Consider the following 216,843-nt stretch of genomic DNA (forward strand, 5'->3'; position numbering starts at 1 on the left):
TTGACCGATCTCGAGGCAACCGACCGAACTGGCAGCGGACGCTGAGGCTCAGTCGTCCAGCACCTGCGGGACCACGAGGTCCGCCGCCGGCGCCACCCCTCCGGCAAGCCCCACCCGGGCGTCCCGCACGGACAGCACCACGCGGCGCACCCGGTCGGCCTCGGCGTCGGGGTCGAGGAACGCGGCGGCGGACCACACCTGTGCCACGACCCAGCCGAGCCGTTCGAGCCGCTCCGCGAGCTGCCGGTCGCGCACGCGGATGGAGGGTTCGGCCACGTACGCGGCGTCGTCGGTCAGGACGGCGACCAGGAGCTCGCCCGGCAGATCGGGGTGACCCACGGCGAGCGGGATCCGGTCGCCACCGGGGAGCCCGTAGTCGGTCTCGACCACGAAGCCGGAGCGCCACAGCCGCTCCCCCAGGTCCACGACCAGGCGGTCGACCGACCGCGCCACGTCCACGCCGTTGCCGATCTCCACCTGGTCCGCGAGCCCCGAACGCTCCTCGGCGAAGGACAGCACCCGCGCCAGCATCCGCGGCCCCGGCCCGCGCAGTCGCTCGGGATCGAGGTCCGACGCCGGGAAGCACGACACCACGTGCAGCCGCTTGCGCGCCGCCCCCAGCGCGCCGAGCAGCATCGCGTCGCCGCCGCCGTCGCCGAGCACGCCGAACCGGTGCAGCACGCGGCCGTGCGGCGTCCGCCCGAAACCGAGGGTCAGCACGATCGTGTCGCGCGCCAGCCCGGCGACGCCCGTGACGTCGGCGACCACCACCGGTTCCGGCCGCGAGCCCGCGAAGAACGGCGCCAGCGCCGGGTTGGCCCGCACCTCGGCGAGCAAGCGCTCGCGGATGCGGTCGGCGTGTGCGCCGGTGACGGTGACGATGCCGAAGGTCTCCTCGGGCCGGGTCATCGCGTGCTCGATGGCGAGGTCGACCACCCGCTCCACCTCGGCCCGCGTCGACTCGACGGTGCCGGAGGCGGGGTCGGGCATGCCGGTCCCGTCCACGAGCGAGAGGTGCACCAGGGCCTCGGTGCGCGGCAGGGGCGCGGGGCGCATGATCCCCTCGTAACCGTGCTCGGCCAGCAGGCCCGTCAGCTGCGGATCCCGCCGCGCGGGTTCCGGCTGCAGCGTTACGCGCGGCAGCAGCCGCGCCAGGTCGCGCACCGCGGTGCCCGACGCCGACCGCGGGTCACCGACCACGACGATCTGCCGGCCGCGGGCCAGCGCGGGGACGACGACCTCGACCGGCACATGCTGCACCGCGTCGAGGATCACCAGGTCGGCGCTGCGCTCGGCCGGCAGCAGGTGAGGCACCATCGTCGGCGTCGACACCCACGTGGGCCGCAGCCGCCGCACGGTCGAGCCGTGCCCCGCCACGAGGTCGCGCATCGAGCTCAGGCCGCCCTCGACCAGCTTGGCGTAGAGCGCCTCGGCGTCCTCCCGCTCGTCGCGCATCGCCGCGCCGAGGTGCTCGCGCACCGCGGACCGCACAGGTGCGGACAGGGACTCGACGTGCCGGCGGTCGAGCTCGCGGAACCGCCCCGCCAGGGCGTCCAGCCCGGCGCCGTCCTGTCCGGCGAGGTCCGGCTCGGTGGCCAAGATCTGCTCGAACACCGACGACCACCACGACAGCTCCAGCTCGGGCCCCACGAGGCCGGCCTCGACCCGGCGCTCACCGAGGTCGTCGACCAGCTCGTCGAGCCCCGCCTTGCGTACGCGCCGCAGCACCGCTGTCCGCTCGGGGAGCTGGGCCAGGGCCTCCTCCGTCTCCGAGAGGGAGGCGAGCCGCTGGACCAGGGCGAACAGGTCGAGGTCGAGCAGCCCGCCGCCGGCGTGCGAGGAGCGCAGCACGGGCTCGAGCGCCTCGAGGTCGATGCGTACCGCCTCGTAGGTCTCCTCGACGCCGGCCAGTCCCTCGGGGAGCGTGGGCCAGCCCCCGCGCGGGCACTGCGCCTGCCAGACCTCACGCTGCCGCTGCACCTCGACGAGCGCCGCGTGCATGTCCGGCACGCGAACCCCCGGCCGCACCATCTCGCGGGCGCGCCGCTTCAGCCGACGCCGCGCGAGCCAGCCCATCTCGACACCCTGCTCGGCGCGCGTCCGCCGCGTCGCCGTGGCCTGCACCATGTCGGCGGCGGTGCGCTCGAAGACCATCGGCTGGAACACGTCGAGGGTGCCCCGCATGCCGCCGAGCATCGCGAGCTGCTCGCCCCACTGCCGAGCCGTCGACGCCTCGACCAGGCCGGTCACCCGCGACACGTACTCGATCTGCTTGCGCAGCTCGGGCAGCGTCTGCTCAGCCAGGCGGTTGACGCGGGCGAGGGCGGAGCGGGCGTCGTCGTCGGTCAGGATGTGCGCGCCGAACCACGGGCTCGACGCCGACCTCAGCGTGAACGCCCCGAGCTCGGCCGCCCGTTCGAGGTCGGCAGCGAGCTCGGCGCGGCGCTCCGTGCCGAGGGCGAGCACCGACTCCGGCCCGAGCCGCACCCGCGTCGCCGGGGCCGGCCGCTCGGACGTGAGCCGGGCCAGCGCCTGCAGCGCGTCGTACGCGGAGACCCGCCACGGTTCGCGCACCCGGTGCAGCGCCTCGATGTAGCCCGCGAGCTGCGCCCGCGACCCGATCAGGGCGTCTCGCACGCGTGCCACCTCGTGGGCGTCGATGCGCTCCTGCGCGGGCGTCATCGCCTCCAGGAGCCGGCGCGACGTCGAGGCACGCCAGGTCGGGACCGGCGCGATATCGAGCAGAAGCCCGTCCAGGCCGAGCGACGTGAGGCGCGCTGCGAGCGCGTCCGCTGCCCGGCGGTGCCCCGGCACGTACAGCACGGACCTGCCGCTCGCGTTCGCCTCGGCGACGACGGCGGCCAGCGTGCCCGCGGCGTCGGACCCCACCGGCGCGTCCACGAACAGGTGGCTGCCCGTCGCGAGGGCGTCCACGACATGCCGCTGGTGCGGGTCCAGGTCGCCGACGCCGCGCTCGTGCGCCGGGTCGGCGTCGCCCACGCGGGGCGCCGGAAGCTCCAGCTTGCCCAGCCGCCGCACCGACTCGTCCACACCGGCGAGCGCCGCGACCACCTCGTGCTGCCCCAGGGTCGGGGCGAGCTCGTCGAGGTCGTCCACGAGCACCTGCCCGGGGTGCACGAACGTGCCGACCAGCACCCGCCGGTCGAGCTGGAACTCGCCCAGCACTGCCGAGCCGAGGCTCGCCACCCGCTCCAGCACGTCCGTCGGGTTGAAGCCGGCGAGCGTGAACGTCGCCTTCGCGAGCGCGGCCGGGTCCAGCAGCGCGCCGTGTGCGCGCAGAGTCCGCGCCACCACCGGGTTGATCTCGGCGGTGGGGTCGAGCGTGATGTCGTAGTCGCCCTCGCCGTCGCTGCGCGGCGTGAGCATGACGGGCCGCAGCAGCACGGGCGCCCGCACCACGCGCGGCGCCTGCTCCTCCTCGGCGTCCGGCGCCGACCCCCCGCTCGCCCCGGGCACGGCCAGCGTCACGATCGGGACGGATCCGGTGAGTGCCGGGGCGTCGGCGGGGCTGTCGGCGGAATCGCCGCCCGGCACCGGCGCATGGGCCACGCTCGCCGGGCCGAGCACCCGGGTGATGGCCTCCATGTCGTTCGAGTCTCCGCCGGTGGCGGGCCGTTCGGTCCAGGTGGCGACGCCGATCGCGAGGTACGTGGGCGACACCCCGTAGCGCTGCGCGTGCTCGGCGGAGCGCGCGGCGACGGCCCGCGCCCGACGGCGGGCGGCGGGCAGCGCGCCGGCCTCGCGCACGAGGTTGGACAGGCGGGTGGGGCGGCCGGTGAAGAGCTGGGCGACGCCCGAGGGGTGCGCCGCCGACAGGTCGATCACGGCTTCGCCCAGCAGCCCGACGTCGGCCAGGGACGATCCCCCTGCAAGCCGGACCAGCCCGGCGCGCCAGCGCGCGACCGACTCGGTCATGGGGTCCCGGGCAGTGTCCAGTGTGGATTCCCTCGACGCGGCCGGCTCGGCGGCCGGTTCCTTGTTCTCGTCCTTCAGCGCGGCCGAGTTCTCCTCGGACGAGTGGGCCGAGATCCCGGGGGCGGCTGCGGTCTGGCGGCGTGCAGCGTTCACAACCAGCACGCTAACTGCGCGGCGTCCGCAAGAGCCGGACGCCACGCCGCGCGACACGCCGGAGCGTCAGAACCCCCGGGCGTGTCAGACCCGCAGGTCACCCGCCTGAACCGCAGGCTCAGGCGGCGAAGGCAGAGTGGCCTGCGGGTCTGACGGTCCGGGCCGGTCTTCGTCGGAGCATGCCAAAGCCCCTTCGGCAGGGGGTCCGAAGGGGCTCAGCAGACGGACCGAGGTCCGACGGGGTATGACAGTGCGCACCGCGCAGGGGGCGGGCGATGCGCACCGTCTTGTGAGAGTCTGCACCCGTTCTCCGCAGACGTCAACACCGACTCGGACGATCGTCCAAGTGCCGGGACATGGGTCGCTAAAACGTTGTCTGAGCACCAGTTTCACCCTGCTGGGCGGCCTCACAACGGCGACATTCCGCCATTCCGCCGCTATGGGCCCGCGCGCCGGCCGACACCGCCCGGGAGGCGCTCAGCCCGCTTCCGGCGTCGCCAAAATCACCCCCTGCGGCGGACCCACCGTGCCGTGACAAAAAAGCCTGGACGCCACACCTAAACTCGAACGTTTGTGAGCGCACTCGTCGAGGCAGTCTTCCCCCGCCGGCTCGGCCGGTCGTTCCGCTGGCTCGTGTCGGCGTCCTGGACCAGCAACATCGGGGACGGCATCGCGCTCGCCGCCGGTCCCCTGCTGGTCGCGTCGCAGACCGAGAGCGCCTTCCTCGTCGCGCTCGCCGCGATGCTCCAGCGCCTGCCATGGCTCCTGTTCGGCCTCTGGGCCGGCGCGCTGGCCGACCGGCTGGACCGCCGCTTCGTCGTCATCGTCGCCAATGCGACCCGGGCGCTGGTCATCACCATCCTGTGCGTCTTCATCGCGACGGGGACGGTGAGCATCGTCATGGTGCTCGCCGCGATGTTCCTCTACGGCACCGCCGAGGTCTTCGCCGACACCACCCAGCAGACGCTCCTGCCGACGCTCGTCCAGCCCGCCGACCTCGGCACCGGCAACCAGCGCATGCAGGGCGGGTTCCTTGCAGCGAACCAGCTGCTGGGCCCGCCGCTCGGGGCCCTCCTGTTCGCCTCGGGGATGGTCTGGCCGTTCGTGGTGCAGGTGGTCTGCGTGGCGCTGGCGGTCGTGCTGGTCTCGCGGATCACGGCCCCGCCCGGCACCTCGTTCACCAACGTGCGCGACGCCGACAGCCACGTCCGCAAGGACATCGCCGAGGGCCTGCGCTGGGTGTGGCACCACCCGCCCGTGCGGACCCTGAGCATCGTCATCCTGGTCTTCAACATCACCTGGGCCGCCCCGTGGGGCGTGCTGGTGAAGTACTCGCTCGACCACCTGCACATGAGCGAGGTCGGCTACGGCCTGCTGACCACTGCGAGCGCGGTCGGCGGCGTCGTCGGCGTGCTCTCGTACGGCTGGCTGGAGCGGCACGTGAACCTGGCGACGCTCATGCGCGTCTGCCTGACGCTGGAGGTGCTCACGCACGGGGCGTTCGCGCTGACCACGACGGGCTGGGTAGCCATAGCGATCATGTTCGAGTTCGGCGTCTACGCGTTCGTCTGGGGCACGTTGTCCACGACGGTCCGGCAGCGTGCCGTGCCCAAGGAGTTCCAGGGCCGCGTGGCGTCCATCAACATGATCTGCGTGTTCGGCGGCCTCGTCGTCGGGCAGGGTATCGGCGGCCTCATCGCGGAGTACTGGGGCCTCGTGGCCCCATGGTGGTTCGCCTGCGCGGGCGCCGGCATCACGCTCGCGCTCGTCTGGAAGTCCCTGGGAAACGTCGCCCACGCCGGCTCGCCGAAATGACTCATCGACTTCGGGCGGCCTAGACGTCAGCGGGCCTTGACGATCGGGATCGAGCCCGTCTCCGTGAACTCGCGCATGCGCTTGCCCACCGTTGACTGGCTGACGCCGACCTCCTCGGCGATCTCCCGGTAGGTACGACCCTTGGTCCGCAGGTCGATCATGCGCTCGGCGTCCTGCGTGCCGAGCTGCGTGTTCCGTCGCGGCGTGCGCCGCCGGGGAATCGACTCCCGGACGTTCGCCGTGGCGCGGGCCGCCGCCTCGGCCGGCTCCGCGGCCGGCGCCTCGGCAACGGGGGTCTGGACAACGGGCTGCTCTGCCGGATCGGTCTCCGGACCCGGAGCGCGCTCGCTCACTCCCTGCCGCGGCATGTCGAGGGCGACGCTGCGCCGCGCCGGTCGGCTCTCCGGATCCTCGTCGTACGCCTCCCGACCGAACGCTTCCCCGTCGAACACACCGCCGTCGAACACGCCGTCCCCGCGGGACTCGCTCGCGGCGCGGAGCTCGTCGCCGAACTCGGCCGCGATCGCGTCGGCGGCCCGGCTCTCGTACCCGGGCGCCCCGACCTCGGCCTCGAACTGCCGGCCCGACGCCCGGCCGTCCACGGGCTCGTCGATCAGGATGCCGGTCAGCCGCTGGCGGTCGGCGGCGTGCAGACGGGCGACGTCGGCGGTGCCGTCCCCGACGGCGGCCAGCGCCTCGCACCAGGCGGCCACCTGCGCCCGCATCTCCGTGGGCGGGACGGTGCGCAGCGCGACCGAGCGCGCCCGGCGGCGCCCGGCCTCCGCGCGGGCGAGCCGACGTCGGGCGGCCCGCGACCCGTCGTTCAGGCTCTGGGCCCGGAACAGGTCCTCGGTCGTGAGGAAGAGCGCGTGCATGCGCGCGGACTGCCGCAACGCCGACCAGGACGTGCCGGTGGCCAGGTGCCGGTCGCCGATCAGGGCGAGGTGCCACATGAGCGCGGCGAGCAGGGGCACGATGAACCGGAACAGGACGGCGCCGACCGGGTGGTCGATGTACGCCTCGTGCCAGGCGGCGAACACGCCGGAGGCCGACGAGAGCGCCCAGGTCAGGGCGAGCAGGGTTCCGCCGGGCCGGTTGTCCCGGGCGGCCTCGCGGGCCAGGAGGGCAACCGTGACCAGGGAGAGCTCGAAGACGCCGGCCGTCGCGTAGGCGGTGCCCTGGTTCATGGCCAGGACGTCGACGCCGAACTGGACCATCGCCAGGTACGCGGACCCGGTCGAGATCAGGGCGACGGATATCGCGCCGCTGAGGACCAGGCTGCGCGAACGGCGCGTCGGGACGGTCGTGACGGGGAACGTCCGGTCGGCGGGGGCCACGGTGATCTCTCCTTGGTCGAGGGCTGTCGAGCGACGGTGTCGGCAACAGTTCGGGTACCCAGAGGTTCGGGCGAGCATGAAGATATCGGACATGTGTGACAACGGGGTATCGTCCGTGGCTCCACCGCACCGAAAACTCGACTGCACGGAGAATCCGTCCAGGGCACGATGGACACGGCGCCCGCACCCGGCGCACGCTCGTGGAGGGGGATACATGTCGGAGATGCAGAGCGGGTTCGCGGCACGACCGGCCCCGCGCCGCCGCCCGGGCGCGCGGGCCTGGGGCTGGCTCGCGGGCGTCGTGGCCATCGCACTCGTCGCACTCGTCGCGACGGCCGTGTGGTTCGGCCGGACGCCGGACGCCGAGCCCGCGTCCGCTCCGATAGTGGCCACGTCGCCGAGCCCGTCGCCGTCGCCGTCGACCAGCCCGACCCCGCCGAAGCCGAAGCCGAAGCCCGCGGACTTCTCGTTGGCGGCCCTGCCCAGGCCTGATATCGACGAGCTCCTGCCCCGCGCGCTGCCCGTGGCCAAGGTCGACACGCTCAAGGGCCTGCCCGGATCGGTCGCCGTGCCGAAGGCCGACCGGATCCCGGCCTGGGCCCGCCCCGACGTGACCAAGGCGCCGGTGCTCGCCCTCGAGTCCACCTACTACGACGCCGACGCCCGCTGGCTCGTGCTGGAGCGCCGCCCCGGGTGGGTCAAGGTGCTCGTCCCGTACGGGCGCGGCGCGCTCCCGTCGCGCGACCCCGAGAAGGTCAACGGCGTCTCCGGCTGGCTGCAGAAGAACGACGTCGTCCTGAAGAAGGAGAGGCGGTCGGTGGTGATCGACCTCTCGGCCCGCACGGTGACTATCAAGCGCGCCGATGGCACCAGCGAGCAGTTCCTCGCCGCCGTGGGTGCGCCCGCCACGCCGACGCCGAAGGGCCTCACCCAGGTCTTCACGGTCACGGAGGCGGTGAACACCGGGCTGTCCGTGTTCCTGTCGCTGCAGAGCGAGTCGCTGGACGGGTTCTACGGCACGGACTACGCGGCCACCGCGATCCACGTGGGTGTGGACCAGGGCCTGTCAGTCAGCAACGGCTGTATCCGCCTCACGAGCGCCGACTTCGAGCACCTCGCCGGCCTGGACCCGGGCGTCCCGGTACTGGTCAAGGCCTGACCCGGTCGTCAGGCGGCCGGGCAGGGCTCCTCTGCCGCCTTGCGGAAGCAGCCCACGAAGTGGCCGGGGGCGTGCTCGACCAGCCCGACGCCGTCCGGCACCTCGCCGCCGTCGGACGCGCCATCCCCAGCGACCGCCTCGTGGTACAGGCACCGCCCCGCGAGGCGCTCGGTGCGCTCCGCCTCCTCCACCTCGACCTCCTCCCACGTCCGGTCCAGGTGCGGCACGGACGCGAGCAGGTCCCGCGTGTACGGGTGCAGCGGGTCGTCGAAGACGGCGCTCGTGTCGCCCCGCTCCACCACGCGTCCCTTGTAGAGGATGACCACCCGGTCGGAGACGTAGTTGCCGAGCGAGAGGTCGTGCGTGACGAAGAGGATGCCCAGGCCGCGGCCCTTGAGCTCGCCCAGCAGGTTGAGCACGTCGATGCGGGTCGAGGCGTCGAGCATGGAGATGATCTCGTCAGCGACCAGCAGCTCGATGTCGAGCAGCAGGGCGCGCGCGATGAGCAGCCGCTGCAGCTGCCCGCCGGAGAGCTGGTGCGGGAACTTGCCGAGGATGTCGTCGGGCTCGAGCGTCACGGCGCCCAGGGCGTCCTCCAGCCGCTTCCTCCAGTCCGCCGAGGAGACCCGGGGGAAGTACGACCGCCGCAGGGTCTCGAACGCCCGGTCCACCTTGTAGATCGGGTTGAACGAGCTGAACGGGTCCTGGAACACGCCCTGGACCTTGCGGTAGTAGTCGCGGCGGGCCCGGAAGCCGAGCTTGGTGACGTCGCGACCGTCGAACGTGATGCTGCCGCCCGTTGAGTCGAGCAGGTGGAGCACCATCTTGCCGATGGTCGACTTGCCGCTGCCGGACTCCCCGATGAGCGACACCACCTCGCCGCGCTGCACGTCGAGGCTGACCTGGCGCACGGCATGCAGGTCGGAGGAGCCGAAGGTGCCGGTCTTGTAGACCTTGTCGAGCTGGGTGAGGGTCAGCATCAGCTCACCGCCCAGCACGCGACGTGGTGCCCCTCGGCCACTTTCCGGAAGGGCGGGGCCTCGGCGCACTTGTCGTGCACCAGAGGGCAGCGGTCGCGGAACCGGCAGCCGGCGGGCGGTTCGAGGAGCGACGGCGGCCGCCCCTCGATGCCCTCGAGCTGCTGCTCCTCGTACCGGTCGCCGACCTTGGGCAGCGCCCCGATGAGCATCTTCGTGTACGGGTGCAGAGGCTGGCTGATGATCGTCTTGGCCGGCGCCTTCTCGGCGAGGTGTCCGGCGTACATGACGAGGATGGTGTCGGCGACCTGGAACAGCACGGAGATGTCGTGCGTGATGACGATCATCGACCGGACGAACCCGTGGTCGCGGAACTCGACGAGCGCCCGGGCGACAGCCTTCTGGGAGGACACGTCGAGCGCCGAGGTCACCTCGTCGCCGACCAGCAGCGACGGGTTCAGGAGCGTCGAGAGCACCAGCACGACACGCTGCTTCATCCCGCCGGACAGCTCGATCGGGTAGCGCCCCAGCACCTCGGCGTCGAGCCCGACGAGCTCGAGGCGACGTTCCAGCTCGGGCAGCACGTCCGCGTACCGGACGTTGTGCGCGGAGAGCAGGTCCCGGATCATCCGGCCGATCTTGCGGGTCGGGTTCATCGCGGACATCGCGTACTGCGGGATGAGGGACACCTCGCGGTAGCGGTGGCGCCGCATGGCGCCGTCGTCGGCCAGAGGCAGCTCGACGTCGTCCAGCACCACCGACCCGCCCACGTGCCGCATGCGGGTGTCGAGCCGGATGAGGGCCTTGCCGAGGGTTGTCTTGCCGCAGCCGGACTCGCCCGCGATGCCCATGATCTCGCCGTCCGCCACCTCGAAGGTGACGCCGTCGAGAGCCTTGACGTCGCCGCGGACGGTCCGGTACCAGACCTTGAGGTCGTTCACAGCCAGGGCCATGTCACATCTCCCGCAGCTTGGGGTTGAAGACCTCGTCGAGGCCGACGTTCATGATGTAGAGCGAGCCCACGATCAGAGTGATCCCCAGGCCCGGCGGGATGAACCACCACCACAGCCCCAGATGGAGCGCGCTCCACTGCACAGCCTGGTTCATCATCAGACCGAGCGACATCGCGTTCGTGGGCCCGAGCCCGATGAAGTCGAGCGACGCCGCCGTGAGGATGGACCCGCCGAACAGCAGCACGAACGTCATGAAGAGGTAGGAGTACATGTTGGGCGCGACCTCGCGCCGCAGGATCGTGCCGACCCCCACGCCGGACAGCTTCGCCAGGTCGATGAAGTCCCGCGTGCGCAGCGACAGGGTCTGCGCGCGCACCGCGCGAGCCACCCAGGGCCAGCTGAACACGCCGATGTACAGCGCCTGCATCGGGACGCTCCGCACGCCCAGGTAGGCGTTGATGATGATGAGCACCACGAAGCCGGGAATCACGAGCACCACGTTGGTGAGCATGTTCAGCAGCTCGTCGATCAGGCCGCCGCGGTAGCCCGCGACGAACCCGATCGCCATGCCGATCACCGCGGACACCCCGCCGCCCAGCAGGCCCACGAGGAACGTGGACCGCAGACCGGCGACGAACTGCGCGAAGACGTCCTGCCCGAACGTCGTCGTCCCGAACGGGAAGTCCGCCGACGGCGGCGCCATGGGCGGCCCCGCGTAGTCCATCGGCGCGAACCGCAGGAACGCGGGGCCGATCAGGCCGACGAGCAGGAACCCCAGCACCACGACGGCGCCGATCACCACCTTGGGGTTGCGCAGCGCGAAGTACAACGTCTCGCGTGTGTCTCCCCCCGGTTTGCGGCCGCCCGCCATCACGCCGCCCGACGTCGCCCCGGTCACGCCGGGCTGTTCGCTCGCCTCGATCCCGGGTCCAGCTACCGGCTGTGTCGCTGTCATGCCCTTCTCCTCCCGCATGAGCCTGCGGCTCCGCTACGGGCGGGTGCCTCGTACCTCGGCCCCCACCCTCCACTGCACCTCCGGCTCATGCCCTTCTCCGCCCGCATGAGCCTGCGGCTCCGCTACGGGCGGGTGCCTCGTACCTCGGCCCCCACCCTCCACTGCACCTCCGGCTCATGCGGTGCCCCCCGTCAGTCCGGTCCGCGTGCGGGGGTCCACCAGCACGTAGACGATGTCGATCACGAAGTTCGCCAGGAGCACGCCGATCACCACGAACAGCAGCGTGCCCTGCAGCAGGAAGAAGTCCTGGTTCTGGATGGCGGACAGCACGAGCTTGCCCAGGCCGGGATACGCGAACACGATCTCGGTCACCAGGGCGCCGCCCAGGATGGTGCCCAGCTGCAGCGCGAGGCCCGTGATCTGCGGCAGCATCGCGTTGCGGAACGCGTACTGCCGGATGAGCCGCCGCGGCGCACCGAGTGCGGCGAGGTAGTTCGCGTAGTCCGACTCGAGCTCGTAGATGATCAGGTTCCGCATGCCGATCGCCCAGCCGCCGAGCGAGACGAGGAACAGCGACAGGAACGGCAGCACCCAGTGCTGCAGCAGGTCGCCCGCGAAGGACCACGACCACTGCGGTACCAGGCCGAAGTCGTAGCCGCCGGCCACGGGGAACCACCCGAGCGCCACGCCGAAGCCCCACGCGAGCAGGATCGCCAGCCACATGTACGGCATCGCGGTGATGAGGTACCCGACCGGCAGGGCCACGTTGTCGAGCCAGCGGCTGCGCGCAGCCATCGCGCCCACGCTGTTGCCGACCACGAAGCTCAGCAGGATGGCGGGGATCATGATGCCGAGCGTGTACGGGACGGCGTCGAGCACCACCTGGCTCACGGGCGTGGGGAACAGCCACACGCTCGTGCCCAGGTCACCGCGGAACAGCGCCGCCCAGTAGTTCAGGTACTGCTGCCAGATCGGCAGGTCGAGCCCGAACGTCCGCTCGTAGTACTCGGTCATGGACGCGATCGTCTCGGGGTGCTGCACGGCGGCGCGCGCCACCATCCGCTGAACCGGATCCCCCGGCATGAGCCGGGGGATCAGCCAGTTCAGCGTGACCGCTACGACGAAGGTCACGCCGTAGACCAGGGTCTTGCGGGCGAGATATCCGCGCATCTCAGCCCGCCGGCTCGAGGGCGAGCAGCGTGTTGAGGCCACCCATCTGCACGTACCCGTTCCACATCACCGGGAAGTACGCGTCCTCGCGGCCCTCCTTGGGCCAGTTGGTCCACTGCGACTCGTTGTACTGGGCCCACGCGCCGTTGTACCAGAGCGGGATCATCGGCAGCTCGGTCATGAACTTCTCCTGGACCTGCGACAGGGTCTCGGAGAACTCGGGCGTGCCGCTCTCGGTTCGCGACAGGTCCTCGACGAGCGCCCAGGACTCCTCGTTCTCGTACCGGCCGAAGTTGCCCGCCAGCATCTGCTCCTGGATCGGCTGGTAGAACGCGAAGTTGTAGTAGCTCCACGGCGTGTTGCTGATACCCACGTTGCCGTTGATGAGCAGGTCGAAGTCGCCGGTTGCCCGCGCGTCGTCCACGGCGCCCGAGTCGGGGAAGTCGGCGGTGACCTTGATGCCGGCCGCGGAGGCGTCCTCCGCGATCACGCGCGCCGCCTCCATCCAGTCGGTCCAGCCCGCGGGCACGATCAGCTTCAGGTCGATCGGCTCGCCGTCGGGCGTCTCGACGAACCCGTCGCCGTCGGTGTCCTCGTAGCCGGCGTCGGCCAGGATCGACTTGGCCTCCTCGGCGTCGAAGGTGAAGCCGTGCTCGGCGACGACCTCCTCGTCGTAGTATTCCTCGAACGCCGGGACCAGGCCCGACGGGTGCGCCTTCGACACGAGGCCGCCGTACGCGTTCGCGACGATCTTGTCGACGTCGATCGACCGCGCGAGGGCCTGCCGGAACTCGACGTCGTCCATCGGCGCGCGCGTCTGGTTCGGGACCAGGTTCGCCGACGCCGCGGCCAGCATGTAGGGCTCACCGTCGTAATAGGTACTGACCGACCCCTGGTCGACGAGCGTGTTGACGCCGGGCAGGAAGTTGTTGCTCAGGTCGAGGCTGCCGGACAGCATCAGGCCGAGCGCCACCTCGTTGGAGGTGTTCACGACGTCGACGATGTACTTCATCGGCATCTCGAGGCCGAGCTCGCTCCGGGCCCACCAGTCGTCGTTGCGCTCCCAGACCATCCGGTCCTGCCCGACGGCGGAGAACTTGAACGCGCCAGAGCCGATCGGGTTCTCGTTCGGGTTGGACAGCAGATCCTCCTCCGACCAGTCCGCCATGATGTGCTCGGGGAGCACCATCGTGCTGTAGAGCCAGTTGTCCCACTCCTGGTAGCGGGGGTCGGAGAACGTGAACTCGACGGTCGTGTCGCCGGTGGCCTCGACCTTGTCCAGCCAGGTCCAGATGTTGCTGTACGGCACGGCGGGGACCTTGCCGAGCTCGGCGGTGAAGACCACGTCCTCGGCGTCGAGCGTCTCGCCGTCCTGCCACATGAGGCCGTCGCGGAGCGTGAGCTCGTAGGTGTCGTCGTCGGTCCATTCGCCGCCCTCGGCGAGCCACGGCGTCAGCTCGAGGGTGATCGGGTCGAACTGGAACAGCGGCTCGTAGAGCAGTCCGCGCGCGCCGGTCGCGTGCCCCGAGCTGGGGATCGGATTCCAGGACGACGGCGGACCCCACTGGGTGCCGCTCGTGAAGAGCGTCTCCTCGCGGGGGTACTCGCCCACGAGCTCGGTCGCCGACTCCATGCCCTCGGCGGACGCGTACGGGTTGGCCGCAGGTGTGGGTGCGCTCCCACCACCGCCGGAGCAGCCGGCGAGCAGCAAGCCCGCGACCGCGGCTGTCGCCAGGGCCGACGCGCCCCGTGACTTGGTCTGTCGAAGGAACATCATCGATCCTCTCGTCGCACCCGCACGGCCGTCGTGCGGACCCGGCGCTTCATCGCGCCGGGTTCTGTGTAACGTTCTTTCAAAATGCGGTTTGCGTCAAGGTTTGTCACCTATGTTGCCGAAATGTGACACCGCTGTCGCGACCAGGACTTCGCGTGCGGGGCTGCGCGGACGTTAGGCTGTGTGCGCCGGTCCGGGCTTTGCCCGACGCCGGACTCGCCCCTCCGGCCACGAGAGGGGCGAGCGCCTGTAGCTCAGTGGATAGAGCACCGCTCTCCTAAAGCGGGTGTCGGCAGTTCGAGTCTGCCCAGGCGCACCTCCCCGCCCGCGGCCCTTTGTTGTGGGCGCGATCTTTGCGCCTAAACCGGGCAGGTAGGCGCAACGATCACGCCCACAACAAATCAGACCCAGGCCGCCGGGTCCGCGAGCACGACCTGCAGCACCTCGCGGGCCCCGCCCGTCAGCGCCGCCTGCGGACCGGCCTGCGCGGCCCTGACCTGCAGGTCCACGAACGGCGCCGCGAGCACGCGGTCGGCGAGCACGGCCTCGACGTCGGCCCGGAGCCAGGGCAGCAGCTCGGTGTACGCGCCCCCAAGCACGATGGTGGAGACGTCGAACAGGTTCACGAAGTCCGCGAGGGCCGAGCCGAGGGCGCGGCCGGCGGGCAGGTCGGCGTCGGCGTCGGCCAGGAGGGTGACGAGCGAACCCAGCGGGGCGTCCGGCGGCAGGCCTGCCGCACGCATCATCGCTTCTTTGCCCGCGTACTGCTCCAGGCAGCCGAAGGCGCCGCACGAGCAGCGCGGCCCGGAGGGGTCGACCACCACGTGCCCGATCTCGCCGTTCCACCCCCGCTCCCCCAGGAAGAGCTCGCGGTCGACGACGATCGCCGCACCGATGCCGACGTCGCCGGACACGAAGATGAACGAGTCGGGCGCCACGACGTCGGAGCCGCCGGCCAGCTCCGCGAGCGCGGCGAGCTTGGCCTCGTTGGCCACGCGCACGTCGAGCGCCCCGAGCCCGAGCAGCGGGACCGGCTCGAGCGAGGACCAGCCCAGGTTCGGCGCCACCTCGAGGCGCGCGGTGCGCGGGTCGACCAGGCCGGGAAGGGCGAGCCGCGCGCCGGCGACGGTCATGCCGGACGCCGCGACGCCGTCGGACACCTCGCGTGCGATGTCACCGAGCCGGCTCAGCACCACTGCCGGGTCGCTGTCGTGGAACGCGCCCGGGACCACGCGCTCCGCCACGGCGTCACCCGTGAGGTCGAGCACGCGCACGCCCAGGTAGTCCACGTTCACCTCGAGCCCGAGGCCGACGACGGATCGCGGCGCGGGGACCAGCGGGACGGCCGGCCGGCCGGCGCGTCCGCCGGTCACGGCGGGCAGCTCGCGGACGAGCCCGGCGGCCACGAGCTGGTCCACCAGGGTCGACACCGTCGCCCTGGCCAGGCCGGTCGCCGCGGCCACGCCCGCGCGCGAGAGTGGTTCCGGCACCTCGAACACCGCGCGCGCGACCAGCTCCAGGTTGCGCTCGCGCAAGGTGTGCTGACGGGCCGCACCGGGGCCAGTCAGTGTGGTGGTCTCGCGCGCGGTCCCGGTGGTGGTCACGCCTTGACTGTAGCCGAGGCTCACGTAATAGTTCATTCGTACAACAAATGCGGCGCCGCATGCCGGGGCCGCCTCGATGAGGAGACCCCGTGAGCGACATCAAGTACTCGTTCGGCCTGTGGACCGTCGGCTGGCCCGCCGCCGACCCCTTCGGCACGGCGACCCGCCCCGACCTCGACCCCGCCGACTCGATCCGCAAGCTCGCGGACCTCGGCGCCTGGGGCTTCACGTTCCACGACAACGACGTCTACCCCTTCGGCTCCGACGACGCCGAGCGCCAGAAGCACATCGAATCCGTGAAGAAGGCCGTCGCCGAGACCGGCATGGTCTGCGAGATGGTCACCACCAACACGTTCACGCACCCCGTCTTCAAGGACGGCGCGTTCACCTCCAACAGCCGCGAGGTGCGCCGCTTCGGCCTGCGCAAGGTGCTGCGCAACGTCGACCTTGCCGCCGACATGGGCGCCTCGACGTTCGTCATGTGGGGCGGCCGCGAGGGCACCGAGTACGACAACTCGAAGGACCTCAACGCCGCGCACGCCCGCTATGCGGAGGGCATCGACACCGTTGCGGCCTACATCAAGGAGAAGGGCTACGGGCTCAGGATCGCGCTGGAGCCCAAGCCCAACGAGCCCCGCGGCGACATCTTCCTGCCGACGATCGGCCACGCCATCGCGCTGATCGACTCGCTCGACAACGCCGACATCGTGGGCCTCAACCCGGAGACGGGCCACGAGCAGATGGCCGGCCTGAACTACACGCACGGCCTCGCCCTGGCCCTGCACGTCGGCAAGCTGTTCCACATCGACCTGAACGGCCAGCACGGCCCGAAGTTCGACCAGGACCTCGTGTTCGGTCACGGCGACCTGCTGTCCGCGTTCTTCACGGTCGACCTGCTCGAGAACGGCTTCCCGAACGGCGGCCCGCGCTACGAGGGCCCGCGCCACTTCGACTACAAGCCCTCGCGCACGGAGTACCTCGACGGCGTGTGGGAGTCGGCGAAGGCCAACATGGAGACCTACTCGATGCTCGCGGCCAAGGCCGCGGCCTACCGGGCCGACGCCGAGGTCCAGGCGGCGTTCGAGCACGCCGGGATCTTCGAGCTGGGCCAGTCGACCCTCGCCGAGGGCGAGTCTTTCGACTCCTTCCTCGCCGAGGCCGACCCCGACGTCGACGCCCTCGCCGAGAGGGACTACGGCCTGGTCAAGCTGCACCAGCTCGCGCTGAAGCACCTGATCGGCTGACCTCTCCACCCTCCACCCCGTTGGTTGTGGGCGTGATCATTGCGCCTAAAGTGGACGCGCAGTCGCAAAGATCGCGCCCACAACGAACGCGCCTTTACTCTCCTGGAGCACCGATGCCCCTCGTCGCCGGCGTGGACACGTCCACGCAGTCCTGCAAGATCGTCGTGCGCGACGCCGAGACCGGCGCGCTGGTCCGGAGCGGTTCCGCCAAGCACCCGGACGGCACGGAGGTGGACCCGCAGCACTGGTGGGACGCCTTCCAGGAGGCGGCCGCCGCGGCGGGCGGCCTGGCCGACGTCGCGGCGCTCTCCGTGGGCGGCCAGCAGCACGGCATGGTCACCCTCGACGCCGACGGCCGGGTGATCCGCGACGCGCTGCTGTGGAACGACACCCGCTCCGCGCCGTCGGCCGAGGCCCTGATCGCCGAGCTGGGCGACGGGAATCGCGCGGCGGGCGCCCAGGCCTGGGCCGACGCCGTCGGCTCCGTGCTCGTCGCCTCCCTCACGATCACCAAGCTGCGCTGGCTGCGCGACAACGAGCCGGAGAACGCCGCCAGGGTGGCCGCCGTCGCGCTCCCCCACGACTGGCTGTCGTGGCGCATCGCGGGCTACGGGCCTGCGGGCGACCCGACCGCCCCCCTCGGGCCGCAGCTGGACAAGCTGTTCACGGACCGCTCGGACGCGTCCGGCACGGGGTACTACGACGCCTCCACCGGCCTGTACCGCCCTGACCTGCTGGAACGCGCCCTGGGGCGGGTCGACGTCGTGCTGCCGCGCGTGGTCGACGTGGCCGAGGCGGGTGCCGTGGCGCACCCGACCGTCGCGGGCTCGGCGGTGGACCATTCGACAGGCTCAGGGTCCGGTTGCCTCATCGGGCCCGGCGCCGGCGACAACGCCGGGGCGTCCCTGGGGCTCGGCATGACGCCGGGCGACATCGCCATCTCGATCGGCACTTCCGGCGTGGTCTCCGCCGTGGCGCCGAAGCGCACCGCCGACGGGTCCGGCGCGATCAACGGCTTCGCCGACGCGACCGGCAACGCGCTCATGCTCGCCGTGACGCTCAACGCGGCGCGCGTCCTGGACGCTGCCCGCGAGGTGCTCGACGTCGACTTCGACGGGCTGGCCGAGCTGGCGCTGCAGGCTCCGCCCGGGTCCGACGGCCTCGTGCTCGTGCCGTACCTGGAGGGCGAGCGCACGCCCAACCGGCCCGACGCGACCGGCACCCTGCACGGCATCCGCCTCGCGACCTCGACCCGCCCGCACCTGGCGCGCGCCTACATCGAAGGCATGCTGTGCGGGCTCGCGGACGGGCTCGACGCGCTGCGCGCGCAGGGCGTCTCGGTGGAACGCGTGATGCTGATCGGCGGGGCGGCGCAGTCGCCGGCCGTGCAGCGGATCGCCCCGCAGGTCTTCGGGTTGCCGATCGGCATCCCCGAGCCCGGCGAGTACGTGGCCGACGGCGCGGCGCGCCAGGCCGCCTGGGTCCTGGCCGTCGCGGACGACCCGGACGCCGGCGCCCCGGCATGGTCCACGACGATCGCGACGACGCTCGACGCCGACCCGAAGCCGGTGATCCGCGAGCAGTACGGCGCGGTGCGCGACCTCAGCTGATATGCCCGACACGTTCGCCGGCGGCCTGGTCAGCGCGCTCGCCCGCAGGGCGGGCGCGCTCGACATCGCCCTGCACACCGTCCAGGTGAGCCTCCGCGGCGAGACGGTGACGCACGCGGTCAGCGAACCGCTCGACCTGGACACGCACCAGCGGATGTACTCGGTGTCCAAGACGGTCACGGGCCTGGCGATCGGGCTGCTCGCCGACGAGGGTCGGCTGGGCCTCGACGACCCCATCGCGAAGCACTTCCCCGAGATGGGCCCGGTCCATCCGTGGCTCGAGGCCACGACGATCCGGCACATGCTCGCCATGCGCGGCCCGCACCGGTCCACGACGTACAAGCTCACCGCGGGCGGCTGGCTGGAGTCCTACTTCCGGGTGGCGCCGACGCACCCGCCGGGCACGGTCTTCACCTATGACACCAGTGCCTCGTACGTGCTGGCAGCGCTCGTGGAACGGCTCGCGGGCACCGTGCTCGCGGACTACCTGCGCCCCCGGCTGCTCGACCCGCTGGGCGTCAGCCCCTGCCTGCGGTTCCTCACCGGGCCGGAGGGCATCAGCCACGGGGGCTCGGGGCTGGTCTGCACCCCGCGCGACCTGCTGCGCCTGGCGCACCTCCTGCTTGAAAATGGCGTGCACGACGGCGCCCGGCTCCTGCCGGCCGGCTACCTGCGCGACGCCATGAGCCCGCAGGCCGACACCACCCTGCAGACCTCGGACGTCGTATTGCGCGGCGGATACGGCTACCAGCTCTGGCTGCCCCGGCCGGGGAGCTGGCTGATGTTCGGCCTCGGCGGCCAGATCGTCTACGGCGACCCCGCCCGGGGGCTCGCCGTCGTGGTCACCGCGGATGCCCAGGCGTGCGAGAGCGGGCACGAGCGCCTCCTCGACGACGTCCTCGAGCGGCTCGTGGATCCGCTCGTCGACCGGCTCGACGCCGATTCGTTCGACGCCGGTCCGTCCGACGCCGCGGGCGTGGACGACGGGTCGGTCGCGAATGCCGTCGCCGTCCGGCTCCCCTGGCCAGCACCGCCACATGACGCCGCACACGCGCGGCCCGCCGGCGGCCGCTACGTGAACGTCGTCGACGGGCCCGGACCTGCGGAGCTCGTCCTGTCGCTCGACGACGACGACGGCGGCCGGCTGCGCAGCGCGGGCGGCTGGAACGCCGCCGACGGCCAGGCCACGGCCGGCGGCTGGGACATCGAGCTGCGGTTCGACCGGCCGGTCCGCACCGTGGTCGACGGCCAGCCCGCCGTCGTCACCGCAGGCTGGACCGGCGTCAACACCCTGGACGTGCGCTGCGCGCTGCTCGGTGACGAGCTCGCGACGTGGCGTGCGCGCCTCGCCTGGGCCGACGACGGCACGCTGACCGTCCAGTCACAGATCTTCGGCGAGACCGCCGACCAGGCATGGACCTTCCACGCCGCCTACCACCCGGCGCCCGCGCCCGGCTCGCCGCGGTGAGCTGACCTCGGGTAGCAGGTTACCGGGTGGGCTGAACTTCGTTCAGCCTGGCCCTGCCTGCTTCAGCCAGGCTGAACTATTCAGCACAGCCCGCAATTCCGGGCCCCAGCCGAACGAAGTTCAGCCCACCCGGCACGTACCGAAACAGCACTCCGCGCCCCGGCGTCAGCCCTTGACCGAGCCGATGAGCGCACCCTTGACGAAGTACCGCTGGATGAACGGGTAGACGAGCAGCATCGGCAGTGTCGCAACGACGATCACTGCCATCTTCACCGACTGCGCCGGGGGCACGACATCCACGACCGAGGCGTCCGCGTTCATGCCGCTCGCGACGATGACTATCTGGCGCAGCAGCACCTGGATGGGCCACTTCTCGGAGTCGTTGATGTACAGGATCGCGTTCTGGTAGGTGTTCCAGTAGCCGACGGCGTAGAACAGGCCGATGGTCGCGATCGAGGCGAGCGACAACGGCAGCACGATCCGCAGGAACACTCCGAGGTCGGAGCAGCCGTCGATGCGTGCCGCCTCCTCGAGGCTGTCGGGAATCGCCTGGAAGAAGCTGCGCATGATCACGAAGTTGAACGCGTTGATCGCGACGGGCAGGATCAGCGCCCACAGCGAGTCGATGAGGCCCAGGTTCTGGACCACGATGAACGTCGGGATCATTCCGCCGCTGAACAGCATCGTGAAGATGACGAGGAAGTTGATCACCCGGCGCCCGCGCAGGTAGGGCTTCGACAGCGCGTACGCCATGAACGAGGTGAGCAGCAGGCTCACGAATGTCCCCATAGCCGTGACGAACACGGAGACACCGAGCGCCCGGAAGATTGTCGACGTCGACAGGATGTAGCGATACGCGTCGAGCGTGAACGTCTCGGGGATGACGACGAAGCTGCGCGTCGCGAGCTCGCCCGGCGTCGCGAACGAGCTGCCCAGCACGTTGAGGAACGGCAGTACGCAGATCAGCGCGAACCCGCCGAGCACGACGACGTTGACTACGCGGAAGACCCGCATCGCCGTCGTGGGTCGCCGGAAGCCACTCTCGCGCTTCGCGAGCTGGTCCAGGCTCACCCGGGGTGCGGCGTCGGTCGTGTTCATCTCGTGCTCCCAAGGTCGGGCTGCCGGTCGGGCCGTCGCAGCGCGAACATCCCCGCGCTGACGAAGAAGAGGAAGGCGACGGGGTAGAGGACAAGCTGGCTGCCCACCAGGCAGACCAGGCCGGCGGCCGCGAAGAACGCCCCGGCCGTGCGGCCCCCCGGCCGGCGCCTGGCCAGAAAGATCCCCGTGATCCCGAGGAGCAGCAACACCATGAGGGTGAGGCCGAACCAGGCGGCGAGCGTTCGGGCGGCGTCGTACGCGCCACCCGTGGCACCGCCGGCCGTCAGATCCAGCCCGGCCCGCTGCATCTCGGGGTAGAGGGTGGCGAGGAAGCCCTCCTCGTCGAGCCGGTTCATCACCAGCGTGAACGCTCCGAGGAACAGTGTGGACAGGACCATGCCGGTCCCGGCCACCCAGACCTCGGCGGTGCGCCGCATGACGGACGCCTCCGGGATCCGGTCAGTCGCCGTCGCCATCGGCACTCCCCTCCTCCTGGCGCAGCGTCGGGCTGTCGTCGACGTGGAAGACCGGGCCGTCACACCCGTCGACCCGGACCCGGGTGATGTCCGAGTCCGCGACGTTCCCGAGGTGGAACCCCTGCCGCACCATGAGGTCCACCCCGTCCGCCATGGCCGGTCGTCCCGGGACGGCGTCGGCGGCGAAGGAGACCGCTATGTCGTCGAGGGTGAGCTCCGTCAGGGGCCGCTCGGGCAGCCCGTAGACGTGCCCGGCAGCGGCGTGCACGCCGCGAGCCGTGATGTGGGCGAGGTGGATCCGGCGGAAGACCGGGGTGGAGTCGTCGACCGGGTACGGGCGCCGGTCACCGACGTGCGGCTCGTCGCCGTCCGGCCCGCAGAAGTAGTGCGGGTTGATGACGATCGGGCACATCACGTCGCTCATTACGAGGTTCGTGACCCGGATGTCCTCGACGACACCGCCCCGGCCCCGGCGGGACTTGATGCGGATGCCACGGTCGGTGCCCTGGAAGACGCAGCCCGTGATGACGACGTTGCGTACCCCGCCGCTCATCTCGCTGCCGATGACCACGCCACCGTGCCCGTGCACCATCGTGCAGCCCGTGATCGTGACGTTCTCGCACGGGACGCGTTCCGGCGAGCGCTCGGTGCCCGACTTGATGGTGATGCAGTCGTCGCCGACGTCGATGTGGCAGTCGCTGATCCGGACGTTGCGGCACGACTCCGGGTTGATGCCGTCGGTGTTGGGCGAGTCGGGCGGGTTGGTGATCCGCACGCCCGCCACGCTGACGTCCTGGCAGAGCAGCGGGTGCACCGTCCAGGCCGGGGAGTCGCGCAGCGACACGTCGCGTATCGTCACCCGCTCGCACTCGTGCAGGCCGATCAGTGTCGGCCGCGGGTACGCCAGGGAATCCGGGTCGTCGCGGAACTTGTCCCACCAGCGCTGCCCCTGGCCGTCGATGGTGCCGAGCCCCGTGATGGCGACGTCGGTCTCCCCGTGCGCGTACAAGCACGGGGAGTGCACGGAAGTGGGTGCGCCCTCCCAGCGTGCCTCGACCGGCGGGTACAGGCTCGGTTCGGGGACGAACTCCAGCCGGGCCCCCGCCTCGAGGTGCAGCTCGACGTGGCTGCGCAGGCGCAGCGCGCCGGTGCGGTGCACGCCGGCCCGGACGACCACGGTGCCGCCACCGGCCAGCGCGGCCGCGTCGATCTCGGCCTGGAGCGCCGCGGTCTCCAGGGTGGTCTCCGTGGCGCCAGGGCCGGCGTGCACCGTCATCAGCCGTTCACCTCGGCGTACGCCGCCGTGAACTCTTCGCTGATCTGGTCGAGGCCCTGTCCGCGCAGGCTCTCGATCGTCGCCTCGAAGTCGGACATCTCGATGGCCCCGGTGATGTACTGGTTGTAGGCGTCGGTGACCTGCTGCTCGATGGTCGACCACCGGGTGTCGTACGTCTTGGACGTGAGCGACTGCGCCGGGTTGGTGATGACGAACTCCTCGTTCTCCGCCATCAGCTCGTTGGCCTCGTCCACGTACGGGCTCGTGCTCTTGTACGTGACGATCTTCTCGGACGGACGCGAGGAGCTGTAGGGCTGGACCTCCTGCTCCCACGCGGTCTGGTCGGTGATCGTCACCACGCCGTCGCCGTCGAGTTCGTAGTGGGTGCCCTCGACGCCGTTGGTCATGAGGCCGAACGCCTCCTCGTCCATGAGCTTGTCGATGAAGCCGAGCACCTTCTTCAGCTCCTCCTCGGTCTCCACCTCGGACTTCGGGATCGCGAGCCAGCCGCCCATGCCGCCACCCGTGTCGGTGAGGATGCGGCGCGGCACGTCCTCGTAGGTGACGTCGTTGACCAGCGCCCACTTCATCGGCGTCTTGGGGTCGGCGCTCTCGGCGAGGGCCAGGTAGTTCTTCGCCTCGAACAGGCCGGTGACGACGATCCCGCCCTTGCCCTGCGCGATGCCATCCTGCTGGTTCTGCTTCTGGACGGTGACGAACTCCTGGTTCACCCCGCCGTCCTCGTACACGCCGCGGTACCACTCCATGGCTTCCTTGTAGGCGTCGGTGGTGAAGCTCGGCACCACCTGTCCGTCGTCGGTCACCTCGAACTGGCTGCCCGCACCGAAGTACCCCGTGAGGGACCGGAAGGCGACCTTGAAGCTCTCCTCGCGGTCGTAGAAACCCGTGGTGTCGTCCTTTCCGTTGCCGTCCGGGTCGTCGTGGGCGAACGCGTGGGCGACCTTCGTGAGGTCCTCGATCGTGTGCGGCACCTCGAGACCGAGGTTGTCCAGCCAGTCCTGACGCACGACGACGCCGTAGCGGGCCTTGATCTTCTGGAACGGCACGCCGTACAGCTCGCCGTCGATCCGGGCGGAGTCGAGCGTCACCGGGTCGATCTGCGACAGGTTCGGGAACTCCGCGAGATAGTCCTCGACGTCCCAGAACATGCCGGAGGTGAGCGCCGTCCGCACCGTGGTGCTGTCACCCTGGGTGAGCGAGACGATGTCGGCTAGCGTGCCCGAGGCGAGCGCCGCGTTGATCTTCTCCTCCTTCGAGGCGTCGGGTACCCACTGCATCTCGAACTCGGTGCCCGTGTACTCCTCGAGCGCCGTCTCGATGACCCCGTCCTTCTCGGGCGTCGTCGGAGTGTGCAGCATCGCCATCCACGTCACCGGGCCGTCGGCGTCACCCCCGTCCCCGTCGCCCGACCCGCCACCGCATGCGGCGAGCGTGAGTGCCAGCACCGTTGCCGACGCCACCGCTGCTGAGTTCCTTCTTGAGATCATGAGCTGTCCCCTCTGACATGTGAATGACTGCCCACCTGCGACGTCGCGGGCGGGTACTTCGGTCTACCGAGCCGCGAGCGCGGCTCGCGGTCTGTGCGGCCCTCCCTCGGCTCCCGGGTTCGCCTGCCCCGACTCTGCCGCCGGGTCAGCCGTCAGCCCACGGAACACGGCACGGGTGACGAGCCCGACGGCGAACGCGGGGATCCCGACCCCGAACAGGACGAGCAGCGGCAGCGCGAGCTGCCACGTCAGCCACCAGGTAGCCCCGACGACGGTCGCGCCGAGGATCGTCCAGTGCAGGGAGCCGAACCCGATCAGCAGCGCCCCGCCGAGCTGGCGCGGGATCGTGGCCAGGTCCGTCGCCACCAGCACCGGGAACACGTAGGACCAGGTGATCCCGAGCACTCCGAGGGCGCCGACGTTGAGGATCTGGACGTACCAGCTCGTCGCATGGAAGACGTTGGTGACGATCACGGCGCCGGCCGCCAGGAGGATCCAGGAGATCAGCATCGAGCGTCCCGCCTGCTCGCGGGCGTACCGCCAGAACACGCGCGCGGGCGGCGGGGTCTCGCCGGCGCGCAGCCATCGGTCGATGTACTTCGCCATCGCGTACGACGCCGGCCCGATGCCGAGCACGCCGAGGCCGAGCGCCGTCGTCGCGACCCAGAGCAGGTTGAGGAACGCGACGCGGTACACGCCGGTCAGGAACGTGTTGATCCGGACGAAGCCTTCGAACGAGAACACGGTGTGCACCACCCTTCGCAGCCGGAACGGCCGCCTCAGTAGACGCCTTCTTCGCCGAAGCGCTTGGCCAGCCGGTTCGCCATGACCACGAGCAACAGGCCGACCAGGCCCTTGAAGAGCCCGACGGCGGCCGCATAGCTGAGCTGCCCGTTCTGGATGCCCGCCGTGTACACGTAGGTGTCGAAGATCTCGCCCACCTCGCGGTTCAGTGAGTTCATCACCAGGAACATGTGCTCGAAGCCCAGCTCGAGGAAGTCGCCGATGGCCAGGATGAACATGACGATGATCGTCGGCCGGATCGCGGGCAGCGTGATGTGCCACGACTGTCGCAGGCGGCCTGCGCCGTCGAGCTGCGCGGCCTCGTAGAGCTGGACGTCCACGGCGGTCATCGCGGCGAGATACACGATGGTGCCCCAGCCCGCGCCCTTCCAGATCTCCTGGCCGATGTACAGCGGCCGCAGCCAGTCGGGGTCGGTGAGGAACGGGACGGGCTCGCCGCCGGCGTCGACGATGAGGTTGTTGATGCTGCCGCCGTCGGTGGAGAGCAGCACGTAGAAGATCGAGGCGACGATGACCCACGACAGGAAGTGCGGCAGGTAGATGACGGACTGCACGCTGCGCTTGAAGTACTTGCCCCGCAGCTCGTTGAGCAGCAGCGCCAGGATGATCGGCACCGGGAAGGCGAAGACCAGCAGCAGGAGGGAGATCACCAGCGTGTTGCGCAGCAGCATCGAGAAGGTGTCCTCGGTGAACAGCCGCACGAAGTGGTCGAAGCCCACCCACGGGCTGCCGCCGATGCCGAGGAACGGCATGTAGTCCTGGAAGGCGATCACGAGCCCGCCCATGGGCGCGTACTTGAACACCAGGAAGTACGCGATGCCCGGCAGCGCCATCAGGTAGAGCGTCCGGTGCCGCCAGAACGACGAGCCGCGCGGACGGCGTCGGGTCTGCGGCCGTTCCGGGTCGGCGCTCGCCGCGGGCGGCCTCGGCGCCGCCGTGGTGGCCGCGCTCATCGCAGCGACCCCGCGGTCATCGTCATTACCACCATTGGTATGCCCCTCTGCTCGCCGTCGAGCCGTCTCCGGTCGTGGACACCTCCAGCAACCGGTTTCCGGGACCGTACCCGACGATCCGCGCGGACCGCAAGAGCAATTTTTGCCTCTCCTGCCTCAGATCCTCTCCGCGCTACCATTTGTGGGAAACCGGTTGCTAGGGTGGGCTCCGCCTCAGACGAGAGACAATTGCTGAACCGGTTTCTCGGCGTTTCACGGTGTCCGAAGAAAGGCAGGCGATGGCGCTCTACTCCAACCCGGTTCTCGACGCCGACTGGCCGGACCCGGACGCGATCCGGGTCGGTGACGACTTCTGGATGATCGCGTCGAGCTTCAACCGCGCCCCCGGGCTCCCGGTCCTGCGCTCGAGCGACCTGGTGACCTGGGAGCACGTCGCCAACGCGCTGCCGCTCGTCCCGCCCGTCGACCACTACGCGCTCCCCCGGCACGGCTCGGGCGTCTGGGCGCCGAGCCTGCGACACCACGACGGGGTCTTCGTCATCGTGTACCCCGATCCCGACCACGGGATCTACGTGCTCACCGCTACCGATCCCCGCGGTCCGTGGTCGGAGCCCTGGTGCCTGATCCCCGGCCGGGGGCTGATCGACCCGTGCCCGCTGTGGGACGACGACGGCCGGGCGTACCTCGTGCACGGCTGGGCCGGCAGCCGTGCCGGTATCAAGAACCGGCTGACCGTCGTCGAGGTCGACCCCGGGCTGCGGCAGGTCGTCGGGAGCCCGCGCACCGTCGTCGACGGCGACGAGCTGCCCGGGTTCCGCACCCTCGAAGGCCCGAAGCTTTACAAGCGGGACGGCTGGTACTGGATCTTCGCCCCGGCGGGCGGCGTGGCGACCGGCTGGCAGACCGTCTTCCGGTCACGCTCCGTGTGGGGCCCGTACGAGCACCGGGTGGTGCTCGAGCAGGACGCGACTCCCGTCAACGGTCCGCACCAGGGCGCGTGGGTCGACGCCCCGGACGGATCCGACTGGTTTCTGCACTTCCAGGACCGCGGCGTCTTCGGGCGCGTCGTGCACCTGCAACCGATGCGCTGGGAGGACGGGTGGCCGCAGCTCGGCGAGCCCCTGGGGCACGGCCGGGGCCGGCCCGTCCTCAAGCATCCTCTGCCGGTCCCGGCGCGTGGTGACGAGCAGCAGGAGCCCGTCCGCAGCGACGACTTCGCCGCTCCCGCGCTTGCGGCCCGCTGGCACTGGCAGGCGAACCCGCTGCCCGACTGGTACGAGGCGCCCGGCGACGGCGCGCTACGCCTCCGGGCGCAGGTCTCCGCCCGCGGCGACCTCCGCGACCACGGTGCGGTGCTCTGCCAGCAGCTCCCCGGCCGACCGAGCACGTGGACGACGCGCGTGACCCTCCAGGGAGCGGCCCCAGGGACCCGGTGCGGGCTGGCCCTCCTCGGCCGCGAGTACGCCTGGGTCGGCCTCGTCCGCACGCCGACCGGGATCGACGTCGCCCTGCGGCGCAGCGCCGGGGTCGCCGAGGACTCGTTGGCGCAGTCGCCCGCGCCGGGAGGCGCCGTCGACCTGCGGCTCGCGCTCGACGCCGATGGCACGGCTACCTTCTCCTGGCGCGCCGCCGATCGCGCCGGTACGGAGGCGTGGCACGATCTGTCGTCGGCGTGGTCCGCCGTCGAGGGACACTGGATCGGTGCGGAGGTCGGGCTCTTCGCTGCCGCCCCGCCGGGTTCACCGGTCGGCGAGCGCGGCGGCGCGCTCTTCGGTCCCGTTCGGGTCACCGTCGCAGGAAAGGACGCATGATGGCGCGGGTCGCGAAGAGCGGTGCCACGATCGGGCAGGTGGCCGAGGCCGCCGGCGTCTCGCGGGCCACCGTCTCGCGCGTCATGAACGGCCAGCAGACCGTTGACGCGGACATGGCCGAGCGGGTGCGCGCGGCGGCCGCCGAGCTGCAGTACCGCCCCAGCACGATGGCGCGCGGCCTCTCCCTCGGCCGGACGAACTCCGTCGCACTCGTTGTCCCTGATCTCGGCAACCCGATGTTCCAGCAGATCCTGCGCGGCGCGGTCGCCGCGGCCGAGCCGTTCGGCTTCCGGTTCCTGGTCGCAGAGACCGCGGAGCACGCCGACGCCGAGGCCGAGATCGCCCTCGAGGCGCGGCTGCGCTGCGACGCCCTGATCCTCGCCGCGCCGCGCAGCCCGGAGGCCGTCCTGCGCGAGCTGCTGCCCCAGGTCGAGCCGGTGGTCCTCATCAATCGCGAAGTCGCGGGGCTCGACGTGCCGACGGTCCGCGTCGACTACGGGGCGGGTGTCCACAGCGTCGTCGATCACCTCGTCGCGCTGGGTCACCGCGAGCTCGTCTACGCCGCCGGACCGCGCGCCAGCGCCTCCCACGCGCAGCGCGCTCGCGCGCTCGAGGAGGCCCGCGAGCGCCACAGCAGCCTTCGGGTCACCACGGTGGCCTGCGGGTCGACCGTCGACGACGGGTACCGGGTCGCCGACGAGGTGCTCGCGACCGGGGCGACCGGGGTGGTCGCGTTCAACGACCTCGTCGCGTTCGGGCTGCTCGCCCGCCTCAACGAGACGGGGGTCGACGTTCCCGGGGACATCTCGATAGCGGGCTTCGACGACATCGAGCTCGCGCACTACGCGACGCCCTCCCTGACAACCGCTGCCGTGCCCCAGGCCGAGCTCGGCCGGCGGGCCTGGGGTCTGCTGCACCAGATCGTCTCGGCCCGCGGCGCGACGCCGGGCACGGGCGCGACGCCTGGCACCGAGAGGTCGATCCCGTCGAAGAACCCGCTGGTCATGCCCGGGCTCGTCGTGCGGTCCAGCACCGGACCGGTCCCGCCGTCGCGACGACTCCCGACGCCGTCGTCCGACCGTGCCGGCCGTGCGCGGACCGCCGCGCCGGGCGGGCGTGCCACCTGGGCCGCCACGAGCGACGGCTGGACCCTGACCGCCGAGGACCAGCCGCTGGCCCGCTACGCCAACGGCGAGTCGATGCCCGGGGTGCACAGCCCCCGCCCGCACCTGCACCCCCTGCACTCGCTCGGCGGGGTCGCGATGACCCAGACGACGCCGACCGACCACCGGCACCACTACGGGGTGTCGATGGCGGTGGCCGACGTGAACGGCACCACCTACTGGGGAGGCCGGACGTTCGTCCGCGGCCAGGGTCCGACTCTGCTCTCCAACCACGGTCGGCAGCTCACGGTCTCCGCCGCGGTGGTCGAGGGCGGGGCGACGCTCTCGAGCCAGGTCCGCTGGGCGAACGAGCGCGGCGGGGAACAGCTCGTCGAGCAGCGCCGGCTCACGGGTCTGCTGCTCCCCGAGGTCGAGGCCTGGGCGCTCGGCTGGTCGAGCCGCCTGGACGCGGGCGACGCGGACGTGGTGATCGGCAGCCCGGCGACGAGCGGCCGGCCCGGCGCGGGCTACGGCGGGCTCTTCTGGCGCCTCCCCTTCGCGGACGCGAGCTCCGTGCTCACGGCGGACGCCGACTCCGAGGCCCAGGCGCACGGCTCGCGCTCGCCGTGGATTGCGATAGTGCGGCGCACCGGCGGCGCGTGGACGACGCTCCTGCTCGTGCAGCCCGGCGACGTCGACCCATGGTTCGTTCGGGTCACCGACTACGTCGGGGCCGGCCCGGCGCTCGCCTGGGACCGTCCCCGGCGCATCGCCGCCGGGACGTCGCTCGACGTCGAGCTGGTGGCCGCGGTCGCCGACCGGCGGCTCGACGCCGCGGACGCCGCCGACCTGGCCGAGTTCGCCGTGGCACGAATGCGAGCGTCGGCGAAGTAGAACCAGGGCGAAGTAGAACTCTGGCGAAGTAGAACTCTGGCGGAGAGTGCGTTCTGTCTCGCTGCAGTTCTGCTTCGCCCTGGTTCTACTTCGCCGGCGCTCGGCGGTAGGTCAGGTGGCGGTAGCGGAGGCCCGACGACGACGTCGTCCACTCGGTCGACGAGGCGACGGTCCACTCCGGGCCGATCTCGGGTGCGAACACGTCGCCCTCGATCTCGGAGTTGATCTCGCTGACCTCGAGCACGTCCGCGACGGGGAGCGCCTCGTTGTAGACCTGGGAGCCACCGATGATCCAGATCTCGTCGCCGCCCGGCGCGTCCGCCGCGATCTCGAGCGCCTCGCCGATCGACCCGGCCGGCACGGCGTCGGCGTCGGGCACGCCGTACGGGCCACGCGACGAGACCACGATGTTGGTGCGGCCGGAGAGGGGGCGCTTCGGCAGGGACTCCCACGTGAGCCGCCCCATCACCACCGGATGGCCGGCCGTGGTGCGCTTGAAGTGCGCGAAGTCCTCGGGCACGCGCCACGGGATGTCGCCGCCGGCGCCGATGACCGGCCGGCCGGCGGCATCGCGTGCCTGCCCCCAGATGAGCCCGATCATCAGACGGCGATCGGGGCCTTGATGGTGGGGTGCGAGACGTACCCCAGCACCTCGACGTCCTCGAACTCGTAGTCGAAGATCGACTCGCGCGGGGCGAGCCGCAGCGACGGGTACGGGTACGGGTCGCGGGCGAGCTGGGTGCGCACCTGCTCCACGTGGTTCTCGTAGATGTGGCAGTCGCCGCCGGTCCACACGAACTCCCCGACCCCGAGCCCGGTCTGCGCCGCGACCATGTGCGTGAGCAGCGCGTAGGAGGCGATGTTGAACGGCACCCCGAGGAACAGGTCCGCCGACCGCTGGTACAGCTGGCAGCTGAGCTTGCCGTCCGCCACATAGAACTGGAACAGGGCGTGGCACGGCGGCAGAGCCATGTCGTCGACCTCTGCCGGGTTCCACGCGGTCACCACGTGCCGTCGCGAGTCCGGGTTTGTCCGGATCTGGTCGACCACCTTCGCGATCTGGTCGACGTGCCCGCCGTCGGGCGTGGGCCAGGAGCGCCACTGCACGCCGTAGACCGGCCCGAGCTCGCCGGACTCGTCGGCCCAGTCGTCCCAGATCTTCACGCCCCGCTCCTGGAGCCAGCGCACGTTGGAGTCGCCGCGCAGGAACCACAGCAGCTCGTACACGACCGACTTGAGGTGCACGCGCTTGGTGGTGATCAGGGGAAATCCCTGCGCCAGGTCGTACCGGATCTGCCGCCCGAACACGCTGCGCGTCCCGGTGCCGGTCCGGTCGCCCTTGGGGGTTCCTTCCGTGAGCACGTCGCGGAGCAGGTCCTCGTACGGGGTGTCGATCTCGGTCATGCGGCAAAGCCTACTTCTGCTTCGCATCAGTTCCCTGGGTGCCGCGCAGGGGCCAGTCGGCGCGCCGAACGGGAACGCCACGGACCGCGTCGGCGTTGACACTAGGCCCGACCGACCGGGACGCGATGGACCAGCTTCGTGACCGTGTCGGTGACCAGTGGAAGGATCATCCTCATGACGGAGCAGACCACCACCTCGGAAACCACGAGCACCGAACCCGCCGTGACCCCCTCGCCCACGGACCCGCTGTGGGTGGAGCGCAACGGCATACGCACGTACACCGGCTTCTCAGCCCGTGGCGCACGCGTCGAGATCGGGCCCGCGAGTGCCGGTGCGGTGTTCACCCCGGGTGAGCTGCTGAAGATCGCGCTCGCGGCGTGCGCCGGGATGAGCAGCGACAGGGCGTTCGCGCGGCGGCTGGGTGACGACTACCAGACCACCATCCGCGTCGAGGACCCGAAGGACATGACGGAGGACCGGTACCCGGTCCTCACGGAGAAGTTCGAGATCGACCTGTCCGGCCTCGACGACGACGACCGGGCGAAGCTGCTCACCATCGCCCAGCGGTCGATCGACAAGACGTGCACCGTCGGCCGCACGCTCAAGGCGAGCGCTCAGGTCCCGGACGCGCAGTTCGACCAGCCGGCGGAGGGCTGACATGAGCGACGACAAGCAGAAGCTGACCGGGCCTGCGCCCAACCGCGAGGCGACTCCGGGCGACGCGGTCGTCAAGCCGGACAACTCGGTCGAGGTCACGCCCGCGGACTGGATCAACTACAAGCCCGAGGGCCCCCTGGACTACCTGGTCGACAAGGCGGTCTCCATCCCGTCGGCGACCATCCACAGGCATGTGGACAAGGTCCGCGCCCGCAACCCGAACGCCACCCCGGCCGAGGTCATCAGGCTCCTGGAGAAGGAGTACCTGCGGGTCATCCAGACCACGGGCGGCGCCGTGGGCGCGGCCGCCGCCATCCCGGCGGTCGGCACGGCGGCGAGCGTCGCGCTGTCGACGAGCGACGTGGCGACGTTCTTCGCTTCGTCGGCAGCGTTCTCCCTCGCTGTGGCGGACGTGCACGGGATCGACGTGCAGGACGTCGCGCGCCGCCGGGCGCTCCTGCTCGCCACGGTCCTCGGCGACCAGGGCGCGCAGGACGTGGAGAACGCCATCGGCGGGTCCGGCGTCGCCTGGGGCAAGGTGCTGCTCACGAGCATGCCGCGCACCACGCTGCAGCGGGTGAACAAAGCGCTGACGCACCGGTTCGTCCGGAAGCAGATCGCCAAGCAGAGCGGCCTCCTGCTGGGCCGCATCCTGCCGTTCGGCATCGGCGCCGTGGTCGGCTGGGTCGGCGCGCGCGCCCTCGGCCACACCGTGATCGGCCAGTCCCGCGTGGCGTTCGGTGCTCCTCCGGAGCGATTCCCCCGCGTCATCGAGCAGTAGCAGCCCGGACCCGGCGCGCCGCCCTGAGCCTGTCGACCGGCGCGCCGCCCTGGCCTGTCGAAGGGTCGCGCGAATATATGCGGGCTGCTCGGCAAGATGGCGGGACCCGACCTAGGCTGCGGATCATGGCGGACACGACGCAAGGCGCACTCGCCCCCACGTACCACCCGCTGCCGATCACGATCGCACGGGCGCACGGTACACACGTTTGGGACACGGACGGCAACGAGTTCCTCGACTTCCTGTCGGGGTACTCGGCCCTGAACTTCGGGCACCTGCACCAAGGTCTGGTGGCCGCGGCGGTGACGCAGCTGCGCCAGGTCACGCTGACGTCCCGTGCGTTCGACCACGACCGGCTGGAGGAGTTCGCCCAGCGGCTCGTCGAGGTCGTGGGTCCGCTGACGACCGGCGGCGAGGACAGCCTCGTGGTGCCGATGAACACCGGCGCCGAAGCAGTTGAGACCGCTATCAAGGCGGTCCGCAAGTGGGGCTACGACGTGCGCGGCGTGCCCGCGGACAAGGCGACCATCGTGGTCGCCGGGGGCAGCTTCCACGGCCGCACCACCACGCTCGTCGGCCTCTCGGACGACCCGACCGCCCGCGACGGCTTCGGCCCGTTCGCCCCGGGGTTCGTCCGGGTGCCCTTCGGCGACCTGGAAGCGGTGGCTGCCGCCATCGACGACACCACGGTGGCCGTTCTCATGGAGCCGGTGCAGGGCGAGGCGGGTGTCGTTGTGCCGCCGGACGGGTTCTGGCCGGGCCTGCGCGAGCTGACCGCGAAGAAGAACATCGCCCTGGTCGCCGACGAGATCCAGTCGGGCCTTGGCCGCACCGGGACCACCCTCGCCTGTGAGCTCTGGGACGTGCAGCCGGACCTGGTCTGTCTGGGCAAGGCGTTGGGCGGCGGGATCGTCCCGGTGTCAGCGGTGGTCGGCAAGCCGGAGATCCTCGGCGTGCTGACGCCGGGCACGCACGGTTCGACGTTCGGCGGCAACCCGCTGGCCTGTGCGGTCGGCATAGCGGCACTCGACCTGCTCTCCACCGGGCAGTACCAGGCGCGCGCCGCGGCGTCGGGCAAGGTGCTCAAGGAGCGGCTCGACACGCTCGTCGAAAAGGGGCTGCTGACAGGGGCGCGCTGCGTAGGGCTGTGGGCGGGCATCGACATGAACCCGGCGTTCGGCACGGGACGCGACCTCTGCGAGGCGTTGCTGGAGCGCGGCGTGCTCGCGAAGGACACGCGCGCGGCGACGATCCGCCTGTCGCCACCCCTGTCGATCGTGCAGCCCGAGCTCGAGATGGCGCTGGACATCCTCGAGGAGTCCCTGGTGGCGCTCCGGGACGAGGGCGCGCCCGAGTCGATCGCCGAGGTGGGCGAAGCTGACGTGGCCGAAGCAGAGGTGGGCGCAGCCGCGGACGAGGGGCCCGACGCAGCCGAGGACCACGCCAACCCCGCGGACACGTCGGACATGACCGACAACAAGGTCGCTGCCACGGGCAGGTCCGCCGCCAAGGCCAAGGATGGGCGCTCCGAACTGTCACCGACCGCCGGCTGAGCGTAGGCTCCCGGGGGTGACCACTACGACGTCGTCCCACACCACCGCTATGCTCCCAGCGCTCGCCGAGCTTCAGCAGGCCTACGCCGAGCTTCAGGCCAAGGGCCTGAAGCTGGATCTCACGCGCGGCAAGCCGTCGGCCGAGCAGCTCGACCTCGCCGAGCCCATGCTGGCCCTGCCCGGCGTCGGCAAGCACGCCGACGACACCGGTACGGACACGCGCAACTACGGCGGGCTGGACGGCGGGCTCGCGATCCGGCGCATCTTCGCCGAGCTGCTCGACGTGCCCGTGGAGCAGCTCCTCGCGGGCGGGAACGCCTCGCTCACGTTCATGTACGACGTCGTCGCGTTCGCCGAGCTGTTCGGCTTCCCCGATTCCCCGAAGCCATGGGCGCGCGAGGACAAGGTGCGCTGGATCTGCGCCGTGCCGGGCTACGACCGGCACTTCACGATCTGCGAGGCCTTCGGCATCGAGATGATCCCGGTCCCGATGACGCCGGACGGGCCCGACGCCAAGGCCGTGGCCGCGCTCGTCGCGGCGGACCCCACCATCAAGGGCATGTGGGTTGTCCCCACGTACTCGAACCCGGACGGCGCGGTCATCACCGACGACGTCGCCCGCGCGCTGGTCTCGATGCCCACCGCCGCGCCGGACTTCCGCATCATGTGGGACAACGCGTACGCGGTGCACCACCTGACCGACGACGAGGTGACCAGCCCGAACGCCATCGCCCTGGCGGCAGAGGCCGGCCACCCGGACCGCGTGCTCCTGTTCGCGTCCACCTCGAAGATCACCTTCGCGGGCTCGGGCGTCGCGTTCCTCGGGAGCTCGGCGGCCAATGTCGCCTGGTACAAGAAGCACCTCTCGGCCGCGTCCATCGGTCCGGACAAGGTCAACCACCTGCGGCACGCGATGTTCTTCGACTCGGCCGACGGCGTGCGCGAGCACATGCGCAAGCACCGCGAGATCCTCGCGCCCAAGTTCGAGGCCGTCGCGCAGATCCTGGCCGAGCGCCTTGGCGGGTACGGCATCGCGTCGTGGACCGAGCCCAAGGGCGGCTACTTCGTGTCGCTCGACGTCGCGCCGGGTACTGCGTCTCGGGTGGTGCAGCTCGCCAAGGAGGCGGGCATCGCACTGACGCCGGCGGGCGCCACCTACCCGTACGGCAAGGACCCGGAGGACAAGAACGTGCGCCTCGCGCCGTCGATGCCCCCGCTGGACGAGATCCGCACGGCGATGGACGGCGTGGCGACCTGCGTCCTGCTGGCGGCCGCCGAAGCCCAGGCCGCGAAGTAGAACCCCGTCGTCGGTCGAGCTTGTCGAGACCCGGGTCTCGACAAGCTCGACCAGCGGCGAGCCACCTCTGCGGCGGAAGTCAGTCGTTGCAATGCTTGTTCACCACGAGCACCGGGCACGCCGAGTGGTGCAGCACGGCCTGGCTCGTGGAGCCCAGCAGCAGCCCGCGGAACCCGCCGCGGCCGCGCGAGCCGACCACGATGAGGTCCGACGCAGTGGAAAACTCCGTCAGCAGCTCCGCACCTGTGCCGTCGAGCACGATCCGCCGGATCCGCAGCCCCGGGTTCTCCGCCTCGAACTTGTCGATGAGGACGTCCATGCCGGCCCCGATGTCTGCCAGCACCTGCTCGCGGTCGATGGTCGACGGCAGCCACGCCAGCATCCCTGCATTCCCGACGGGGACGCCGGTCACGGCAGTCAGCTCCGCACCCCACGCCTTGGCCTGCGCTATCGCGTGATACAGCGCCCGCTCGGCCTGAGGAGAACCGTCCACACCGACGACGATGCGGCGCACATCGCGGATCTCACCGGCTCCGGAGGCGACGCCGGCGGCTTCGGTGTCCGCCGAGCCGCCCGACTCGCCCGGCACGCTCCATGAGACGCCTCGGTTGTGCTCGGCGCGCAGCGGCACGACGACGACCGGGCACTGCGCGTGTGCGGGCAGCGCGGACGACACCGTGCCCAGCAGTCGTTCCGTGAACCCACCCCGGCCGCGCGTGCCGACGACGGCGAGGCCGTAGTCGGCGGACAGCTCCACGAGCACGCCCGCCGCGTCACCGGTCGCGACCTCCGTGGTGGCTCGCACGCCGGCGTCGGCCACCCGGGCCTCCGCCTCGACGAGGACCGCCTTGGCACCTTCCTGGATGCTCGTGTCGTCGAGGGCGGCGTACCCGCCGTCGAGCGACGCGGCCGTGAAGGACGGCAATGAGTAGCTGCACACGATGTGCAGCGCCCAGCCCACGCGGCGTGCGTAGGCGGTAGCCCAGTCGAGCGCGTGCAGACTCGCGGCCGATCCGTCCACCCCGACCAGTACGACCTCGGATCGTGTCATCACCAGCCCTTTCTATGGCAGTGCACCTTTGCACTACAACGCTACCGGCGGTGCGCGGATTACGGGTATCGGGTGGCAAATAGTCAGCAGAAAGATGGCAAAAAGCGCCCGTCACGGGCCCGACAGGCTCGACCACCGAGGGTCGAGCCTGTCGAGACCGTGACGGGCGCTCTGCTGCTGCGCGGCTGGGATCAGCCCAGGCGGATGAAAGTGGGGTTCGACTGCCAGATGGGTCGGAAGTCGACCACGGTGCCCGGCTTGGACGCGTCGATCATGGTGTTGCCACCGGCGTAGATCGAGACGTGGCCCGGCGTCCACATCAGGTCGCCCGGCTGGGCCTCGGAGGCCGGCACCTGGGTGCCGTAGCCGGCCTGCGCCGACGACGAGTGCGGCAGCTCGATGCCGAGCTGGCCGAAGACGTACTGCGTGAAGCCGGAGCAGTCGAAGCCGCTCGGGCTGGCGCCGCCGGAGACGTACGGCACGCCGACGTAGCGGCTCGCGATCGAGATCACGGAGTTGCCGATCGCCGAGGCGGGGACATCGACGGAGGTGGCGGTCGAGACGGTGGTGGCGGCGGCCTCTGCGGCCTCCTCCGCGGCTTCGTCGGCGGCGAGCTCGGCCTGGTAGTCCTCGTTCTCAGCGGCGGAGACCACGGAGACCGCGGACTTCTCCACGGCGAGCTCGGCATCGGGCGCGACGGTCACGACCGGAGCGTGGGTCAGAGACTCACGGGCCTGCGACGTCAGCGCGTTGAGGTCGACCGAGTTCATCTTGGCGTGGCCGGTCTCCATCGGAGCGGCCTGCGCTGCCATCGCGCCACCGAAGGTCGAGACGAGAAGCGCACCACCTGCAGCGGCGACCGCGGTACGGCGACCGACAGCGGCGTTCTGGGCAAGCTCGGTAAGCGGAGTCACGGGTCGTCGCGCAGCACGATGGCGTGCGCGGGTCGTACGTGCAGTCACGTAGTACCTCTCCTTGAACGCCTTCGAGGTCAGCTGTCGGGTTCGGGTGGGAGAAATCACCCGGCCGTGCAATCCCGAAGGACTGCTCGGCTTCACCCCTAGGACGCGCCCTGGCGCCCGATGGTGGGTCCCCCGCCTCTGTCATGCGGTCGTCTTGGGGCCCCGGCCGGTGACAGAGTTCGGCGTCCGTCCGAGGACTCCCACGAATAACTCCGTGGGAGCGGTCCGAACGTACCGGACCTCAACCCCGATGTCACGTTCCGGCAACGAATGCCAGAGCGCGTCATATGCGCGGTTGGACCTTTCCGGCAAGCAGGCGGAGGGGACGGGCTCAGGCGGTCGCGACAAAGAGGTGTCGGGCCAGGTCCTCGCCGAGATCGAGCACCGTGCCGGAGCCGTCGACCGTCACCGTGTAGGTCCCGTCGCTGTGCTCGGCGGTGATCCGCGAACCGGGCACCAGACCGGCGTCGGAAAGGCGGGCGAGCAGCTCGACATCCGTCTGCAGCGGCTCCGCGATGCGGGTGAGCGACGCGGCGAGCGGCTCGCCCCTCACGCCCTTCTTCGCCGCCGCCTCGAACGCGGCCGGCAGCGAGATCACGCCCGTGAGGAACGGCACGTCCGTGTAGGCCTCGCCGAGCTCGGACAGGCCGGGGATCGGGTTGCCGTACGGGTCGTGGTGCGGGTGGTCGAGCAGCCCTACGAGGCGCTTCTCGACGAGGTCGCTCATGACGTGCTCCCACCGGCAAGCCTCGACGTGCACGTGCTCCCAGTCGAGCTTGATGACGTCGGTCAGCAGGCGCTCCGCGAGGCGGTGCTTGCGCATCACCCGCATCGCCTTGTGCTGGCCCAGCTCGGTCAGCTCGAGGTGGCGGTCGCCGGTCACGATCACGAGGCCGTCGCGCTCCATGCGCGCGACCGTCTGCGACACCGTCGGACCGGAATGCCCCAGACGCTCCGCGATGCGCGCGCGCAGGGGCGTGATGCCCTCCTCGTCGAGCTCGTAGATCGTCTTGAGGTACATCTCGGTGGTGTCGATCAGATCCGTCACGTCAGCTCCCGTCATGCGCGCAGCCGCCCAGTCGCCCCGGGCTCTGCACCCCGGGCGTCGGCCCAGGTTCTAGTCTAGTTCTGTGCCACTGACAATCCCGACACACCTGCTGCCCAACGACGGCCGTTTCGGCTCCGGCCCCTCCAAGGTGCGGCCAGGTCAGGTCGATCATCTCGTGGCGAACGCCCATGTGCTCGGCACGTCCCACCGCAAGGCACCCGTGAAGGACCTGGTGCGCCGCATTCGTGAGGGTGTCACGGAGCTGCTCGGCGCGCCCGACGGATACGAGGTGGCGCTCGGCAACGGCGGCTCCACCGCCTTCTGGGACGTCGCCACGCTCTGCCTCGTGGAGCGAAAGGCCCAGCACGCGGCGTTCGGCGAGTTCGGCGGCAAGTTCGCCAAGGCGACCTCACGGGCCCCGTTCCTCGAGCCCTCACAGGTGATCTCGGCGGAGCCGGGCTCGGTGGCCTACCTCGAAGCGGCCGACGACGTCGACACCTACGCGACCCCGCACAACGAGACCTCGACGGGTGCGATGGCCCCGGTGCTGCGCCCGTCCGGACCCGAGGGCGCCATCGTGCTCACCGACGCGACGTCCGGCGCGGGTGCCCTGCCCGTGGACCTGAGCCAGACCGACGCCTACTACTTCGCCCCGCAGAAGGCGTTCGCGGCCGACGGCGGCCTGTGGCTCGCCGTCCTCTCCCCCGCCGCGGTCGAGCGCGCCGCGCGGGTCGAGGCGTCGGGGCGCTGGGTGCCGGAGTTCCTGTCCCTCACGACGGCGGTCGAGAACTCGCGCCAGGACCAGACGCTCAACACGCCGGCCGTCGCGACCCTGCTGCTCCTGGCCGACCAGGTGGAGTGGCTGATCGCCCAGGGCGGGCTCGAGTGGTCGACGAAGCGCTGCGCGACGTCGGCCGAGATCCTCTACTCCTGGGCCGAGGCACGGGAGTGGGCGACGCCGTTCGTGCGGCGCCCCGAGGAGCGGTCGACGGTGGTCGGCACGATCGACCTCGCCGACGAGATCGACGCCGGGCAGGTGATCGCGGAGCTGCGTGCCAACGGCGTCCAGGACGTGTTCGCGTACCGCAAGCTCGGGCGCAACCAGCTGCGCGTCGGGATGTTCCCCGCTGTCGAGCCGGACGACGTCGCGGCGCTCACCGCTTGCGTCGACTACCTCGTCGCAAGCCTCTGACCAGCCCGATCACGTCCGCAATATACCTCGATGGGGACTTCTGCCTATTGTCCGACCAATAGGTACTCTGTAACGTTTCCGCAACAGAGGGAACCATCCGAGGGGCTGTTCTAACACCATGCCAGTGATCGACCACTTCACATTCGGGATCGTTACGCCCTTGCTGGCCTACGCGATCTCGTGCACCGGCGCAGCTACGGGACTCGCGTGCACGTCTCGAGCTCGAGCAGCTTCGGGCGGCACGCGCGCGGCGTGGCTCGTGTTCGGTGCCATCGCCCTCGGCGGTACCGGGATCTGGGTGATGCACTTCGTCGCCATGCTCGGCTTCTCCGCCTCCGGTGTGACCATCCGGTACAACATTCCCGAGACCCTCCTGAGCGCGGCGATCGCGATCGTCGTGGTGGGCGCCGGCCTGTTCATCACAGAACTGGGCAAGCGAAAGCTTGCAGCGATGCTCGTAGGTGGCGCCCTCGCCGGCGCCGGCGTCGCGGCCATGCACTACATGGGCATGGAAGCGATGGAGATGTCCGCGCGGGTCGTCTACAACCCGACCTATGTCATCGCGTCGATCGTCATCGCGATCGTCGCGGCAACCGCCGCGCTGTGGTGCACCGTCCACATCCGCGGCACGCTCGCCACGATCGTGGCCACCCTTGTCATGGGGCTGGCCGTGACCGGCATGCACTACACCGGTATGGCGGGCGTCTCCGTGACCAACCCGGTCGACAGCGTCCCGGCGGGCGCGTCCACCATGCAGCTGCTCGTGCCGCTCGTGATGGCGGTGAGCGTCGTGACGTTCCTGCTGATTCTCGGGATCGGCCTCTGGCCGACCGAGGACGAGCTGCGCACGCAGGCCGAGTTCGAGAACCGGCTCAAGGCACACAGCGAGCAGGGCCGGCGGTTCGTGAACGTCCAGCAGGATCTGCAGCCGGGTCCCGCGCAGTTCGCGCAGACCCATCGCGTGCGCTGACTCTCGGCAGCAGTTTTCTTCGGAGCGCCCGCCCCTCGATGGGGCGGGCGCTCTGTCGTCTGGTGTGACCACACCCACGTACCGTTAGCAAGGCTAATGATCTAGACTGTTGCGGGTGTCGTCGAGCTCCCGCAGATCCAGCCGAAGCCCGGCAACGGTCGGGGGCGACCTCCGCGTCGCTCTCACCCGAATCTCCCGTCGCCTGCGCGCCGAGCGCGGCGAGGCCGACCTCCCCGAGGGGCAGTTCGGGATCCTGACGGTGCTGCACAAGCACGGCGAGATGTCCCCCGGCTCCCTGGCCGAGCACGAGCGGGTCCGGCCGCCGTCGATGACCCGAGCCGTGAACACCCTGGTTGAGCTCGGCCTCGTCGAGAAGGTCGAGCACGCGACGGACAAGCGCCAGGTCGTCGTCCGGCTCACCGTCGCCGGCGAGCGCGAGGTCGCCGAGACCCGGCGCCGTCGTGACGCCTGGCTCACCAAACAGCTGTCCACCCTGACCGTAGAGGAGAGAGAGATCCTTGCAGGAGCCAGCGAGCTCCTGATCCGGATCGCCGCTCGATGAGCGCAACGTTCGCCAGCTTGAAGTACCGCAACTATCGTCTCTGGTTCGCCAGCGCTCTGGTCGCCAACATCGGCACCTGGATGCAGCGCGTGGCGCAGGACTGGGTAGTCCTGACCGTCCTCACCAACAACTCCGGCGTCGCCGTGGGTATCGTCACCGCGCTGCAGTTCATCCCCCACATCTTCCTGTCCGCGTGGGCCGGCCTGCTCGCGGACCGCGTCGACCGCCGCAAGCTCCTGATGATCACGCAGGGCGGCATGGGCGTGCTGGGCCTCGGGCTCGGTGCGCTGGTGCTGTCCGGCGCGGCCGAGCTGTGGCACGTGTACGTCTTCGCGACTCTGCTGGGTGTGGTGAGCGCCGTCGACGGACCCGTCCGCCAGACCTTCGTCGCCCAGCTCGTGCCCAGGACGCGGCTCGCGAACGCCGTCGGGCTCAACTCGACGAACTTCAACGCCGCACGGCTCATCGGGCCCGGCGTGGCGGGTCTGCTCATCGCCGCCGTCGGCAGCGGATGGGTGTTCATCCTCAACGGCATCGCGTTCGGCGCCGTCATCATCGCGCTCACCCGGATGCGCGACCTGCATGCCCTTCCCGTCGCCTCGCGCGCCAAGGGCCAGATCCGCGAGGGCCTCGCCTATATCCGCGGGCGCAGCGACATCGTGGTGATCATGGTCGTGATGGGCGTGGTCTCCACGTTCGGCCTCAACTTCCAGCTGACGTCGGCCATGATGGCGCGCGTCGAGTTCGGCCGGGGCGCGGGCGAGTACGGCATCCTCGGGTCGGTCCTGGCGATCGGCTCGCTCGCCGGCGCGCTCCTGGCGGCACGGCGCGACCGGCCGCGCGTGCGGCTGGTGCTCGGTGCCGCGTTCGCGTTCGCGATCTCCATGGGCATCCAGGCCGTCATGCCGACCTACCTCGGGTACCTGCTGATGTGCATCCCCGTCGGCTTCGCGTCCCTGACCATGCTGGCCTCGGCGAACGCCGCGATCCAGCTGTCGGTGGCGCCGGAGCTGCGCGGCCGCGTCATGTCGATCTACGTGATGGTGCTGCTCGGCACCACGCCCCTGGGCTCCCCGGTGGTCGGCTGGATCGGCGAGACGTTCGGACCGCGGTACGCCGTGCTCATCGGGGCCGTGGCGACGCTGGTCGTGGCTGCGATCGCGACGGCGTGGGCGGCCAGGACGTGGCACGTGCGCGTGCGCGCCCGGCTCTCCCGCACGCACCGCATCCCTCGCCCGTACCTCCAGGTGGACTACCCGGAGATCGCGGCGGAGCCGGAGAAGCAGGTCCTGGCGGCCTGACAGTCGCGCGGCGCTCCTGCGCCGCACGATCTGAAGGTCCGTCAGATGCCGAACGCGCTCCGGATCGGGCCGATCAGGAAGTAGACGACGAACAGCGCCGCCGCCACCCACAGCAGCGGGTGCACCCTGCTGACCTTGCCGACCGCGATCTTGAGCACCACGTACGAGATCACGCCGGCCCCGATGCCGACGGTGATCGAGAACGCGAACGGCATGAGCACCATGGTGAGGAACGCCGGGATGGCGACCTCCAGGTTGGTCCAGCTGATACCCGTCACCTGGACGACCATCAGGAATCCGACGATCACGAGCGCCGGCGTGGCGGCCTCGTGCGGCACCACCTCCACGAGCGGCGACAGGAACGTGGTGAGCAGGAACGCCACACCGGTCGTCACAGCAGCCAGCCCGGTCCGTGCGCCGTCGCCCACACCGGACGCCGACTCGACGTACGCCGTGTTGGACGACACCGAGCCCATGCCGCCGGCCGACGCGGCGAGCGAGTCGACGATCAGGATCTGGGTGGTCCGCGGCGGGTTTCCCCGCGAGTCGAGCAGCCTTGCCTCGCCGCCGATGGCGACCATCGTGCCCATCGTGTCGAAGAAGTCGGCGATGAGGAGCGTGAACACCAGCAGGATCACGGCCACCGGGCCGATCTTCTCGATCGACCCGAACAGCGAGAACTGGCCGATCAGCGAGAAGTCCGGAAGCGCCACGACCGAGTCCGGCAGGGCGGGGACGTTGAGCGCCCAGCCGCCCGGGTTATCGTCGCCGCGCGCGCCGATACTGCCGACGGCCTCGACGATCAGGGCCAGCACCGTCGATGCGATGATCGCGATCAGGATGCCGCCCCGCACCTTGCGCACCATCAGCACAGCGGCGAGCAGCAGGCCGAACGCGAACACGAACAGCGGCCAGGTGCCGACCGAGCCGCCCACGCCAAGCTCCGTGGGGGTTGTCAGCGACGCCGGGATGCGCACGAAGCCGGCGTCGAACACGCCGATGAAGGCGATGAACAGGCCGATGCCGACGCTGATCGCGATCTTGAGCTCGCGCGGCACGGCGTTGAACACCGCCTCCCGGAATCCGGTGACCACCAGGATCAGGATGACGAGTCCCTCGAGCACGACGATGCCCATGGCATCGGCCCAGGTCATGCCCGGCAGCGCGGCCACGGAGTACGCGACGACGGCGTTCAGGCCGAGGCCCGCCGCGAGCGCCAGCGGGAAGTTCGCGACGACCCCCATGAGGATCGACATGATGCCGGCCACGAGAGCTGTCGCCGCGGCGATGGCGGCAAGGTTGTCCGCCGAGGAGTCGCCCCCGAGGAACTGCCCGGTCCCGTCGGGCACCTTGCCCAGGATGAGGGGGTTGAGCACCACGATGTAGCTCATCGTGAAGAAGGTGACGAGCCCGCCGCGCACCTCCGTCCAGACGGTGGAACCGCGTTCGCTGATCTTGAAGTACCGGTCGACGACGCCCCGCGCCTGGGCCTGGGCTTGAGTCATGGTCCGATGTTCCCCTTCGTTACCCGATGTTGCTTCCACGACGTGCCGTGACCGCGCTCCGGAGCATCTGTTCCACGGAGCGCACCTGTGTCATCACGTAGTCGACGCTGAGGTGGTGGTAGTCCCGGTAGACGGGGTGGCTCGTGTCCCCGACGCCGCAGGTCGTGTCGTCGCAGGTCTGCGACCAGACGCCGTCCCAGGTGGTGACACCGTACTTCGTCCAGATGCCGGCGCTGATGCCCGGCAGGTCACCGTTGGACCCCTCGGCCTCGGCGCGCGACATGCTGCAGTCGCCGAGCCCGACCCCCGGCCGGGTGAGGCATTCGAGCGGGTCGACGTCGAGCTGCGGGTTGTCGATGACCGCCACCACGGAGGGCGCGACGGCGGTGAGGTGCGCGAACAGCTTGTCGTTCGCAGTCGCCCAGGTGCTGCGCGCCTCGTCGTCGGTCATCCGGGTGCCGTCGGCGTTCTGCATCCGGTCGGCGTAGATCTGCGCCTGGCTGACGACCACGGCGTCGGGCCGCAGGTCGTCGACGACGCGGACGGACTCGGCCTGGTAGTCGCCGCACGGCCCGCGTTCCGCGGGCTGTTCCACCTTGATCTCGGCGGCGGGGCAGCCGTGCCGCCAGCGGACGGCGAGGCGCAGGCCGGCGTCGCGCGCCGCGGCGTCGAAGGCGGGGATCCACTGCATGGTGTGCGAGTCGCCGAGGAGCAGCACGGTGGTCGTTGCGGTGACGTCGCCCAGCAGGCAGAGCTCGGCGCCCGACGTCGTCCGGGTGGTCTCGGTGCACTCGTAGGGCTTCGGCTCGGCGCCGGCCTCGACCGCCGTGGCGTACGGCTCGCGCTGCAGCACTGCCCCGGTCGCGACGCGGGTGCCGACGGTGAGGCCGCCCACGGCGAGCCCGATCACCACGGTCACCGCGGCGGTACGCCGCCACGACTTCAGGGCGCCGCTGAACCGGATCGGGTTCTCGACCCAGCGGTAGGTCGCGACGGCTGCGCCGAGGGCGGCGAGCGAGGCGAGCACCTTGATCCAGATGGCGTCGTCCTGCACTGCTGCGGTGGTGAGCACCACGAACGGCCAGTGCCAGAGGTACCAGGAGTAGGAGACGTCGCCGAGGCGCTGCAGCACAGGCAGGTCGAGCACGCGGTCCACCCAGGTACCGGAACCCGAGACGCTGCCCGCGGCTAGCACGAGCAGCGCGCCGCCCACGGGCAGCAGGGCGACGGTGCCGGGGAACGGGTCGGTCTCGTGGACGAGCACGAACGAGAGCGCCAGCAGCACGAACCCCGCGGTGCCGAGCAGGGCCCGCAGCACGCCCGGTCGCAGGCGGGAGCGTTCGGCGAGCCGCCCCCACGGCAGCGTCGCGACGAGGGCAGCGCCCGCGAACTCCCAGGCGCGGGTGGGCAGCACGTAGAACGCCCAGTCGGGGACGGCCGCCGTCAGCCATACCGAGACCAGCAGAGACACCACGAAGGTGCCGGCGAACAGCAGCTGCAGCATGCGGCGGGCTGGGATGCGGGTGCGCCGCGCGATCGCGACCGCCAGCAGGATCAGCAGCGGCCAGAAGATGTAGAACTGCTCCTCGATGCCGAGCGACCAGGTGTGCAGGTAGGGGCTCGGGGTGACGGAGTCGGAGAAGTAGTCCTGCCCCTGGTACGGGAACAGCAGGTTGGAGACGAACAGCATGGCCGACGCGCCGTGCCACGCGAGGCGGCCCCAGACCAGCGGCGAGAGGATCAGGAGGCACGCGACGAGCGTGACCGAGACGACCAGCGCGAGCGCCGGCACCAGCCGCCGCATCCGGCGGGTCCAGAACTCGACGAGGTCGACGGTCCCGCTGCGGTCCACCTCGCGCAGCAGCAGCGAGCTGATGAGGTAGCCGGAGATCACGTAGAAGATGTCGACGCCGGTGAACCCGCCGGGGACCGCGATCCCCGCGTGGTAGACGACGACGGCGAGCACGGCGACCGCACGCAGCCCGTTGATGTCGGTGCGGAACGTGTGCCCGGCGCCCGGGGTGGCGGGTACCCCGTCCGCCCCTGGACCGCTGGGTTCGGCGGGCGATCCGGTGGATCGGTCGACGGCGGTTGTCGTCGCCTGCGCCATTTTTCTCCTGCGGTCGTTCCGGACGGGTGCGCGCCACACACCATAACGGGCACAACGGGTCAGGTTGCCCGCTTATCAAGGAGGGTCTGGGGAGAGTCAATCTAGGAACACGTGGGAGCAGACCAGCACAGGCGCGCCGGTGGTGCCGCCGTCGATCACGCACCCGATCGCGCTCCGCTGCAGCTCCGAGCTCACCAGGTTCTCCCAGTGCGACGGCGAGTCCAGCCACGCCTGCACCACATCCTGCGGCGGGTTCGCGGTGCGGCTGAGGTTCTCGGCCACGAGCCCGCCCGGGCAGCTCTCCCGCACAGGCGGCAGCGGCGCATGCACGAGCTCCGGCGCGCCGATCAGCTCCTCGGCGCGGTCCACCGCGACGGGCTCCAGGCAGTCTTCGTGCTCCAGCGCGGGCAGGCCGACCTGCGCGCGCGCCGCGTTCACGCCGTCCTCCAGGGCCGCCGCGTACTGCTCCGGATCGGCCAGGTCCACGTCGGCGGGCGCCGTCCACGTCGCCTCGGGAGTCGCCGTGACCTCCGGGCTGTCCGGCACCGCCGAGCAGGCCGTGAGCAGCGCTGCGGCCGGCACGAACGCCGCGGCGAGGCGAGTCGGGATGCGGAGCACGACGTCGATTCGACACCGCTCGCCCGCCATCCACAAGTCAGAGCCATGCACCGCCAGACCGCACAGAGGTGCGCCGCGTCTAGGCCAGGAACACGTGTGCGCAGATCATGACCGGCGCGGCGGGGTCGCCGCCATCCGGCACGCAGGCGATCGCGCCGCGCGTCAGGTCACCGTTCAGGATGTTGGCACGGTGCCCCTCTGAGTCCATCCAGCCCTGCGCCGCCTCCGCCGGGGACCACGCACCCTTGGCGAGGTTCTCCGCCACAGCCGTGGTGGGACAGGCTTCGAAGATCGGGTCGAGCGGCGCGTGCGCCAGCTCCTTTCCGATCAGCGCCCGGGCCCGCTCCAGCGCGACGTCGTAGGCGCAGTCGTCGTGCACCAGGGCCGGGAGGCCGTTCGCGGTGCGATGGCCGTTGACCTCCTCCTCCAACGCCTGGGCGTACTGCTCGGCGTCGGTCAGGTCCGCATCGGCGCCGCCGTCCCCGGAGCCCTCCCCCGTGCCGCCACCGGTTCCACCGGCGTCACCGCCGGAACTCCCACCGGAGTCGCCCGCCCCCGGCGTCGGCCGGTCCACGCCGCGCGACGCCGACTCGCTCGGCGCAGGCCGCACCTCTACCGCCGCGGACTCCTGGAGGTGCTCGCCGTGGATCGGCCCCACCGACGTGGGCTGCGCGGACGGTGCCCGCTCCGCCACCACCGACTGGCCCACGACGCCGGGCGCTACCCCCGGCGCGGGCGACGGTCCGGCGCCCGGGTCGAGGAGCCCGGCGCACGCCGTGAGGCACGCGCCCACCACCACGGCCAGCACAGCGCGGGCGACTGCCCTGCGCGGGGCGCGCCCCGGCTGGGCCGCGGACGACGTCGTGCAAGGCGCTGGGGACACAAGGCCGCACAATACCCGGCGATCACGACCGTGCGGAATGCGCCGAAAGGTTGACCGGGGCGCATGAGGACGGTCGGCGCGTTTCGCGATCCTGGGAATTCGGGCCTGATCTCGCAGGTGGGAGGTGCGCGGGCGGTCGGACGATTCAGGTCGCACGCTGCACATTCATCGCATATTTTTGCGGTGCACCAGCGATCCATTCCAGTCGACCAGCTTAGGTTGCCCATGTCCGGAACGAGTACGAGCAGCACGCCCTGGAACGACCGTCGCATTGTGTTCGTAGGCGGTCTTCATCGAAGCGGCACCGCCCTTGTTGCCCGTATTGTCGGTTCGAGCCCAGACGCCTCCGGACTGGCCGGCACCGGCGCGGTCATGGACGAGGGCCAGCGCATTCAAGACATTTCTATGGGCGGCCTGGGTAATACGTCCGAATGGTCGTTCCACCCGCGGGCGCACCTCACCGAAGAAGACGCGAAGTGCGCGCCCGACGCCGGAGCGCGGCTCTGGCAGAGCTGGGCGCCCTACTGGGACCTCGACCGCAAGGTGCTCGTCGAGAAGTCGCCGCCCAACCTGACGAAGATGCGCTACTTCCAGGAGATCTTCCCGAAGTCCCGCTTCATCGTGGTGACGCGGCACCCCGTGGTGCAGGCGCTGGCGGTGCGCAAGTGGGCCACCCCTACCCACGGGCGGTTCACGTACGGCTTCCCGCGGCTCATCGAGCACTGGGTGCACGCGCACGACGTGTTCGCGGAGGACGCGCTGCACATCGAGAACCTGCTCGTGCTCCGGTACGAGCACCTGATGCGGGACCCCGCGGAACAGCTAGGCCGCGTGGCCCGGTTCCTGGACATCGAGCTCGACGCCAACTCCGTCGACGCGGTCGGCGTCCGGCCCGGCAATCGCTACGCCGAGCTGTGGGAGACCGGCGGCCGCCGGCAGCTCGGGGGCCGCGTCCGGACCCACCTCGCGCGCCTCGGCTCGCGCCGGGGCACTCCTCGGGCGGACCTGCTCCGCGACGTCACCGACGCCGCGCTGCTCCCCCGCTACCGGAACGTGGTCAACGAGCACCTCGGGGACCGGATCCGCGCCCACGGTTACGACCTCGGCAGGCTGGACGAGGCGGCCCCGTGGGCCCCGGCACCGATAGGTGCGCCTGCGCCCCTGACGGCTGAGGCGTGATGACGGCCCGGCCGCGCGGGGTAGTCACGTAGCCGGCACCTCGCCCATCAGCGCAAGCATGTCCGCGGCCTCGGGATTCTCGAGCTCGATGTAGATGACGTAGGCGTGCTCGTAGTGAGACCGGGCCAGGTCTGGATCGCCCAGGGCGTGGTGCGCGTGGCCAATGCCGGCGTGGGCGCGGGCCTGCTGATCACGAGAACCCACCTGGATGGCGATGCCGAGCGCCTCGGTGTGCGATCGCAGGGCCTCGGCTGTGCTGCCGGCGAGCAGAGCAGCCTCACCCAGCCCGTTGAACGACCAGGCCTGGCCGCTGACGTCACCGGTCTCACGGCACACGACGAGCGCCTGCCCGAAGTACGACGCGGCCTCGTCCGGCTCCTCCAGGTAGAGGTGCAGCATGCCGAGCGAGTCCAGCACGTACGCCCGCATGGTCACGATGCCCAGGGCCTCGGCGGTCGCCAAGGACCGTCGCAGTCGCTCTGCGGCGGTCGTGTACTCCCCTCGCTCCAGCTCGGTGTTGGCGAGGTTGTTGAGCGCGATAGCCTCGCAGTACCGCGCGCCGATGTCCTGGAAGATCGCGAGCGCCTGCCGGCACGTCTCGTAGGCCGCGTCGATGTTCCCCAGCCCGGCCTCGACCCCAACGAGGTTGTTGCGCACCGATGCCTCAGCGAACCGGTCGCCGGCCCGCCGGGCCACGGCGAGCGCCCGGTAGTGGCCTTCCCGGGCGACCTTGTGGTCACCCCGCCGATGATCGATCGACGCCAGGTTGGTCAGCGTGTGCGCCTCACCCACCAGGTCTCCGCTCTGCTGGAACAGTGCGAGCGCCCGGTGGAAGTGTTCGAGGGCGGTCTCGTACCGGCCGGCCTGGGAGTGTCCGACACCAAGCTGGCGCAGGACCTGTGCCTGGCCGGCCAGATTGCCTGCCTCCTCGGCGGCGCGAAGGGCGTGCGCGTTGACGACGAACAGGTCGACCGGGTGCGCGCTGTTGACGTAGCGGTGCAGGATCAGGGCGAGCCCGACTACGTACCGGTCGTCGTGCCGGTCCGCAGCGTGCTCGGCGACCGCCGCGAGGCAGCCCCGCTCGGCCCGGAGCCACTCGCGCGCCGACGTCGGCTCCGAAAGATCGGGAAGCGGAGCGTCCGGCGTCCCGTCGGGCTGATACTGCACTTCGGCCGGGTACAAGGAGCTCACTGCGGCGTAGGCCGCGCCCTGGTAGTAGTCCAGGAGCCGTCGCTCCGCCGTCTGCCGCTCGTGCTCGGTGTCCAGTGCAGTCGCGAGGCGAGCTGCGTAGGCGCGCAGGAGGTCGTGCATTCCGTAGCGGCCGGCACCGGTCCGATGCAGCAGGTGGGCGCTGACGAGCGTCTCCAGGATCCGGCGGGCGCGGTTCGGCTCCAGGCCGGTCAGTGCGGCGGCCACGTAAGGGTCCAGGTCGGGGCCAGGATGCAGGCTCAGCCGCCGGAAGGTGTGTGCCGCCTGCTCGGGCAGGTGCTGGATCGACCAGGAGAAGACGGCGTGGACGGCCGCGTACGGGTCACCGCCGGGATCGAGCAGCTCAAGCCGCTCCTGCCGGTCGGCCAGCTCCGCCACCACATCGGCCAGCGACCGGTCCGGCCGGGGCGTCGCCAGCACTGCCGCGACCCGCAGTGCCAGCGGAAGCCGGGCGCACTGCTCGGCGAGCGTCGCGGCCGCGGCCCGCTCGGTGACCACCCGGTCGCCGATCAGCCGGTGCAGCAGGTCGACCGCCTCGGCGGCCGGCAGCAGGTCGAGACCGACCTGGTGGGCACCATGGACGGCGAACAGCCCAGCCAGGCTGTCCCGGCTGGTGACCAGGACCAACGACGTGCCGCTCCCGGGGAGCAGGGGCCGCACCTGGGCCACGCTGCCTGCGTTGTCCAGCACGATCAGCATCCTGCGCTCGGCCAGCTCACTGCGGTACCTGGCCGCTCGCTCGTCGCTGTCCAGGGGGATGTCCCGCTCCGCGACGCCTAGCGCTGCCAGGAACCGGGCGAGCGCGTCGGCCGGCCGCATCGGCTGGTCCGGGTCGTAGCCGCGCAGGTTCACGTACAGCTGGCCGTCCGGAAACTGATCGGCGACCTGGTGCGCCCAATGGACCGCGAGCGCGGTCTTGCCCACGCCGGCTGTGCCGCTGATCGCGGTGACCACGACCTCCCGCCTTCCACGATCGGCTGATGCGTCGGACAGCAGCTCGTCGAGGCGCCGCATCTCGTCTGCTCGTCCGGTAAAGCCCGCCGCGTCGAGGGGCAGTTGCGCCGGCCGCCGGGACCGTTCAACCGCAACGGGGACGCCTTCCGCCGCATCGCCGCCTGCCGCGCCGTCAACTTCCGAGCTGCCCGGATCGTACGAGGCAGGCCCGGGGACTTCGGTCGGCGCGGCAAGCTCGTCGTCGTGCCGCAGGATCCGCTGGTACAGCTCGCGGAGCGTCGGTCCGGGGTCGCTGCCGAGCTCATCGGCCAGCCGCTCCTGGACCAGGCGATAGTGCGCCAGGGCGTCGGCCTGCCGGTCGCAGCGGTACAGCGCGAGCATCAGCTGACCGGCCAGGCGTTCGTCGAGCGGATGGGCCCGCGCGGCGGTACCCACCTCGGGGAGAAGGCCCGCGTGCTCTCCCGACCGCAGCAACAGGTCGTTGTGGTCGAGGACGGCGGCAAGGCGCTCCGCCTCGAGCCTGACTGCCACGGACCGCAGCCAGTCGCTGTCCAGGTCGGCGAACGGCCGGCCCTGCCACAGGCCCATTGCTTCCTGCCACAGAGCGCCGGCGTGGTCGTCGTCGGCCCCCCTGGCCTGCGCGACGAGCGCACGGAAGCGCTGCAGGTCCACTGCGGACTCGTCCGCTTCCAGCACGTAGCCGCCGGAGCGGCGCTCCAGGAGCGGCCCGCCCTCGTCGCCGAGCACGCTCCGTAGCCGAGACACGTAGCTGTGCAATGTCTGCCGGGCGCTGCGCGGGGGCGTCGTTCCCCACACCCGGTCGACGAGCTGTTCCACCGAGACGTGCACGCCCGGCTCGATCAGCAGCGCCGCCAGCACGGCCCGTTGACGAGCCGAGCCGAGCGGGACCTGACCGCGCTCGCTCCGGGCCGAGACGTGACCGAGCAGTTGAAACCAGACCATGTCCGCCCCTACCTCCGCGTCGAGCCGCCGAAGGCAAGAGAGTAGGCGGTGCGCCGGGTGATACATGGGCCTGGCTCGGCTCGCGGGACGTCGGTCCAGGACGCTGAAGGTGCTCGAACAGCTGACCCGCAACGCGGGCGGCGTCGTCACCTGACAGACCCGAAGGGCCCGGCGAGCTCATGGTGGCGAGTGCGGGGTCGTGGACGGGTCCAGAAAGCGTGGTGTCACGCAGCTGGCACGTCGCCCATCAGCTCGAACATCTCCGCGGCATCGGGCATGTCGAGGTCGGTGTAGATGACGTACGCGTTCTCGTAGTGGCTCCGGGCCTGGTCCGGGTCGCCCAGGCCGCGGTGCGCGTGGCCGATGCCGGCATGGGCACGGGCCTGCTGGTGGCGGAGGCCGACGTCGGTGGCGATCCCGAGCGCCTCCGTGTGGAACCTCAGAGCGGAAGCGGAGCTGCCGGCAAGCTGGGCGGCCTCGCCGAGTCCGTTGATGGACCAGACCTGGCTGCTTCGGTCACCGATCTCGCGACTGTGGGTCAGCGCCCGCCGGAAGCATTCGGTCGCCTGATCGGGCTCCTCCAGGCGGAGGTGCAACATGCCGAGCGTGTCCAGGACGGTCGCCTTCATGACCGCGATGTCCAGCGTTTCGGCGACGGTCAGGGATCGACGTAGGTGCTCGATCGCGGCGACGTGCTGCCCCCGGCTCATCTCGACGTTCGCGAGATTGTGAAGAGCGACGGCCTCGTCGTACAGAGTACCGAGATCCCGGAAGATCACGAGGGCCTGCTGGCAGGCGTCGTAGGACGTGGCGTCATGCCCAAGCCTTCCCTCGACCGCCGCGAGGTTGGTGAGCGCAACCGCCTCGATGAACCGATCGCCGGCCTGCCGGGCCAGGGCGATCGCCCGATTGTGGCCTTCCAGGGCCGTCGTGGGGTCACCGCGCTGATAGTCCACATTTCCGCGGTAGATCCGTGTGAGGGCCTCTCCCATCGTGTCACCGGTCTGCCGGAACAGGGCGAGCGAACGGTTGTAGTGCTCGACGGCCAGCTCGTACCGGCTGACCCGCACGTACCCCACGCCGAGCTGGCGCAGCACGTGGGCTTGTCCGTTCAGGTCGCCCGCGCGCTCGGCGACACGCAGGGCATGAGTGTTGATCGCGATCAGGTCGACGGTGTGGCTGCTGCTGAGGTAGCGGTGCAGCAACCGGGCGAGCCCGACCACGTACCCGGACCGTTGGTGGGCGGCAGGGTGCTCGACGATCGCGAGCAGGCAGGAGCGTTCGGCCTGCAGCCAGTCGCGCGCACGGCTCGGCACGGCCAGGTCGGGTGTCGGCGTCAGCAGCTCGGTGGCATCCGGCCGGTAGTGCACCGAGGCCGGGTACAGGGTGTCCACCGCGGCGAAGACCGAGGCCTGGTAGTAGGTGAAGAGCCGATCCTCCGCCGTGTCTCGGTCATCGCCGGTGTCCTCCGTGGCTGCCAGTCGAGCGGCGTAGGCGCGCAGCAGGTCGTGCATGCCGTATCGACCGTGGTCCGCCCGGTGGAGCAGGTGGGCGCTGACAAGTAGTTCCAGTGCGCGGCGAGCAGGCGCCACATCGGTGCCCGTCAGTGCTGCCGCCCCATACGGGTCCACGTCGGGTCCCGGGTGCAGGCCGAGCCGTCGGAACATGCGTGCCGCCTGCTCAGGGAGATGCTGGATCGACCACGAGAAGACCGCCTGGACGGCTGCGTAGGGGTCGCCGCCTGGGTCGAGCAGCTCGAGCCGCTCCTGCCGGTCGGCCAGCTCAGCCACGACGTCGGCCAGAGGCCGGTCCGGCTGGGAGGTCGCCAGCACCGCTGCGACCCGGAGGGCCAGGGGAAGGCGAGCACACTGCTCGGCGAGCAGCTCAGCGGCCACCGGATCGGCGTCGACCCGCTCGCCGATCAGCCGCCGTAGCAGGCCGGCGGCGTCCGCGGTAGGGAGCAGGTCGAGGTCGATCCGGTGGGCACCGTGCACCGCGACCAGCCCGGCCAGGCTGTCCCGGCTGGTGACCACGACCGTCGAGGCACCGCTCCCGGGCAGCAGCGGTCGCACCTGGGCCACACTGCCCGCGTTGTCCAGCACGATCAGCATGCGGCGGTCGGCGAGCTCACTCCGGTACCGGGCGGCCCGCTCGTCGTCGTCCAGGGGGATGTCGCGCTCCGGGACGCCGAGCGCCGCGAGGAAGCGGGCCAGCGCATCGGCCGGTCGCATCGGCTGCTCCGGGTCGTAGCCACGGAGGTTGACGTAGAGCTGCCCGTCGGGGAAATCGTCGGCGACCTGGTGCGCCCAGTGCACCGCGAGCGCAGTCTTGCCGACACCCGCTGTCCCCCGGATCGCGGTGATCACCACGGTCCGCCCTGCGCGGCCGTCGTCAGCGCCGGGCACCAGCAGCTCGTCCAGGCGTCGCAGATCACCGGAACGCCCGGTGAACCCCGTCACGTCGAGGGGTAGCTGTGCGGGGCGGGCCAGCTTGTCGGCCGCGACGTCGGCCGCCGGGCGTGACGGCGAGGCGGGCGACGGGGCGCTCCGGTCCGTGTTCGGTGCGCCGTCCGGCGCGGCCTGCTCGGCGTCGTGCCGGAGGATGCGCTGGTGCAGCTCGCGCAGCTCAGGACCGGGATCGCTGCCGAGCTCGTCGGCCAGGCGCTCCTGGAGCAGCCGGTAGTGGGCCAGCGCGTCGGACTGCCGTCCGCACCGGTACAGAGCGAGCATCACCTGCCCGGCGAGGCGTTCGTCAAGCGGGTGAGTCTCCGCTGCGGCGGTCACACCGGGCAACAGGCGCGCGTGCTGTCCAGAGCTCAGCAGCAGGTCGTTGTGGTCGAGGACGGCCGCCAGGTGCTCTGCCTCGAGCCTGACCGCCGTCGACCGCAGCCAGTCGCTGTCCAGGTCGGCGAACGGCCGGCCCCGCCACAGGCCCATCGCTTCCTGCCACAGTGCGCCGGCCGCATCGCCGTCCGCTCGCCTGGCCTGCGCGACGAGCGTACGGAAGCGCTGCAGATCCACCGTGGAATCGTCCGCTTCCAGGACGTAACCGCCGGAGCGGCGCTCCAGGAGCGGCCCGTCGTGGTCGTCGAGCACGCTCCGGAGCCGAGACACGTAGCTGTGCAACGTCTGCCGGGCGCTGCGTGGCGGCGTCGTGCCCCATACCCGGTCGACGAGCTGATCGAGCGAGACGTGCGTGCCAGGCTCGACCAGCAGCGCCGCCAGCACCGCTCGCTGCCGGGCCGAGCCGAGTGGAACCTCACCGCCTTCGCTCCGGGCCGAGACGTGGCCGAGCAGTTGAAACCAGACCATGTCCGCCCATACCTCCGCGTCGAGCCGTCGAAGGCAAGAGTAGGCGGTGCGCAGGGCGATATGCGGGCGTGGTCCGGACGGGCAGTGTGTGGGCAGGTGCGTCTCAGGGGCGGCCCCGCTCGGGCACCCGGTAGAAGACGAACCAGAGAATGCCGCTCGCCACGACGGCCGCGATCCCCGGCAGGTACCAGAGCTCGCCGAAAGAGACGTCCAGCGCGCGGCCGCCGACCGAGACCGTCAGGAAGACGAGCGCCAGTGCGAGGGCCGCGGAAAGGACCGGCACCAACGACCAGCACAGTGCCAGCACCGCCCTGCGGGCGGGCGAGAAGCCCACATCGACCAGGGTTCTGCGGGTGAGCCGCTGCGCAAGGACGGCCAGCCCGCCCCCGAGAAGGAGCACCGTTCCCGCGGCGACTGCCCCGACCACGCTCACGACGTCGGCCTGCGTGCGCATCCGGTCGTACCCCGTCCGGCTCGTCCCGTCGGCCAGCTCCGCGCCCGGCGCGAGGCGAAGCACCCCGGCGCGGAGCGCGTACCGGTCCTCGGGAGAGAGCCGGTGGAAGTCGGTGAGCATCACCTCGCTCATCCCGCTGGGTTCCAGGTTGTACTCCTGGGCGACCGAGCCGTCGGCGGGTACCACGAGCCCGGGCAGGTTGCCGCCGAGCCCCGCCCCCGGCCCGGCGTCGGTCGTCCCGGTACGGGTGATCGACCCGGTATCGCGCGAGAACCAGATGAGCCCGACGGCGTCGTCCGCCACCAGCCCGCCCTCCGCCTGCGGATCAGATCCGGGCGGGCCCAGGAGAACCGTGTTGATCGGCGCCACGACCGGCGAGTCATAACACCGTGGGGGTACCTCGGTGATCGTCGTCACGCCCGAGTCGATCATGCATCGAAGCGTGCCGGGCGACGAGACACGGAGGTTCCCGTCCGTGGCATCGGGGATCTCGTAGGCGACGACGTCATGCCCGCCGAGGTCGCCGTAGAGCCCCCGCAGTGCGGGGATCGCCGTGTCGGGCATCGAGCTGATCACGAAGGATCCGGCGGGCACGGGTAGCGGCGACATGGACTCGCCCCGGTTCGCGTCGCGGGTCGTCTGCGCCGACCAGAGGCCGGTGGCAAGGACGAGGGTCGCCACGACTGCGGCGGGCACCCACATCGCTCGCGCGAAACCGGAGAACAGCGACCGTATGGCGCCCGGAAACGCGCGCCCGAGCAGGGCCCCGAAGATGATCGGCGCCGAGAGCAGCACGACGGCCGCACCGATCGGCGCGAGCCGCGCCGTGGGATCGTCGACCACCGCGAAGCTCGCGCGCAGGGCGATCAACCACACGATCGCTCCGGCGACGGCGACCGCTCCGGCGACCGGGACGAGCCACCGGCGTCGGGCTCTGGTGGGTCGGGGGCGCCAGGACCACAGCCTGGGCAGGTAGCGCGCGACGGGGACGCTCAGGGCCGCGGCCAGCATCACCGTTCCGACGACGAGGGCGACCTGCGACCACGGAGTGACCACGTGGCCCCAGCTCTGGCCGAGCCATGCGGAGACTTCTGTCCTGGCCAGCCGGATTCCCGCCAGCACGGCCCAGAAACCCGCGATCACGCCGAGGAGAACCGACCCAAGACTGGTCCACAGGATGTGTCGCCACGCGCTGCGGGGCGTGAGCCCGGCGGCGACGAGTGTCCCGGCGTCCGACGTCCAGGTGCGCGCCAGCGCGGCGACCAGGGAAAGGAAGAGAATTCCGCCGAGGATCCCCGCACCTGCCGGAACGTATGCCAGCGCCCTGAGGAGCTGCGGGGAGTTGACCTCCGCGCCGAACAGGAGCCATTCGACGGGCTGATACGTCGCGGAGCGCCGGTCGAGCGCCAGCCGCAGCTCCGGATAGGTGTAGAAGTCCGCGTTGCTCAGCCAGCGGGTCGGGTGGAATGACGGCGAGTCGTGAACGACCCTGATGATCGTGCTGTCCGCGACGTGGGCCGGGTCGCGGACGTATCCCACGACCAGCCCCGCTGCCTCGTCGTCGTCCGACCGGACCGAAACGGTGTCGCCGATGGCCACGCCGAGCGCCTCGGCCACGGGCTCGGAGATCGACAGCTCGCCTGGCTCGTCCGGGTGTTCTCCGGCGCTCAGCACTCCGAGCTGAAGCTGGGGGTCCGTCGTCGTCCGAACCGCCACCGGTGCCGAGGCATCCCCGGACGCGACCTCGCCCACACCGTCCTGGACCGGGCCGACCTCGGGCAGGCCGTCTAGGTGGTCGATTACTTCCGGATTGTTCGTCTGGAGGGCGAACGTGCGCTGGCTGAGCTCCGCGCGGAGCGATTCGGCGGCGGCCGCCGCTGCGCTGGCGCGAACGGTGGCCGGGCCGACCACCGCGGCTGCGAGCAGAAAGCCCAGCAGCGCGAAGACCAGAACCTGGACGCCACGATGCCGCACGTAGGCGACGACCAACCGAGCACCCGAGACCCGCCCGCTCATGCGGCTGCCACGAGGAGACCCGCGCCCAGGTTGATCCGCTGGTCCATCCGCTCGGCCACGCTCAGGTCGTGAGTGGCGACGATCACTGTCAGGTCGTCGCTCTGCCCGAGCTCCAGGAGTACATCGGTGATCCGTGCGGTGTTGTCGGCGTCCAGGGCGCCCGTCGGCTCGTCGGCCACGAGCACCGGGCTCTCGACCGCGAGCGCTCGGGCGATGGCCACCCGCTGTTGCTCGCCGCTCGACATCGAGCCCGGCAGCCGGTCGGCCATCGACGACGGCAGCCCGACGCGTGCCAGCGCCGCCTCGATCTGGTCCGTCGAGCTTTTCGCTCCGCGGGCCTCGACGGCCAGACTCAGGTTCTGCGCGACCGTCAGGAACGGCACCAGCCGGTAGTCCTGGTAAATGACCGAGACCCGTGGGTCACCGGCCGAGAACCACGACGCCCGGCCGACCGGCTCTCCGTCGATCTCCACGGTCCCGGCCGTCGGGTTCTGCAGGCCGGCGACCAGTCTCAGGAGGGTGCTCTTTCCGCTGCCGCTCGGGCCGGTCACCGCCGTCGTTCCGGTGTGGAACGTATGAGACACATCGTCGAGCGGCATTATCTTGTCGCCGTATTCGACGGATACGCAGCTGAGCGAGATCATTGGACTCCAATACGTTTCGTCAGGGACAGCCCCGGCTGTGGCCGAAATCCCTCATGGACCGGTTTCGTCCGGCACCCTTGCGGGAACAGCACGAGCCCGTGGGGGCCTTTGTGACAAGGCCCCCACGGTTAGTGCACGAGATCAGCGACTCGCGACCTGGTAGTCGTCGCTGCAGCCCGCGTAGCATGTGACCCAGACTGAGTAGTAGGACTTGTTCTCGGTCGTGAAGTAGTCGCTGAACTTGTCCTTAGCGGCGTCACGAACCAACTGAGCGCGCACCTTGTGGTTGCTGTTGATCTCCGTACAGGCAGCCCCAGCACGGAACGAGTCGAGTCCGTGGTCGTTCACCTTCTGGCCCCGCCAGCTGTTGCAGGAGGTGGCGGACGCCGGCGCGGCCGCCACCGCGACGCCGGCGCTGAGCACCAGGAGACCAGCGACCATCACTGATCCGAGCTTCTGTGCGATTGCCCTGTTCTTGAGCACTGTGAGTCCTCTCTTGTCTTCCTGAACGAACATTGGAAGTGCGACACCGATTGGCGCCAGCACCAAACGTAGGCTGGAGCGATTGCAAGAAACATGTGCACGGCTTGCAGAACTTGACTCGAAAGGCTGCCCGGCAAACCAACCGTGGAGGGTCTTGGCGACAAGACCCTCCACGGACGATGCTTATGGTCAGCGGGTTCCGACCTCGTAGTCGTCGTCACAACCCAGGTAGCAAGTGGTCCAGACCGTGTGGTATGTCTTGTTCTCGGTCGTGAACCAGGAGCTCTCGTTGTCCGTTCCACCGTCGCGAATCAGCTGGGCGCGGACCTTATGGTTGCCGTTGATGTCCGAGCAGGATGCGCCGGCACGGAACCCGTCGAGCGCGTTGGGACGGTCCTCCCGGTCCAGGTGGCTGCTGCAGCTGGTGGCGGACGCTGGCGCGGCCGCCATCGTGACGCCGGCCGTGAGCACCATGAGACCGGCGAACATCACCGACCCGAGCTTCTGGGCGATTGTCCTGTTCTTGAGCACTGTGAATCCTCTCTTGTCTTCCTGAACGAACATTGGAAGTGCGACACCGATTGGCGCCAGCACCAAACGTAGGCTGGAGCGATTGCAAGAAACATGTGCACGGCTTGCAATGTCATTGATTCGAAGAATCGACGGAAGCCGGACGGGTACAGCAGAGTTACGCCTGGAGGGCTTGACGCGAGGAATCCGGGCGCGATTCGGCCTGTGCGGGAACAGACCGTCCGTTGATCAGAGTTGCCTGACCTGGAGAGAGGCGTCGCAGCCCGCAGGGCAGGTAGCCCAGTCCGTGTAGTAGGCCTTGTTCTCGATCGTGATCCAGGGGCTGTAGTAGTCCGAGGCTGATTCACGATCCAACACAACGCGCACCCTGACGTTGCTGTCGATGTCCGTGCAGACAGCTGCGGCACGGAACTGGTTCAACCCAGCGACCTCCTTCTCGGCCAACCAAGCGTTGCAGCTGGTGGCGGCGGACGCCGGTGCAGCACCCACCGCGACGCCGGCTGTGAGCACCATGAGGCCGGCGAACATCACCGATCCGAGTTTCTCGGCGATTGTCCTATTTTTGAGCACAGTGAGTCCTTTCTGTCGTTCCTGACCGGACATTGGTAGTGCGCCGCCATCAGCGCCGATATCTACCGTACTCAGGCACGATTGCAAGGAACTTGTGCGCGGCTTGCAGATCCGTTGATTCGAGAAGGAACAGGAGGCGGCGGGCAATCCACCGTTCGGCTACCTCGCCGGACAGTGGCTGCCGTCACCTGACGGACCGGTCACGCGACCGGCACGTCCCCCATCAGCTCAAGCATCTCTACGGCGTCGGGCATGCCGAGCTCGGTGTAGATGAGGTAGGCCTGCTCGTAGTGGGCACGAGCCCAGCCCGCGCCGCCCAGGGCGCGGTGCGCGTGGCCGATGCCGGCGTGGGCGCGGGCCTGCTGGTGCCGTGACCCGCCCACGGTGGCGATGGCGAGTGCTTCGGTGTGGAAGCTCAGGGCGGCGGCCGGGTCGCCGGTGACCCGGGCGACCTCGCCGAGGCCGTTCACCGGCCAGGCCAGCTCGCCCTGGTCACCGACCTGCCGGTAGTGGGCGAGCGCCTGCTGGAAGCACTCACGGGCCGACTCTGGCTCACCCATGCGCAGGTGCAGGACACCGAGGGTGTCGAGAGTGTGGGCCCTGTTCATCATGCTGCCCAGCTCCTCGATGATCGTCAGGGAGTGGCGCACGTGGTCGATGGCCTGCGGGTACCGCTTCAGCTCCAGCTCGGCGTTGGCAAGGTTGTTCAGGACGACCGCCTCGGAGTTCCGGGCGCCGACATCCCGCATGATCGCGAGAGCTTGCTGCTCGGTCTCTGCCGCCCCGGCGTAGTTGCCCATCCGTTCCTCGACCAGGCCGAGGTTGGTCATCGCGGAAGCCTCACAGAAGCGGTTGCCGGCCTGCCGTGCCAGAGCGATCGCCTCGCGGTGATCGTCGAGCGCGTCGTCGTACTTGCCGAGCCGGGACTTGATGACTCCCCGTCCACTCAGCACGAGAGCCTCACCCACCGGATCGTCGCTCTGGCGGAACAGAGCCAATGCCCGCTCGAGGTGATCGGTGGCTGTCTCGTACCTGCTCACCCGGGTGTATCCGATGCCGAGCCCGCGGAGCGCGTAAGCCTGGCCGATCCGGTCGCCTGTGCGTTCGGCGGCACGCAGGGCATGTCCGTTGATGGTGATCAGGTGCGTGAGGTCGCTGTCGCCCAGGTGGCGGTGCAAGATCCGTGCGAGTCCTACCACGTAGCCGGTCTGCTGGTGGTCGGCGGCATGCTCCGCGATCGCGACCACGCAGAACCGTTCGGCCTCGAGCCATCCATGTGCGCTGTCCGGCCTGGACAGATCGGGGATCGGGACACCGGACATGGTGACATCGGGCCGATGGAACGCCTCCCCCGGGTACAGGGTGTCCATCGCGGCGACCACTCCGGCCTGGTAGTAGGCGAGAAGCCGTTGCGCTGCCGCCTCCCGGTCCTCGTCGGTGTCCTCGGTGCCGGTCAGGCGGGTGGCGTACGCACGCAGCAGGTCGTGCATGCCGTACCGGCCCGGACCGGTGCGGTGCAGCAGGTGCGCGCTGACGAACGACTCGAGGACCCGGCGCGCCGCGTTCGGCGCGAGACCGGTCAGGGCCGCCGCCACGTACTGGTCCAGGTCCGGTCCCGGGTGCAGGCCCAGCCGCCGGAACGTGCGAGCGGCCTGCTCGGGCAGGTGCTGGATCGACCACGAGAGCACGGCATGCACGGCCGCGTACGGGTCGCCACCGGCGTCGAGCAGCTCGAGCCGCTCCTGCCGGTCGCCCAGCTCGGCCACGACCTCGGCCAGGGGCAGGTCCGGCTGCGAGGTCGCCCGCATGGCGGCGACCCGAAGCGCCAGCGGGAGCCGGGCGCACTGCTCGGCGAGCGTCGCGGCCGCCTCGGGCTCCGCTACGACGCGTGGCCCGATCAGCCGGTGCAGCAGGTCCACCGCGTCGGCCGCCGGGAACAGGTCGAGATCGACCTGGTGGGCGCCGTGTACCGCGACGAGGCCGGACAGGCTGTCCCTGCTGGTCACCACGACGGTCGACGAGCCGCTCCCGGGCAGCAACGGCCGCACCTGAGCCACGCTGCCAGCGTTGTCCAGCACGATGAGCATCCGGCGCCCGGCCAGCTCGCTCCGGTACCGGGCGGCCTGCTCGTCGCTGTCCAGCGGGATGTCCCGTTCCCCGACGCCCAGCGCGACCAAGAACCGGGCGAGCGCGTCGGTGGGCCGCATAGGCTGCTCCGGGTCGTAGCCACGGAGGTTGACGTAGAGCTGCCCGTCCGGGAACCGGTCCGCGACCCGATGAGCCCAGTGCACCGCGAGCGCCGTCTTGCCGACCCCGGCCGTGCCGCGGATCGCGGTGATCACCACGGTCCGGGTCGCCGGGTCGTTCGAGACGTCGGGCAGCAGCGCGTCGAGGCGCCGCAGGTCGTCGTCACGCCCGGTGAACCCGGCGACGTCGAGAGGCAGCTGCGCCGGTCGGTGCCGCGACTTGACCGGACCAGGAGGCGCGTCTGCCGAGGCACTGCCCGCCGCGCTGTCAGTGTGCGAGCCGGTGGAGCTGTCCGGAGCGGCCACCGAGACGGTCGTCGGCACGGCCAGCTCCGGATCGTGCCGCAGGATTCGCTGATGCAGGTCGGAGAGCGCCGGACGGGGATCACTGCCGAGCTCGTCGGCCAGGCGTTCCTGGACCAGCCGGAAGTGCGCCAGCGCGTCGGACTGCCGTCCGCATCGGTACAGGGCGACCATGAGCTGCCCGGCCAGCCGTTCGTCGAGCGGGTGCGCCTCCGCGGCGGCGGCCACCTCGGGCAGAAGCCGCGCGTGTTCTCCGCGCCGCAGCAGCAGGTCGTAGTAGTCGAGGCAGCCCGCTTGCCGTTCGGCCGCGAGCGTCACGGCGAGGGAGTGCAGCCAGTCGCTGTCCAGGTCGGCGAACGGCACGCCCTGCCAGAGGGCCATGGCGTCCTGCCACAGGGAGCCGGCGGTGTGGTCGTCGGCGCACCGGGCCTGCGCGACCAGGGCGCGGAAGCGGTGGAGATCAACCGCGGCGGCGTCGACGTCGAGCACGTAACCGCCGGACCTGCGGGTCGGCGCTGGGCCGCCCACGTCGTCGAGCACGGACCGCAGCCGCGAGATGTAGCTGTGCAGGGTCTGCCGCGCACTGCGCGGCGCCGTCGTGCCCCACACCCGCTCGACCAGCTGGTCGAGCGAGACCGGCACGCCCGGCTCGACCAGCAGCGCCGCCAGGACGGCCCGCTGACGCGCCGTACCGAGCGGGACCGGCCCGCGCTCGCTCTGCGCAGCAACATAACCGAGCAGTTGGAACCGGACCATCGTCTCCCCCTGCCTCGGCGTAGAGCCCCGGAGGCAGACAGTAATCGGACGGTGGACGAGGCCGTACAGCAAATGCGGCGTCGTGCAAAGGGTCGCGGTTGAACTCCCTGAAGGGGTATGCCGTCCACCTGGGCACACGGTCGACGGCGGACCAGGACAGGCTTGCCCGACGACAACGGCGTCAGACGTACGGGTCACCCGAGTGACCCGTACGTCTGACACGCCGATCCGTCAGTGCAGGAAGTAGACGCCGCAGTCTTTCGCGTTGACCCACCTGTGGGAGCTGATCGTGTTCGCCGCGGGAGCGCCGCCGGGCCCGGCTTCCAGGCGGTCGTCGAGGAGGTTGCTGACGTAGTACTCGGACTTCTTGATGCAGCTCCAGTTCCCGCCGAAGTGTGCGTGGTCGAACACCTGGACAGCCAGGCCGGAGGTGCCCTTGTGCAGCAGCGACTCCGCCTTGTCCCCGTCGCCCTGCTGGAACGCGCCGGTCCGGTCGTTCCAGTCCACGTCGTTGCCCACATCGGCGCCCAGGGTGCGGCCGCAGTTGGTTGCGTCGTACGCGAAGAAGTAGCCCGACTTCGCGGCGTCCCACGCGTTGTCACAGGCTGTCGACGCCTGAACGCTCATGGGGAACAACGCCCCAGTGGCCACGAGACCGAGCGTCGCGAGCAGGACTGAGATCTTGCGCATGATTGCTCCCTCTTGGGTTGGGTGATTGCGGATCTAGAGCCGCTGGACGGTCAGGACCGAAACCGTCAGCTCAGGAACGCGCCGTAGCAGTAGGCCTCGGACACCCACTCGTGGGAGCTGATCGAGTCCCACGCGCGAAACTTGTCAGTCCCACCCGTCAGGTAGTTGTCGTGGAGGTCGCTGACATACTTCTCGTCCTTCGTGATGCATCCGAAGTTGCCTCGGTAGTTGGCATCGCTCCACACCCTGACGGCCAGCCCGGAGTTGCCCTTGTGCAGGAGCGAGCTTGCCTTGTCGTTGTCGCTGCCCTGGAAGCTGCCGACCGAGTCCGCCCAGTTCGGGTCGTCGTCTGCGTCCGAGCCCAGAACGCCGGCGCAGTGGATGTCCTCGAAGGCGCCGAAGCGGCCGGGCGTCGCGGCGTTCCACGCGGTGTCACAGGCCGCGGAAGCCTGAGCGCTCGCGACCGGGAACAACGCCCCCGTGACCACGAGGCCGAGCGTTGCAAGCAGGATTGAGATCTTGCGCATGACGTGCTCCTTGACTAGTTGGATGGTGCCGGTTCAGCGGCCAGGATCTCCCTGGCTTGCTCCACGGCCGCGTGCTGCAGCCGTTGGTATGTGATGACGTCGTCGCGGTACTGCCACAGCCGGCCGCGGTACTCGCTCTCCAGGTCGCGCGTCGTGCTGACGAGCGAGGTCTCCCGGGTGGCGCAGATCGCCTCGGCGACCGCCAGTTCCTGTTCGACGTCAAGAGCCTTCTCGTCGCTCAGCCCGTCGGTCAGGCGGGGCAGGTCCTCGCGGATCGCGGGCGGGTCGGGGTAGTCGTGGCCGCGCTCGCGCATGCACTCCGACCACGCCGCGAGCACCGTCTCGAAGCGCTCGTCCGCGACGAGGTCGTCCGCGTAGAGGCCAACGAGGTTGGCGGCGACCTTCTCGGCCTGAAACCAGGCGGCGAAGTCCCCGTAGAGCTCACCCTTCGCGTGCGCCACACAGCTGTCGGCCGGCGTCTGGATGGCGCCACCCATGGGCAGTTCCGCCGTCAGCATGTCTGCGGACGCATCACCGTCCAGGGCTTTGGAGTAGCGCAGGCGCTCCGCCTTCGGCAGCGCGTTGGCATAGGCATTGTTGGTGTCGTCCTGCAGGATCGCCACCAACCGATCCTGCAGCTCCGTGCCGTAGCCGTGCTCGCGCGCCCAGCCGACGTCATCGAGTACATAGCCAGAGCCCTGACGTTCTTCAACGCCGGCGACCGGTACCGGCCTGTACCGGAAGCCCTCGGCTGCCATGCAGTCCTCGATCAGGAGCTCACGGGCCTTGTCCACCAGCACCTGCTCGGCATCGGTCACCGCCCGTTCTGTCGCGGCGGTGTCAGCCTGTGCTGCGTCGACACGAGCGGCGTCGGCTTCCGAGACCGGGCCCGCCGCCGCCGTCGTGCAACCCACCACGGTCACCGAGGCGACAGCCGCCGCACAGGCGGCGAGAAAGACTCGCTTCATTCGGATCACCTCCTCCACGGACCGGGTCTGACGTTCGCCCCCTGGGGGAGAGGGGGCGAACGTCGACGCTCACCGCCCGGGGGACGGGCGTGAACGCGGCGCCCAGCGGCGCCGAGAACCAACGTAGGGAGGTGTCCTTGCAGGAAACTTGTAGGCGCCTTGCAGCCCGTCAGCGATCAAGACGAAGAGGTCCCCTCGCGGGCCCGCCGGCACTTCCTCCATCCGGGCACGCAAGCCCCGGTCCGGGGTCACCTCATCAACGGTGCGGGCAGCGCGGACGTTGCCGTCCCGGGTTCAGGTAGGGCTGCGGGCACCTCTTCCGATCCAGGTGTGAGCGCCCGCTGTACCGCCGCCAGGAGGTACGGGCCAAGGGTCCGGGCCCAGGTCGCGGTGACGTGCCCGCCCGCATCTCGGTAGACGACGACGTTCCCGACCACCGAAGGGCAGTACCCGTCAACGCAGTAGTAGCGGGTCAGGTCCACCAACCCGACGCCGTCGACTGACCGCCCCGCCTCTGCCACCGGGTCCGGCGTGTCGAAGGCGTTGGCCTGCCGGGTCCCGCAGCCGTCGGCGACGTCGAACCAAACTCGGCCGACGCATTCGACAGCGTCACGGTTCGCCTCGGGGTTGTCGGCGACCACCACCACCCCGATCCCCTCGGCCACGGCCTCCCTCATCACCTCCGCGTGGTCCGCCGCCACCGTGGTGGTCCCGCGCCGGGAGGTTGTCAGGATCAAGTCGAACTCGCCCGAGGTCACCCGGTCCTGGATCGCGGGCAGAGCGTCTCTGCAGTTGCGCACCTCCGGCCCTGGCAGGAACCAACGGCAGCCCCATCCGACGAACGTCGTCACCCGCCAGTTCAGCCGCTCGAGGTGCGGTTCCAACGCCGGGACCAGCTGGGCGGCGTGGCTGTCGCCCACGAGCGCCACCCGGTACGCGTCCGGCGCCTCGCTGCCCAGGTCGCACGTACGCAGCGCCTCCGACGCCGCCATGAAGCAGGCGAACGCCTCACCTGTGTCCGGGAGCGCGGCTCGCGGAAGCGGCGTCACCGCAGAGCCCGCGTTCACACCGGCGCACTCGTGCGCTGGATCGAGGGCCGCCGCGCCAAAACAGTCTCCAGGTTCGGCCGCCGTCCGGCCGACGCTGACCACCGGCGCCACCTCATGCTCCGCGGGCTGCACGGCCCGGGCACCGGCATCTGCCACGACCGCGACCAGCACCACCGCGACGGCCAGCCCGACTGGGCGGTACCACCCCAGGGCAAGTCCCGAGGGCCGTATCCGAACGCCGTCCGCCCGGCGCGCCCACCTGAACCAGCCCGCTCGCCGTGTCGGCTGTTCAAGCCAGCGGTACGACGCCGCGGACAGCGCGACGGTCCCCCCAAGTGCCACCGCCATGTACAGCGCGCTCCCGCGCGGCAGAAGACTCACCAGAAGCACCGCCACCGGCCAGTGCCACAGGTACAAGCTGTACGAGATCTCGCCCACGTAGACCGACACCCGATTGGTCAGCACCGGGACCGCGATCGGGCCGCCCTCGCCTGCGGCAATCACCAGGGCGGTGGCTGCCACCGGCAGCAGCGCCCAGGGCGCAGGGAAGCCCGCGCCTTCCGGTACCAGCAGCACAGCCGCCACGATCCCCCCGAGCCCTGACCATGCCAGCACCGCCCGGACGGGGCGAGACACGAACCGCAGCCGAGGGGCCATGACGGCGACCAGCCCGCCAAGCCCGAGCTCCCACGCCCTCGAGAAGGTAGAAAAGTACGCAACCTTCGCCACGGCGGACGTCTCTTGCAATGCCCAGGCGAACGAAACCACCGTGATGAGGCCGACCGCGACACCGGCGACCAGCCGCACGTGCTCACGCCGCCAGCGGAGGAACCGCACACCGAGCAGCAGGAGGCCGAGCAGCAACCACGGCCAGACCATGTAGAACTGCTCCTCGACCGCCAGTGACCAGTAGTGCTGGAGGGGCGACGGCGGCTTGTCGAGCTGGAAGTAGTCGGTACCGATCCGGGCGAACTGCCAGTTCGACAGGAACACCCCCGCCGCGGCGGCGTCGACCACGACGTCGCGGATCCGCCCCTGGATCAGGACGTAGGACGCACAGACGGTCACGAAGAGCACGGTGACCGCCACCGGCACGATCCGCTTGATCCGGCGCACATAGAAACCGGTGAACGATACGGTGCCGGTGCGCTCGTACTCGCGCAGTAGCAGGCCGGTGATGAGATAGCCGGAAACCACGAAGAACACGTCCACACCCACGAAACCGCTGGGCGGCCGTCCGATGACGTGGTCCGCGACCACGGCAAGCACTGCCACCGCACGTAGTCCCTGGATGTCCGGGCGGAAGGCGGCCGCCCTCACCCCGCGCATCGCCCTCCGGTCCTGCGACTGATGGGCGGGCAGCAAGGCTTGTGGCATATGGGAGTCCTGAGTGCTCTGTCCAGAGCCGGGTCCGGTCGCCGTTCGGTGAACATCGTGATTTCCTGGGCTAAATTTCCAAGCCCAACGATCGGCCATAGCGAGTAATGCCGCACCCGGAGAGATCGATCATGGAGACATTTGCCTGGAATCCCCGGCACAACAGGCTTCCCCGCCCTTTCCGGGATCGGTTCATCGGTCCACGGACGAACAATTTCGGCGACCTCCTGGGTCCCCTTATCGTCCAGGGGATCTGCGACCGTGAGGACCTCGGGTGGCATGCCCCGACCCGGCCCGGCCGCCTCATCACCGTCGGCTCCGTGATGCACGTCGCGAGCGACGCCGACGTCATCTGGGGTTCGGGCGTCAACCCAGCCGTGCGCGCCGCCCGGCACCGGTTTACCGCCCTGGACGTACGCGCGGTCCGCGGACCGCGCACCCACGCGTTCCTCGCCGATCGCGGCCAGGACGTGCCCGCGGTGTACGGAGACCCGGCACTGCTGTTGCCCGACCTGTTTCCCGTCCTCGCCCGATGGTCCGTGACCAAGACGCACGCGCTCACCGTCGTCCCGAACCTGCACGACTGGGACCGGCTCAAGGGCCACCCACGAGCGGTCAGCCCCCGCTCCGGCTTATGGCACGTCTTGCGCACCATCGCCCAGAGCGAGCGAGTCATCGCGTCGTCCCTGCACGGAGTGGTCGTGGCCGAGGCGCTCGGCATCCAGGCCACGCTGCTCGGCGGTCACGAGAAGCCGTTCAAGTACCAGGACTACTACGAGGGCACCGGCCGCCCGATGCCGACGCTGGCCGCGACCATCGACGAGGCGCTCCGTCGCCCTGCCGAGACCCCCGACCTCTCCGGCTGGAACGGCGATGCCCTGTACAGGGCGTTCCCGACGGACCTGTGGGACGGCGCTGCGTCGGGCCGCAGCCTCGCCCCGATCGGGACCGCATGACGGAGGCCCTGCACCGCCCGAAGTCGCTCCACGAGATCCGGTTGGCCACGCTCGAAGTCCTGGCAGAAATCATCGGGACCGGGCGGGACGTAGCGCTCCTCCAGGCACCCAACCAGCGCAACGTCGGCGACACCCTCATCTGGCTCGGTGAGCGCAAGTACTTCACGGCCCTCGGACTTCGGCTGCGACACGTCAGCGATCTCGGGGGGTACGACGCCGACGCGGTCCGGGCGAGCCTGCCCGAGGGCGGCGTGGTGCTCATCCACGGCGGCGGCAACTTCGGCGACCTCTGGTACGGGCACCAGTTGCACCGGGAGCGGGTGACGCGCGACCTACCGGATCTCCCGATCGTCCAACTGCCCCAGTCCGTGTATTTCGCCTCGCAGGCGAAGGCCGAGCAGGCGAACACAGAACTCGGCGCACATCCCGACTTCACGCTCCTCGTCCGGGACGACGGCTCATGGGCACGCGCTGCGCAACAGCTGCCGGGCGTGGCGACGCGATACTGCTGGGACATGGCGCTCGGGTGGCAGCCCCCGCAACATCGTCCCGCGCGGACCGCCCGACGTCCTCTGCTGCTGGCGCGCGCGGACAAGGAGGCTGCTTCCGGGCTCGGTTCCGTCGGTCTCGGGGCCGAGCTCGGAGCGCTGGCAGACCGGGCCGACTGGAAGAACTCCGGGCCCGACGCCGTCGCGTGGCACCTGCTCCGTGTCCTCCCTCGGTTGGCGCACCGGGTACCGGCACTGCGCAGGCCGGCCTTCCAGCCGCTGATGCGCGCTTGCATCATTGCGATCAATGCGATCAACGTCCGCGGCGGCGTGCGCCTCCTCCGGGATCGGCCGCTGGCCGTCGTGGACCGTCTGCACGCCCACATCCTTGCCGGGCTGCTCGAGGTGCCCCATGTGGCGCTCGACAACAGCTACGGAAAGATCAGCGCCGTGTACTCCGAATACACCCACGTGCTGGGCACTGCTCGGTTCGCGTCGGATCTGGACGACGCCTTGAACCAGGCCCGGACGCTCACCGCCGAGGAGCCCGCGTGATCGCCTTTGTCACGTCGCTGCGCCACCCCGTGAACTCGGACGACTACCCACGAGTTGAGGCGCTGCTGCGAGACACCCTGCGATCACTCACCGCGCAGGATCACCCGGACTTCGCCGTGTTCGTCGTCGGCAACAAGGAACCCGGGTTCCTCCTGCCGGACAAGGTTCACTTCGTCCCTGTCGACTTCCCGCCTCCCGTCCTGACCAGAGGGCCGAGAACCCCACGAGACGCGTTCGTCTGGGACAAGGGCACCAAGATCGGCATCGGGCTGCTCGCGGCGCGCGCGGTAGAGCCCGACCACGTCATGATCGTCGATGCCGACGACTTCGTGCACCGAAGCCTGGCAGGCTTCGTGGCCCGCCATCCCGACGCCCCCGGGTGGGTCCTCACCAACGGGTACATCTACTCCCGGGCACGCCAGACGTTCCGGCGCCAGCGGACGTTCAACCGCGTGTGCGGTACCAGTCACGTGGTCCGCTTCGACGCGTACGCGGTGCCTGCCAGGCTCGACACAAAGGCCTCACAGACACAGGTCGCGGACGGCTACGGCGAGCGCCTGCACAGGATCCTCGGTGCCCACCACGACGCCGTGGACTGGCTCGCCAGCAACGACTTTTTGCTTGCCCGACTTCCCTTCCGGGGAGCGGTGTACCAGGTGGACACGGGCGAGAACCACTCCGGATTCAGCCTGCGCGGTGCCTCCGTCCCGGTCACGCACCGGTTCGAGGAGGCGTTCGGAGTGCCGCCACGTGACGAGCACGGCGAGTCCGTGTGGCGGGCGCTCGGCCCGCGAGCGGCCGCGGAGCGGGTGACCGACCTGTCGCGCAAGGTCGGCCGAAGGTTCCAGGCGGCTACCGCACATCGCGTGACCGGCCCCTGAGCATCCGGCCCGCGCGTGCCAGTAGGCGGGCATCATTCCGGAGCGCTCGCCACAGAGCCAGCTCGACGCACAGCATGAGTACCATCGCGACGACTCCGACGCCGATCGAAACCCACGGATACGGCGAACCAACCAGATGTGCCAGCCCGCCGGCCGCCGCGCCGGCGACCGCGTGCGCCACGATCACCCGGACCGCCCCCGCTGCCACACCACGCACAGGCACCTCCCCCGCACGGCCGGCCCACCAAAGACTGACGGGCCACAGGGCGGCCGTGGCCACGGTGTATCCGACTGCCACGCCCATCGGCCCCCAGTAGCTCCCGGCGAGCACGGCCACGATCACGAACGGTCTGGTGCACAACGCCAGTCGGAACTGCGACTTCGTGGCACCGGCCGACATGAAGATCCAGCCAGGTATCGCCGTCAGGACCTGGAAGACACCGGCAACGGCGAGCACCGAGACCAGGGGCATGAGATCGAGCCAGCGTGACCCGAGGACGATCTCGACGACGGGGCGCGGCAGGAAGACGAGGAGCATCAGCAAGGGGACGATGGCATGCCCCAGGACCGCCTGCCCCCCGATCACGTATCGCACGTAGGGGCCGAAGTCGTGCCGCACCCTGGAGAGCACTGGCAGCGCCACTCGCGCAGCGGGCCAGATGAGCTGGCCCACCGGCAGCATCATCAGCTGGAACGCACGGTTGTACAGGCCTGTCGCGACGGCCCCGAACCGGGCGCCTACCACCACCGTGTCGGCGTTCATCCCCACGAAGTTCACGATCTGCGCGCCGAGCAGGTGCGCACCGTACGAGACCTGGTCGCGGACTGACGCGTGTCGGTCCGGAAGTCGGGGCCGCCACCCCGCCACACCGATCGTCAGGACTGTCGAGACAAGGACGACGGAGACCTGCTGCGCCACGAGGGCCCAGTACGAGCCAGTCCCGACCGCGACCGCGATCCCGACGCAGACGCCGGTGAACGAGGCCAGGACTTCAACGACAGCGACCGTCGTGAACCGCAGGCCGCGAAGCAGGCTCGCCCGGAACTGCGACACGAGGCCGCTGAGAACGAAGACGACGGCGATCCAGCGGGCCACGCCCTCGAGCGCCGGCTCGTCGTACGCCGCCGCGATCAGGGGTGCCGCGAGCGCCACGACGGCGCCGGCCAGGACCCCGAGCGCGGAGTTGATCCAGAACAGGTTGTCCCGCTGACCGGACGTCAGCGTCCGCGCCTGGATCGCGGCTTTCGAGAGCCCGAAGTCCTGCAAGAGCTCCGCTACCCCAGCGATGGCGAGCACCATCGCCATGTACCCGTAGTCCCGGGGATCCAGCAGACGTGCGAGCACGGTGAGCGAAACAAGCTGGATGCAAACCCGTGCGACCTGCGAAGCCAACGTGACGGCACCACCTCTGGCGGCTTGCTCACCGAGAGTGGTGCCGGACTCCTGGGCCTCCGTACCGGCCAACGCACTGCCCCCCTGCACTCACGAGGACAGAAATGTCCGATCGGTTTGACACGACTTTATCTGGGAACACCGACAGCGGCAGATTGGGGTTGGACTGGATATGACAGCGGCCATCCTGCGCATACGCAAGACAGGCAAACGATGCAAATGCGACGGGCTCATGCCAGCTCGCGAACTCGCCTCGCCTCGCCTCGCCGGGAACAACTTTCCCGAATATCCTCGCGAGGAGCCAACGCTCCTGCTGGAGCCGGATGACCTGCGCGCATCGCGCCCGCAAGTGCGCCATCCTCGAGGCCCGTGACTTGACCAGACGGAAGAAAGACGATGATGCCTCTGCGACCTGCTACTAGGGCAGAGCTTCGTCTTTCCCAGCAACCAACCGCCGGCCCGATCCAGCCCCGAAACAGCCACGGATCCGGCACACTCGCCGGCGCTGCCTTCGGTGTCTGCGTTTTTGCGGCGTGCAGTAGAGGCGTCCTTGAAACGACAATCGGCAAAGACGTCGGCTACGCCGTACAAGCAATGGCACTTGCGCTTGTCGTGGTGACACTCCGGATCTCTGGATCCACTCCAACCAGAGTCTCGGCACGGAACGGCGTACTCCTATATTGCTTTACGTTGGTGGCTGTACTTTCCGGCGCGTATGTCAGCATGTTCAAAGAATTCACAGCCGCGTGGATCTATGCCCTCGTCATGCTTCTCTTCGCAGTGCCTATGTGGTTCTTCAGCTCCAATTACATCGAGACCGCGCGGAATATCAATGTTCCGTTCTGGCTCGGCGCCGCAGGCGTGGTATCGGTCACCGCCGCGACAGCCCAGCAGGCGCAACTGCTCCTAGATGTCTTGCCGGGAAGCGACATGGCGAGCCTCGGAGGCCTGGTGCGCCCATCGAGCCTGAGCGGAAGCTTTCTGCACTACCCGCTGTTCATCTCGCTGGTCTTCTTTGTGTTCGCGCAGCTCTGGTCCAGCCGCCGACGGGCCGTCTACGGCCTGCTTGCCGCGGCCTTCGCGGTCGCTGTCGTCGTCAGCTTTTCCCGCTCAGGGGCAATGATCCTCATACTCGGCATCGCCGCGTTCGCCGTCACGTCGAGAAATGTGTCGCAGCGCGCGCGGTTCCTGTTCGTCGGGATCTCGCTGACCATGGTCCTGTCACTCATCATGCGCGACACGATCTACGCGGCGCGGATCACTAGCTCGTTGGACCTCGAAGCCGGTGGAAATGCCGGTCGCGTCACAGGGTGGTTGAACGCCCTCGAGCTGTGGGCAGATTCTCCGATGATCATCGGGGGATACACCGGCATGTACACGAATATCACGCAGAACTTCGGCGATTCCTCGTTGGGCGTGGTCGAGTCGGGAATTCTCCAGCAGCTCATCAGTGTGGGCCTGATCGGAGCCGTCCTGTACTACGCACTCATGACCGCGACGATCATGGCGGTGGACAAGCGGCACGCCTGGTTGCGAGCGGGGATGCTGGGAGCCCTCCTCGAAACCTTCGTCTACCAGTCAGTAGAGGTCGTTCCGTTCATGATTACCTTCCTTCTCATGCCCGTCGTTTCCATGCATATCGCCGGGGATGATCCAGGCCATTGGAAGGGAATGGTCGCGCCAGCTGCACGTAAGTTTCGCGAACGGTGAACCACCACTTAAAGAATCGGACGTTGGGAGTCTCGTGGGCATCATCGACTACGTCAGAATCGCCAGAAAGCGCTGGGCGTTCATAGTGGCCCCTGCGCTGGCATGTTTACTGGTCGTGCTCGCGTACTCCTACTCGCAGCCGCCTCTCTACACCGCGCAGTCACTGGTATTCGTCTCGTTCAGCTCTGCCCAGACCACGACGGAGCTGAACGCTGGCGCTACGTATGTGCAGCGCCAGGTTGTCTCGTACACCAACCTGGTCGGTGCCGAACGGGTACTGGATCCTGTCGTGGAGGAGCTCGGTCTCGACACGGGAACAACCGCACTCCGCAAGCGCGTCACGGCGGAGTCGCCGGCGGACACGGTGCTCATCCAGATCTCCGCCACCGACGAGGAGCCGGTGCTGGCCGCCAAGATCTCAGACGCCGTTGCGCAGAACCTGGCCAAGGAAGTTGCCGAGCTTGAGACCCCGGTCGGGGAGGAAACGTCTCCGGTCCGGCTAGAGGTCGTGCGCAACGCTGTGGTCCCGACAGCGCCCAGCGCGCCAAACATCCGCCTCAATGTCGCCATCGCCCTCATCACCGGCCTGATGCTCGGGGCAGGCCTCGCCGCGCTGCGGGAGATACTTGACACCCGCGTGCGCTCGGAGGAGGAGGTTGCAGCGCTCACCGATACCGCCGTCGTCGGACGCATCCCCCTCGACGAGTCGGCCCAGGATCATCCCCTCGTGGTTCAGAGCAGCCCTCATCACGCGCGGTCGGAGGCATTCCGCCGCTTGCGAACAAATCTCCAGTTCCTGGATCTTGAGGGTGGTCCACAGGCGATCGTCGTCGTCTCGTCGGTACCGAACGAGGGGAAGTCGACCACGGCGATCAACCTTGCGATCACACTCGCCGATGCGGACGCGCGGGTGCTACTCATCGACGCGGACCTCCGCCGACCCTCCATCGCGAACTACCTCGGCATCGAAGGTTCCGTCGGACTGACGACCGTGCTGATCCATCGCGCAGAGCTGCAAGACGTCGTTCAGCCTTGGGGCTCTGCCGGGCTGTTCGTCGTCCCCTCGGGCGCGGTCCCGCCGAACCCGGCGGAGCTCGTCGGGTCCCGAAGGATGGCGAAACTCATCGAGCAGGTCCGCGAGCAGTACGACTACGTCATCATCGACACACCTCCGCTCCTGCCAGTCACTGACGCGGCCCTCATGGCCAAGATGACCAGTGGAGCGCTGATGGTCACCGGGTCTGGTCTCGTCCGGCGTGACCAGCTGCTCCAGTCACTTGGCAGCCTGGGTGCGGTGAACGCTCGCGTCCTGGGCATCGTGCTGAACAAGGTGAATCGGGACACGGGCGGGTACAACTATGGGTACGAGTACTACACCTCCGATCCGGGCGACGTGTACAACACGACGCCGGAGCGGTCGTGGCCCACTGCCGCTCCGGTCGCCGAGCCAAACGCGGGAAGCCGAGAGGAGATCTCTGTGCAAGCACTGGAGATCGACGACCTGCCGCCGCGGCACAGCGAGCCCCGTCCACGGCGGCGCGCAGCCCCTTCGTGGCCGACGACAAGGAATGGTCCCGCGCCCACAGATCTCGCGCCCTGAGGCGTCGGGCGAACGGTCTCTCAGGCCGCGTTCGCCCGGCGCGGTCGCCGGAGTCGCCAGACCAACCCGGCCGGATAGCCCACCATCTTCGCCGCATCCCCCACCACTACGACCAGGGGGACACCAGCCAGCAGGCGGAGGACCTGGAACCACCGCTCCGGCCTGCGCACCCAGGCACGGCGAAAGAACTTGGCCGTATAGAACGCGAAGCCGACAGCGAGCACGATGCGAGGCACGGCGCCGAACGGCGCCAGGAACCCGACGGCACCAAGCGCGTACGCGGCAAAGCGCATCGCATGACGTCGCGGCCACAGGCCCGACTTCCCATCACCGCGGGCATAGCGGTAATACTGCTTCGCGCACCCCCGCCACGTGTCCCGGCTGGACCAACGGGCGATCGCCTCGGGCTGGAACGTGAACGACATGCCTGCCCGCTTCATGGCCAGGTCGAACACAAGATCCTCGCAGTAGTCGAGCCACGTCGGATAACCGCCGGCGGCGGCCCAGGCTCGTCGAGTGATCAGCAGCGAGCGACTCGACGGAAGGAACGACTCGGGGTCGACCTCGTCGAGCAGTGGCATGAGTACCGAAGCAAACAGCCGCTCATTCCACGAGAACCACATCGGCTCGAAGAAGCCCGAGACGACGTCGACCTCGTTGCTCTTGGCGGCAACAAGCTCCTTGAGCCAACGGGGATCGAGCCAAGTGCCCGCGTCGGTCACTGCGATCAGGTCATGCTGAGCATGCCGGATCGCACGATTCCGCCCCTCGGAGATATTGGCGCCCGGCGCTTCGATCACAGTGACCTTGACTTCCGCACTGTTCCCCCACGCGGTCAAGATCGCTACGGTCCTGTCGGTCGACCCTCCGTCGACCACCACAACCTCATCGGGAACCAGCAGCTGGGCGGCGAGCGATTCCAAGAAGACAGGAAGGCTCCGCTCCTCGTTGAACACCGTCATCGCAAGCGATACCTGAGGTATCCGGCCGGTCATCGCAGAGTTCCTGTCCCCGTGGGCATCGAGTCAATCTGGTTTACCAGCTGCGCTCGCGACCCCATCGGCACCAGGCAGTACGGGTGCTTGCCGTAGAACCTGGCCGCCGATGCGAACTCCAGCTTCCAAGCCCGCGCAGACAACCCTCGCCCCGTCTCGCGACCCCATCCGTGGTGCCATTGCACATCGCCGTCGACCTTGACGCTGATGCCGCGCTGCCACGCCCGTATGCCCAGATCAGCATCCTCGTAGTAGACGAAGAACCTCTCGTCCCACCCGCCGAGCGACTCGAAGTCCACTCGTGCGACCGCGAGAACCGCCCCCATCACCCAGACGACGTCGGTCACCTCACCTGGCTGTGCAAAACGCTGGTACCTGTCGTCGTGCAGCCTGAACAGATGCTTGATCTTCCGCGTCAGGAACGGCGCACCCCGGCCGTTCTCCTGGAGCGATCCATCAGAGTTCACGAGCTGAGGAGCCACGATCCCCCCGTGCCGCCGCACCTGGTCGGCGAGCGTCGCGATCCCGGCGGGCGTGACAGTGACGTCGGGGTTGCAGAAGATCAGCACCTCGGAGTCCGTCGCCGAGGCGCCCACATTGTTCGCGGCGGAGAACCCTAGGTTGGCGTCCAGCTCGACGACCTGTGCCCCGAGCCGGCGCGCAACCTCTTTCGAGTCGTCCGACGAGTTGTTGTCGACGACCGTCCACCGGTACGGCGCAAACGGCTGGCCGGCCCAGAAGCGCTCGAGGGTACGGGCGCTGTTGTACGAGACGGTGATCAGGCTGACCTCGTCGGGGGACGTCACGGGTTCCTACCTCGCTGTCGGTCGGGCCTCGTCAAGGCCTGTGGGTCGGATCTCGGGCCGAGTCAGTAGGACCCGCGGGGAAAGAACACCTGGCGTGCCGTCCGCAGCATGATTTCGATGTCACCCAGCAGGCTCCAGTTCTCCACGTAGTAGAGGTCCAGACGCGCGCCCTGGTCGAGCGACAGGTCGTTGCGGCCACTCACCTGCCACAGGCCGGTCAGTCCCGGCTTGACGAACAGACGACGCCTCAGCGCGTCGTCGTACTGCGCAACCTCGAGCTCCACCTGCGGGCGTGGACCGACCAGGCTCATGTCGCCCTTGATCACGTTGAGCAGCTGCGGGAACTCGTCGAGCGAGTACTTGCGCAGGAACCGGCCGAGCTGGGTGACCCGCGGATCCGACTTCGGCTTGTAGTACACGCCGACGTCACCGCCGAGCACCTTGGCAAGCTCCGCTTCGGCGTCCTGCCGCATCGACCGGAGCTTGAAGAGCGTGAAGGGCCTGCCGTGCTGACCGATCCGCTGCTGTCTGAACAGTGCCGGGCCCGGGCTTGTCAAGCAGACCAGAGCCGCCAGGACGAGCATCGGCACGGCGACGACCAACAGGATCAGCGTGGCAACCACCAGGTCGAAGATCCGCTTGACCGCATGCTGCGTGCCCGTATAGCCCGGGGGCGAGACCTGTACTACCGGCACGCCGTCGACCGGAGTGACCATCAGCCGTGGGCTCGCGACGTCGGCTAGGGCCGGCACCACCACGAGCTCCGCGCCAGTGGGTTCCAGATCCCAGGCGAGCTGCTTGAGCGCTTGTGGCGTCGCACTGTCTGACGCGGTCACCGCGACGGCGTCGACCTCGTGGGCGCGGGCGGCATCCGCAGCGTCCTCGATGCGGCCGAGGACCGGCACCCCCACGATCGGTGACGGGATCGAGGTACCACCCGGAAGGCACACCCCGACCACCTGGAACCCGGCCTGGTGGGTGCGGTCCACCCGGCGGCAGAGGTCGATGACGGCATCACGCGCCCCGACGACCAGCGTGCGCCGCTGGAACGCGCCCTGTGCCCGTTCCCGGTGCAGCCTGTTGGCGAGCAGCAACCGGCCGCCCACCACCAGCGCGATCCCGATCGGAAGGGTGACGGCCACGTACGACCGCGCCAGATCGAACTTGATGAGATAGCAGATGATCGCGACGAGCCCGAAGAGGGCGACCGTGGCCCGCACCACCCGGAGATACTCCTCCCGGCCCGAGCCAAGGACTCGCGGGCTCCGTGAGCCGACAACACCGAGTGCAAGCACCCACGCCTCGGCGAGCGCGACCGAGATGAGGACGTACTGGCCACCGCGCGGCTCGAAGAGATCCGCCTCGATGCTCCGGTCGAACCGAAGCACGTACCCAAGGGCGACCGCCGCGGTCACGGCCGCGATGTCGACGAAGAGCGCACGTCGGGCGATCACGTCCTGCCAGCGAGCTGCCGGTCCCCGGCGCTGCGCCGGCGCTGTCATCGAGGCGGTGCGGAGAAGGTCTTCGTCGGCCAGCCGCCGTTCGAGATCCGCAGCCTGGCTGTCGACGTCAGCAGGAGGGCGGTTGTCGACTGTCAAGATCCACTCCTGGACTCGTGCATCGGGACCTGTCCATCAAGGCATGAGATGACGGCGCACGCGCTGCACCTCACCTCCACGGAGAGGTACAGCGCGTGAGCCGATCAGGAAGCCGCCTGGGAGGCGGTATCCGGTGGGTCAGCTGCGGCGAACCCGGATGCGGGTCGTCACGATCGCGCCCAGGCCGAGGGCCAGCAGGCCGCCGGCGATCACCAGGTACGGGAGGCTCGTGGAGCCGGTCACAGCCAGTCCACCATCGTCGTCGTCGTCGGCCCCAGCCGCGACGGCGGTGATCGTGAAGACCTCGGACAGCGGATCGCCGTCTGTGCCGAAGGCCTGGAAGGTGAAGTCGCCGGGTGCGGAGATGGTCGCGTCGACGTACACGATGCCCTCTTCGTCGAGCGTGAAGGTATCCGCGCTGGTACCGGCCACTTCCACCTCCTGGTCGACCGTACCGGTCTGCCCCTCGGAAGTAGCCTGCACTGTGACGGTCGCGCCCGGGAGGCCCTCGCAAGTGATGGTGTAACCGAAGTCCTCGCCCGCGGTCACGGTCTGGGCCGTAAAGGTCAGGATGCACGGAGGTTCGCCGGGCCCGTACCCGTCGTCTGCGGCCGCGGCCGCCGCTGGGGCCATCACGGCAGCTGCCGTGACGACCATGGCGCTGATGAGGCGTCGAAGCATTGCTCAGTCCCCTGGTTTGTTCATTGCTACCCGTTGAGATCGGTGCCTTGGCACCGGACACCGCGACCCGGCATATCCAGCGTGAGACGCGCGTTCCCCCAGTCGTTTGCCCAGTCGGGAACGTCATTCTCCGATGGACACTTTCACGGGCCTGGGACCCGGAGTTGTCCGGAGAATGACGCCTCCCTCCTGGTGCTTCCCGGTGATAATTACATACGTCACAGACGATGTCGCGCCCGGGGCAAGTGTGATATCCCGGAACGACAGCCAGAGTTGGTCATGCTTCTGCGGCGATAGCCCGACATTCTCGGAATTCTCGGACGCTGAGGTGATGCCCCCGCCGGCCGGTGCATAAACGAGCACGCGCAACCGGATCTCGCCGGGCCGGCTCTCCTCGTAGCCCAGGATGTACGGCGACAGGTTGGGCACTTCACCTGCGGTGACGCGAGATGTGTAGGTGACGGTCACCGCCAGCTCACGCGATCCGTCCGGGCGCGTCTCGCGCTCCTCCACGTCCACTGCGGTGTCTACGTAATACCCAATTTTCGCCATCTGGATACCTTGGGTAAATACGCCGACCACCGGGTGCTCGCCGTGCACGCCCCGGAGCGCGCCGTCGAGCACCGTGCCCCCCAGGAGGTCCGCCTCGGCGGGTTCGCTGGACCACACCAGCAGTCGGCCCTCGCGGGCCGCGGCGGCCAGGCCGCTGACCCTCCTCGCGGGATCGCCGCCTCCGGCCGAAAGGGTCGCGAACGCCTGCTCTGCCGTGTCCGCGAAGATCGCGTCCTGCGCCTCGGGCGGCTGTGTCTTGTACACCCCGTTGAGCAGGTAGGCCACGAGCTTCTCGCCCTTGAGCATCCCACCAGGGCCGGTGTCGACCTCGCCCACCAGCCCGGCCAGTACCGCCGGGTCTGCCGTGAGCACACCGTCCACGGTCTGCCCGGTCTCGCGACGCCACATCTCGCGCGCGATCTCGGCCGACCTCGGAAAGTCCGGCGTCGACGTCACGTTCTGCATCCACCGCCCCAGGTCCTTGCCGCCGAAGATCCGCTGCTCTTCTTCGGTCAGCTGGACCACCGGCTCCTTGAACGGCCCGACCATCGACCCCGCACGTTGATCGCTGAGCTCGATCTTGCCGTCGTCCGCGTGCAGCACCATTGCGGTCCCCGTGATGCCGCCGAGTGACCGCGGCTCCGCGTTGTTCTGCACGAGCACGAGGTAGTCTCGCGGCCCGTCGGCGCCCAGCATCGGCGGGATGAGCTGCGCGGCGCGCGACGCCGTCGCCGTCGACATCCGCAGGTCGAGCAGCTGTCTTTCCAGGTCAGCGACCGCGTCCGACACCTGCGGCAGCATGGGCGAGCCGTCGATGCGCTCGACGCCCTGCAGCGCGTAACCGACGGACTGGTCGGCCAGCTTCACGTCCGGAGCCACCTTCTCCAGCGGCTCGAGATCCACGCGGCCGCCCTTCGGCGAGAGCGTGGCCGGATCCACCACCTCGAGCACCTCGGCGAGCCGCGGCAGCGGCCCCTGGGCCAGCTGGTCGACCGTTGCCGCCATTGCAGCGACGGCCTCCACCGTCGGCCCGACGCCGGGCAGCCGGCTCACGAACGACCAGTGCGGCCCTTCGGTCGCGCCTCGGGCGTCGGCCGCGTTTCTCTGCAGGTTGGCGACAGTGGTGTCGAGGTTCTTGGTGCGGCCGGCGACAGCGTCGGCCTGCAGCGTGTCGACCCCGCGCGCCGCCCTTTCCAGCGAGCTGCCGGCACGCGCGGCGTCGAGCGCCACCCATGCGACAAGGAAGCCGAGGAGCACGACGAGCCCCACCAGGCCCAGCACGGCGATGTTCAGGTTCCGACGCCGCCGTCGGGTCCAGAACGCGGGCTTGGGCAGCGCCGGCTTCTTCCATGGGCTCGGCGCCGGCGGTGTCCAGCGCTCCGCTGTGGCGGTGCCGTGACCTCCGGTGGCCGCTCCTGCCGATGATCCTGCCCTCTTGAGCGGCACGACTTTCGCGGTCGGGTCGGCGATTTGACTGATCTGCGTGCCCTTAGACGGGCTACCTTTAGGCGAGAACACCGGCGCGTCCGCCCATTTCTCGCCCCACCCAGGGTGCGCCACCGGACCTCCAGATGGATCTGTCTACGCAATGCGCGTTACGTTACCTGTGACATGCCGAGCAGGCGCGGCGAATTGGAATCTGTGCATTTGCACGCAATCTCCCTGCGTTTTGCCCTGAATCGCGAGAGCCTTGATTTCACCCTGCGAAATTCAGGCAACTGAGCACGTAATGCGGAGCCGGATCTAGGCTGGGGTAGCCACAACCACCGAGGGAGACCCGCATGCCCTTTACCGTGCTCGCGGTCTGCACGGGCAACATCTGCAGGTCCCCCGCCGTCGAGACGCTCCTGCGCAGCGTCTTCGACACATCCGTGACCGTCGGCAGCGCCGGGACGAACGCACTGGTCGGCCGTCCCATCGCCGAGCCCATGGCGGAACTCCTCACTGCGGGCGGGTTCCCGCCCGCCGGCTTCGCAGCGCGACAGCTCACCCCAGAGCTCATCAGCGGGGCCGACCTTGTCCTCACCCTGACGCCGGCGCACCGCGCCTGGGTGGTCGACCGCGTGCCGTCCGCCGTCCGCCGCACCCTCACCGTCAGGGAGCTGGGGCGGTTGTCGAGCACGCTGACACCCGGCGCCGTCGTCGGGCAGGACGACGCCGCTCGGCTCGCCGCCCTCCTGCCCGCCGCACTTCTTGAGCGGCCGCGGCACGTCGGCCGCCATCACGACGACGGCGTCTTGGACCCCTACGGCCACTCCGCCGCCGTCTACCGGCGCTCCTACGACCAGATCCTGGACGGGCTGACCCCGATCCTGGCCGCGCTGCGCGCGTGACCCTGCCTGCCCGGCGCAGCGAATTCACCCGGGGAGTGCGGCCGGCGTCGACGGGCGTGACGACCCCCCGTCCGTAGACTGGCAAGGTGCCAACGATCCGCTCCCTGCTGGCCCATCCCGAGGAGCGTCGGCCCAGCCCGCCGGCCCCGCGCGCCAACCTCTTCCGGATTTTCGGCGCGGGCATCGGCCTGTTTGCGATCGGCCTTGTCGTTGCGCTGATCCTCTACCTCACTGACCGCGGCAGCATGGAGTCCGTCGCGATCTGTGGCACGGGCATCGTGCTCGGCGTGCTCGGCCTGCTCTGGGCCCGCCGCCACCGATAGCGGCCGCCGGTCCCCGTACAGGGCCTCAGCCCCAGGCACGTTCGGCGCTCAGCTCCTCCGCGCGCGCCGGGTCGCGCAGCGCGGCCTCCAGGAGGAGAGCGTCCGCGCCGGTCAGCTCCGCCAGCGCTCGGGCCAGTCCCTCGAGTGATGCGGCATGGGCGACGGCTCCGGACACCCACCAGGCGACGCGTTTGCCCTCCACCGTCAGCGCGTCGTGGCGGCGCCAGGCCTCCGGCGCGCCCGGCGCGAGGGCCCGGACCCGCGGATCGAGCGCGACCTGCTCCCCGGGATCGTCGGGGGCGACGTCGGTATCGCCCTCGAACGGGAGGTCCAGCAGGTCGGCGAGCGCCTCGCCGACGTCGGCGGGGGCGGGGACCACCGGGCCGAGCTGGGCCCACTGGGGCGAGGCGGCGACCGCGAGGTCGTCCGTGCTCTCGACCGTGACGCCGGTCGGCCCGAGGGCCGGGAGCCGGGGAGGGGCGATGGCCCGGGAGTCGTGGGCGCGGGCGAGCGCGGCGAGGCCCGTCCAGACGGCGCGGGCGACGTCGGCCGGCAGCCGCGCGGGCGCCTCCGCTTGCGCCTCGGGCAGCCGGGCCAAGACCGCGGGCCACTCGTGTCCGGGCAGGTCAGCGAGGTTGCGTCGGCCGCCGAGCGCGGTCAGGAGCTCCGCGCCCAGGCCGGCGGTCTCGGGCGGAGCGGGCGGGAGCAGCGGCGTGTCCCCGAGGGCGAACGGCGCGCCCAGGCGACGCCGCAGGAACCATGCCGTGTACGACGGCGCCTCCCGCCCCGGGGCGTCCGGCGAGCGCACGGGCGTCAGGAGGGCGCGGCGCAGGTCGGGGTCGGCGGAGATGCGGGCGAGGGCCGCGGCGAGCGGACGCTCCTCGGCAGGGCCGGTGCCCGCCGTGTCCCGCAGCGCGTCGAGGTCGGGCACCGCCTCCACGTCGCCGATCCACGCGCCGACGCCCAGCTCGTCCGCGAGGTGTTCGAGGTACTCGTCCCAGTCGGAGAGCCAGCCCGCGGGGTCGTCCGCGCCGTAGTCGACATCGTCGCCGTCGGACGTCACGACGTCGGTGACGCGGTAGACGCCCAGGTCGGCCCGGGCCCCGGCGGCCCCAAGGGTCTCGCCGCCCCAGCGCTCGACGACCTCGTCGCGCACCAGGACGAGGTCCAGGTTCCGGGCTGCCCAGGTTCCGGGCAGCGCCGCCTCGCGCAGCGGGACTACGTCGTCGTCCGCCACGACAGGGAGCTCCCCGAGCCAGAACGGGAGGTCGCCCGACCCGGACTCGGCCACGGCGAGGTGCACCAGCTCCAGGACGGCGGCGACGGTCTCGGCGGGAGCCGGTTCCTCGGGCGCCCCCTCCCCCTCAGGTGCCGCCCCCGCCAGGGTCCGGGCCGACAGGACGGCACCGAGCTGGTCGGCATCGGCGTCGTCCAGCACGTGCTCCGCGGCGGCCAGCGCCGTCGACCGGACCGCGGCGTCCGCGAGCAGCCCACGCGGCGTGGTCGGTACGGCGCCGGCCCGCTCCAGGAGGGGGTGGGCGACGTCCGGGTGGACCACGCGGACGCCGAGCGCGCGGGCGATCCCTGCGAGGTGCGGGGCCTCGAGCAGCACCGTCCCCCGCGCGCCCCGGGTCACGCGCCCGTCGGCGAGCGGGAGCGGGGCCCCGGCGACCGCCTCGAGCACCGCGGGTTCGCCGGCGTGCTGCGCGAGGGCGTCGAGGGCCGCGTGCATGACGTCCGGGTCGGGCGGCAGGGCCTCGACCAGGTCGGCGAGGTCCAGGGAGTCCGCTCCGAGCGAGCGCGCCAGGGCCTGGTGGCGCACGGGGACGGTGACCAGGGCCCGGGCGGAGCCGATCGCGAGCGCCCGGGCGAGCGCCGGGTCCTCGCCGAGCGGCCCGGCGAGGAACGCGGCGTCCGACGGCGCGACCCCCGGCGCCGCGCTGGGCACATCGTCGAACGCGTCGGCGCGTAGCTGTTCCGGCGCGCTCGGCGGCAGGAGCGGCGTGTCCCGCAGCGCGTCGACGGCGGACGCGCGGATCGCGGCGTCGACGTCGCCCGCCGGGAGCCCGGCCGGCACCAGGTCGAGGACGTCACGCTCCGCCGCGAGCTCGCCCAGGAACGCGGCGTACGCGCGGCCCGCCTCGGCGGCCACCCGGTCCGACGTCGGGCCCGGGAGCACGCCACGCCGTCCCGGATCCACCGGGAAGGACGCGATGAGCAGTCCTGGGAACGTGAGCCGGACGTCGGTTGGTGTCGGCGCGTGCAGCACCGGGCTCCCTGCCGGGCGGGTCCCCGTCCTGGGCAGTGCCCAGAGCACCGACCAGTCCGACCGTCGCGCCTCGGACGGCAGCGACTCGTCCGGGCCCAGCACTCCGGACGCCCGGTGCACGCGCCACCGCGAGCCGACGTCGCGCAGCACGCGCGGGGTCGCTCGCGGCGCGGCGCCAGCCGGTTCAGAACCCGGCTGACCTGCGAAGTCGTCCTCGATCACCACTTCGTCGAGCGCGGGCAGGGCGAGCAGGAGCGCATCGTCGACCGCGGCGAGCTGGGCGCGGACGGCGGCCACCGCATCGGCGTCGCGCAGCAGGAGCTCGACCACGGTGTCCGGCTCGTCCGGGGCGGTTCCGGGAGCAGGGAACGGAAGCCGCAGCACGGGCAGCGCGTCGCCGCGGGCCGCGGCCTCTTCGCGGAGATCGGTCGGTTGCGCGGCGGCCGACGCGAGATCGGTCCCTCCCAGCCCGAGCTCAGAGCGCGTCGCGACGAGCGAGAACCGCACTCCGCCACCTCGGGAGCGGACCAGGATCTCGTCCGACACGGACCGGACGGCGGCGAACCCGACGCCGAACCGCCCCACTACACCGGCGGGCCCCCGGACAGCGCCGTCGGCACCGGCCTGCCCCGGGACCACGGCACCCTCGGCCGGCCCGACCTTCGCGGAGGCCCGGAGGGACGCCAGCGACGCCACGCCGTCGGCGTCGAGCGGTGCGCCGGTGTTGGCAGCGACGAGCCGCCAGGCCCCGCCACCGGCGGTGCCGCCAGAACCAGAGCCAGAGCCAGAGCCAGAGCCACCGTCACCGGACCCGCCCGGCTCCAGGCGAAGTGTCAGCCGGCCGGGCACCCCGGCGCGCGCGGCGGCGTCGGCCGCGTTCTGCGCCAGCTCCACCACCACACGATCGCGGTAGTACCCGCGCGCGTGGTCCTCCTCGGAGTTCGCGTCCTCGCGAAAGCGCGTGGGCGACGCGAGCCACGCCTCGGTCACCGCGCGCCGCAGCGCACCGGTGCCGAAGGGGTCGAGGGTCACTCGGGGGATTCGCCCTCGCGGCCGGGGGTCTCGACAGGCTCGACCAGAGGAGCGGACTCGACCTCGTGCTCGTCGATCAGCGGCGCCGGCGCCGGCCAGTCGGTGGGGTGCTCCTCGACGTCGGTCTCCGAGTGGGCTCCGCAGCCGTGGTCGAGAGAGACCACCTTGCCGTCGTCGGGCGACCACTCGTTGGCGCACACCCCGAAGAGCTGGCCCATCGGGCCGGAAAGCGGGATGAGGAACGCGCAGGCCATGCACTCGGCGGCCGACGCGACGGCGCCCGCGGAGGTGGGTCCGCGCGATCCGCGGTACCAGCGCTCTGCGGCCTCGTCCCGGCCCCGCGGGGACAGCACGCGGGCGCGGGCGAGCGCGAGCTCCTCGATCGCCACCTCGTCCACCTCGGGGTCACCCGTCGGGGTGAAGCCGGGCTCGAGCCGCGGGTCGTCGGCACGGAACGGCAGCACGTCACCCGGGCCGATGTCGCCCGGACGCAGCCGCTCGGACCACGGCAGCCAGGCGGGGGCGAGGATCGCCTCGTCGCCGGGCAGCAGCTCGACCTCGCTGATCGTGGCGGTCCGGCCGCGCGGCACGCGCGTCACCGTGACCGTCCAGTGCCAGCCGCGGTACCCCCGCATGGTCGCGGCGAAGCGGTGCGAGACCACCCGCTCGTCCTCGAAGAGGGTGCCGAGGTGCTCCCCGACGTCGTCCGGTCGCTCAGCCACCTCCTCGGCAGCGGCGCGCGCGAGCTCGGCGGCACCGTTCAGCACGGCGTCTCGGCTCGAGCGTGCAGCGACCCGCCGGGTCGGCGTTCGTCGGGCGGGCGCGATGGTCGTCACCATGTTCCTCGTGACCTCGTGGGGGGTTCTCAGGCGTCGAAGTCGTCTGCGACCTTGCGCAGCATCTTGGCGAGCAGCTCCGGGTTCTTCGGATAATGCCCCTTGCGCAGGTCGTTGGCCACGCGGTCCAGCATCTGCGTGAGGTCGCCGACGATCACAGCCATGTCGTCGGCGGGCTTCCGCTTCGCCTTGGCGACCGACGGTGCGGCGTCGAGGACCTTGACCGCGAGTGCCTGCGGACCGCGGCGGCCGTCGGCCACCCCGAAGTCCACGCGCGCGCCCGGCTTGGGGACTACGCCCTCAGGCAGGGCGGAGGCGTGCAGGAATACCTCGCCGCCGTCCTCGTTCGCGATGAAGCCGAAGCCTTTGTCGGTGTCGAACCACTTGACCTTGCCGGTGGGCACTGCGACCTTCTTCTGTGCTTGTCGATACTGCTCGCGGAACTTGCTCATGACGGCCCGGGCTGCTGCGACTGCGCGCGCCACCTAGGCCGGATACCCAAGGCTACCGGGCGGAAGCCTGCCCCGTCGCACGCATTGGCCACACTTCGCCCGCGCGGCCAGGTCCACACCGGCAGCAGCCGCCCGGTTGCTGGGTTCACACCGCGATGCCCAGGTCCACGCCGAGCCGGAGCGCCACCTCGTCGAACCACGCCGCCGGGTCGGCGACAGAGCCCACCTGGTGCCCGAACAGCTCGAACGAGATCACGCCGAACAGCATGGTCCACGCCATGAGCGCGCGGCGGACCGTCTCCGGCAGCTCGTCGTCCGACAGGTCCAGGCTTGCCATCAGCCCGTGCTCCTTGATGAAGGCCAGCGCGGGTGCCACTGTCCCGGGCGGGGCCGCGGACGCAGTCCCGGAGGCCGGCACGACCGGCGGGCGCGCACCCGCCGCGTAGGCGTCCCCGACGATGCGCACGAGCACGCGAACGACGCGCGTGGCCGGGTCGACGGTGTCCCGCGGCGCGACATAGCCGGGTACCGGCGTGCCGTACAGCAGCCCGAACTCCCCCGGATGAGCCACGCACCACGTCCGTACGGCGCGGAAGGTGCCGATCCAGCGGGCGGCTGTGTCCGCGCGGTCGGCGACGGCGGCGTCGGCACCCTCGGCGGTGGCGCCCAGCTCGTCGTACGCCTCGATGAGCAGTGCGGTGAGCAGCGCGTCGCGGCTCGGGAAGTACCGGTACACCGCCGAGGAGACCATCTCGACGTCGCGCGCGACGGCGCGCAGCGACAGCGCGGCAGGGCCGTCGGTGGTCAGCCGCGCGCGGGCGGAGTCGAGGATCTCGCGGGTGATCGCCTCGCGAGCGAGGGCGCGGGCAGTACGGGCCGGACTCATGCGCCCCAGGCTGCCATGTTTGGATCACCGCACACAAATGTGAGCGCTGCTCTTGTTTTCGACGGCCGGACATGCCACGCTTACGGCACGCCAATGAGAGCACTGCTCTCGGAATGGAGCATTGATCATGTCTGACAACCACCTCATCGTCGGCGCCGGCCCTATCGGCCGCCACGTCGCGGCCCTCCTCGCCGACCGCGGTTCCCGCGTCACCGTCGCGAGCCGCTCCGGCCGCAGCACCGGGATCGACGACGTCGAGCACGTCGCCCTCGACGCCTCCGACGCCGACGCCCTGGCCCGAGCCGCCGAGGGGACCGACTACCTCTACAACTGCGCCAACCCCGCCGACTACACCCAGTGGGAGCGCGTGTGGCCGCCGCTCGCCGCGTCCCTGCTGTCGGCCGCCGAGCGCTCCGGCGCGGTCTACGCGATTACCGGCACCCTCTACCCCTACGGCCCGGTCGACGTCCCCATCTCCGAGGACCTGCCCGCCGCCGCCACGGACCACAAGGGTCGGCTCCGGGCCCGCATGTGGGCGGAGGCGAAGGCCGCGCACGACGCCGGGCGCATCCGGGCCGTCGAGATCCGCGGCTCCGACTACATGGGCCGCGGCGTCGGCGGCAACGGGCACATCTCGCGCCTCATGCCCGCCGCGCTGCAGGGCAAGCGCGTCACGATGATGGGCCGCACCGACCTGCCGCACACCTTCACCGACGTGCACGACGCCGCCCGCACCCTGATCGCCGCCGCCGAGGACCCGGGTGCCCACGGACGCGTCTGGCACGTCCCGAGCAACCCGCCGGTCACGCAGGCCCAGGCCCTGACGGACGTGCTCGGATCCGTGGGCAGGCCGCCCGTGAAGATCTCGTCCCTGCGCGGCACCGGGCTCGCCGCCGTCGCCCTGGTCTCCCCCTTCATGCGGGAGATGCGCGAGATCATCTACCAGTGGGAGCGCCCGTACGTCCTGGACGACACCGCCGCCCGTACCCGCTTCGGCATCACTCCGACGCCGTGGGAGGAGATGTGCCGCCGCACCGCGCAGGGCTGACGGCGGTCCGGGCGTGGAACGACCGGACTTCGGCCCGGGAAACCCGCGTAGCATCGTCAGGATGGCCTCCTCGCTCCCCGCAGCGCCGGCGGCGGCCACGCGGCACTTCGCCGACGACCTCCGGCAGCGCTCGGACACCGCGCTCGTCGCGCTCCTGCGCGCCCGTCCTGATCTCGCCACCCCATCCCCCTCGACGCTCCGCTCGCTCGCTGCCCGCGCGTCGAGCCGCACCTCGCTCGAACGCGCCCTCGCGCGCGCCGACGCCCTGACCCTGCAGGTCCTGGAGGCGGTGCTCGCCCTCGAGCCGGTCTACCGCGCCTCGCCCGATGCCGGGTCGCCGCTTCCCGGTTCCCTCACCACCGAGGTGGTCAACTGGGCGCTGGGTGGTTCTGCGGAGGACCGGCCCCGCGTCGAGGCGGCCGTGCGGCTGGCCGTCGAGCAGGCCCTGCTCTGGGACACCGGCCCGGGGTCCGACATCGAGGGCGGCGCCGGTGCGGGTGCCACCCCGGCGGAGCCCGTCGACCTCCGCACGGCGCCCGGGCTCGACGAGCTGCTCGGCCCGAACCCCGCGGGCCTGGGCCCCCACCTGGATCCCGTACCGGGCGGGCTCGCCGAGGCGGTCGGGTACGCGCTCGGCTCCGAGTCCGGGCGCACGAGGACCGCTCCCGCGCTCGACGCGCTCCTCGCCGAGGCACCTCCCGGCGCCCGCGCGATCCTGGACGCGCTCGCCTGGGGGCCACCGGTCGGCGTCGTGCCGCCCGCCGGATCCCGGCCGCGTGACGCGGTGAACTGGCTGGTCACAGCGAATCTCCTGGTCCGCTCGGACGCCCGGCACGTGGTCATGACGCGCCTGGTCGGGCTCGCGCTCCGCGGCGGGCACACCCACCGCGAGCCGCGCACCCGGCCGCCCGAGCCGGAGGGCCGCACGGTGCTGGCCGTCACCGCCGACGCCGAGGCGGCGAGCGCCGCGCTCGAGCTGGTCCGCCGCGTGCGGGTGCTGCGGCAGTCCTGGGACGCGAACCCGCCGTCGGTCCTCCGGGCCGGCGGTCTGGGCGTGCGCGACCTGCGCCGGGTTGCCGCCCAGCTGGAGACGGACGAGCGCGCGACAGCGTTCGTGGTCGAGGTAGCGGCGCTGGCCGGCCTGGTGCGGGACGACGGCGAAGCGCCGCCGTCGTACGTGCCGACCGTGACGGACTGGGACGACCTGGACGACGCCGCCCGCTGGGCGCGGCTCGTCGAGGCCTGGCTGGCCTCCCGCCGCGCGCCGTGGCTGGTGGGCTCGCGGGACGACAAGGGCGCGCTCCGGCCGCCGCTCTCACCGGACCTGCAGCGGCCGTGGGTGCCGCGCCTGCGAAACGGCGTGCTGGGGGTGCTCGCCGCCGGACCGGCCGGCGACACCGTGCTCGCGCCGACTCCCGCCGCCGTCGTCGATGTGCTGACCTGGCACACGCCCCGGGCCGTACCGCCCGCGAGCGCTGTCGAGGGCCTGCTGGCGGAGGCGGAGTGGCTGGGTGTGACGGGCGCCGGCGCGCTGTCGACGCCCGGCCGCGCTCTGCTCCGCATCCCGCACGACGAGCCCCACGCGCCGGGCGACGCCGCCGCCGCGCTGCGTGCGGTCCTGCCGCACGAGGTGGACGAGATCCTGCTCCAGGGTGACCTCACGGGGATCGTCCCGGGCCGCCCGTCGCGTGAGCTCGCGCGGCTGCTGGAGCGGTCGACGGACATCGAGTCGCGGGGCGCCGCCACGACCGTTCGGTTCAGCCCGGCGTCGGTCACCCGGGCGCTCGACCACGGCGAGACCGCGGACGGCCTGCTCGACGAGCTGTCCCACCGGTCGCCCGTGCCGGTCCCGCAGCCCCTGGAGTACCTGGTCCGCGACACCGCCCGGCGGCACGGGGCGGTGCGCGTGGGTTCGGCGTCGTCGTACCTGCGGGCCGCCGACGCCACCGTCCTCGCCGGTCTCGAGCACGACCCGACGCTCGTCAGCCTGGGCCTGGTGCGGCTCGCGCCCACGGTGCTCGCGGCGTCGGTCCCAGCGGCCGCCCTGCACGAGATCCTGCGCAGCCGCGGCCTGGTCTCGGCCCTCGAAGGGCCGGACGGCCGCGTGCTCGTCGCACGCCGGGGCGTGCTGGGTCGTGCGATGCCGGCCCCGCGCTCGGCGGCCGCGATCCGGACGGGCTCGGGGTCCGACATCGCCACACGCGCGCCCGACCCCGAGGCGCTGGTCGCCGAGCTCCGCGCCGTCGAGGCGGCGGCGCGAGCCGGTGCGCGGGCGCGGGCGGACGCGGCCGAGGTGGCGCGGTCGGTGTCCACGTCCGGCGGCGGCATCCCGCTGCGCGGCTACCGGGTCGTGGCCGGCCGGCCGGGCCGCACCGAGATCACCGAGGTCGAGCAGCTGACGGGCACCCCGGTCGCCCCGGAGAGACCCACGCCGACGCCGGCGAGCGCGGCCCCGGCGTCCGCCGACGGGCCCGTTGTCGAGGCCCTGGAAGACGACCCGGGAACACAGCACCCCGCCGACGGGTTGGCATTGCTGCGCGACGCGCTCCGCGACGGCTCCACCGTGATCGTCGAGGTGGCCGGGCACACCGGCCGGCTGGAGCGCCGCGAGCTGAAGCCCCTGAACCTCGACGGCGGGAGGCTTCGCGCGCTCGACCCGGACCGAGAGGCCGAGCTGACGATCGCCGTCCACCGCATCGCGTCGGTCCTGCCGACATCGTCCACGCCGTAGACCGCAGCTGAGCAAGACCGAGGGAGACCCCATGCCCGATGGCCCGCTGATCGTGCAGAGCGACAAGACGCTCCTGCTGGAGGTCGACCACCCGAGTGCCGAGCAGGCGCGCCGCTCCATCGCGCCCTTCGCCGAGCTGGAGCGCGCGCCCGAGCACGTCCACACCTACCGCCTGACGGCGCTGGGCCTGTGGAACGCGCGCGCGGCCGGCCACGACGCGGAGCAGGTCGTGAACACGCTCATCGAGTTCAGCCGGTACCCCGTGCCGCACGCGCTGCTGGTCGACGTCGCCGAGACGATGGCCCGCTACGGGCGCCTCCAGCTGGCGCAGGACCCGGCGCACGGCCTCGTGCTGCGCACCACCGACAAGGCCGTCCTCGCGGAGGTGCTGAAGTCGCGGCGCACCGCGGGCCTGGTCGGCGAGCGCCTGGACGAGTCCACTGTGGCCGTGCACCCCTCCGAGCGCGGGCACCTCAAGCAGGTCCTGGTGAAGCTGGGCTGGCCGGCCGAGGACCTCGCGGGCTACGTCGACGGCGAGAAGCACCCGATCGAGCTGAGCCCCACCACAAAGCCCCGGACGCCGCACGAGAAGGCCGCCGCGTGGGAGATGCGGCCCTACCAGGCGCAGGCAGTGGACGGGTTCTGGCACGGCGGGTCGGGCGTCGTGGTCCTGCCCTGCGGCGCGGGCAAGACGATCGTCGGCGCGGGTGCGATGGCGAAGTCGGGCACGACGACGCTCATCCTGGTGACCAACACAGTGAGCGCGCGCCAGTGGCGTGACGAGCTGGTGCGGCGCACGAGCCTGACCGAGGACGAGATCGGCGAGTACTCCGGCGCCCGCAAGGAGATCAAGCCGGTCACCATCGCGACCTACCAGGTGCTGACGACCAAGCGGAAGGGCGTCTACACGCACCTCGAGCTGCTCGACGCCCGCGACTGGGGCCTGGTCCTGTACGACGAGGTGCACCTGCTGCCTGCCCCGGTCTTCCGGATGACGGCGGACCTGCAGGCCCGGCGACGCCTCGGCCTCACCGCCACGCTGGTACGTGAGGACGGCCGCGAGGACGAGGTGTTCAGCCTCATCGGGCCCAAGCGGTTCGACGCGCCGTGGAAGGACATCGAGGCCCAGGGCTACATCGCGCCAGCGGACTGCGTGGAGGTGCGGCTCACGCTCCCGGAGAGCGAGCGCATGACGTACGCGACGGCCGAGATGGAGGACAAGTACCGGCTCGCCGCGTCGGCGTCGGGCAAGAAGAAGGTGGTGGAGCAGATCGTCGCGCGCCACCCGGACGACCAGGTGCTCGTCATCGGGCAGTACATCGACCAGCTCGAGGAGCTGGCGGAGCACCTCGGCGCGCCGATCATCACGGGCGCGACCACGAACAAGGAGCGGCAGCGGCTGTTCGGGGCGTTCCGCGAGGGCGAGATCTCGCGCCTCGTGGTGAGCAAGGTCGCCAACTACTCGGTGGACCTGCCGGAGGCGTCGGTGGCGATCCAGGTGTCGGGATCCTTCGGCTCGCGGCAGGAGGAGGCGCAGCGCCTCGGGCGCATCATGCGGCCCAAGGCCGACGGGCGCACCGCGCACTTCTACGCAGTCGTCGCGCGGGACACCGTGGACCAGGACTTCGCCGCCCACCGGCAGCGGTTCCTGGCCGAGCAGGGATACGCGTACCGCATCGTGGATGCGGAGGATCTGGACGAGTCGCCGGCTGATTCCCCATCATTCTGAGGGCGGGCCAGCGCCCGGCGTGAAAAACCACCTTCACGCTGGGCGTTCACCCGGGAAGTCGTTGCTTATACGCAACGTTTTCGTCTCAAATTGCGAGGACATGAGCCGGGGGTGACGATCAGGGCGTGATCGAGTCCTCAGCAAGACACGACCATCCATACGATCCCAGCACCCGGGCGACCGGGGGCTGGACCATCGCAGCCTTCGTCGGCCTCGTCGGCGTCGTTCTCGCGGCTACCTCCCAGGCCGCCGACGCGACGGTCACGGAGCCCATCGAGCCGATGCCGTCGGTCTCGCCGCGCCTGTCCGCGGCCAAGCAGGCCGAACTCATGTCGGACGTGCTCCCGGCATCGCCGCCGATCACCCTCACGGACCCCGTGACCGACGGCACGGGCGCGCTGAGCGACGCCGAGCGCCAGGAGCTGCAGGCCGCCATCGACCGGCTCGCCGACGAGTCGGACCTGCGCATGTTCGTCGTGTACATCGAGAGCTTCGACGGCATCGATCCGGTGGACTGGGCCAACGCGAGCGCCAACCTGTCAGGGTTCGGCACGGACGACCTGCTCCTGGCCATCGCCACCGCCGACCAGCAGTTCGGCCTGTCCGCGGACACCAACGTCGCCCTGACGGACACCCAGCTCGGTGAGATCGACAGCACCGTCGCCGCCTCCGTCGAGGAGGAGCAGTGGGCCGCGGCCGCTACCGACGCCGTCGACACCGTGCGCCGGGCCCAGGCCGACGCGACCAGCCCGATCCTCCTGGCCGGCATCGCCCTCGCCGCCGCCCTGTTGCTCGTCGCGATCGGGTACGTCATGTGGCGGTTCGCCGTGCCGCGCCTCGCGCGGCTCACGGACCACCTTTCGGCACCCGCCCGCACGACACTGGACGAGCTGCCCCTCGCCGAGCTGGACGAGCGCGCCGCGGCCGCCCTGGTCGGCATCGACGACGCGCTGAAGACCTGCGACCAGGAGCTCGGCTTCGCCCGCACGGAGCTGGGCGCTGACGCGACGAGGGACTTCGAGCAGATCCTGGCGCGCGCCGCCGGCGACGTCCGCGAGGCGTTCGCGATCCGGCAGGCGCTGGACGTCACGGCAACGCAGGCGGAGGACGGCCGGCCGGACGACGCCGGGCGCGACTACGGGTCCGACGCCGAGCGGCGTGCGCGCCTGACCCAGATCATCGCGCTGTGCGACGGCGCGGCCGACGCGCTCGACGCGCGGACACGAGCGTTCGACGACCTGCGCCGCCTGCAGCAGCGCGCCCCGGAGGTGCTGGCCGACGTCGTCGCCGCCGAGCCCGAGGTCGTCAGCCGGGTGGCCACCGCACGCGACGTGCTCGCGCAGCTCGCGGGGACGTACCCGGCGAGCACGCTGGCGACGGTGTCGGGCAACCCGGAGCAGGCGGAGCTGCTGCTCGCCAACACCAAGGAGGCCGTCGCCGCCGGACGGTCGGCCCTGGCAGCCGGGAACCAGGCGATAGCCGTGGCGCACGTGCGGAGCGCACAGAACGCGCTGGGCCAGGCCGTCATGCTGCTCGACGCCGTCGACGCGACCGCCGGCTATCTCGCGGAGGCCGCCGGACGGCTCGACAAGTCGGTAGCGTCGCTCACCCAGGACGTGAAGTCTGCCAAGTCGGTCGAGGGCGACCTGCGTGTCACGCTCGCGCGTACCGCCGCCCAGGCCTCGCTCAAGCATGTCGAGGTGACGCGCGACGGCGGCGACCCGCTGGTGGGGCTGCAGCGCATCGCCGCCGCGGAGGCCGCGCTCGACGCCGCCCTGGCGACCACCCGCGACGCCACCGAGGTGGCGGCACGGGCGTCCGCGCTGCTGCGGGACACGCTCGGCCGGGTCGACGCGCAGCTGCGCCAGACCGCCGACTTCGTCGCCACGCGACGCGGAGCCGTAGGCGCGACGGCGCGGACGCGGCTCGCGGAGGCGGTCCGGCTGGCCGACGTCGCCCGCTCGCTCCACTCGACCGCCCCCGCGGTAGCACTGGACGAGGCCCAGAGCGCGAACACGCTGGTGCAGGAGGCCGCGCGGCTCGCCCGCCGGGACGCGGACGCCGTCGTGACCGTTTCCGCCGCGGAGGAAGAGCCCGCAACGGACGGGCCCGACGCGAACGGCCCGATCACCGGCGGCATGATGCTCGGTGGCATCCTGTTCGACCCGCGCCTGGCACGCTCACGCAGGCGCGCCCACAACGCGGCCATCGGGGGCGGGTTCGGCGGCGGCGGGTTCGGCGGCGGGCGCCCCGTGGCGCTCAGGAAGCTGGGCACGGTCCGCGCCTGGTGGCCGGCGCAGGCCAAGTAGCCGCCGCTCCGTGGATGATCGTCCCCGGCTACAGGTAGCGCAGCGGGTCGAACTCCTCGATCGGGATGATGCGGACGCGCGGCAGCATGGTGGTGAAGGCGTCGGCGTCGGCCTCGAGGTCGTACATGACGAGGCCGCGCTGCTCCAGGTCCGTGAACCGGGCGTTGACGAACTCCCGGAAGCCCAGCAGGCCGACGCGGCGGTCGTCGTCGTCGAGCAGGGCCTCGATCTGCGGCAGGAAGTCGCCGTCGTGGCTCGCGAGGAGCACGTCGCCGGGGCGGTCCATCAGCGCGTCGAGGGTGCGCTGGATACCAACGTCGACTACCTTCTCCGAACCCTGCGCGGCCAGCGGGATCGGCTTGTAGCCCATGGCGAGCAGAGCCTGCACGAACGGCATCGGCATCTGGCCGGACGTCGCGTTGAGGAAGAACAGCGGCACGACGTTCTGCGACCACACCTTCTCCGCGAACGCGGAGATGCGGTCCCAGCGGGGGCGTTCCTCGGGAGCGGGCCGGCGGTTCAGCACGTTCATGCCGAGCGTGGCGTCGATGTTCTCACCGTCGACGATGAGATACGTGCGCCGGGGCGTCTGTCCAGGCTCCTGCGGGAACGGTGCTGACATGCAGGACAGCCTAGCGGCGTGCCAGGTGGCGGGCCGGATGATGCGCTGCCCGGGTCGGGGCAATTTCCCGGGCGAAACTCAGGCATCGTTCAGGAACCAGCCGCACACTTGAAACATGGCTACTCCTGAGGCGCGTCTCGTCGTCGTCGACGACGAACCGAACATCCGTGAGCTCCTGTCCACCTCCCTGCGTTTTGCGGGCTTCGAGGTACATGCGGCCGCGGACGGTAATGGCGCCCTCCAGCTCGTGCGCGACGTGGAGCCGGACCTCGTGGTCCTCGACGTGATGCTCCCCGACATGGACGGCTTCACGGTGACGCGCCGCATGCGTGCGACGGGCCGGCACACCCCCGTCGTCTTCCTCACGGCGAAGGACGACACGCAGGACAAGGTGCAGGGCCTCACCGTGGGCGGCGACGACTACGTGACCAAGCCGTTCAGCCTCGAGGAGGTAGTGGCCCGGATCCGTGCGGTGCTGCGCCGCACGGGCGTGCCCGCCCCGGAGGAGGAGGCCGTGCTGCACGTCGGCGACCTGGAGATGGATGAGGACTCGCACGAGGTGCGCCGCGCGGGCGTCGAGGTGGAGCTGTCCCCCACGGAGTTCAAGTTGCTGCGGTACCTCATGCTCAACTCCGGCCGCGTCCTGTCCAAGGCACAGATCCTGGACCACGTGTGGCAGTACGACTGGGGCGGCGACGCGAACATCGTCGAGTCATACATCTCGTACCTGCGGCGCAAGATCGACACCGTCGAGGTCGAGGGCGAGACCCTGCCCCCACTGATCCACACGAAGCGCGGCGTGGGGTACCTGCTGCGCGCCCCGCAGCCAGCCCGTGCTTGACCGGATCAAGGAGCGTCTGTCCGGCATCCCGCTGCGCGCCAGGCTCGTCGCGATCATCTCGCTCCTGCTGGCCGCGGGACTGGGCATCGCGGGGATCGCCACCACCACCGTGGTGTCGAACTTCCTGGTGCGGCAGGTCGACGAGGAGCTGCACACCAGCGCCGTGCCACTCGCCACGTTTCCGCAGCCGGGCATCGGGCAGGGCCTGCCGAGCGACTACTACGTCCGGGTGATCAGCGAGAGCGGCGACGTCAAGTCGAACCGCACTGACGCCGCCGTGACGCTCTACGGCATCCCCAACCTGCCGGCCATGACGTACGACGAGGCGGCCGCAAGCAAGGGCGAGCCGTTCACCGTGTCGTCGTCGAGCATCACCTCGGAGACCGAGAGCTGGCGTGTCGTGGCCCTCACCGCCCGGGTCAACGCGACGGGCGAGCGGGCGGTCGTCTACGTGGCACTGCCGATGGTCGGCCTGGACAAGACCGTCTCGATCCTGACCCGCACCCTGATCCTGTCCGGGCTGGGGATCGTGCTGCTCGGCGGGCTCACGGCGTGGGTGCTCGTGGAACGGTCGCTGCGGTCCCTGCGGTCCGTGGAGCACACGGCCGCGCAGATCGCGGCGGGCGACCTCACGCAGCGCGTCCCCGAGGCCCCGCCAGGTACGGAGATGGGTTCGCTCGCGGCGTCGCTCAACGCGATGCTTACGCAGATCGAGCGGGCCTTCGCCGCGCAGGAGGCGTCCGAGGTGCGGATGCGGCAGTTCGTCTCGGACGCGTCGCACGAGCTGCGCACGCCGCTCGCGACCATCCGCGGCTACGGCGAGCTGTACCGGCTGGGCGCCCTGGACACGACGGACAAGGTCGACGACACGATGTTCCGCATCGAGGACGCCGCCCGCCGGATGGGCAAGCTCGTCAACGACCTGCTGGTGCTCGCCCGGCTCGACGAGGGCCGGCCCGTCGCCCGGGAGGACGTCGACCTGGCAGAGCTCGCGCGGGACTCCGCCCAGGACCTGCACGCCCTGGACCCGACGCGTGAGGTCGCCGTAGTGCCGCTCGCGGCCGGTGGCGGCGAGGACGACCCGGATCCGGACGACCCGACGGGACAGGTCCCCGACTCGCTGGTCGTGGAGGGCGACGCCGACCGGCTGCGGCAGGTCCTCACCAACCTCATCGGCAACGTCGCGCGGCACACGCCGTCGGGTACGCCCGCCGAGATCGCGCTCGGAGTGCGGAAGGACGACGGCGTCGCCGTGCTCGAGGTGCGCGACCACGGCCCGGGCCTCACCGAGGAGCAGGGCAGCCGGATCTTCGAGCGGTTCTACCGCGCGGACTCGTCGCGTACCCGCGAGTCGGGCGGTTCGGGGCTGGGGATGGCGATCGTCGCGGCGATCGTGGGCACGCACGGCGGGCACATCGAGGTGGCGCCCACCGCCGGCGGCGGCCTCACGGTCCGGCTCACGCTGCCGCTCTGACGGTCCTATGGCGCCGGGGCGCAGCCAGCGTGGCGCACCGGGGGCTGACCAGCATCCAAGATGCTGGTAGCCGCCGCTGACCGGATCGGTAATAGGCTGGCAGTGCAGTGACCGACCTCAACCGTTAGGCAGAATTCACATGGGCGTGCTGACGTCTGACGCGCCGCAGTGGCTGCTCTCGTCTTTCGTCCGCAGTGCGGTGGGCGCGGGAGCCACGGCGGATACCGAGGTAATCGAAGAAGTTGGCCAGTCGCTCCTCAACAGATGGGCCGACGAGGACCGGCACTTCCACAACCTGCGCCACCTGGTCGCTGTCCTGCACCGCGTGGACCAGCTCGCCGAGGAGACTCACGAACCCGACCTGGTCCGGCTCGCGGCCTGGTACCACGGCGCCGTGTTCAGCGCGGAGCGCAAGGTCGCGGAGGCCTCGCAGGGCGGCGAGCAGTCAACGGCCTCCGCGGACCTGGCGCGCGAGGAGCTGACCGGTCTGGGAGTGCCTCCCCGCGCGGCGGCCCGGGTCGCCGACCTTGTCAACGCCATCGTCCGGCACGCGCCGGACCCCACCGACTTCGACGCCGCGGTGCTGAACGACGCCGATCTCGCGATGCTCGCCGCCGAGCCCCAGCGGTACAAGGAGTACAAGACGGCGATACGCGCCGAGTACGGGCACATCCCGACGGACGCGTACCTCAAGGCGCGGATCCGGGTGATCGAGCGGCTGCTCGCCCGCAAGTCGCTGTTCCTCAGCCCGATGGGCGCCGCGTGGGAGGAGCCCGCGCGGCAGAACCTCGACATGGAGCTGCACCGGCTGCGCAAGGAGCAGGCCAAGCTCGGCTCGGCCTGACACAGACCCTCCGCACGACCCGGCAGCGGTTCGAGCACGACCACATGCCCGGCTTCGCCGCGCCTGTGCACAGCGCGCCTTGGGCGCACCCCCGCCGTCGTCCGGCACGTACCTATCGTCGTTGCACGACGCCGGACGGGCCGGCGCGCGGGAGGCGATGATCATGCGGTTCGAGGTCGACAGCGACCAGGTGGAGCAGGCGAGCACGGCGGTAGCGGGCTCGGTGGCGACGGTGCGCACGGAGGTGGGCGCGCTCATGCGCAACCTCGACGCGCTGCAGGCGACCTGGCAGGGGCCGGCTGCGGCCGCGTTCGGCGGCACGGTCGCGCAGTGGCGGGGCGCCCAGGCGCAGGTCGAGGGTGCGCTGGATGCGATCCAGGCAGCCCTGGCGGCGGCAGCCCGCACCTACGCGGATGCCGAGGCGGCAGCCACGCGCATGTTCGCCTGACAACACAATGGCCGACGCCGGCCGGTCGCCCTCCGTAGAAGAAGGTGACCGACCGGCGTCGGACAGGTACCCGGGCCGTAGCCCAGGTGGGTCAGGCAGGACTCAGAAGTCCATGCCGCCCATGCCACCGGACGGGTCGCCGGCCGAGGCCCCGACGGGCTCCGGCTTGTCGGCGACGACGGCCTCGGTGGTGAGGAACAGCGCGGCGATCGAGGCCGCGTTCTGCAGAGCAGAACGGGTCACCTTGACCGGGTCGTTCACGCCGGCGGCGAGCAGGTCCTCGTACACACCGGTCGCGGCGTTCAGGCCATGACCGGAGGGGAGGTTGCGCACCTTCTCCGCCACGACGCCGCCCTCGAGGCCGGCGTTGATAGCGATCTGCTTGAGCGGGGCGTCGATCGCGGCACGCACGATCGTGGCGCCGATCGCCTCGTCACCCTCGAGCTCGAGCTTGGCGAACGCGACGGCACCGGCCTGGATGAGGGCCACGCCACCACCGGCGACGATGCCCTCCTCGACGGCAGCCTTCGCGTTGCGAACGGCGTCCTCGATGCGGTGCTTGCGCTCCTTGAGCTCCACCTCGGTGGCCGCACCGGCCTTGATGACGGCCACGCCGCCGGCCAGCTTGGCGAGGCGCTCCTGCAGCTTCTCGCGGTCGTAGTCGGAGTCCGACTTGTCGATCTCGCTGCGGATCTGGTTCACGCGACCGGCGATGAGGTCGGCGTCGCCGGCACCCTCGACGATCGTGGTCTCGTCCTTGGTGACGACGACCTTGCGCGCCTGGCCGAGCTCCTCGAGCGTGGCGTTCTCCAGCTTGAGACCCACCGTCTCGGTGATGACCTGGCCGCCGGTGAGGATCGCGATGTCCTGCAGCATCGCCTTGCGGCGGTCGCCGAAGCCCGGGGCCTTGACGGCGACGGACTTGAAGGTGCCACGGATCTTGTTCAGCACCAGGGTCGCCAGGGCCTCGCCCTCGACGTCCTCGGCGATGATGAGGAGCGACTTGCCCGACTTCATGACCTGGTCGAGCAGCGGCAGCATGTCCTTGACGCTCGAGATCTTCGACTCGACGATCAGGACGTACGGGTCCTCGAGCACGGCTTCCTGGCGCTCAGGGTCCGTCTCGAAGTAGCGGGCGAGGAAGCCCTTGTCGAAGCGCATACCCTCGGTGAGCTCGAGCTCGAGGCCGAAGGTGTTCGACTCCTCGACGGTGATGACGCCTTCCTTGCCCACCTTGTCGAGAGCCTCGGCGATGAGCTCGCCGATCGCCGGGTCACCGGCCGAGATCGCGGCCGTGGCAGCGATCTCTTCCTTGGTCTCGATCTCCTTGGCAGCGTTCAGCAGCTGCTCGGTGACGGCCTCGACGGCCTTCTCGATGCCGCGCTTGATGGCGATCGGGTTGGCCCCGGCGGCAACGACGCGCAGGCCCTCCTTGACGAGCGCCTGGGCGAGCACGGTGGCGGTGGTGGTGCCGTCACCCGCGACGTCGTCAGTCTTCTTGGCGACCTCCTTGACGAGCTCCGCGCCGATCTTCTCGAACGGGTCGTCGAGCTCGATCTCCTTGGCGATGGAGACACCGTCGTTCGTGATCGTGGGGGCGCCCCACTTCTTGTCGAGAACGACGTTGCGGCCCTTGGGGCCGAGCGTGACCTTCACCGTGTCGGCGAGCTGGTTGAGCCCGCGCTCCATGCTCCGACGAGCTTCCTCGTCGAAAGCGATGATCTTGGCCATGGGGATGAATCCTCCGCTGGTGGCGTTGTCCAGGCCGGCCGGTGCCCGCGACGGACGGCCTGCCGTCCCGACGATCATGTCTCGCCGCGACAGGAGGCCTCACCATTCGACCCTGCTGTCACTCTCGAACGGAGAGTGCTAAGACATTATTGGCACTCGGACCATGAGAGTGCAAGGCGCGGCACGTCAGGTCGGTCACGGGCGCAGGTCAGGGACGGTGCGGACGTCGAACTCCCGCAGCAGCGCCCGGCGGGCGGCGTGCCACCCTCCCATGCCGTGCACACCCGGGCCCGGCGGGGTCGACGCCGAGCAGAGGTACACGCCTTCGGCCACCTGGTACGGGTCGGGCGAGAGGGTGGGCCGAGCGACCATCTGCCACATGGTGGCCGCGCCCGCCGAGATGTCGCCCCCCGGGTAGTTCTCGTTGTGCCGATCCATCTGGGCGGCGGGAATGCACCGTGAGCCGACGACGACGTCGCGGAACCCGGGCGCGAACCGTTCGATCTGCCGGGTGACCGCCTCGGTGACGTCCTGCGGCGAGCCGGCCGGCACGTGGGCGTACGCCCACAGGGGCCGCACCCCGCCCCGCGCACGGCCCGGGTCGGCGACGGTCGGGTCGCTGACCAGGACCATCGGCTTGTCGGCATGGAGCCCGTGCGCGACGGTGTCTTCCGCCACGACCATCTCGGCCCGCGTGCCGCCGACGTGCACGGTCGCCGCGCGTCCGACGTCGGTCACCTTCCAGGGGATCGGACCCGACAGGACGAAGTCGACCTTGGCCGCCGCGTTGCCGTGCCGGAACCTGTTCAGGGCGCCGCGGCGCGGGGACCGGATCCGGTCCCCCGCTATCCGGAGCAGGGTGCGGGGGGTGGTGTCGAAGAGGACCGCGCGGGACGGCGGGAGGTCCCGCCAGCTCTCGACCCGGCGGCCGACCTCCACGACGCCCCCGTGCGCCTCAAGGTCGCTGACCATCGCATTGATGATGGCCTGGGAGCCGCCGACCGGGATCGCCCAGCCGCCCTCTGCGTGCGCGAGGGCCGCGAGGAGCAGGGCAGTGCCCGCCCCCGCGAACGACGGGAGCGGCGTGATCGCGTGGGCGGCGACGCCGGTCAGCAGCGCCTTCGCCTCCTCGGTGAGAAACCGGCGGTCCCAGCGAGGGCCGCCCTGCTCGAGGAGGGCCGCGCCGAACCGCAGGCCGGGTCGGACTGCCGAGGCAAGTCCCCCTGCCGTGGGTGACTGCCCGCGGGAGCTGCGCGCGCCCTCCAGCATGCCCCGCACGGTCCGCTTGTCCCCCATGGCGAGCGCAGTGATCTGTCGCCAGTCGGCCGCGAGGGGACCGAACAGCTCGCGCCAGGCGTCGCCGTCGTGCCCCAGGCGGTCAGCGGTCAGAGCCAGGTCGCGGAAGGCGATACCGGCACGGCCGTCGTCGAGCGGCTGGGCGTAGGCGATGTCAGGCGCGACGAGGCCGACGCCGCGCCCGGGGAGGTCGAACGCCCGGAAGAACGGTGACGCCCAGGCCATGGGATGCACGGCGGAGCAGAGGTCGAAGACCAGGTCGCTCGCGAGCTCGGGGATCGGGCGCGTGCGTGCTCCGCCGCCGACCGTCGGCTGGGCCTCCAGGACCCGGACCCCCATCCCTGCGCGGGCGAGCGTCACCGCGGCTGCCAGGCCATTGGGCCCGGAGCCCACCACCACCGCGTCGAGGAGGGTCACTGCCCCATCGAATCACGGGGCCCGGCGCGGGGGGCACCGGGCGAGAACCGAACGAGCAGCCGCGGTACGGGCGGCTGCTCGGAGGCGTCGGGCAACGTCGTCCGACACTGTGCGATACCGGTCGTCATCGACCGTCCAGATCGGATGCCAGGGTCTGGGTCCCGGCATCCTGTGTGGGGGGCGGCGGGCGACGGGCGGGCCCTTCCCGCCCGTCGTCCCATCGAATCAGAGTGGACGAACCTGCTCTGCCTGCGGACCCTTCTGTCCCTGCCCCACCTCGTATTCGACTTCCTGTCCCTCATCGAGGGACCGGTAACCGTCGGACTGGATCGCACTGTAGTGAACAAAAAGGTCCTGGCCGCCGGCGGTAGGGGTAATGAAGCCATACCCCTTCTCGGCGTTGAACCACTTGACGGTGCCCTGGGCCATGCGTAGTTCTCCTTGTACCTCTGCACGGGACACTCGGTCGACCCGTGGTGGTTCGAGCGTAGTGGTCCGTCTCACACCAGGGAAGCCTCAATGCCCGGTATGCGGCATTAAGCGGATGGCGAACGTGCAGGTCAGAGGGCTGAGCCAGGGAGCCGACCGGCGAATATCAACCTAGTGGTACGGGTTGAGGGGGTCAGCCGACCGCCGTCTTGAGGATGACGACTACCGCGAATTCCGACGCGGTGACATCCGCCGACTCGATAGCACTGGTTGCACCGATCGCCTCTGCGACCGCGGCCGCGGTGTCGGCACGGTCTGCGCCGTACAGCACAGTGGTCTCGGTGTAGCCCTCGCCGAGCCCTTCAGTGTCGTCCTCAGGCGTGATGGTGCCCGTGAATCCCGCCGAAGCAATCGCCTCTGCGGCGGTCCCCGCCGAGCCCGTCGGAGCACCGGAGTTCAGCACCTGGATCGGCGCCGTGAGGTCGGCCGCGGCAGGATCACCCGTAACCCCTGAAGCCGGCTCCTCCGCAGGCGGCGACTTCGACGCTTTCGGCGAAGCGCTCGGCGACGCGGATGCCGAGGCAGACGCTGAGGCCGAAGCAGAGGGCCCACCCTGCGCCTCTGCAGGGTCGTCACCTCCGGACAGCAGCGTGATGCCGCCCCACGCCACAGCAGCGCAGACAACGGCGACCAACAGGAACGGCCAGGCCGAGCTCCAGCCGCTGCGCGGTGCACGGTGCACACCCACCGGTGCGCCCCCGGGGACAGCGACGTCGAACTCGTCGGGCGGGTAGGGGTAGCCACTCTTCGTCACGGCAGAGAGAGTAGCGGGTCGTTGTGACGGATCGGTGCGTTCTCAGTGGTTCTCGTCGGCCAGGCGTCGCGTGGTACGTGTGCGCTGATGGGTCGATCGAAGCCTTCGCAGGCGCTTGACCAGCATCGGGTCATGTTCCAGGGCCGCCGGTGAGTCGATCAGCGCATTCAGAACCTGGTAGTAGCGCGTCGCGGTCAGGTCGAACGACTCACGCACCGCTTCCTCCTTGGCGCCGGCGTACTTCCACCACTGGCGCTCGAACGCGAGGATCTCGCGGTCGCGATCGGAGAGCTCGCCCTCGACCCCCCGGACAACAGGGGCATTCGCGTCGGAAACCAGCATCTCGCTCATCGGGTCACCGTATGCCCGGAGTGCCTGACTGTCATTCACCCTTGCCCTTTCACAGTGTCAACACGCCGCCCCGCCCCGCGACGCCGAAACGTACTCGCGTCGACGCCTACGGAAGACGCCAGTCGACCGGCTGCGCGCCCTGCTGCTCGAGCAGCGCGTTGGCCCGCGAGAAGGGCCTTGACCCGAAGAAGCCGCTGCGTGCCGACAGCGGCGACGGGTGCGCGCTCTCGATGATCGGGACGTCGCCGAGCAACGGCTTCAGGTTGCGCGCCTTCGCGCCCCACAAGATCGCCACGAGCGGGCCGCCACGCGCCACCAGCGCACGGATCGCCGCCTCGGTGACCTCCTCCCAGCCCTTGCCCGCGTGGGAGTCGGAAGCGCCGGGCCGGCAGGTCAGCGTCCTGTTCAGCAGCATGACGCCCTGGTCCGCCCAGGGCCGCAGGTCGCCGTTCGACGGGAGCGGGACACCGAGATCGTCGTGCAGCTCCTGGTAGATGTTGACCAGCGACCGCGGAATCGGACGCACGTCCGGCTGGACGGAGAAGGACAGCCCCATGGCGTGGCCCGGCGTGGGGTACGGGTCCTGGCCCACGATGAGCACGCGCACGGCCGCGAGCGGTCGCTTGAACGCCGCCAGCACGTTTTCACCCGCAGGCAGGTAGGTCCGTCCCTGAGCGACCTCCGTGCGGAGGAAATCGCCCATCGCATGGATGCGCGGCTCGACGGCGGCCAGAGCCTCGGCCCAGTCCGGCGCGATGACCTGCGACAACGGGCGCGGGCCGGAGGCGGCAGCACTGTCTACGGGGGCTGTCGGGTTCACGGTGGTCTCCACGCCAAGGAGATTACCGGCACCCACCGACAGTGCCAGTTTGTGCTGCCCGTCACATTTCCCTTCCTGCATTTCCACTGCGCAAGCGGAACAATGAGCGCCGTGACCGCGACGACTCCAGAACCGGAAGGCCCGACCACCGACCTCCCCCCGACCACCCCCGTCCGCTGGACGCGGTACATCGCCATGGGCGACTCCTTCTCGGAGGGTCTGTGGGACCCGTACCCCGACGCCCCGGACGTCCAGCGCGGCTGGGCCGACATCCTCGCCGCCACGCTTTCGGCACGCCGTATCGCGGCGGGCGACGCGCCGCTCGAGTACGCGAACCTCGCGATCCGCGGCCGCAAGCTGCGCCAGATCATCGCCGAGCAGCTCGACGCCACGATCGCCGCGCAGCCGGACCTCGTCTCGCTGGTCGGTGGCGGCAACGACATCCTGCGCGCCAAGGCTGATCTCGACGCGATCTCGGCAGCACTGGAGGACGCCGTCGTCGCGCTCCGCGCCACGGGCGCCGACGTCCTGATAGGCACCGGCTTCAAGGCCGGTGCGGCCCTCAGCTGGACCAACGGTCGCACGGGTATCTTCAACGCGAACGTCTGGTCCATCGCCCAGCGCCATGGCGCGCACGTCCTGGACCTGTGGGGCATGCGATCACTGGCCGACCTGCGCCTGTGGTCCGAGGACCGCATACACCTCATCCCCGAGGGGCACCAGCGAGTCGCGAACGCAGCCCTGGTCGCGCTCGGCCTCGACCCGGAAGACGCCACGTACGACGTCCCGCTCGACGTCGCCCCACCTGTCGCCTTCCGCGAGACGGCGCGCGCCAACGCGGCCTGGATGCGCCAGCACGTGGGGCCGTGGGTCAAGCGCCGCCTGACGGGCTCGTCCAGCGGCGACGGACGCACCGCAAAGTGGCCGACGCCGGAGACGTGGCCGCGCGCGTAACGCCTGCTCCGGTCCGGATCGCCTCACAGGCTCAACCGACGGCGCTCCCGACCGGTCCCCGCGGCGGGAGCGCCGTCCACGTTCAGCCGATGAACTCGACGAGGTCGTCGCAGAAGTCCCGGCCGGCGGTCTGCGAGATCCCGGTGTCGCCGCCGAACTCGAAGCTGACTTCTTCGTCGTCCTCGTCCGTCGGGGTCCCCTTCGTGTCGATCACGACCGTGAACCAAATCCTCCCGGCGTCGATGAACAGCTTCCTGCCGTCGGGGCCGTACCAGGTCGACACTCCCGTGCTCTGCACCTCGATCGAGAGCAGGCCGCCGCCCAGGTCGGTGACGAGGGAGTCCTTTTCCTGACCGTGAGTGGCGAAGGAGTAGCTCTGGTCGTTGTCGAGGTTCGTGAACGAGCCCTCGATCCTGAAGGTGCTCGCCCCGTAGAGCGGCGAGTCGCCGTGGCTGAGCAGGCGGAACGTCCCGGAGGCATCCTCCTCGACCCACACCGGGAACTCGACCTGCGGGCACCACTCCTCTTCCGGTGTGCTGAACTCCTCCTGCGCGAGGAACTCGTTGTGCTCGGTAAAGTGCTCGACGAACACCGCTGGCGCGGCGGCCGCGGGCGCTGCCAGCAACAGCGCGGCCGCCCCTGCGGCCGCCGAGATCATCATTGATCGCTTCATGGGTCTCATCCCTTCGGGCCTTGATCCGGCCGCACGTCGTTGCGCGGCCGCCCTCTCCATAGTGGGCGCGCTCGGTGCCCACTAGGCGCGAGTTCACCCAACTGGGAACCGCCGCGGACCAGAAGTTCGCCCCCGTCAGCCCGGAAACACAACAGGCCAGCACCCGAACGGGTGCTGGCCTGCTGTCATGCCTGGAGCCGCCTGTCGGGTTCGAACCGACGACCTTCCGCTTACAAGGCGGGAGCTCTACCAGCTGAGCTAAGGCGGCGCGGGGAACAGCCTAACGGTTTCCGCCACGAGAATCCGAGTCCGGGACCGCGGACGGCGACCACAGCCAAGCGGGGCCCCGGACCACCGTCCGAGACCCCGCCGTCCACAGCCTGTGGCCTACTCCGACGCGGGTGCCTCGCCCGTGATCGCCTCGGTCAGCGCGCCGGGGGTCTGCCAGCCCTCGAACCGCTCGCCGTCGACCAGAACGGTCGGCGTCCCGAAGCCTCCCTGGGAGTTGACCAGAGACTCGTCGCTGGTCGCCGCGTCCGTCGAGGCCGTCACCCACTCCTCGTAGGTGTCCGTGGCCTCGCCGTCGGCGATGCCGGCCGCGATGTCGGCCGGAACGCCGGCCTGCTCCGCCACCTGCGCGATCTGCTCGTCGGACAGGCCGGGCGTGTTCTCGGCGGGCTGGCTGGCGAACATCGCGTCGTGGAAAGCGGCGAACTGCTCGGGCGCGTTCTCGGCCACCCACGCAGCGGCCGACGCCGCTCGCGTCGAGTACTCGGTCCCCTGGGACGTGCGGTCGAGGATCGAGACGGGATGCACCACGAGCGTGATGTCGCCGGCCTCGCGCATCTCGGCGATGCTCGCGCTGTTCGTCTGCTCGAACTGGCCGCAGATGGGGCACATGTAGTCGACGTAGACATCGAGCGTCGTCGCACCCTCGTTCGAGGTGCCCGCGACGCCGTCGGCGCCGACCGGGATGCCGGTGTCCTCGACCACGCCCGCGGGGACGTTCTCGACCTTCTCCATGCCCGTCTTCTGGCCTTCGGCGAGGATCAGCACGACCGCCACGATCAGGCCGATGACGGCGAGCCCGAGCACGCTCAGCACGATCACACGGTTGCGCTTCTCGCTCGACTGCTGCTTCTTCTGGAGCGCGAGGGCCTCAGCACGGGCGGCGTCTCGGCGCTGCGCCTTGGACATGTTCGTCGACATCGGGGTCCTTCGAGATGCGGGCCAATGGGGCGAGGCGCCTCTGGCGCCCGACGCAACCTTACAAGCGCTCTCTGGGAGACGGCTGAATGTTTCGTTACGTTCCGGGCACCCAACCTGGGAGCGCGCCAGACCAGGAAGTCGTCACCACGTGACGTCGGGCCGGCCGCCCAGCGGCCACCACAGCACGTCCACCGAGCCGTCGACCAGGGGCTGCGCGGCGAGCACCGCGAGCGCCAGCACGAGCACGGTGACGGCGATCTTCGGCAGCCACGAGGGAGCGATCCGGCGCAGGGTCGCCCCGGCTCCGACCCGCGTCCCGTAGGACGCCGGCCCCCACCACGACACGATCACCGTCACGAGCATCGCGACGCCGAGCACGAGGCTGTCGACGATGGGCTCGTTCATGCCACCCACCGACCGCGCCTCGACCGTCGGTATCGGGGCGATGATCACGTTGCCCGGCGCGAACACCATCAGCCCCAGGAGCACCAGGATCACGCCGGCGCAGATCCCGACGGCCGCGGCGGGCAGCACGCCGAACGCCGCGCGCACCAGGTGCCAGGGGGCCGCGAGGGTCGTTACGAGCGCGTCGGTGCTGCTGGGTCCGCGCCGTGCGCGGCGGCTGCGGAACTCGTCGACGGCGATCCAGGCCAGGCGGCTCAAGATCATCAGGGCCACCAGCACCGCGACGGCGATCCCGGGCTGGGCGGCGCCGAGCGCCACGAGCCCGAGGCCCGCCGCCGCGAACAGCGGCCGAAAGCCGGTGACGCGCGCGGGGTTCGCCGGCTCCAGGGCACTGGCCGGCGCGACCGAGGGCGGGACCGGGCGGGGTGTACCGACCGCGCGGCCCGTGACGGATCGTCCTCTGGCCGGGGCGACGCCAGGCGTCGGCCCGACGCCAGGCGCCATCCCAGGCACGACGCCCGCACCAGGAGTCCCGGCAGCAGCCGCGGCACCCGCCGCCGCTCCGACGCCCGCGCCGCCGGCCGCCGCGGAGACCGGCCGCCGGTCCGGCAGCACACCCTGCGGCATGACTCGCGTCGAGGCGAGGTCGGCCGCCGCGGCGGTGCGCGCGTCGTCGGGCAGAGCGCCGGCAGGGTCGAGGACCGTGGTCGGCGGCCCCGCCGCACCCGCTGCCGCCGCGACGAACGCGTCCGACTCCGCCTTGAGCGCCCGCGCCACCTCGGTGGGCCCCCACCGTTCGGCAGGCACCGCCCGCAGCGCGGCGCCGAGCGCGCGTGCCGTTCGCGCAGGCAGCCCGTCGAGGTCGGCCGAACCCTGCCGCGAGCGCCGCAGCACCAGCTCGGTGGGCCGGACGCCGAACGGCGCCCGGCCGGTGCCGGAGAACGCGAGCACGGCGGCCCAGGACCACCAGTCGGTGTCGGGGCCCGGTTCTGCGCCGTCGAGCAGCTCGGGCGCGAGGTAACCGGGGGTGCCCATGACAAAACCGGTCCGGGTGGCCCGTGCGTCGCCGGGGCCCTGCGCGAGCCCGAAGTCGATCAGGACCGGCCCGTTCCGCGCGATGAGCACGTTCGACGGTGTGAGGTCGCGATGCACCACGCCGGTGCCGTGCACGGCTTCGAGGGCGTCGGCGAGCTGGTCGGCGAGCTCGAAGAGGTCCCGGGCGTCCAGCGGCCCGCGCTCGTCGATCTCCTCCTCGAGCGTGGGGCCTTCGACGAGCTCGGTGACGATGAAGGCTTCGGGACCGTCGAGCTCCGCGTCGAGCACGCGGGCCACTGCCGGGTGCCGCAGGCCCTGCAGCGCGGTTGCCTCGCGGCGCAGCCGCTCACGGGCCGCCGGGTCGTCGAGGTGGCGGTGCAGCATCTTGAGCGCCACGGCGTTCCCGCCGCCGTCCTCCGCGCGGTAGACGGCGCCCATGGCGCCGGAACCGATCTGGCGCACGACCGTGTACCCGCCGACCTGCGAGCCGGCAGCGGGGCCGGGGCCGCCCGAGGGCGCGATCGAGGCCTCCTCCATGAGGCACACCGTAGTCGCCGCCGACCAACGCCGCCCGCCAACATCCAGCCCCTGACCAGGGGCGAGACCTGGGTTCGCCCATCGGGCACACACTCTCGTTACTCTGAGCAGGGAAGAGACCTCGCTAGTCTTGACACTGCAGAGCAAGACTCAATCACAACCAAGGAGCCGTACATTGCCGGGTAAAGACGGGTACGATCTGGTCGTCGTTGCGAACCGGCTTCCAGTGGACTTCTCGGTCGGCCCCGAAGGCGACCTGACCTGGCAGAGGTCACCCGGCGGCCTGGTCACAGCACTGGAGCCGGTGATGCAGGGCGCGGACGGCGCCTGGGTGGGCTGGTCCGGCGCCCCCGACCTCGCCCACGAGCCGTTCACGGCCGACGGGATGCTGCTGGTCCCTGTGACGCTCAGCGCACAGGAGATCGCGCGCTACTACGAGGGCTTCTCCAACGCCACCCTCTGGCCGCTCTACCACGACGTCATCGCGCCGCCCGCCTATCACCGCCAGTGGTGGGACGCGTACCGCCGGGTCAACCAGCGCTTCGCCGACGCCGCCGCCGAGCAGGCCGCGGAGGGCGGCGTCGTCTGGGTGCACGACTATCAGCTCCAGCTCGTCCCGCGCATGCTGCGTGACCTGCGCCCGGACCTCCGGATCGGGTTCTTCGACCACATCCCGTTCCCGCCGGTCGAGCTGTTCGCGCAGCTCCCGTGGCGCCGGCAGATCATCGACGGCCTCCTCGGGGCGGACCTCGTGGGCTTCCAGCGCACCGGTGACGCCGCCAACTTCGTCCGGTCCGCGCGCCGCCTCACCGGGTACACCACGCGCGGCCCGGTCATCACGATCCCCGACGCCGACGGGCGCCCCGGCCGGCACGTGCGCGCGTCGTCGTTCCCCATCTCCATCGACTCCCACCGGTTCGACACGCTCGCCCGCACGCCGGAGGTACAGGCCCGGGCCAAGGAGATCAAGGCCGACCTCGGCAACCCGGACACCCTGATGCTCGGCGTCGACCGGCTCGACTACACCAAGGGCATCCGGCACCGCATCAAGGCGTACGGCGAGCTGCTCGACGACGGCCGGCTCGACGTCGAGCACGCAACGCTCGTGCAGGTGGCGAGCCCCAGCCGCGAGAACGTCGGCGCCTACCAGGAGCTCCGCGAGCACGTGGAGGTCCTCGTTGGCCGGATCAACGGCGAGTACGGCGAGCTGGGCCACTCCGCCATCCACTACCTGCACCACTCCTACCCGCCCGAGGAGATGGCGGCGCTCTACCTCGCGGCCGACGTGCTGCTGGTGACCTCCCTGCGCGACGGCATGAACCTCGTCGCCAAGGAGTACATCGCCGCGCGCTCCGACGACCGCGGCGCACTGGTGCTGAGCGAGTTCACCGGCGCCGCCGACGAGCTCTCCCCCGGCCCCCTGCTGGTCAACCCGCACGACATCGACGGGATGAAGGACATCATCGTGGCCGCCGCCACCATGGACCCGAGGGAGCAGCGGCGCCGCATGCGGCGCCTGCGCCGCAAGGTCCTGGCCGACGACGTCGCCAAGTGGTCGGAGACCTTCCTCGGGGTGCTCACCGCCGTGCCGCCACGGCCGCTCACGGTGGACCCGCGCGCCGCCGAGCCCCGCCACCACAACCTCCGGGACGCGCTGACGGCGTTCACCACGGCGCCCGAGGGCGTCCCAACCCGGGGCCGGCTGGCCCGGAGGAGCAACGGGAACGGGCGACGCAAGAAGCCGACCACGGGCTGGCTGCTCGCGTCCGACTTCGACGGGACCCTGGCGCCGCTCGTGGACGACCCCAAGTCGTCCACCATGACGCGTGCCGCGCGCGCCGCCATCGAGCAGCTGCACGCGGTCGCGCAGGAGGCGCCCGTGCGGCTCGCGCTCGTGTCGGGCCGGTCCCTCTCCGACCTCGCCGAGCGCACCGGCGCACCCGATGGCACGTTCCTCGTGGGCAGCCACGGCGCGGAGGCCGGGCGGGCCACCACCATCGGCGTCGACCGGGTCCCGTTCAACCTCACCACCACGCAGTCCGGCCAGCTCGACGCGCTCGTCGCGGGCTTCGAGTCCGCCGTATCGGGCCGCGAGGGGGCGTGGGTGCAGGTCAAGCCCGCGGCCGCCGTCGTGCACACACGCCTGGCGAGCGTGGACGACGCAGCCGCCATCACCGTGGCCGCCGACGAGGTGGCGGCCAACCTGGGCCTGCCCGCCATGCACGGCAAGGACGTGGTGGAGGTCTCCGTGGTGACCACCAGCAAGGGCGAGGCGCTGCGCCGGCTGCGCGGCACCGTCGCGGCCGAGCTGGGCGTCGAGAAGGTGCGCGTCCTGTACGCGGGCGACGACACCACGGACGAGCACGCCTTCAGCGCGCTCGAGTCCGGCGACCTGACGATCAAGGTGGGAACGGGCGACACGCTCGCCTCCCACCGCGTGCCCGACCCCGACGCGCTCGCCGCCGTCCTCGCCGGTCTCGCACGCACCCTGCGCGGCGAAGGCTGACCCGGACGTGACCCGGCCGATACCGCAGATTTGGCCAACCGGGGTACGATCGCGCTGCAACAGTGTCACCGCCGACACGTGAGTGGAAGCAACGGCACCCGACCACAACGGATCGTCCGGCACGTACCTGCCGGTGGAAGGATGTACTTGTCATGGCTACGGTTACTTTCGATCACGCGACGCGCGTCTACCCGGGCACTGAGCGCCCCGCCGTCGACCAGCTGAACCTGGAGATCGAGGACGGCGAGTTCCTCGTCCTCGTCGGCCCCTCTGGCTGCGGTAAGTCCACGTCCCTGCGCATGCTCGCGGGCCTCGAGGACGTCAACGGTGGGCACATCTTCATCGGCGAGCGCGACGTCACCGACGTGCAGCCCAAGGACCGCGACATCGCGATGGTCTTCCAGAACTACGCCCTGTACCCCCACATGTCGGTGGCGGACAACATGGGCTTCGCCCTGAAGATCGCGGGCACGCCCAAGGCGGAGATCCGCCAGCGCGTCGAGGAAGCAGCGAAGATCCTCGACCTCACCGAGTACCTCGACCGCAAGCCGAAGGCCCTCTCGGGTGGTCAGCGGCAGCGTGTCGCCATGGGCCGCGCCATCGTGCGTCAGCCCCAGGTGTTCCTCATGGACGAGCCGCTGTCGAACCTCGACGCCAAGCTCCGTGTCCAGACCCGTACGCAGATCGCGTCGCTGCAGCGCCGCCTGGGTGTCACCACGGTCTACGTGACCCACGACCAGACCGAGGCCCTCACGATGGGTGACCGCATCGCGGTCCTCAACGGCGGCATCCTGCAGCAGGTCGGGACCCCGCGCGAGATGTACGACAAGCCGAACAACGTGTTCGTCGCCGGCTTCATCGGCTCCCCCGCCATGAACATCGGCACGTTCGACGTCAAGGAGGGCCACGTCAAGGTCGGCTCGGCCGACGTGCCGCTCGACCGTTCCATCGCGAGCGAGATCACCGAGGCCGACGGGGGCAAGGTGACCCTGGGCTTCCGCCCCGAGGCGCTCGACCCCGTCCCGGTCGGCACCCCCGGCTCCTTCGATGTCGAGGTCAACCTCGTCGAGGAGCTCGGCTCGGACGCGTTCGTCTACGGCTCGCTCAAGGGCGACGCCGCCGACGTCCACCTGACCGCCGGTGAGACCAACCAGCTCATCGTGCGCATCGACCCGCGCACCGTGCCGGACAAGGGCGACGTCATCGCCGTCTCGATCCAGGCCGGTCACTCGCACGTGTTCTCCGCGACCACGGGTGAGCGCCTCGGCTGATCTCTCGGCCTCTCGCCGAGATAGAACTGTGGCGAAGTAGAACTGTGGCGAGATAGAACGTCAGCACAATCTGGCGTTCTATCTCGCCACAGTTCTACTTCGCCGTAGTTCTATCTCGGCGCCCCCGTCATCCAGAATGGTGCCCATGCCCCAGCAGAACCTCCAGATCACCGCGGTCGCACCCGACCCCGCGCTGCTGGACCTCCCGTGGGACGTGCCGCTGGCCGAGTGGCCCGAGGACGTCCTGGCAGCACTGCCCCAGGGCATCTCGCGGCACGTGGTCCGCTTCGTCAACCACGGCGGCCGCGTCATTGCGATCAAGGAGATCGGCGAGACCGTCGCCTACCGCGAGTACGAGCTGCTGCGTCAGCTGCACCGCATCGAGGTGCCCTCGGTGGTCCCCGTGGGCGTCATCACGGGCCGCAGGGCGCCCGACGGCGAACGGCTCGAGGCCGTGCTCATCACCGAGCACCTGCAGTTCTCCCTGCCCTACCGCGCCCTGTTCAGCCAGGACCTGCGCCCCGACACGGCGACGCGCCTCATCGACGCCCTCGCGGTGCTCCTGGTCCGCCTGCACCTCGTGGGCTTCTACTGGGGCGACGTCTCGCTGTCGAACACCCTGTTCCGGCGCGATGCCGAGACGTTCGCCGCCTACCTCGTCGACGCCGAGACCGGCGACATGCACCGCACGCTGACGAGGGGCCAGCGCAGCTACGACGTCGACCTGGCCCGCACCAACATCATCGGCGAGCTCATGGACCTCACCGCGGGCGAGCTGCTCGACGAGGACGTCGACGAGGTGGCCATCGGTGACGCCCTGGTCGAGCGCTACCAGGAGCTGTGGGCCGCCCTCACCGTCTCCGAGGCGTTCGACTCCGGGGACCGCTGGCGCGTCGCCGCCCGCATCGATCGGCTCAACGACCTCGGCTTCGACGTGGGCGAGCTCGAGATCACCACGGACATCGACGGCACCAAGGTGCGCATCCAACCCAAGGTGGTCGACGCCGGGCACCACTCCCGCCGGCTGCTGCGCCTCACGGGGCTGGACGTCCAGGAGAACCAGGCGCGCCGCATGCTCAACGACCTCGACAGCTACCGCGCCGCCACCGACCGGCAGAACGACCAGGAGCAGATCGTGGCGCACGCCTGGGTGCGCCAGGTCTTCCGCCCCACCATCGATGCCGTGCCACGCGAGCTGCGCCGCAAGCTGGAGCCCGCGCAGCTGTTCCACGAGATCCTCGACCACCGCTGGTTCATCTCCCAGCAGGCGCAGCGAGACATCCCCCTGCCCGAGGCCGCAGAGTCCTACGTGGAGAACGTGCTGCGGCACCGCCCCGACGAGGACGCCGTGCTCGGCCTCCCGCCGGGCGAGGAGGCCGAGCTGGAAGCCGAGGTCGAGGCCTAGCTCGCGGCCGAGCGCTGCTTCGCGACCTCGTACAGGGTGATCCCCGCCGCCACCGCGGCGTTCAGCGATTCCGTAGTGGCAGCGATCGGGATCGAGACCACGGCGTCGCACGCGTCGCGTACCAGGCGGGACAGGCCCTTGCCCTCGGAGCCCACGACCAGCACGAGCGGGTCCGTCGCGTACGCGAGCTCACCGACAGGCATGTCGCCGCCGGCGTCGAGCCCCACCACGAAGCAGCCGGCCTTCTTCAGCTCGGTGAGCTCGCGGGCCAGGTTGGTCGCGCGCGCCACGGGCACGCGCGCCGCCGCGCCCGCCGACACCTTCCAGGCCGACGCAGTCACACCCGCCGCGCGCCGCTCGGGCACCAGCACGCCGTGCGCGCCGAACGCCCCGGCGGACCGGAGCACCGCGCCGAGGTTGCGGGGGTCGGTGATGCTGTCCAGCGCCACGATCAGGGGCGGCTCCCCGGACTCGGCCGCGGCGTCGAGCAGGTCCTCGGCGTCCCTGTACTCGTACGGCGGCACCTTCATCGCGACGCCCTGGTGCACGGCGCCGTCGGTGATCCGGTCCAGATCGAGGCGTGACGCCTCGAACATCGGGTGGCTACGAGTGTGCGCGATCTCCAGGATCTCCTGGGTGCGGTCGTCCGACTCCAGGTGCGTGGCCAGGTAGATGCCCTCGACCGGCATCTCGGCGCGCAGCGCCTCCAGCACGGCGTTGCGGCCGGCGACGACCTCGGTCGCGCCCGCTCCCTTACGGCCGGCGCCCCGCCCGCCCGGGCTGCCCGGCCGCCGCCCGGCAGCGACCCGCTTCTCCGCTGCTACCTTGCGCTGGTGCGCGGGGTGGTAGGTCCGGTCCTCCGCCTTGGGCGTGGGGCCCTTGCCCTGGAGCGCCTTGCGGCTGTGGCCGCCGGTGCCGACCTGCGCGCCCTTCTTGGAGCCGGCCTTGCGCACCGCGCCGGCGCGCTTGGAGTTGCCTGCCATGGTTTGTCTCGTCTCTCAGCCGGTGGTCGAGCTTGTCGCGACCACCGCGGGTTCGGTCGAGGTGGTCTCGACAAGCTCGACCACCAGGGAAAAGATCAGGAGAGCGCCCAGCGGGCGCCGTCGGCGGAGTCCTGGACCTCGATCCCGGCAGCCGCGAGGCGGTCCCGGATCGCGTCGGAGGTAGCCCAGTCCTTCGCGGCACGCGCCTCCGCGCGAGCCTTCAGCTCAGCCGTGACGAGCTGGTCGAGCGCGGTCGCGTACCGGTCGTCGGTGGACGTCGACCACTGCGGGTCCGCGGGGTCGAGGCCCAGCACGTCCAGCATCCCACGCAGCGTCACCAGCTCGTCGCGCACCGCGGCGTCGTTCCCGGAGGCGAGGGCCGTGTTGCCGGCCCGCAGGTGCTCGTGCACGACGGCGAGCGCCTGCGGCACGTTCAGGTCGTCGTCCATCGCCACCGCGAAGGCCTCGGGTAGCTCCGCCTTGGCGACCTCCTCCGCCGGGACGTCGCCCACCCGCTCCGAAGCACGCGTGACGAAGCCCGACAGGCGCTCCCACGTGGTGCGCGCCTCGTCGAGGGTGTCGGGCGCCCACTCCAGCATGGACCGGTATTGCACGGCCGCGAGCGCGTAGCGCACCACGGGCGCAGGCGCCTGGCCCAGCAGCTCGCTGACCAGCAGGCCGTTGCCCAGGGACTTCGACATCTTGACCCCGGCCTGGGTGACCCAGGCGACGTGCATCCAGCGCTGCGCGAACCCGTAGCCCGCGGCCCGCGACTGCGCCTGCTCGTTCTCGTGGTGCGGGAACCGCAGGTCGAGGCCGCCGCCGTGGATGTCGAACGTCTCGCCCAGGTAGCGGCGGGCCATCGCCGAGCACTCCAGGTGCCAGCCGGGCCGGCCGCGCCCGTACGGGGTGTCCCACGCCGCCGACTCCGGCTCCCCCGGCTTGGGGGCCTTCCACAGCGCGAAGTCGTGCGGGTTCTTCTTGGCCTCGCCGGCCGAACCCGCCGCCGCCTCCGTGCCCTCCTCGGGGCTGAGGTCCTCGACCTTCTGCCGGGTGAGCTCCCCGTAGGCAGGCCAGGAGTGGACGTCGAACCAGACGTTGCCCTCGCCCGTGCTGTAAGCGTGGCCGCCCTCGACCAGACGCTCCATGAGCGCGATCATCTCGGGCACGCTGCCGGTGGCGCGCGGCTCGTAGGTGGGCGGGATGACGCCGAGCGCGTCGTATGCCTGGGTGAAGACACGCTCGTACAGCGCGGCGTGCGCCCACCACTCGCGGCCCGCGGCCGCCGACTTGGCCAGCACCTTGTCGTCGATGTCCGTGACGTTCCGGATCAGGGTGACCTTCAGGCCCCGCCGGGTGAGCCAGCGGCGCAGCACGTCGAACGCGACCGCCGGACGCAGATGGCCTACGTGCGGAGCTGCCTGCACCGTGGCGCCACACAGGTAGATGCCGACCTCGCCCGGAGTAATGGGGGTGAAGTCGCGCACCTCGCGCGTGGCGGTGTCAAACAGGCGGATAGTCACCTGTCAAGGGTACCGGCGGTCAGGCACTCATTTCTTGCCCGGTGGCGCCGCCCTCGGCGGACTGGGGTCGCCCGTCCTCCTCGGCCAACAGGCGCGCCACGTGCTCGTGTCCCCGCACCTCGTAACCGACGATCGTGACGACCGGCGCGAGCATGACCAGGAGCAGCGACCACGCCATGTGGAAACCGGCGGCGGCGGTGGCGACGGCACCGGCGAGAACCACTACGGTGCCGGCGACGAGGAACATGTGCAGCGTGTCGAAAGACCTGGTCAGGATCCAGAACTGGGTGTAGTCGGCCAGCACGAACACGAGCACCGGCACGGCAACGGCCAGTACCGTCCCCACGGCGCCGACATGGGAGTGCCCCTCCAGGTAGTACGCCGCCACGTGCAGGCCGGCGCCTACCCCGGCGAGGCCCGCGAAGACGAGGATGTTCCCGTAGCCCCAGGCCCACGACCGCTCCCGGTGCCGGTGCAGCATCTCGGCGTCGGGCGTGAGGTAGTACGTCCACCAGAGCCCGAACGTGAGGCCGGTGCCCGCGAGCGCCACGAGGGCGGCGTCGAGCGTCCAGCCGGACTCCTGCGTGACGGCGGACAGCGTCGCGACCGTGCCGATCACGCCCTCGCCGAGCGTGATGATGGCCAGCAGCCCGTACCGCTCGGCCATGTGGTGGGCGTGCCAGGGGGTGCTCTGCTGGCCGGGGCGGTCCGTGCGGAGGCGCTCGGAAAGGTAGGGGCCTGCCATCTCGGCGATACCCAGCAGCACGCCGCACACGAAGAAGACCGGCACGCTCACTGGCGCGATCGCCAGGACGACCCACCCGATCTGCGTGATGACGAGCGTCCACACGTATCCCATGCAGGTCGCCCGGTACTCGGGCGCCTGCCGTGCCGCGCGCAGCCACTGCACGAGCATGGCCAGGCGCATCACGACGTACCCCGCGACCATGACCTCGTTGTTGACCTGCTCGCCCTCGACCAACGACTCGAACATCTCGGGCAGGCCGAGCGCCAGCACCACGACGCCGATCATCTGGACCATCGTGGTGACGCGGTAGAACCAGTCGTCGGTGTCGAAGGCGGAGGCGAACCAGGAGAAGTTGATCCACGCCCAGCAGATGGCGTACATCGAGAACGCGAACCCGAGCACGCCGGCGGCCGCGTGTCCCTCGGCAACCAGGTGGGCGCCCTGCTCCGCGGCCACGCCGAACCCGACGACGAACGCCAGGTCGAACAGCAGCTCCAGCGGGGTCGCGCTGCGCGCCGGCTCGTGCGGGTCACGGCCCGTCATGGGCCGGATGCGGTGATGCGTACGGGGCATGGCCCTTGTTCTACCCGATGCCCCGCTCCAGCACCTAGCCGAAGTTCTTGCTCTCACCCCGGTACGTCGGCACCGTCTCCACGATCTCGGCGCCGCGGACGAGGTGCACCTGGTCGAACCGCTCCATCATCTCCCCCGCCTTCGCGTGCCGGAGCCAGACGCGGTCCCCCGTGTGCAGCGCGCCGTCGGGCGAGAGCCCGCGGGCCACGCGCAGCGGGGTCTGGACCTCTCCCGCGCCCTCCGGGCCGCTCAGCGCGTATCCGGGCGTGAACAGGCGGGGCAGCCGCGCGGCCCCGGCCTTGCCCGACGCCGCGTACCCGCCCGCGAACGCCGTCACCCAGCCGGGGGCAGGCTCCCGCACGACGTCCAGCCCGAAGAACGCCGCGGGCCGTGCCTCGAAGGACCGGTAGCCGTCGAACAGACCGGGCACGTACAGGCCGGACCCGGACGTCACCTCGGTGACGCCCGGCGCGCCGCCGCTCACCTCGATCGACCCGGTGCCGCCCGCATTGACCAGCTCCATCTCCTGCCCGACGGCGTCCCGCACCGCCGCAATGATCCGTACCCGACGGCTGTTGACCTCCCGCATGGAGAGGCGCTTGACCAGCCGGACGGCGGGGCTCGTGTCCGGCAGGCCGGCCACCTGGGCCTCGTAGAACATCAGGCCGCGCACCGCCAGGCCCTTCGCCTGGGCCACCGTCGCGAGGGCGGCGACGTCGCCGGGCTCCCGCAGTGGCGAGCGCCGCGCCCCGAGGTGGGCAGTCAGCCGCCCGACGCCGACGCGCAGCGAGCAGTCCACGTCCAGGCAGACCCTGATCGGGCCGCCGCTCGGCGTGCCGGCGGGCCCGCCGACCAGCACTTCGGCGGCGGCGATCAGGCCGAGGTGGGCGACGTCGTCGACCATCAGGGTGATCTCGGCGCGGGCCGTGACGTCCGCGGCCAGGGCGGCCAGGGCCTCCCCGTCGACCGTCGGATAGCCGACCAGGACGTCGCGCACACCCTCGCTGACCAGCCAGAGCGCCTCACGCAGGGAGTACGCCATGACCCCGGTGAACCCGTGCCCGAGCGCGCGCTCGACGAGGGAGCGGACCCGCACCGACTTCGACGCGACGCGGACGGGTACGCCGTCGGCCCGTTTGAGGAGGTCGAGCGCGTTGGTGTCGAACACGTCCAGGTCCACGACGGCGACGGGCGCGGGCAAGGCGGACGTGGCGACGGACAGCCGCGCGGCGGTGTCTGCTGCGGAGCTCATGAGCGAACGCTACTCCCCTGGCCAGGCGCACGGCAGGGGCCCGGCTGACACGGCTGAGCCTCCGGTTCAGGCTCTGGTTCACCGACGCGGGCGCGTGGGATAGTGCTCCCGTGATCTGGACGAACTGGGCACGCAACGTCAGTGCCGCGCCCGTGCGGCAGGAGCAGCCGGCCTCCGAGGACGAGCTGTCCGACGCCGTGCGTCGCGCCGTGAAGGAGGGGCACACCGTCCGCGTGGTCGGTGGCGGGCACTCGTTCATGCCGGCGGCCGCCACCGACGGTGTGCAGCTCAACCTCGATCACCTGAACGCCCTGCACCGCCTCGAGCGCGACGCGGACACGGGGCACGCTCTCGTCACCGTGGGCGCCGGCATGCGGCTGCACCAGCTCAACCAGGTCCTCGCCGAGCGCGGGCTCGCCATGCAGAACCTCGGTGACATCGACCAGCAGTCGATCGCCGGCGCCATCTCCACGGGTACCCACGGCACCGGCGCCCGGTTCGGCGGCCTCGCCACCCGGGTGCGGGCCCTGACGGTGATGGGCCCCGACGGCGAAGTCACCCGCGCCACCCCCACCGAGCGGCACGACCTCTTCGAGGCCTCCCGGCTCGGCCTCGGCGCCACGGGCGTGCTCAGCACCGTGACCATCGAGGCGATCCCCGCCTTCGACCTGCACGCCGTCGAGGAGCCCTGGCCGCTGGACCGCGTCCTCGAGGGGCTCGACGACCTCGTCGCGGACACCGACCACTTCGAGTTCTACTGGTTCCCCACCACGCGCCGCGCACTCACCCTGCGCAACACGCGCGTCGACGCCGGGACCAGTGCGGGGTCCGGCCTCGGGCATCGCGTGCGGAAGGTCGCCGGGGCGGCCCGCTCCTTCCTCGACGAGGAGGTGCTGTCGAACGGGCTGTTCGAGACCGTGAACCGGATCGCCACGGCGGTTCCCGCGGCCACGCCGACGCTCAACGCGGTATCGGCCCGCGCCCTGAGCGCCCGGCGGTACACGGCGCCGTCGCACGAGGTGTACTGCACGAACCGCCGCGTGCGGTTCCGCGAGATGGAGTACGCCGTGCCGCGCGCCGCCGTCGTCGAGGTGCTGAACGAGCTCGACGCCTGGCAGCGGTCGACGGGCGAGAACGTGCCGTTCCCGGTGGAGGTGCGCTTCGCGCCCGCCGACGACGTGTGGCTCTCCACCGCGTACGGCCGCGAGACCGCGTACGTGGCCGTCCACCAGTACTGGCGCCTGCCGTACGCGCGCTACTTCGACGCCGCCGAGCAGATCTTCACGGCCGCGGGCGGGCGCCCTCACTGGGGCAAGATGCACAGCTGCGACGCCGACTACCTGGCCGGACAGTACCGCCGCTTCCCCGACTTCCGCCGGGTGCGCGACGCCGCCGACCCGGAGGGCGTGTTCGCGAACCCCTACACCCAGCGGGTCTTCGGCTGAACCGCAGGCTCAGCCGACATAGGCAGAGCCTGAGCCTGAGAGCTCTTACGGCTCCATCTGGCCGAACACGGCGACGGCCAGGTCGGCGAACCCTTCGCGTGCGGCCTCGTCGTCCTGGTCGACCATCCACGCGAGCTCGATGCCGTCGATGCGGAGCGCCGTCATCCGCGCCAGCGTGCCGATCTCGGTTCGGAACTTCACGCCGACGACGTCGGCCAGCCGCTGAAGGTACTCCCGGGTCATCGCGATGCTCTGCTTGAGGTGCGCCTGCGCGACCTCGCGCAGCACCGGCGTGCGGGCGCCCGAGACGGCGAACTCGAAGGTCAGCAGCCGCATGTGCTGGTGCTGCTTGAGGCCCACGAGCAGCGCGTCGACGGTCGCCCCGGCCAGGGCCTTCCGGTCCGGCCCGGCGTCGAGCGCGGACAGCACCGGCTCCGACGCCCGCATGGCGATGCTGCGGCCCATGGCCCGCAGCATCGCGTCCTTGTCGTCGAAGCAGTAGTGCACGGTTCCCAGCGAGATCCCGGCCTCCTGAGCCACGCGGCGCACGGTGACCGACTCGACGCCCTCGCGCATCGCCACGCTCAGGCCGGCCTCGACGATCTCGGCCCGCCGCTCCTCGAGCGGCTTGCGCTTGTTGTTCATTCCTCGCCCCTGCCGTCGGGCACGACGAGCGCGGTAGCGATCGCCGCGACGCCCTCGCCGCGACCGGTCAGGCCGAGCGCATCAGTAGTGGTTGCCGTCAGGGAGACGGGCGCGCCCGCAGCGGCGGAGAGAGCCGCCTGTGCCTCGTTGCGCCGCGTGCCGACCCGCGGTTGGTTTCCGATCACCTGGACTGCCACATTACCGATGATGTACCCCGCAGCCCGGACGCGCCTCGCGGCTTCGGCGAGCAACGTGGTCCCGGACGCGCCGGCCCACTCGGGACGGCCCGTCCCGAAATGCGATCCGAGGTCGCCCAGGCCCGACGCCGAGAACAGCGCGTCGGCCGCAGCGTGGGCTGCAACGTCGGCGTCGGAGTGCCCGGCCAGGCCGCGTTCCCCGGGCCAGTGCAGGCCCCCGAGCCACATCTGACGGTCCGAACCGTCCGGCGCGAAAGCATGCACGTCGACCCCGATGCCGGTCCGCGGCAGGGGGTACGCGGCCGGCGCCGGACTGGCGGGGTCCGGCGTGCTGGACGGCTTGGTCATGCGTTGGTCTCCTGCAGCACGAGGGACGCGAGCCACAGGTCGCGTTCGGTGGTGATCTTGAAGGCGGCAGCGTCGCCGGCCACGATGTACACCGGTTCGCCGAGGGCCTCGACCAGGCCGGCGTCGTCGGTCGCGGCGAGATGCTCGGCCAGGGCCCGAGCCGCACCGGTGCGGTGGGCGCGAACGAGGAGGTCGCGGTCGAATCCCTGGGGCGTCTGCACGGCCCGCAGGATCGAGCGGTCGGGCGTGCCGGTGACGAGCTCGGCGTCGCCGTCGGGCCGCACCTGCTTGACTGTGTCAGTGACGGGCAGGCCGGGCACGACGGCGCCGTGGCCGTTGCGCACCGCACCCACGACCCGCCGGACGAGATCCGGCGGTACGAGGGGGCGTGCGGCGTCGTGCACCAGCACCACGTCGTCGCCGGGCCTGGCGAGCTCGAGACCAGCGCTGACGGACGCCTGCCGGGTGGGGCCACCGTCGGTCACCTCGACGGGGATCTGTACGCGCGGATCGTTGGCCAGAAGCTCGGTCATGATGCCGACAAGGCCGTCAGGCGCGGTCACTACGAGAGAATCGACAACGTCCGACGCCACCAGGCGCCGCGCGGCGTGCAGCACAAGTGGAAAGCCGTCCAGCTCCACCAGAGCCTTGGGCAGGTCGCGCCCAAGTCGGGACCCCGACCCGGCGGCCGTCAGGATTGCAAGGGTCGTCATCTCGTCGGGGTCCCCACAGGATCATGATTGAAGCGAAGGATCCCGTGGCGAGCGTCAGGTTCCTGACCAGTGCGTCAGAAGTGCAAGGGATCCTGTGGGTGAGTCAGGAAGCGAGGACCTCGTCGAGGATCGCTTCCGCCTTCTCCTCTTCGGTGTGCTCGGCCAGCGCGAGCTCGGACACGAGAATCTGGCGAGCCTTGGCGAGCATGCGCTTCTCACCTGCGGAAAGACCACGGTCGGCGTCGCGGCGGGACAGGTCGCGAACGACCTCGGCCACCTTGATGACATCGCCGGACGCAAGCTTCTCGAGGTTCGCCTTGTACCGGCGCGACCAGTTGGTGGGCTCTTCGGTGTACGGCGCACGAAGGACCTCGAACACGCGGTCGAGGCCCTCTTGGCCGACGACATCACGTACACCGACCAGGTCGACGTTTTCCGCCGGGACCTCGATGGTGAGGTCGCCCTGAGCAACCTTGAGCTTGAGGTACATCTTCTCTTCGCCGCGAATCTTGCGGACCTTGATCTCTTCGATCAGCGCCGCGCCATGGTGCGGGTAGACAACCGTCTCGCCTACTGTGAACGTCATCTGCAGATGTCCCCTTTCCCTGAAACCAGGTTACCACGCCGTGATCTGGAGAACTTGCAGCCTTGGCGTTGCCTGAACCCAGTTCGCGACAGTGTTTGCGCAGGTCAGAGCGTTGCAAATGGCGCGCCACGCCGAACGCGCCGGCACTTCACGCACTATCGGATCGTTCCAGGGACGTGACCATTGCCACGCCCTGACCGGGCAATTCGCCTCCGGTGGCGATGCGCGGGCACACCCCCGGGACCACTAAGATGTGGCGGGGATCCGACCCCGCCCGAACCAGACGAACATCAGGGAGTTCACCGTGTCCCGTCGCGCCACCGCCGCCCGAGGCGCCCGCACCATCGCCGTCGCGGCGGTATCCGCTGCGGGGGCCCTCCTCCTGGCGGCCTGTGCCCCGACCACGACGACGCTGACCTACGATCCGTCCGACGGCGTCGGCGTCTCCGTCCTGGGCGACGAGAACAGGGACCTGCGCGGTATCAACCTCATGGTCGTCTCGGCCGCCGAGGGCGAGCCCGGCAACGTCCTGGGTGCGCTGGCCAACGAGAGCGACAACGACGCGTCGTTCACGCTCGAGGCGCCTGGCGCCTCCCCTGTCACGGTGGACGTCCCGGCGGGCGGAACCGTCTACCTGGGCACGGAGACCGGTGAGTCCGTCCAGCTCGACGCCGTGGGTGCAGCGCCCGGGGATTACCTCGACGCGACGCTGTCGGTGGGCAGCGACAGCACGGAGTTCCAGCTCCCGGTGTTCGACGGCACGCTTCCGGAGTACGCGGACCACCTGCCGGCCGCCGCGCCGTCGCCGTCCGGCTCCCCGTCGCCCTCGATGTCCCCGTCCCCCTCCGAGTGAGCACACCGAAGTAGAACTCTGGCGAGAGAGAACTCTGGCGAGGTAAGAACCAGCGGCTTCTGCTGCGGTTCTACCTCGCCAGAGTTCTCTCTCGCCACAGTTCTACTTCGGCGAGGGGCTCGTCACCCGAAGCGGCCCGAGACGTAGTCCTCGGTGGCCTTCTCGGCGGGCGACGAGAAGATCGTCGCCGTGTCGTTCATCTCGATGAGGCGGCCCGGCTTGCCCGTGCCCGCGATGTTGAAGAACGCAGTCCTGTCGCTCACGCGCGCCGCCTGCTGCATGTTGTGCGTGACGATGACGATCGTGTAGTCCTTCTTGAGCTCCTGGATCAGGTCCTCGATCGCCAGAGTGGAGATCGGGTCCAGGGCGGAGCACGGCTCGTCCATGAGCACCACCTGCGGCTTCACCGCGATGGCGCGGGCGATGCAGAGGCGCTGCTGCTGGCCACCCGACAGGCCGGAGCCCGGCCGGTCCAGGCGGTCCTTGACCTCGTTCCAGAGGTTGGCGCCACGAAGCGACGCCTCGACCAGGTCCTCGGCGTCGGACTTGGAGATCTTGCGGTTGTTCAGCTTGACGCCCGCCAGCACGTTGTCCCTGATGGACATCGTCGGGAACGGGTTCGGCCGCTGGAACACCATTCCGATGTTCCGGCGCACCGCCACCGGGTCGACGTCTTCCCCGTACAGGTCGACGCCTTCGAGCTCGACCTTGCCCTCCACGTAGGCACCGGGGATCACCTCGTGCATGCGGTTGAGGGTGCGCAGGAAGGTCGACTTGCCGCACCCGGAAGGGCCGATGAAGGCCGTCACGGACTTCGGGTCGACGGTCATGGAGACACCCTCGACAGCACGGAAGTCGCCGTAGTAGATGTTGACGTCCTTGACGTCGATACGCTGGGCCATCTGTCTGTTCCTTCGGGCTGTGGCTTCGGGGGAGCTGAGGTGGGCGGGTCAGCGGGTCTTGGGGGCGAACCAGCGGTTCACGAGTCGACCGGCGATGTTGAGCAGCATCACGATCGCGATCAGCGTCAGGGCAGCGCCCCACGCGTTCTGCAGGGCGATGTCCGCCACGCAGTTCGCCTGGCCCTCACGGCACGTCGCGAGACCCTGGCTGTACTGCCGGTAGATGAACACCGGCAGTGTCATCATGCGCCCCTCGGACGGGTCGAAGTTGATCGAGTCCGTCACGCCGACCGCGACGAGCAGCGGAGCCGTCTCGCCGATGACACGCGCCACGGCCAGCAGCACGCTGGTTGTCAGGCCCGCGACCGCGGTGCGGAGCACGATGCGGACGATCGTGAGCCACTTGGGCACGCCGAGCGCGTACGCCGCCTCACGGAGCTCGTTGGGCACGAGCTTGAGCATCTCCTCGCAGGACCGCACCACCACGGGGATCATCAGCACCGACAGAGCGACGGCGCCGATAAGGCCGAACCGCGCACCAGGCCCGAAGAAGATGGTGAACAGCGCGACCGCGAAGAGGCCGGCCACGATCGACGGGATACCCGTCATGACGTCCACGAAGAACGTCACCGCCCGGGCCAGCGGGCCGCGCCCGTACTCGACCAGGTAGATGGCGACGAGGATGCCGATCGGCACGGAGATCAGCGTGGCGCAGCCCGTGATGATCAGCGTTCCCGTCACCGCGTGGTAGATGCCACCGCTCGGGTCGCCACCGAAGATGCCGCGCATCGAGAACGTCAGGAAGTCGATGCTGATCCGGCCCGCTCCGGTGAACAGCACAGTCCAGAGGAGCGAGACCAGGGGGACCATCGCCAGCAGGAACGCACCCCAGATGAGCACGGCCATGATGCGGTCGGTGCGCCTGCGGCGCGGCTCGGCCGTGGTCAGGAGCGCGCGGGTGCGCTCGGTGGCGTCCATGGTGGACGTGTCGGCGCTCATCAGTTGGCCCCCGAGAATTCCTTGCGGCGGGCGACGATGGCCCGGGCGGCCATGTTCACCGCCAGTGTGATCACGAACAGCGCGAGGCCAGTGGCGATCAGCGCGTTGACGGCCAGGCCGCTCGCCTCCGGGAAGTCCAGGGCGATGTAGGCGGCGATGGTCTGCTGCTGCGCCGCCTGGAGGATCTTGAACGAGTAGAGGAAGCCGGGCGACAGGATCATCAGCACGGCCATGGTCTCGCCGAGGGCGCGGCCAAGGCCCAGCATCGCCGCCGAGATCACACCGGACCGGCCGAACGGCAGCACAGCGGTGCGGACCATCTCCCACCGCGTGGCGCCGAGTGCGAGCGCCGCTTCCTCGTGCAGCTTCGGGGTCTGCAGGAAGACCTCCCGCGAGACCGCCGTGATGATCGGCAGGATCATCACGGCAAGGACGACGGCGACGGTCGCCAGGGTGCGGGCCGTCGGGGAGACGTCACCGGCGAAGAGCGGGAACCAGCCGAACCACTCGTTCAGCCAGAGCCACACCGGGGAGAGCATCGGCGCCAGGACCGCGACACCCCAGAGGCCGTAGACGACCGAGGGGATCGCCGCGAGCAGGTCCACGAGGTAGCCCAGGATCTGCGCGAGCCGGCGGGGAGCGTAGTGCGAGATGAACAGGGCGATCCCCATCGCGACCGGAGTGGCAAGGAGCAGGGCCAGCACGGCCGCCAGTAGCGTTCCGAAGACGAGCGGTCCCACATACGCGATGAACGACGTGTCGTCGGGGTACCGCGGGACGGCCGCGGCGAGCTCGGCTTCGCTCGCCGTCATGGCGGGCCACGCCCGCATGATCAGGAACAGGGCGACAGCAGCCAGGGTCGCGAGGATCAGAGCGCCGGCACCTGTCGTGATCCAGCGGAAGGTCCGGCTGAAGCCCCGCTCGGTGTCGCCGCTCGACCGTCGGCGCCGGACCGGCGCCACGGGAGCGGGCGGGCTGTCAGTGGTCGTCACAGATGTTCCTCGGCTCGTCGTGTCTGTGTGAGGTCAAGCGTGGCTGTGAGGTCAAGCCTGGCACAGCCGTACCGGTGGCCGGGCCACGAGCGCCTTTGATGCTCGCGCGGCCCGGCCACCGGTCCGGTGTACTGCCAGGTACTGCTCAACGGCTGGCTCAGCCGGCCGTGATGGCCTCGACCGACGGCAGGAACTGGTCACGCAGGTCGGCCGAGAGCGGGGCGGAGCCCGCCGAGTCCGCGGCAGCGGCCTGGCCCTCGTCGCTCAGGATGTAGCTGTAGAAGCCCTTGACCAGGTCGGCGATGGCCGCGTCCTCGTACGTGGCGCAGGCGAGCTGGTACGAGACCAGGACGACCGGGTAGGTGCCCGCGATGTCGCGCTTGAGGTCGTACACGAAGACGTGGTCGCTCGTGCCCTCGACGCGCGGCGAACCCTCGACGACGGCAGCGGCCGCCTCAGGGCTGTACGGCACGAACTCGTCGCCGACACCCACGGCCACCGTGCCCAGCTCACCGATCTGCGACGCGTCGGCGTAGGTGATGGTGCCCTCGCCGGCCTGCGCGGCGCTGACGACGCCGGAGGTGCCCTGCGCGGACTCCTGGCCCTCGACGGGCCAGATGCCCTCGGGCTCCCAGGTCCACACGTCCGGGACCACCGTGTACAGGTACTCCTGGAAGTTCTCGGTCGTACCCGAGTCGTCCGACCGGTGCACGACGGTGATGTCCGTGCTGGGCAGCTCGGCATCCGGGTTGTCGGCGGCGATCGCCTCGTCGTCCCAGGCGGTGATCTCGCCGGCGAAGATCCCGGCGATCGTCTCCGGGGTCATGTTCAGGGTGTCGACGCCCTCGAGGTTGAAGGCGACGGCCACCGGGGAGATGTACGCGGGGTACTCGATGACGCCGCCCTCGCCGCACTGCGCCTCGGCGGCGGCCAGCTCCTCGTCGTCCAGCGCGGCGTCCGAGCCCGCGAACGGGAAGGCACCGGAGATGAAGCTCTCGCGGCCGCCGCCGGAGCCGACCGGGTCGTAGTTCACGGTGACGTCCGGGTACTGGCTCTGGAAGCCGGCACGCCAGGCCTCCATCGCGGACTCCTGCGCGGACGAGCCGCCGCCGTTGAGCTCACCGGACAGGTCAACGGCGGACTCGGAGCCCTCGCCGGCCGGCTCGGCTGCACCGGGGTCGGACCCGCAGGCTGCGAGGCTCAGCGCGAGCGCGCCCACCATGACAGCGGAGCCAACGCGGGGGAATCGGCTGATCTTCACGTGTCTTTCCATCCTGTTCAAGTCGTACGCGCGGCAAGCGCCGCAGCGTCAGTCGGGAGGCTAGGGAGGCGGAGTGACCTACTCACCAGGTCTAGGTGAACGGAGGGTGAACAAGCCCGCCTGGAGCGGGTGATCCGCGACACGCCCACCCTGGCACGCCCTTGCGCTTTTCACCCAGCAGGCTCCAGGGCTACCCGTCCGCCTGGTCGTCCGGGCGGTCCCGGGTCAGGTAGATGGCCCCCGCGGCGTCCATGATCCACGCCTCCAGGTCGCTCGAGATGGCGGCGCTGCCCGCCGCGCCGGCGGCTCGCTGCTGCCCTTCGGCGGACGCGACGTACTCGACGAACTCCTTGACGAAGTTCCCCTTTGCCTTGTCCTCGTACCGCGAGCACACCATGAGGTAGGACACGAGCACCATCGGGTACGCGAAAGGCTTGTCGATCTTCCGGTCGATGACGAAGGCGAGGTCGTGCTCGTAGCGGTTCTCGATCCGCGGCGAGACGTCGACGACCGCGGCCGCGGCCTCCGCGCTGAAGGGCACATACTCCTCGCCCACCTTGATGGCGACGTTGCCGAGGTCGGAGGTTCGCGAGGCGTCCGCGTAGGTGATGCCGCCGGGCGTGGAGCGAACCGTGTCGGTCACGCCGCTCGTGCCCTCCGCCTCGAACCCGTCCGGCGTCGGCCAGAGGCCGTCCGGCGGGAACGGCCACTCCTTCGGCGCGGTCGCGTGCAGGTAGTCGGTGAAGTTCTCGGTGGTGCCCGAGTCGTCGGAGCGGTGGACCGGCGTGATGGCCAGCGCGGGCAGCTTCGCCTCGGGGTTGGCCGCGGCGATCGCCGGGTCGTTCCACTGGGTGATCTTGCCCGTGAAGATCCGCGCGATCAGGGCCGAGGACAGGTTCAGCTGGTCGACACCCTTGAGGTTGAAGGCCACAGCGATCGGGCTGATGTAGACCGGCAGGTCGATGGCGTTGCCGCCGTCGCAGGCTGGTCCGGAGGCCACCATCTCGTCGTCGGTCAGGGCGACGTCGGAAGCGCCGAAGGCCGTGTCGCCCGCGAGAAAGGCCTCGCGGCCGTCGCCCGAGCCCACTGGGTCGTAGCTGATCGCCGCGTCCGGGTGCTGCTCCTGGAACCCGCTGATCCAGGCCTCCATCGCCGATTCCTGGGACGAGGCGCCCGCACCGTGGAACTCACCGACGACGGCGAGCTGCGGTTCGGTGCTGGGTTGGTCGCCCGGCCCGAAGCCCGGCAGGTCAGCCGCGGCGCAGCCCGCGAAAGGCAACACAAGGGCGCCTGCGGTGGCGACAGAGAGGAGACGTGCGCATCTGGGGGTACTCACGGTTCGCGAAACTACTCACGGGTGCCGTCCCGCGAGCAAACACCAGGTGAACGGAAGGTGACCAGAGTCGCGATCACCCACGTGAGGTGCGACACCCGATGGCCGCACCTCCGCAGGTCACCCCTCGTCGTCGGCCAGCTTGTAGCCCAGGCCACGCACCGTCAGGAGGTACCTGGGCGAACCCGGGTCCGGCTCGATCTTCGAGCGGATGCGCTTCACGTGGACGTCGAGCGTCTTGGTGTCGCCCACGTAGTCGGCGCCCCAGACCCGGTCGATGAGCTGGCCGCGCGTCAGCACCCGGCCGGCGTTCCGCATCAGGAGCTCGAGCAGGTCGAACTCCTTGAGCGGGAGCGCCACGCTCTGACCGGAGACGGCCACGGTGTGCCGTTCGACGTCCATCCGGACCGGCCCCACCTCGAGCACGCCGTCCTCGTCGTGCTCCGCCGAGTCGCTGGGCTGACGGCGGCGCAGGACGGCCCGGACGCGGGCGAGCAGCTCCCGGTACGAGTACGGCTTGGTCACGTAGTCGTCTGCACCGAGCTCCAGGCCCACCACCTTGTCGATCTCGGAGTCCTTGGCGGTCAGCATGATGACCGGCACGTCGCCGCGCGCCCGCAGCTCCCGGCACACCTCCGTGCCCGACAGCCCGGGCAGCATCAGGTCGAGCAGCACCAGGTCCGCCCCCTCCGCGTCGTACGCAGCGAGCGCCGAGATGCCGTCGGCGGCCTCGACCACCTCGAAACCCTCGCGGGTCAGCTGGTACGTCAGCGGATCCCGGTACGACTCTTCGTCCTCTACCACCAGGATGCGCGTCACGCACCTACCTCCTCGTTCTTCGTGGCCTCATGGTCTGTGGCCTTGTGCTGGCCCTGCTCGTCTCCCTCACGGGCCACATCCGCCTGCGGCGGTGGGGCGGTCCGGCCGGCGCGGGTCGCGCCGTCGGGCCGGTCCGCGGACGGGATCCGCAGGGTGAAGGTCGAGCCCCGGCCGGGCTCGGACCACATCGTGACGTCGCCACCGTGATCGGCCGCCACATGCTTGACGATGCTCAGGCCGAGACCGGTACCCCCCGTGTCGCGCGAGCGCGCGGGATCCACCCGGTAGAAGCGCTCGAAGACGCGGTCCTGCGCATCCTCCGCGATCCCGACGCCCTGGTCCACCACCGCGATCTCGACGAGACCCGCCCGCTCGTTCACTCCCACGCCCACGCGGCTGGCGGGCCCGGAGTAGGCGACGGCGTTGTCCACCAGGTTGCGGACCGCGGTCACCAGGAGGTTGTGGTCACCGTAGACCTCGGTGTCCAGGTCCCCGCCCATGGTGATCGCGATGTTCTTGGCCTGCGCTGTGGTGCGTGCCCGGTCGACCGCCTCCTCCACGACCTCGCGGATCGGGACGGGTGTGAGCTTCGGCACCGCGCCGGCGCCCTGCAGGCGCGACAGCTCGATGATCTCCTGCACCAGGGCGGACAGCCGGACCGCCTCGCGCTGCATCCGTTCGGTGAACCGGCGGACGGCGACCGGGTCGTCCGCGGCGTCGGCCACGGTCTCGGCGAGCAGCGCCAGCGCGCCCACGGGCGTCTTGAGCTCGTGCGACACGTTGACCACGAAGTCGCGGCGGATCGCCTCGACGCGGCGCGCCTCCGTGCGGTCCTCCGCGAGCACCAGCACCCGCTCCAGGCCCAGCGGTGCGACCCGCACCTGCAGCAGCACTGTGCCCTGGCCCACCGGGCCGCGGGCCAGCTCCAGCTCCTGCTCGCGGATCACGCCGTCGCGCCGCACCAGGGCCACCAGGTCCGTGATCGCCGGGTGCACCAGCGCGTCGTTGCGGACCACGCCGAGGGCGTAGGCCGGCGGGGAGGCGCGGATCACCTCGTCCTCGCCGTCCAGCACGACGGCGGCGGAGCGCAGTACCGAGAGCACACGAACGAGCCCCGCGTCGAGCTCGTCGGGTTCGGCCTGGGGAAGGGCATGCTGCTGCCGTTCGGAGACGCGGAATGCCAAGGTGGCGACCACGCCGACGATCACGCCGAGAATTCCGGCGAGCAGCACCGGCACCCCGGAGATGATTCCGTCCACGACTCCAGGGTAGGTCGACGTTTCAACCGCAGGTTGACGTCGGCGGGCGGTCGGAGGATCGCGTCGCTTACTGTTCATGTGAGGGAGGAAGAGCGTTAACCTCCCGGTACATCGCGACGTCGAACCTTGGCGGGTGCGGGCGGTAGCTGTGCCGTGCGCCGTTCCGGGACGTGTCCGGGGCGGCCGGCCCGGCCGCGCGTCGGCCCTGCTCGCCTGACGGCGGCGTGACAAGCGGACGCGAACCGTCCGCGCGCCCCAAGTGCGAGAGGAAACCGATGCGACAGATCTTCGAAGCTGAGCTCCAGCAGGTCGGAGAGGACCTGACCGAGATGAGCAGGCTCGTCGAGTCCGCCATCACCCGTGCCGGCACGGCGCTGCTGGAGGCCGACCTTCAGCTCGCGCAGGAGGTGATCGCCTCCGACAGGACCATCGACTCCCTCGAGAACTCCCTCGACGAGCGGTGCGTGCACCTCCTGGCGCAGCAGGCCCCGGTCGCGACCGACCTGCGGATAGTCGTGAGCGCGCTGCGGATGAGCTCCTCCCTGGAGCGCATGGGCGACCTCGCCCGGCACGTGGCGCAGGTGGCCCGCGGACGCTACCCCGCGCAGGCGATCGTCCCCGAGGCGCGGGACACCTTCGCGAAGATGCAGGACGCCGCAGTTCGCGTCGCGCAGCGCACCACGAAGCTGCTCGCCACGCGCGACCTCACGGTGGCCGAGGCCATCGAACGCGACGACGACCTGCTCGACGAGCTGCACCAGGAGACGTTCAACGTGCTCCTGGCGCCCGAGTGGCAGGGCACCGTGCAGGAGGCCGTCGACGTGACCCTCGTGGGCCGCTACTACGAGCGGTTCGGCGACCACGGCGTCTCGGTAGCCCGCCGCGTCACCTTCCTGGTCACGGGTGACTTCCCGGACGAGTGACCCGCCCGCCGAAGTAGAACTGTGGCGAGATAGAACTGGGGCGGAAGCACTGTCAGTGCTTCCGCCCCAGTTCTATCTCGCCACAGTTCTACTTCGGCGAATCCTGGTCAGCGACCCTGGTTCGCGACGGCCGCGATCGCGTCCTTGGCGGCTTCCGGGTCCAGGTACGTGCCGCCCGGCTTGACCGGGGACAGGGTCTCTTCGTCGAGCTCGTAGACCAGCGGGATGCCCGTCGGGATGTTCAGCCCGGCGATGGCCTCGTCGGACACGCCGTCGAGGTGCTTCACCAGGGCCCGCAGCGAGTTGCCGTGGGCGGCGACGAGCACCGTCTTGCCGGCCTGGAGGTCGGGCACGATGTCGCTCTCCCAGTACGGCAGGGCGCGCTCGAGCACGAGCTTGAGGGCCTCCGTGCGGATGACGGGCGCGTCGGCGTAGCGCGGGTCGGCGTCCTGGCTGAACTCGGAGCCCAGCTCGATCTCCGGCGGCGGCACGTCGTACGAGCGGCGCCAGAGCATGAACTGCTCCTCGCCGAACTCCGCAAGCGTCTGCTTCTTGTCCTTGCCCTGCAGTGCGCCGTAGTGGCGCTCGTTGAGCCGCCAGCTGCGCTTGACAGGGATCCAGTGGCGGTCGGCGACGTCGAGCGCGAGGTTCGCGGTCGAGATCGCGCGGCGCAGGAGCGAGGTGTGCACGACGTCGGGCGAGACGTCGGCCTCCTTGAGGAGCTCGCCGCCGCGCTTCGCCTCCTCGACGCCCTTCTCGGAGAGAGGTACATCCACCCAGCCGGTGAACAGGTTCTTGGCGTTCCACTCGCTCTCGCCGTGACGGAGCAGCACAAGGGTGTAGGTCATGCCCCCATCCTGCCGCACATTCCCGGCCGAACATGATGCCGATCCCAAGCCCCGGACAGGCATCAGGTTCATGCTCGGCGAAGTTGCTGGTGACTACCTCGTCGCGTGGTGCTTTCGGGCGTCTTCGTAGACCTCGAGCATCTGCTCGGCCGCGCGGTCCCAGCCGAATCTGGTCGCCGAGTCGCGCGCACCCGCGGCCAGGCGCGCGCGCCACTCGTCGTCGTCCAGCAGGCTCTTGAGGACCAGGGCCCAGCTCTCGGGCTCGTGGTCGGGCACGAGGACGCCGGAGACGCCGTCCTCGACCACCGTGCACAGACCGCCGACCGCTGCCGCGACCACCGGGGTGCCCGACGCCTGGGCTTCCGCCGCGACCAGGCCGAACGACTCGCTGTGCGACGGCACCGCCACCAGATCGGCCGCCTGGAAGTAGCGCGCCAGCGTCCGCTGCGGCACCGGGGGCCGCACGAGCACGTGGTCGGCGACACCTTCCTGGTAGGCGAGCGCCTCCAGCTCGCGGACGGCGGTCGGCCGCCCGGAGGCGCCGCCCAGCACCACGAGCAGCGGCGGCTGACCGTCCCCTTCCGACCAGATCGGCTCCCCCAGCGCCCGGACCAGCACGTCGGGCCCCTTGAGCAGCTGCACGCGTCCCGCGAAGAGCACGATCTTCCGGCCCGCCGGCAGCATGAGCCCCTTCCGCAGCTCGGCCAGCTGCCGGTGCGGCGCCGCCGGGTCCCGCAGAGCCTGGTCTCGTTCCGCCGGGTCCCGCTCCGTGGCGTCGGGCAGCGGGGAGAACACGCCGAGGTCCACGCCGGGCTGCACCACGTGCACCCGAGCCGGGTCGGCCTGGTAGTCGCGTGCCAGGTCGGCGGCCTCCTGCTCGGTGTTCGCGACCAGCGCGTCGGCCTCGGCGACCACCTGCTCCTCGCCGATGATCCGGCCCTGCGGCTCGGGTGCGTCCCCCGGCGCGAGGGACGCGTTCTTCACGCGCGCCATGGTGTGCATCGTGTGCACCAGCGGCACGTCCCAGCGCTCCGCCGCGAGCCAGCCCACCTGGCCCGACAGCCAGTAGTGCGTGTGCAGGACGTCGTACCAGCCCTCGGGGCGGTGCGCCTCGGCGCGCAGCACGCCCGCGGCGAACGCGCACAGCTGGCCCGGGAGGTCGTTCTTGTCCAGCCCCTCGTACGGCCCCGCGGACACGTGGATGACGCGGACGCCGGGCTCGGCGTCGGTCACCTTGGGCTGGGCCGACGACGTCGCCCGCGTGTAGATCTCCACCTGCGCGCCCCGCCGGGCGAGCGCCCGGGACAGCTCCAGCACGTACACGTTCATGCCGCCCGCGTCGCCCGTGCCGGGCTGCTCGAGCGGCGAGGTGTGCACAGAGACCATCGCGATCCGGAGCGGACGGGACCCGTCCGGATCGGCGAAGTCGGGCGGCAGGCTGATGTGCATCAGGACACCAGGACGCACGCGGGCACTGGCAGCTCCAGTCGATCCGTGATCTGGCCCTGGCCCGTCGCCGGGTCGAGCCGGATCGCCACCAGCTCGTCGGCGTTCTGCGCGGCCACGACCACGAGCTCGCCGTCGGCAAGGACCGCGTGGTGGCGCGGCCACGCGCCCAGGCCGAGGTCGACGTCGCCGACGTTCTCGATGGTCAGGTGCCCGACGTCGTTTGGGCCGTCCGCCTCGCCCGACGCCGCCCGCACACGGAGCACCGAGAGGACGTCCGGGCCGCGCACGCCCACGTGCACGAGGTCGCCCGTGGCGGTGATGTGCGAGGGGTACCCGGGGGCCCCGTCGGGCATGGTGCGGCCGGTGATCGCCACCGAGCCGACGTGCTCCAGGCGGCCTGGCCCCGCTGGCACCAGGACGTGCAGGCGGCAGTCGAGCTCGCCGACGACCAGGATCGTGCCGTCGGGCAGCTCGACCAGGTGGCGCGGTCCCGTACCGGGCGGCAGGACGGCGGCTATCTGGCCGCCCGGCGACTCCGGGGCGTCCGCCGGGCCGGACCCGTCGAGCGGGTAGCTGCGCAGCTCGTCCGTGCCGAGGTCGGACACGAGGACCCGGTCGCCCCACACGTGCACGAAGTGGGCGTGGGGCCCCTCCTGCCGATCCAGGACCGGGCCGGACCCCGCGTGCGGGAACGTTCGCGGCGCACGGAGCGCGCCGTTCTCCGCCAGCGGCGCGACGGCGGCCACGCCGTCGGTGTAGTTCGCCACCCAGGCCACGGTGTCGGTCGCCACCACGTGGCAGGGGCCCGAACCGCCCGAGGCCGCGGCCGAAGCGGGGGAGAGCGTGCCGGCGTCGGACACGCGGAAGGACGTGAGCCGGCCGGGCTCACGCTCGGTCACCGCCACGAGCGTGCGCCCCGACGGGTCCAGGGCCAGGAACGACGGCGAGGCGGCCTGCACGACGAGCTCCCCGCCCGTGAACTTGCCACCCGGTTCGATGCCGACACGCCAGATGCCCTCACCGGTGCCCGGCTCGTTTCCCGCCGTCGGATAGGTGCCGATCCACAGGGCGGTGGGGTTATTCATGCGACCAGCGTAGTGACGTTTGCTGGGTGCTCCGGCCGGAATGCACGACGCCCCGGCCACCCCTCGATGAAGGGCGCCGGGGCGCAATCTGCCGTCGTGACTGCGACGGCGTCAGGCGTTCGCCTTCGCGTAAGCCTCCTGGACCTCCGCCGAGATGCGACCGCGGTCGCTCACGGTGAAGCCGTTGGCCTTGGCCCACTCGCGGACCGCGGCGGTGTCGCTCCCGGAACGGGACCGACGCGTGGTGCCGGTGCCGCGCGCAACGGGCGACTTCACCTTGCGCGCGTGGCCGACCCACGAAGCGAGCGCGTCACGCAGCTGGGCCGCGTGCTCGGCATTGAGGTCGATCTCGTAGGAGACGCCGTCAAGCCCGAAGTTCACGGTCTCGTCGGCGGCACCGCCGTCCATGTCATCTTCGAGAACGAGCTGAACCTTCTGAACCATACGGGTAGTTCCCTTCCGCGCCACAAATTCCGGGGTTGTTCGCGAGCATGCCGCACTCAATATTGTCATGTCAATAATGGGTAAGTGACACCGCTCACCAAAACTTCACCCTGCCGGAGTTGAAGTGCGGGGATTTGATCCCGAAGGTCCGCACGGATAACCTCGGCTGCGCGCTTCACCGGGAAGCGGAATTCCCCGCGCTTTCCGCTGCCGCCATGGCTTCGCGATCCATTCGCTCGAGCGCCTCCCGCTCGTGGCGGTCGGCTCGGAGGATCTTACGCATCGCAAACCAGAACAACAGGCCGACGCCCACCGAGGGCGTGAGCCCGGCGAGCACCGCAAGTGTCATATCCATCACAAAATCCTCACAAGCCTCATCTGCGCGGTTTGAAATTCTCAGGCGATCGGCTTCACCAGCGGGAAAAGTATGGTCTCCCTGATGCCCTGGCCGGTCAACGCCATGAGCAGGCGGTCGATGCCCATGCCCATTCCGCCCGAAGGGGGCATCGCGAATTCCATCGCGGTCAGGAAATCCTCGTCGAGCCGCATGGCCTCGTCGTCGCCCGCCGCGGCCATCCTGGCCTGCGCCTCGAAGCGCTGCCGCTGGACCACCGGGTCGACCAGCTCGGAATAGCCCGTGGCCAGCTCGAAGCCGCGGATGTACAGGTCCCACTTCTCGACCTGACCCTTTTTCGTGCGGTGGTCCCGGGTGAGCGGTGACGTCTCCACCGGAAAGTCTCGCACGAACGTCGGCGCCGTCAGGTGGTCGCCCACCCGGTGTTCCCAAAGAGTCTCGACGAGCTTTCCGTGATTCAGGAGCTTCTTGTTGCCCACCTCGACATCGAGCCGGTGGGCGATCTTCTCGAGTTCCTCCACCGACGTGTCGGCGGTGATCTCCTCGCCCAGGCTTTCGGAGAGCGAGTCGTACATGCGCAGGTTTGCCCATTCCCCGCCCAGCTCGTACTCGGAATCGTCCGCAAGAGTCACGAGCGTGGTGCCGAGAACGTCCTGCGCCGCGGTCTGCACCAGATCCTGGGTGAGAGCGCCGATGGTGTTGTAATCCCCGTAGGCCTCGTACGCCTCGAGCATGGCGAACTCCGGCGAGTGCGACGAGTCCGCGCCCTCGTTACGGAAGTTCCGGTTGATCTCGAAGACCTTCTCGACGCCGCCGACGACCGCCTTCTTCAGGAAGATCTCTGGCGCGATGCGCAGGAAGAGGTCCAGGTCGTAGGCATTCATGTGCGTCGAGAAAGGCCGCGCGGACGCCCCCGATGCAATGGTCTGCAGCATCGGCGTCTCGACCTCGAGAAAGCTGCGGCGGTGGAAGTTCTCCCGCAGGGAACGCACCACGCCGGCACGCAGGCGCACCATGTCGCGTGCGGCCGGGCGGGCGATGAGGTCCACGTAGCGCTGGCGGACGCGCGCCTCCTCGGACAGGTCCTTGTGCAGCACGGGGAGCGGGCGCAGCGACTTGGCCGCCATCTGCCACGTGTCGGCGAAGATGCTCAGCTCGCCGCGCCTCGACGCGCCGACGCGCCCGTGCAGGAACACGTGGTCACCCAGGTCGACGTCGGTCTTGAAGGCCGCAAGGGCCTCCTCGCCGAGCACGGCCAGGCTCAGCATGCCCTGGAGTCGGTTGCCCTCGCCGTCCTGCAGCGTGACGAAGCACAGCTTGCCGCCGATCCGGATGAATACCACGCGGCCGGCGACGCCCACGACGTCGTCCGTCTCCTGGCCGGCCTCGAGGTGGCCGTACGTAGCGCGGACCTCGGCGACGGCGTGCGTGACCGGGACGGTGACCGGGTAGGGCTCGGTGCCGCTGGCCAGGAGGCGCTCACGCTTCTCGCGCCGGACCCGCAGCTGCTCGGGCAGGTCGTCGGTCGGCGGGGTCGCGGCACTCTCGGCACCGGAGTTCTCGGTCGTCACGGATGCGATTCTATCGGGGCGCCAAGCTCAAATTTCCCGGTGTGACGGACGGCGCTCACCCCCACGACAAAAGGGGTCAGGCGCGCAGGTCCAGGGCCAGGTCGAGGATCGGCGCACTGTGCGTCAGCGCGCCCACCGACAGGAAGTCCACGCCAGTGGCCGCGACCTTGCGCGCCTTCTCGAGCGTCAGGTTGCCGGTCGCCTCGAGCTCGACGTGCGCCGGGACGCCGTCGCGCCCCTCCCGCTCCCGGACGGCGGCGACGGTCTCGGCGAGGAGCTCGGGCTCCATGTTGTCCAGCAGCAGGAAGTCAGCGCCCGAGGCCAGCGCCTCCAGGGCCTGGGCCGTGGTGTCGGCCTCGACCTGGACCTGCACGTCCGGGAACGTCTCGCGGACGGCCCGGATCGCGGCGGCGACCGATCCCGCGGCGACCACATGGTTGTCCTTGACCATGGCGACGTCGTACAGGCCCATGCGCTTGTTGGTGCCGCCACCCGCACGTACGGCGTACTTCTGCAGGGCACGCAGGCCCGGCGTGGTCTTGCGGGTGTCCAGCACCTGCGCACCCGTGCCCGCGAGCTCACGGGCGAAGGCGCGGGTAGCGGTAGCGACGCCCGACGCGCGGCTCGCCAGGTTGAGCAGGGTGCGCTCGGCCACGAGCAGCACCTGGGTGCGGCCCCGCAGGCTCGCCAGGACCTGGCCGTCGGACACCTCGTCGCCGTCCTGCGCGTGAAAGGTGACGGCCGGCGCCTCCAGGGCCAGGCGGGCGGCCACCTGGTCCAGCACCTCCTGCACCACGACGAGACCCGCGACGACACCGTCCTCGCGCGCCACGAGCTCTGCCACCCCCGTGCTCGACGGGGGGATGGTCGCCTGCGAGGTCACGTCCCGGCCCGGGCCGGGGCCCAGGTCCTCGTCGAGGGCGATCTCGACCGCCCGGGCGACCCACGAGGCGTCGAGCCCTGGCGTGACCGTGGAGGGGCTGGGGAAGACGGGAAGGGTGCTCACTGGCTCACCGTATCCGCAGCGTCACCCGCGCCGGCGTCGTCGACGATGGCCTGGAGCATCCGCTCCGAGTCCTCGAGATACCGGTCCAGGTCGGCCGCGGCGCCGTCGGCGTCGCCCGCCAGGAAGCGGCGCAGCAGGCCTGCGTTGCGGTCCACGAAGCCGTCGAAGAACGCGCCGTTCTCGCCCAGCAGGCCGAACGACAGGCGTAGCTCGGCGGAGAGGTTGGCGTGCACGCGGTCGAGGCGAGGGCTGCCCGCGAGCGCCACGATCCCCGAGTGGAACCGCATGTTGGCGGCGGCGATGTCGCGCCAGTCGCCGCCCAGCCGGGCGGCGAGGGCGGCGTCGACTGCGTCCCGCATCGCGCGGGCCCCCGGGTGTGCCGGGTCGCCCGCGGCGAGGACCGGCACCTCGATGAGCCGCCGGACCCGGTAGATGTCGACGATGTCGGCGAGGGTCGGCGTCGCCACGGCGACGCCGGCGTTGGGCCGCCGGACCAGGAGGCCCTCGTGCACCAGGATCCGGAAGGCCTCGCGCAGGGTGTTGCGCGAGACGTCGAGCGACTCGCTCACCGACTGCTCCGAGAGCCGCTGTCCGGGGGTCAGCCGTCCGGTGACGATGAGCTCGCGGATGGCGTCTGCGCTGCGTTCGGCGCGGTCCGGCTTCACCGGGTCAGTCTACGGACCGGCCGGGGTGGTGCCGTTGGTGGCCGGGCCCGATCGTGGCCCTTCGTTGAACAATCGCTCCTGGGTGCACAGGTAAACATCTCGCATCTCAGGCTATGCCCCAGCACTGGAGCCGTGCCATGATCGTCAAGGTCCCGCAATGCGGGTGAAACATCCGACTGGAACGATCCTGACTGTTGAACAATCCGGGCTCCACAACGACCAGGAGGGCACCATGTCCGACACGAGCAACGAGGCCGCGACCACGCCAGCCGAAGCGCCGCCGGGCAGCCCGCCCGACGCGGTCAAGGTCTTCACGTCCGCGCGACGCCGCTCCTTGCTGGGCGCCCTCTTCCTCATGGCGACCTCCGCCATCGGGCCCGGCTTCATCACCCAGACCGCTACCTTCACGCAGCAGCTCGGTGCCGCGTTCGCGTTCGGCATCCTCGCCTCGATCCTCCTGGACCTGGCCGTCCAGATGAACGTGTGGCGCATGATCACGCTGACCGGCAAGCGCGCGAGCGTGCTGGCCAACGACGCCCTGCCGGGCAGCGGCTACGTGCTGGCCGTGCTCATCGTCTTCGGCGGCCTCATCTTCAACATCGGCAACACCGCCGGCGCGGGCCTGGGCCTGAACGCCCTGTTCGGCCTCGACCCCCGGCTGGGCGGGGCGATCAGCGCCGTCATCGCCATCGCCATCTTCCTCGCCAAGCGCGCCGGAGCAGTCGTCGACCGGGTGGTCATCGTGGCCGGCCTGGTGATGATCGTGCTCACCGTGATCGTCGCGATCATGTCCGGCCCGCCCGTCGGCGAGGCGCTCAAGCAGACCATGCTGCCCGACACCATCAACTTCGCCACCATCACCACCATCGTGGGCGGCACCGTCGGCGGGTACATCACGTACGCCGGCGCGCACAAGCTGCTCGACTCCGGCACCGCGGGCCCCGAGCACATCGCCGAGGTGAACCGGGCAGCGATCAACGGCATCCTCGTCACCGGCATCATGCGGTACGTCCTGTTCCTGGCGATCCTCGGCGTCGTCGCCTCCGGCGTCGTGCTGGACGTGGCAGGCAACCCGGCGGCCGACGCGTTCTCCGCGGCCGCCGGCGAGACGGGCCTGCGCATCTTCGGCGCGGTGTTCTGGATCGCGGCGATCACCAGCGTCATCGGGGCCGCCTACACGTCGGTCTCGTTCCTGCCGGTGTTCTCCGCGAGGATCACGGGCCGCGCGGCCGACCTGTGGACGGTGGGCTTCATCCTGGTCTCGCTCGTGATCTACCTGACGATCGGCACCGCACCGGCCACTCTGCTCGTCTTCGTGGGCGGCGTGAACGGCCTCATCCTGCCGATCGGCCTGACCCTGTTCATGTACATCGGCTGGTTCCGCGGCTCGCTCCTGGGCGGCCTCCGGTACCCGCGGTGGCTCCTGGTGGTCGGAACACTGGCCGCCGTGGTCACCTGGTATATGGCGGTCAACGCGGTGGGCCCGATCTTCGACCTGCTGGCCGCCTGAGCTCCGGCTCGGCACACGAAAGGAGAGACGCACCATGAGCGCCGTCGACCTGAACAGCGACCTCGGCGAGGGCTTTGGCCGCTGGAGCCTCGGCGACGACGAGCAGATGCTCGGCATCGTCTCCAGCGCCAACGTCGCCTGCGGGTTCCACGCCGGGGACCCGGCGTCCATCCGCCGCACCGTGCGGTCGGCCGTGGCACACGGCGTCAGCATCGGCGCGCACGTCGGATACCGCGACCTGGCCGGGTTCGGCCGGCGCAACATGGACGTGCCCGACGAGGAGCTCGAGGCCGACGTCGTCTACCAGATCGGCGCGCTCCGCGGCCTGGCCGACGCCGAGGGCGGGACCGTCACCTACGTGAAGCCGCACGGCGCGCTGTACAACACGGCGGCGGTGGACGAGCGGGTAGCCCGGGCGGTGGCGGCGGCCGTCGTCGCCGTCGACCCGGGGCTCGTCCTGCTCGGCCTGCCGGGCAGCGTCGCCCTCGCCGCGGCGTCCGACGCCGGGCTCGCGACCGCCACCGAGGCATTCGCGGACCGCGCGTACACGGCCGAGGGCCGCCTGGTCTCGCGGCGCGAGCCGGGCGCCGTGCTGCACGACGCCGACGACGTCGCGCGGCGGATGCTCCGCCTCGTCACCGAGGGCCTGGTGACCGCGGTGGACGGGTCCGACGTCGCCGTGCGCGCCGACTCCGTGTGCGTGCACGGCGACTCCCCCGGCGCTGTCGCCATGGCCCGGCGGATCCGCGAGGTGTTCGACGCCGAGGGCATCGAGCTCGCGGCCTTCGCGCCCGCGGCGGGCAGCGGCCCCACAGCGTGATGCGGGTACTGACCGCCCGTGACGACGCCCTCCTGGTCGAGCTCGCCGACCTGGACCAGGCGGTCGCGCTGTACGAGTCCCTCCTGACCGACCCCGTGCGCGGGGTCGGCGTGCCCGTGCCCGGCGCCCGGACGCTGCTCGTGCCGTTCCGCCCGTCGGCCATCACGGCGCGCGCCCTGGCCGCCGAGCTCCGGACGCGGCCGCTGGAGCGCCGTGCCACGGATGCGGCGCGCACCGTCGAGATCCCGGTCCTGTACGACGGCGCGGACCTCGCCGAGGCGGCCGGGCTGCTCGGCTGGAGCGCCGACAAGCTGGTCCGGCGGCACACCGCGGCGGCGTGGACCGTGGGGTTCGTCGGGTTCGCGCCCGGGTTCGCCTACATGACCAGCGACGACCCCGATCTGGTGGTCCCCCGGCGGGCGAGCCCGCGCACCCGGGTCCCGGCCGGGTCCGTTGCGCTCGCCGGGCCGTACAGCGGCGTCTACCCCCGGGAGAGTCCCGGCGGGTGGCAGCTGGTGGGCCGCACCGACGCGCCTGTCTGGGACGTGACGCGCGAGCGCCCAGCCCTGATGCTCCCCGGCGACCGCGTCCGCTTCGTAGCGGTCCGCGACCTCACGCCGCCGCTGGCCCCTTCGGGGCCGCGTGGCAGCAACCACCAAGATCAGCACCGGCCCGGCGGTGGGCTCGAGGTCGTCAGCGCCGGGGTGCAGGCGTTGGTTCAGGATCTTGGACGGGCGGGTTCCGAGGGGGCCGGGGTGTCGGCGTCTGGTGCCCTGGACCGGCCGAGCCTGCGGGCGGCCAACCGGGCGGTCGGCAACCCGTCGGGCGCCGCGGTCATCGAGTCCGTGGGTGGCCTGCGGCTGCGCGCCCATGGTCCGCAGGTGCTCGCGGTGACGGGTGCGGTGGGCGACGTCGTGGTGCGGCCGGGCGCCGCCGAGAATGCCGCCGAGCCGACCCGCCCGGATCGCCGTCCGCGGCCGGGCGAGCCGTTCGCGCTCGACGACGGCGACGAGCTGCGCCTCGCCGCGCCCGCGCGGGGGGTGCGGGCCTACGTGGCGGTGCGCGGCGGGATCGACGTGCCGCCCGTGCTGGGCAGCCGGGCCACCGACGTGCTGGCCGGGCTGGGTCCCGACCCGCTCGGCTCGGGGGACGTGCTGCCGGTCGGCGCCCCGGAACGGGGCGTCCCCGCGGCCGACCCGTCCGCAAGCACTTCCCTCGGGGACACGGACGCGGCGCCGCCGTCGGACAGGCTGCCCGCGCCCGGCGAGGTGACGGAGCTACCGATCATGCTGGGGCCGCGCGACGACTGGTTCGACGCGGCGGCGATCGTGACGCTGACCGGCCAGGACTGGCTTGTGACGCCGCGCTCCAACCGGATCGGGCTGCGCCTGGACGGCGACCCCCTCGCCCGCGTCCCGGACCGGGATGGCGCCGAGCTGGCGAGCGAGGGCTGCGTCACCGGCGCGATCCAGGTGCCGCCGGACGGGCTGCCGGTCCTCTTCCTGGCCGACCACCCCTTGACCGGCGGGTACCCCGTGATCGGGGCAGTCGTCGCCGACCACGTGCCGCTCGCCGGGCAGCTGCCCGCGGGCGCGCGCGTCCGCTTCACGATCCGGGACCGCGCCCCAGGCGCGCAGCCGGATGACACCATCCAGAACCGCCCAGGAGGCACCCCATGATCCGCACCGTGCTCATCGCCAACCGGGGCGAGATCGCGGTCCGCGTGGCCCGCGCATGTGCCGACCTGGGCATCCGCTCCGTCGCGGTGTACGCCGACGGCGACGCCGACGCCCCGCACGTCCGCCTCGCCGACGAGGCCTGGTCGTTGGAAGGCCGCACCGCCGCCGAGACCTACCTGTCGGTGGAGAAGCTGCTCGACGTGGCGCGCCGGTCCGGCGCGGACGCGGTCCACCCCGGGTACGGCTTCCTGTCCGAGAGCGCGGCCTCGGCGCGCGCCGTGGAGGAGGCGGGGCTCGTCTGGGTGGGGCCGACGTCGGCCACCATCGAGCTGCTCGGCAACAAGATCGCCGCCCGCGACCTGGCGCGCAAGGTCGGAGCGCCCCTGGTGCCCGGCTCTGACGGCCCCGTGGCCGACGCCGAGGCCGCGGTCGCGTTCGCCGAGGAGCACGGCCTGCCCCTGGCGATCAAGGCCGCCCACGGCGGCGGCGGGCGGGGTATGCGCGTAGCCCGCACCCTCGAGGAGGTGCCCGAGCTGTTCCACGCCGCCCGGCGCGAGGCGGAGGCCGCGTTCGGGCGGGGCGAGTGCTTCGTCGAACGGTTCCTCGAGCGCCCCCGGCACGTGGAGGCGCAGGTCATCGCGGACGACCACGGCCACGTGGTCGTCGCGGGCACCCGCGACTGCTCCCTGCAGCGGCGCAACCAGAAGCTGCTCGAGGAGGCGCCGGCACCGTTCCTCGACCCGGAGGTGCGCCGGCGGGTGCACGAGTCCGCGCGCGACCTCTGCGCGGCCGCCGGCTACCGCGGCGCCGGGACCGTGGAGTTCCTCCTCGGGGCGGACGGCACCCTGTCCTTCCTCGAGGTGAACACGCGGCTCCAGGTGGAGCATCCGGTCACCGAGGAGACCACAGGGCTGGACCTCGTGGTCGAGCAGCTCCGCGTCGCCGGCGGCCTGCCGCTGTCCGTGACCGAGGACCCCGAACCGCGGGGGCACGCGATCGAGCTGCGGCTCAATGCCGAAGACCCGGCGCGCGGGTTCCTGCCGGGGCCCGGTCGCATCGAGCGGTTCGTGCCGCCCGCGGGTCCGGGCGTCCGGGTGGACGCCGGGGTGGAGTCCGGGTCGGTGATCCCGGGCGAGTTCGACTCGCTGTTCGCCAAGATCGTCGTGTGGGGACCAACCCGGGAGGCGGCGCTCGCCCGCGCCCGGCGGGCCGCCGCCGAGACCGTGGTCGAGGGTGTGCCCACGGTGCTCCCGTTCCACCGCGCGGTGCTCGCCGACCCGGCGTTCACGGCGGCGGGCGCCGGGTCGGCGGGCGGGCACGGCTTCGCCGTCCACACCCAGTGGATAGAGACCGAGCTGCTCGCCTCGTTGGACCCGCAGGCGCTCGCCGCGCCCGTGGTCGAGCCCGGCGTCGTGGAGACCTGGGTCGAGATCGACGGGCGGCGGCACCGGGTGCGCACACCGGGCGGGATCGGGTTCGCGGGCCTGGCATCGGGTCCTGGTGCGGCACCGGCGCAGGCCACGCCCCCGGCGTCGGGCACCGGAGCGGACGGCGGACGCATGCCGCTGCTCCCGGCCATGCCCGGCACCCTGGTGCGCTGGCTGGTGGCCGACGGCGCGACGGTGGCCGACGGCCAGCCCGTCGCCGTCGTCGAGGCCATGAAGATGGAGACGCAGCTCGTGGCGGAGGCCGCAGGAACGCTGGAGCACGCGGCAGCCGAGGGCGCCCAGATCACGACGGGCGACCCGATCGGCTACATCACGCGCTAGCCGGCCACAGGTTCGCCGCCGAGCTCGGTCCCATGTCCCAGCCGGGCTCAGCGGGCCTGGAGCACCCCGTCGTCGTCCAGCCAGACCTGGACCCGGCGCTTCCAGGCGTCGGCCGGCTTCGGGAAGTCGGTGCGGTAGTGGCCGCCACGGGTCTCCTCGCGCAGCCAGGCCGCGCGGGTCAGTGCGCGGGCGACCATGTGGACGTTGGTGGTCTCCCACTCGGCGGCCTGTGGCTCGGCCACGACCTCGGCCGCAAGGTGCGCGTCGGCCCGGACCGCGCCCAGGCGCTCGTCGACATCGGCCAGCGACCGCGCCGACCGGATCACGCCCGACCCGGCGGAGGTCACCTTCTGGATCCGTGACCGGGCGGCGGCCGCGACCAGCGCGGAACCGCCAGGGCGCTCGGCCGGCTCCCCCGGCTTCAGCTCGCCGGCGTCGAACCGCGCGGCGATGTCCCGCGCCGCCCGGGACGCGAACACTATGCCCTCGAGCAGCGAGTTCGACGCGAGCCGGTTCGCCCCGTGCACACCGGTGCACGCGACCTCGCCCACCGCGTACAGGCCGTCCACCGACGACCGCCCGTCGAGATCGGTCACCACGCCGCCCGAGTGGTAGTGCTGCGCGGGCGCCACGGGCACCGGCTCCTCGGACCAGTCGATGTCGGCCTCCAGCAGCCGCCGGTTGATCGTGGGGAACCGCGTGCGCAAGAACTCCCGGCCCAGGTGGCGGGCGTCGAGCAGCACGTTGTCGGCCCCGGTGGCGGCCATCTGCCGCACAATCGCGTGCGCGACGACGTCCCGCGGCGCCAGCTCCGCCATCTCGTGCACGGCGGGCATGAACCGGTGCCCGTCGACGTCGAGGAGCAGCGCGCCCTCGCCGCGCACGGCCTCCGAGATGAGGGGCAGCTGGCCCTTGGCGCCCGAGCCCAGCCACAGGACCGTCGGGTGGAACTGGACGAACTCCAGGTCGCCCAGCACCGCACCCGCCCGGAGCGCGGCGGCGATGCCGTCGCCCGTCGCGCCGGCCGGGTTCGTGGACGACCGGAACACCTGCCCGATCCCGCCCGTGGCCAGGACGACGGCGGGGGCCAGTACCGCACCGACGCCGCCCCGCGAGCCCGTGCCTCGCACGTGCAGGGTCACGCCGCAGGCGCGCCGCCGACCCGTGGAGTCAGGGGCCGCCGTCAGCACGTCCAGCACCAGGGCGTTCTCCACCACCTCGATGCCGGGGTCGTGCCGGACCGCCTCGATCTGCGCGACCAGAGCGCGCGAGATCTCCGCGCCCGTCGCGTCGCCGCCGGCGTGGGCTATCCGGTCGGCGCGGTGGCCACCCTCGCGGGTGAGGGCGATGTCGCCGTCGGCCGCCTTGTCGAAGACCGCGCCGCGCGCGACCAGCTCGCGCACCCGCGCCGGGCCCTCGGTGACCAGCACCTGCACGGCCTCCGGGTCGGACAGGCCGCCGCCTGCGGCCAGCGTGTCCGCGAGGTGCGCCTGCGGCGAGTCGGTGGGGTGGAGCGCTGCGGCGATGCCGCCCTGCGCCCACACCGTCGAGCCGGACAGGAGCCGGCCCTTGGTCACGAGCAGCACCCGCGGCACCTGCGTGCGCAGCTCGAGCGCCGCCGTCAGGCCGGCGATCCCCGAGCCGACGACTATCGCGTCGGCCTCCACGGTCCAGCCGGGCGCGGGGGCCGCGAGCGACCGCGCCAGGCGCGGTCCCGGTCCGGGCGTCGGGCTCACGCGCGGGCCGACGCCGTGCGCACCAGCCCGGCGTGCTGGAAGGGCTCGATCGGCAGACCGCTCTCCTCCAGGCCGTACCCGTCCGGCACGTGTCCGGGCTCGTCGTGCACCTCGACTATCCGGTTCTTCTCGTCCACGAACACGACATTCGGCAGGAACGTCCGCGCATCGTGGTCCGAGAGCATGCCGTAGCCGATGAGGATGACCACATCGCCAGGGCCGACCAGGTGGGCGGCAGCGCCGTTGATGCAGATCTGGCCGGAGCCGGGTTCGCCCGGGATCACGTAGGTGGTCAGCCGCGCGCCGTTGGTCACGTCGACGACGTCGACCTGCTGGCCGGGCACGAGGTCCGCGGCGTCGAGCAGGTCGGCGTCCACGGTGATCGAGCCGACGTAGTGCAGGTCCGCCTGCGTCACGGTGGCGCGGTGAATCTTCGCGATCATCATGGGCCGTTGCAGCGAGGCGGGGCGGCCGACGGGCGGGCGGTGCGGGGTGGAGCTCATGGTGCTACCTCTGGACCTCGGACGAGACCTCGACGGCCTGGTTGTCGATCAGGCGGGTAGAACCCACCCGTGCGGCCACGAGCAGCAGAGCGTGGCCGGAGAAGTCGTCGGCGACCGCTTCCACGGTCACCGGGTCGACGAGCGCGAGGTAGTCGACCACGACGCCTTCGGCCCCGTCCAGCACCTGCCGGGCGGCGTTGATCACACCGTCCGCGCCGCGGTCGGCGGCCGCCGCCCCGGCCCGCAGCGCGCGCGACAGGGCCGGTGCCCGCTGCCGCTCGTCCGCCGACAGGTACGCGTTGCGCGAGGACAGGGCGAGCCCGTCGGGCTCCCGCACGGTGGGCACACCCACCACGTCGACCGACACCTCCAGGTCGCGCACCATCCGGCGCACGGCCAGCAGCTGCTGGGCGTCCTTCTCGCCGAACAGCGCGACGTCGGGCCGCACCAGGTGCATCAGCTTGAGCACCACGGTGAGCACGCCGTCCAGGTGCCCAGGGCGGTGCTCCCCCTCGAGCACGTCGCCGATGTGCCCGGCGGACACGCGCACCACCGGGTCGCCGTCCGGGTAGACGACGTCGGGCGTGGGCGCGAAGACGACGTCGGCCCCGACGCCGGCGAGCTTGGCGATGTCGCCGTCGAGATCGCGCGGGTAGGCGTCGAGGTCCTCGCCCGCCGCGAACTGCAGCGGGTTCACGAAGATGGTCACGACCACCTGGCCGTTCGGCCCGGCCTCCTCGCGTGCGCGGCGCACGAGCTCCAGGTGACCGTCGTGCAGCGCGCCCATCGTCATGACGACGGCGCGCTGCCCCGGTGCCGCGTCGGGTCCGGCCGGCGCGATGGGCCCGCCGAGGGCCCAGCGCATCTGCGCGTCGCGCAGCTCGGAGCGGGTGCGGACCAGGAGCGGGGTGCGGGTGTCCCGGGTCTGGGTGATCACTGTTCAGTCCTTCCTGCGGACGACTCCCCGGCGCCGTCCAGCGCGTCCAGCAGCGCCTGCGCCGCGAAGTCGTCGATGCGGTGGCTCGCCAGCGCGCGGCGCGTGGCCCCGCGGGCGAGCTCGGTATAGCTGTCGGGCACGTCGGTGGCGCCGCTGGCGGCGGCGAGGGCGCTGAGCTCGGTCAGGTGGCGGCGCACCGTGCCGACGTCGCCCCGGGAGACGGGCCCGGTGAGCGCGGAGATCGCACCCGGACCGACGCCGTCGCGCGCGTCCGCGGACCGCGTCGCCGACTCCAGGGCGGCCGAGAGCAGCGGCGCGAGCACCCGGCCCGGCGCCTCGATCCCCGCGGCCTCCAGGGCCTGCGCGGCCTGGGCCACGAGCACCACCAGGTGGTTGGAGCCGTGCGTGAGGGCCGCGTGGTACAGACCGCGGGCCTCCTCCGCGACGACGACGGGCTCGCCGCCGATCTCGACGACCAGCGCCTGCCCGATCGGCAGCACCGGCCCGGGACCCGTGACGGCGAACGTGCAGCCCTCCAGGCGCGCCAGATCGAGGGACGTGCCGGAGAACGTCATGGCGGGGTGCACCGCGAGCGGGATCGCGCCGCCCAGCCGGGCGGGCTCCAGGACGGCGGTGCCGTAGCGGCCGGACGTGTGGATCGCGAGCTGGCCCGGCTGCCAGGCCCCGGTGTCGGCGAGGCCGGCGACCAGGGGGCCCAGGGCGTCGTCGGGCACCGCGAGGAGGACCAGCTCGGCGCGCTCCACGACGTCGGGCACCTGGAGGTTGGGTACGCCGGGCAGGAGCATCTCGATGCGCTCCCGCGAGTCCGCCGAGATGCCGCTCGCGCCCACCACCGCGTGGCCGGCCGCGCGCAAGGCGTTGCCGAGCACGGCGCCCACGCGCCCGGCGCCGACCACGCCCACGCCCAGCCGCCCTGGCCGGCGGGCCGGCTCGTCGGCGTCACTCACCGGTCATCACCGGTCACTCACCCTGTCTCTCCATCCATCGTTCGGGACCCGCCGCCGCGCGTGCGGTGCGGGCGCGCATGGCCTGCTCCCCCATGAGCCGCGCGGCGTCGGCGGCGTCGAGGTGCGGCACCTCCGGACGCACCGGGCCCTCGGTGGAGTGCACCTGGAACGAGGCCACACCCAGCCGGCGCTGCCACGGGCCCTGGCTCAGGCCCAGCGACTGCGTCCGCTCGTGCGGCACCACGTCCAGGATCTTCACCAGGCGGCCTCGCCGCAGCAGCAGCGCGCGGCCGGTCACGGTGAACCCGTTGCGGCGCCACGCCACGGGATCAAGTATGCGGGTCCGCCGAGGTGCGTTGACGTAGGTGCTCTCCGTCCGGGAATCGCCGTCCAGCCCGGCGTCGAGGACGCGGCGCGGCTCGTCGACACCGAGGTCCGGCAGCACGAGGGACAGCACGGTCAGCGCCTCCTCGCGGGTGCCGACGGGCAGCAGGACGCTGTTCTTCTCCTCGCTCGCGCCGCCGTAGCCGGCGACGTTCACCTGCACGCGCCACCAGTCGCGGTCACGCCACAGCACGCTCTGCACCAGGCGGACGGCCTGCACGCGGCCCGGCGGGATGGTCTGGGAGCGCGTCTCGAGCATGCCGTGACGCAGGCGGACGCCGTCGGGCGAGATGGCCACCCGGAAGTCGAACTCACCGGTCAGGCGGCCGAACAGGTACCCGCCCGCACCCAGCACCGCGGGCAGCGTGGCGGTCAGGACGGCGAACTGGCCAGTGACGATCACGGCCACGAGGACCGCGACGGCCCAGGCGACCAGCGTGATCATCGCGCCGGACCGCACCACCGACGCGATCAGCCGCCCTATGGGCACGGTGAGTACCGGCACCTGAGGCGCTTCGAGGCTGGTCATCGGTGCCGGCTGGGCCGTTCCTGCGCCCTGCTCCCCGTCGGGCACGACACCGTCCTGCGCCGCGCCGTCCCGCTCGCCCGCCGGGACACGGCCGGCGGGGGCGGTCACGGCGTCGGACGGCGCGAGCGGCCGCGCAGCCGCCGGGTTCGCCCTGCCGACCTTGAGGCCGGCCGCACGGGCGAGGAGCTCGGCGCGCAGCTCGTCGGCGTCGGACCCCTTCAGGAAGCCGATGGCGACGCCGGAGTCCGTGCCGCCGGCGGTCTCCAGGGTGAGCTCGCACAGGCCGAAGAACCGGGCCACGAGCGGCTGCCGGATGTCGACCGACTGCAGCCGGTCCAGACGGGCGTGCCGCTGCTGGCGGAACAGGATGCCGCGCCGCAGGTGCACGGTCTCCTCGCCGATGGCAAAGGTGGTCATGCGCCAGGCAAGGGTCGAGTAGCCCCAGCCCACGAGCGCGACGGCGGCGAGCGCGGCGAGCAGCGTCCACCAGTACTCGCTGGACACGAGCGCGATCAGGCCGCCGCGCGGGCCGCCGTCGAGGCTCTGCTGGCCCAGGATCACGATGGCCGCGCCGACCACCGCCCATCCCCGGACCAGGGGCGTGATCGGGTGGACGCGCCGCCAGACGAGCTCCTCGGCGTCGGGCTGCGCCCGCTGCTCGACGTTGTGCTCCGGCGTGCTCACAGGCCCGCCAGACGAGCCTCACCGCGGGACGCAAGGCGGTCACGCAGACGCGCCGCCTCGTCCGGGGGCAGACCGGGGATCTGGGCGTCCGTGCCCACGGACGCCGTGTGCAGCTGCACCTTCGCCAGGCCCAGCTTGCGGTCCAGCGGGCCGGCCTCGACGTCCACGTACTGCATGCGGCCGTACGGCACCACGACCATCGACCGGAACATCACGCCCTTGCGGATCAGGAGGTCGTCGTCGCGCTCGGCGTAGCCGATCGCTCGGACCTGGCGCGGGACCAGGAAGATCGACCACACCAGGAAGACGGCGGGGACACCGGCGAGGATCCAGAACCACGGGCCGACGGTGATAGCGAGCACGACGCCCGCGATCAGCGGTATCCCGAGGGTGATCGTGCCCGGGACCAGCCGGGCCGTCACGAGCCGCGGGGACACGCGGTTCCAGGTCACATCGTGCGGTTCGAAGGGGCTGGTCATGATGGCCATTGTTCCGCAGAGGGCGAGTACTGGACAGCGAGGCCTCAGGCCGGAGCGGGGGACTCGCCTTCCTCCGAGCTTGCGCGGTCCTTGTCCGACGGCGGCAGCTCGCAGAACTTCTCCACGACCAGGCCTACCACGGTGAGCACGATCGAGCAGAGCATGGCGATCCCGGCGGCAACGGCGCGGTCGCGGCGCGGCTCGATCGTGAGGTCGCCGAGCACCACCAGCACCTGCGCCAGGTACCAGCCGCCGAGCAGCGCACCGGTCAGCGCGGCCGCCTTCGCCAGGACGAGCGTCCGGGCGGCGCGGATACCGTCGAGGGACGGCCGCTTGCCCTTCTGGTACGAACGCACGGCCCACCCGGACCAGAACACCCCTCCGGCCAGCGCCAGGATCGCGACGTCGACCAGCCAGGGCACCACCGGCAGATACACGCTGCGCGTCTCCAGGGCGCGGAGCACCAGCCAGCCGACGATCCCGACGGCCAAGAGGATTGCGATCAGGGACCCGACAGGGGTTCGGCGCATGTCAGGCGTCGCGCCCCCGCTCATCCCGGACCGGCACCCACGAGGGGACCGAGTCGATGGGGCCGTCAGGCGCCGTCGCGTGCTGCTCGTTCGCGTAGCCCGGCACCCGGATCACCGTGTGGTCGTTGTCGTATGCGTCCCGGTGACCGCTCAGCTGCCCGCTCGGGTGGCCGTTGGGGTGGCCGTTCTGGTGACCGTTCTGGGCCCGGTCGAGCGCACCGTTCGTCGACCCGTTGACCGGCGGGAACACCGGGCCCGCCGGCTCCTGCGGGGCGCCACCGTTCACCGGCGGGAACACACCCGACTGCTGGCGCGACGGATTGACCGGCGCGAACACCGGCTTGGCCGGCGCCGAGGACGCCAGGGGCAGCGGCTCGTGCGCCGGCAGCTCGTGCGCCGTGTCCCGTACCACGCGGGGCGCGATCGGTGCCGGCGGCGCCGGGACGAGCGCCTCCTCCGGCGGCGGCACGGCCGACCCGTTGCCCGTCATGCCGATCGGCAGAACCGTGCGCGGGGCCGAGGGCGCTGCCTGCGACACCTGCGACGGGATCGGCACGGAGCCGCCCGGCACGGGTCCGCTGGAGTAGCCCTGCGGGTGCGGGCTGCCCGGGTACGCCTCCTGCTGCGGGCCCACACCCCGCGTCCGGGGGTCCAGGTCCACCGGGCCGCTGTGGTGCGTCTGCGGTTGCCCACCGCCGGGTACCTCCACCACGGGTCCGGCGGGCGAGGCCGGCGGGCGCCCGCTCGGCGGGAGCGACGGGGGCAGCGCGGGAGGCATCTCGCCGGCGCGGGCGTCCTGCCCGCCGTCGCCTCCACCCCGAGGCTCAGGCACCGCAGGGTGGTTCGAGATGGTGGCGCCGCCGCCCTGCTCGGGCTCGGGGTCGGGGTCGGTCAGCCAGTCGAGCGCGAGCCAGCGGATGCCGGCCCGGTCCGGTGCCGTGGCCGCGAGCTGGGCCACCGGGCCACCGCCCAGGCCGGGCAGCACGGCGTCCGGCGCGATCTGCGACCAGGGCTCCAGGACGAACGCCCGCTCGTGCGCTCGGGGGTGGGGGATCTCGAGGTCCTCCGCGGCGTCGGTCAGGTTGCCGTAGGCAATCAGGTCGACGTCGAGCGTGCGGGCGCCCCAGCGCTCCTCGCGGGTGCGGCCGTGCACGTTCTCGACCTCCTGGCAGGCGTGCAGCAGCCCGCGCGCGGAGAGCGTCGTGCGGGCAAGCAGCACCGCGTTCAGGTAGTCGGGCTGGTCCTCCGGACCGCCGACGGCGGCCGTGCGCGCCAGCGGCGACACGTCGGTGATCTGCAGGCCCGGCATCCGGTCCAGCTCGGCGACCGCTGACCGCATGGTGGCCTGCGGGTCGCCCAGGTTGGCGCCGATCGCGATGACCACGTCCACATAGCCGGCGGGAACCTCGTCGAACCGGTCGCGCGGCTCGGGCTGATACTGCCCCGGCGCGTACTGCTCCTGCCCGTACGCCTGCTCCGGCTGCCCGACGGCGGAGTCGGGGACCGCCGCCGTCGCCCGGGTCGGTTCCATGTCGGCCCGGTCGTACTGCTGGTCGAACAGCTGGTCGTACTGGTTCGGCTGCTGCTCGAAAGGCTGCGGCTGCTCGAACTGCTGCGGCTGGTCGAAGCCCTGCTGCTCGAAGCCCTGCTGGACCTGGTCGAACTGCCCCGGCTGCTCGAACCGCTGCGGCCGCTGCTCGGGCTGAGCCTGCTCCGGCTGCTGCGCGTACTGGTCGTACTGCTGCTGCTCGAAACCGCCGCCCTGGTCGACTCCCTGCCGCTGGTCGATCCCCTGGAGCGACTCGTACTGCTGGACCGGCTCGAACACGGGCTCGGAATGGAACTGCTCCTCGGGCCGGAACTGCGGCTCGGGCTGGAACTGCGGCTCGGGCTGGAATGCAGGCTCCTGGCCAAGGTGATCCTGCCGCTCGGGCTGTGCCGGAGGCTCGGCCGGCAGCTCCCACGCCGCGGCGATCACCTGCAGCGGCTGGGGCGCGACGAGCTCGGGGGTGGGGAGCGGCTCCGGCTCCTCGACAGGGGGCTGTGCGGCGGGCGCGACCGAGGCCGGGATCCGCTCGACGAGCGGCGCTGCCTCGAACGCCTCGGCACCGAGCTGCTCCGAGTCGAAGGGCCGGTACGGCTCCGGCTCGAACGGCTCTGGCTCGAACGGCTCCGGCTCGGCGGTCGCGGGACTGGCGACAGCCTCGAAGTCCCGGGGCTCCGGCTCGGCGGCGAACGACGCGCTCTCGGACCCGCTGCGCGCCTGCTCCGCGGCGTCGTTCCACGAATCGATGGGCGGACCAGTGCGGAAGACGTCCTGCGGGTTCGGCTCGTACCCAGCGCGGGTGTCGGCCGGCTCGACCGGCTCGAGCGGCGCGGCGGTCGAGAGCGAGCTCTCGGCCGACGGTTCCTGGGCCTGCCGGAGGCCCGCGAGCGATGCCGGCGCGGCAACGACGGGCATGCGGGTGCGGTCGCGTCGGACCGCCACCACGACGTCGGCGAACGGCACCGGGATCGGCGCGTGCGGCTTGTGCACCTGCACGTCCACCGCCTGGACCTGCGGCCGGGCCAGCACCGCGGCGGCGATGCGCTCGGCCACCGTCTCGACGAGGTCGGCGGGTTCGCCCGTGAGGATGCCGTGGACGTCCTCGGCCACGTCCGCGTAGCTGACGGTCAGCGCGAGGTCGTCACCGGCGGCCGCCGGGCGAGTGTCCAGGTAGAGCACGACGTCGGCCCGGAACTCCTGGCCGGTCTGTCGTTCCGACGGCAGCACACCGTGATACCCCCGCGCGCTCACGCCGCTCAGCTGGATCTGGTCCAGCGATCGGCCGTCCGGGCCTGTAACGCCCGTTCCGAACGCTGTGGTCACCGTGGTCTCCCCCCGTCGTCTTTACGTGCACCGGAATCCTGCCAGGTCGGCATGCCATGTCCCCCGGCCGTCCACGATTCTGTGGTCAAGGCCACGGTCGAAGTCAATGCCTCCGGTGCGGATCGAGGAGGGGCACCACGCGACCATACCCGTGGCTCGTCCGCCGCGGTGGTCCACGCGGCCGCCACCTTCACGGCGTCAGCACTGGCCCGGACGGTGTGCACGCGCACGCACCAGGCGCCCGCGGCGGCCGACAGAGCCGAGATCGCGGCCGTCGCGTCGTCCCGCGCACGCGGCGGCGCGGGGCGCCCTGACGAGTCCGCGAGCAGATGGCCCAGGAACCGCTTGCGGGACGCGCCGACGAGCACGGGTCGGCCCAGCTGGTGCAGCGCGTCGAGGTGAGCCAGCAGCGGCCAGTTCAGCACCCCTGCCTTGGCGAAGCCGAGCCCCGGGTCGAGGATCAGCTGCTCGGGCCGCACCCCGTCGTCGTGCAGGGCGGCCATGCGGGCCGCGAGCTCCTCGCGGACGTCGGCCACGACGTCGTCGTACACCTCGAGGTCGTCCATGACGTCCGCGTGCCCTCGCCAGTGCATCGCCACGTACGCGGCGCCGGTCTCGGCGACGGCGCGGCCCATCCCGGGGTCGGCGAGGCCGCCCGAGACGTCGTTCACGATGCGCGCCCCCGCGGCCACCGCCCGCTCGGCGACGGCGGCGCGGGTGGTGTCCACGCTCACGATCGCGCCGTGCGCGGCGAGCTGCTCGATCACAGGCAGCACCCGCGCCAGCTCCTGGTCCTGCGGCACCCGCACGGCCCCCGGCCGGGTGGACTCCCCGCCAACGTCCAGGATGTCAGCACCCTCGCCGAGCAGCTCCAACCCGTGCGCGACGGCGGCCGACGGCTCGAACCACTCACCGCCGTCCGAGAACGAGTCCGGGGTGACGTTGACCACGCCCATCACGAGGGTGCGGCCCACTCCGGAGAGCTCCGGCAGGCCGTGCACCCGGGCGTCCCGGGTGGGATGACGCGCGGCGGGGGCCACCGTCACTTCCCGAGAATGAGGCTCATCGCCTCGGCTCGTGTGGCGCCGTCACGCATGACGCCGCGCACCGCGGAGGTGATGGTGCGCGAGCCGGGCTTCCGGACACCGCGCATGGACATGCACAGGTGCTCGCACTGGACCACCACGAGCACGCCGCGCGGTTCGAGGATCTCCACCAGGGAGTCCGCGATCTGGGTCGTCATCCGCTCCTGGACCTGCGGGCGGCGGGCGTAGACCTCGACCAGGCGCGCCAGCTTGCTCAGGCCCGTGATGCGGCCGTCCACGTTCGGGATGTACCCGACGTGCGCGACGCCGTGGAACGGCACCAGGTGGTGCTCGCAGGTGGAGTACACCTCGATGTCCTTGACCAGCACCATCTCCTCGTGCCCGATGTCGAAGGTGGTGGTCAGCACCTCCTTCGCCTCTTGCCGCAGGCCTGCGAAGATCTCCCGGTACGCCCGGGCGACGCGGGCCGGCGTCTCCCGCAGGCCCTCCCGTTCAGGATCTTCGCCGACCGCGAGGAGGAACTCGCGCACTGCCGCCTCGGCCCGTGCGGCGTCGTACGGCGGAATTTCCGCCGCGGTCCGCACGGGCGTCGACAGGGGGGTGATGGACCCGTCGGTCATCGTGTAGCTCCGGTCGTAGTCACTGCTCAGTTCGGCGGATCCGCGGGCGCCGTGTCCGACGGCGTCGCCGTGTCCAGCACCGCCTCGTCCTGGGGCACGGTGGTGGTGTGCCCGTTCTGGGCCGCCAGCTCCTTGGGCGTCAGGACCGGGCCGCGCGTGTGCACGGTGCGCTGCTCGCTGGAGAGCCAGACGTCGCGCGCGGGGCGCTTCTCGACGGGCCGGAAGATCTCCTGGAGCTCCTTCTGGTTGAGGGTCTCCTTGTCGAGCAGGCCCAGCACCAGGTCGTCGAGCACGTCGCGGTACTGGCTCAGCACCTCCCACGCCTCGTCGTGCGCGGCGTCGACGAGCTTGCGCACCTCGTCGTCGATGGTGCCCGCGACCGACTCGGAGTAGTCCCGCTCGTGCCCGTAGTCGCGGCCCAGGAACGGCTCGCCGGCGCTCGTGCCGAGCTTGATGGCGCCGACCTTCTCGCTCATGCCGTACTCGGTGACCATCTTGCGGGCGATCGCCGAGGCCTTCTCGATGTCGTTCGAGGCGCCTGTCGTGGGGTCGTGGAACACGATCTCCTCGGCGACGCGGCCGCCCATCGCGTACGCGAGCTGGTCCAGCAGCTCGTTGCGCGTGGTCGAGTACTTGTCCTCGAGCGGCATCACCATGGTGTAGCCCAGCGCCCGGCCGCGCGGCAGGATCGTCACCTTGGTGACGGGGTCCGTGTAGCGCATGGCCGCGGCGACGAGGGCGTGCCCGCCCTCGTGGTACGCCGTGATCTTCTGCTCCTTGGTGTTCATCACGCGCGTGCGCTTCTGCGGGCCGGCCACGACGCGGTCGATGGCCTCGTCCAGGGCGCGGTCGTCGATGAGCTGTGCGCCGCTGCGCGCGGTGAGCAGCGCGGCCTCGTTGAGCACGTTCGCCAGGTCCGCACCCGTGAAGCCGGGCGTGCGGCGGGCGACGGCCTCGAGGTCCACGGTGTCGACCATGGGCTTGCCCTGTGCGTGCACCCTGAGGATCGCCTCGCGGCCCTTGAGGTCCGGGGCCTCCACGGCGACCTGCCGGTCGAAGCGGCCCGGGCGCAGCAGCGCCGGGTCGAGGATGTCGGGGCGGTTCGTCGCGGCGATGAGGATGACGTTCGTCTTGACGTCGAAGCCGTCCATCTCGACGAGCATCTGGTTCAGCGTCTGCTCGCGCTCGTCGTGGCCACCGCCCATGCCCGCGCCACGGTGCCGGCCGACGGCGTCGATCTCGTCCACGAAGATGATCGCCGGCGAGTTCTGCTTGGCCTGCTCGAACAGGTCGCGCACACGGCTGGCGCCCACGCCGACGAACATCTCGACGAAGTCCGAGCCGGAGATCGAGTAGAACGGCACGCCGGCCTCACCTGCGACGGCGCGCGCGATGAGCGTCTTGCCCGTTCCGGGCGGGCCGTACAGCAGCACACCCTTGGGGATCTTGGCGCCAACGGCCTGGAACTTGGCCGGCTCGGCGAGGAACTCCTTGATCTCCTGGAGCTCCTCCACCGCCTCGTCCGCGCCCGCGACGTCGGCGAAGGTCACCTGCGGGGTGTCCTTGCTGGCCAGCTTGGCCTTGGACTTGCCGAAGCCCATGACCCGGTTGCCGCCGCCCTGGGCCCGCGAGAGCAGGAACCAGAACACGACACCGATCAGGAGGAACGGGATCAGCACCGACAGCATGGACGACCAGAAGCTGGGCTGCGGCACCTCCGAGTTGAACCCGTCGGCCGGGGCGGACTTGACTATCGCGTCCTCGATGCGGTCGCCCTGCGGCAGGGTGTAGAAGAACTCGACGGTCTTGCCGTGGTCGACCTCCTCGGCGGCGTCGCCCTCACCCTCGGTCGCCTTGTACGCCTTGGAGAGCTCGAGCTCGACCCGCTGCTCGCCGTCGACCATGAGGGCGTGCTCGACCGTGCTGCCGCGCAGCAGCTCGATGCCCTGTGACGTCTCGATTCGCGAGACATTGGGCTGGTTCAGGGCCGAGATGGCCAGAGTCACCACGACCAAGGCGACCAGGATCCAGATGACAGGCCCACTCAGAAGCTTCTTGATGTTCATCGGCGACGGGGACCGAGCCCCGTTTCCCTCCGCTCGCGCAGTATGTTTCCGTCGAAACTACATGGTCTCCCTGACAGGAGCCCCGGGTGTTCGCCCAGAGCATGTGACGCCTGGACCACACCTCGCCCGGACGTGACGAACCGCCCGGGATGGGCATACGCGGCGTCGGGCGCCGGCTGAGAAGTCAGCCGCCGTAGACGTGCGGTGCCAGGGTGGCAACGAACGGCAGGTTCCGATAGTTCTCGGCGTAGTCGAGGCCGTAGCCCACCACGAACTCGTTGGGGATGTCGTAGCCGAGGTACTTCACCTCGACGTCGGCCTGTGCCGCGTCCGGCTTGCGCAGCATCGCGGCGATCTCGACGGACTCGGGGCCGCGCGAGCGCAGGTTCGACACCAGCCAGGACAGGGTGAGACCCGAGTCGATGATGTCCTCGACGATGACCACGTTGCGACCAGTCAGGTCCGCGTCGAGGTCCTTGAGGATGCGGACGACGCCCGAGGACTTGGTGCCCGAGCCGTACGACGACACAGCCATCCAGTCCATCTGGACCTTGTGGTGCAGGCGCCGGGACAGGTCGGCCATCACCATGACGGCACCCTTGAGAACTCCCACCAGGAGCAGGTCCTTGCCCGCGTAGTCCGCGTCGATCTGGGCTGCCAGCTCGTCGAGCTTCTTGGTGAGCTGCTCCTCCGAGAGCAGGATCTCTGCGAGGTCGGGTCCGACGTCGGACTGGTCCACGGGTTACTCCTGAGTTGTGCTGGGGGGCCTGACGCCGGTCCTGCCGTCCGAGGTACCGGTCGGCGCGGCGTGCAGGAAAAGCCTGCCACACACGCGACCGACCTGTGCGCCGCCCGGGAGGTGGGCCGGGCCCTGACCGCTCCAGGACACGACCAGCGCGTCGAGCGCGTCGACGTGCCGCGTGGTGGTGTCCGTGGGCCGGCACCCGATCGCGAGCGCGGCCAGCCGCAGGGCACGACGCCGGAGCGCCGGGTGCGCCCGCTCCAGGACCTCGACGTCGAGGACGTGCTCGGCAGGGTCCCCCGCCGCCATGTCCGGATCGGTCACGCGGGCCTGCTCGAGCAGCTCCGCGGCGAGGGCGTCGAGCAGATCCGCGTCGTCGCGCAGCTGGTCCGCGCTGCGCCCGAGGGCCTCGACGATGCCGGGACCCAGCGTCTCCTCGAGCACGGGCAGCACCCGTCCCCGCACCTGCGAGCGCAGCGGCGTGAACGCCCCTTCGCGGGTCGGGCCTGCCCCCTCGCGGGTCGAGCCTGTCGAGACCTCGCCGTCGTCGGGCAGCAGGTTCGTCGGGTCCGTCCAGAACTCCAGGCCCGACGCCGCGCACACCGCCTCGGTCTGCGCGCGCCGCAGCCCCAGGAACGGCCGGCGGAAGATCCCCCGCTCGCGCGGCATGCCGGCAAGCGACCGGGCGCCCGCGCCCCGCGCGAGCCCGAGCAGCACCTGCTCCGCCTGGTCGTCGAGTGTGTGCCCGAGCAGCACCAGCGCGGCCCCGGTCTCCCCGGCGACCGCCGCCAGCGCGCTGTACCGGGCATCCCGAGCGGCGGCCTCGGGACCTCCGCCGTCGAACCATTCGGCGCGCCGGACCACGACCGGGTCGAGGCCAAGGGACCGGCACTGCTCGGCCGCCCGCTCGGCGACCTCGGCCGATCCGGCCTGGAGCCCGTGGTCCACGACCACCGCGCCCGCCCGCACGCCGTGCCCGCGCGACCGGACCGAGCGGCCGACGCGCCGGGCCTCGAACGCCACCGACGCCGCGAGCGCGAGGCTGTCCGCGCCGCCGGAGCAGGCGACCAGGACCAGGTCGTCCGGGCCCAGCCCGGCCAGCACCCCCCGCACCGCGTTCCGAGCCGCGGCGACGGCGGGTTCGACACGGGCCACGGTCAGGCGCCCCCGGTGTGGGGCGGCGCCGACGGCGACAGCAGCGCCAGCAGCGACACCGGCACCCCGCACACCGTCGTCATCCGTGTACCCGGCGCACCCAGGCGCGCGCATCGGCGATCTCCCGGGCGGTCGGCAGGTTCTCGGGGGCCGCCCACACGGCGTTGAGCCCGTCGCGTCCCACGGTCCGCTCCACGGTCCGTACGAACACGGCCCCGTCGCGGTACTGCGCGAGCTTGGCGTCCATGCCGAGCAGCTTCTGCACCACGATGTCGAAGGTGTTGCGCCCCTCGCCGTCGCGCCGCCGCTCGAACCGCGCCCGGATGCGGCGCACGGACGGCACCACGCGCGGTCCGACGGCGTCCATCATCACGTCCGCGTGCCCCTCCAGGAGGGCCATGACCGCGGTGATGTCGGCGAGCTCGGACTTCTGCTCGTGCGTGAGCATGCCGTCGATGATGGTGCCGCCGTCGCCGCGCAGTGCGTCGAACACGCTTCGCCCGATCATCACTATCTTCTTGTCGAACCGGGCCTTCGCCAGCTCCGCGGACGTCCGGGCCATGCTCACGACCAGGCCCCGCGTGCGGCCGCTGAGGTGCCCGGAGAGCCAGGGCGCTGCGGTGAACTGCAGGGCGTGCGTCTGTTCGTGCAGGCAGACCCACAGCCGGAAGTCCCGCACCGGGACGCGCAGCGCGCGCTCCGCCTGCAGCACGTTGGGCGCGACGAGGAGCAGCCGGCCGGGCCCGGAGTACGGGTCGAACTGCCCCAGCACCCGGCCGCTGAGCAACGCCAGGACTGCCCCGATCTCGGCGGCGCCGGCCAGCTGGGCGCCGGGCGAGATGGCGCTCTTGGACACCTGGGCGACGACCGCACCGATCCCGTCCGTCATGACCGCCATGGACTGCGTGTTCGCGCGGGCCCAGGTCGCGCGGTCCACGACCGCCACCGGGCTCAGCGCGCCGCCACCACCCTCGCCCCACGGCCCCGGCGACATGCGCGTGGTCTCCAGCACGTGCCCGACGGCGTCGCCCGCCGCCGCCCGCAGGCCACCTACCAGCGCGTCGAGCTCGTCGCGGGGCGCCTGCGGCCCGGGCGCGGCGAGGCGCGCCGCGATCTGCGCCGCCGCTGACCAGTCGACGACCTGTGGGGCTGTGGAGGCTTGTGTCACCGGACCACGGTAACCGTCGCGGGTAGCGGTCCGTCAGCCCTGGGTCGAGTACGCCGCGAGGTCGCCGACAAAGCTGTCGAAGATCCAGGTGGCGCCCACGGACCTGTCGGCCGGGATGGAATCGGCAAGGACCGTGAAGACGAGCAGGCGCTCGTCGGCGGTGACCACGGTCCCGGAGAGAGCGCGCACCCTGGGGAGGCTGCCGGTCTTGGCGCGCGCCAGGCCCTCGGCCGCGTTCGGGCGGGCGAACCGTCCGAGGCTGCTGTCGAGCGTCCCCGACAGGCCCGCGATCGGCATGCCGACGGCCTCGCTGCGCAGCTCCGGATGGGCCGGGTCGACCATGACGCCGAGCAGGTCCACCAGCTGCTGCGCGCTCAGGTACGAGCCGTCCCCGAGGCCTGAGCAGTCCCGCAGGCGCGCGCCAGTCATGTCGACGCCGAGCCGCTTCGCGCTCGCGATGACGGCCTGCGTGGCGCCGTCGTTGGAGCCGGGCAGGCCGGCGTCCACCGCGACGAGGCGCCCGAGGACCTCGGTGATCGTGTTGTCGGAGTACTGCATGGCGAACTCGACGACCTCCGCGAGCGGTGCGGAGCTGACCTGGCCGAGCACTCGTGCGTCGTCGGGGGCGGTCGCGTCGACCACGGCGCCGGCGGTCTTGAGGCCCTGGTCCTCGAGAGCCGCGGAGAAGGCCTCGGCGGCGTACTTGCCGGGGGCGGACGCCCGAGGGCCGTTGTCGCTGTAGCCGTCGGAAAGCAGGCCGACGTTGATCCCGACGGACGAGACCGGCGCGATGTAGCCCGCCGCGATGTCGGGGCTGGCGACCGTCGGGGCGATGTCGTCGCCCGTGAAGAGCGTGTCGTCGAGCGCGACCCGTACCTCTGTGGCGCCGGTCACCTTGATCTTCGAGGCGACCTGCTGCGCGAGATCGGCAAGTCCGGCCCTGCCGTTAACCGCGTTTGGGTTTCCCTTGCCCGCGGACAGCATCATGTCGCCGCCGCCGACCAGGACCACCGTGTTGTCGTCCACGAGGACGGCCTTGGTCTCGAGGGTCGTGCTCGCGATGGACGACGAGAGCGCGGCGACGCCGGTGAAGAGCTTCTGCGTGGACGCGGGGGTCATGAGCTTGTCCGGGCTCGACGAGCCGAGCACCTCGCCCGACTCCCCGTCGGCGACCACGACACCCAGGCGCGAGCCCAGCCGCTTGTCGCCGGCCAGGTCGCTCACCAGGCGCTGGATCTCAACGCTGTTCGGCACCGGCGCGTCGCCCGGGAGGCCCTCCAGGAGCGCGACGGGCGCAGGCCCGTCGACGGCGCCGGGGGCGGTCGGGAAGGGGCTGGGCTCGGGCCAGGGGTCGGCCATGGTGAGCATGCCGGGTACGACGTCGTACGCGTCGGCGACGAGGTACCCACCGAACATTGCGACGACCGCGGTGATGGCGGCGCCGGAGCGCAACCCCCACTCCATGGGCATCCTCTCGATCGTCATGTGAAAGCCATAGCCAACTCTAGTCGCGGCAAACCACGCGACGTGTACGACGAGAGCGATTCGCAGGAATTTCACCCGCTCGCGGCGCGCGATCCACGCGCGCGTCGCGCACGCTGCGAATTATGCCGAATGCGGACGGTGGTTCTGACCACAGGTAACGGTCGGGACACACGACGCATGGCACACTGGACGGGCGCAAGACCGCCGTCGCGGCAAGACACTTCGGCGTCCATCATCGAGAACTGGAGCACATCGGCGTGGAGTTCGACGTCACGATCGAGATCCCCAAGGGTCAGCGGAACAAGTACGAGGTGGATCACGAGACCGGACGCATCCGCCTCGACCGCATGCTCTTCACCTCGACGCGCTACCCCGACGACTACGGCTTCATCGAGGGCACCCTCGGCGAGGACGGCGACCCCCTGGACGCACTGGTCCTGCTGGAGGAGCCCACCTTCCCGGGCTGTCTGATCAAGTGCCGCGCGCTCGGCATGTTCCGCATGCGCGACGAGGCCGGCGGCGACGACAAGGTGCTGTGCGTGCCGACGGGTGACCAGCGCGCCGCGTGGCGCCAGGACATCGACGACGTCTCGGACTTCCACCGCCTGGAGATCCAGCACTTCTTCGAGGTCTACAAGGACCTCGAGCCGGGCAAGTCCGTCGAGGGCGCCCACTGGGTGGGCCGCTCCGACGCCGAGGCCGAGATCGTTCGCTCGATCCAGCGGGCCAAGGACACGGGCTACTACGACAAGCACTGAGGCCTGAGTCGGCGAAGTAGAACTATCTCGCCCCCAGTTCTACGTAGCCGGCTCAGGGGCGGCCCGCGTAGGGCATCGCGCCGGAGAGCCGCAGCGGGTTCTCCGACAGCGGTTGCCCCGGCAGCGTCGCCTCGATCATCATGCCGCCGCCCGTGTACATGGCGACGTGATAGATCGACGCCGGGTCGCTCGGGTTGGAGCCGTAGAAGATGAGGTCCCCGGGCCGCAGCGACCCGTAGTCCACCTTGCCGACGGCCAGGTACTGCGACCTGGACGTGCGCGTGATGTTCACGCCCTGGCTCACCCACGACATCATCGTCAGGCCCGAGCAGTCGTAGGCCGACGGGCCCGCCGCACCGAGCCGGTACGGCGCCCCGAGCTTGGTCCGCGCCCAGGCCACCGCGCCCAGGCCCAGGCTCTCCGACCCGACGGTCACGCCCGACGTGGGCGGGCCGACGGGCGGCGCGGGCTCCGGTGCGGGCGGGGGCTCCGGTGCAGGCGCGGGCACGCCGCCCGAGTCGCCCTCCTCGGCATCCGGCTTCTCCAGCTCCTGCGAGCGGTCTTCGGCGGGAGCCACGACCGCCACCGAGTCCCGGGCCGCCCGCTGCCGTTCGAGCGCCGCCCTGGCCGCCGCCTCACGCGCGGCCTCGACGGCGGCTGCGCGCGCAGCCTCCCGATCCTGCTCTATCTGGACGCTGGTCTGGCGCAGGTGTGCGAGCCGCTCCAGCAGGGCCATCCGCTCCAACTCGGCGGCCCGGGTGCGCGCTTCGAGGGCGGCCGCAGCGGTCCGGGCGGCGTCCAGCGCGGCCTCGGCCTGCTCGGCCGCAGCGTCGAGCGCCTTCTTCGCGGCGGTCCACCGGGCGTCCGCGGACTCCGAGGAGGCGCGCGCGTCCTGGTACTCGGCAAGGGCCCCGGCCACCTTGCGCTGCACCGCACGCTCAGCGGTGCTGCGTCCCACCAGGTCGGGAACGGAGTCCGCCCCGAAGGCGACGCCGAGCGGCCCCATGTCGGCGTCGCGCGCCGAGACCCGGTACACCTCGGCCAGGCTCGTCCGCGCCGCCGTCTCGCCCTTGCGCGCCTTCTCGGCGGCGGACCGGGCCGCGGCCACCTCCTGCTCGGCCTGCTCGACGGCCTGCTGCGCCTCGGCGTAGTCAGCCGCCGAGACCTGCACGCGGACCTGTGCCGCCTCGAGCTCCGAGCGGAGCGCGACGAGCGCGGACTCCGCCTGCCGTACGTCGAGGGTCCCGGCCTCGACCGCGTCCCGGGCCGCCCGGGCATCCTCGACGGTGGGCGGATCGGCGGGCTGGTCTGCCTCAGCGCTCGGGCCCCACGGGAGCACCAGGCCGAGTGCGAGAACCCCGGCGCCGAGCGCACGGAGCGCCAGCACCATGCCGTGGCCATGTCGAGCTGCCATGATCCCCCTTTCGATCCGCGCACCACCGGCGTGTCGCCTTGCGCAGATCCTGCGAACCACTCCGAGATACTGGTCCAAATGTGCCCCGGGCATCCGAATGGCGCATCCGGAAAGATCCGTCGTCGTGCCAATTCACCCCCATGTCACCCCTCGCGCGTCTCGCATCGTGGTCTCGCAGTGCAAGACGCCGGTTCCGCCCACGCGCGGCGCGGGTTACGGTCCGAGGCATGAGTCGTCGAATGTGCCACTGACAACCAGCCGCACGTTCGCCTGCCCACGACCGGCCCGAGCCCATCGACGGACCTCGCCGCGCGATCTGCGGACCACTGCGCACATGCCCACGAGGCAAGCCAGTACCGAGCACACCACCCCGAGCCGCAGGAGCGACATGGCCATCCACACCCCGTCAGCCGCCCACGCCGGTCGCACGGCACCCGCCCCGGTCCACGAGGTCCGCGTCCCTTTCCCGGCCGCGGCAGCCCCGGCCGCGGCAGCCCCGACGGCGACCGCGGCGTCCGGCAGCGAGGTCGGCAGCAGCGGCGTCACCGCGCCGTCGCGCTCTCGGAGCAAGCCGCCGGTTCCCGTGAGCGGTGCGTGGCGGGAGGGCGACGACCCCGGGCGCCGGCAGTTCGCCGATGTCGGCTCGTTCAACCTGGAGGCCGGCGGGTACCTGCCCTCCGTGCGCGTGGCCTACGAGACGTGGGGCACCCTGAACGCCACCGGCTCCAACGCCGTGCTGGTCCTGCACGCACTCACCGGCGACTCCCACGTGACCGGCGAGGCCGGGCCCGGGCACGTGACCGACGGGTGGTGGGCGGAGATGGTCGGCCCGGGCAGGCCCATCGACACCGACCGGTACTTCGTCGTGGCGCCCAACGCGCTCGGCGGCTGCCAGGGCACGACGGGGCCGTCGTCGACGGCGCAGGACGGGCGCCCGTGGGGCGGCCGCTTCCCGTACATCACCACCCGCGACCAGGTCGCCGTCGAGATCGCGCTGACCCGGGAGCTCGGGATCCGGTCCTGGGAGCTCGTGATCGGCGCGTCGATGGGCGGGCTCCGCGTGCTCGAGTGGGCGCTGCTCGGGCCCGAGGCCGGCGTCGAGGTGCGCAACCTCGGCGCGATCGCTACGACCGCGCAGACCGGCGGGGACCAGATCGCGTGGGCGCACCCGCAGCTCGCCGCGATCCGTGTGGACCCGCGCTTCCGCGACGGCGACTACTACGACGCGTCCGCCGACGACGGCCCGCACAACGGCCTGGGCATCGCGCGGCAGATCGCGCACACGACGTACCGCACGGGCTACGAGCTGGACCAGCGCTTCGGGCGGCTGCCGCAGGGCGGCGAGGACCCGTTCGCGGGCGGCCGGTTCGCCGTGCAGTCCTACCTCGAGCACCACGGCGACAAGCTGGCCCGCCGGTTCGACGCCAACTCCTACGTGGTGCTCACCGAGTCGATGCTCTCGCACGACCTGGGCCGCGACCGAGGCGGCGTCGAGGCCGCGCTCAGCCAGATCACCGCCCGGACCCTGGTGGTGGCCGTGGACAGCGACCGGCTGTTCCCGCCCACGCAGTCCGCGCGGCTCGCGCAGTGGATCCCGGGGGCGGAGTCGCTGCGGATCGTGACGAGCGACGTGGGCCACGACGGGTTCCTGGTCGAGGCCGACCAGATCGGCCCGATGGTCAGTGAGTTCCTCGGGTAACCAACCTGCGGACCGCGGGTCCCAGGTCTAGCGTGACCGTATGGCAAAGCTCAATCCATACCTCAGCTTCAAGTCCGAGACCAAGGACGCCCTGGACTTCTACCAGTCCGTGCTCGGCGGCACGCTCGACGTCAGGACGTTCGGGGAGAACCCGATGGAGGGGATGCCCACGCCCGACGAGGACAAGGACCTCGTCATGCACGGGCAGCTCGACGCCCCGGGCGACCTCACGATCATGGCGGCGGACACGCCTTCGTTCATGGGTGAGTACGTGGCCCCCTCGAGCGGTGTGACCGTCGCGCTGACGGGCGGCCCCGAGGACCACGAGTACATCAAGGGCGCCTTCGAGAAGCTGTCCGACGGCGCGACGCCGGGCCAGGCCTTCGAGCTCGCCCCCTGGGGCGACTACTACGGGGCGCTCACGGACAAGTTCGGCGTCTCCTGGATGTTCGACGTCGGCACCGAGTGACCGGCGGTACGCCCTTTCGTTACTGAACCCGTCTCCAGTAGCCTTCGTCGAGCTGATCATCGCTGATCAGGCCGACGAAGAGGAGCGTTCAGTGACACATCGCCGTGCACTCGCCATCCTGGCCACACTCGGCTTCGTGACGTCCGGGGCGGTCGCCGCGTCCACCCCGGCCCAGGCCGATCTGCCCGCCCAGGAGGTCCTGTTCGTCGCGAACAACTGGGACGGAACGGCCTCCGTGCTGTCGTCGGGCGCCGACCTCACGCCGGTCGGGCAGGTCGACGTGATCCCCGACCGCGCCGAACGCCTGCGCGAGATCTACCGCGACCCGATCCGGCTGGCGGCCTTCCTCGTCATCCGGGAGACCGTGGGCGAGGGCCACGACCAGTTCGCGGACGACATGTACACGACGCGTGACGGCTCGTCCCTCGTGGTGTCGCGGCCGAGCTTCGCCGACGTCGTCTCCATCAGCCTCGCCACCGGAGAGGTGGAGTGGCGGTTCCCGGTGGCCGGCCTCCGGGCCGACCACATGTCCGTGTCGCCGGACGGGACGCAGGTCGCCGTCTCGGCGTCGACCGGCAACCGGGTGCACGTGCTGGACATCGAGAACGGCGTCGAGGCCGGCTCGTTCCCCACGGGCGACAAGCCGCACGAGAACATCTACACGTCCGACGGCCTGATCTGGAACATGTCGATCGGCGAGGTGAACAACGACCTCGACGACCCCGCGCTCGACTTCCTCAAGGGCGACCGCGTCATCACCGTCGCCGACGCTGAGACGTTCGAGGTGGTGCGCGAGATCGACATGCGCGACCGGCTCGACGACGCCGGACTGGGCCGGCTGTCCGACGCCGTCCGCCCCGCCACGTTCAGCCCGGACGAGTCGAAGCTGTACTTCCAGGTGTCGTTCTTCGGCGGGTTCCTGGAGTACGACGTCGAGAGCGACCGCATCACGCGGGTCAAGACGCTGCCGAGCGTGTTCGACGGCCGCCGCTCCGACATGGTCAACGACTCACGCCACCACGGCCTGACCATGCAGCCCACCGGCGAGCACCTGTGCGTCGCCGGGACCATGGACGACTACGCGATGGTCGTGGACCGGGCGACGCTCGAGGAAGGTCCCTTGATCGACGTCGCCAAGCCGTACTGGTCCACCGTGACCGGCGACGGCGCGGCGTGCGTCGTCTCGGAGTCCGGGGCGGACCAGGTGACGTCCATCGACTTCGCCACCGGGCAGAAGATCACCTCGGTGCCGGTGGGCGACCACCCGCAGCGCGTGCGGCCGGGCACCGTCCCCGCCGGCTGGTCCGGGGTCGGCTAGGGTCGCCGCATGCTTGCCGCCTACGTGACCAGGTTCTCGCCCGACAGCCCGCTCGACGGCCTGGAGGTAGGTGACCGCCCCGAACCGGAGGCCGCGGAGCACTGGACCACCGTGGACGTCCGGGCCGCAAGCCTGAACCACCACGACCTGTGGTCGCTGCGCGGCGTGGGCCTGCGGGAACAGCAGCTGCCGATGATCCTTGGCACCGACGCCGCGGGCGTGGCCCCGGACGGGACCGAGGTGATCGTGCACGGCGTCATCGGGGCCGACGGCCACGGCGTCGGGCCGAAGGAGCCGCGGTCGCTCCTTTCGGAGCGCTACCCCGGGGCGCTCGCCGAGCGCGTGGCGGTGCCGACGGCGAACCTCGTGCCGAAGCCGGCGGAGCTGTCGTTCGAGGAGGCCTCGTGCCTCCCGACGGCGTGGCTCACCGCGTACAACATGCTGTTCACGGCGGGCGGCCTCACGCCCGGCGACCGCGTCCTGGTGCAGGGCGCGGGCGGCGGGCTGGCGACGGCGGCGGTCACGCTGGGGGCGGCGGCCGGCCTGGAGGTCTGGGTGACGTCGCGCTCCGCCGAGAAGCGGGAGCGGGCCATCGCGCTGGGCGCGGCGGGCGCCGTCGAGGTGGGCGCGCGCCTGCCCGCACGCGTCGACGCTGTGCTGGAGTCGGTGGGCCAGGCGACGTGGGCCCACTCGATCCGCTCGGTACGCCCCGGGGGCTCCGTCCTGGTCTGCGGCGCGACGTCAGGCGATGCGGCCCCGGCCGAGCTGACCCGCATCTTCTTCCAGGAGATCCGCGTGCAGGGCGTCACGATGGGTTCGCGGGACGACCTGAGCGCACTCGCCAGGTTCTGCGCCCGCACCGGCGTGCGCCCGGTGATCGACGCCGAGGTGCCGCTCGCGAAGGCCGCCGACGGGCTGGCACTGCTGCACGAGGGCAACCAGTTCGGCAAGGTGGTCGTGCGGCCCTGAACTAAGGCTCCATGGGTATCGCCTGAGCCTGCGGTTCCGCTCCAGGCGCGTGCCTCGTCCCTCGGCCCGCACCCTGCGCTGCACCTCCGGCTCAGGCGAACCGGCGGGAGAACTCCTCCACCAGGGTGGGGCCTGTGTCGCCGATGCGCCACACGCTCCAGCCGTCGGCCGTGTACGAGCCCGATGCCGCCGTTGCGGCCGAGTCCGGGTGCCGGTAGCGAGCGCCGTTGGCCAGCTCGATGGAGCCGTCCGGCAGGAGCATCGCCTCGAAGTGCTGGTTGCGCCGGGGGCGCGACCACACGATCCGGGTGGGCGTGCCCACGCTCCGGGCGAGCGCCTCGAGGTCGGGGTCGTCCTCCTCCTCGAACAGCATCGGGGTGCTGGCCCGGATGCTCTCGCCCGGCGGCACGGGCCGGGCCGGCGCCTCGGGCGCGCTGGACGGGTACGGGTCGGGGGCGTACGCCGTCTGCGGGTAGCCGTCGTCCGGGCCGGACATGTAGCCGCCGGACTCCCACTGGTTCTGTTCCGTCGCGACCGGGGCCGCGCCGTCGGCGTAGCCCGACTCGAACCGCGGCTGCTCGTCGTAGCCGTAGCCGCCCTGGTCGCCGTACCCGGCGCCCGCCTCAGGGGTGTAGCCGTACCCCGACGGGGCGGGCGCGAAGGGCGAGTCGCCGCCGTAGGCGGGCTCCGGGGTATAGCGCGGCCGGGTGACGTCGAAGTCGGCCGGCACGTTCGGCGGCGGCCCGGCGTAGGCGGGCGCCTCGTCGTACGACGGGGGCTGCCACAGGTTCTCGTCGACCGCCGGCTGCGGCACGGACACCGGCGTGGACTCGCTCGGCTGGGCCGACTCCGCGAACCGGTCGGTGCGCGAGCGGCGACGCGGCGACGGGGGCGGCGGCGGTGAGGGTGCCGGCGGCAGCGGCGGCTCGGCAGCGTTCTGGGAGCGGGGCGGCGCGCCGGCGTCGCCGAGCGAGGAGCGGCTCGGGGCGAGTCGGGGCGGGGTGCTCGGCGTCGGGCGGGAGTCCGCACCGGGACGCGCCCGGGAGACCGGGGCGCTCGGCGGGCTCACGCTGCTCGGGGCGCTCACGATGTTCGGGCTCGGGGCCGGCGCGGGGTCGGACGAGGCTGCCGCTGCCTGGGCGCGGCGGCCGGCGCGCGTGCCCGCAGCACGCTCGGGCTTGCTGCGCTGGGCGGCCCCGCGGAGGCTCGACCGCAGGCCGGTCGCCGCGTTGGTCGGACCGGAGGAGGCGTTGTCCGACGGGGGCACCTGCTGCGCGGGGCGCTCGGAGCGGGAGGGTGCCTGCGCGACGACCGGCATCTTGCCCGTGAGGGCATAACCGACCTTGACACCCTCCTCGAAGGCGTCCTTGGGCGGCGCCGCGGAGCCGCCCGAGACCCCGCCGGTGACTCCCGTGTCCATCGAGCTGCTGACCGAGTTCTCCATCGAGCCGGTGATGGTGCCGCCGATCGGCGCCGACTTCGGCGCGGGCAGACCCGGCGGAAGGTGCACAACGAGCGGCGACACGTCGAGGAACTTGCGGCCGTCGTTCGAGTTCACGACGCCCATCTTCAGCACCTCGACGGGCATCGACGGCTGGCGCAGGAAGTCGACGGCGTTGAGGATCTCGTCGGGCGCGTTCTGGCAGATGATGATGAGCCGCGCGCCCGGGCCGCCGTTCTTCCCGGCCTGGGTGCGGGTGATGGGAACGCTGTCGTAGAACGCGGCGACGTCGTGCTGGAACGAGCTCGCGCCGCCGCTGTAACGCGCCGCGAGGTCGGAGCGCGTCAGCCTGCCGGCCGCGCCGGCGTGGTCGAGCGCCTTGGCGAGGTTCTCCCGGTCGAGGTCGGCCACGAGCTCCACGACGACGGGCGAGCCCGACGCGTCGAGGGCGAGCAGGTGCGGCTCGTCGGGGCCCGAACCCTGGGCGATCGGGAAGACCTCTTCGCCGAGAAGCCCGTCGATGTGGGAGTCGACAACCTGGTTGGCCGTGGTCTTCAGACCTGGTTCCGAGCCGTTCGCGCCGTTCGCGGACGTCACGAGGAGGGGCCGCTGGGTATCGACCTCGAACAATGGCATCTCGTGATCTCCCCGGGTCCTGCGGCATCGGTCCGCCCTAGCCTAAAGGCCGGTGGCAAGTGTCCGGAAACACCGGGGTGAAGGTTGTGGGTGAGACTTGTCCCATGGTTGGACCATGCCTAGGGTCATTGGCCATGACCACGATCCACGCCCCTTCGTTCCTGTCCCGGCGACCTTCCGTCGCCGGCCAGCAGGTGCGTGGCTCGGGGAGGTGCCACCAGGCACAGCGATGAGCGCCGCGGCGTCGGCGACGACGCTGTGGCCGGTCCTGATCGCCGGCGTCGTGGCCGGGTACGCGGTCGCCCTCCCCGTGGGGCCCGTCGCGTCCTACCTCGTCGGTCTGGCCGCCCGCCACCCCTGGCGGGTCGGCGCGGCCGGAGCGCTCGGGATCGCGGTTGTCGACGGCGGCTACGCCTTGGTCACCGGCCTGTTCGGCACGCTCGTCGCGGGCCTGGTGCAGCCGGTCGAGGAACCGTTGCGGATCGCGTCCGCCGTCGTGCTCCTGGTGCTGGCCGCCCGTGGCGCGCTGGCCGCCTGGCGGGAGCGGACGGCGTCGGGCGGCGACGTGCGGGCCGACCCGCTCACCGCTCCGCGCGCCTTCGCGCGCTTTGTCGCCATCACGGCGATCAACCCGGGGACCGTCCTGTTCTTCGCGGTGGTCGTGACGGGCGGCGCGCTGCTGCCCGACGCCGCGACGGCCGGCCGCACCCTGGTCGCCGCCGTGTTCGGGATCGCCGCGTTCCTGGCGTCCGCGTCCTGGCAGCTTGCGCTGGCCCTCGGCGGGACGCTGCTGGGCCGGGTGCTGTCCGGGCCGCGCGGCCGGCTGGGCACGGCGCTGGCGTCGTCCGGCCTGATGGTGGTCCTCGCCGTCGTGATGCTCCTGGGCTGACGCCGAGCGATCAGGGCTCGACGACGACGCTGTCGCCCCGGTAGGACGCCCGGACCGGACGGCCGTCGACCAGCACCCGGGCGAACTCGCCCGCCACCCGGAACCCGCGCAGGACCGTGCGGCGGCCGCCGCTCCCGTGGCCGCTGCCGGTCAGCTCGAGTGTCGCACCGGGAGCGATCTCGACGGCGCCTCTGACCTCGACCGTCGTCGCGAGGCTCGAGCGGAGGGTCGTCTCGCGTTCGAGGGTCAGCGCGCCGTGGCCCAGGCTGTCGGCCGAACCCGCCACGAGAGTGCCGCCCCGGACCACCGTGCCGCCGCGGTAGGAGTTGCAGCCGGCGAGGGTGAGCGTGCCCGTGCCGGTCTTGACCAGGCCGCCCGCGCCGTCGATGTCGTTGCGCCAGGCGTCGTCCGCCGCGAAGCCGCCTCCGGCGGCCAAGAGCTCGACGGTGACCGTCCGGTCGAACCGGGCGTACCCGTCGGCGGCGGCGAAGAGGTTCAGGCGCCCCCACTGCTCGGGCCCGTCCAGGATCGGGTAGCCGGAGGGCAGCGCGGTCGTGCGCAGCACGTCGCGCACCTGGGCCGGGGACAGGTAGGGGAAGCGCGTCTCGAGCAGGACCTCCGCGCCCTTCGGCACGTCGAGGTCGGCGGAGTGCCCGTCCCGGCGGCGCAGGGTGTAGGTCAGCGACGAACCGATCTGCTCCCGGTTCGCCGCCCGGTCGCGGTACTGGTCCGCACCGGTGTGAGCGGCGGCGTACAGGTCGTCGGCGCCCGTGATGGAGGTGAAGTACTCGACGGCTCGGGAGCGGGCCGCGGTCTTCAGCTCGGCGTTGGCGGGGTCACCGAGGATCGCGGCAGCCAGCGCGGTCGCCAGGATCCGGCCGCCGATGACGTCCACCGGCGAGTGCATGCCGGCGATGATCCGGCTGTCACCGAGCTCGGCCGCCACGACCATCAGCTCGGAGAACCGCTCAGGAATCGCGTAGGCGTAGGCGAGCGCGGCCAGCCAGGCGGCGTTGGCGTGGCCGCTGGGAAAACCGCCGTCGGACGCCGGATCCGTGCTGCGCTGCCGAAGCAGCTGGGGAGCGACGACCACGCCGGACTTGTAGACCGGGTAGCCGAGCTCGTCGACCACGCCCGTGTCCACGACGGTGCTGCGGTCGGTCATCCGCCAGGGGCGCGGGTACTGGAAGGCGAACTTCGAGGGGTTGCTGGACGAGAACGGGCCGCGCACCGTGTTCACGAGTCGGACGATCTCGCCCAGCTCGGAGGTGTCCGAGCCCGCACCGATCGCGGACCCGGCGGGCGCGTCAGCGGGTACCGCGTCGCTGATCGTGGTGGGCGGGGTCCCGTCCGGGGCCGTGGTGATCGAGGTGACGGCGCGTGCGCCCGTCCGGTACGCCTCGGCGAGCGGGCCGAGACCTGCGATGACCGAGTAGCTCTGGTGCCTGCGGTCGTAGACGAAGGCCTGCTCGGCCTGCTCGGCGGTTCGGCGCCGCGTCGCGTCGACGACATACCGGATGTTCTCGTGCAGCACCTTCGGGGAGAGGGCCAGACCGGTGTTCCACTCCGCGCCGGTCCGCCAAAGCTCCGACATTCCCGACAGCGCTCGGACGGCGGCGTTGGTCTCGCCCGTCAGGTTGGCCGTGACGTTCGACGTGTACCAGTCGACGAACGGCACCGGGGCAGCGGTGCCGGTGGCCGGGACACGGACGGCGGCGCTCGCCGAGGTGGGCAGGCCGACCGCCGTCGGCCCCACGACGAGAGCGCCGACGCCGAAGGCCGCGCCGCGCAGGAAGTCTCGCCTGTCGACGTCAACAGCTGGTTGCTTCATGCGCCGAGCGTCCCGGAACGCCGGGGCCCGTCGGTGAACCCCTGACGAACACCGGACGACAGGTCGGCGAACAGGACCGCGGAGCCCGAGCCGTTCCTGGGTAAGCCCTGGTTGTGGGCTCAGGAGTGGCCCGTCTCCGTCTCGTCGGCGGCGAGCCGCTCCTCGACCCTGGCGATCTTGCTGGTGATCTGCCCGGCCGGCGCACCCGGGCGGATGTCGGCCTTGATGACGAGGGACACGCGGTGCCCACCCCGTGCCACGGACTCGGTAGCTCGCTGTATCACCGGCATCACCTCGTCCCAGGACCCTTCGATCTCGGTGAACATCGAGGTGGTGCGGTTCGGGAGCCCCGACTCGCGGACTATGCGGACGGCCTCGGCAACCTGGTCGGCGACGGACTCGCCTGCGGTCATGGGGGCGACGGAGAACGCGAAGACAGCCATGTGCACATACTGCCCTCTCCCGGTCAGACACACGGGTCACCGTGGTGTCCGACAGCGGGAGGTTCTTCCCGAAACAGGGCAGACGTAGGCTCGACGCGTGAACGTCACCCTCCTCGCGGGCGGGGTCGGCGGTGCGCGGCTTGCGCACGGCCTCGATCTCGCGCTCAGCCCACAGTCCCTGACCGTCGTCGTGAACGTCGGCGACGACACCGAGCTGCACGGCCTCGCGATCTCCCCCGACATCGACACCGTCCTGTACACCCTCGCCGAGCTCAACGACGAGGACCGCGGCTGGGGCCTGCGCGGCGAGTCCTACGCGACCCTCTCCGCGCTCAAGGAGCTCGGCGAGGACACATGGTTCACGCTCGGCGACCGCGACCTCGCCACCCACATCGTGCGCACGGCGCGCCTGCGTCGCGGCGACGCGTTGTCCGCCGTCACGGCGCACATCGCCCGGTCCATGGGCGTCCGCCCCTGCGTCCTGCCCGTCACCGACGACCACCTCGCGACCCTCGTCGACACCCCGTCGGGCCGGCTCGGGTTCCAGGAGTACTTCGTGGGACGGCAGCACGCGGACGCCGTCCTCGGCCTGCACTTCGACGGGGCCGACGCCGCCCGCCCGGCCCCCGGCGTGCTCGACGCCCTGGCCGCCGAGCTGGTGGTGCTCGCGCCGTCGAACCCGTTCCTGTCGATCGAGCCGCTCCTCGCGGTGCGCGGGGTGCGCGAGGCTCTCGTGATGGCCCCCGGCCGCCGGGTAGCGGTGAGCCCCATCGTCGGCGGGCAGGCGATCAAGGGCCCGGCCGCCCAGATCCTGGAGTCCCTCGGGCACGAGGTGTCGGCCCTGGGCGTGGCCCGGATCTACGCGGACCTCGTGGACGTCATGGTGATCGACGAACGCGACGCGAGCCTCGCCGGGCCCGTGGCCGACCTCGGCCTGACGGTGCACGTCACCGACACGATCATGGGCGGCCCGCCCGGCCGTGAGCGCCTGGCCCGCGAGCTGCTGGCGCTCGCGTGACCGGCGTCGTCCCAGGGCAGGGTCAAGGCACGACGGCGGTGGTGCCGCTCCGCGACGGCGTGTCCGGCAAGTCGCGGCTGGCCGCGGTGCTCGACGCCGGCTCGCGGCGTCGGCTCATCCGGGTGCTGGCCAGGCACGTGGTGACGACGCTGCTGGCCGCCGACGGGATCGAGCGGGTCGTGGTGGTGACGGCGGACCCGGCGTTCACCCGGGAGACGCTGGCCGGGCTGGCGGTCGAGGTGCTGGAGCAGCCCGCCGACCGGCCGGGGCTGAACGCCGCCCTGGAGCACGCCCGCGAGGTCCTCGCGGCGGGCAGTGCCGGCCGCCTCCTCGTCGCGCACGCCGACCTGCCGGCGCTGTCGCCCGGGGACGTTGCGGCGATCCTCGCCGAGGACGCCCCGGTCGTGATCGCTACCGACCGCAACCGGTCGGGCACCAACCTCCTGCTCCTGCCCGTCCAGGGCGCAGGCCCGCGCTTCCGGTTCCGGTTCGGGGCCGATTCCCTCGCCGCCCATCTCGCGGAGGCGGAGGCCCATGGCCTGGACGTGAGGGTGGTGTACCGGCCGGGCACGGCCGTCGACCTGGACACGACGGACGACTGGTCGCAGCTCCCGGACGAGGTCCGCTCCGCCGTGGGCCAGCAGGTGCCCGGACTGCTGTAGGCGCCTGGCCGATCGACGGGGCGCCGCGACCGGTCAGCGCGCGGCGGCCTCCACCGCCGCGCGCAGGCTGCGCAGCGCCTCCTCCAGGCGCGCGTCGGCCAGGTTCCCGTAGCCGACCACGAGCACGGTGGACCTGGCCGACGGCGCCGCCTGGTACCGCCGCAGGTCGACCAGCGCGACGTCCCGTGCGGCCCCCTCGCGTACGACGGCGGCGGCGTCGATGCCGGGCGCGATGCCGGCCAGGTCCACAGTCACGTGCATCCCCGCTGCGATCCCGCCGACCCGCGCGCCGGGCAGCTCGCGGTCGAGAGCTGCCAGGAGCGCGGCCCGGCGTCGGGCATAGCGGGTGCGGGCCGCGCGCAGGTGCCGCGCGTACGCACCGTCCGCGACGAACCGGGCGAGCGTGAGCTGGTCCAGCGTCGCCGGGCCGGGCGTGGGCCCGCGGCGGACCGACACGTCCAGCACCGCGGCACGCCACCGCTGCGGCACCACCATCCAGCCGATCCCGAACGCCGGCGCCAGCGTCTTGCTCGTCGAGCCGAGGAGCAGCACCCGGTCCGGGTCGAGCCCCTGCAGGGCGGGCACGGGCCGGCGGTCGTAGCGGAACTCGGCGTCGTAGTCGTCCTCGATCACGAGCCCGTCCACCTCGCGCGCCCATGCCAGCACGGCCGCGCGGCGGTCGTCCGACAGCACGGCGCCCAGCGGGAACTGGTGCGCCGGGGTGAGCAGCACCGCACGGGCGCCCGTGCGGGCGGCCTCCGCGCGCAGCCGCTCCGTCGAGATCCCGGCGTCGTCCACCGGGACCGGGACCGGGGTGAGGCCGGCGGCCCTGGCGACGTCGCGCAGCGCGGCCCAGCTCGGGTCCTCGATGAGCAGGTGCGTGTGCCCGGCGTCGGACAGCGCGGCGGCAATCCGCGACATGCCGTCCGCGGCGCCGCGGGTGAGCACGACGGCGTCGTCGGGCCCGGACACGATCCGCGCCCGCCGCAGGTGGGTCGCCATCGCCGCGCGTGCCGCCGGGTGCCCGGCGGGCGGCTGCCCGCCCAGGTCCTGGTTGGTCGCGTCCGCGAGCGCGTCGCGGGCCGCGCGCAGCCAGGCCTCCCGGGGGACGTGCCGCAGGTCGGGCACGCCGGGCGCGAGGTCGTGCGCCGCGCGGTCCGGCGCGCGTTCCAGCCCGATGCCCGGTGTCGGTTGAGCCTGGCGAGACCGGGTCTCGGCGAGCGAGGGCTCCCCGATGCCCGGGACGACGTCGGGCGCGGACGCTGCGACCCGGGTCGCCGAACCCGTGCGGGCCTCGAGGACTCCCTTGCCCACCAGGTGCCCGTACGCCTCGGTGACCACCCAGCGGGAGATGCCGAGGGCGTCGGCGAGGGCGCGACTTGGCGGCAGCGCCGTGCCCGGGGCGAGGCGGCCGGAGGCGATGTCCTCGAGGATCGCCTCCTCCAGCCGGTGGCGGAGCGCGCCCTGGCCGGGCGCGAGTGCGATGAGCACGTCGTCCGCAGAATTGGTCTGGTCCGTCGGCATGGCATTGGACCGTAGCACCAGACCGATTCCTGCCTAGCGTGGTGATCGCCGGGCGGAGGCGCCCGGGACACGGCAGGCCGAAGGAGCAGACCATGCAGTACCGCACGCTGGACAACGGGCACACCTCGTTCGAGGTGTCGACGCTGTGCCTGGGCACCATGTTCATGGGCACCCGGACCGACGAGGAGACGTCGTTCGCGATCCTGGACCGGTTCGTCGAGGCCGGGGGCACGTTCCTCGACACCGCCAACAACTACAACGCGTGGGTCGGAGGCTACGGCCGCGACTCCGAGGACGTGATCGGCCGCTGGCTCGCCTCGCGGGGCAACCGGGACGACCTACGGATCGCGACCAAGCTGGGAGCGGCGAAGAAGGACCCCGACCTGCCGCTGTCGAACACGCCGCCCACCAACTACCAGGGACTGGCCGCCTCGACGATCGACCGGGAGGCGCGCGAGAGCCTGCGCCACCTCGGCGTCGACCACATCGACGTGCTGTACGGGCACGTCGACGACCTGGAGACGCCGCTCGAGGAGACGGTCGGCGCGTTCGGCAAGCTGGTCGACGAAGGGATCGTCGGGATCCCGGGCATCTCGAACGTCGCGCTCTGGCGGGTCGTCGAGGCGCGCGAGACCGCCGCACGGCTTGGGGTGGCGCCGTACGGCGCGGTGCAGCAGAGCTGCAGCTATGTGTACCCGCGGCCGCAGCCGATCCGGGCGAGCTGGGCCACGCCCGAGCTGCTCGACTACGCCCGGTCCACCGGCACCCCAGGCCGGCCGGGGCTCACCGTGATGGCGTACTCGCCGCTGCACCAAGGCGTGTACTCGCGGGATGACAAGGCGCTCCGCGACGGGTCGGACCACGCCGGGTCGCGAGAGCGGATCAGGGTGCTGCGCGCGGTCGCCGCCGAGATCGGGGCGACGCCGAACCAGGTAGCGCTCGCCTGGCTGCTGGGCGGCGAGGTGCCGGTGATCCCGGTGTTCGGGGCGAGCAGCGTGGCGCAGCTCGACGAGGCGCTCGGGGCGGCGGACCTGGTGCTGGACGACGAAGTGCGGGCACGCCTCGACGCGGCGTGACCTTCTTGGTTGTGGGCGTGATCGTTGCGACTATGCGTCCGGTTTAGGCGCAACGATCGCGCCCACAACAAAGGGGGTTACCAGCCGCCTCGGTGGATCACCTCGGCTTGGGGCTTGCGGGGGCGGCGGGTGGGTGAGCCCTTCGCGCCGCCGTCGGCCGGATGGCCGATCGCGACGACGCCGGTGATCTCGAACTCGTCCGGGATGCCGAGCTCGGCGCGGACCGCCGCCACGTGCTCCGGCGGGACGCCGAAGAAGCACGCACCCAGTCCCTCGTCGACGGCGGTCTGCAGCATGAGCAGCGAAGCCATGCCGACGTCGATGTGCCAGAACGGGGCCGGCCAGCGGGCCTCGTCGAGGTCCGTCCAGCCCTTGTCCTTCTCCGCGTATCGCCGCAGGTACGCGGCCTTGGAGGCGAGCGCCAGCACGATCACCGGCGCGGTCCGCATCCCGGCGAGCCAGGCCGACATGTCACGCTCCGAGCGCTCCGCGGTCTGCGGCGTCGACGCCGCCCAGAACCGGTCCCGGTCCTCGGCGGTCTCCAGCACCACGAACGCCCAGCCCTGGCTGAACCCCGCGCTGGGGGCGCGGACGGCGTTGCTGGTGATGCGGTCGACGGCCCTGGCGGCCACAGGCTCGTCGGAGAACTTGCGGTGCATCCGGCGCTTGCGGACGACGTCCTGGAATTCCATGGGGCTCATTGTCGACCTTCGGCGACCCACGAATCCCGTTGCCCGACGGCGGCGCGCCAGCCAGGCTGGAGGGCATGACTCTCCAGGCGATCGAGCAGGCAGCGCTGCCGTACGGCAACTTCGAGGGGTACCTCCACGGCTCCCAGGTCTCCATCATCTTCGAGCGGGTGACGCAGGACGGCGTCGGGCCGCGACTGCACCGTCATCCCTATTCGGAGACGTTCGTGATCCGGTCCGGCCGGGCGCTCTTCACCGTGGGCGGCGAGGAGATCCAGGCGGTGGGCGGCCAGATCCTCGTGGTCGAGGCGATGGTGCCGCACAAGTTCAAGACCCTCGGCGCCGACCTCTACGAGGCGGTCCACATCCACGCGAACGACCGCTTCGAGACGGAGTGGCTGGAGGACTGAGCCGTCAGCAGGTGGCCTGCAGCATCGCGACCAGCACCGCGCTCGGGTCGTACAGCGGCTCGTCGGTGTACCACGGGTAGGCGATGTCCCGGCCGGTGATGCCGATGGAAAGCTGCCGCTCGCCGTCGGGCGACGCCAGGTTGATCGAGATGGTGCCGTACGAGCCGCCGTCGTGCCCGTAGAGCCAGCCGCCGGGGACGCACGGGTCCGGGACGCGGTAGACGCCGAGGCCGTAGTCCGGGAACGCCTCCTGGCCCACGGTGCGGGGCTCGAGGATGTCCGCGGTGGTCGCCGGACCGACGAGGCGGTTCGTCACCAGCGCCTCGGTGAAGTCCGCGAGGTCCTCGGTGGTGCTGGTGACCGCGCCCGCGGCGTCGAACAGGCTCGGGTCCCAGTGGTCGAGGTCGTACCAGCCGGCCCCCTCCGGACCCGTGTACGCCGACTCGTGGAGGAACGGCCCGTACACGCCGGGGTCGTCTGGGTAGGCGCTCTGCCACATTCCCGCCGGGGCGAACACCCGAGACTGCATCAGGGCCTCGACGCTGCGCCCGGTGACCTCCTCAAGCATCATCCCGAGCACCACGTAGCCCGCGTTCGAGTAGGAGAACCCGGCCCCCGGCTCGTTCACCCACGGCGCGGCCTGGAGCGCCTCGATGTGGTCGGCCGCCGTGACCTCCTGGCCCATCACCGCGAAGACCTCGTCCACCGACGTCGGGTCGGTCACCCGCGAGGCGAGGATCCAGTCGGTGGCGGTCGGCGCGCCCGACCGGTGGCTCAGCAGCTGCTCGATCGTCACACCGGCCGGCATGACGCCGGGCAGCACGTCCTCCACCGGGGTGTCGAGCGTCCAGGTGCCCTTCTCGACCTCCTGCATCACCAGCGTCGCTATCATCGGCTTGGTGTTGCTCGCGACGCGGAACCGGTCGCGCGGCCGGGCGGGTGCGTCGCCCGTGCGCTCCCGGGTCCCGGCGGCACCGCTCCAGGTGTCCGACGCCGTCTCGACGCGCGCCGTCACCGCGACCGCGCCGTCCGCCACGAGGGCGTCCAGGGCGGCGTCGAGCTCGGCGTCGGCCGGCGCCTGCTGACCCTGCGCGAGCGCCCGGCTCCTGGCGACGTCGCGCCGCGCCTCACGAGCGGCGTCGGCCACCGCTTCGGACACGGTGGGCGGAACGTCGGCGGCGGTGGTGGACGGCGTCGGCCGGTCGGCGGTGCTCACGGCGTGCGCGGAGCCAGCGGCTACCAGCGGCGCCGCGAGCGCCAGGGTCGCGCTCAGGGCGAGCGCCGCTCGGCGGGTCGAACGATCCATGGGAGTCTCCTTCGTCTCGGCTGTGCTCCCATCCTCACGACGGACGCCCGCCGGCGGATCACCCGCCCGGTGGATATGGCTCCGACCTGCGGCGGAGTTGCCGATACTCCCCTACAGCCGGTCCGCTATCACCTCGAGCAGGGACTTGCCCTCGACGCCCGCGAGGTCCAGCGCCTGGGTGCGGCAGGAGAAGCCGTCGGCCAGGTAGGTCGTCCCGGGGGCGGCGTCCCGCAGCGCGGGCAGCAGCGCGTTCTCCGCGACCGCCACCGACGTCTCGTAGTGCCCCTTCTGCATGCCGAAGTTGCCGGCCAGGCCGCAGCAGCCCGCCAGTACCTCGACCTTCGCACCGCCCTTCTCGAGCAGCGCCTGGTCCGCCTGGTAGCCCATCACGGAGTGCTGGTGGCAGTGCGGCTGCACCACGGCCGTGAGGTCGGCGAGGGAGGGCATCTCCCACTCGTCCGGGGTGTCCGACGAGGTCAGCAGCTCGGCCGCCGTCCGCGTCATGCGGGCCACGGCGTGCGCGCGCGGGTCGTCGGGGAACAGGTCGAGCAGGTCCGAGCGCAGCACCGCCGTGCAGGACGGCTCCAGCCCCATGATCGGGATCCCGTTCACCGCGTACGGCCCGAGCACCTCGAGCAGCTTCAGCAGACGACGCCGGGCGCCGTCGAGCTGACCCGTCGAGATCCAGGTGAGGCCGCAGCAGGCCTGCTCGTCCGGGACGATCACGGAGTACCCGGCCCTGGTCAGCACCTTCAGCGCCGCCTGCGGGACCGTGGGCGCGAGCGCGTCGCTGAACGAGTCGGTCCAGAGCACCACCTTCGGCTTGGTCGCGAGCCGGGCCGCCGTAGCGCCCTCGCGCCCGGGCACCCCCAGCCCCTCCTCCGACACCACGGGCAGCCCGGGGACGCCGTGCGTCGCGCCGCCGCGCGCCCACCAGTGCCGGAACGGGATGTCCGCGAACTTCGGCATCGACCGGCGGGTGTCCATGCCGCCCGCCCACAGCACCGCCTTGCCGATCAGATCCACGCCCAGCAGCCGGTTGACCAGCCCCGGCACGTGCCCGGCCAGGCGGGCCCAGCGGGGCAGCCAGCCCAGGGCGTAGTGGTCGACGGGCCGCAGCTTGCCGCGGTAGGTCCGGTACAGGACCTCCGACTTGTACTGCGCCATGTCGACGCCCGCCGGGCAGTCGCTCGAGCACGCCTTGCACGACAGGCACAGGTCCAGCGACTCCCGCACCTCTGGCGCCTCGAGGCCGCCGACAAGGGTCCCGTTCACCGCCTCCTGCAGCACGCGGGCGCGCCCGCGCGTCACGTCCTTCTCGTCCTTCGTCGCCTGGTAGCTGGGGCACATGAAGCCGCCCGACGCCGAGGTGTCCGCCCGGCACTTGCCGACGCCCACGCAGCGGTGCACGGCGGTGGTCAGGTCGTTGTGGTCGTGCGCGAACGAGAACCCCTCGTACCCGGTCTTGCGCCGGACGCCGTGCGCGGAGCCCTTCCCGGCCATCGGCAGCTTGGTGCGCACCGGTGCCGCGGCCGGCCGGCGCAGGTCGACGTCGACCGCCCGCGGCCGCACGACGACGCCCGGGTTGAGCAGGTCCTTCGGGTCGAACAGAGCCTTGAACCGCTCCAGCAGCGCTATCGCCTCGGAGGAGTAGATGAGCGGCAGCAGCTCGGACCGGGCACGGCCGTCACCGTGCTCGCCGGACAGCGACCCGCCGTAGCGGGCCACGAGCTCCGCCGCCTCGAACATGAACGTGCGCAGCACCGACCCCGACGTCTCCAGCGGGATGTCGATCCGCAGGTGCACGCAGCCGTCGCCGAAGTGACCGTAGGGCAGGCCGTCCACGCCGTAGCGGTCCATGAGCGCCTGCAGGTCACGCAGGTACGACCCCAGCTTTTCGGGCGGCACGGCGGAGTCCTCCCAGCCGGGCCAGGCCTGCTCCCCGGCGGGCGTGCGGCCGGCCAGGCCGGCGCCGTCGGCCCGGATCTGCCACATCTTCGTCGCGTCGGGGCCGGCGGGCAGCACCACGGAGTCCAGCGCCGTCGACGCCGCCACTATCGCGTCCGCGCGGCCCAGGGCCTCGGCCTGCGACGAGCCGCCGACCTCGATCATCAGCCAGCCGGTGACGCCCTCGACGCCGGCCCCGGGCAGCGGCGGGACCGAGCTTTCGCCCTTGGCGCGCCGCACGACGTCGACCAGCCGGGCGTCGAGACCCTCGATGGCGAGGGGCTTGTGGTCCAGGAGGCGGGGGACGTCGTCGGCGGCCGTGGCCATGTCGGGGTAGCCGAGGACCACCAGCGTGGGCGCGCCCGGCGTCTCCACCAGGTTGAGCTCCGCCTCCAGGACCGTGACCAGCGTGCCCTCCGTGCCGACGAGGGCGCGGGCGAGGTTCGAGCCGTTCTCGGGCAGCAGGTGCTCCAGCGAGTAGCCCGACACCTGCCGGCCGAACCGGCCGAACTCCGTACGGATCAGCGCGAGGTTGTCCCGGACGAGCTCCTTGAGACCGGGGACGGATCGGAACTCGGGGTCGCCGGAACCCGCGGTGAACCGCCGCCCGGCGCCGTCGATCACGTCGAGCGAGACCACGTTGTCGGCGGTGCGCCCGTACGCGACGGCGTGCGGGCCGCACGCGTTGTTGCCGATCATGCCGCCGAGCGTCGCGCGGTTCTGCGTGCTGGGGTCGGGGCCGAAGCGCAGGCCGTGCGCCTTGGCCTGCGCCTGGAGGGTGGACATGATCGTGCCCGGCTGGACGCGGGCCGTGCGCCGTTCCGGGTCGATGCTCAGCACCCGGTTGAGGTTCCGGCCCAGGTCGAGCACGACGCCCGGGCCCACCGAGTTGCCCGCGACCGACGTGCCCGCGCCGCGCGCCGTGATCGGGATCTCGAGCTCGCGCAGCACCCCGAGCGCCGCGACGACGTCGTCGGTGGTCTCCGGGAACAGCACGCCCTCGGGGACCACCCGGTAGTTGGACGCGTCCGTGGAGTACTCGGCGCGGCGGCGCGTGCTGGTGTCGACGTCGCAGCCGACCACGGTGCGCAGCGCGTCGGCGACCGCCTCGCGCGCGGCCTCGGCGGCGTGGTCCGCCTCCCGGCGCGCGGCCTTGCGCCGCTCCTCGCTCTCGGCGCGGCGGCGTTCCGCCTCCTCGGCGGCCCGGGCCTCGGCCTCTTCCCGCGCGATGCGGGCAGCCTCGGCGGCGTCGGCGGTGTGGCCCTCGGAGCCGTGCGCAACACGGTCGTAGTCGTTCATGCCGTTCCGGGATCGGGCGTCGTTGGTCTGCGATGGCACCTCGCGATTCTCGCACCACGAGGCGGCAGACCGCGCCAGATGTTCACGCAAGGTACCGGCGCCCCGCCGGCCGAGCGGGTGGAGAACTGTGGTCTCGACCCGCTCGACCAGCGAGAAAGCTCGGCCGGCGAAGCGGCGATCAGCCCTCGAAGGTGACGTCCACCGTGATCTGGTCGACGCCGGTCAGCGCCTTCGAGATCGGGCAGCCGGCCTTGGCGGCCTCGGCAGCGGCCTTGAAGCCCGCCTCGTCGATGCCGCTCGCGTACCCGCGCACCGTCAGTGCGCTCTTGGTGACGCGGACACCGCCTGCGGGGTCCGGGCCGAGCGTCACGTCGGCCGTGACCTCGAGCTGCTCCGGCGTGCCACCGGCCTGGCCCAGCTCGTTGGTGAACGCCATCGTGAAGCACGACGAGTGCGCCGCCGCGAGGAGCTCCTCGGGGCTGGTGACGCCCGCGGCCTCGTCGGCGATGCGAGACGGCCAGGACACGTCGAACGTCCCTACGCCCGACGACGACATCTCGACCTGGCCCGACCCCTCCAGGAAGGTGCCGTTCCAGGCGGTGCGGGCGGTGCGTACTGCCATGGTGCTCTCCTTGTGACTCGGATGATCCCTGCCTGCCCGACCCTATGCCGCCCGCCGGGCAGTCGCGTCACGTCCACGCGTCACGGGGCGAAGTCGAGCAGCTCCTCGCCCACCGCCATGACGGTCCAGCTGTTGCCCTTGTCGTCCACGAGGTGGTAGGCGGGGACGAGCAGCTCCGTGTCGTCGGCCAGGCTGTAGCGCACCTCAGTGAGGCTCGCCGAGACGATGGTCACGTCCGCCACTGGCCACGCGATCGGACCGCCCGGCACCGGCGCTTCCGCCGTGGGCCGAGCCTGTTCGGCCTCCTGCGGTGCCGGTCGGGACCCCAGCACCGAACCGGCGAACCGTGGGTCGCCCAGGCGCTCGACGGCCTCCACCTCGCTCACGACCGGGTACGCGCCAAGGCTCTCGCTCCCGCCCGCCCCGGCGGAGCGCACCTCCGCCGTCCGCGGCGTGTCCGACAGCCCGGCGCCCGCGTGGAACACGAGCCCCGCTCCCGCGGGCAGGTCGCCGCCCGCTTCGAGCGGCTCCGCGGCCTCGGCATCCGCTTCCGGCAGTCCCATGGTCGACGGCTCGGCGTTGTCCGCGGACTCGGCGCCGCCGCTGTCCTCGACGTCCGCCGCCATGGAACCGGCCCCCGCACCCGACTCCCCGGCCACGTAGCCGCCACCGCCCGCCGCCACGATCCCCGCCACGGCGGCCGCGACCAGCCACGGCGCCCGACGCCGGTGCCGCCGCACCGCCAGCTCGTCCGCCTGCCCGGGTCCGGCGGGCTCGCGCCCCTCCGGGCCGGCCTGCTCCGACGGTGCCCGCACCTCCGCCAGCGGCCGGGTTCCCGACCCGGCGATCAGCGCATCGACCTTGGCCCGGAGGACGCCCTCGACCGGATCGGGCGCACGCTTGGCAGGGTCCGCCGCCACCAGGCGGTCGAACGCCGGGTCCCCCAGTCGCTCGTGCTCGTTCATCGCTGTCCCTCCGTGCCGTGCGCCGCCGCACGGCGCGCACACCCTCTACATGTGCTCATGCGTCCACCGCTTGCTCGTGCGCGTCCCACGCGTCGCGGAGCCGGGCGCGGGCGCGGGACAGGGCCGCGTCAGCCCCGCCGCGGGAGACGCCGAGCACCACCGCGAGATCGTCGCCCGACAGCCCGTCCCAGGCGACGAGCAGGAGGATCCGCCGGTCGCGCGGGGACAGCCGGGACAGGACCCGGCGCACGGCGTCGTCGTCGACGGCGAGCGTCGCGGGGTCCACGTCGTCCGGCTCGTCCGGGACGACCGCGACGGGCAGTGCCCGCATCTTGCGCCGGTGGTTCGCCAGCACATAGCCGGCGGTGCGGTACATCCAGGGCAGCTCGGCCCCGTCAGGCACGTCGTCGCGCCGCCGCCAGGCCGTCGCGAGCACCTCGGCGGCGAGGTCCTCGGCGTCGGAGGTGCGGCCGCCGTCGGGCAGCCGACGGACGAAGTACGAGTAGAGGGCGCGCGAGTGCGCGTCGAAGAGCGCGCTGAACCAGGCCTCGTCGTGCGGGGGCCGGTCGTGCGGCGGCTCGTCCTTGGGGGCGCCGGGTCTGTCGTCCACGACCCCACTCTGTCGTGATTGCCTGGTTCCTTGCACGTCGAGCTCGCCGAGGTTGACCGCCTGTGCAGATCTCGACGGGCTCGACCACGGTAGACGGGCTCGACCACCGGCGGTCGAGCACCGGTGGTCGAGCCCGTCGAGACGGTCAGTCCTCGTCCGGCGGCTCGGTCGGCTCCACCTCGGGGGCTTCCACGGGACCCGCCTTGCCGGTCCCGAGCACGCCCTGCAGCGCGCCGGTGAGCTCGCCGGAGCGGTCGCCCGACAGCTCCCACCACATTGCTCCGCCGAGGCCCTGCTCGCGGATGTACGCCGCCTTCGTGGTCACTGACTGCGCGCTGTCGTAGGACCACCAGTTCGTGCCGTCGTACCGCCAGGCGGCCCCGAGGTCGGCGTCGTAGTGCTCGGTGCCGACATTCTTGACCAGGTCGTAGTCGTCGATCCCGGCCTCGTACAGGCCGGGGGCAGCGCCCGTCGCCCCGCTCCACGGGTCGGACGACGTCACGCCGGTCCAGCCGCGGCCGTACATGGCGAGGCCGAGGCCGAGCTGCTCGGCGGGGACGCCGGCATCGAGGTAGTTCTGCACGGCGAGGTCAGCGCTGTACTGCCCCGGCCGCGGGTCTGCGGGGTCGCCGTACAGGTTGCCCTGGTGGCCGGCGAGGTCCGCGTCCCAGGCGCCGTGCAGGTCGTAGCCCTGGACGTTGCCGAAGTCGAGGGACTCGAAGATCTCGGGGTCGTTCCAGCCGCCCGACTCGATGTCAGCGGGGTTGGCCGGGAGGAAGGCCGACAGGAGGTAGTCCCTGTGCGTCTTCCTGCCGAGCGCGTCGAGCTGCTGCCGGAACTCGGCGAGCAGCAGCTTGAAGTTCTCGCGGTCGTTCACGGGGTCCACGTGATTGCCCTCGGCCCCGTTGAGCGAGCCGGGCCACTCCCAGTCGATGTCGAACCCGTCGAACACGCCGGCTGCCGCGCCCGGGCCGCCGCGCCCGTCGATGACCGGCAGGTTGCCCTTGATGAACACGTCGATGCAGCTCGACACGAACTTCTCGCGCGAGGCGTCCGTGGCGGCAGCCAGCGAGAAGTTCTTGGACCAGGTCCACCCGCCGATCGACATCAGGACCTTGAGGTCCGGGTGCTTCGCCTTGAGCTGCTTGAACTGGTTGAACGAACCGGCCAATGGCTGGTCCCAGGTGTCCGCCACGCCCGAGACCGAGCTGGCGGCCGTGTAGCCCATGCCGTAGTCGGCCCAGGCGTCGCCCGCGCCGTCGGACCCGTCGGGGCCGGGGCCGTTCCCCTTGTTCGCCTCGAAGCACTCGAGGCGCTCGTTGTGGATGTTCGCGAACGCGTAGTTGACGTGGGTCAGCTCGTCCGCCACGCCGGACGTATCAAGCTGCTTGGCCTGGTAGCCGCGCCCGTACACGCCCCACTGGGTGAAGTAGCCGACGCTGCGGAAGCCGTTGATAGCGGAGTCGCCGGCGTCGGCGGACTTCGCGGGCTTGGGCTTGGCCTCGGCCGCGTCCGCCTCGGACAGGCTCGCACCTGCCACGGCGGCGGAGGCTGCCACGGCGAGCGCGGCGGCCCCCGCGAGGATTCCTCGGGTGAGCCGTCTCGTGCCCGACGGCCGAGCGTAGGTCGGTCCCATGTGCGTCCCTCTCGTCTGCGGCCCGGTTGGCCGGCATCCCCTAAAGTAAGGACACCTTGCATAACCGGGAATGAGGGAAAACCCTTACGTACGTAGTGCGCACGCCCGAGAAGGCCATACTTGCGAGCACCGTGAACGAATCCGGGAGGCTGGATGACCGCGCCGCCGCAGCAAGTCGTCTTTCGGCTCCCCCTCGGTGACCGAACCGTGGCACCCCACGTGGCGTGCGAGCTCACGCGAATGGTGGGTGACGAACCGGGATGTGTGGACCAGACAGCCCGGATGCTCGACGGAGAGCACCTCCGCGGGACGGCACTGCTGCCGGACCCGCTGCCTGCCGCGCGTGCCGTCCGAGAGGCCGTGGGCCCGCTCGACCTCGACGACGACGCACGCCGCGTGCTGCTCGTCGCCGCCGTCGCCGTGACGGACCGCACCGAAGTGCTGCTCGCCGCGTCGGGCACCGACATCGACACGCTGATGGCCGGCCCTGCCGGACGGCACCTACATCTCGTGGGCGGCCGGTTCCGGTTCCACCATCCGCGCATCCGCTCGGTGGTGCACGAGGACGCCGACCTCGCCACCCGCACGGCCGCCCACGTCGCGCTGGCCGACGTGCACCGCAAGGCCGACGAGCCGCTCGTCGCCATCTGGCACACGGCCCTGTGCACGCTCGCGGGCGATCCCCTGCTCGCAGACGGCCTGGTCGAGCTCGCCGAGCAGCACCTCGCCCGCGGCGACGTCCACCGCGCGCACGAGGTCGCCCGGGAAGCTGCGAGCCACGGCACCGACGCGGTGCGGGCGCGCGCCTTCGCGGTGGCGGGCCGGGCCGCGCTGTGGGCGGGGCACGTGCACGACGCCGTCGCGCACCTCCGCCGCGCCACCAGTCACGTCGATTCCTCCGCCGGCGGCGTGGGCGGCGCCGCCCGTTCGCTCGGCATCGCGCTCGCCCTCCTGGACGGCCGGCCCGACGCCGTCGTCGCCGAGGACGCCTCCGGACCGGACCGCGCGGCGATCGCCGCCGCCCGCAAGACGCTCCGCCTGCTCGACGGCAGACCCGGCGAGGCCGCCGCCGTCCTCTCCGAGGTCGCGGAGCTGGCCCCCGCACGCCCGGCAGGCTGGTGGTTCGACGGCCCCTCCGACGCCATGACCCCGCTCGCCGAGGCGCACCTCCGCGTGGCCCAGTCGTACCTGGCGCTGCGCCTCGGCGACATCACCGAGGCGGCTTCGGTGCTCGACGACGCCGTCGGACGCCTACCCGTGGCCCTCGCCTTCGGCGGGCTCGGGATAGCACTCGCGCGCCGCCTGGACCTGGTCCGGGACGGGCACCTGAGCCTGCCGACCGCTGCGCTCGAGGCGTCGGTGCGCGGGCAGGTCGCGCCGGTGGTGCGTGCGGCCACGCTCGGCGACCGCGCCCAGACCGCCGCGTTCGACGGGCGCTGGGCCGAGGCCGCGACGCTGCTCGGGCTCGCGGCCGAGCGCGGCGGCGACGAGCTACGCCGTCTCTGGCTGCCCACTCCCGACCCGGTGGAGCTGCTGGTGCTCGCCGGCCAGGACCGCACCGCCCGCCGCTCGCACGAACGCCTGCGGCTCCGCGTGCTGCCGCCCGTAAGTTTGGGCGACGTGGGCGCCGCGGGCCCCTCCGGCGGACCGGTGCGGCGGCGTGGGCTCGACCTCGCGCGCGCCGAGCTCGCCCTCGCCGATGCGTCAGGGATCAGCAGAGCACGGGAGCGGGCCGTCGAGGCGTCCCTCCGGGTGGGCTCCACGTTCGAACGCGGGCTCACCGAGCTGGTCGCCGCCCGCGCCTTCGCCCGCCTCGGCTTGCCCGGCGACGCTGCGGCACACCTGCTCGGCGCCCATGAGCTGTTCGAGGAGTCCGGCGCGAAGGCGTGGGAGCGCATCGCCGAGCGGGCGCTGCAGGCGCCGGGCCTGGTGCCCGATCCGTTCCCCGGGCCGGCACCGGGCGAGACTCCGGGCGAGGCGACGGGAGGGGCCGCCGCCGCCGGCGTCGGGCAGGAGGAGCCGTGCGGGCAGTGGGCCGACGTGCTCACCGAGCGCGAGCTCGACGTCGCGCGGCTCGTGGTGCAGGGCCGGACGAACCGGCAGGTCGCCGCGAACCTCTACGTGTCGGTCCGCACCGTGGAGGTGCACCTGGGGCGGGTCTTCCGCAAGCTCGGGGTGCGCTCCCGCACGGAGCTGGCGGTGCTGGCGCTCCGGGGCTAGCCGGGCGTCGGTGTGCGGGCCGGACTCAGGCCTCGAGGAGGATCGTCACCGGGCCGTCGCCCGTCAGCTCGACCTGCATGTCGGCGCCGAACCGCCCGGTCTCGACGGTCAGGCCGCGCTCCCGGAGCGCTGCGACGACGGCGTCCACGAGGGGCTCCGCGACCGGCCCGGGCGCCGCCTGGTTCCACGTGGGGCGGCGCCCCTTGCGGGCGTCGCCGTAGAGCGTGAACTGGCTGACGACGAGCACCGGCGCGCCGACGTCGGCCACGGACTTCTCGTCGTGCAGGATCCGCAGCTCGGCGATCTTGCGGGCGATGATCTCGACCTGGGCGGGGCCGTCGTCGTGCGTGATGCCGACCAGCGCCACGATGCCGGGCTTGTCGATGGCGCCGACCACCTCGCCGTCGACCACCACCGACGCCCGGATGACGCGCTGGAGGACCGCCCTCATCGGCGGCCCTCGATGTACGCGTCGGCGAAGACTGCCCGGACCTCCCCGACCGGACGCCCGCCGCCGAGCACCGGCACGCGGCCCAGCCCGTCGAGCCCGCCCGGGTACACGCCCGGCAGGCCGGCCGCGCCCGCAGCGCGCAGGGCGGCGGCGAGGATCACGGGGCGAGCCCGGGCCGAGCCGTCGAGCACCTTGAACGCGATGGCTGATCCGTCGGGCAGCCCGGCGGCGTAGACGCCCTCGGCGCCGTCCTTCGCGACCAGGCCGGGCACGGCCTCCATCGCGAGCGTGACGTCGCGGCCGGTGCCGCCCACCATCTCGGGGTGCGCCGAGATCGCGCGGCCGGCGCGCGCCTCGTGCGAGCGGACGTCGACGGTGGGCGCGGCGCCCAGGATCGAGAACGCACGCGCCAGGCCGAGCAGCGTCGTGGAGAACAGGGGCGCGCCGCAGCCGTCGACCGTGGTGCGCATGACCACCTCGGCGTCGCCGGTCATCTCGAGGACGGTGCTACGGATGGCCCGCTGCAACGGATGCTCGGCCGAGAGGTACGTCTGGATGTCCCAGCCCTGCGTGAGGCAGGTCGCGAGCATGGCCGCGTGCTTGCCCGAGCAGTTCTGCGCGAGGGACGCCGGACCCGGCCCGCCGTTGTGCGGCGCCATGTGCCACTCGAGCGCGGCCGGCGGGTACAGCGGCAGGTCGGGCGTGTTCTGCAGGGCGCCCGAGCCCATGCCCACCGACCCGAGGATCTGCAGCACGCCCTCCAGGTGGGCGGGCTCACCGTTGTGGCTCGCGGCGGCGAGCGCCACCAGGCGGTCCGGCAGCTCCAGGCCGGCGCGGAGCATCGCGACCAGCTGCACCGGCTTCAGCGACGACCGCGGCCAGATCAGCGTGGTCGGGTTGCCCACCTGGACCACCGGCCGGCCGGACGGGTCGAGCACGACGAGGTGCCCCAGGTGCACCGACTCCACGAGGTCGCCGCGGATCACCTCGGCCAGCGGCGCCGCCTCGTGCGCGGTCACCAGCCGCCCTGCGGACCGCGCGGCTTGTTGCCCGTGCCGTACGGCTGCAGGCGGGGACGCACGTCCGCCCAGTAGATGATGGCGGGGACCACCGCGATCACGTTGAGGAAGGAGTCCGCCGTGAAGTAGCTCGGCGGCAGCCCCAGCAGGCCGAAGGCGGCCGCGGCACCGAGGATCGCGAGCCAGATCGGCTTCGAGAGCTTGCCCTCGGACTTGTAGGCGTGAGCAGGGCGGCGTATCGCGTCGACCAGGGCGACCACCTGGACCGCGAAGACGATGAGACCCAGCCCGATGAACACGAACTGTTGGAGAGCTCCGAACACGGGACGAGCCTACGGCACCAGGGAGGTGAATCCGCTGGGCACTGTCCTGGCTGGCGTCAGTGCCAGCCCGGGCGGCTACAGCTCCGGCAGCGCGTCCCGCGCGTCGCCCGGCGAGACCCCGGCGGCCTCCAGCGCGTCCACGACGGGCGACCGCAGGAGCATCACCAGCGACTGCACCTGCCAGTCGCCCTCGCCCACGGTCCGCGGGTCCACCTGGGCGGCCACGGTGGTCAGCGCGTCGCGCCCGCGCGCGCCGTCGCCCCCGGAGCCGACGTCGGACGCGAGGAGCCGCACGCCCGACGCGAAGCCACCGACCAGCCCGGCCACCGGCTCGACGTCGTGGTCGCCCTCGAGCACGGGAAGCACGCGCCGGGCGAGGACCCGCACCGACCGCATCGTCCGGTCGACGAGCACGGCCTGCTCCTCCAGCCGGCCGAGCTCGCCGCGGTGCACCCGGCCCACGGAGATCCGGGCCAGCTCGCGTGCGCCGCGCGCGGCCTCCTGCCACTCGGCGAGCACCGGCTCGGAGGCCCGTCCGCGCACGAGGGCGGCACGGACGTCGTCCTGGTCGCGCGAGCGCAGGCCGCGGGCGAGCGTCTCCAGGGTCTCGGCGAGCTCGGTCACCGCCCGCTCGGCCAGCGCGCGGGGGCGGCGCCGGGTGTCGCCGGGCGTGAGCAGCGCGACGAGCAGGGCGATGCTGCCGCCGATCAGGGCGTCCGTCCACCGCCCGAGCGGCCCGCCGGAAACCGACGGCAGGCCGACGACGATGATCGCCTGCACGCCCGCCTGCGTGACCAGGAGCGCGCCCCGGTCGATGAACCGCGCCGCGACCGCCGCGATGAACAGCACCACGGTGAGCTGCCACCAGCCCGACCCGATCAGGTGCACGATCAGGTCGCCCAGGCCGACGCCGACGGCCACGCCCACGGCCATCTCGGACACCCTGCGCACGTCGCGCTGCGCGGTGAACCCGAGGCAGACCCACGCCGCGATCGCCGCGAAGAAGGGCTGCTCGTGCCCCAGCGCATACCGCGCCACCAGGTAGGCGACGCCGGCGGCGAGCGACGCCTGCGCAATCGGGATCAGGCCGGCCCGGGCCCTCGTCCACCCCTGCCGCACGCGGGTGCGCAGCATGAGCGTGCGCATGGCCTGCTGCCACATCTCGTCGGCCGAGCCTGGCAATGAGGTCACGGAGGCATCTTCGCACCCAGGTCCCGGCCCGGACGCCGACGGCTCAGATCAGGCTGCCCGGTCCACGCAGGCCAGGGGTCAGCGGGCCGTGCGACTCCGGGCGGTCGACCGACATGCCGTCCCCCGGGACCACGATCTCCTGTGCCGCCGACACCTCGATGGCCTGCCCCGAGATCTCGCCGGACACCATGAGCTCCGCGTCCTCGGGGACGTTGCGCTTGAGCACGGCAAGGCCGATCGGCCCCAGCTCGTGATGGCGGGCCATCGAGGTGAGCGTCCCGACGACCTTGCCTTCTCCGCCGTCCGACGCCGGGAGGCGCACCTCAGCGCCCGCCTCCGGGAGCAGGTGCTGCGAACCGTCGAGGTGCAGCATGACGAGCCGGCGCGGCGGGCGGCCGAGGTTGTGTACCCGCGCGACCGTCTCCTGGCCCCGGTAGCAGCCCTTGTTGATGTGGACCGCGGTACGCAGCCAGTCCAGCTCGTGCGGGATGGTGCGGTTGTCGACCTCGCGCGCGAACCGCGGGCGCCATGCCTCGACGCGCAGGGCCTCAGTGGCCCAGGTGCCGGCGAGCGGCCAGCCGGCGGACTCGCGGGCCGCGACCTCGGCCTCAAGGTCGGCGCGGGGCACCAGCACGAGCCGCCACGGGCGCGCCGCGCCGGGGTGCTCGGACTCGGGCGGCCCGTACCGGGTGCCACCAGCGAGCACGTTCGGCCAGGCGTCGTGCCAGGTCACGGGCTCACCCTCGATACCGTCCGCGGCCACGGGCTCGCCGATCGCCGCCCACTGCTCCGTGGCGTCCGTGATCTCGACGCGGAGCATGAACTTCATCCTCATCAGCCAGCTGGCCAAGGCCGGCGCCGACTCACGCTCGGTGATCAGCCACGTGGCCTCGCCGTCGTCCACCACGCCTGCCGCGTGCTCGATGTGGCCCTGCGGCGACAGCACGAGCAGCTCCGTGCTGACCCGGGGCGCCAGGCCCTCGAGCTGCTGGGAGGTGATCGAGTGCAGCCAGCTCAGCCGGTCCGGCCCGGCGACGCGGACGATCCCGAGGTGCGACTGGTCGACCACCGCCCCGCCGCGCGACAGTGCGCGCTGCTCGGCCGTGGGGTCGCCGTAGTGCCATGCGACGCCGGCGTCGGGGCCGGCGGCGGCAACCGCGCCACGGCGGCTCAACAGGGGGCTCTCGTAATCCATGCTCACCTCAGGTGCAGCGTTGTGGGCGGGCGGGGCATTCCCCGCCCGCGAGACTCACTGCCGGTCCAGCTCCGCCGATGCATACGAGCGCAGCGGCTCGCCGAACGCGGCGAGCTCCTCCACCCACAGCAGGCGGCCCTGCACCAGGCCGTAGAGCCGCTTCGACGCCCGCACCTCGGACGCCGTGGACGTACGCGCAATCGCGTCCGACGCCAGGTCGATCCGTCCGTTGCCGGCGGCGCCGATGTAGACCGTGATGCGCCCCGAGGCGTCGGCCGTGAGCACCTCGAGCGCGTGCTTGTCGTCCTCGAGGCCGTCGGGCCGGTCCGTGGACACGCGCCAGTAGCCCGTCTCGGTGGACCAGACGGTGCCGGCCGTCACGACGTCGGGGATCTCGGCGGTCTCCGGGAGCTCGGCAGCGGCATCGGTCGGGTCCGGCACGGGGGCGGGCCACTCGCCTTCGCCCGGCAGCTTGTCCGGGACGACGTCCTCGAGCACCCGCAGCGTGGACTCGAACCGCAGGTACGGGCCGCCGTCGTGGTCGAAGACCAGGTCCTGCACGAACGTCTTCTTGCCGATGCTCGGGTACTCGATCACACCCTCGCCGCGCCACCGGCCCACCAGCCAGGCCAGCGGATACACCTCGGGCGAGAGGCCGTCAGGGAACGTGAACGTCATCAGCGCTGGCCGGTGTACAGCTTGTAGACGACGTAGCCGGCGAACCAGGCGACCGCCACGGCGACGGCGACGATGAGGCCGGTGAAGATGAGCTCAAGGGCATGGATCGACATGGTGCCCAGCCTAGCCTCCGGCTTACAGTCAGCGGCATGCGCCAGCTCGTGATCAAGACCACCTCAGGCCTGGACCGGCCCGAGGCCACCAACCAGGCCTTCACCGTCGCCGCCGCCGCCGTCGCGTCCGGGGCGGAGGTGAGTCTCTGGCTCACCGGAGAGTCGGCGTGGTTCGCGCTGCCCGGCCGGGCCACCGGCCTCGCGCTCGAGCACGCGACGCCACTGCCCGACCTGCTCGAGGCCGTCCTGGCCGCCGGAACCGTCACGCTCTGCACGCAGTGCGCCGCGCGCCGCGACATCACCGAGGCCGACGTGATCCCGGGCATCCGGATCGCCGGCTCGGCACTGTTCACCGAGGAGATCCTGCGGGACGGCGCCCAGGCCCTGGTCTACTGACCTGAGCCGGTCCGAGCGCCGGACCGCTCAGGCCTTGACCAGGCCCGTCCGGCGCATCAGCAGGTACAGCTCGCACCCGAGGCACAGTCCGACGACGGCGTTGAGCGCCGCGGCGACAAACGCCACGGCGGCCGCGATCGGCACCGCCGGGAGGAGCCCGAAGAAGCCGAGGATCACGCCAACGGCGGTGACGAAGAGGCCCACACCCTGCGCGAAGCGCGGCGGGCGCCGGTCCTCCATCTCGGTGGGCGGGCTCAGCCGCGGCCGCACGAACCTCTTGAACAGCATGCCCTGCCACGAGCCCTCGGTGCCGCGCAGCGTGCCGAGCAGGAAGCTCAGCATGATGAACGTCAGCAGCCACAGCCCCGCGGTGCTCGCGCCGAGCAGCACGACGGATGCCAGCAGCACCGCCGTGATCCCGGCCCCGACGCGCGGTCCGCGCGGGTCGATCCCCTTGCTCGCACTCATGACTGCCCTTCCCCGTCCGCCTCGGCCACCGCAGTGGTAACCCGGTTCAGCGCCTGCCGCGCCTGGGTGTCGGAGACGGCACCGCTCATGCGGGCAACCTCGCGACCGCCGCCGTCGACCACCAGTACCGTGGGCGTCCGGAGCACGCCCAGGGTACGCACGAGCTCGAGGTGGTCGTCCACGAGCACCTCCCGGTGCCCGACGCCGGAGCTCGACCCGGTAATTCCTCCGAGAACACGTGATGTGGAGCGGCACGCGGCACACACTTCGGCCGAGAACTGCACAAAAGTCACCCGGTCCGCGAGTGCGATCCCGGAAGACGCCCAGTCGATTCCGGCGGGCGTCGCTCGGGGCCCACGCACGGCACCCTGACGGGCCGACCACCACACTCCGAGCGCGGCTGTGCCCAGCACGAGCACGACCAGCGCTATGACCTGTCCCAGCATTTAACCCACCATGCCGTGACTTGCTCGTCCAGACAAGTCCCCACCTGCAATGACGCCCGTCACATCGGGCATCCACGCGGTTCGCCGAACATCAACGGGTGAATTCCCATTGGCGGAGCAACCAGACACGGCAGTATTTCTCGTGCTGAAACGGCAACTAACTCGAGGCCCTCGCAGTGGTAACGTGCATGTATCCGCATATATGGGAGAATTCACTAAGATGGAAGCCTTACCAACTCGTACCTGGAATGGGCTGACCATCCCAGCGGCCGGTGTGTACGAGCTCGACCAGAACCACAAGCGGCTCGGCTTCCTCGCCATGCACATGATGGTCAGCCCCGTCCGAGGCGAGTTCGCCGAGGGCGAGGCAACGGTCACCGTCACCGAGGACCCGCTCGCCTCGCAGGTCACCTGCACCATCCAGGCGGCGTCGATCAACACGCACGCGGCAGATCGCGACGCCCACCTGTCCGGCCCGGACTTCCTGGACGTCGAGAACTACCCCACCCTCGAGTTCCGCAGCACCGGCCTCCGGATGCGCGCCGAGGTGGACCCGATCTTCTCGTGGGCCCGGCTCAAGGCCGGTACCGCAGGCCGCCGGCCGCACGACCCCGACGAGGCCGACGGCTCGTTCACGAAATTCATCATGGACGGCGTGCTCACGGTGCGCGGCGTCACGCGCTCGGTCGAGCTGGAGTGCGAGTTCGGCGGCGTGGGTCACGATCCGTACGGCCAGGACATCTTCGGCTTCCACGGCACCTGCGAGATCGACCGCGAGGCCTGGGGCCTGCTCTGGAACGTCGCCCTCGAGGCGGGCGGTGTCCTGGTCGCCAAGAAGGTTCGTATCGAGATCGCCGGCGAGATGATCCGTCAGTCCTGACGACGGCCCGCCGTCGTGGTCAGAGGATGACCATCCGCCCCACGACGAACACGAAGATGCCGCACACGGCCACGGGCAGCGCGCTCGCCGAGAGCCCGGCCAGGCGCGCACCACGGGCGGGCAGCCGTTCCAGCAGCAGGTGCAGCGCGCCGACGACGATGCCGGCGACGAGCCCGCACCAGAGGCCGCTCACGGTGTCGATGTTCGGCAGCAGCGTCCCGGCCGTGCCACCCACCACCACGGCCGCGACCGCGGAGATCCCGAGCGCCACCCAGCCGCGCACCGGCAGAGCGGACACGGCGGCGGCGACCGCCAGCGCGACGGCGCTCGTCACGACGAGCGCGGTGCCGGCGTCGGACCGTGCGGCCGCGATCCAGCCGGAGGTCACGATCGCGGCGACGACGCCGGCTACTGTGCCCGACACGGACTCGGTGAGCTGCGGCCGCCCGTCGCGGCGCAGCATCTGCGCGATGAAGGCGAGCACCACGGCGCCGGCCAGCACGATCGGCAGATGCCGCAGCACCGGCTCACCCTGGGTGAAGTATGTGGCGACCGCGCCCCCGATCCCGCAGAGCGCCACGACCACGCGGGTGCTTCCCGGCGCGGGCAGCCGCAGCAGTGACGGCCAGCCCAGCGCGACGAGAACCACCAGGACCACGGCCGCCGCCACGAGGGGCAGAGGCCGGGGCTGGACGTATGACGCGGCGGCGACGAGGGCTGCGAGCACAGCTGTCATCACGGCGCGGGTGGAGACGGACACGCCCCAGAGTTTTCCAGAGAGTGCCCAAGTTCCTTCAATCGCAGCCCTTGTGGCGCCAGATGTCGGGTCTGAGAGAGTCGAGCAACACTCGCGTCATGCGAACGTCACGGGTCCTGAGCAGCATGGTGGTGCTCAGGAAAAGGGCGTGTAACATGCACGCAACAAGCAACAGGGCAGACTTCCGCAAAGCCAGTTGGACGCGACGGGACGTCTCGCTTCAGCGAGACCCGAGCCAGGGACGGTAGCAAGACGCCGGTTCCGAGAGGAGGTGCGTCAATGGCAGAGCTGTTGATCCTCACACCCGCCACCGGCGGGTCTGCCGAGGTGCTGCCCGCACTGGGGCTGCTGTCCCACCGGGTGCGGGTGCTCCCGATGGAGCCCTCGGCGCTTGTTGATGCCCCGGATGCGGACGTCGTCCTGTTGGACGCACGCCGCGACCTCGTCGCGGCCCGCACCACGTGCCGGCTGCTGCATGCCACCGGGCTCACGGTGCCGCTCGTGCTGATCCTCACCGAGGGCGGCCTCACGGTCGTGACCCACGAGTGGGGGGCCGATGACCTGCTGCTGGAGTCCGCCTCGCCCGCCGAGGTCGAGGCACGCCTCCGTCTGGTGGTCGAGCGCTCGGCGCGCGGGCCGGCCGAGGAGTCGCAGCAGGAGATCTCCGCGGGCGAGCTCGCGATCGACGCCGGCGGGTACACCGCCCGGCTCCGTGGCCGCCCCATCGACCTCACCTACAAGGAGTTCGAGCTCCTCAAGTACCTGGTGCAGCACCCGGGCCGCGTGTTCACGCGCGCCCAGCTGCTGCAGGAGGTCTGGGGCTACGACTACTACGGGGGCACCCGCACCGTCGACGTCCACGTGCGGCGGCTGCGCGCCAAGCTCGGCCCCGAGCACGAGCAGCTCATCGGCACGGTGCGCAACGTCGGCTACCGGTTCGACCCGCCCAAGGAGCAGCGTCAGGTCGAGGAGGCGCCGGCGGTGGCGTCCGGCGCCCCGCCGGCTGCCCCTTCGGCGACGAACGGCGCCATCGTCACGAACGCGGTGAGCGCCGCTGCCACGACGGAGGCGACACCCACGGACGACCCCAACGCCGGTCCTGCCGGGCAGCGAGTCGCGCAGACCGGCCACTGAGCGCCGCGCAGACAAGACACCGAGCGTCGCGCAGACAAGACACCGAGCGCCGCGCAGACAGGGCACTGAGCGCGTAGGTTCTACCTGTGACCGCACTCTCGGCCAGACCGGCCGTACGCACGGCAGCCACCAGTGACTACACGTGCGCCCTCGTCGAAGGGCCGTGGCAGCACGAGTTCGTCTCCTCGGGCGGTTCGCGGTTCCACGTGGCGGTCGCGGGCTCCGAGAGCCGCTCCGCTCCCCTGGTGGTCCTGCTGCACGGCTTCCCCCAGTTCTGGTGGGCGTGGCGCGCCCAGATCCCCGCCCTGGCCGACGCCGGCTATCGCGTCGCCGCGATGGACGTGCGCGGTGTGGGCGGGTCGGACAAGCCGCCGTCGGGCTATGCGGTGCCGACGCGCGCGGCCGACGTCGCGGGTGTCGTGCGCTCCCTCGGGCGCGAGCGCGCGGTCGTGGTGGGGCACGGCACGGGCGGGACGCTCGCCTGGGCGGTGGCGTCCCTCAACCCCGATACGACGGCGGCCGTCGCCGTGCTGGCCAGCCCGCACCCGGCCAGGATCCGGCTGCGCAGCCGGGCGGCGTTCACTGCCGCCGCGCTGCGCGAGCTCGCGTACCTGCAGGTCCCGACGCTGCCGGAGCGCGCGCTGGCCAAGGGCGACCTCGTGGAACGCACCCTCGCGCTGGGCACGGCTGCCCCGCTGCCCGACGACGTCGTGGAGCTGTACAAGGCCGTCATGCGCATCCCGTTCGCCGCGCACTCCGCCGCCGAGGCGCTGCGCTGGGCCGTGCGGTCAACGCCCCGGATGGACGGGCGCCGGTTCGCCACCGCGCTGCGGCGTCCGCTCAGCATGCCCGCACTGCAGGTCCAGGGTGGCCGGGACGGGATCGTACGTTCCGAGCGCGCCGACCTCGACGCCATCGCCCTCGCGCCCGACCTGCGCTACGAGCTGATCCCCGGTGCGGGCCACTTCCTCCCCGAGGAGGCGCCGGACGAGGTGAATCGGATCCTGCTGGACTGGCTGACCCGCGTCTCCCCCGCGCCGAAGTAGGGCTACTTCGGAGCAACGAGGGGGCGGCCCGCCTGTGCCGGACGCTCCGGCCCCGGACGCACCAGCTTCGCCGCCTTGTCGGGGTCCGTCTCGCCTGTCCCGTACGACGGGCACAGGTGCGAGATGCTGCATGCCCCGCACGCCGGGGTACGGGAGTGGCACACCCGCCGCCCGTGCCACACGAGGTGGTGGCTGAGCATGGTCCAGTCCCTCTTCGGGAACAGCTCGCCGACCTCGGCCTCGACCTTCACCGCGTCCTCCTCGGTGGTGAAGCCCAGCCGGCGCGCCACCCGCCCGAAGTGCGTGTCCACGGTGATTCCGGGGACGCCGAACGCGTTGCCGAGCACCACGTTCGCCGTCTTGCGCCCGACGCCGGGCAGGGTCACCAGGTCCTTCAGCCGGCCAGGGACCTCGCCGTCGTACCGGTCGACCAGCGCCTTGCCCAGGCCGATCACGGCCCGCGCCTTGGCGCGGAAGAAGCCGAGCGGCCGCAGGATCTCCTCGAGCTCTTCCGGGTTCGCCTCCGCATACGCCTGGGCGTTCGGGTACATCACGAACAGCTCCGGCGTGGTCGCGTTGACGCGGACGTCGGTGGTCTGGGCGCTCAGCACCGTCGCGATCAGCAGCTCCAGCGGCGTCGTGAAGTCCAGCTCGGCCCGAGCGTCGGGATAGGTCGCCGCGAGCTCGCGGTTGATCCGCCGTGCCCGGCGCACGAGCGCCAGCCGGCTCTCCGGCGCATTCTTGGAGTACTTCTCGGGTTCGCGTTCACTGACGGTCACGTCGCCACAGTAACGATCCCCACTGACATTCGGCCGTTGGGCCCGTAACCGGGTCCCGCCGCCGGCTTGGGCCGTGTACCTAGGACGCGGAGTATGAGAAGGTCGAGGGCCTTTGGACCCCACGACGGTCCACGTGAATCGAGGAAGAGTCACCATGCCGTACACGCACCACCTCCGCGTCTACCCGTCTGCCGAGCCGCTGAAGCGCACCGACCAGCTCGCCTGGAAGCTCGCGGAGCTCGCCACGGACGCCGTCGAGCCCACCGCCGAGGTCACCGAGATGGTGATCAACCGTGTGATCGACAACGCCGCGGTCGCGGCGGCCAGCCTCACGCGCGGACCCGCCGTCGCCGCTCGATCGCAGGCCCAGGCGCACCCCTACACGCCCGGTTCCGCCGTCTTCGGCCTGGACCCCGCGGCCACGGCGAGCCCCGAGTGGGCCGCCTGGGCCAACGGCGTCGCCGTGCGTGAGCTCGACTTCCACGACACGTTCCTCGCCGCCGAGTACTCCCACCCGGGCGACAACATCCCTCCGATCCTCGCCGTGGCCCAGCACGCCGGCCGCACCGGCCGGGACCTGGTCCGCGGCATCGTGACCGGCTACGAGATCCAGGTGGACCTGGTCCGGACGATCAGCCTGCACAAGCACAAGATCGACCACGTGGCCCACCTCGGCCCGTCGGCGGCGGCCGGTATCGGCACCCTGCTGGGCCTGGACATCGAGACGGTGTTCCAGGCGATCGGCCAGGCCCTGCACACCACGACGGCCACGCGGCAGAGCCGCAAGGGCCAGATCTCCACGTGGAAGGCGCACGCCCCGGCCTTCGCGGGCAAGCTCGCCGTGGAGTCGGTGGACCGCGCGATGCGCGGCCAGACCTCCCCCGAGCCCATCTACGAGGGCGAGGACGGCGTGGTGGCCTGGCTCCTGGACGGGCCCGACGCCGCGTACTCCGTCGTGCTCCCGGACCTCGGCGAGCCGCGCACCGGCATCCTCGACACGTACACCAAGGAGCACTCCGCGGAGTACCAGGCTCAGGCCATCATCGACATGGCTCGCGCGCTGGGCAACGAGCGCCCTGAGCTGCGTGATCCGGCGAACATCCGGCGCATCGTGCTGCACACCAGCCACCACACGCACTACGTGATCGGCTCGGGGGCGAACGACCCGCAGAAGTACGACCCGACGGCGTCGCGCGAGACCCTCGACCACTCGGTCCCCTACATCTTCACCGTCGCGCTGCAGGACGGCGGCTGGCACCACGTGGACTCCTACGCCCCGGAGCGCGCCCAGCGCCCCGACACCGTCGAGCTGTGGCGCAAGGTCACCACAGCCGAGGACCCGGAGTGGACCCGCCGATACCACTCGACCGACCCGGGCGAGAAGGCGTTCGGCGGCCGCGTCGAGATCACGCTCACGAGCGGGGAGACGGTGGTCCGCGAGATCGCCGTCGCAGACGCCCATCCCCTCGGCGCTCGCCCGTTCGCCCGCGAGAACTACGTCGGCAAGTTCCGCACCCTCGCCGCCGGCGTCCTGGAGGACGCCGAGATCGAGCGCTTCCTGGGCCTGGCCGAGCGCCTGCCCGAGCTCACCCCCGCCGAGGTCCGCGAGCTCACGATCGTCGCGGCCCCTGGTGTGCTGGACGCCGTGCAGGCCCCGACGGGCCTCTTCGAGCTGGGGAGGCGCTGATGCTCTACTCGAAGCTCACCGCCGCGGCCAAGCGCCGCGCGTTCCGCGAGGCCCTCGCCGGGCCGGACATCCTGCAGCTCCCGGGGGCGTTCAACCCGCTCAGCGCCAAGCTGATCCAGGACAAGGGGTTCGACGGCGTCTACGTCTCGGGCGCCGTGCTCTCCGCGGACCTCGGGCTGCCCGACATCGGCCTGACCACCCTGACGGAGGTGGCCGGCCGGGCCGCGCAGATCGCCCGGGTCACCGACCTCCCCGTGCTCGCCGACGCCGACACCGGGTTCGGCGAGCCCATGAACGTGGCCCGCACGGTGCAGACCATGGAGGACGCCGGAGTGGCCGGCATCCACATCGAGGACCAGGTCAACCCCAAGCGGTGCGGTCACCTGGACGGCAAGGAGGTCGTCGGGCTCGGCGACGCCGTCCGCCGCATCCGGGCCGCCGTCGACGGCCGTCGCGACCCCGACTTCCTGGTCATGGCGCGCACCGACGTGCGCGGCACGGAGCCGGGCGAGCGCGGCCTGCGGCTCGCTGTCGACCGCGCCAAGGCCCTGGTCGACGCCGGGGCGGACGCGATCTTTCCCGAAGCGATGCGGGACCTCTCGGAGTTCGAGGCCGTCGCCTCGGCGCTCGACGTCCCCGTGCTCGCGAACATGACGGAGTTCGGCAAGTCCGAGCTCTTCACCGCCAAGCAGCTGCACGACGCCGGAGCGCAGCTCGTGATCTACCCCGTGACCCTGCTGCGCATCGCGATGGGTGCCGCGGAGCGCGCGCTGGACCAGATCGCGGCGTCGGGCACCCAGGCGGAGCTGGTGCCGCAGATGCAGACCCGCGCACGGCTCTACGAGCTCACCGACTACGCGGCCTACAACCACTTCGACAGTGACGTCTTCACCTACAAGCCCTGACCTGGTCGGGCCCGGACACGAAGGAGTGCGCATGACCGAGACAACGGAGATCCGCAAGGGCCTGGCCGGCGTCGTCGCCGATACGTCGGCGATCTCGAAGGTCAACCCCGAGACCAACTCCCTGCTGTACCGGGGCTACCCGGTGCAGGAGCTGGCCGCGAAGAAGACGTTCGAGGAGGTCGCCTACCTGCTCTGGCACGGCGACCTGCCGACGTCGGCGCAGCTGAGCGAGCAGACGGCGACCGAGCGCGTGCATCGCGAGCTGCCGGACAACGTCCGCGACGCGATCCTCGAGCTGCCCACCGACTGCCACCCCATGGACGTGTGCCGCACCGCGGTCTCGATCCTGGGCGCGCACGACCCGCAGGCCGAGGACTCCTCGGTCGAGGCGGAGCTCGCCAAGGCGCTGCGGCTGTGGGCGGTCCTGCCCTCCGTCGTCGCGCTGGACCAGCGCCGCCGCCGCGGCCAGGATCTCGTGCCCCCGCGCGAGGACCTCGGCTACTCCGCGAACTTCCTGTGGATGGCGTTCGGCGAGGAGGCGGAGCCCGCCGTCGTGCAGGCCTTCGAGGCCTCGATGGTCCTGTACGCGGAGCACTCGTTCAACGCGTCCACGTTCACCGCGCGCGTCATCACCTCGACGCTCGCCGACCTGCACTCCGCCGTCACGGGCGCCATCGGCGCCCTCAAGGGCCCCCTGCACGGCGGCGCGAACGAGGCCGTGCAGGCCACGTTCGAGGAGATCGGCTCGGCCGACAAGGCCGAGGCCTGGCTCGACGAAGCCCTGGCGAACAAGAAGAAGATCATGGGGTTCGGCCACCGGGTCTACAAGCACGGCGACTCACGCGTGCCGACCATGCGGGCCGTGCTCGCCGACCTCGCCGAGCACTACGGCCAGACCGACGTGCTCGACCTGTACAACACCCTCGAGAACGCCATGGCGAGCCGCAAGAACATCAAGCCGAATCTCGACTACCCGGCCGGCCCGGCGTATCACCTGATGGGGTTCGACACGAACATCTTCACGCCGCTGTTCGTGGCCTCCCGCATCACGGGCTGGACCGCGCACGTCATGGAGCAGCGGGCCGCGAACTCGCTGATCCGCCCGGTGTGCGAGTACGTGGGGCCGGAGCAGCGCGAGGTCCCCTGACGAATACGCAGGGCGCCTGTTCCCAGGTCCTAGGGGTCACCCCCTAGGATTCATGGACGGGCGTCCTACTACGCACCGGGCAAGGCCGATATCCCGCGTGATGCAGACGATCGCTGCGGGCCGTACGCCACGCGGACGCCACGAGAGAGACCGATGATCCGGCAATCCCGTGACATTGAGGCAGACTGAGAGGTGGAAAAGACTATGGACGAAAGTCCCCGACACGTGAGGACACCACTGGTGGACGACGAAGTCGTACTCTCTGCCCCCCTCTTCGCGGACATGGAAGGCGAGGAGACGCGCGCGCTCTTCGAGTCCATGGTGCCCGTGGAGCTGGTCCGGGGTGACGTGCTCTTCCGCGAGGGCGAACCGGGCGACCGGCTCTACGTCATCGCGCAGGGCAAGATCAAGCTGGGTCGCCGGTCGAGTGACGGCCGCGAGAACCTGCTGTCGATCCTCGGTCCCGGCGAGATGTTCGGTGAGCTCTCCCTGTTCGACCCGGGTCCCCGCACCGCGTCCGCCTCGTCCGTGTCGGACTCCGTTGTCTACGAGCTGCGTCACGAGTCGCTCGTGAAGTGGATCGCCGACCACCCGGGCGTCGCCACCCAGCTGCTGGGCGCGCTTGCCCGCCGCCTCCGCCGCACCAACGAGACGCTCGCGGACCTCGTGTTCTCCGATGTCCCGGGTCGCGTGGCCAAGGCCCTGCTGGACCTGTCGACCCGCTTCGGCGAGCCCAACGACGACGGCATCCGCGTGGCGCACGACCTCACGCAGGAAGAGCTGGCGCAGCTCGTCGGCGCCTCACGCGAGACCGTGAACAAGGCCCTGGCCGACTTCGCGACCCGCGGCTGGGTCCGCCGCGAGGGCCGGGCCGTGGTGCTGCTGGACCTCGACCGCCTGGAGCGCCGGGCCCGCTGAGCCCTTCGCCGAAGTAGAACTCTGGCCAGGGTTCTACTTCGGCGACGCGGTCAGCGTCAAGAGCGTCGCCTCCGGGCGGCACGCGAAGCGGACCTGGGCGTAGGGCGAGGTTCCGGCGCCCGCGGAGACGTGCAGCCAGGTCGAGTCCTCGCCGCCCTCGCGGTCGGGGCGAGCGCCCGGCCAGCCGTGCAGGCCGGACGCCCTGCGGCGATCCAGGTCGCAGTTCGTCACGAGCGCCCCGTAGAACGGCAGGCAGAGCTGCCCGCCGTGCGTGTGTCCGGCGATGATCGCGTCGACGCCGTCGTCCTTCAGCTGGTTCAGGACCCGCTTGTACGGCGCGTGCACGACGCCGAGGCGCAGCACGGCGTCCTCCTCACCAGGCGCGCGACCCGGCTCGGGCATGATGTCGCGGTCGAGGTGCGGGTCGTCCATGCCGACGAGGCCGATCGTGCGGCCGTCGCGCAGCTCGACGAGGCCCCGGCTGTTGTCCAGGTCCACCCAGCCGGCGTCGGTGAACGCCTTGGTGAGGGACTCCGTGGGCAGGGCCACCTTGTCCTCGCGCACCACACGGGCATCCGGGAGCAGGTAACGAGCCGGGTTCTTGAATGTCGGCGCGTGGTAGTCGTTCGAGCCCATGACGAACGCGCCGGGCACGTCCATCAGCTGGCCCAGGACGTCGAGCAGCGGGGCGAGCGACTTCTCGTGCCCGAAGTTGTCCCCCGTGTTGATCACGAGGTCGGGCTCGAGGGCGGCCAGCGACCGGACCCAGGCCTGCTTGGTGCGCTGGCTCGGGGTGAGGTGCAGGTCCGAGACGTGGAGCACCCGGATCGGCCGCTGCCCTGGAGGCAGCACCGGCATGGTCGCCCGCCGCACACGGAAGAGCTTGGTCTCCAGATGCGCGTAGGCCAGCCCTGCGACCACAACGCCCCCGGCGATCCCTAGCGCCTTGCCGACGTTACCCAGCGTCCCCATGGATCAGTCGTTCCCGTTGTTGCCGCCGCGATTGTCGCCGCTGTCGCCGCCATCGGTCGTGGCGTCACCACCGGAGTCGCCGCCGCTGTCGCCGCCGTCGCCGGAGTCGCCGCCGCTGTCGCCGGAGTCACCGCCGTCGTCGCCACCCTTGTCGTCCTTTTCCGGCTTCGGAGGAGCCGGCGCCTTGCCGACGAGGTTGGGGTCGGGAGCGGGGAAGGCGACCTTCGGCAGGTCGGCGACCGCAAGGTCCATGTAGCGACGCCACGTCGGCGCGGCGATCGTGCCGCCGTACATCGGACCGGCCTCGGGTGAGCTGTCGTACCAGGTCTGCGCCGGCAGGAACACGTTCATGTGCGGGACGTTGCCGCTGGCCTCACCCACCCAGACCGACGTGGAGAGGTTGGGCGTGTACCCCGTGAACCAGCTCTGCATCGCGTCGTTCGTCGTACCGGTCTTGCCGGCCACCGGGCGCCCGTCCGCAAGCCCGGGGCTCAGCTGCCATGCTGTGCCCCACGTCGGCGGCGACTGGAAGACCTTCGTCATCGCGAAGGCAACCGTGCTGGCGACGTTGGGCTCGAGCGTCTGCCTGCAGTCCGCGGACGGCACCTTCAGCTTCTTGCCGTCCGTGTCCTTGACCTCGAGGATCGCGATCGGGTCGCAGTAGGTACCACCTGAGGCGAATGTCGCGTACGCCGATGCCTGGTTGATCGGTGTCGAGGCCTGCGTCCCGAGGGTCATCGACGCCAGCACGTCGATGTCACGCTGCTCGGGTTTGTCGATCGTCCGGAAGATTCCTCCCGCGCCCTCGTGCGTCATGCTTGACGTCATCGGCCGGAAGCCCACGTCCCATGCCGTCTTCTGCACGTTGCAGAGGTCGAGCTGCTGCGACATCCGGGCGTAGACCGTGTTCAGCGACTGGAAGGTGCCCTGGAGCACGCTCACCGTCCCGCTGGCGGACCCGTCGACGTTCGACACGCCCCAGTTCTGGTTCGTGAAGGCGTGGACGCAGCCATCGGCCTTGAAGCTCGTCTCGTTGGCCGAGAAGCCGTTGGCGCTGACCGGGTCGTAGAGCTGCCGCCCGCTGCGCAGCCACTCGGCGAGGACGAACGGCTTGAAGTTGGAGCCCACCTGGAACCCACGTGAGTTCCCGTGCATGTAGTCGGCCGAGTAGTTTTGCGCCGTCGTGCCCGGAGTCGACTCCGCTCTCGCGTTGTACGGGATGTTCTGCGCCATCGACTTGATCTGCCCGGTGCCCGGCTCGACAGACGTGACTGCCGCCTCGAGGTCGTAGCCGTTGTCGCCAGGAACCGCCGCGACGATCGTCTTCTCGGCGGCCCTCTGCATCTTCAGGTCCAGCGTCGTGACGATCCGCAGGCCCCCGCGGTACAGGAGGTCATAGCGGTCGGTCTTTGTCTCCCCGAACTCGGGGCTGGCCATGATCTCCTTGATCACGTAGTCGCAGAAGGAGGCGGCGCCGCCCGCGGCGTCGCAGCCGACCTCGATGGGCTGGACGTCGAGAGTCGCCGACAGCTTCGTCGCCATCGCCTCGTCCCGCTCCTCCGTGGAGATGTAGCCGAGCTGCCACATCTTGCCGATCACGAGATTGCGACGGACCACGGCTTCCTTGGGGTTCTCCACCGGGTCGAACTGGCTGGGCGCCTTGGTGATGCCGGCGATCGTGGCGGCCTCGACGACGGACAGGTCCTTCGCGGACTTGTCGAAGTAGTGCTGCGAGGCCGTCTCGACGCCGTAGACGCTCACGCCGAACTGCGCGATGTTGAGATAGCCCTGCAGGATCTCGTCCTTGGACATCTCCTTCTCGATCGCGATCGCGAGCTTCGCCTCGCGGAGCTTTCGCGTGAGCGAGTCCTCGCGGGCCTCCAGGACGCCGAAGGTGTTGCCGGACCGGTCGGCCTCTTCGATGAGGACGTTCTTCACGTACTGCTGGGTGAGCGTCGACGCACCCTGCGTGTCACCGCCACCGAAGTTCTGCAGCGCGGCGCGCGAGATGCCCTCGGGGTCGACGCCGCCGTGCGTGAAGAAGCGCTCGTCCTCGATGGCGATCACGGCGTTCTTCATGTGGTCCGACACCCTGTCGAGCGGCACGACGATGCGGTTCTGCGCGTAGAACGTGGCCAGCTTGGTCTTGTTGTCGCTCGCGTAGATCTGCGACTGCTCGGACAGCGGCCCCGGAACAAGCTCGTCGGGCACTTCTTCGAAGATCTCGACGCCCGTGTCGACCGTGGTGTCCACACCCGCAGCGAGCGGAATCACCAGTCCCGCCGCGATCACGCCACCAGCACCAGCGGTGAGCACGAATGCGAGGAGGAGTCCGATGAGCTGTGCCGCGGGAATGGTCCGAGTGATCCGGCGCGGCACGCGAGGGTTCGCCATGGCCATGAGCCCAGGTTACGGGCTGTCCCTGACAGGGCGCGTCGAAACCAGGCCGCACCCGTGTGCAGGTCTCGTGCGGAATCGCCGTCGCCGATCGGGGCTAGCATCGACGCCATGGCAACGAAGTGGGAGTACGCGACGATCCCCCTCCTCATTCACAACACCAAGGCGATCCTCGACCAATGGGGCTCGGACGGCTGGGAGCTCGTGCAGGTGGTTCCCGGGCCTGACGGCACCGGGCTCGTCGCCTACCTGAAGCGCCCCACGGGCGGTGATGCATGAGCCACGAGCAGCGCCTCGCCGAGCTGGGCATCAAGCTCCCCGCGGTAGCGGCACCGGTCGCGGCGTACGTGCCGGCGGTCCAGACCGGCCGCTACGTCTACACGTCCGGGCAGCTGCCCTTCTCGGAGGGCGCCCTGCCGGCCACCGGCAAGGTCGGCGACGGCGAGGGTCTGGTCTCGCCCGAGGACGCCGCGGGCTACGCCCGCACCTGCGCCCTCAATGCACTGGCAGCCGTCCGGTCGGTGACCGGGTCCCTCGACTCGATCTCTCGCATCGTGAAGGTGGTCGGCTTCGTCGCGAGCGACCCGTCCTTCACCGGCCAGCCCACCGTGATCAACGGGGCCTCCGACGTGCTCGGCGAGATCTTCGGCGACGCCGGCCGGCACGCCCGCTCCGCCGTCGGCGTGGCGGTCCTTCCGCTGGACTCTCCGGTCGAGCTGGAGCTCGTCGTCGAGCTGGCGTAACGCCTTCGCTCCGGCCCGGAACGGGCGTGACCGGACCCACTCTGGATTCGGTTTCCGTTCCGGGCCGTGCGTCGGCTATTCTGAGCAGGCTTCCGCGGAAAGGCTTCGTGCCTGATGCGCGGTGGACTCCATCGGGGTGTGGCGCAGCTTGGTAGCGCGCTTCGTTCGGGACGAAGAGGTCGCAGGTTCAAATCCTGTCACCCCGACCATGGAAAAGGCCCTCTGACCAGCAGAAATGCTGTGTCGGAGGGCCTTGCCGTTTCTCTAGAGCTTCCCGCTGTTAGCCCGCCGGGGGACTAACTGAGGGACTAGGCGCTCTTCGGTCCCTCGGCTTCCTGCACCCCGAACAGCGGTTGCATGTGCCAGCCCGGGCCGACCTCCTCGACCGTGAAGACTCGATCCATGACGGTCGCGCCGGTCTCGATCACCGGCCGCAGCTCGTGCCGGTAGACCTTCTCCGTGACCGCCGTGCCGGAGTGCCCGAGCACGCGAGCAATCTCTTCCAGGGGCACCTTCTCTTCCGACATGATCGAGGTGAACGAGTGCCGCAGTTCGCGCGGCGCCCACTCGCCGGGGACGATGCCGGGAACGAGCCGCAGCGCACTACGCAGAGCCCGCCGGACGTTGGCGGCGTCATGAGCAAGGATCTGCGCCCGGTCCTGCGGAGGTACGAGACCGCACTGCGCAACATCGTTGATGCTCAACGAATTATTGACGGCTTGGGTGCGCAAGTAGACGACGCTAGGAATGCCAACGGTTAGCGCCCCCTCCTCGACGACCTGTCGTTCAGTTCAAACGCGGCGCCCAGGTCGGTGACCAGTCCGTGAGCCAGCAGCGTGGACCGATGCCGGACGCCCACTGCGCACGCGCCGATACTCGGTAATCACCGGGCTGCCCTGCGCCTCGATCTCACGCATCGCCGTCGGCCTAAACTTGGACGGGTGAACCGCGACAGCCCGTACTACGTGCCGCGCTCCAAGGCCCGGCTGGTCCACCGCGGCACCTCGCGCGAGGGCGGGGTGCCGATCGGCCGCCGACAGCCCGACGACGGCCGCGCGGAGCTCGAGGTCACCTGCGCGGTGTGCGCGCAGGCGGTACCGGTCGCCGTCCTCAGCGTCCGCGCCATCCGCCGGCACCGGGTCCGGCTCGTGCTGCTGTGCTTCGCCGCGGCCGTCGGGCTGGCCGCGGCCGGGGCCGCCACCTTCATCGCCGGCGCGAAGACGGCAGGCTTTCTCGTGGGGGCCGGCCTGATGGTTCCGCTGGTCGTCCTCATGGAGGGTACCCTCACCCTGGACGACGGGGTACGGGTGCTGGAGAAGCCGCGGCGGCACGAGATCGACCGGCCGGGCTGGGACAACATCGACAGCGGCGGCATGGAGGGCGACGCCGGATAGTGGCGCGGGCGCGGATCCGCACGGTGCAACTACAGCAACTTAGTTGTCGAGGGTGTGCCGGCTCAAGTCCTCCTAGGGGGCAGCGATCCGCCAACGCCGAGGGACCAACTGGGGGACTACGGGCTGAGCCTCGGCAGGATGCCGCCAGACGAACTGGGACGGTCTCTAAAGGCTTGAAGTCCCATCCAGACAGCCCCGAGTGCCTTCGGGACGAAGAGGTCGCAGGTTCAAATCCTGTCACCCCGACCATGTGAAAAGGCCCTCTGACCAGCATAAACGCTGAGCCGGAGGGCCTTTCGGCATTAACCCCTGGCAGACGTGCATCATGGGGCATGACTGATTTCAGAACGGCGCAACTCCTCGGCAACCCTGACGAGCTGCTGGCACTGGCCGATGGCCACCATGCTCGTACCGTGCGCTCCTTGGCCGGTCAGGAGATCGCGGGACACCTGCTGAAGCCCTATGTGATCGAGGCACCCGGGCGCAGCGCGACGGACGAACTCGTCGAGGCGGCGCTCCAGGTCGCGACCGACCATCTCTCGACGTCCCGCCTTCGGGGCTCGCTCGGGCTCGCCGTACTGCTGATCCACGCCGGTGGCGATGGCGACTACATCCTGGTGCACACCTGGATCGAGGGATACATGTCCGACCTCGCTGTCTTCACCGGTCCGGTCGGGGAGCCCGCCAAGCTGCGGCCGGGCAGATCGGGCCTGGCACCGTGCGTGTGGGAAGCGGCGGTCCTGGCACACGAACGAGACGCGTTCAGCGAGCACGTGCTGCAAGGCGTCGGCACGCTTGACCAGCGGCTCGCTGCCTGGCGCGGTGCCGTGATCGAGGGCGAGGTTCGATGACGGCCCCCGCGGCCGTTCGGGTCCGGCACGTGGGTCCGGCCGACCTTCCGGACGTCGCCCGGATGGCGACCGAGCACACCAGGTACGAGCAGGCGGCCCCGCCTCCCGCCGACCTGGCCCAGCGGTTGGAGACGCTGCTGTTCGGCACGGCGACTCCCCGCCTGCGTTGCTTCGTCGCCGAGCGGGACAGCAGTGCACTCGTCGGCTACGCCTCGTGCGCGCCAGAGCTGTCCACCTGGGACGGGGCGGAGTACCTCCATATGGACTGCCTGTTCGTACGGGAGGGCAACCGAGGACTCGGGATCGGCCCGATGCTCGTGAACGCCGTGCTGGCCGAGGCGCGGGCGCTGGGCCTCGGCGAGGTCCAGTGGCAGACCCCGCCGTGGAACAGCGACGCCATCAGGTTCTACGACCGCATGGGCGCCACCGCGAAAGAGAAGCGGCGTTACTCGCTGTCGGTCTCATAGGGCGTCGCCCCTCGGGAGCCTCAGAGATGCTCGGCGGTGCCTGACCAACGACCAGAGCGGCCGGGAGAACACCTCGGGTGCCGTCGATTCTGCCGTCAGCAGATGAGGGTTGTTCGACGAGCAGTCCGAACAGGTGTGCCATATGTTGATCGCATGACATCAGACGGTGGTGCACCAGGAGGAGGCGACGAGCCTCTCGGGTCGCCGCTGCCCTCGGGCAGCGGCGCGGTCGTCCGTGTAGCGGACGTCCGGGCGCTGCGCGAGCACCTGGCCACCATGATCCTGCCGGGCGGCACGGACACGGGCGGCCCTGGGTCGAGGCAGGTGCTGGCCGAGTGGGTGGACCTGCTCGGAGAGCTCGAAGCCATGAAGAACACGGTGACCGCCACCCAGGCGCGGCTGGCCGTGGCGCTGGAGGCGGCCACGAAGTCCGACGAGGCCAAGCAGGGCATCGGCGCGCAGCGGCGCGGCCGCGGTGTACCCAACCAGGTCGGTGCGGCGATGCAGTCCAGCCCGCACACGGGCGCATCGTTTCTGGGCACGGCGCGGGTGTGGGTGACCGGTATGCCGTTCACGTTCGACGCGCTGCGCACCGGTGTGTTGTCGGCGTGGCGGGCGACGCTGATGGTGCGGGAGACGTCGCATCTCTCGGCGGAGGACCGCGCCCGGGTCGACGAGGAGATCTGCGGGCCTGCGGGTCTTCCGGGGCTGGCCGGGATGGGTACGAGGCGG

The 216,843-nt window shown here is 71.3% G+C and carries 183 protein-coding genes, 3 tRNA genes, 2 pseudogenes and 1 riboswitch; of the genes and pseudogenes, 69 read left to right on the top strand and 119 right to left on the bottom strand.

The window, feature by feature from the left end; all coding sequences use genetic code 11:
* Positions 1–48: 48 nt before the first annotated feature.
* The gene (locus tag IE250_RS17295; protein ID WP_189670528.1) at positions 49–4,089 is read right to left on the bottom strand and encodes a PDDEXK-like endonuclease domain-containing protein; all 4,041 of its coding nucleotides are present in this window, start codon (positions 4,087–4,089) and stop codon (positions 49–51) included.
* A gap of 573 nt (positions 4,090–4,662) precedes the next feature.
* Here IE250_RS17295 and IE250_RS17300 point away from each other — a divergent pair.
* The gene (locus tag IE250_RS17300; RefSeq protein WP_189670529.1) at positions 4,663–5,904 is read left to right on the top strand and encodes an MFS transporter; all 1,242 of its coding nucleotides are present in this window, start codon (positions 4,663–4,665) and stop codon (positions 5,902–5,904) included.
* Between the two features lie 26 nt (positions 5,905–5,930).
* Here the strand turns inward: IE250_RS17300 and IE250_RS17305 are convergent, their stop codons facing one another.
* On the bottom strand, positions 5,931–7,241 hold the full coding sequence (locus IE250_RS17305) for a winged helix-turn-helix domain-containing protein (protein WP_189670530.1): 1,311 nt from the start codon (positions 7,239–7,241) through the stop codon (positions 5,931–5,933).
* Positions 7,242–7,455: 214 nt separating this feature from the next.
* Between IE250_RS17305 and IE250_RS17310 the strand changes: the two genes are divergently transcribed.
* Positions 7,456–8,400: a L,D-transpeptidase gene (locus tag IE250_RS17310; RefSeq protein WP_189670531.1), complete on the top strand. Its 945-nt coding sequence runs from the start codon at positions 7,456–7,458 to the stop codon at positions 8,398–8,400.
* 8 nt (positions 8,401–8,408) lie between these two features.
* Here IE250_RS17310 and IE250_RS17315 read toward each other — a convergent pair whose 3' ends face one another.
* The 5 genes from IE250_RS17315 to IE250_RS17335 form a co-directional block, all read right to left on the bottom strand.
* Positions 8,409–9,380 carry an ABC transporter ATP-binding protein gene (locus tag IE250_RS17315; RefSeq protein ID WP_189670532.1) on the bottom strand — a complete coding sequence of 324 codons (972 nt, stop codon included), beginning with the start codon at positions 9,378–9,380 and terminating at the stop codon, positions 8,409–8,411.
* Positions 9,380–10,330 carry an ABC transporter ATP-binding protein gene (locus tag IE250_RS17320; protein WP_189670533.1) on the bottom strand — a complete coding sequence of 317 codons (951 nt, stop codon included), beginning with the start codon at positions 10,328–10,330 and terminating at the stop codon, positions 9,380–9,382. Before IE250_RS17320 ends, IE250_RS17315 begins: the two co-directional genes overlap by 1 nt.
* A 1-nt stretch (position 10,331) precedes the next feature.
* Positions 10,332–11,285 (bottom strand): ABC transporter permease, encoded by a 954-nt coding sequence (locus IE250_RS17325; protein WP_229872550.1) that lies wholly within the window; start codon positions 11,283–11,285, stop codon positions 10,332–10,334.
* A 174-nt stretch (positions 11,286–11,459) separates the two neighbouring features.
* Entirely contained in the window at positions 11,460–12,455 is a 996-nt protein-coding gene (locus IE250_RS17330; RefSeq protein ID WP_189670534.1) for an ABC transporter permease, read from the bottom strand.
* Position 12,456: 1 nt separating this feature from the next.
* Complete coding sequence (locus IE250_RS17335; RefSeq protein WP_189670535.1) at positions 12,457–14,229, bottom strand: ABC transporter substrate-binding protein; 1,773 nt, start codon at positions 14,227–14,229, stop codon at positions 12,457–12,459.
* A gap of 243 nt (positions 14,230–14,472) precedes the next feature.
* Between IE250_RS17335 and IE250_RS17340 the strand changes: the two genes are divergently transcribed.
* A tRNA-Arg gene (locus IE250_RS17340) sits at positions 14,473–14,545 on the top strand.
* An 85-nt stretch (positions 14,546–14,630) separates the two neighbouring features.
* On the opposite strand, the gene IE250_RS17345 is transcribed toward IE250_RS17340, so the two are convergent.
* Positions 14,631–15,833 (bottom strand): ROK family transcriptional regulator, encoded by a 1,203-nt coding sequence (locus tag IE250_RS17345; RefSeq protein WP_189670536.1) that lies wholly within the window; start codon positions 15,831–15,833, stop codon positions 14,631–14,633.
* Between the two features lie 89 nt (positions 15,834–15,922).
* Here IE250_RS17345 and xylA point away from each other — a divergent pair, with 89 nt between their 5' ends.
* The 3 genes from xylA (at position 15,923) to IE250_RS17360 (ending at position 20,155) form a co-directional block, all read left to right on the top strand.
* Positions 15,923–17,077, top strand: a complete 1,155-nt coding sequence (gene xylA / locus IE250_RS17350; RefSeq protein ID WP_189670537.1) for a xylose isomerase — start codon at positions 15,923–15,925, stop codon at positions 17,075–17,077.
* 113 nt (positions 17,078–17,190) lie between these two features.
* Positions 17,191–18,687, top strand: coding sequence for a xylulokinase (locus tag IE250_RS17355; RefSeq protein WP_189670538.1), 1,497 nt, complete (start codon positions 17,191–17,193; stop codon positions 18,685–18,687).
* A 1-nt stretch (position 18,688) separates the two neighbouring features.
* Positions 18,689–20,155 (top strand): serine hydrolase domain-containing protein, encoded by a 1,467-nt coding sequence (locus tag IE250_RS17360; RefSeq protein WP_189670539.1) that lies wholly within the window; start codon positions 18,689–18,691, stop codon positions 20,153–20,155.
* Between the two features lie 165 nt (positions 20,156–20,320).
* Here the strand turns inward: IE250_RS17360 and IE250_RS17365 are convergent, their stop codons facing one another.
* From IE250_RS17365 to IE250_RS17390, 6 genes are all read right to left on the bottom strand, one after another.
* Positions 20,321–21,253, bottom strand: a complete 933-nt coding sequence (locus IE250_RS17365) for a carbohydrate ABC transporter permease (RefSeq protein WP_268247841.1) — start codon at positions 21,251–21,253, stop codon at positions 20,321–20,323.
* The gene (locus IE250_RS17370) at positions 21,250–21,729 is read right to left on the bottom strand and encodes a hypothetical protein (protein ID WP_189670540.1); all 480 of its coding nucleotides are present in this window, start codon (positions 21,727–21,729) and stop codon (positions 21,250–21,252) included. Before IE250_RS17370 ends, IE250_RS17365 begins: the two co-directional genes overlap by 4 nt.
* On the bottom strand, positions 21,713–23,005 hold the full coding sequence (locus IE250_RS17375; RefSeq protein ID WP_189670541.1) for a glycoside hydrolase family 28 protein: 1,293 nt from the start codon (positions 23,003–23,005) through the stop codon (positions 21,713–21,715). The genes IE250_RS17370 and IE250_RS17375 overlap by 17 nt, the downstream gene beginning before the upstream one ends.
* Positions 23,005–24,513 (bottom strand): extracellular solute-binding protein, encoded by a 1,509-nt coding sequence (locus tag IE250_RS17380; protein ID WP_189670542.1) that lies wholly within the window; start codon positions 24,511–24,513, stop codon positions 23,005–23,007. Before IE250_RS17380 ends, IE250_RS17375 begins: the two co-directional genes overlap by 1 nt.
* A gap of 63 nt (positions 24,514–24,576) precedes the next feature.
* Complete coding sequence (locus tag IE250_RS17385; protein WP_189670543.1) at positions 24,577–25,257, bottom strand: YesL family protein; 681 nt, start codon at positions 25,255–25,257, stop codon at positions 24,577–24,579.
* A gap of 35 nt (positions 25,258–25,292) precedes the next feature.
* Positions 25,293–26,270 carry an ABC transporter permease gene (locus tag IE250_RS17390; RefSeq protein WP_189670544.1) on the bottom strand — a complete coding sequence of 326 codons (978 nt, stop codon included), beginning with the start codon at positions 26,268–26,270 and terminating at the stop codon, positions 25,293–25,295.
* A 278-nt stretch (positions 26,271–26,548) separates the two neighbouring features.
* On the opposite strand from IE250_RS17390, the gene IE250_RS17395 reads away from it, so the two are divergent.
* Positions 26,549–28,081 (top strand): glycoside hydrolase family 43 protein, encoded by a 1,533-nt coding sequence (locus tag IE250_RS17395; protein WP_189670545.1) that lies wholly within the window; start codon positions 26,549–26,551, stop codon positions 28,079–28,081.
* Entirely contained in the window at positions 28,081–30,078 is a 1,998-nt protein-coding gene (locus tag IE250_RS17400) for a DUF6807 family protein (protein WP_229872551.1), read from the top strand. The genes IE250_RS17395 and IE250_RS17400 overlap by 1 nt, the downstream gene beginning before the upstream one ends.
* 85 nt (positions 30,079–30,163) lie before the next feature.
* Here IE250_RS17400 and IE250_RS17405 read toward each other — a convergent pair whose 3' ends face one another.
* On the bottom strand, positions 30,164–30,679 hold the full coding sequence (locus IE250_RS17405; RefSeq protein ID WP_189670547.1) for a dihydrofolate reductase: 516 nt from the start codon (positions 30,677–30,679) through the stop codon (positions 30,164–30,166).
* The gene (locus IE250_RS17410) at positions 30,679–31,482 is read right to left on the bottom strand and encodes a thymidylate synthase (RefSeq protein WP_189670548.1); all 804 of its coding nucleotides are present in this window, start codon (positions 31,480–31,482) and stop codon (positions 30,679–30,681) included. The genes IE250_RS17405 and IE250_RS17410 overlap by 1 nt, the downstream gene beginning before the upstream one ends.
* 174 nt (positions 31,483–31,656) lie before the next feature.
* Here IE250_RS17410 and IE250_RS17415 point away from each other — a divergent pair, with 174 nt between their 5' ends.
* The 4 genes from IE250_RS17415 to IE250_RS17430 all read left to right on the top strand — a co-directional run bounded on the left by IE250_RS17415 (position 31,657) and on the right by IE250_RS17430 (position 35,770).
* Positions 31,657–32,139 (top strand): OsmC family protein, encoded by a 483-nt coding sequence (locus IE250_RS17415; protein WP_189670549.1) that lies wholly within the window; start codon positions 31,657–31,659, stop codon positions 32,137–32,139.
* Position 32,140: 1 nt separating this feature from the next.
* Positions 32,141–32,920 carry a hypothetical protein gene (locus IE250_RS17420; RefSeq protein WP_189670550.1) on the top strand — a complete coding sequence of 260 codons (780 nt, stop codon included), beginning with the start codon at positions 32,141–32,143 and terminating at the stop codon, positions 32,918–32,920.
* A 125-nt stretch (positions 32,921–33,045) separates the two neighbouring features.
* A complete protein-coding gene (rocD, locus tag IE250_RS17425; RefSeq protein ID WP_308434155.1) occupies positions 33,046–34,473 on the top strand; it encodes an ornithine--oxo-acid transaminase in 1,428 nt (475 codons plus the stop codon).
* A gap of 49 nt (positions 34,474–34,522) precedes the next feature.
* Positions 34,523–35,770: an aspartate aminotransferase type Ic gene (locus IE250_RS17430; protein WP_189670714.1), complete on the top strand. Its 1,248-nt coding sequence runs from the start codon at positions 34,523–34,525 to the stop codon at positions 35,768–35,770.
* A 79-nt stretch (positions 35,771–35,849) separates the two neighbouring features.
* Here IE250_RS17430 and IE250_RS17435 read toward each other — a convergent pair whose 3' ends face one another.
* From IE250_RS17435 to IE250_RS17445, 3 genes are all read right to left on the bottom strand, one after another.
* Positions 35,850–36,821: a universal stress protein gene (locus IE250_RS17435; protein ID WP_189670552.1), complete on the bottom strand. Its 972-nt coding sequence runs from the start codon at positions 36,819–36,821 to the stop codon at positions 35,850–35,852.
* Positions 36,822–37,012: 191 nt separating this feature from the next.
* Positions 37,013–37,633, bottom strand: coding sequence for a C40 family peptidase (locus IE250_RS17440; protein WP_308434156.1), 621 nt, complete (start codon positions 37,631–37,633; stop codon positions 37,013–37,015).
* A gap of 152 nt (positions 37,634–37,785) precedes the next feature.
* Positions 37,786–37,973, bottom strand: a riboswitch (cyclic di-AMP (ydaO/yuaA leader).
* A gap of 141 nt (positions 37,974–38,114) precedes the next feature.
* Positions 38,115–38,831 (bottom strand): iron-dependent transcriptional repressor DtxR, encoded by a 717-nt coding sequence (locus IE250_RS17445; RefSeq protein ID WP_189670553.1) that lies wholly within the window; start codon positions 38,829–38,831, stop codon positions 38,115–38,117.
* Positions 38,832–38,913: 82 nt separating this feature from the next.
* Between IE250_RS17445 and serC the strand changes: the two genes are divergently transcribed.
* The 4 genes from serC to IE250_RS17465 all read left to right on the top strand — a co-directional run bounded on the left by serC (position 38,914) and on the right by IE250_RS17465 (position 42,856).
* Positions 38,914–40,023, top strand: coding sequence for a phosphoserine transaminase (gene serC, locus IE250_RS17450; RefSeq protein ID WP_189670554.1), 1,110 nt, complete (start codon positions 38,914–38,916; stop codon positions 40,021–40,023).
* A gap of 118 nt (positions 40,024–40,141) precedes the next feature.
* Positions 40,142–40,993, top strand: coding sequence for an MHYT domain-containing protein (locus IE250_RS17455; RefSeq protein WP_229872553.1), 852 nt, complete (start codon positions 40,142–40,144; stop codon positions 40,991–40,993).
* Positions 40,994–41,099: 106 nt separating this feature from the next.
* A complete protein-coding gene (locus tag IE250_RS17460) occupies positions 41,100–41,555 on the top strand; it encodes a MarR family winged helix-turn-helix transcriptional regulator (RefSeq protein ID WP_189670717.1) in 456 nt (151 codons plus the stop codon).
* Complete coding sequence (locus IE250_RS17465) at positions 41,552–42,856, top strand: MFS transporter (protein ID WP_189670555.1); 1,305 nt, start codon at positions 41,552–41,554, stop codon at positions 42,854–42,856. The genes IE250_RS17460 and IE250_RS17465 overlap by 4 nt, the downstream gene beginning before the upstream one ends.
* A 41-nt stretch (positions 42,857–42,897) precedes the next feature.
* Here the strand turns inward: IE250_RS17465 and IE250_RS17470 are convergent, their stop codons facing one another.
* The 4 genes from IE250_RS17470 to IE250_RS17485 all read right to left on the bottom strand — a co-directional run bounded on the left by IE250_RS17470 (position 42,898) and on the right by IE250_RS17485 (position 47,972).
* Positions 42,898–44,361 carry an NCS2 family permease gene (locus IE250_RS17470; protein WP_189670556.1) on the bottom strand — a complete coding sequence of 488 codons (1,464 nt, stop codon included), beginning with the start codon at positions 44,359–44,361 and terminating at the stop codon, positions 42,898–42,900.
* Positions 44,362–44,380: 19 nt separating this feature from the next.
* Entirely contained in the window at positions 44,381–46,471 is a 2,091-nt protein-coding gene (locus IE250_RS17475) for an acyltransferase family protein (protein ID WP_189670557.1), read from the bottom strand.
* Between the two features lie 96 nt (positions 46,472–46,567).
* On the bottom strand, positions 46,568–47,089 hold the full coding sequence (locus tag IE250_RS17480) for a CAP domain-containing protein (RefSeq protein WP_189670558.1): 522 nt from the start codon (positions 47,087–47,089) through the stop codon (positions 46,568–46,570).
* A gap of 79 nt (positions 47,090–47,168) precedes the next feature.
* Entirely contained in the window at positions 47,169–47,972 is an 804-nt protein-coding gene (locus tag IE250_RS17485; RefSeq protein WP_189670559.1) for a CAP domain-containing protein, read from the bottom strand.
* 225 nt (positions 47,973–48,197) lie between these two features.
* Here IE250_RS17485 and IE250_RS17490 point away from each other — a divergent pair, with 225 nt between their 5' ends.
* Entirely contained in the window at positions 48,198–49,151 is a 954-nt protein-coding gene (locus IE250_RS17490; protein ID WP_189670560.1) for a sulfotransferase family protein, read from the top strand.
* A 24-nt stretch (positions 49,152–49,175) separates the two neighbouring features.
* Here the strand turns inward: IE250_RS17490 and IE250_RS17495 are convergent, their stop codons facing one another.
* From IE250_RS17495 to IE250_RS17550, 12 genes are all read right to left on the bottom strand, one after another.
* The gene (locus IE250_RS17495; protein WP_189670561.1) at positions 49,176–52,277 is read right to left on the bottom strand and encodes an AfsR/SARP family transcriptional regulator; all 3,102 of its coding nucleotides are present in this window, start codon (positions 52,275–52,277) and stop codon (positions 49,176–49,178) included.
* A 224-nt stretch (positions 52,278–52,501) separates the two neighbouring features.
* Entirely contained in the window at positions 52,502–55,588 is a 3,087-nt protein-coding gene (locus tag IE250_RS17500) for an AfsR/SARP family transcriptional regulator (protein WP_189670562.1), read from the bottom strand.
* Positions 55,589–55,691: 103 nt separating this feature from the next.
* Entirely contained in the window at positions 55,692–58,058 is a 2,367-nt protein-coding gene (locus IE250_RS17505) for a hypothetical protein (protein ID WP_189670563.1), read from the bottom strand.
* On the bottom strand, positions 58,055–58,642 hold the full coding sequence (locus tag IE250_RS17510) for an ATP-binding cassette domain-containing protein (protein ID WP_189670564.1): 588 nt from the start codon (positions 58,640–58,642) through the stop codon (positions 58,055–58,057). The genes IE250_RS17505 and IE250_RS17510 overlap by 4 nt, the downstream gene beginning before the upstream one ends.
* A gap of 201 nt (positions 58,643–58,843) precedes the next feature.
* Positions 58,844–59,185, bottom strand: coding sequence for a hypothetical protein (locus IE250_RS17515; RefSeq protein ID WP_189670565.1), 342 nt, complete (start codon positions 59,183–59,185; stop codon positions 58,844–58,846).
* Positions 59,186–59,374: 189 nt separating this feature from the next.
* On the bottom strand, positions 59,375–59,716 hold the full coding sequence (locus IE250_RS17520) for a hypothetical protein (RefSeq protein WP_189670566.1): 342 nt from the start codon (positions 59,714–59,716) through the stop codon (positions 59,375–59,377).
* 228 nt (positions 59,717–59,944) lie between these two features.
* Positions 59,945–60,319 carry a hypothetical protein gene (locus tag IE250_RS17525; RefSeq protein ID WP_189670567.1) on the bottom strand — a complete coding sequence of 125 codons (375 nt, stop codon included), beginning with the start codon at positions 60,317–60,319 and terminating at the stop codon, positions 59,945–59,947.
* Positions 60,320–60,486: 167 nt separating this feature from the next.
* Positions 60,487–63,591 carry an AfsR/SARP family transcriptional regulator gene (locus tag IE250_RS17530; protein WP_189670568.1) on the bottom strand — a complete coding sequence of 1,035 codons (3,105 nt, stop codon included), beginning with the start codon at positions 63,589–63,591 and terminating at the stop codon, positions 60,487–60,489.
* A gap of 231 nt (positions 63,592–63,822) precedes the next feature.
* Complete coding sequence (locus tag IE250_RS17535) at positions 63,823–64,281, bottom strand: hypothetical protein (protein ID WP_189670569.1); 459 nt, start codon at positions 64,279–64,281, stop codon at positions 63,823–63,825.
* Positions 64,282–64,346: 65 nt separating this feature from the next.
* Positions 64,347–64,808, bottom strand: coding sequence for a hypothetical protein (locus tag IE250_RS17540; protein ID WP_189670570.1), 462 nt, complete (start codon positions 64,806–64,808; stop codon positions 64,347–64,349).
* A gap of 14 nt (positions 64,809–64,822) precedes the next feature.
* Positions 64,823–65,794, bottom strand: a complete 972-nt coding sequence (locus IE250_RS17545; RefSeq protein ID WP_189670571.1) for a hypothetical protein — start codon at positions 65,792–65,794, stop codon at positions 64,823–64,825.
* 230 nt (positions 65,795–66,024) lie between these two features.
* Positions 66,025–68,202, bottom strand: a complete 2,178-nt coding sequence (locus IE250_RS17550; RefSeq protein ID WP_189670572.1) for an acyltransferase family protein — start codon at positions 68,200–68,202, stop codon at positions 66,025–66,027.
* Between the two features lie 323 nt (positions 68,203–68,525).
* On the opposite strand from IE250_RS17550, the gene IE250_RS17555 reads away from it, so the two are divergent.
* The 3 genes from IE250_RS17555 to IE250_RS17565 are packed head-to-tail and all read left to right on the top strand — an operon-like array spanning position 68,526 to position 71,082.
* Positions 68,526–69,158 (top strand): polysaccharide pyruvyl transferase family protein, encoded by a 633-nt coding sequence (locus tag IE250_RS17555; protein ID WP_229872573.1) that lies wholly within the window; start codon positions 68,526–68,528, stop codon positions 69,156–69,158.
* Positions 69,155–70,201, top strand: coding sequence for a polysaccharide pyruvyl transferase family protein (locus IE250_RS17560; protein WP_189670574.1), 1,047 nt, complete (start codon positions 69,155–69,157; stop codon positions 70,199–70,201). The genes IE250_RS17555 and IE250_RS17560 overlap by 4 nt, the downstream gene beginning before the upstream one ends.
* A complete protein-coding gene (locus tag IE250_RS17565) occupies positions 70,198–71,082 on the top strand; it encodes a glycosyltransferase family 2 protein (RefSeq protein WP_189670575.1) in 885 nt (294 codons plus the stop codon). The genes IE250_RS17560 and IE250_RS17565 overlap by 4 nt, the downstream gene beginning before the upstream one ends.
* On the opposite strand, the gene IE250_RS17570 is transcribed toward IE250_RS17565, so the two are convergent.
* On the bottom strand, positions 71,054–72,565 hold the full coding sequence (locus tag IE250_RS17570; RefSeq protein ID WP_229872554.1) for a lipopolysaccharide biosynthesis protein: 1,512 nt from the start codon (positions 72,563–72,565) through the stop codon (positions 71,054–71,056). The genes IE250_RS17565 and IE250_RS17570 overlap by 29 nt on opposite strands.
* 603 nt (positions 72,566–73,168) lie before the next feature.
* Between IE250_RS17570 and IE250_RS17575 the strand changes: the two genes are divergently transcribed.
* Both IE250_RS17575 and IE250_RS17580 read left to right on the top strand, forming a co-directional pair.
* Entirely contained in the window at positions 73,169–74,185 is a 1,017-nt protein-coding gene (locus IE250_RS17575; RefSeq protein WP_189670577.1) for an O-antigen ligase family protein, read from the top strand.
* A gap of 34 nt (positions 74,186–74,219) precedes the next feature.
* The gene (locus tag IE250_RS17580; RefSeq protein WP_189670578.1) at positions 74,220–75,785 is read left to right on the top strand and encodes a tyrosine-protein kinase domain-containing protein; all 1,566 of its coding nucleotides are present in this window, start codon (positions 74,220–74,222) and stop codon (positions 75,783–75,785) included.
* Between the two features lie 20 nt (positions 75,786–75,805).
* Here the strand turns inward: IE250_RS17580 and IE250_RS17585 are convergent, their stop codons facing one another.
* The 5 genes from IE250_RS17585 to IE250_RS17605 form a co-directional block, all read right to left on the bottom strand.
* Positions 75,806–76,780, bottom strand: a complete 975-nt coding sequence (locus IE250_RS17585; RefSeq protein ID WP_189670579.1) for a glycosyltransferase — start codon at positions 76,778–76,780, stop codon at positions 75,806–75,808.
* A complete protein-coding gene (locus IE250_RS17590; RefSeq protein WP_189670580.1) occupies positions 76,777–77,586 on the bottom strand; it encodes a glycosyltransferase family 2 protein in 810 nt (269 codons plus the stop codon). The genes IE250_RS17585 and IE250_RS17590 overlap by 4 nt, the downstream gene beginning before the upstream one ends.
* Positions 77,587–77,648: 62 nt before the next feature.
* The gene (locus IE250_RS17595; RefSeq protein ID WP_189670581.1) at positions 77,649–79,184 is read right to left on the bottom strand and encodes a sugar transferase; all 1,536 of its coding nucleotides are present in this window, start codon (positions 79,182–79,184) and stop codon (positions 77,649–77,651) included.
* A 138-nt stretch (positions 79,185–79,322) separates the two neighbouring features.
* On the bottom strand, positions 79,323–79,865 hold the full coding sequence (locus IE250_RS17600; protein WP_189670582.1) for a hypothetical protein: 543 nt from the start codon (positions 79,863–79,865) through the stop codon (positions 79,323–79,325).
* 123 nt (positions 79,866–79,988) lie between these two features.
* Positions 79,989–81,863: a DUF4012 domain-containing protein gene (locus IE250_RS17605; protein ID WP_189670583.1), complete on the bottom strand. Its 1,875-nt coding sequence runs from the start codon at positions 81,861–81,863 to the stop codon at positions 79,989–79,991.
* A gap of 335 nt (positions 81,864–82,198) precedes the next feature.
* Between IE250_RS17605 and IE250_RS17610 the strand changes: the two genes are divergently transcribed.
* Complete coding sequence (locus IE250_RS17610; protein WP_189670584.1) at positions 82,199–82,750, top strand: arsenate-mycothiol transferase ArsC; 552 nt, start codon at positions 82,199–82,201, stop codon at positions 82,748–82,750.
* Positions 82,751–82,836: 86 nt separating this feature from the next.
* Entirely contained in the window at positions 82,837–83,073 is a 237-nt protein-coding gene (locus IE250_RS17615) for a DUF2530 domain-containing protein (protein ID WP_189670585.1), read from the top strand.
* Between the two features lie 25 nt (positions 83,074–83,098).
* Here IE250_RS17615 and IE250_RS17620 read toward each other — a convergent pair whose 3' ends face one another.
* The 4 genes from IE250_RS17620 to IE250_RS17635 form a co-directional block, all read right to left on the bottom strand.
* Positions 83,099–86,374 (bottom strand): ATP-binding protein, encoded by a 3,276-nt coding sequence (locus tag IE250_RS17620; protein WP_189670586.1) that lies wholly within the window; start codon positions 86,372–86,374, stop codon positions 83,099–83,101.
* Positions 86,371–87,213, bottom strand: coding sequence for a DUF3027 domain-containing protein (locus IE250_RS17625; RefSeq protein WP_189670587.1), 843 nt, complete (start codon positions 87,211–87,213; stop codon positions 86,371–86,373). The genes IE250_RS17620 and IE250_RS17625 overlap by 4 nt, the downstream gene beginning before the upstream one ends.
* Positions 87,214–87,239: 26 nt before the next feature.
* Positions 87,240–87,614 carry a cold-shock protein gene (locus tag IE250_RS24990; RefSeq protein WP_189670718.1) on the bottom strand — a complete coding sequence of 125 codons (375 nt, stop codon included), beginning with the start codon at positions 87,612–87,614 and terminating at the stop codon, positions 87,240–87,242.
* 193 nt (positions 87,615–87,807) lie between these two features.
* Complete coding sequence (locus IE250_RS17635; RefSeq protein ID WP_189670588.1) at positions 87,808–88,548, bottom strand: TetR/AcrR family transcriptional regulator; 741 nt, start codon at positions 88,546–88,548, stop codon at positions 87,808–87,810.
* Between the two features lie 127 nt (positions 88,549–88,675).
* Here IE250_RS17635 and IE250_RS17640 point away from each other — a divergent pair, with 127 nt between their 5' ends.
* The 4 genes from IE250_RS17640 to IE250_RS17655 all read left to right on the top strand — a co-directional run bounded on the left by IE250_RS17640 (position 88,676) and on the right by IE250_RS17655 (position 96,365).
* Entirely contained in the window at positions 88,676–89,596 is a 921-nt protein-coding gene (locus IE250_RS17640; RefSeq protein ID WP_189670589.1) for an NAD-dependent epimerase/dehydratase family protein, read from the top strand.
* A gap of 61 nt (positions 89,597–89,657) precedes the next feature.
* Complete coding sequence (locus IE250_RS17645; RefSeq protein WP_189670590.1) at positions 89,658–92,327, top strand: helicase-associated domain-containing protein; 2,670 nt, start codon at positions 89,658–89,660, stop codon at positions 92,325–92,327.
* A gap of 31 nt (positions 92,328–92,358) precedes the next feature.
* A complete protein-coding gene (locus IE250_RS17650) occupies positions 92,359–94,056 on the top strand; it encodes a DNA repair helicase XPB (protein ID WP_189670591.1) in 1,698 nt (565 codons plus the stop codon).
* A gap of 125 nt (positions 94,057–94,181) precedes the next feature.
* Complete coding sequence (locus IE250_RS17655) at positions 94,182–96,365, top strand: TPM domain-containing protein (RefSeq protein WP_189670592.1); 2,184 nt, start codon at positions 94,182–94,184, stop codon at positions 96,363–96,365.
* Between the two features lie 28 nt (positions 96,366–96,393).
* Here the strand turns inward: IE250_RS17655 and IE250_RS17660 are convergent, their stop codons facing one another.
* Entirely contained in the window at positions 96,394–96,987 is a 594-nt protein-coding gene (locus IE250_RS17660) for an NYN domain-containing protein (protein WP_189670593.1), read from the bottom strand.
* A 115-nt stretch (positions 96,988–97,102) separates the two neighbouring features.
* Here IE250_RS17660 and IE250_RS17665 point away from each other — a divergent pair, with 115 nt between their 5' ends.
* From IE250_RS17665 to IE250_RS17680, 4 genes are all read left to right on the top strand, one after another.
* Positions 97,103–97,828, top strand: a complete 726-nt coding sequence (locus IE250_RS17665; RefSeq protein WP_189670594.1) for a response regulator transcription factor — start codon at positions 97,103–97,105, stop codon at positions 97,826–97,828.
* Positions 97,821–99,302, top strand: a complete 1,482-nt coding sequence (locus tag IE250_RS17670; protein ID WP_189670595.1) for a sensor histidine kinase — start codon at positions 97,821–97,823, stop codon at positions 99,300–99,302. The genes IE250_RS17665 and IE250_RS17670 overlap by 8 nt, the downstream gene beginning before the upstream one ends.
* 139 nt (positions 99,303–99,441) lie before the next feature.
* Positions 99,442–100,146, top strand: a complete 705-nt coding sequence (locus IE250_RS17675; protein WP_189670596.1) for an HD domain-containing protein — start codon at positions 99,442–99,444, stop codon at positions 100,144–100,146.
* Positions 100,147–100,267: 121 nt separating this feature from the next.
* Positions 100,268–100,594 (top strand): WXG100 family type VII secretion target, encoded by a 327-nt coding sequence (locus IE250_RS17680; protein WP_308434157.1) that lies wholly within the window; start codon positions 100,268–100,270, stop codon positions 100,592–100,594.
* A gap of 102 nt (positions 100,595–100,696) precedes the next feature.
* On the opposite strand, the gene groL is transcribed toward IE250_RS17680, so the two are convergent.
* The 6 genes from groL to IE250_RS17710 form a co-directional block, all read right to left on the bottom strand.
* Entirely contained in the window at positions 100,697–102,325 is a 1,629-nt protein-coding gene (gene groL, locus IE250_RS17685; RefSeq protein ID WP_189670597.1) for a chaperonin GroEL, read from the bottom strand.
* A gap of 195 nt (positions 102,326–102,520) precedes the next feature.
* Positions 102,521–104,038 (bottom strand): phytoene desaturase family protein, encoded by a 1,518-nt coding sequence (locus IE250_RS17690; RefSeq protein ID WP_189670598.1) that lies wholly within the window; start codon positions 104,036–104,038, stop codon positions 102,521–102,523.
* A gap of 225 nt (positions 104,039–104,263) precedes the next feature.
* Positions 104,264–104,467: a cold-shock protein gene (locus IE250_RS17695; RefSeq protein ID WP_036964095.1), complete on the bottom strand. Its 204-nt coding sequence runs from the start codon at positions 104,465–104,467 to the stop codon at positions 104,264–104,266.
* A 193-nt stretch (positions 104,468–104,660) separates the two neighbouring features.
* Positions 104,661–105,281 (bottom strand): LytR C-terminal domain-containing protein, encoded by a 621-nt coding sequence (locus tag IE250_RS17700; RefSeq protein WP_189670599.1) that lies wholly within the window; start codon positions 105,279–105,281, stop codon positions 104,661–104,663.
* A gap of 42 nt (positions 105,282–105,323) precedes the next feature.
* Positions 105,324–105,632, bottom strand: a complete 309-nt coding sequence (locus IE250_RS17705; protein ID WP_189670600.1) for a DUF3263 domain-containing protein — start codon at positions 105,630–105,632, stop codon at positions 105,324–105,326.
* 106 nt (positions 105,633–105,738) lie between these two features.
* A complete protein-coding gene (locus IE250_RS17710; RefSeq protein WP_189670720.1) occupies positions 105,739–106,401 on the bottom strand; it encodes a uracil-DNA glycosylase in 663 nt (220 codons plus the stop codon).
* 153 nt (positions 106,402–106,554) lie between these two features.
* Here IE250_RS17710 and IE250_RS17715 point away from each other — a divergent pair, with 153 nt between their 5' ends.
* Positions 106,555–107,406 carry an SGNH/GDSL hydrolase family protein gene (locus IE250_RS17715; RefSeq protein WP_373301715.1) on the top strand — a complete coding sequence of 284 codons (852 nt, stop codon included), beginning with the start codon at positions 106,555–106,557 and terminating at the stop codon, positions 107,404–107,406.
* Between the two features lie 82 nt (positions 107,407–107,488).
* Here IE250_RS17715 and IE250_RS17720 read toward each other — a convergent pair whose 3' ends face one another.
* The 4 genes from IE250_RS17720 to IE250_RS17735 all read right to left on the bottom strand — a co-directional run bounded on the left by IE250_RS17720 (position 107,489) and on the right by IE250_RS17735 (position 111,265).
* The gene (locus IE250_RS17720) at positions 107,489–108,079 is read right to left on the bottom strand and encodes a hypothetical protein (RefSeq protein WP_189670601.1); all 591 of its coding nucleotides are present in this window, start codon (positions 108,077–108,079) and stop codon (positions 107,489–107,491) included.
* Between the two features lie 192 nt (positions 108,080–108,271).
* Positions 108,272–108,347, bottom strand: a tRNA-Thr gene (locus IE250_RS17725).
* Between the two features lie 119 nt (positions 108,348–108,466).
* Positions 108,467–109,288 carry a DsbA family protein gene (locus IE250_RS17730; protein WP_189670602.1) on the bottom strand — a complete coding sequence of 274 codons (822 nt, stop codon included), beginning with the start codon at positions 109,286–109,288 and terminating at the stop codon, positions 108,467–108,469.
* A gap of 141 nt (positions 109,289–109,429) precedes the next feature.
* Positions 109,430–111,265: a protein kinase domain-containing protein gene (locus tag IE250_RS17735; RefSeq protein WP_189670603.1), complete on the bottom strand. Its 1,836-nt coding sequence runs from the start codon at positions 111,263–111,265 to the stop codon at positions 109,430–109,432.
* A gap of 175 nt (positions 111,266–111,440) precedes the next feature.
* On the opposite strand from IE250_RS17735, the gene otsB reads away from it, so the two are divergent.
* From otsB to IE250_RS17750, 3 genes are all read left to right on the top strand, one after another.
* Positions 111,441–113,771: a trehalose-phosphatase gene (gene otsB, locus IE250_RS17740; protein ID WP_229872555.1), complete on the top strand. Its 2,331-nt coding sequence runs from the start codon at positions 111,441–111,443 to the stop codon at positions 113,769–113,771.
* Positions 113,772–113,923: 152 nt separating this feature from the next.
* Positions 113,924–115,042: an ABC transporter ATP-binding protein gene (locus IE250_RS17745; protein WP_189670604.1), complete on the top strand. Its 1,119-nt coding sequence runs from the start codon at positions 113,924–113,926 to the stop codon at positions 115,040–115,042.
* A gap of 136 nt (positions 115,043–115,178) precedes the next feature.
* The gene (locus IE250_RS17750) at positions 115,179–116,447 is read left to right on the top strand and encodes a DUF4032 domain-containing protein (RefSeq protein ID WP_189670605.1); all 1,269 of its coding nucleotides are present in this window, start codon (positions 115,179–115,181) and stop codon (positions 116,445–116,447) included.
* Here the strand turns inward: IE250_RS17750 and rlmB are convergent.
* The 4 genes from rlmB to IE250_RS17770 form a co-directional block, all read right to left on the bottom strand.
* Positions 116,444–117,430 (bottom strand): 23S rRNA (guanosine(2251)-2'-O)-methyltransferase RlmB, encoded by a 987-nt coding sequence (gene rlmB, locus IE250_RS17755; protein WP_189670606.1) that lies wholly within the window; start codon positions 117,428–117,430, stop codon positions 116,444–116,446. The genes IE250_RS17750 and rlmB overlap by 4 nt on opposite strands.
* A gap of 95 nt (positions 117,431–117,525) precedes the next feature.
* The gene (gene cysS / locus IE250_RS17760; RefSeq protein ID WP_189670607.1) at positions 117,526–118,953 is read right to left on the bottom strand and encodes a cysteine--tRNA ligase; all 1,428 of its coding nucleotides are present in this window, start codon (positions 118,951–118,953) and stop codon (positions 117,526–117,528) included.
* Positions 118,954–118,972: 19 nt separating this feature from the next.
* A complete protein-coding gene (locus IE250_RS17765) occupies positions 118,973–120,274 on the bottom strand; it encodes a low temperature requirement protein A (RefSeq protein WP_229872556.1) in 1,302 nt (433 codons plus the stop codon).
* Between the two features lie 34 nt (positions 120,275–120,308).
* Positions 120,309–121,526 (bottom strand): type III PLP-dependent enzyme domain-containing protein, encoded by a 1,218-nt coding sequence (locus tag IE250_RS17770; protein ID WP_189670608.1) that lies wholly within the window; start codon positions 121,524–121,526, stop codon positions 120,309–120,311.
* 110 nt (positions 121,527–121,636) lie between these two features.
* Between IE250_RS17770 and IE250_RS17775 the strand changes: the two genes are divergently transcribed.
* Positions 121,637–122,971, top strand: coding sequence for a D-arabinono-1,4-lactone oxidase (locus IE250_RS17775; protein WP_189670609.1), 1,335 nt, complete (start codon positions 121,637–121,639; stop codon positions 122,969–122,971).
* A gap of 45 nt (positions 122,972–123,016) precedes the next feature.
* On the opposite strand, the gene IE250_RS17780 is transcribed toward IE250_RS17775, so the two are convergent.
* From IE250_RS17780 to IE250_RS17795, 4 genes are all read right to left on the bottom strand, one after another.
* Positions 123,017–123,616, bottom strand: a complete 600-nt coding sequence (locus IE250_RS17780; protein WP_189670610.1) for a TetR/AcrR family transcriptional regulator — start codon at positions 123,614–123,616, stop codon at positions 123,017–123,019.
* On the bottom strand, positions 123,613–124,161 hold the full coding sequence (gene ispF, locus IE250_RS17785) for a 2-C-methyl-D-erythritol 2,4-cyclodiphosphate synthase (protein WP_189670611.1): 549 nt from the start codon (positions 124,159–124,161) through the stop codon (positions 123,613–123,615). The genes IE250_RS17780 and ispF overlap by 4 nt, the downstream gene beginning before the upstream one ends.
* On the bottom strand, positions 124,158–124,874 hold the full coding sequence (ispD, locus tag IE250_RS17790) for a 2-C-methyl-D-erythritol 4-phosphate cytidylyltransferase (protein WP_189670612.1): 717 nt from the start codon (positions 124,872–124,874) through the stop codon (positions 124,158–124,160). The genes ispF and ispD overlap by 4 nt, the downstream gene beginning before the upstream one ends.
* A gap of 103 nt (positions 124,875–124,977) precedes the next feature.
* Positions 124,978–125,460, bottom strand: coding sequence for a CarD family transcriptional regulator (locus IE250_RS17795; RefSeq protein WP_116677014.1), 483 nt, complete (start codon positions 125,458–125,460; stop codon positions 124,978–124,980).
* A gap of 304 nt (positions 125,461–125,764) precedes the next feature.
* Here IE250_RS17795 and IE250_RS17800 point away from each other — a divergent pair, with 304 nt between their 5' ends.
* Positions 125,765–126,313: a hypothetical protein gene (locus tag IE250_RS17800; RefSeq protein WP_189670613.1), complete on the top strand. Its 549-nt coding sequence runs from the start codon at positions 125,765–125,767 to the stop codon at positions 126,311–126,313.
* A 122-nt stretch (positions 126,314–126,435) separates the two neighbouring features.
* Here IE250_RS17800 and pstB read toward each other — a convergent pair whose 3' ends face one another.
* The 7 genes from pstB to IE250_RS17835 all read right to left on the bottom strand — a co-directional run bounded on the left by pstB (position 126,436) and on the right by IE250_RS17835 (position 133,878).
* Positions 126,436–127,215, bottom strand: coding sequence for a phosphate ABC transporter ATP-binding protein PstB (gene pstB / locus IE250_RS17805; protein WP_189670614.1), 780 nt, complete (start codon positions 127,213–127,215; stop codon positions 126,436–126,438).
* 48 nt (positions 127,216–127,263) lie between these two features.
* Positions 127,264–128,214, bottom strand: coding sequence for a phosphate ABC transporter permease PstA (gene pstA / locus IE250_RS17810; protein ID WP_189670615.1), 951 nt, complete (start codon positions 128,212–128,214; stop codon positions 127,264–127,266).
* The gene (gene pstC / locus IE250_RS17815) at positions 128,214–129,206 is read right to left on the bottom strand and encodes a phosphate ABC transporter permease subunit PstC (RefSeq protein ID WP_189670616.1); all 993 of its coding nucleotides are present in this window, start codon (positions 129,204–129,206) and stop codon (positions 128,214–128,216) included. Before pstC ends, pstA begins: the two co-directional genes overlap by 1 nt.
* Before the next feature lie 157 nt (positions 129,207–129,363).
* Positions 129,364–130,467, bottom strand: coding sequence for a phosphate ABC transporter substrate-binding protein PstS (locus IE250_RS17820; RefSeq protein ID WP_229872557.1), 1,104 nt, complete (start codon positions 130,465–130,467; stop codon positions 129,364–129,366).
* A 190-nt stretch (positions 130,468–130,657) separates the two neighbouring features.
* Positions 130,658–131,749 carry a phosphate ABC transporter substrate-binding protein PstS gene (gene pstS, locus IE250_RS17825; protein WP_189670618.1) on the bottom strand — a complete coding sequence of 364 codons (1,092 nt, stop codon included), beginning with the start codon at positions 131,747–131,749 and terminating at the stop codon, positions 130,658–130,660.
* Between the two features lie 171 nt (positions 131,750–131,920).
* Complete coding sequence (locus IE250_RS17830) at positions 131,921–132,619, bottom strand: response regulator transcription factor (protein WP_189670619.1); 699 nt, start codon at positions 132,617–132,619, stop codon at positions 131,921–131,923.
* On the bottom strand, positions 132,616–133,878 hold the full coding sequence (locus IE250_RS17835; RefSeq protein ID WP_189670620.1) for a sensor histidine kinase: 1,263 nt from the start codon (positions 133,876–133,878) through the stop codon (positions 132,616–132,618). The genes IE250_RS17830 and IE250_RS17835 overlap by 4 nt, the downstream gene beginning before the upstream one ends.
* 275 nt (positions 133,879–134,153) lie before the next feature.
* Here IE250_RS17835 and phoU point away from each other — a divergent pair, with 275 nt between their 5' ends.
* Entirely contained in the window at positions 134,154–134,801 is a 648-nt protein-coding gene (phoU, locus tag IE250_RS17840; protein ID WP_189670621.1) for a phosphate signaling complex protein PhoU, read from the top strand.
* A 107-nt stretch (positions 134,802–134,908) separates the two neighbouring features.
* Here the strand turns inward: phoU and IE250_RS17845 are convergent, their stop codons facing one another.
* From IE250_RS17845 to IE250_RS17880, 8 genes are all read right to left on the bottom strand, one after another.
* Positions 134,909–135,649 (bottom strand): phosphoglyceromutase, encoded by a 741-nt coding sequence (locus tag IE250_RS17845; RefSeq protein WP_189670622.1) that lies wholly within the window; start codon positions 135,647–135,649, stop codon positions 134,909–134,911.
* Positions 135,650–135,742: 93 nt separating this feature from the next.
* On the bottom strand, positions 135,743–137,098 hold the full coding sequence (mshA, locus tag IE250_RS17850) for a D-inositol-3-phosphate glycosyltransferase (RefSeq protein WP_189670623.1): 1,356 nt from the start codon (positions 137,096–137,098) through the stop codon (positions 135,743–135,745).
* Positions 137,098–138,183, bottom strand: coding sequence for a lactonase family protein (locus IE250_RS17855; protein WP_189670624.1), 1,086 nt, complete (start codon positions 138,181–138,183; stop codon positions 137,098–137,100). Before IE250_RS17855 ends, mshA begins: the two co-directional genes overlap by 1 nt.
* A gap of 111 nt (positions 138,184–138,294) precedes the next feature.
* Positions 138,295–138,627, bottom strand: coding sequence for a histone-like nucleoid-structuring protein Lsr2 (locus IE250_RS17860; protein ID WP_189670625.1), 333 nt, complete (start codon positions 138,625–138,627; stop codon positions 138,295–138,297).
* Between the two features lie 175 nt (positions 138,628–138,802).
* Entirely contained in the window at positions 138,803–138,982 is a 180-nt protein-coding gene (locus tag IE250_RS17865; protein ID WP_189670626.1) for a hypothetical protein, read from the bottom strand.
* A gap of 41 nt (positions 138,983–139,023) precedes the next feature.
* Entirely contained in the window at positions 139,024–140,553 is a 1,530-nt protein-coding gene (gene lysS, locus IE250_RS17870) for a lysine--tRNA ligase (protein WP_189670627.1), read from the bottom strand.
* 76 nt (positions 140,554–140,629) lie between these two features.
* A complete protein-coding gene (gene nadC / locus IE250_RS17875; RefSeq protein WP_189670628.1) occupies positions 140,630–141,559 on the bottom strand; it encodes a carboxylating nicotinate-nucleotide diphosphorylase in 930 nt (309 codons plus the stop codon).
* The gene (locus IE250_RS17880) at positions 141,556–142,224 is read right to left on the bottom strand and encodes a GntR family transcriptional regulator (RefSeq protein WP_189670629.1); all 669 of its coding nucleotides are present in this window, start codon (positions 142,222–142,224) and stop codon (positions 141,556–141,558) included. Before IE250_RS17880 ends, nadC begins: the two co-directional genes overlap by 4 nt.
* 232 nt (positions 142,225–142,456) lie before the next feature.
* Between IE250_RS17880 and IE250_RS17885 the strand changes: the two genes are divergently transcribed.
* From IE250_RS17885 to IE250_RS17900, 4 genes are read left to right on the top strand one after another with little or no spacing between them, the layout of a single operon-like run.
* The gene (locus IE250_RS17885) at positions 142,457–143,734 is read left to right on the top strand and encodes an NRAMP family divalent metal transporter (protein ID WP_189670630.1); all 1,278 of its coding nucleotides are present in this window, start codon (positions 142,457–142,459) and stop codon (positions 143,732–143,734) included.
* A 34-nt stretch (positions 143,735–143,768) separates the two neighbouring features.
* A complete protein-coding gene (locus IE250_RS17890; protein WP_189670631.1) occupies positions 143,769–144,554 on the top strand; it encodes a LamB/YcsF family protein in 786 nt (261 codons plus the stop codon).
* On the top strand, positions 144,554–146,233 hold the full coding sequence (locus tag IE250_RS17895; protein ID WP_189670632.1) for a 5-oxoprolinase subunit B/C family protein: 1,680 nt from the start codon (positions 144,554–144,556) through the stop codon (positions 146,231–146,233). Before IE250_RS17890 ends, IE250_RS17895 begins: the two co-directional genes overlap by 1 nt.
* On the top strand, positions 146,230–148,002 hold the full coding sequence (locus IE250_RS17900) for an acetyl/propionyl/methylcrotonyl-CoA carboxylase subunit alpha (RefSeq protein WP_229872558.1): 1,773 nt from the start codon (positions 146,230–146,232) through the stop codon (positions 148,000–148,002). Before IE250_RS17895 ends, IE250_RS17900 begins: the two co-directional genes overlap by 4 nt.
* Positions 148,003–148,049: 47 nt before the next feature.
* Here the strand turns inward: IE250_RS17900 and IE250_RS17905 are convergent, their stop codons facing one another.
* The 15 genes from IE250_RS17905 to dacB all read right to left on the bottom strand — a co-directional run bounded on the left by IE250_RS17905 (position 148,050) and on the right by dacB (position 165,903).
* On the bottom strand, positions 148,050–149,738 hold the full coding sequence (locus IE250_RS17905) for an L-aspartate oxidase (protein ID WP_189670633.1): 1,689 nt from the start codon (positions 149,736–149,738) through the stop codon (positions 148,050–148,052).
* Positions 149,735–150,241 (bottom strand): aspartate 1-decarboxylase, encoded by a 507-nt coding sequence (panD, locus tag IE250_RS17910; RefSeq protein WP_229872559.1) that lies wholly within the window; start codon positions 150,239–150,241, stop codon positions 149,735–149,737. The genes IE250_RS17905 and panD overlap by 4 nt, the downstream gene beginning before the upstream one ends.
* 4 nt (positions 150,242–150,245) lie before the next feature.
* Positions 150,246–151,106 (bottom strand): pantoate--beta-alanine ligase, encoded by an 861-nt coding sequence (gene panC / locus IE250_RS17915; protein WP_189670726.1) that lies wholly within the window; start codon positions 151,104–151,106, stop codon positions 150,246–150,248.
* Between the two features lie 68 nt (positions 151,107–151,174).
* Complete coding sequence (locus tag IE250_RS17920; RefSeq protein WP_189670634.1) at positions 151,175–152,146, bottom strand: Rossmann-like and DUF2520 domain-containing protein; 972 nt, start codon at positions 152,144–152,146, stop codon at positions 151,175–151,177.
* Between the two features lie 13 nt (positions 152,147–152,159).
* Complete coding sequence (locus tag IE250_RS17925) at positions 152,160–153,743, bottom strand: PH domain-containing protein (RefSeq protein ID WP_189670635.1); 1,584 nt, start codon at positions 153,741–153,743, stop codon at positions 152,160–152,162.
* Positions 153,740–154,231 carry a PH domain-containing protein gene (locus IE250_RS17930; RefSeq protein WP_189670636.1) on the bottom strand — a complete coding sequence of 164 codons (492 nt, stop codon included), beginning with the start codon at positions 154,229–154,231 and terminating at the stop codon, positions 153,740–153,742. The genes IE250_RS17925 and IE250_RS17930 overlap by 4 nt, the downstream gene beginning before the upstream one ends.
* A 35-nt stretch (positions 154,232–154,266) precedes the next feature.
* Positions 154,267–154,752, bottom strand: a complete 486-nt coding sequence (locus IE250_RS17935; protein ID WP_189670637.1) for a DUF3180 domain-containing protein — start codon at positions 154,750–154,752, stop codon at positions 154,267–154,269.
* 1 nt (position 154,753) lies between these two features.
* On the bottom strand, positions 154,754–157,621 hold the full coding sequence (gene folK / locus IE250_RS24630; RefSeq protein ID WP_229872560.1) for a 2-amino-4-hydroxy-6-hydroxymethyldihydropteridine diphosphokinase: 2,868 nt from the start codon (positions 157,619–157,621) through the stop codon (positions 154,754–154,756).
* Positions 157,618–158,577 carry a dihydropteroate synthase gene (gene folP / locus IE250_RS17950; protein WP_229872574.1) on the bottom strand — a complete coding sequence of 320 codons (960 nt, stop codon included), beginning with the start codon at positions 158,575–158,577 and terminating at the stop codon, positions 157,618–157,620. Before folP ends, folK begins: the two co-directional genes overlap by 4 nt.
* 86 nt (positions 158,578–158,663) lie before the next feature.
* The gene (gene folE, locus IE250_RS17955; protein WP_189670638.1) at positions 158,664–159,287 is read right to left on the bottom strand and encodes a GTP cyclohydrolase I FolE; all 624 of its coding nucleotides are present in this window, start codon (positions 159,285–159,287) and stop codon (positions 158,664–158,666) included.
* 26 nt (positions 159,288–159,313) lie between these two features.
* Complete coding sequence (ftsH, locus tag IE250_RS17960) at positions 159,314–161,353, bottom strand: ATP-dependent zinc metalloprotease FtsH (RefSeq protein WP_189670639.1); 2,040 nt, start codon at positions 161,351–161,353, stop codon at positions 159,314–159,316.
* Between the two features lie 184 nt (positions 161,354–161,537).
* Entirely contained in the window at positions 161,538–162,092 is a 555-nt protein-coding gene (hpt, locus tag IE250_RS17965) for a hypoxanthine phosphoribosyltransferase (protein WP_189670640.1), read from the bottom strand.
* A 3-nt stretch (positions 162,093–162,095) separates the two neighbouring features.
* A complete protein-coding gene (tilS, locus tag IE250_RS17970; RefSeq protein WP_189670728.1) occupies positions 162,096–163,250 on the bottom strand; it encodes a tRNA lysidine(34) synthetase TilS in 1,155 nt (384 codons plus the stop codon).
* Between the two features lie 79 nt (positions 163,251–163,329).
* Positions 163,330–164,418, bottom strand: coding sequence for an Rv3626c family coenzyme F420 biosynthesis-associated protein (locus tag IE250_RS17975; protein ID WP_189670641.1), 1,089 nt, complete (start codon positions 164,416–164,418; stop codon positions 163,330–163,332).
* 33 nt (positions 164,419–164,451) lie between these two features.
* Complete coding sequence (gene dacB / locus IE250_RS17980) at positions 164,452–165,903, bottom strand: D-alanyl-D-alanine carboxypeptidase/D-alanyl-D-alanine endopeptidase (RefSeq protein ID WP_229872561.1); 1,452 nt, start codon at positions 165,901–165,903, stop codon at positions 164,452–164,454.
* A 257-nt stretch (positions 165,904–166,160) separates the two neighbouring features.
* On the opposite strand from dacB, the gene IE250_RS17985 reads away from it, so the two are divergent.
* Complete coding sequence (locus IE250_RS17985) at positions 166,161–166,661, top strand: inorganic diphosphatase (RefSeq protein WP_108493354.1); 501 nt, start codon at positions 166,161–166,163, stop codon at positions 166,659–166,661.
* A gap of 52 nt (positions 166,662–166,713) precedes the next feature.
* Here IE250_RS17985 and IE250_RS17990 read toward each other — a convergent pair whose 3' ends face one another.
* Complete coding sequence (locus IE250_RS17990) at positions 166,714–168,075, bottom strand: C40 family peptidase (protein ID WP_189670642.1); 1,362 nt, start codon at positions 168,073–168,075, stop codon at positions 166,714–166,716.
* 388 nt (positions 168,076–168,463) lie between these two features.
* Here IE250_RS17990 and metX point away from each other — a divergent pair, with 388 nt between their 5' ends.
* The 4 genes from metX to IE250_RS18010 all read left to right on the top strand — a co-directional run bounded on the left by metX (position 168,464) and on the right by IE250_RS18010 (position 172,530).
* The gene (gene metX / locus IE250_RS17995; RefSeq protein WP_229872562.1) at positions 168,464–169,774 is read left to right on the top strand and encodes a homoserine O-acetyltransferase MetX; all 1,311 of its coding nucleotides are present in this window, start codon (positions 168,464–168,466) and stop codon (positions 169,772–169,774) included.
* 40 nt (positions 169,775–169,814) lie between these two features.
* A complete protein-coding gene (locus IE250_RS18000) occupies positions 169,815–170,243 on the top strand; it encodes a VOC family protein (protein ID WP_189670643.1) in 429 nt (142 codons plus the stop codon).
* A gap of 91 nt (positions 170,244–170,334) precedes the next feature.
* Complete coding sequence (locus IE250_RS18005; RefSeq protein ID WP_229872563.1) at positions 170,335–171,561, top strand: YncE family protein; 1,227 nt, start codon at positions 170,335–170,337, stop codon at positions 171,559–171,561.
* Positions 171,562–171,570: 9 nt separating this feature from the next.
* A complete protein-coding gene (locus IE250_RS18010) occupies positions 171,571–172,530 on the top strand; it encodes a zinc-binding dehydrogenase (protein ID WP_189670644.1) in 960 nt (319 codons plus the stop codon).
* Positions 172,531–172,621: 91 nt separating this feature from the next.
* On the opposite strand, the gene IE250_RS18015 is transcribed toward IE250_RS18010, so the two are convergent.
* Entirely contained in the window at positions 172,622–174,607 is a 1,986-nt protein-coding gene (locus IE250_RS18015; RefSeq protein WP_189670645.1) for a restriction system modified-DNA reader domain-containing protein, read from the bottom strand.
* 229 nt (positions 174,608–174,836) lie between these two features.
* Here IE250_RS18015 and IE250_RS18020 point away from each other — a divergent pair, with 229 nt between their 5' ends.
* The gene (locus IE250_RS18020; protein WP_189670646.1) at positions 174,837–175,496 is read left to right on the top strand and encodes a LysE family translocator; all 660 of its coding nucleotides are present in this window, start codon (positions 174,837–174,839) and stop codon (positions 175,494–175,496) included.
* Positions 175,497–175,506: 10 nt separating this feature from the next.
* On the opposite strand, the gene IE250_RS24995 is transcribed toward IE250_RS18020, so the two are convergent.
* Both IE250_RS24995 and IE250_RS18030 read right to left on the bottom strand, forming a co-directional pair.
* Positions 175,507–177,327, bottom strand: coding sequence for a phosphatase PAP2 family protein (locus IE250_RS24995; RefSeq protein ID WP_189670647.1), 1,821 nt, complete (start codon positions 177,325–177,327; stop codon positions 175,507–175,509).
* Between the two features lie 119 nt (positions 177,328–177,446).
* Positions 177,447–177,770 carry a thiamine-binding protein gene (locus tag IE250_RS18030; protein ID WP_189670648.1) on the bottom strand — a complete coding sequence of 108 codons (324 nt, stop codon included), beginning with the start codon at positions 177,768–177,770 and terminating at the stop codon, positions 177,447–177,449.
* A 97-nt stretch (positions 177,771–177,867) separates the two neighbouring features.
* Between IE250_RS18030 and cofD the strand changes: the two genes are divergently transcribed.
* Both cofD and cofC read left to right on the top strand, forming a co-directional pair.
* Entirely contained in the window at positions 177,868–178,788 is a 921-nt protein-coding gene (gene cofD / locus IE250_RS18035) for a 2-phospho-L-lactate transferase (RefSeq protein ID WP_189670649.1), read from the top strand.
* Positions 178,785–179,450: a 2-phospho-L-lactate guanylyltransferase gene (cofC, locus tag IE250_RS18040; RefSeq protein ID WP_189670650.1), complete on the top strand. Its 666-nt coding sequence runs from the start codon at positions 178,785–178,787 to the stop codon at positions 179,448–179,450. Before cofD ends, cofC begins: the two co-directional genes overlap by 4 nt.
* 33 nt (positions 179,451–179,483) lie before the next feature.
* Here the strand turns inward: cofC and pdxR are convergent, their stop codons facing one another.
* The gene (pdxR, locus tag IE250_RS18045) at positions 179,484–180,974 is read right to left on the bottom strand and encodes a MocR-like pyridoxine biosynthesis transcription factor PdxR (RefSeq protein ID WP_189670651.1); all 1,491 of its coding nucleotides are present in this window, start codon (positions 180,972–180,974) and stop codon (positions 179,484–179,486) included.
* Between the two features lie 92 nt (positions 180,975–181,066).
* Between pdxR and IE250_RS18050 the strand changes: the two genes are divergently transcribed.
* Positions 181,067–182,050, top strand: coding sequence for an aldo/keto reductase (locus IE250_RS18050; protein ID WP_189670652.1), 984 nt, complete (start codon positions 181,067–181,069; stop codon positions 182,048–182,050).
* A 77-nt stretch (positions 182,051–182,127) separates the two neighbouring features.
* On the opposite strand, the gene IE250_RS18055 is transcribed toward IE250_RS18050, so the two are convergent.
* A complete protein-coding gene (locus IE250_RS18055; RefSeq protein WP_189670653.1) occupies positions 182,128–182,742 on the bottom strand; it encodes a nitroreductase family protein in 615 nt (204 codons plus the stop codon).
* A 74-nt stretch (positions 182,743–182,816) separates the two neighbouring features.
* Between IE250_RS18055 and IE250_RS18060 the strand changes: the two genes are divergently transcribed.
* Positions 182,817–183,149 (top strand): cupin domain-containing protein, encoded by a 333-nt coding sequence (locus IE250_RS18060; RefSeq protein WP_189670654.1) that lies wholly within the window; start codon positions 182,817–182,819, stop codon positions 183,147–183,149.
* 4 nt (positions 183,150–183,153) lie between these two features.
* Here the strand turns inward: IE250_RS18060 and IE250_RS18065 are convergent, their stop codons facing one another.
* The 6 genes from IE250_RS18065 to IE250_RS18090 form a co-directional block, all read right to left on the bottom strand.
* Positions 183,154–184,455: a serine hydrolase domain-containing protein gene (locus IE250_RS18065; RefSeq protein ID WP_189670655.1), complete on the bottom strand. Its 1,302-nt coding sequence runs from the start codon at positions 184,453–184,455 to the stop codon at positions 183,154–183,156.
* A 111-nt stretch (positions 184,456–184,566) separates the two neighbouring features.
* On the bottom strand, positions 184,567–187,701 hold the full coding sequence (locus IE250_RS18070) for an FAD-binding and (Fe-S)-binding domain-containing protein (protein ID WP_189670732.1): 3,135 nt from the start codon (positions 187,699–187,701) through the stop codon (positions 184,567–184,569).
* 178 nt (positions 187,702–187,879) lie between these two features.
* Positions 187,880–188,323 (bottom strand): OsmC family peroxiredoxin, encoded by a 444-nt coding sequence (locus IE250_RS18075; RefSeq protein WP_189670656.1) that lies wholly within the window; start codon positions 188,321–188,323, stop codon positions 187,880–187,882.
* An 80-nt stretch (positions 188,324–188,403) separates the two neighbouring features.
* Positions 188,404–189,288 (bottom strand): hypothetical protein, encoded by an 885-nt coding sequence (locus tag IE250_RS18080; RefSeq protein WP_189670657.1) that lies wholly within the window; start codon positions 189,286–189,288, stop codon positions 188,404–188,406.
* A 55-nt stretch (positions 189,289–189,343) separates the two neighbouring features.
* On the bottom strand, positions 189,344–189,898 hold the full coding sequence (locus tag IE250_RS18085) for an RNA polymerase sigma factor (RefSeq protein WP_189670658.1): 555 nt from the start codon (positions 189,896–189,898) through the stop codon (positions 189,344–189,346).
* A gap of 145 nt (positions 189,899–190,043) precedes the next feature.
* Complete coding sequence (locus IE250_RS18090; RefSeq protein ID WP_189670659.1) at positions 190,044–191,534, bottom strand: glycoside hydrolase family 18 protein; 1,491 nt, start codon at positions 191,532–191,534, stop codon at positions 190,044–190,046.
* A gap of 264 nt (positions 191,535–191,798) precedes the next feature.
* Between IE250_RS18090 and IE250_RS18095 the strand changes: the two genes are divergently transcribed.
* Entirely contained in the window at positions 191,799–193,754 is a 1,956-nt protein-coding gene (locus tag IE250_RS18095; protein WP_189670660.1) for a helix-turn-helix transcriptional regulator, read from the top strand.
* A 25-nt stretch (positions 193,755–193,779) separates the two neighbouring features.
* Here the strand turns inward: IE250_RS18095 and dtd are convergent, their stop codons facing one another.
* The 6 genes from dtd to IE250_RS18125 all read right to left on the bottom strand — a co-directional run bounded on the left by dtd (position 193,780) and on the right by IE250_RS18125 (position 198,611).
* Positions 193,780–194,205 (bottom strand): D-aminoacyl-tRNA deacylase, encoded by a 426-nt coding sequence (gene dtd / locus IE250_RS18100; protein WP_189670661.1) that lies wholly within the window; start codon positions 194,203–194,205, stop codon positions 193,780–193,782.
* Positions 194,202–195,224 carry an asparaginase gene (locus IE250_RS18105; RefSeq protein WP_229872564.1) on the bottom strand — a complete coding sequence of 341 codons (1,023 nt, stop codon included), beginning with the start codon at positions 195,222–195,224 and terminating at the stop codon, positions 194,202–194,204. Before IE250_RS18105 ends, dtd begins: the two co-directional genes overlap by 4 nt.
* Complete coding sequence (locus tag IE250_RS18110) at positions 195,221–195,547, bottom strand: DUF2516 family protein (RefSeq protein WP_189670662.1); 327 nt, start codon at positions 195,545–195,547, stop codon at positions 195,221–195,223. Before IE250_RS18110 ends, IE250_RS18105 begins: the two co-directional genes overlap by 4 nt.
* Before the next feature lie 75 nt (positions 195,548–195,622).
* Entirely contained in the window at positions 195,623–196,738 is a 1,116-nt protein-coding gene (locus tag IE250_RS18115; protein ID WP_308434159.1) for an FUSC family protein, read from the bottom strand.
* Between the two features lie 43 nt (positions 196,739–196,781).
* Positions 196,782–197,933: a CAF17-like 4Fe-4S cluster assembly/insertion protein YgfZ gene (ygfZ, locus tag IE250_RS18120; RefSeq protein ID WP_189670663.1), complete on the bottom strand. Its 1,152-nt coding sequence runs from the start codon at positions 197,931–197,933 to the stop codon at positions 196,782–196,784.
* 54 nt (positions 197,934–197,987) lie between these two features.
* Positions 197,988–198,611: a heme-binding beta-barrel domain-containing protein gene (locus IE250_RS18125; RefSeq protein WP_189670664.1), complete on the bottom strand. Its 624-nt coding sequence runs from the start codon at positions 198,609–198,611 to the stop codon at positions 197,988–197,990.
* Between the two features lie 149 nt (positions 198,612–198,760).
* On the opposite strand from IE250_RS18125, the gene IE250_RS18130 reads away from it, so the two are divergent.
* Positions 198,761–199,120, top strand: coding sequence for a DsrE family protein (locus IE250_RS18130; RefSeq protein WP_189670665.1), 360 nt, complete (start codon positions 198,761–198,763; stop codon positions 199,118–199,120).
* Between the two features lie 27 nt (positions 199,121–199,147).
* Here IE250_RS18130 and IE250_RS18135 read toward each other — a convergent pair whose 3' ends face one another.
* A complete protein-coding gene (locus IE250_RS18135; RefSeq protein WP_189670666.1) occupies positions 199,148–199,588 on the bottom strand; it encodes a DUF4395 domain-containing protein in 441 nt (146 codons plus the stop codon).
* Positions 199,585–200,034 (bottom strand): thioredoxin family protein, encoded by a 450-nt coding sequence (locus tag IE250_RS18140; protein ID WP_189670667.1) that lies wholly within the window; start codon positions 200,032–200,034, stop codon positions 199,585–199,587. The genes IE250_RS18135 and IE250_RS18140 overlap by 4 nt, the downstream gene beginning before the upstream one ends.
* Before the next feature lie 220 nt (positions 200,035–200,254).
* On the opposite strand from IE250_RS18140, the gene IE250_RS18145 reads away from it, so the two are divergent.
* The gene (locus IE250_RS18145) at positions 200,255–200,914 is read left to right on the top strand and encodes a YceI family protein (RefSeq protein ID WP_189670668.1); all 660 of its coding nucleotides are present in this window, start codon (positions 200,255–200,257) and stop codon (positions 200,912–200,914) included.
* Between the two features lie 19 nt (positions 200,915–200,933).
* Here IE250_RS18145 and IE250_RS18150 read toward each other — a convergent pair whose 3' ends face one another.
* A complete protein-coding gene (locus IE250_RS18150) occupies positions 200,934–201,674 on the bottom strand; it encodes a hypothetical protein (RefSeq protein ID WP_189670669.1) in 741 nt (246 codons plus the stop codon).
* Between the two features lie 276 nt (positions 201,675–201,950).
* Between IE250_RS18150 and IE250_RS18155 the strand changes: the two are divergent.
* A pseudogene (locus tag IE250_RS18155) lies at positions 201,951–202,667 on the top strand (winged helix-turn-helix transcriptional regulator); the annotation flags it as partial.
* Positions 202,668–202,891: 224 nt separating this feature from the next.
* Positions 202,892–203,851, top strand: a complete 960-nt coding sequence (locus tag IE250_RS18160) for an alpha/beta fold hydrolase (protein ID WP_189670671.1) — start codon at positions 202,892–202,894, stop codon at positions 203,849–203,851.
* Positions 203,852–203,853: 2 nt separating this feature from the next.
* Here IE250_RS18160 and nth read toward each other — a convergent pair whose 3' ends face one another.
* Entirely contained in the window at positions 203,854–204,630 is a 777-nt protein-coding gene (nth, locus tag IE250_RS18165; protein WP_189670672.1) for an endonuclease III, read from the bottom strand.
* A 154-nt stretch (positions 204,631–204,784) separates the two neighbouring features.
* Here nth and IE250_RS18170 point away from each other — a divergent pair, with 154 nt between their 5' ends.
* The 4 genes from IE250_RS18170 (at position 204,785) to IE250_RS18185 (ending at position 209,287) form a co-directional block, all read left to right on the top strand.
* A complete protein-coding gene (locus IE250_RS18170) occupies positions 204,785–206,317 on the top strand; it encodes an MmgE/PrpD family protein (RefSeq protein WP_189670673.1) in 1,533 nt (510 codons plus the stop codon).
* Positions 206,317–207,222 carry a methylisocitrate lyase gene (gene prpB / locus IE250_RS18175; protein ID WP_189670674.1) on the top strand — a complete coding sequence of 302 codons (906 nt, stop codon included), beginning with the start codon at positions 206,317–206,319 and terminating at the stop codon, positions 207,220–207,222. Before IE250_RS18170 ends, prpB begins: the two co-directional genes overlap by 1 nt.
* Before the next feature lie 31 nt (positions 207,223–207,253).
* Positions 207,254–208,369 (top strand): bifunctional 2-methylcitrate synthase/citrate synthase, encoded by a 1,116-nt coding sequence (locus tag IE250_RS18180; RefSeq protein ID WP_189670675.1) that lies wholly within the window; start codon positions 207,254–207,256, stop codon positions 208,367–208,369.
* 240 nt (positions 208,370–208,609) lie between these two features.
* Positions 208,610–209,287, top strand: a complete 678-nt coding sequence (locus IE250_RS18185; RefSeq protein ID WP_308434160.1) for a Crp/Fnr family transcriptional regulator — start codon at positions 208,610–208,612, stop codon at positions 209,285–209,287.
* Positions 209,288–209,320: 33 nt separating this feature from the next.
* On the opposite strand, the gene IE250_RS18190 is transcribed toward IE250_RS18185, so the two are convergent.
* Positions 209,321–210,259: a metallophosphoesterase gene (locus IE250_RS18190; protein ID WP_189670677.1), complete on the bottom strand. Its 939-nt coding sequence runs from the start codon at positions 210,257–210,259 to the stop codon at positions 209,321–209,323.
* A gap of 3 nt (positions 210,260–210,262) precedes the next feature.
* The gene (locus IE250_RS18195; protein WP_229872565.1) at positions 210,263–212,659 is read right to left on the bottom strand and encodes a transglycosylase domain-containing protein; all 2,397 of its coding nucleotides are present in this window, start codon (positions 212,657–212,659) and stop codon (positions 210,263–210,265) included.
* 108 nt (positions 212,660–212,767) lie between these two features.
* Here IE250_RS18195 and sp36 point away from each other — a divergent pair, with 108 nt between their 5' ends.
* From sp36 to IE250_RS18210, 3 genes are all read left to right on the top strand, one after another.
* Positions 212,768–212,935 (top strand): Sp36 family protein, encoded by a 168-nt coding sequence (gene sp36 / locus IE250_RS18200; RefSeq protein WP_020017885.1) that lies wholly within the window; start codon positions 212,768–212,770, stop codon positions 212,933–212,935.
* Complete coding sequence (locus tag IE250_RS18205) at positions 212,932–213,399, top strand: RidA family protein (protein WP_189670678.1); 468 nt, start codon at positions 212,932–212,934, stop codon at positions 213,397–213,399. Before sp36 ends, IE250_RS18205 begins: the two co-directional genes overlap by 4 nt.
* A 132-nt stretch (positions 213,400–213,531) precedes the next feature.
* Positions 213,532–213,608, top strand: a tRNA-Pro gene (locus IE250_RS18210).
* A gap of 99 nt (positions 213,609–213,707) precedes the next feature.
* On the opposite strand, the gene IE250_RS18215 is transcribed toward IE250_RS18210, so the two are convergent.
* On the bottom strand, positions 213,708–214,103 hold the full coding sequence (locus IE250_RS18215; protein WP_229872566.1) for a tyrosine-type recombinase/integrase: 396 nt from the start codon (positions 214,101–214,103) through the stop codon (positions 213,708–213,710).
* A 237-nt stretch (positions 214,104–214,340) separates the two neighbouring features.
* Here IE250_RS18215 and IE250_RS18220 point away from each other — a divergent pair, with 237 nt between their 5' ends.
* The 4 genes and pseudogenes from IE250_RS18220 to IE250_RS18235 all read left to right on the top strand — a co-directional run.
* Complete coding sequence (locus IE250_RS18220) at positions 214,341–214,793, top strand: hypothetical protein (RefSeq protein WP_189670679.1); 453 nt, start codon at positions 214,341–214,343, stop codon at positions 214,791–214,793.
* 332 nt (positions 214,794–215,125) lie between these two features.
* A complete protein-coding gene (locus IE250_RS18225; RefSeq protein ID WP_189670680.1) occupies positions 215,126–215,644 on the top strand; it encodes a hypothetical protein in 519 nt (172 codons plus the stop codon).
* Positions 215,641–216,111, top strand: a complete 471-nt coding sequence (locus tag IE250_RS18230) for a GNAT family N-acetyltransferase (RefSeq protein WP_189670681.1) — start codon at positions 215,641–215,643, stop codon at positions 216,109–216,111. The genes IE250_RS18225 and IE250_RS18230 overlap by 4 nt, the downstream gene beginning before the upstream one ends.
* A gap of 276 nt (positions 216,112–216,387) precedes the next feature.
* Positions 216,388–216,843, top strand: a pseudogene (locus IE250_RS18235) (hypothetical protein); the annotation flags it as partial.

It is taken from the genome of Promicromonospora soli (genome assembly GCF_014653785.1).
GTDB lineage: Bacteria > Actinomycetota > Actinomycetes > Actinomycetales > Cellulomonadaceae > Promicromonospora > Promicromonospora soli.

What these genes read in the sequence shown, in the direction of transcription:
- IE250_RS17365 (WP_268247841.1), bottom strand. Translation starts at nt 21,253, where the DNA reads ATGAACACGACCGACGCCGCACCCCGGGTGAGCCTGGACCAGCTCGCG.
- IE250_RS18170 (WP_189670673.1), top strand. Translation starts at nt 204,785, where the DNA reads ATGCCGTACACGCACCACCTCCGCGTCTACCCGTCTGCCGAGCCGCTG.
- IE250_RS17695 (WP_036964095.1), bottom strand. Translation starts at nt 104,467, where the DNA reads ATGGCCCAGGGCACCGTCAAGTGGTTCAACGCCGAGAAGGGGTATGGC.
- IE250_RS18130 (WP_189670665.1), top strand. Translation starts at nt 198,761, where the DNA reads ATGCGCCAGCTCGTGATCAAGACCACCTCAGGCCTGGACCGGCCCGAG.
- IE250_RS17505 (WP_189670563.1), bottom strand. Translation starts at nt 58,058, where the DNA reads ATGAGCGGGCGGGTCTCGGGTGCTCGGTTGGTCGTCGCCTACGTGCGG.
- IE250_RS17860 (WP_189670625.1), bottom strand. Translation starts at nt 138,627, where the DNA reads ATGGTTCAGAAGGTTCAGCTCGTTCTCGAAGATGACATGGACGGCGGT.
- folE (WP_189670638.1), bottom strand. Translation starts at nt 159,287, where the DNA reads ATGACCGACGGGTCCATCACCCCCCTGTCGACGCCCGTGCGGACCGCG.
- IE250_RS18020 (WP_189670646.1), top strand. Translation starts at nt 174,837, where the DNA reads ATGAGCGCCGCGGCGTCGGCGACGACGCTGTGGCCGGTCCTGATCGCC.
- IE250_RS17885 (WP_189670630.1), top strand. Translation starts at nt 142,457, where the DNA reads ATGTCCGACACGAGCAACGAGGCCGCGACCACGCCAGCCGAAGCGCCG.
- IE250_RS18050 (WP_189670652.1), top strand. Translation starts at nt 181,067, where the DNA reads ATGCAGTACCGCACGCTGGACAACGGGCACACCTCGTTCGAGGTGTCG.
- IE250_RS17675 (WP_189670596.1), top strand. Translation starts at nt 99,442, where the DNA reads ATGGGCGTGCTGACGTCTGACGCGCCGCAGTGGCTGCTCTCGTCTTTC.
- IE250_RS17900 (WP_229872558.1), top strand. Translation starts at nt 146,230, where the DNA reads ATGATCCGCACCGTGCTCATCGCCAACCGGGGCGAGATCGCGGTCCGC.
- IE250_RS17440 (WP_308434156.1), bottom strand. Translation starts at nt 37,633, where the DNA reads ATGGCAGCGCAGGCCGCTCCGATGGAGACCGGCCACGCCAAGATGAAC.
- rlmB (WP_189670606.1), bottom strand. Translation starts at nt 117,430, where the DNA reads ATGGCAGGCAACTCCAAGCGCGCCGGCGCGGTGCGCAAGGCCGGCTCC.
- phoU (WP_189670621.1), top strand. Translation starts at nt 134,154, where the DNA reads ATGCGACAGATCTTCGAAGCTGAGCTCCAGCAGGTCGGAGAGGACCTG.
- IE250_RS17330 (WP_189670534.1), bottom strand. Translation starts at nt 12,455, where the DNA reads ATGCGCGGATATCTCGCCCGCAAGACCCTGGTCTACGGCGTGACCTTC.
- IE250_RS17500 (WP_189670562.1), bottom strand. Translation starts at nt 55,588, where the DNA reads ATGGTCTGGTTTCAACTGCTCGGCCACGTCTCGGCCCGGAGCGAAGGC.
- rocD (WP_308434155.1), top strand. Translation starts at nt 33,046, where the DNA reads ATGGCGGACACGACGCAAGGCGCACTCGCCCCCACGTACCACCCGCTG.
- IE250_RS17420 (WP_189670550.1), top strand. Translation starts at nt 32,141, where the DNA reads ATGAGCGACGACAAGCAGAAGCTGACCGGGCCTGCGCCCAACCGCGAG.
- IE250_RS17715 (WP_373301715.1), top strand. Translation starts at nt 106,555, where the DNA reads ATGAGCGCCGTGACCGCGACGACTCCAGAACCGGAAGGCCCGACCACC.
- ftsH (WP_189670639.1), bottom strand. Translation starts at nt 161,353, where the DNA reads ATGAACATCAAGAAGCTTCTGAGTGGGCCTGTCATCTGGATCCTGGTC.
- IE250_RS18205 (WP_189670678.1), top strand. Translation starts at nt 212,932, where the DNA reads ATGAGCCACGAGCAGCGCCTCGCCGAGCTGGGCATCAAGCTCCCCGCG.
- IE250_RS17720 (WP_189670601.1), bottom strand. Translation starts at nt 108,079, where the DNA reads ATGAAGCGATCAATGATGATCTCGGCGGCCGCAGGGGCGGCCGCGCTG.
- IE250_RS17525 (WP_189670567.1), bottom strand. Translation starts at nt 60,319, where the DNA reads ATGTCCGGTCAGGAACGACAGAAAGGACTCACTGTGCTCAAAAATAGG.
- IE250_RS17745 (WP_189670604.1), top strand. Translation starts at nt 113,924, where the DNA reads ATGGCTACGGTTACTTTCGATCACGCGACGCGCGTCTACCCGGGCACT.
- IE250_RS17410 (WP_189670548.1), bottom strand. Translation starts at nt 31,482, where the DNA reads ATGACCGAGATCGACACCCCGTACGAGGACCTGCTCCGCGACGTGCTC.
- IE250_RS18055 (WP_189670653.1), bottom strand. Translation starts at nt 182,742, where the DNA reads ATGGAATTCCAGGACGTCGTCCGCAAGCGCCGGATGCACCGCAAGTTC.
- IE250_RS17660 (WP_189670593.1), bottom strand. Translation starts at nt 96,987, where the DNA reads ATGTCAGCACCGTTCCCGCAGGAGCCTGGACAGACGCCCCGGCGCACG.
- IE250_RS17610 (WP_189670584.1), top strand. Translation starts at nt 82,199, where the DNA reads ATGCCCTTTACCGTGCTCGCGGTCTGCACGGGCAACATCTGCAGGTCC.
- IE250_RS17645 (WP_189670590.1), top strand. Translation starts at nt 89,658, where the DNA reads ATGGCCTCCTCGCTCCCCGCAGCGCCGGCGGCGGCCACGCGGCACTTC.
- pdxR (WP_189670651.1), bottom strand. Translation starts at nt 180,974, where the DNA reads ATGCCGACGGACCAGACCAATTCTGCGGACGACGTGCTCATCGCACTC.
- groL (WP_189670597.1), bottom strand. Translation starts at nt 102,325, where the DNA reads ATGGCCAAGATCATCGCTTTCGACGAGGAAGCTCGTCGGAGCATGGAG.
- IE250_RS17865 (WP_189670626.1), bottom strand. Translation starts at nt 138,982, where the DNA reads ATGGATATGACACTTGCGGTGCTCGCCGGGCTCACGCCCTCGGTGGGC.
- dacB (WP_229872561.1), bottom strand. Translation starts at nt 165,903, where the DNA reads ATGACGATCGAGAGGATGCCCATGGAGTGGGGGTTGCGCTCCGGCGCC.
- IE250_RS18015 (WP_189670645.1), bottom strand. Translation starts at nt 174,607, where the DNA reads ATGCCATTGTTCGAGGTCGATACCCAGCGGCCCCTCCTCGTGACGTCC.
- IE250_RS17650 (WP_189670591.1), top strand. Translation starts at nt 92,359, where the DNA reads ATGCCCGATGGCCCGCTGATCGTGCAGAGCGACAAGACGCTCCTGCTG.
- metX (WP_229872562.1), top strand. Translation starts at nt 168,464, where the DNA reads ATGGCCATCCACACCCCGTCAGCCGCCCACGCCGGTCGCACGGCACCC.
- IE250_RS18225 (WP_189670680.1), top strand. Translation starts at nt 215,126, where the DNA reads ATGACTGATTTCAGAACGGCGCAACTCCTCGGCAACCCTGACGAGCTG.
- IE250_RS17705 (WP_189670600.1), bottom strand. Translation starts at nt 105,632, where the DNA reads ATGAGCGAGATGCTGGTTTCCGACGCGAATGCCCCTGTTGTCCGGGGG.
- IE250_RS17370 (WP_189670540.1), bottom strand. Translation starts at nt 21,729, where the DNA reads ATGGCGACGGCGACTGACCGGATCCCGGAGGCGTCCGTCATGCGGCGC.
- IE250_RS17635 (WP_189670588.1), bottom strand. Translation starts at nt 88,548, where the DNA reads ATGAGTCCGGCCCGTACTGCCCGCGCCCTCGCTCGCGAGGCGATCACC.
- IE250_RS17770 (WP_189670608.1), bottom strand. Translation starts at nt 121,526, where the DNA reads ATGAGCTCCGCAGCAGACACCGCCGCGCGGCTGTCCGTCGCCACGTCC.
- IE250_RS18135 (WP_189670666.1), bottom strand. Translation starts at nt 199,588, where the DNA reads ATGAGTGCGAGCAAGGGGATCGACCCGCGCGGACCGCGCGTCGGGGCC.
- IE250_RS17470 (WP_189670556.1), bottom strand. Translation starts at nt 44,361, where the DNA reads ATGACTCAAGCCCAGGCCCAGGCGCGGGGCGTCGTCGACCGGTACTTC.
- IE250_RS17795 (WP_116677014.1), bottom strand. Translation starts at nt 125,460, where the DNA reads ATGACGTTCACAGTAGGCGAGACGGTTGTCTACCCGCACCATGGCGCG.
- IE250_RS18190 (WP_189670677.1), bottom strand. Translation starts at nt 210,259, where the DNA reads ATGGGGACGCTGGGTAACGTCGGCAAGGCGCTAGGGATCGCCGGGGGC.
- IE250_RS17320 (WP_189670533.1), bottom strand. Translation starts at nt 10,330, where the DNA reads ATGGCCCTGGCTGTGAACGACCTCAAGGTCTGGTACCGGACCGTCCGC.
- IE250_RS17380 (WP_189670542.1), bottom strand. Translation starts at nt 24,513, where the DNA reads ATGATCTCAAGAAGGAACTCAGCAGCGGTGGCGTCGGCAACGGTGCTG.
- IE250_RS17845 (WP_189670622.1), bottom strand. Translation starts at nt 135,649, where the DNA reads ATGACCTACACCCTTGTGCTGCTCCGTCACGGCGAGAGCGAGTGGAAC.
- IE250_RS17540 (WP_189670570.1), bottom strand. Translation starts at nt 64,808, where the DNA reads ATGCGCAAGATCTCAATCCTGCTTGCAACGCTCGGCCTCGTGGTCACG.
- IE250_RS18080 (WP_189670657.1), bottom strand. Translation starts at nt 189,288, where the DNA reads ATGAACGAGCACGAGCGACTGGGGGACCCGGCGTTCGACCGCCTGGTG.
- IE250_RS17530 (WP_189670568.1), bottom strand. Translation starts at nt 63,591, where the DNA reads ATGGTCCGGTTCCAACTGCTCGGTTATGTTGCTGCGCAGAGCGAGCGC.
- IE250_RS18060 (WP_189670654.1), top strand. Translation starts at nt 182,817, where the DNA reads ATGACTCTCCAGGCGATCGAGCAGGCAGCGCTGCCGTACGGCAACTTC.
- IE250_RS17730 (WP_189670602.1), bottom strand. Translation starts at nt 109,288, where the DNA reads ATGTCGACGAACATGTCCAAGGCGCAGCGCCGAGACGCCGCCCGTGCT.
- IE250_RS17435 (WP_189670552.1), bottom strand. Translation starts at nt 36,821, where the DNA reads ATGACACGATCCGAGGTCGTACTGGTCGGGGTGGACGGATCGGCCGCG.
- folP (WP_229872574.1), bottom strand. Translation starts at nt 158,577, where the DNA reads ATGGGCGTGGTCAACGTCACCCCGGACTCGTTCTCGGACGGCGGTGAG.
- IE250_RS17310 (WP_189670531.1), top strand. Translation starts at nt 7,456, where the DNA reads ATGTCGGAGATGCAGAGCGGGTTCGCGGCACGACCGGCCCCGCGCCGC.
- panC (WP_189670726.1), bottom strand. Translation starts at nt 151,106, where the DNA reads ATGCGCTGGGCCCTCGGCGGGCCCATCGCGCCGGCCGGACCCGACGCG.
- IE250_RS17625 (WP_189670587.1), bottom strand. Translation starts at nt 87,213, where the DNA reads ATGGTGACGACCATCGCGCCCGCCCGACGAACGCCGACCCGGCGGGTC.
- IE250_RS18000 (WP_189670643.1), top strand. Translation starts at nt 169,815, where the DNA reads ATGGCAAAGCTCAATCCATACCTCAGCTTCAAGTCCGAGACCAAGGAC.
- IE250_RS17490 (WP_189670560.1), top strand. Translation starts at nt 48,198, where the DNA reads ATGTCCGGAACGAGTACGAGCAGCACGCCCTGGAACGACCGTCGCATT.
- IE250_RS18090 (WP_189670659.1), bottom strand. Translation starts at nt 191,534, where the DNA reads ATGGGACCGACCTACGCTCGGCCGTCGGGCACGAGACGGCTCACCCGA.
- IE250_RS17665 (WP_189670594.1), top strand. Translation starts at nt 97,103, where the DNA reads ATGGCTACTCCTGAGGCGCGTCTCGTCGTCGTCGACGACGAACCGAAC.
- IE250_RS17855 (WP_189670624.1), bottom strand. Translation starts at nt 138,183, where the DNA reads ATGAATAACCCCACCGCCCTGTGGATCGGCACCTATCCGACGGCGGGA.
- IE250_RS17315 (WP_189670532.1), bottom strand. Translation starts at nt 9,380, where the DNA reads ATGCTGACCCTCACCCAGCTCGACAAGGTCTACAAGACCGGCACCTTC.
- IE250_RS17585 (WP_189670579.1), bottom strand. Translation starts at nt 76,780, where the DNA reads ATGACCGGCCGGATACCTCAGGTATCGCTTGCGATGACGGTGTTCAAC.
- IE250_RS17895 (WP_189670632.1), top strand. Translation starts at nt 144,554, where the DNA reads ATGCGGGTACTGACCGCCCGTGACGACGCCCTCCTGGTCGAGCTCGCC.
- dtd (WP_189670661.1), bottom strand. Translation starts at nt 194,205, where the DNA reads ATGAGGGCGGTCCTCCAGCGCGTCATCCGGGCGTCGGTGGTGGTCGAC.
- IE250_RS17535 (WP_189670569.1), bottom strand. Translation starts at nt 64,281, where the DNA reads ATGCGCAAGATCTCAGTCCTGCTCGCGACGCTCGGTCTCGTGGCCACT.
- IE250_RS17935 (WP_189670637.1), bottom strand. Translation starts at nt 154,752, where the DNA reads ATGCGCCGAACCCCTGTCGGGTCCCTGATCGCAATCCTCTTGGCCGTC.
- IE250_RS17475 (WP_189670557.1), bottom strand. Translation starts at nt 46,471, where the DNA reads ATGGCGCAGGCGACGACAACCGCCGTCGACCGATCCACCGGATCGCCC.
- IE250_RS18075 (WP_189670656.1), bottom strand. Translation starts at nt 188,323, where the DNA reads ATGGCAGTACGCACCGCCCGCACCGCCTGGAACGGCACCTTCCTGGAG.
- IE250_RS18070 (WP_189670732.1), bottom strand. Translation starts at nt 187,701, where the DNA reads ATGAACGACTACGACCGTGTTGCGCACGGCTCCGAGGGCCACACCGCC.
- IE250_RS17400 (WP_229872551.1), top strand. Translation starts at nt 28,081, where the DNA reads ATGGCGCGGGTCGCGAAGAGCGGTGCCACGATCGGGCAGGTGGCCGAG.
- IE250_RS17495 (WP_189670561.1), bottom strand. Translation starts at nt 52,277, where the DNA reads ATGGTCTGGTTTCAACTGCTCGGTCACGTCTCGGCCCGGAGCGAGCGC.
- IE250_RS17735 (WP_189670603.1), bottom strand. Translation starts at nt 111,265, where the DNA reads ATGGAGGAGGCCTCGATCGCGCCCTCGGGCGGCCCCGGCCCCGCTGCC.
- IE250_RS17360 (WP_189670539.1), top strand. Translation starts at nt 18,689, where the DNA reads ATGCCCGACACGTTCGCCGGCGGCCTGGTCAGCGCGCTCGCCCGCAGG.
- IE250_RS18230 (WP_189670681.1), top strand. Translation starts at nt 215,641, where the DNA reads ATGACGGCCCCCGCGGCCGTTCGGGTCCGGCACGTGGGTCCGGCCGAC.
- pstB (WP_189670614.1), bottom strand. Translation starts at nt 127,215, where the DNA reads ATGGCCCAGCGTATCGACGTCAAGGACGTCAACATCTACTACGGCGAC.
- IE250_RS17390 (WP_189670544.1), bottom strand. Translation starts at nt 26,270, where the DNA reads ATGAGCGCGGCCACCACGGCGGCGCCGAGGCCGCCCGCGGCGAGCGCC.
- ispD (WP_189670612.1), bottom strand. Translation starts at nt 124,874, where the DNA reads ATGACGACCCTTGCAATCCTGACGGCCGCCGGGTCGGGGTCCCGACTT.
- IE250_RS17750 (WP_189670605.1), top strand. Translation starts at nt 115,179, where the DNA reads ATGGTGCCCATGCCCCAGCAGAACCTCCAGATCACCGCGGTCGCACCC.
- IE250_RS24995 (WP_189670647.1), bottom strand. Translation starts at nt 177,327, where the DNA reads ATGAAGCAACCAGCTGTTGACGTCGACAGGCGAGACTTCCTGCGCGGC.
- IE250_RS18030 (WP_189670648.1), bottom strand. Translation starts at nt 177,770, where the DNA reads ATGGCTGTCTTCGCGTTCTCCGTCGCCCCCATGACCGCAGGCGAGTCC.
- IE250_RS18125 (WP_189670664.1), bottom strand. Translation starts at nt 198,611, where the DNA reads ATGACGTTCACGTTCCCTGACGGCCTCTCGCCCGAGGTGTATCCGCTG.
- IE250_RS17335 (WP_189670535.1), bottom strand. Translation starts at nt 14,229, where the DNA reads ATGTTCCTTCGACAGACCAAGTCACGGGGCGCGTCGGCCCTGGCGACA.
- IE250_RS17415 (WP_189670549.1), top strand. Translation starts at nt 31,657, where the DNA reads ATGACGGAGCAGACCACCACCTCGGAAACCACGAGCACCGAACCCGCC.
- IE250_RS17765 (WP_229872556.1), bottom strand. Translation starts at nt 120,274, where the DNA reads ATGCCCCGTACGCATCACCGCATCCGGCCCATGACGGGCCGTGACCCG.
- IE250_RS17600 (WP_189670582.1), bottom strand. Translation starts at nt 79,865, where the DNA reads ATGCTTCGACGCCTCATCAGCGCCATGGTCGTCACGGCAGCTGCCGTG.
- IE250_RS17890 (WP_189670631.1), top strand. Translation starts at nt 143,769, where the DNA reads ATGAGCGCCGTCGACCTGAACAGCGACCTCGGCGAGGGCTTTGGCCGC.
- IE250_RS17990 (WP_189670642.1), bottom strand. Translation starts at nt 168,075, where the DNA reads ATGGCAGCTCGACATGGCCACGGCATGGTGCTGGCGCTCCGTGCGCTC.
- IE250_RS18180 (WP_189670675.1), top strand. Translation starts at nt 207,254, where the DNA reads ATGACCGAGACAACGGAGATCCGCAAGGGCCTGGCCGGCGTCGTCGCC.
- ygfZ (WP_189670663.1), bottom strand. Translation starts at nt 197,933, where the DNA reads ATGGATTACGAGAGCCCCCTGTTGAGCCGCCGTGGCGCGGTTGCCGCC.
- panD (WP_229872559.1), bottom strand. Translation starts at nt 150,241, where the DNA reads ATGAGCTCCACCCCGCACCGCCCGCCCGTCGGCCGCCCCGCCTCGCTG.
- IE250_RS17640 (WP_189670589.1), top strand. Translation starts at nt 88,676, where the DNA reads ATGTCTGACAACCACCTCATCGTCGGCGCCGGCCCTATCGGCCGCCAC.
- IE250_RS17780 (WP_189670610.1), bottom strand. Translation starts at nt 123,616, where the DNA reads ATGAACAACAAGCGCAAGCCGCTCGAGGAGCGGCGGGCCGAGATCGTC.
- pstA (WP_189670615.1), bottom strand. Translation starts at nt 128,214, where the DNA reads ATGAGCGCCGACACGTCCACCATGGACGCCACCGAGCGCACCCGCGCG.
- IE250_RS17355 (WP_189670538.1), top strand. Translation starts at nt 17,191, where the DNA reads ATGCCCCTCGTCGCCGGCGTGGACACGTCCACGCAGTCCTGCAAGATC.
- IE250_RS17430 (WP_189670714.1), top strand. Translation starts at nt 34,523, where the DNA reads ATGCTCCCAGCGCTCGCCGAGCTTCAGCAGGCCTACGCCGAGCTTCAG.
- IE250_RS18140 (WP_189670667.1), bottom strand. Translation starts at nt 200,034, where the DNA reads ATGCTGGGACAGGTCATAGCGCTGGTCGTGCTCGTGCTGGGCACAGCC.
- IE250_RS17465 (WP_189670555.1), top strand. Translation starts at nt 41,552, where the DNA reads ATGAGCGCAACGTTCGCCAGCTTGAAGTACCGCAACTATCGTCTCTGG.
- IE250_RS17555 (WP_229872573.1), top strand. Translation starts at nt 68,526, where the DNA reads ATGCACGTCGCGAGCGACGCCGACGTCATCTGGGGTTCGGGCGTCAAC.
- IE250_RS18145 (WP_189670668.1), top strand. Translation starts at nt 200,255, where the DNA reads ATGGAAGCCTTACCAACTCGTACCTGGAATGGGCTGACCATCCCAGCG.
- IE250_RS17455 (WP_229872553.1), top strand. Translation starts at nt 40,142, where the DNA reads ATGCCAGTGATCGACCACTTCACATTCGGGATCGTTACGCCCTTGCTG.
- ispF (WP_189670611.1), bottom strand. Translation starts at nt 124,161, where the DNA reads ATGACCAAGCCGTCCAGCACGCCGGACCCCGCCAGTCCGGCGCCGGCC.
- IE250_RS18195 (WP_229872565.1), bottom strand. Translation starts at nt 212,659, where the DNA reads ATGGCCATGGCGAACCCTCGCGTGCCGCGCCGGATCACTCGGACCATT.
- IE250_RS17325 (WP_229872550.1), bottom strand. Translation starts at nt 11,285, where the DNA reads ATGACAGCGACACAGCCGGTAGCTGGACCCGGGATCGAGGCGAGCGAA.
- IE250_RS17375 (WP_189670541.1), bottom strand. Translation starts at nt 23,005, where the DNA reads ATGACGGTGCACGCCGGCCCTGGCGCCACGGAGACCACCCTGGAGACC.
- sp36 (WP_020017885.1), top strand. Translation starts at nt 212,768, where the DNA reads ATGGCAACGAAGTGGGAGTACGCGACGATCCCCCTCCTCATTCACAAC.
- IE250_RS18065 (WP_189670655.1), bottom strand. Translation starts at nt 184,455, where the DNA reads ATGGATCGTTCGACCCGCCGAGCGGCGCTCGCCCTGAGCGCGACCCTG.
- IE250_RS18010 (WP_189670644.1), top strand. Translation starts at nt 171,571, where the DNA reads ATGCTTGCCGCCTACGTGACCAGGTTCTCGCCCGACAGCCCGCTCGAC.
- IE250_RS17560 (WP_189670574.1), top strand. Translation starts at nt 69,155, where the DNA reads ATGACGGAGGCCCTGCACCGCCCGAAGTCGCTCCACGAGATCCGGTTG.
- IE250_RS17550 (WP_189670572.1), bottom strand. Translation starts at nt 68,202, where the DNA reads ATGCCACAAGCCTTGCTGCCCGCCCATCAGTCGCAGGACCGGAGGGCG.
- IE250_RS17930 (WP_189670636.1), bottom strand. Translation starts at nt 154,231, where the DNA reads ATGGCCATCATGACCAGCCCCTTCGAACCGCACGATGTGACCTGGAAC.
- IE250_RS17405 (WP_189670547.1), bottom strand. Translation starts at nt 30,679, where the DNA reads ATGATCGGGCTCATCTGGGGGCAGGCACGCGATGCCGCCGGCCGGCCG.
- IE250_RS17395 (WP_189670545.1), top strand. Translation starts at nt 26,549, where the DNA reads ATGGCGCTCTACTCCAACCCGGTTCTCGACGCCGACTGGCCGGACCCG.
- mshA (WP_189670623.1), bottom strand. Translation starts at nt 137,098, where the DNA reads ATGCACATCAGCCTGCCGCCCGACTTCGCCGATCCGGACGGGTCCCGT.
- prpB (WP_189670674.1), top strand. Translation starts at nt 206,317, where the DNA reads ATGCTCTACTCGAAGCTCACCGCCGCGGCCAAGCGCCGCGCGTTCCGC.